General features: G+C 54.5%; 136 protein-coding genes, 4 pseudogenes and 1 riboswitch. Of the genes and pseudogenes, 47 read left to right on the top strand and 93 right to left on the bottom strand.

What is annotated here, in order from left to right; all coding sequences use genetic code 11:
* The first annotated feature begins 506 nt into the window (after window positions 1–506).
* The gene (locus HYD27_RS12545; protein WP_219215545.1) at window positions 507–1,112 is read left to right on the top strand and encodes a TetR/AcrR family transcriptional regulator; all 606 of its coding nucleotides are present in this window, start codon (window positions 507–509) and stop codon (window positions 1,110–1,112) included.
* A 58-nt stretch (window positions 1,113–1,170) separates the two neighbouring features.
* Here HYD27_RS12545 and HYD27_RS12540 read toward each other — a convergent pair whose 3' ends face one another.
* The 4 genes from HYD27_RS12540 to mobA form a co-directional block, all read right to left on the bottom strand.
* The gene (locus tag HYD27_RS12540; protein WP_219215544.1) at window positions 1,171–2,220 is read right to left on the bottom strand and encodes a sensor histidine kinase; all 1,050 of its coding nucleotides are present in this window, start codon (window positions 2,218–2,220) and stop codon (window positions 1,171–1,173) included.
* Window positions 2,217–2,897 carry a response regulator transcription factor gene (locus HYD27_RS12535; protein ID WP_219215543.1) on the bottom strand — a complete coding sequence of 227 codons (681 nt, stop codon included), beginning with the start codon at window positions 2,895–2,897 and terminating at the stop codon, window positions 2,217–2,219. The genes HYD27_RS12540 and HYD27_RS12535 overlap by 4 nt, the downstream gene beginning before the upstream one ends.
* The gene (locus HYD27_RS12530) at window positions 2,827–4,707 is read right to left on the bottom strand and encodes an ABC transporter ATP-binding protein (protein ID WP_219215542.1); all 1,881 of its coding nucleotides are present in this window, start codon (window positions 4,705–4,707) and stop codon (window positions 2,827–2,829) included. Before HYD27_RS12530 ends, HYD27_RS12535 begins: the two co-directional genes overlap by 71 nt.
* Window positions 4,708–4,799: 92 nt before the next feature.
* Window positions 4,800–5,429 (bottom strand): molybdenum cofactor guanylyltransferase, encoded by a 630-nt coding sequence (mobA, locus tag HYD27_RS12525; protein WP_219215541.1) that lies wholly within the window; start codon window positions 5,427–5,429, stop codon window positions 4,800–4,802.
* Window positions 5,430–5,577: 148 nt separating this feature from the next.
* Between mobA and HYD27_RS12520 the strand changes: the two genes are divergently transcribed.
* The gene (locus HYD27_RS12520) at window positions 5,578–6,810 is read left to right on the top strand and encodes an MFS transporter (protein WP_219215540.1); all 1,233 of its coding nucleotides are present in this window, start codon (window positions 5,578–5,580) and stop codon (window positions 6,808–6,810) included.
* Between the two features lie 138 nt (window positions 6,811–6,948).
* Here the strand turns inward: HYD27_RS12520 and HYD27_RS12515 are convergent, their stop codons facing one another.
* Entirely contained in the window at window positions 6,949–8,664 is a 1,716-nt protein-coding gene (locus tag HYD27_RS12515) for a glutamine--tRNA ligase/YqeY domain fusion protein (protein ID WP_219215539.1), read from the bottom strand.
* 223 nt (window positions 8,665–8,887) lie between these two features.
* On the opposite strand from HYD27_RS12515, the gene HYD27_RS12510 reads away from it, so the two are divergent.
* Both HYD27_RS12510 and HYD27_RS12505 read left to right on the top strand, forming a co-directional pair.
* Complete coding sequence (locus HYD27_RS12510; RefSeq protein WP_219215537.1) at window positions 8,888–9,133, top strand: DUF2164 domain-containing protein; 246 nt, start codon at window positions 8,888–8,890, stop codon at window positions 9,131–9,133.
* A gap of 27 nt (window positions 9,134–9,160) precedes the next feature.
* Entirely contained in the window at window positions 9,161–9,709 is a 549-nt protein-coding gene (locus HYD27_RS12505) for a GNAT family N-acetyltransferase (RefSeq protein WP_219215536.1), read from the top strand.
* Window positions 9,710–10,969: 1,260 nt separating this feature from the next.
* On the opposite strand, the gene HYD27_RS12500 is transcribed toward HYD27_RS12505, so the two are convergent.
* The 19 genes from HYD27_RS12500 to HYD27_RS12410 form a co-directional block, all read right to left on the bottom strand.
* The gene (locus tag HYD27_RS12500) at window positions 10,970–11,614 is read right to left on the bottom strand and encodes an MOSC domain-containing protein (RefSeq protein WP_219215534.1); all 645 of its coding nucleotides are present in this window, start codon (window positions 11,612–11,614) and stop codon (window positions 10,970–10,972) included.
* Complete coding sequence (locus tag HYD27_RS12495; RefSeq protein ID WP_219215532.1) at window positions 11,595–12,125, bottom strand: GNAT family N-acetyltransferase; 531 nt, start codon at window positions 12,123–12,125, stop codon at window positions 11,595–11,597. Before HYD27_RS12495 ends, HYD27_RS12500 begins: the two co-directional genes overlap by 20 nt.
* A gap of 136 nt (window positions 12,126–12,261) precedes the next feature.
* On the bottom strand, window positions 12,262–13,473 hold the full coding sequence (locus HYD27_RS12490; protein ID WP_219215530.1) for an MFS transporter: 1,212 nt from the start codon (window positions 13,471–13,473) through the stop codon (window positions 12,262–12,264).
* 128 nt (window positions 13,474–13,601) lie between these two features.
* Window positions 13,602–15,698, bottom strand: coding sequence for a molybdopterin-containing oxidoreductase family protein (locus tag HYD27_RS12485; protein WP_219215528.1), 2,097 nt, complete (start codon window positions 15,696–15,698; stop codon window positions 13,602–13,604).
* A 344-nt stretch (window positions 15,699–16,042) separates the two neighbouring features.
* Window positions 16,043–16,870, bottom strand: a complete 828-nt coding sequence (locus HYD27_RS12480; RefSeq protein ID WP_219215526.1) for a formate/nitrite transporter family protein — start codon at window positions 16,868–16,870, stop codon at window positions 16,043–16,045.
* A 310-nt stretch (window positions 16,871–17,180) separates the two neighbouring features.
* On the bottom strand, window positions 17,181–18,545 hold the full coding sequence (locus HYD27_RS12475) for an FAD-dependent oxidoreductase (protein ID WP_219215523.1): 1,365 nt from the start codon (window positions 18,543–18,545) through the stop codon (window positions 17,181–17,183).
* Window positions 18,546–19,834: 1,289 nt separating this feature from the next.
* Complete coding sequence (locus HYD27_RS12470; protein ID WP_219215522.1) at window positions 19,835–21,469, bottom strand: formate--tetrahydrofolate ligase; 1,635 nt, start codon at window positions 21,467–21,469, stop codon at window positions 19,835–19,837.
* A gap of 314 nt (window positions 21,470–21,783) precedes the next feature.
* Window positions 21,784–22,263, bottom strand: a complete 480-nt coding sequence (locus HYD27_RS12465) for a glutathione peroxidase (RefSeq protein WP_219215520.1) — start codon at window positions 22,261–22,263, stop codon at window positions 21,784–21,786.
* A gap of 122 nt (window positions 22,264–22,385) precedes the next feature.
* On the bottom strand, window positions 22,386–23,405 hold the full coding sequence (locus tag HYD27_RS12460; RefSeq protein ID WP_219215518.1) for an LLM class flavin-dependent oxidoreductase: 1,020 nt from the start codon (window positions 23,403–23,405) through the stop codon (window positions 22,386–22,388).
* 208 nt (window positions 23,406–23,613) lie between these two features.
* Window positions 23,614–25,185: an FAD-dependent oxidoreductase gene (locus tag HYD27_RS12455; RefSeq protein WP_219215516.1), complete on the bottom strand. Its 1,572-nt coding sequence runs from the start codon at window positions 25,183–25,185 to the stop codon at window positions 23,614–23,616.
* Window positions 25,186–25,649: 464 nt separating this feature from the next.
* A complete protein-coding gene (locus HYD27_RS12450) occupies window positions 25,650–26,213 on the bottom strand; it encodes a hypothetical protein (protein WP_219215514.1) in 564 nt (187 codons plus the stop codon).
* A gap of 233 nt (window positions 26,214–26,446) precedes the next feature.
* Window positions 26,447–27,319: a M15 family metallopeptidase gene (locus tag HYD27_RS12445; RefSeq protein WP_219215512.1), complete on the bottom strand. Its 873-nt coding sequence runs from the start codon at window positions 27,317–27,319 to the stop codon at window positions 26,447–26,449.
* Between the two features lie 222 nt (window positions 27,320–27,541).
* Window positions 27,542–29,425, bottom strand: a complete 1,884-nt coding sequence (locus HYD27_RS12440; RefSeq protein ID WP_219215511.1) for a DEAD/DEAH box helicase — start codon at window positions 29,423–29,425, stop codon at window positions 27,542–27,544.
* 587 nt (window positions 29,426–30,012) lie between these two features.
* Window positions 30,013–31,683: an ABC1 kinase family protein gene (locus tag HYD27_RS12435; protein ID WP_219215509.1), complete on the bottom strand. Its 1,671-nt coding sequence runs from the start codon at window positions 31,681–31,683 to the stop codon at window positions 30,013–30,015.
* Window positions 31,684–32,031, bottom strand: coding sequence for a phasin family protein (locus tag HYD27_RS12430; protein WP_219215508.1), 348 nt, complete (start codon window positions 32,029–32,031; stop codon window positions 31,684–31,686).
* A gap of 98 nt (window positions 32,032–32,129) precedes the next feature.
* Window positions 32,130–32,762, bottom strand: a complete 633-nt coding sequence (locus tag HYD27_RS12425) for a ThuA domain-containing protein (protein ID WP_219215506.1) — start codon at window positions 32,760–32,762, stop codon at window positions 32,130–32,132.
* A gap of 317 nt (window positions 32,763–33,079) precedes the next feature.
* Window positions 33,080–33,892 carry a uroporphyrinogen-III synthase gene (locus HYD27_RS12420; RefSeq protein ID WP_219215503.1) on the bottom strand — a complete coding sequence of 271 codons (813 nt, stop codon included), beginning with the start codon at window positions 33,890–33,892 and terminating at the stop codon, window positions 33,080–33,082.
* Window positions 33,893–33,984: 92 nt separating this feature from the next.
* Window positions 33,985–35,976: a methyl-accepting chemotaxis protein gene (locus tag HYD27_RS12415; RefSeq protein WP_219215501.1), complete on the bottom strand. Its 1,992-nt coding sequence runs from the start codon at window positions 35,974–35,976 to the stop codon at window positions 33,985–33,987.
* A gap of 236 nt (window positions 35,977–36,212) precedes the next feature.
* Window positions 36,213–36,614, bottom strand: coding sequence for a Fur family transcriptional regulator (locus HYD27_RS12410; RefSeq protein ID WP_219215500.1), 402 nt, complete (start codon window positions 36,612–36,614; stop codon window positions 36,213–36,215).
* Window positions 36,615–36,977: 363 nt separating this feature from the next.
* Here HYD27_RS12410 and HYD27_RS12405 point away from each other — a divergent pair, with 363 nt between their 5' ends.
* From HYD27_RS12405 to HYD27_RS12395, 3 genes are all read left to right on the top strand, one after another.
* Window positions 36,978–38,534, top strand: coding sequence for an FAD-dependent oxidoreductase (locus HYD27_RS12405; protein ID WP_219215498.1), 1,557 nt, complete (start codon window positions 36,978–36,980; stop codon window positions 38,532–38,534).
* A 1,070-nt stretch (window positions 38,535–39,604) separates the two neighbouring features.
* Entirely contained in the window at window positions 39,605–40,324 is a 720-nt protein-coding gene (locus tag HYD27_RS12400; protein ID WP_219215496.1) for a 3-ketoacyl-ACP reductase, read from the top strand.
* An 81-nt stretch (window positions 40,325–40,405) separates the two neighbouring features.
* On the top strand, window positions 40,406–40,717 hold the full coding sequence (locus tag HYD27_RS12395; protein WP_219215494.1) for an antibiotic biosynthesis monooxygenase: 312 nt from the start codon (window positions 40,406–40,408) through the stop codon (window positions 40,715–40,717).
* A gap of 243 nt (window positions 40,718–40,960) precedes the next feature.
* On the opposite strand, the gene HYD27_RS12390 is transcribed toward HYD27_RS12395, so the two are convergent.
* The 8 genes from HYD27_RS12390 to cidR form a co-directional block, all read right to left on the bottom strand.
* Window positions 40,961–43,186 carry an MMPL family transporter gene (locus HYD27_RS12390; RefSeq protein ID WP_219215491.1) on the bottom strand — a complete coding sequence of 742 codons (2,226 nt, stop codon included), beginning with the start codon at window positions 43,184–43,186 and terminating at the stop codon, window positions 40,961–40,963.
* Between the two features lie 377 nt (window positions 43,187–43,563).
* A complete protein-coding gene (locus tag HYD27_RS12385) occupies window positions 43,564–45,483 on the bottom strand; it encodes an ABC transporter ATP-binding protein (protein ID WP_304623766.1) in 1,920 nt (639 codons plus the stop codon).
* Complete coding sequence (locus HYD27_RS12380) at window positions 45,480–47,240, bottom strand: ABC transporter ATP-binding protein (protein ID WP_219215489.1); 1,761 nt, start codon at window positions 47,238–47,240, stop codon at window positions 45,480–45,482. The genes HYD27_RS12385 and HYD27_RS12380 overlap by 4 nt, the downstream gene beginning before the upstream one ends.
* Entirely contained in the window at window positions 47,233–47,610 is a 378-nt protein-coding gene (locus tag HYD27_RS12375) for a MarR family winged helix-turn-helix transcriptional regulator (protein WP_219215487.1), read from the bottom strand. Before HYD27_RS12375 ends, HYD27_RS12380 begins: the two co-directional genes overlap by 8 nt.
* Before the next feature lie 1,454 nt (window positions 47,611–49,064).
* Window positions 49,065–49,238: a hypothetical protein gene (locus tag HYD27_RS12370; RefSeq protein WP_219215485.1), complete on the bottom strand. Its 174-nt coding sequence runs from the start codon at window positions 49,236–49,238 to the stop codon at window positions 49,065–49,067.
* A 350-nt stretch (window positions 49,239–49,588) separates the two neighbouring features.
* Window positions 49,589–50,989 carry a DNA-binding protein gene (locus HYD27_RS12365; RefSeq protein ID WP_219215484.1) on the bottom strand — a complete coding sequence of 467 codons (1,401 nt, stop codon included), beginning with the start codon at window positions 50,987–50,989 and terminating at the stop codon, window positions 49,589–49,591.
* Window positions 50,990–51,122: 133 nt separating this feature from the next.
* Window positions 51,123–51,404 carry an aspartyl-phosphate phosphatase Spo0E family protein gene (locus HYD27_RS32680; RefSeq protein ID WP_219215483.1) on the bottom strand — a complete coding sequence of 94 codons (282 nt, stop codon included), beginning with the start codon at window positions 51,402–51,404 and terminating at the stop codon, window positions 51,123–51,125.
* 116 nt (window positions 51,405–51,520) lie between these two features.
* On the bottom strand, window positions 51,521–52,438 hold the full coding sequence (gene cidR, locus HYD27_RS12355; RefSeq protein ID WP_219215482.1) for a cidABC operon transcriptional activator CidR: 918 nt from the start codon (window positions 52,436–52,438) through the stop codon (window positions 51,521–51,523).
* Between the two features lie 153 nt (window positions 52,439–52,591).
* Between cidR and HYD27_RS12350 the strand changes: the two genes are divergently transcribed.
* The gene (locus tag HYD27_RS12350; RefSeq protein ID WP_219215481.1) at window positions 52,592–52,963 is read left to right on the top strand and encodes a CidA/LrgA family protein; all 372 of its coding nucleotides are present in this window, start codon (window positions 52,592–52,594) and stop codon (window positions 52,961–52,963) included.
* Complete coding sequence (locus HYD27_RS12345; RefSeq protein ID WP_219215556.1) at window positions 52,963–53,643, top strand: CidB/LrgB family autolysis modulator; 681 nt, start codon at window positions 52,963–52,965, stop codon at window positions 53,641–53,643. The genes HYD27_RS12350 and HYD27_RS12345 overlap by 1 nt, the downstream gene beginning before the upstream one ends.
* A gap of 88 nt (window positions 53,644–53,731) precedes the next feature.
* On the opposite strand, the gene HYD27_RS12340 is transcribed toward HYD27_RS12345, so the two are convergent.
* Both HYD27_RS12340 and HYD27_RS12335 read right to left on the bottom strand, forming a co-directional pair.
* Window positions 53,732–54,700 (bottom strand): Gfo/Idh/MocA family protein, encoded by a 969-nt coding sequence (locus HYD27_RS12340; protein ID WP_219215480.1) that lies wholly within the window; start codon window positions 54,698–54,700, stop codon window positions 53,732–53,734.
* Between the two features lie 53 nt (window positions 54,701–54,753).
* The gene (locus tag HYD27_RS12335; RefSeq protein ID WP_219215479.1) at window positions 54,754–57,069 is read right to left on the bottom strand and encodes an ATP-dependent DNA helicase; all 2,316 of its coding nucleotides are present in this window, start codon (window positions 57,067–57,069) and stop codon (window positions 54,754–54,756) included.
* A 260-nt stretch (window positions 57,070–57,329) separates the two neighbouring features.
* Here HYD27_RS12335 and HYD27_RS12330 point away from each other — a divergent pair, with 260 nt between their 5' ends.
* Window positions 57,330–59,216 (top strand): LTA synthase family protein, encoded by a 1,887-nt coding sequence (locus HYD27_RS12330; RefSeq protein WP_219215477.1) that lies wholly within the window; start codon window positions 57,330–57,332, stop codon window positions 59,214–59,216.
* Between the two features lie 101 nt (window positions 59,217–59,317).
* Here the strand turns inward: HYD27_RS12330 and HYD27_RS12325 are convergent, their stop codons facing one another.
* The gene (locus tag HYD27_RS12325) at window positions 59,318–59,755 is read right to left on the bottom strand and encodes a MarR family winged helix-turn-helix transcriptional regulator (protein ID WP_219215475.1); all 438 of its coding nucleotides are present in this window, start codon (window positions 59,753–59,755) and stop codon (window positions 59,318–59,320) included.
* A gap of 210 nt (window positions 59,756–59,965) precedes the next feature.
* Here HYD27_RS12325 and HYD27_RS12320 point away from each other — a divergent pair, with 210 nt between their 5' ends.
* The gene (locus HYD27_RS12320; protein WP_219215472.1) at window positions 59,966–61,660 is read left to right on the top strand and encodes a methyl-accepting chemotaxis protein; all 1,695 of its coding nucleotides are present in this window, start codon (window positions 59,966–59,968) and stop codon (window positions 61,658–61,660) included.
* A gap of 299 nt (window positions 61,661–61,959) precedes the next feature.
* On the opposite strand, the gene HYD27_RS12315 is transcribed toward HYD27_RS12320, so the two are convergent.
* From HYD27_RS12315 to HYD27_RS12295, 5 genes are all read right to left on the bottom strand, one after another.
* Complete coding sequence (locus HYD27_RS12315; RefSeq protein ID WP_219215470.1) at window positions 61,960–63,969, bottom strand: putative bifunctional diguanylate cyclase/phosphodiesterase; 2,010 nt, start codon at window positions 63,967–63,969, stop codon at window positions 61,960–61,962.
* A 231-nt stretch (window positions 63,970–64,200) separates the two neighbouring features.
* A complete protein-coding gene (locus tag HYD27_RS12310; RefSeq protein WP_219215468.1) occupies window positions 64,201–65,856 on the bottom strand; it encodes a hypothetical protein in 1,656 nt (551 codons plus the stop codon).
* Window positions 65,849–66,649, bottom strand: coding sequence for an ABC transporter ATP-binding protein (locus HYD27_RS12305; protein WP_219215465.1), 801 nt, complete (start codon window positions 66,647–66,649; stop codon window positions 65,849–65,851). Before HYD27_RS12305 ends, HYD27_RS12310 begins: the two co-directional genes overlap by 8 nt.
* A 305-nt stretch (window positions 66,650–66,954) precedes the next feature.
* The gene (locus HYD27_RS12300; RefSeq protein WP_219215463.1) at window positions 66,955–70,671 is read right to left on the bottom strand and encodes an S-layer homology domain-containing protein; all 3,717 of its coding nucleotides are present in this window, start codon (window positions 70,669–70,671) and stop codon (window positions 66,955–66,957) included.
* Window positions 70,672–70,747: 76 nt separating this feature from the next.
* Complete coding sequence (locus HYD27_RS12295; RefSeq protein ID WP_219215461.1) at window positions 70,748–71,452, bottom strand: hypothetical protein; 705 nt, start codon at window positions 71,450–71,452, stop codon at window positions 70,748–70,750.
* Window positions 71,453–71,911: 459 nt separating this feature from the next.
* Between HYD27_RS12295 and HYD27_RS12290 the strand changes: the two genes are divergently transcribed.
* The gene (locus HYD27_RS12290; RefSeq protein ID WP_219215458.1) at window positions 71,912–73,279 is read left to right on the top strand and encodes a dicarboxylate/amino acid:cation symporter; all 1,368 of its coding nucleotides are present in this window, start codon (window positions 71,912–71,914) and stop codon (window positions 73,277–73,279) included.
* An 89-nt stretch (window positions 73,280–73,368) separates the two neighbouring features.
* On the opposite strand, the gene HYD27_RS12285 is transcribed toward HYD27_RS12290, so the two are convergent.
* Both HYD27_RS12285 and HYD27_RS12280 read right to left on the bottom strand, forming a co-directional pair.
* Window positions 73,369–74,367: a Gfo/Idh/MocA family protein gene (locus HYD27_RS12285; protein WP_219215456.1), complete on the bottom strand. Its 999-nt coding sequence runs from the start codon at window positions 74,365–74,367 to the stop codon at window positions 73,369–73,371.
* A 94-nt stretch (window positions 74,368–74,461) separates the two neighbouring features.
* The gene (locus HYD27_RS12280; RefSeq protein WP_219215454.1) at window positions 74,462–75,415 is read right to left on the bottom strand and encodes a 1,4-dihydroxy-2-naphthoate polyprenyltransferase; all 954 of its coding nucleotides are present in this window, start codon (window positions 75,413–75,415) and stop codon (window positions 74,462–74,464) included.
* A gap of 178 nt (window positions 75,416–75,593) precedes the next feature.
* On the opposite strand from HYD27_RS12280, the gene HYD27_RS12275 reads away from it, so the two are divergent.
* The 8 genes from HYD27_RS12275 to HYD27_RS12240 all read left to right on the top strand — a co-directional run bounded on the left by HYD27_RS12275 (window position 75,594) and on the right by HYD27_RS12240 (window position 86,714).
* Window positions 75,594–77,960: a putative bifunctional diguanylate cyclase/phosphodiesterase gene (locus HYD27_RS12275; RefSeq protein WP_219215452.1), complete on the top strand. Its 2,367-nt coding sequence runs from the start codon at window positions 75,594–75,596 to the stop codon at window positions 77,958–77,960.
* Between the two features lie 120 nt (window positions 77,961–78,080).
* Entirely contained in the window at window positions 78,081–78,704 is a 624-nt protein-coding gene (locus tag HYD27_RS12270) for an acetate uptake transporter (protein WP_219215450.1), read from the top strand.
* Between the two features lie 244 nt (window positions 78,705–78,948).
* Window positions 78,949–81,093, top strand: a complete 2,145-nt coding sequence (locus HYD27_RS12265; protein WP_219215448.1) for a bifunctional diguanylate cyclase/phosphodiesterase — start codon at window positions 78,949–78,951, stop codon at window positions 81,091–81,093.
* A gap of 169 nt (window positions 81,094–81,262) precedes the next feature.
* On the top strand, window positions 81,263–81,586 hold the full coding sequence (locus HYD27_RS12260; RefSeq protein WP_219215446.1) for a hypothetical protein: 324 nt from the start codon (window positions 81,263–81,265) through the stop codon (window positions 81,584–81,586).
* 278 nt (window positions 81,587–81,864) lie between these two features.
* Window positions 81,865–82,746, top strand: a complete 882-nt coding sequence (locus tag HYD27_RS12255; protein WP_219215444.1) for a helix-turn-helix transcriptional regulator — start codon at window positions 81,865–81,867, stop codon at window positions 82,744–82,746.
* A 148-nt stretch (window positions 82,747–82,894) separates the two neighbouring features.
* Entirely contained in the window at window positions 82,895–84,235 is a 1,341-nt protein-coding gene (locus HYD27_RS12250) for a glycoside hydrolase family 27 protein (protein WP_219215442.1), read from the top strand.
* A 267-nt stretch (window positions 84,236–84,502) separates the two neighbouring features.
* Window positions 84,503–84,979 carry a DsrE/DsrF/DrsH-like family protein gene (locus tag HYD27_RS12245; RefSeq protein WP_219215440.1) on the top strand — a complete coding sequence of 159 codons (477 nt, stop codon included), beginning with the start codon at window positions 84,503–84,505 and terminating at the stop codon, window positions 84,977–84,979.
* A 223-nt stretch (window positions 84,980–85,202) separates the two neighbouring features.
* Entirely contained in the window at window positions 85,203–86,714 is a 1,512-nt protein-coding gene (locus HYD27_RS12240) for an aminotransferase class V-fold PLP-dependent enzyme (RefSeq protein WP_219215438.1), read from the top strand.
* On the opposite strand, the gene HYD27_RS12235 is transcribed toward HYD27_RS12240, so the two are convergent.
* Window positions 86,700–87,341 carry a TVP38/TMEM64 family protein gene (locus tag HYD27_RS12235; RefSeq protein WP_219215437.1) on the bottom strand — a complete coding sequence of 214 codons (642 nt, stop codon included), beginning with the start codon at window positions 87,339–87,341 and terminating at the stop codon, window positions 86,700–86,702. The two genes, HYD27_RS12240 and HYD27_RS12235, sit on opposite strands and share 15 nt — an antisense overlap.
* Window positions 87,342–87,553: 212 nt before the next feature.
* Between HYD27_RS12235 and HYD27_RS32675 the strand changes: the two are divergent.
* A pseudogene (locus HYD27_RS32675) lies at window positions 87,554–87,709 on the top strand (GNAT family N-acetyltransferase); the annotation flags it as partial.
* 197 nt (window positions 87,710–87,906) lie between these two features.
* Here HYD27_RS32675 and HYD27_RS12225 read toward each other — a convergent pair.
* From HYD27_RS12225 to HYD27_RS12195, 7 genes are all read right to left on the bottom strand, one after another.
* Entirely contained in the window at window positions 87,907–88,770 is an 864-nt protein-coding gene (locus HYD27_RS12225; RefSeq protein WP_219215435.1) for a MetQ/NlpA family ABC transporter substrate-binding protein, read from the bottom strand.
* A gap of 109 nt (window positions 88,771–88,879) precedes the next feature.
* The gene (locus HYD27_RS12220) at window positions 88,880–89,548 is read right to left on the bottom strand and encodes a methionine ABC transporter permease (RefSeq protein WP_219215433.1); all 669 of its coding nucleotides are present in this window, start codon (window positions 89,546–89,548) and stop codon (window positions 88,880–88,882) included.
* A complete protein-coding gene (locus HYD27_RS12215) occupies window positions 89,545–90,327 on the bottom strand; it encodes a methionine ABC transporter ATP-binding protein (RefSeq protein WP_219215431.1) in 783 nt (260 codons plus the stop codon). Before HYD27_RS12215 ends, HYD27_RS12220 begins: the two co-directional genes overlap by 4 nt.
* A 337-nt stretch (window positions 90,328–90,664) precedes the next feature.
* Window positions 90,665–90,904: a hypothetical protein gene (locus tag HYD27_RS12210; RefSeq protein WP_219215429.1), complete on the bottom strand. Its 240-nt coding sequence runs from the start codon at window positions 90,902–90,904 to the stop codon at window positions 90,665–90,667.
* Entirely contained in the window at window positions 90,905–92,332 is a 1,428-nt protein-coding gene (gene hydA / locus HYD27_RS12205) for a dihydropyrimidinase (RefSeq protein ID WP_219215427.1), read from the bottom strand. It abuts the gene before it with no gap.
* 2 nt (window positions 92,333–92,334) lie between these two features.
* Window positions 92,335–93,624, bottom strand: coding sequence for an NAD-dependent dihydropyrimidine dehydrogenase subunit PreA (gene preA, locus HYD27_RS12200; RefSeq protein WP_219215425.1), 1,290 nt, complete (start codon window positions 93,622–93,624; stop codon window positions 92,335–92,337).
* Window positions 93,625–93,712: 88 nt separating this feature from the next.
* Window positions 93,713–95,107, bottom strand: a complete 1,395-nt coding sequence (locus HYD27_RS12195) for an NAD(P)-dependent oxidoreductase (RefSeq protein ID WP_219215422.1) — start codon at window positions 95,105–95,107, stop codon at window positions 93,713–93,715.
* A gap of 332 nt (window positions 95,108–95,439) precedes the next feature.
* Here HYD27_RS12195 and HYD27_RS12190 point away from each other — a divergent pair, with 332 nt between their 5' ends.
* Window positions 95,440–97,128, top strand: a complete 1,689-nt coding sequence (locus tag HYD27_RS12190) for a PucR family transcriptional regulator (RefSeq protein WP_219215419.1) — start codon at window positions 95,440–95,442, stop codon at window positions 97,126–97,128.
* On the opposite strand, the gene HYD27_RS12185 is transcribed toward HYD27_RS12190, so the two are convergent.
* The 6 genes from HYD27_RS12185 to HYD27_RS12160 form a co-directional block, all read right to left on the bottom strand.
* Window positions 97,094–98,461: an aspartate aminotransferase family protein gene (locus tag HYD27_RS12185; protein WP_219215417.1), complete on the bottom strand. Its 1,368-nt coding sequence runs from the start codon at window positions 98,459–98,461 to the stop codon at window positions 97,094–97,096. The two genes, HYD27_RS12190 and HYD27_RS12185, sit on opposite strands and share 35 nt — an antisense overlap.
* 33 nt (window positions 98,462–98,494) lie before the next feature.
* Window positions 98,495–99,958 (bottom strand): CoA-acylating methylmalonate-semialdehyde dehydrogenase, encoded by a 1,464-nt coding sequence (locus HYD27_RS12180; protein WP_219215416.1) that lies wholly within the window; start codon window positions 99,956–99,958, stop codon window positions 98,495–98,497.
* Between the two features lie 91 nt (window positions 99,959–100,049).
* The gene (locus HYD27_RS12175) at window positions 100,050–101,156 is read right to left on the bottom strand and encodes an ABC transporter substrate-binding protein (protein ID WP_219215414.1); all 1,107 of its coding nucleotides are present in this window, start codon (window positions 101,154–101,156) and stop codon (window positions 100,050–100,052) included.
* Window positions 101,157–101,297: 141 nt separating this feature from the next.
* Entirely contained in the window at window positions 101,298–102,200 is a 903-nt protein-coding gene (locus HYD27_RS12170) for an ABC transporter permease (protein WP_219215412.1), read from the bottom strand.
* Complete coding sequence (locus tag HYD27_RS12165; protein WP_219215410.1) at window positions 102,200–103,012, bottom strand: ABC transporter permease; 813 nt, start codon at window positions 103,010–103,012, stop codon at window positions 102,200–102,202. The genes HYD27_RS12170 and HYD27_RS12165 overlap by 1 nt, the downstream gene beginning before the upstream one ends.
* Before the next feature lie 3 nt (window positions 103,013–103,015).
* Complete coding sequence (locus tag HYD27_RS12160; protein ID WP_219215408.1) at window positions 103,016–103,798, bottom strand: ABC transporter ATP-binding protein; 783 nt, start codon at window positions 103,796–103,798, stop codon at window positions 103,016–103,018.
* Between the two features lie 378 nt (window positions 103,799–104,176).
* On the opposite strand from HYD27_RS12160, the gene HYD27_RS12155 reads away from it, so the two are divergent.
* The 3 genes from HYD27_RS12155 (at window position 104,177) to HYD27_RS12145 (ending at window position 108,690) form a co-directional block, all read left to right on the top strand.
* A complete protein-coding gene (locus tag HYD27_RS12155) occupies window positions 104,177–105,769 on the top strand; it encodes a histidine kinase N-terminal 7TM domain-containing diguanylate cyclase (RefSeq protein WP_219215406.1) in 1,593 nt (530 codons plus the stop codon).
* Between the two features lie 420 nt (window positions 105,770–106,189).
* Window positions 106,190–107,032: a DUF72 domain-containing protein gene (locus HYD27_RS12150; RefSeq protein WP_219215404.1), complete on the top strand. Its 843-nt coding sequence runs from the start codon at window positions 106,190–106,192 to the stop codon at window positions 107,030–107,032.
* A gap of 110 nt (window positions 107,033–107,142) precedes the next feature.
* Window positions 107,143–108,690, top strand: a complete 1,548-nt coding sequence (locus tag HYD27_RS12145; protein WP_219215401.1) for an alpha-amylase — start codon at window positions 107,143–107,145, stop codon at window positions 108,688–108,690.
* Between the two features lie 675 nt (window positions 108,691–109,365).
* On the opposite strand, the gene HYD27_RS12140 is transcribed toward HYD27_RS12145, so the two are convergent.
* Window positions 109,366–109,974, bottom strand: coding sequence for a biotin transporter BioY (locus HYD27_RS12140; protein ID WP_219215400.1), 609 nt, complete (start codon window positions 109,972–109,974; stop codon window positions 109,366–109,368).
* A 213-nt stretch (window positions 109,975–110,187) separates the two neighbouring features.
* Here HYD27_RS12140 and HYD27_RS12135 point away from each other — a divergent pair, with 213 nt between their 5' ends.
* Both HYD27_RS12135 and HYD27_RS12130 read left to right on the top strand, forming a co-directional pair.
* Complete coding sequence (locus HYD27_RS12135) at window positions 110,188–111,000, top strand: ATP-binding cassette domain-containing protein (protein ID WP_219215398.1); 813 nt, start codon at window positions 110,188–110,190, stop codon at window positions 110,998–111,000.
* Window positions 110,997–112,688, top strand: coding sequence for an ATP-binding cassette domain-containing protein (locus HYD27_RS12130; protein ID WP_219215396.1), 1,692 nt, complete (start codon window positions 110,997–110,999; stop codon window positions 112,686–112,688). The genes HYD27_RS12135 and HYD27_RS12130 overlap by 4 nt, the downstream gene beginning before the upstream one ends.
* Here HYD27_RS12130 and HYD27_RS12125 read toward each other — a convergent pair.
* From HYD27_RS12125 to HYD27_RS12085, 9 genes are all read right to left on the bottom strand, one after another.
* Entirely contained in the window at window positions 112,681–113,544 is an 864-nt protein-coding gene (locus HYD27_RS12125; protein ID WP_219215394.1) for a nitroreductase family protein, read from the bottom strand. The genes HYD27_RS12130 and HYD27_RS12125 overlap by 8 nt on opposite strands.
* A 295-nt stretch (window positions 113,545–113,839) precedes the next feature.
* Window positions 113,840–116,500 (bottom strand): bifunctional lysylphosphatidylglycerol flippase/synthetase MprF, encoded by a 2,661-nt coding sequence (mprF, locus tag HYD27_RS12120; protein WP_219215392.1) that lies wholly within the window; start codon window positions 116,498–116,500, stop codon window positions 113,840–113,842.
* Between the two features lie 270 nt (window positions 116,501–116,770).
* Window positions 116,771–117,127: a FlxA-like family protein gene (locus HYD27_RS12115; RefSeq protein WP_219215390.1), complete on the bottom strand. Its 357-nt coding sequence runs from the start codon at window positions 117,125–117,127 to the stop codon at window positions 116,771–116,773.
* Window positions 117,128–117,268: 141 nt separating this feature from the next.
* A complete protein-coding gene (locus HYD27_RS12110) occupies window positions 117,269–118,180 on the bottom strand; it encodes a DMT family transporter (RefSeq protein WP_219215388.1) in 912 nt (303 codons plus the stop codon).
* A complete protein-coding gene (locus HYD27_RS12105) occupies window positions 118,177–119,406 on the bottom strand; it encodes a multidrug effflux MFS transporter (RefSeq protein WP_219215386.1) in 1,230 nt (409 codons plus the stop codon). The genes HYD27_RS12110 and HYD27_RS12105 overlap by 4 nt, the downstream gene beginning before the upstream one ends.
* Window positions 119,407–119,617: 211 nt before the next feature.
* Window positions 119,618–120,238, bottom strand: a complete 621-nt coding sequence (locus tag HYD27_RS12100) for an alpha/beta hydrolase (protein WP_219215384.1) — start codon at window positions 120,236–120,238, stop codon at window positions 119,618–119,620.
* Complete coding sequence (locus HYD27_RS12095) at window positions 120,235–121,185, bottom strand: ring-cleaving dioxygenase (RefSeq protein WP_219215382.1); 951 nt, start codon at window positions 121,183–121,185, stop codon at window positions 120,235–120,237. Before HYD27_RS12095 ends, HYD27_RS12100 begins: the two co-directional genes overlap by 4 nt.
* Window positions 121,186–121,280: 95 nt before the next feature.
* Window positions 121,281–121,682, bottom strand: a complete 402-nt coding sequence (locus HYD27_RS12090) for a DoxX family protein (protein WP_219215380.1) — start codon at window positions 121,680–121,682, stop codon at window positions 121,281–121,283.
* Between the two features lie 115 nt (window positions 121,683–121,797).
* Window positions 121,798–122,277, bottom strand: a complete 480-nt coding sequence (locus HYD27_RS12085; RefSeq protein ID WP_304623765.1) for a MarR family winged helix-turn-helix transcriptional regulator — start codon at window positions 122,275–122,277, stop codon at window positions 121,798–121,800.
* 466 nt (window positions 122,278–122,743) lie between these two features.
* On the opposite strand from HYD27_RS12085, the gene HYD27_RS12080 reads away from it, so the two are divergent.
* The 4 genes from HYD27_RS12080 to HYD27_RS12065 all read left to right on the top strand — a co-directional run bounded on the left by HYD27_RS12080 (window position 122,744) and on the right by HYD27_RS12065 (window position 126,279).
* Complete coding sequence (locus HYD27_RS12080) at window positions 122,744–123,448, top strand: futalosine hydrolase (protein WP_220101601.1); 705 nt, start codon at window positions 122,744–122,746, stop codon at window positions 123,446–123,448.
* A gap of 8 nt (window positions 123,449–123,456) precedes the next feature.
* Window positions 123,457–124,296 (top strand): 1,4-dihydroxy-6-naphtoate synthase, encoded by an 840-nt coding sequence (locus HYD27_RS12075; RefSeq protein WP_219215549.1) that lies wholly within the window; start codon window positions 123,457–123,459, stop codon window positions 124,294–124,296.
* Window positions 124,297–124,575: 279 nt separating this feature from the next.
* Window positions 124,576–125,400 (top strand): class I SAM-dependent methyltransferase, encoded by an 825-nt coding sequence (locus HYD27_RS12070; protein ID WP_219215378.1) that lies wholly within the window; start codon window positions 124,576–124,578, stop codon window positions 125,398–125,400.
* Between the two features lie 204 nt (window positions 125,401–125,604).
* Window positions 125,605–126,279, top strand: a complete 675-nt coding sequence (locus tag HYD27_RS12065) for a hypothetical protein (protein ID WP_219215376.1) — start codon at window positions 125,605–125,607, stop codon at window positions 126,277–126,279.
* Window positions 126,280–127,494: 1,215 nt separating this feature from the next.
* Here the strand turns inward: HYD27_RS12065 and HYD27_RS12060 are convergent.
* From HYD27_RS12060 to HYD27_RS12045, 4 genes are read right to left on the bottom strand one after another with little or no spacing between them, the layout of a single operon-like run.
* On the bottom strand, window positions 127,495–128,568 hold the full coding sequence (locus HYD27_RS12060) for an ABC transporter substrate-binding protein (protein WP_219215374.1): 1,074 nt from the start codon (window positions 128,566–128,568) through the stop codon (window positions 127,495–127,497).
* Window positions 128,565–129,392 carry an ABC transporter permease gene (locus HYD27_RS12055; RefSeq protein WP_219215372.1) on the bottom strand — a complete coding sequence of 276 codons (828 nt, stop codon included), beginning with the start codon at window positions 129,390–129,392 and terminating at the stop codon, window positions 128,565–128,567. Before HYD27_RS12055 ends, HYD27_RS12060 begins: the two co-directional genes overlap by 4 nt.
* Window positions 129,389–130,195 carry an ABC transporter permease gene (locus tag HYD27_RS12050; protein ID WP_219215370.1) on the bottom strand — a complete coding sequence of 269 codons (807 nt, stop codon included), beginning with the start codon at window positions 130,193–130,195 and terminating at the stop codon, window positions 129,389–129,391. Before HYD27_RS12050 ends, HYD27_RS12055 begins: the two co-directional genes overlap by 4 nt.
* Window positions 130,185–131,309 (bottom strand): ABC transporter ATP-binding protein, encoded by a 1,125-nt coding sequence (locus tag HYD27_RS12045; RefSeq protein ID WP_219215368.1) that lies wholly within the window; start codon window positions 131,307–131,309, stop codon window positions 130,185–130,187. Before HYD27_RS12045 ends, HYD27_RS12050 begins: the two co-directional genes overlap by 11 nt.
* A 296-nt stretch (window positions 131,310–131,605) precedes the next feature.
* Between HYD27_RS12045 and HYD27_RS12040 the strand changes: the two genes are divergently transcribed.
* Both HYD27_RS12040 and HYD27_RS12035 read left to right on the top strand, forming a co-directional pair.
* Window positions 131,606–132,706 (top strand): FUSC family protein, encoded by a 1,101-nt coding sequence (locus HYD27_RS12040; protein ID WP_219215365.1) that lies wholly within the window; start codon window positions 131,606–131,608, stop codon window positions 132,704–132,706.
* A gap of 471 nt (window positions 132,707–133,177) precedes the next feature.
* A riboswitch (cyclic di-GMP riboswitch) is annotated at window positions 133,178–133,272 on the top strand.
* 106 nt (window positions 133,273–133,378) lie between these two features.
* Window positions 133,379–135,268 (top strand): flagellar assembly protein A, encoded by a 1,890-nt coding sequence (locus HYD27_RS12035; RefSeq protein WP_219215363.1) that lies wholly within the window; start codon window positions 133,379–133,381, stop codon window positions 135,266–135,268.
* A 111-nt stretch (window positions 135,269–135,379) separates the two neighbouring features.
* Here the strand turns inward: HYD27_RS12035 and HYD27_RS12030 are convergent.
* Together HYD27_RS12030 and HYD27_RS12025 are read right to left on the bottom strand one after the other, a co-directional pair.
* Window positions 135,380–135,981, bottom strand: a pseudogene (locus HYD27_RS12030) (flavin reductase family protein).
* 12 nt (window positions 135,982–135,993) lie between these two features.
* Window positions 135,994–136,887, bottom strand: coding sequence for a DMT family transporter (locus tag HYD27_RS12025; protein WP_219215361.1), 894 nt, complete (start codon window positions 136,885–136,887; stop codon window positions 135,994–135,996).
* Window positions 136,888–136,982: 95 nt separating this feature from the next.
* On the opposite strand from HYD27_RS12025, the gene HYD27_RS12020 reads away from it, so the two are divergent.
* Window positions 136,983–137,897: a LysR family transcriptional regulator gene (locus tag HYD27_RS12020; RefSeq protein ID WP_219215359.1), complete on the top strand. Its 915-nt coding sequence runs from the start codon at window positions 136,983–136,985 to the stop codon at window positions 137,895–137,897.
* Between the two features lie 21 nt (window positions 137,898–137,918).
* A pseudogene (locus tag HYD27_RS12015) lies at window positions 137,919–138,895 on the top strand (aldo/keto reductase).
* A gap of 117 nt (window positions 138,896–139,012) precedes the next feature.
* On the opposite strand, the gene hcp reads toward HYD27_RS12015, so the two are convergent.
* Entirely contained in the window at window positions 139,013–140,665 is a 1,653-nt protein-coding gene (hcp, locus tag HYD27_RS12010) for a hydroxylamine reductase (protein ID WP_219215356.1), read from the bottom strand.
* Window positions 140,666–140,806: 141 nt separating this feature from the next.
* On the opposite strand from hcp, the gene HYD27_RS12005 reads away from it, so the two are divergent.
* Together HYD27_RS12005 and HYD27_RS12000 are read left to right on the top strand one after the other, a co-directional pair.
* On the top strand, window positions 140,807–141,514 hold the full coding sequence (locus tag HYD27_RS12005) for a Crp/Fnr family transcriptional regulator (protein WP_219215355.1): 708 nt from the start codon (window positions 140,807–140,809) through the stop codon (window positions 141,512–141,514).
* Window positions 141,515–141,642: 128 nt separating this feature from the next.
* Window positions 141,643–143,034 (top strand): aldehyde dehydrogenase, encoded by a 1,392-nt coding sequence (locus HYD27_RS12000; RefSeq protein WP_219215353.1) that lies wholly within the window; start codon window positions 141,643–141,645, stop codon window positions 143,032–143,034.
* Between the two features lie 31 nt (window positions 143,035–143,065).
* Here HYD27_RS12000 and HYD27_RS11995 read toward each other — a convergent pair whose 3' ends face one another.
* Window positions 143,066–146,032: an ABC transporter substrate binding protein gene (locus HYD27_RS11995; RefSeq protein WP_219215351.1), complete on the bottom strand. Its 2,967-nt coding sequence runs from the start codon at window positions 146,030–146,032 to the stop codon at window positions 143,066–143,068.
* 282 nt (window positions 146,033–146,314) lie between these two features.
* Between HYD27_RS11995 and HYD27_RS11990 the strand changes: the two genes are divergently transcribed.
* From HYD27_RS11990 to pepT, 5 genes are all read left to right on the top strand, one after another.
* Window positions 146,315–147,292 (top strand): LacI family DNA-binding transcriptional regulator, encoded by a 978-nt coding sequence (locus tag HYD27_RS11990; protein ID WP_219215349.1) that lies wholly within the window; start codon window positions 146,315–146,317, stop codon window positions 147,290–147,292.
* 370 nt (window positions 147,293–147,662) lie between these two features.
* A complete protein-coding gene (locus tag HYD27_RS11985; protein WP_228745091.1) occupies window positions 147,663–148,676 on the top strand; it encodes an LLM class flavin-dependent oxidoreductase in 1,014 nt (337 codons plus the stop codon).
* 454 nt (window positions 148,677–149,130) lie between these two features.
* Window positions 149,131–150,042, top strand: a complete 912-nt coding sequence (locus HYD27_RS11980; protein WP_219215345.1) for a hypothetical protein — start codon at window positions 149,131–149,133, stop codon at window positions 150,040–150,042.
* Between the two features lie 34 nt (window positions 150,043–150,076).
* Window positions 150,077–150,742, top strand: coding sequence for a sortase (locus HYD27_RS11975; RefSeq protein WP_219215343.1), 666 nt, complete (start codon window positions 150,077–150,079; stop codon window positions 150,740–150,742).
* Between the two features lie 95 nt (window positions 150,743–150,837).
* Window positions 150,838–152,070, top strand: coding sequence for a peptidase T (gene pepT / locus HYD27_RS11970; RefSeq protein WP_219215341.1), 1,233 nt, complete (start codon window positions 150,838–150,840; stop codon window positions 152,068–152,070).
* Between the two features lie 64 nt (window positions 152,071–152,134).
* Here pepT and HYD27_RS11965 read toward each other — a convergent pair whose 3' ends face one another.
* The 7 genes from HYD27_RS11965 to HYD27_RS11935 form a co-directional block, all read right to left on the bottom strand.
* A complete protein-coding gene (locus HYD27_RS11965) occupies window positions 152,135–152,545 on the bottom strand; it encodes a winged helix-turn-helix transcriptional regulator (RefSeq protein WP_219215339.1) in 411 nt (136 codons plus the stop codon).
* Between the two features lie 132 nt (window positions 152,546–152,677).
* Entirely contained in the window at window positions 152,678–153,073 is a 396-nt protein-coding gene (locus tag HYD27_RS11960; protein WP_219215337.1) for a winged helix-turn-helix transcriptional regulator, read from the bottom strand.
* A 130-nt stretch (window positions 153,074–153,203) separates the two neighbouring features.
* A complete protein-coding gene (locus HYD27_RS11955) occupies window positions 153,204–154,592 on the bottom strand; it encodes an ABC transporter substrate-binding protein (protein WP_219215335.1) in 1,389 nt (462 codons plus the stop codon).
* 91 nt (window positions 154,593–154,683) lie between these two features.
* Window positions 154,684–156,303: a response regulator gene (locus HYD27_RS11950; protein ID WP_309242056.1), complete on the bottom strand. Its 1,620-nt coding sequence runs from the start codon at window positions 156,301–156,303 to the stop codon at window positions 154,684–154,686.
* A 16-nt stretch (window positions 156,304–156,319) separates the two neighbouring features.
* A complete protein-coding gene (locus HYD27_RS11945) occupies window positions 156,320–158,083 on the bottom strand; it encodes a sensor histidine kinase (RefSeq protein ID WP_219215332.1) in 1,764 nt (587 codons plus the stop codon).
* 47 nt (window positions 158,084–158,130) lie between these two features.
* Complete coding sequence (locus HYD27_RS11940) at window positions 158,131–158,994, bottom strand: carbohydrate ABC transporter permease (RefSeq protein ID WP_375373913.1); 864 nt, start codon at window positions 158,992–158,994, stop codon at window positions 158,131–158,133.
* Window positions 158,995–159,039: 45 nt separating this feature from the next.
* Window positions 159,040–159,936 carry a carbohydrate ABC transporter permease gene (locus tag HYD27_RS11935; RefSeq protein ID WP_219215329.1) on the bottom strand — a complete coding sequence of 299 codons (897 nt, stop codon included), beginning with the start codon at window positions 159,934–159,936 and terminating at the stop codon, window positions 159,040–159,042.
* Window positions 159,937–160,171: 235 nt separating this feature from the next.
* Here HYD27_RS11935 and HYD27_RS11930 point away from each other — a divergent pair, with 235 nt between their 5' ends.
* Complete coding sequence (locus HYD27_RS11930; protein ID WP_228745094.1) at window positions 160,172–162,718, top strand: heparinase II/III domain-containing protein; 2,547 nt, start codon at window positions 160,172–160,174, stop codon at window positions 162,716–162,718.
* Window positions 162,719–162,772: 54 nt separating this feature from the next.
* Window positions 162,773–163,102: a cupin domain-containing protein gene (locus HYD27_RS11925; RefSeq protein WP_219215323.1), complete on the top strand. Its 330-nt coding sequence runs from the start codon at window positions 162,773–162,775 to the stop codon at window positions 163,100–163,102.
* A 94-nt stretch (window positions 163,103–163,196) separates the two neighbouring features.
* Here HYD27_RS11925 and hxlB read toward each other — a convergent pair whose 3' ends face one another.
* Together hxlB and hxlA are read right to left on the bottom strand one after the other, a co-directional pair.
* Window positions 163,197–163,754: a 6-phospho-3-hexuloisomerase gene (gene hxlB / locus HYD27_RS11920; RefSeq protein WP_219215320.1), complete on the bottom strand. Its 558-nt coding sequence runs from the start codon at window positions 163,752–163,754 to the stop codon at window positions 163,197–163,199.
* An 8-nt stretch (window positions 163,755–163,762) separates the two neighbouring features.
* Window positions 163,763–164,395: a 3-hexulose-6-phosphate synthase gene (hxlA, locus tag HYD27_RS11915; RefSeq protein WP_219215317.1), complete on the bottom strand. Its 633-nt coding sequence runs from the start codon at window positions 164,393–164,395 to the stop codon at window positions 163,763–163,765.
* A 210-nt stretch (window positions 164,396–164,605) separates the two neighbouring features.
* Here hxlA and HYD27_RS11910 point away from each other — a divergent pair, with 210 nt between their 5' ends.
* Complete coding sequence (locus HYD27_RS11910) at window positions 164,606–166,063, top strand: MATE family efflux transporter (protein ID WP_375373912.1); 1,458 nt, start codon at window positions 164,606–164,608, stop codon at window positions 166,061–166,063.
* Window positions 166,064–166,202: 139 nt separating this feature from the next.
* Here the strand turns inward: HYD27_RS11910 and HYD27_RS11905 are convergent, their stop codons facing one another.
* The 9 genes from HYD27_RS11905 to HYD27_RS11865 all read right to left on the bottom strand — a co-directional run bounded on the left by HYD27_RS11905 (window position 166,203) and on the right by HYD27_RS11865 (window position 174,754).
* Window positions 166,203–167,087, bottom strand: a complete 885-nt coding sequence (locus HYD27_RS11905) for a carbohydrate ABC transporter permease (protein ID WP_219215310.1) — start codon at window positions 167,085–167,087, stop codon at window positions 166,203–166,205.
* 28 nt (window positions 167,088–167,115) lie between these two features.
* Complete coding sequence (locus tag HYD27_RS11900; protein ID WP_219215307.1) at window positions 167,116–167,997, bottom strand: carbohydrate ABC transporter permease; 882 nt, start codon at window positions 167,995–167,997, stop codon at window positions 167,116–167,118.
* Between the two features lie 119 nt (window positions 167,998–168,116).
* Window positions 168,117–169,472 carry an extracellular solute-binding protein gene (locus tag HYD27_RS11895; RefSeq protein WP_219215305.1) on the bottom strand — a complete coding sequence of 452 codons (1,356 nt, stop codon included), beginning with the start codon at window positions 169,470–169,472 and terminating at the stop codon, window positions 168,117–168,119.
* Between the two features lie 112 nt (window positions 169,473–169,584).
* Window positions 169,585–170,385 carry a response regulator transcription factor gene (locus tag HYD27_RS11890; protein WP_219215302.1) on the bottom strand — a complete coding sequence of 267 codons (801 nt, stop codon included), beginning with the start codon at window positions 170,383–170,385 and terminating at the stop codon, window positions 169,585–169,587.
* Window positions 170,369–172,141, bottom strand: coding sequence for a sensor histidine kinase (locus HYD27_RS11885; protein ID WP_375373911.1), 1,773 nt, complete (start codon window positions 172,139–172,141; stop codon window positions 170,369–170,371). The genes HYD27_RS11890 and HYD27_RS11885 overlap by 17 nt, the downstream gene beginning before the upstream one ends.
* Before the next feature lie 337 nt (window positions 172,142–172,478).
* The gene (locus tag HYD27_RS11880) at window positions 172,479–172,709 is read right to left on the bottom strand and encodes a cold-shock protein (protein WP_219215299.1); all 231 of its coding nucleotides are present in this window, start codon (window positions 172,707–172,709) and stop codon (window positions 172,479–172,481) included.
* A 134-nt stretch (window positions 172,710–172,843) separates the two neighbouring features.
* Window positions 172,844–173,044 (bottom strand): cold-shock protein, encoded by a 201-nt coding sequence (locus tag HYD27_RS11875; RefSeq protein WP_019914790.1) that lies wholly within the window; start codon window positions 173,042–173,044, stop codon window positions 172,844–172,846.
* Between the two features lie 258 nt (window positions 173,045–173,302).
* Window positions 173,303–173,581 (bottom strand): hypothetical protein, encoded by a 279-nt coding sequence (locus HYD27_RS11870; RefSeq protein WP_219215296.1) that lies wholly within the window; start codon window positions 173,579–173,581, stop codon window positions 173,303–173,305.
* 69 nt (window positions 173,582–173,650) lie between these two features.
* The gene (locus tag HYD27_RS11865) at window positions 173,651–174,754 is read right to left on the bottom strand and encodes an MBL fold metallo-hydrolase (RefSeq protein WP_219215291.1); all 1,104 of its coding nucleotides are present in this window, start codon (window positions 174,752–174,754) and stop codon (window positions 173,651–173,653) included.
* Between the two features lie 208 nt (window positions 174,755–174,962).
* Here HYD27_RS11865 and HYD27_RS11860 point away from each other — a divergent pair, with 208 nt between their 5' ends.
* Window positions 174,963–176,000 carry a copper amine oxidase N-terminal domain-containing protein gene (locus HYD27_RS11860; protein ID WP_219215289.1) on the top strand — a complete coding sequence of 346 codons (1,038 nt, stop codon included), beginning with the start codon at window positions 174,963–174,965 and terminating at the stop codon, window positions 175,998–176,000.
* A 95-nt stretch (window positions 176,001–176,095) separates the two neighbouring features.
* Here the strand turns inward: HYD27_RS11860 and HYD27_RS11855 are convergent, their stop codons facing one another.
* The gene (locus HYD27_RS11855) at window positions 176,096–177,682 is read right to left on the bottom strand and encodes a histidine kinase N-terminal 7TM domain-containing diguanylate cyclase (protein ID WP_219215284.1); all 1,587 of its coding nucleotides are present in this window, start codon (window positions 177,680–177,682) and stop codon (window positions 176,096–176,098) included.
* 433 nt (window positions 177,683–178,115) lie between these two features.
* Between HYD27_RS11855 and tnpA the strand changes: the two are divergent.
* Window positions 178,116–178,574, top strand: a pseudogene (gene tnpA / locus HYD27_RS11850) (IS200/IS605 family transposase).
* Window positions 178,575–179,173: the final 599 nt, after the last annotated feature.

Genomic DNA, 179,173 nt, shown 5'->3' with positions numbered 1-179,173 from the left:
GAATTTGCCCGAATTCGCAGTGTGATTTCTTCCCTTCGCAAACAATCTCGCCCCCTTCTTCCTTCCTTGCTTCTTGCGATCCAAGATCAGTTTTCGTTCTCGTGACAACCAGGACCTAAGTAGTTACCTTTTTCCACTTCACTTTACGTCCCTGCCCCTGTAGTGATCCCCGCCGCCGCCTTAATTCCGCGCTTCCTCCTGCAGAGCTTAAAAACCAACAGGTTCAGCACGATGCCCGCGCATTTTAACTGATCCTCAACTTTATGCACCCTTTCTCGCAATTGACAAAGACAACAAGTGGAAACGGCTACGCCGTCCTTAAGGACGGTATCCGTTTCAGCGAGATAGATAAGGCTAATTTTTAGCGTGAAACCTATAAATTCTTATCTTTGAGCAAACCGCCTCCCATCAGGGAAAGCGGCCTCAATCCACTTCAAGTAACAAAATTTAATATTTGTCATTCCAAGCGAAGGATGTTATTCTAGCTACAACAGGAGGGGGAGCTCATGAGTAAATCAAGCTCTTTTTTGAGCAAAACCGAGATTATGGATGCTGCAGAACAGACGCTGCGCAGATTCGGACCCGACAAGACCTCGGTAACCGATGTGGCCAGGCTGCTGGGAGTCAGCCACGGTACCCTTTACCGCCATTTCCCCAGCAAAGCGGCACTGAGGGAAGCTGTAACAGAACGTTGGCTGGAGGAGCGGATCATTATGCCGCTGTCAGAAGTGGTCGAGGCCCAGGCTGACAATGCTCTGGCACAGCTGAGAATCTACCTCATGCGGCTGATCGGGCTGAAGCTTCACTATTCCGAGCAGGACAGTGAGATGTTCAAGATGTATACCGATGTTACCATAGAGGCCGCCGAGCTGGTGCAGGTGCACATTCAGAGGATTGTTGATCAGATGAGTGTCCTCATTGACCGGGCGGCACAACAGAAGAGAATTGCGTTTGCCGGCGGAACCGGGACGCTTGCACGTTCGCTTTTTCACGCGACTGCCAGGTTCCACCATCCGGCCCATGCCTATGAATGGCACAATGCAGGCATTCAGCAGGATTTCGAGCAGCTCTGGCTGCTTTTGGAGCGGGGACTTACAGCTTCTGTTCATTAAAAGCCTAACCGCAATCCGGCTGGACCACCGGACAGACGCTGTACGTAAACGGCGGGAATTATCCAAGCCGTCTAGGCAAAGTCACGGTACAAGCCGTCCCTTTGTCCGGGCGGCTTGTTATGGTTATGCCGCCCTCGTGGATTTCCACAATTTTCTTCACCAGCGACAAGCCAAGCCCGCTGCCGCCGCCGCTGGTGCTTCTGGCCTGATCGACCTTGTAGAAGCGCTCAAAAATGCGGGGCAGCTCCTCCTCTGCGATGCCTATGCCGCTATCCCTGATCTCCACTTCAACCGTCTCCTCCACGGTGCGCAGCCGCACGCTGATCAACCCGCCCGGCGGAGTGAACTTAATGCTGTTATGCAGCAGGTTGGTCCATACCTGGCTCAGCAAATCTTGCACCGCATGCACCGTTACCTCCTCCAGCTCAGCCTCCACATCAATCGCCTTGCCCAGCCACTGCGGCTCGCAGGCGAGAATCATCTCCTGAAGCTGCTTATCCAGGCGGTAAGCCTTCCGCTCGAATGGAAAGCTCTCCGCTTCCAGCGCCGACAGCTTCAGCAGATTGTCGCTGAGTCCGGAAAGGCGGCTGCCCTCCGCTTCAATGATGTCAAGATAGTGAGCCCTGCTCTCCGCACTAAGATTATCATCTCTCAGCGCACGGGCGAAGCCGCGGATTGAGGTCAGCGGTGACTGGATCTCATGCGAGACATTGGAAATGAAGTCCTGGCGCATGGTTTCCATCCGGTTCAGCTCACTCGCCATTTCGTTGATCCCTTCCACGATGCCGCCAAACTGCCGGTACTCCTTGCTGTTCAGCTCCACTTGGAAATCCCCTTTGGAGATTTGGCGGATCGCCGAAAGAATCGGCAAATAAAAGCGTCTCTCCCGTCCCTGTGTGGAAAATGCGGCCAATCCGGCCAGGCAGAAGAAAATAAGCGCCTGCAGTCCCATAATCAGCACCTGATAGGTGTAATCGGACAGCGACCAGCCGAATTGCCGCAGAAGCAGCCTCGCCCCAAAAAAGCTTCCGTTCCAGATGGCAAACAGCAGCAGCAATAAGCTAAGAAACTTGAAAATAAACTTGCATACCTCCCAAATCCTGCTCATTTGTCCTCACCCTCCAGCCGGTAGCCCAGTCCACGGACGGTGCGGATGGCAAAGCCGTAGTGCTCCTTGGGAAAACGCTCGCGCAGGCGGTTGATATGCACATCCAATGTACGTTCGTTGCCTTCAAAATCATATCCCCATATCTCTACAATCAACCGGTCGCGCGTCAGGGTCTGTCCCGGATAGCTCGCCAGCTTGAACAGCAGCTCAAATTCCTTCAGCGGCAGCATTATGCTTCCCCGGTCCGAGAACACCTCGTAGGTTTTGCGGTTCATGCGCAAATGGCCGACCGATACGCTCTGCGCGGCGGAAATCTGATACCGTTTCAGCAAGGCTTTGACGCGGGCGACCAGCACAGGCGGCTCAAATGGCTTGACCAGGTAGTCGTCGGTGCCCAGCTCGAAGCCTTTGACAATTTGTGAGGTTTCCCCTTTGGCCGTCAGCATCAGAATCGGGAACTCATAGGTTCTCCGCAGCTCCCGGCACAGCTCCCAGCCGTCCATGTTCGGCATCATGACATCAATGACCGCCAGATCCACTCCATTATCTTCAAGAAGGCGCAGCGCCTCCACCCCATCGGAAGCGCCGTACACCTCATCCATTCCTTCAGCCTTCAAAAAGACTTCCACCAATTCGCGGATGTGCGGATCGTCGTCCACTACCAATATTTTGGCCATTTCCCGCTGAACCCTCCTCTTCACCGCCGCCGGGGAGCTCCGGTATATTCAACTCCGGTGAATTCAATTGCAGCTGTTGTTCGGCGAATTCCCGGTACAGCCCATGCTCCCGCAGCAATTCTTCATGCGTGCCCCTGCCGGTAATCCGGCCCTTCTCCATAAAAATAATCTGATCCGCATTCACTACAGTAGCCAGCCGGTGGGCAATCACAATCGTCGTCCGCCCTTTCATCAGGTTGGACAAGGCCTTTTGCACCACCGCCTCAGACTGGCTGTCGAGACTGGAGGTGGCTTCGTCGAGCATCAGAATCTTGGGATCCCGCAGCAGTGCCCGGGCAATGGCGATCCGCTGGCGCTGTCCTCCGGAGAGCTTTACCCCGCGTTCGCCCACATCTGTGTCATAGCCCTGCGGAAGCTCGTCGATGAAGCCGTCGGCATAGGCCATCGCCGCAGCACGGCGCAGCTCATCCGTGCCGACCTCCCGGTTCAGGCCATAAGCGAGGTTATCGGCAATTGTGCCGGAGAGCAGCGGGCTTTCCTGGGAGACGTAGCCGATCAGCCTGCGCCAGGAACGCAAAGAGAAGGCGGATACCGGCTTCGCTCCAAGCCTGATCACTCCGCTCTGCGGTTCATAGAACCGCTCCAGCAGCGAGAAAAGCGTGGTTTTGCCGCCCCCGCTGGGTCCAACAATTGCCGTTACCTGTCCCGGCAGCATGGAGAAGCTTACCCCGCTGAGCACCTGTTCGCCTGTTTTATAGCCGAAGCTTAAATCATCGACCACAATAGGTTCTTCCGCCCCCTTGGCTTCCTCTGTCCCTTCATAAATCTCTTCATCAGCCGCAAGGGTCTCAATAATCCGTTCGGAAGCGCCTTTTGCCTTTTGAATCTGGGTGAAGAACTGGGTCAGCTGGGTCAGCGGCATCACGATCTGAATTAAATACAGAATAAAAGCAACCAATTCCCCGGCGGTAAGAGCGCCGGAAGACACCTGCATTCCGCCATAGCCGATAATAACCACCAGCAGCATCATGAATACGAAGGAGACCAGCGGGCTGATCATGGCGCTGATTTTGCCCTCGCGGATGCCGAAGGACAGCAGGTTCATGATCCCGGTGCGCCCCGCTTCATATTCTTTCTGTTCCGCGCCGGAGGATTTCACCAGCCGGATTTCAGACAACACACCGCTCAGTGTGGCGGTAAAGGACGCCGTTTCATCCTGCGTGCCCTTGGATATCCTGTACATCTGCCGGCCCAGCGGCACCAGAATCAGTGCGGACAGCGGGAGCACTGTGAACAGCACCAGCGTCATTTGCCAGTTTAGATAGAGCAGCACGGCAATTGAGCCGACAATGGAGATGACCCCGGTGAACAGACTCGCCAGATGCTCCGAGATAAGCGTTTTAATAATCCCGGTGTCGTTCGTCATCCGGCTGACGCTCTCTCCAGTACGGTTATCGTTGTAATAGGCTACCGGAAGCACGAGGAATTTGCGCCACAGCCGGTCCCGCAGGCCTGCGACTGCCTTCTGCCCGGCATAGTTCAGCAGATAGATGGAGACTCCTGCGGCAATGGTCTGGGCAATAAATGCCCCCGCAATGGCGGCAATCTGCAGCTTGCTGATGGAGGCCAGCGAGAACCCGTCAACCAGATTCTTGGTAAACATTGGGATTAAAAGACCCACCAGGGTCGATATCATGCTCAGTCCAACAGCCAGAGCCAGTAATCCATAGGATGGCTTAGTCCCGTGCAGCAGCTTCAGAAACGGCTTCAAGGACGCCCCTTGCCGCTTGGCGGATGTATTGTTGTTCATGGAAGTTCCCCTTTTCCAGCGGATTGATATCAGTAACGTTCTTCGTCCCCTCCGCCTTGAATATTACATTAACCCGGCATTGTAAACTGAAGTTAAACAGCAGAATCATCGGCCAACGCTGGAGCCAGCTTGAGGGCGGCCGCATAATCCTCCGGCGTGTTCATATTCAGCAGGGACAGGGCATGTGTTCCGGGACCCTCCGGATAATCGCCCTCCCGGACATAATGGACACCGATTGCATCCAGTACCTCCATTACCCGCAGCCTTCGCTGCAGCAAGGACTTCTCCAGGACAGGAAGGATGCTCTTATGGTAGAGCGCCAGAAGCGGCTGGACTCTGCCTTCGGGAGTTACAGGAACGACGGCCTGCACAGCCGCCCCGCCACTTATAGTTTCCAGCATGTGCGTAAACAGCCCTTTCGAAGCAAAAGGCAGGTCACAGGCCTGTACAGCAACCCATTCCGTATGCGATTGCCCCAGCGCGGCATGCAGCCCTGCGAGCGGCCCCAGGCCTGGATATATGTCCGGGATCAGCGGCAGCTGAAATACACGGTAAGCCTCCCGCTCCGCTTCACCGCAAGCTATCACTATGTTATCCGCTATGCCGGATAAGCGGGCTGCGCTGTATGCGATTAGCGGCATTCCCCCCAGCCTGAGCAACGCTTTGTCGGTTCCCATGCGCCGGGAGCCTCCCCCTGCCAAAATAACCCCTGTAATCTCCATCTTTCCCCTCCGCTTCCCCTTTGATTTGGAAATCTCCTCAAAAGTTGGTTTGTATCCCTTTTCAACAAGTGTTACAGTGGTAGAAGCAGCATCTTCAGGGCTGCTATGAATAAATGCAAGGCATCTGGCAGGAAAGGAGTGCCCAATTTTGCGGGAGAACCTTGATAAACAGTTTTCCTTCACCTCATTGAAGTGGTTCAACTTCTTCCTGTATGGAACAGTTGTCCTCTTCACCAGCTTCTTTCCACTGTACCTGCAGGAAGTGGGGATGAACAAGCTGGAGATCGGGAGCTTAATGTCTGTAGGGGCACTCGTCTCCATTATCGCCAATCCCTTCTGGGGCATCTGGACAGACCGGTACCAGAATATCGGGCGGATTGTCCTGCTAATGCTGACGGGGACACTGGTACTGTCCCAGGTTGTATTTCAGGCAAATACATATGAAATGATCTATGTCTCCATACTGTTTTTTTATTTCTTCCAAGGTCCGCTGTTTGCCGAGAGCAACACCATGATTCTAAGCTATATTGACGGAACAGGGCACCGCTTCAGTTCTTTCCGGCTATGGGGTTCGCTGGGCTGGGCGCTTACGGCAATCCTGGCCGGACCGGTGATTGAATGGGCCGGCGTATCCGTGCTGTCCTATCTGTTTGCCGCGCTGCTCTGTGCAGCCATGATCTCACTGATCGCGCTGCCAAGGCTGGGTCATTCCATTGGCATTGCCCCGCTCCCGCTCAAAGACTTCCGCCAGATCTTTTATCATCCGTTTTTTCTCAGCTTCATCTTCTTTGGCATCCTGGTCTCGATCCCGAATACGATGAACAACACCTTCGTCTCCCTGTATATTACAGAGCTTGGAGGCAGTAAGACCATGATTGGCCTTGCCGTGTTCCTCTCCTCGATTCTTGAGGTGGCAGTTCTGCTGCTGTGCGACCGTTACCTGAAGCGCAGCATTCCGATGCTGCTCGGCTGGCTGGCGCTGGTCAGCGCCCTGTTCGTCCTGCGCTGGTGGCTGATGGCCGGTGCGACAACACCGCTGCAGGTCGCTTTTATTCAAATTCTGCACTGCGTTACATTCGGCGGTTTCTTCTATGTCGGCACCCGGCTGACCATGCTGCTGGTTCCGAAGCCTTACCGTTCCTCGGGACAAGCGCTGTATACCCTGACCTGGAGCGGCATCTCGGGTATTATGGGAGGCGTGCTCGGCGGGTGGCTGTATCAGAATCTCGGCGCGCAGAGCATGTACCAGTCCGGCGTCTTTCTTACGCTGATCGGCACCCTGGGGTTCGGTGCCATGTGGCTGTTAGTCAGCCGGGGCAGCTATCATCCTCCGGGTGAGCAGCAGGAAGAAGATCTGGATGAAATGGATCTGAACCGTTGAGCCTCGGGCTTGAAGAAGCAAGCGGAAAAATCCTTGCCGCCCTTAGCAGGAACAGCAGCCGTATATAATTTTTAAAAAAGCAGGCTTGGCCTTCTCTAAAGGAAGCCAAGCCTGCTTTTTTTTGCCATTTCAAAGGCTTCAGCCTTGTTTCGCAGGCTGGAAGGAACTTTTCAGGGAAACGATGAGATTGAACACCAGCTGCCCCGGTGCGGAATACTTGCTGTCCACGTTGAAATACCCATGGCGGAAGAACTGGAACTTGTCCTGCGGCACGCTGTCCTTCAGCCCCGGCTCCACAAAGCCCTGCAGAATTTCGATGGATTTCGGATTCAGCTGATCAAGGAAGGTGGGTTCCGGCTTGTCGGCGGATGGCTCCATGCCCTCCACTTCAGCTTCCTGCTCGGCTTCTTCTGCGGAAATCAGCGGCTCGTACAAACGGAACTCCGCCGGTACCGCCTGGCTGGCATCCACCCAGTGCAGCGTTCCCTTGACCTTGCGGCCGGTGAAGCCGCTGCCGCTCTTGGTTTCCGGATCATACGTGCAGTGCAGCTCGACAACCTCGCCGTTCTCGTCCTTGATGAAATCCGTACATTTGATGAAATAGGCATTCTTCAAGCGCACCTCGTTGCCGGGGAACAAGCGGAAATATTTGTTCGGCGGGTTCTCCATGAAGTCATCGCGCTCAATATAGATTTCACGGGAAAACGGAATTTGGCGGGTGCCCATGGCCTCATTCTCCACATTGTTCTCAATTTCGAACCACTCGGTTTCGCCTTCGGGATAGTTGGTGATGACCACCTTCAGCGGCCGCAGCACCGACATCGTCCGGGGAACGGTCAGCTTGAGATCCTCACGGATGAAATGCTCCAGCATCTGCAGGTCCACCAGACCCTGGCTCTTCGAAATGCCGGTCTCATACACGAAGCTGCGGATCGCTTCCGGAGTATATCCGCGGCGGCGAAGCCCGGAGATCGTCGGCATACGCGGGTCATCCCAGCCGTCTACATGGCCTTCATCCACCAGCAGCTTCAGCTTGCGCTTGCTCGTTACTGTCTGGGCAAGATTGAGGCGGCCGAATTCATACTGATGCGGCGACGCCGGCATTTCGCATTCGGCTACCACCCAGTCATAGAACGGCCGCTGATCCTCGAACTCCAGGGAGCAGAGGGAATGCGTCACGTGCTCGATTGCATCCTCAAGCGGATGGGCAAAGGTATACATCGGATAGATGCACCAGGCATCGCCCGTATTATGATGATGCGAATGGGAAATCCGGTAAATGACCGGATCGCGCAGGTTGATGTTTGGCGAGGCCATATCGATTTTGGCGCGCAGCACCTTCTCGCCATCCTTGAATTCTCCTGCACGCATCCGCCGGAACAGGTCCAGGCTCTCTTCGGATGAACGCTCCCGGTGCGGGCTGTTCACTCCCGGCTCGGTCAGCGTACCGCGATACTCACGGATTTGCTCCGCCGTGAGATCATCCACGTAAGCCTTGCCTTTTTGAATCAGCAGTTCCGCCCGCTTGTACATTTCTTCGAAATAATCCGAGGCAAAACGCAGCTCTTCCCATTCATAGCCGAGCCACTCCACATCCTCCTGGATGGATTCCACATATTCTGTATCTTCTTTGAGCGGATTGGTATCGTCGAATCTCAAGTGGGTCTTGCCGCCGAATTCATCGGCCAGGGTGAAGTTAATCCAGATCGCTTTGGCATGCCCGATATGTAAATAACCGTTCGGCTCCGGCGGAAAGCGGGTAACCACTTCCTTCACTTTGCCCGAGCTCAAATCTTCGGCAATGACATTCTTGATGAAATTGGAGGGTGTTCCACGGTTCTCCACAGTTATCAACCTTTCATTCTGTAATATTACTACTTCCTTGTATGAACATGTTTCCTACTAATATACCCGTTAAGCGGGGAATGTTCAATAAAAGTCAAGAAGAAACGGCTGGAAAGTCCGGCTGCAGCGGACTGCCCGTTTACCATACTTTGACTTATTTCCCGGCTATGGAGTAGCATGGGGATTAAAGGTGTATGTATCTGTATAAATGCCATACGAGGGGGACTTGTCCATGAAGCCAATCAAGCTGCCCAAAGAGCAGCGGGAGATCATTACTGAGAATATCCGCGCCTACTTCGAAGCCGAACGCGGGGAGACGATCGGTTATCTGGCGGCGGAGAACCTGCTGGACTTTTTTCTTCAGGAGCTGGGGCCGGCGGTTTATAATGGGGCGCTGGGCGACTGCCGCACGCTGATAAACCAGCGGATGCAATCGCTGGAGGATGACATTTACCTGCTAGAATGGAAAAAACGTTAATCCTTGCGCCGCAGAGGGGGCAGCCTCATGTTCAATTTTGTTGTTGATGAAGAGCTTACACTGAAGCTGCTCATGCCTGAGCATGCACGCCATATGTTCGCGCTGGTGGAGCGCTCGCGCACCCGGCTCAGACAGTGGCTGCCTTGGGTGGATGGGGTCACAGAGCAGGCTCATTTGGAAACTTTTATCAGAAATGCTGTGAAGCAGGGCAGCGAGAACGGCGGCTTCTCCGCCGGACTGTGGGTCCGGGAGGAATTGGCCGGCATCATCGGATACCATGAAATTGACTGGCACAACCGTTCGGTCGGCATCGGCTACTGGCTCGGTGAAGGCTACGAGGGCAAAGGCTACATGTCCAGCGCCTGCCGGGTGTTCGTCGACTATGCGTTGCTGGAGATGGACCTGAATCGCGTCGAGATCCGCTGCGCTACCGGCAACCATCCCAGCCGGGCAATCCCTGAACGGCTCGGCTTCGTCTTTGAGGGCGTCATCCGTCAGGCAGAGAAGCTGCCGGGCGGCTACGTGAATCACGCCGTCTACGGGCTGCTTCGCAGCGAGTGGAAGCTGCTGGGGTGAGCCAGTCATGCCAGTGAGTCATAGGCCAAGGTGTGACCGAATGCAGACGCAAAAGGTACAGGCCTGGCTCAATGGATGGGAAATGGAAAAGTATGCTGCTCCTGTAGGAGTAGCGCGGAAAGAATAGGCTATTGCAGTCTGGAATAGCCCGGATGTCTAGGCTGCTGCAGTTTGACACAGTCCGGGATGTGTAGGCTCCTGCAGTTTGACACAGTCCTGGATATAGGCTGCTGCAGTTTGACACAGTCCGGGATGTGTAGTTGTGCGGGCACAGTGTGCGATGCGAAAGGTACAGGCAAGTTGGCAAGGAGGCCAAGGCATCGGTTCAAACTAACCGAATCGCAACGCCCAAAACCCCGGGTTCTTATTCCTCCGGGGTTGTTTGGCTTGTCTAAATAATATTATTTACCCGTATTTACCCGTAAGAACGTAACACTTCTGCACGTGGTAAAGCTCCTAGTAGGTGAATACATTCGTTGTAGAAGTCAACTTCAGAAAACTTGCGATTGTTGTCAGGTTCAGGGGTGACGGTGAGCTACACCAGACTCTAAGTGGAAAAAGTAACACTAATCGAAGCTTTTTCGGCTCCCCCAGCAGCATTAAGTGGAAAAAGTAACACTAATCTGATCAAATCAGCCACCAGGCACCGAAATTGCTCAAATTAAGTGTACAAAATCCCACTAATCCTGTTATGGCACAAATCCCGGAGAATTAGTGGTACAAAATCCACTTGGCATCTCTGGTTACTTAACGGAAAGCAATATTTATGAGCTACAAATGTACTATCCTCTGAACCACCATAGATGTGTACGCACACCACCAGATCTTAACACGCCAGTTCGTTGCAGCAGCAGCGGCTGGGGGGCAGGGTTGAATAACGGCCTTGGCTGCAAGCATTCAGCGATCAGCCAGCAGCGAAGCTTCACGTAATGTGCTCCTGCTCGCGGCTCCAGCAGCGCCGGACCACTCAATGCGCTCTGCGCTCGGCTCCAGTAGCGCCGGGCCACTCAATGCGCTCCTGCTCGCGGCTCCAGCAGCGCCGGACCACTCAATGCGCTCTGCGCTCGGCTCCAGTAGCGCCGGGCCACTCAATGCGCTCCTGCTCGCGGCTCCAGCAGCGCCGGGCCACTCAATGCGCTATTGCTCGGCTCCCGTAGCGCAGCAGCGGCGAAGATCGGCAAGCCTGCCGGCATTGCCCCGGCAGCGGTTTCGCAAGCGCCGGACGTCCCTCTCAAGGCGCCTGCTTGCAGCGGCACAATCCTAGCTCTCCGGCGCATCCAGCCAGCCCTGGAACTTCGCCCGGGTGCCGGCGGACAGGGTCTCCAGCCGGGCCAGCTCCGCCAGCCCGTTCTTGTCCTTGCGCCCGTGCTCCATCAGGTAGAGCACCTGCTTGACGGGGAAGCTGCCTGCTCCGCTTTCCTTCTTGATGATTTTGTCGCCGGCGGCAAGCTGCCCCTCGCGCAGCACCCGGAAATAGAAGCCGCTATAGCCGGTATTCAGCACCTGGGCCGGCATATCGGCCGGACCGTGCTTTTGCGCAAGCTTAAAGCATGGAAAACGCGGCTGGCTGACCTGCAGCAGGGCCGATCCGATCTCGTACACATCGCCGATGCAGACCTCCGTCTCCAGCAGTCCGCTGGCGGTGATATTTTCGCCGAAAGCGGAATACTCCAGACTCTTGCCAAGCCACTGTTCCCAAAAAGCATAATGCTCTATTGGATACACACATACGGCCTTGTCGGCACCGCCATGGTTCACCAGATCTGCTTGTCCGTCCCCTGCGAAGCCTTCGAGATGAAGCTGCACCTTACCTTCCGCAGGCAGCTTGTAAATCCCCGTTTCCAGGGGCTTGCCCCGGTAATCAACGGTCTTGGGCTTGCCTACATTAAGCGAAATGACTTCCATCCTCATTCCCTCCATTCAGCATGCAGCTCATAAATACCTCGTCTACGTAACGTCCCCCCAGATAGAATTCCTCGCGCAGGCGTCCCTCTTCCACAAATCCGCATTTGCGGTAGAACGCTAGCGCGGGTTCATTGCAGGAGAGCACACGAAGCCGCAGCTTGCGGATGCCATTCTCCGCCGCATGGCTTTTGATCGCCTCTATCAGCCTTCTCCCGATGCCCATTCGCTGAAAACGCGGGTGAACGGCGATATTGACCTCGCATACATGGCGGTTGCTCTCCATTCCGCTTGGACAGCCGAAGCCGACATAGCCGCACAGCTCGCCATCCTGCAGAGCGACCAGCTGCGAACCGGGCGGGGCATGCAGCAGATAGTCCTCCCGCGAGCGCCAGGTTAACGGGCCGGGCGTTGTATCCTCGGTCCAGATCATATTATCAAGCACGATCAGCTCCCGGGCATCCCTGATTTCGGAGGGCCGGATCGTAAAGGAATCCTTGTTCAATTGTTGCATCTACTTTACACCCCTTGCCTTACTCTAATGACCCGGAAGCGGGCAGTATGCCCTTTTTCGTATTCCCGTTGCTTCCCATTACTATCCGTTACTTCCCTTCGCTTCCGGTTATTTCACTTTTGCAAGGTTTACAAATTTATGCCGCATTTTGTTCCAGTGTTCGGGCCGTACGGTTGATGTATGCATGAAATCCGAAGAAGCCCACGGACAGCACGGCCATTGCGCAAGCCAGCCATCCCGTCGGGGCAAGCCCTCCGCTGTCAAACTGGACACCCATCAGATAAGGCCCGACGACTCTGCCCACCGCACCGATGCCTCCGCTTAAGCCCAGATAGAATGGCGCACTGCGGTCCGCATGGTCCGAGATGAACGACGGCATCGCCGGGGAAATCAGCATCTCTCCCAGTGTAGCCAGCACCATCGCCAGCAGCAGGCCGGGATAGCTTGGCATAAGCAGAATCACCGCATAGCCGCTCAGGTAGAACACACTGCTGGCTGTCATTTGGGCCGTTGATGTGGCCGCGAACCAGCGTTTGATCAGGCTGACCAGCGGCTGTGCAGCGAAGATCAGAACCCCGTTCAGCGTCCAAAGGAAACCGTAAGCCTGCTTCGGCCAGCCCTCCGAGATAATAAACGGCGACACGCCTGTATTCCAGATTGAATTGCCGATCAGCAAAAACATCGAGCCCAGCGCCATGAACAGATAAATGCGTGTGTGGCCCATAAGCCTCCAGGCGGACTGTTCATGCTGCGGTAGTCTTTTCCGGGTCTGCTCTTGAGGAGATACTGAACCTACTCTGCGTAAATAAACGAAGAAAAATACAGCAAACACCGCCGAGGTCAGACCATTCAGCACAAAGCTCAGCATATAATTGGCCAGGAAGCCGCTCAGCGACGTTCCAAGCGCTACACCTATGTTATTGGAAACATAAATTACATTGAAAAGCTCCCCGCGCTGCTCCGCAAAGCGGAAGCCGATAAATGCCTGTATAGCCGGCAGCGACAGCGAGTTGAACAGCCCAAACAATCCCATAACGACAATGAACATGTGCCAATTGCCGCTGGCCGCCGGAAGGGCGAACAGGGACAGGGCGTTCAGGGCAAGAGCACCCACGATCAGGCGGTTGACCCCAATCTTATGATACAGCGAGCCGCCCAGCAGCTGGCCGGCGATGCCTCCCATAGCCTGAATAAGCAGCACGAATCCGGCATCCTTCATACTGCGGCCAAGCTCATCAAATACATACATGGTAACAAGCGGCCACATCAGCGCGCTGCCGGTGGCATTAATGAGGCTGGCAATCAGAAATACCTTGACTTCCTTCGGATAGGCTTGCAAAAACTTCATATCTTGTCTTTCATCCCCTGTAATCTATGTGTCATTAATTCATCCAGTATCATCCCTAAACAGGGTCAAGGGCAAGCATATGAATTGACGCTTTGTCGCGTCACCACGACAGATGAACGGAGCTTAATTCAAACGGATTCTCTGGCAGGCTGCGCCTTCTCTCTCCGCTTCACCTCTACTGTAGCCGAGAAAAAAGTCGCCCCTTTGCCCATATCGCTCAGCCGGTCGGGCGTGAGCACATTGACTCTCTGCCTGCGCTCTTTGCCTTCCCACCACAGCCCCTGACTGATGACCGTGCCCGGCAGCATCTTGTCCGTTACCGCCGCCCAGAGTTCAATGGCCCCTCTGCTGTTGAATACGGTCAGTTCATCGCCGTCTGCAATTCCTCTTGCCGCAGCGTCTTCGGGATGAATCTGCAGCGTGGGCCGCTTCTCCATCCGCTGGTGCTTCTCCACATTGGCAAAGGTCGAATTCAGAAAATTATGGTTCGGCGGAGATATGAACATCAGCGGATACTCTGTTCCCGGCTCCGGCCTCCGCTGACCGTCGTAGCCCTCCTTCAGCGGAGTGTATGTTGGCAGCGGAGGCAATCCGGCCAGCTCCATCGCCTTTGAATACAGCTCGATTCTGCCTGAGGGTGTCGGCAGGTTATCCAGATAATCGGCCTGGGGCGACATGTCCAGCTTGACGAACCGCTCTTCAATCAGCCGCTCCAGTGTAACTCCCTTCAAATAGGGATTGCGCGGGTAATCCAGCGCCTGCCGGATCATGTCGTATTCGTTTTCACTGAAAGCTTCTTCATCCAAGCCCATGGCCCGGCCGAGCAGTGAAAAGACCTCCATGTTGCTCTTGCATTCTCCCGGCGCTTCCAGCACAGGCTCCTGAAGCTGCATATAGTGATGCCAATACGAGCCGTACAGGTCCACATTCTCAAATGTGGACGTTGATGGCAGCACGATATCGGCATACAGAGCCGTATCGGTCATGAACAGATCATGCACAACCGTGAACAAATCCTCGCGGGCAAAGCCCTTGCGCACCCTCTCTGCATCAGGAGCGACTACCACCGGATTGCAGCAGTAGACGAACATTCCCATTACCGGCTGTTCCTTCAGCTCCAGCGCTTCGCCGATCCGGTTCATATTAATCGAACGTGTCCGGCGGTTCGGGCGCAGCTCGGGGCGTGTCAACGCACGGTCATTCGTGGAGGTGTAGCCTCCATTTGACTTGATCGCCCCGCCTCCGGTCTTCAGCCAGGCCCCGGTAAGCGCCGGAAGGCAGGCGATGGTACGCACATTCATCCCGCCATTATCGTGATGCTGCAAGCCGTTGCCGATGTGGATATGCGACACCTTGGCTTCGCCGTACAGCTTGGCCAGCTTCTCGATATCCTCCTCTGCAATGCCCGTAATCTCCGCAACCCGCCCGGGCGGGTAGGCGAGCACATGCCCGCGCAGCTCCTCATGCCCGGCAGTATAGCGCGCAAGAAATGCATCATCCGTCATTCCATCCCGGAAGAGGATATGCATCAGCCCGAGCGCCAGCGCCGTATCCGTACCCGGATACAGCGGCAGGAACCAATCGGCCCACTGGGCGGTGCGGTTGCGGTGCACATCGATCACAACCACCTTCGCCCCCCGCTTGCGGGCCTGCTCGGCATATACGACCTGATGCATGTTCGTGCTGACAATGTTGCCGCCCCAGACAATGATCAGATCCGCGTTGACCGTATCCTCCGGACTCGTCCCTCCGTTGAAGCCCATCGTATATTTCCAGCCGGCGCTCCCCGCCGCACTGCAAATGGTCTGCTCCAGGCGGCTTGCTCCCATCGCATTAAAAAACCGCCGGTCCATGCCATCTACGCTGAGCACACCCATATTGCCGTAGAAGCTGTACGGCAGAATGCTCTCCGGCCCGTACTCTGCGGACAGCTCCTTAAAGCGGCCGGAAATTTCGCGGACGGCCTCCTCCCAGCTGATCGGCTCGAAAGAACCGCTCCCTTTCGGACCTACACGCCGCAGGGGCTGCAGCAGCCGCTCGGGATGATGCACCCGCTCCGCCATGTGCCTCACCTTGTTGCAGATGGCCCCCTTGGTCACCGGATGCTCAGGGTTGCCCTCCACCTTAACGATTTTCCCATCCTGCTTGTGCACCAGAAGTCCGCATGTATCGGGGCAATCCAGCGGACATACCGCCGGAAAAACCCCATCTCTGTTGTAGCTCATTGGCTGCTGTCCTCCCTTGTTGCTTGAATATTTATATTCTATAGCCGCACTTGGTCCACGTAAAGAAAACAGGCGAAAACAAACTGATTCGTTCTAAGTATGCCCGGGTAATAGAGCATATGAAACACTCCCTATGAATTCGCCGTGAGCCCGATTTCGTTCCCCCGAGTCGGATATGCACGGCGAATTTTGTTATGTCCTTAAGCGGGAAGTAGAAGATAATCTATAGCATCCGGCACAATTTTTAGCGTGAAACATATAAATTCTCTTTACAAAAAAATACTCCCCGGAAAATTCCGGAGAGTATCCGATATAGTTATCCTGACCTTAGCAGGCCGGGAGGATTACGCGTGTTTCTTCACACCGGCAGCAGAAATGCCTTCGACCGGTTGAACAGCAGCCGGCGCTTGGCGCAGATAAGCCATCCAGTAAGCAAATCCGACGAAGATAGCGCCGCCTGTAAGGTTGCCGAGCCAGACCGGAGCAAAGTTGCCGAAATATTGGGCCCAGGTGAAATGCCCTTCGAATATGGCAGCAGGGATAAGGAACATGTTGGCTACAACGTGCTGGAAGCCGATGGCCACAAACGCCATGGTCGGAAACCAGATCCCGAGGATTTTGCCGCTGAAATTATCCGCTCCGTAAGAGAGCCATACCGCCAGAGCAACCAGCCAGTTACAGCCGATACCGGAGACAAATGCCTGTAAGAAGGTGGCATCAATCTTGTGTTCGGCCATATCAACCAATTTATCCAGATATACGCCGTCTGCCGTGAGGCCGACAACATGGCCGAAGAAATAAGCGACGAACAAGGCCCCGGCGAAATTACTGATTGTAATCAGCACCAGATTCTTGAACATCTCCCAGAACGAAATTTTCTTCGCCATAAAGGCCAGCGGCACCGCCATCATATTGCCTGTAAGCAGTTCTCCGCCGGCAAGCAGCACCAGCACCAGTCCTACAGGGAAGACCGCAGCCCCGATAAAGTTGGCGATAGAGCCCCATTCCTCCGGTGCGCCTGCAATAACGCGAATGTCCAGCAAAAAACCGAGCGCAATAAACGCTCCCCCCAGAAAGCCAAGAATAAGTACAGTGCTGAGCGGATTGTGCGCTTTTTTGATTCCGTTCTCCACCGTGACTTCGGCAATCCCCTGCGGTTTGTTATAAGCCATGATTCCTATCCCCTTCTAATTACTTAAAATTTGTTCCTTTATGCCATTGTAGCGTGTCAACTAACACATTAACGTGATAAAAATCACTCATGCAAAATCCAAGTGAAAGTTTTCACTGACATGTCAAATTTAACACAAAAGCAGTTTCTGCGGAATATTTTTCTAAAAAAAGACCGAATCGGCATTTGTTCAAGGTGAGGTGCATTCGTTTCTTATAAAAATAGAAGAAGCGGGAAAAGTAAAACTCCGCTGCAGCGCACGCAAAAAACCGGAACCATGAATCGGCTCCGGTTGCGGGTAAGCTTCTGTTTTAGATAGTTACGGTTTCTTGACGGGGAACTGCAGCCGGCAGAGCCTGAAGTCCGGCACTGTTCAGGAAATTCCATGGTTTGTTATAGTGCGGCTGGAAGAAGAAATCAATAAACGCCAGCTGGTCAATGGTCATTTTATTCTGAATGCAGACAGATATGGTATTGATCGACTGCGTCAGATCCATCTTGGACATGATCTGTGCGCCGAGGATGCGGCGGGTCGCACGTTCAAAGACCACTTTTAACTGCACCTGTTCAACGGTTGGCATGAATTCGGGACGGTAATTGTCGATCAGCATTACGCTTTCTGCGTCCATGCCTTCCGCCTTGGCAGCCTCTGCTGTCAGACCGGTTCCGGCGATATTGTCTTCATAGATTTTGATCCCGGAGGTGCCCTGTGTTCCCATGTAAGGAATGGTCGGCGACACCAGATTGCGGGCCACCAGCGTTCCCATCCGAACCGCGTTGGTTGCCAGCGGAATATAAGCTTTTTTGCCAGTCGGGTTATAGTGAATTGCGCAGCTGTCGCCGGCGGCATATACATCAGGAGCACTGGTCTGCATATAGTCGTTAACGATAATCGCGCCGTTAGGCAGCATGTCCACCTGCCCCTTAAGCAGCCCGGTATTTGGCCGGAAACCGATGCAGAGGATCACCAGGTCGGTCTCATGCTCGCCTTTACTGGTGATTACCTTGGTTACTTTACCGTTCTCCCCTGCAAAAGAGCTTACCTTCTCGCCAAGCGCCAGGGTGATGCCGTGATCCCTCAGCGACTGCTCGAGCGGCGCCGTATATTCTTCATCCAGATATTTGCTCAGGATCCGCTCTTCGCCGTCGATCAGCGTGACCTGCTTGCCGTTCATTTGAAAAGCCTCCACCAGCTCGACCCCGATATATCCGGCGCCCACAACAGTGATTCTGTCCACCTGCTGCGCTTTTTCAATAATGGTGTTGGAATGATTATAGTTTTTCGAAAGGAGAATACCGTCAAGCTCCATGCCCTCCAGCTTGGGAACAATGGGCCACGAACCGGTTGTCATAATCAGCTTGTCATAAGAGTCATCGAATTCCTTGCCGGTCTCCAGATTGCGGGCACGCAAGGTTTTGCGCTCTGTATCGACCTGGATAACTTCATGGCGCATGTTCGTCTTGACGCCAAGCTCGGCCAGCTTGTCCGGCGAGGAATAAAACAAGCCCTGCGGGTCCTTGACCACTCCGCCAACATAAAGAGCGATACCGCATGACAGGAAGGAGATATTATCATTGCGTTCGTACACTGTAATCTCCGCATCCGGGTAGAGCTGGGCGGTGTTGACTATTGCGGCGGTTCCGGCATGGGTACATCCAATGACTGCTACTTTCATGGTTTCTTCCTCCTCCAATTTGGGCTTTCATTTATTTTCTCTCTACTTGTGATTTGTTTCACTTTATAATTTGATTATATTGTGATTTTTGTCACATTGCAAGTTATTTTTGTGATTTTTATCACAACATCTATAATTGATGTGAATTTCGAATGCCTTGGCACTCTTACCCTGCTTCCGGTTTAGCTTTCCCCGGAGAGAGCACATTATGTCCGCGCACAGCAGAAAGCATCCGGGAACAAGCTAAGCGGAACAGTGAAGCAAAAACAGGTGTGGGGCAACTATGCGAAAAGCTATAAGAATGGGCATATAGAAGGCTAAGCGGGGGTTGGGCGGCGTTGGAAGGGCGTGTTACTAGGCAGAGCGCTGGAACAGGTCGGGGGGCGCCTGCCGAGGATCTGCCAATCGTTACCGACGTTGGGCAGATTACCAGGGCAGAGCGCTGGAACGGGCTGAAGGGCAGCCTGCCGAGGATCTGCCAATCATTACCGACGTTGGGCGGATTACCAGGGCAGAGTGCTGGAACGGGCTGAAGGGCAGCCTGCCGAGGATCTGCCAATCATTACCGACGTTGGGCGAATTACCAGGGCAGAACGCTGGAACGGGCTGAGCGGAGAGGGTTGGGTTGCTGAGGTGAGGCGGATATTGGGTGTTAAGCGAGGCGGGGACTGGGGCAAGCTGCCCAGCAGTGCTTTTTGCCTTAAACCACGCAGCAGTGCCCCTATGTCTCCGCGTAAGCTTTTCAGAGAAATGGGGCTGAGGTCTGCGAACAAATATGAACCTGTCTTAAGTGGAATTTCTACCACTAATTTGAGCTGTACTGACTTGATAGAAGCATTAGTGGGAAAAAGTAGAACTAATCCGACCGAAATGGCCGTTCAGCCCGCTTTTCCTCCGAAATAGGTGGAGAAAATCCCACTAGATCTTACTTTTATAAGAATTTACTGCAATTAAGTGTACAAATTCCACTTCGCTTCAGCTCCACACATAGAGCTAGCCTGCAAGTTGAGGGAAGTGGCCGACAACGAGTAGTGGAGCGCGCGCTGAGCAATGGGCGGACTGTGCACGGGGTGTTGTCGGGCATTTGGGCGGATTGTGGCCGAAAGCTCACGTTACGTGTTTTTAAAACTCTTAAATGACGAAGGTGTTCGACTGCTCACGTTGGGCGCCAAGTTGCCCACGAAGTCGCACGACTGCTAGCATTTGGCGCTTGACTGCTCACGTTGGGCGTTAGCTCTGCGCCGGGTTCAAGCAACGCCCGGGCAGCAGATTGCCTAAACATCAGCAGTTTATTCCAGGCCGGTAATGACCCCGTCCCCGTCCACCTGCAAGCCTTCTGCCGCCGGCTTGGCCGGAAGGCCGGGCATAGTGACGATATTGCCGGTGATGACCACGGCGAAGCCTGCGCCAAGCGACAGCGTAATATCGCGGACACCCATCGTGAAGCCCTCGGGAGCGCCCAGCAGTCTTGGCTGATCCGAAAAGGAGTACGGCGTCTTCGCCATACAGACCTGCAGCTGCTGCAGGCCGAGCTTCTCAATCATGTTCAGGCTGCGCTTCGCCGCCGGTGAGAAGGCCACCTCGGCACCGCGGTAGATTTCGGTGACGATTTTATTGATCTTGGCCGGGATGTCCAGACTTTCCTCGTACAAAGGTGCAAAGCTTGAAGCTTCTTCGCGCTCCAGCAGCTTTTTCAGCTCCTTGGCAAGTTCAAGCCCTCCGGCGCCGCCTTCCGCCCATACCTTGGAAATCGCTGCGGGGACGCCCAGGCGCCGGCAGGCGTCCAGCACATCGTTGATCTCCGAAGGAGCGTCGCCCTCGAAATGGTTCAGCGCAACGAGCACCGGCACGCCGAATTTGCCCAGATTCTCAATATGGCGCTCCATGTTGGAGATGCCGGAGAGCAGAGCCGCCCGGTTTGTCGTATACAGCTCATCCTTGCGAACACCGCCATTGTATTTCAGCGATTTCACTGTGACTACCAGCACCGCCGCAGCGGGGGCAAGTCCAGCCTGGCGGCATTTGATATCCATGAATTTCTCTGCTCCCAGATCCGCACCGAAGCCTGCCTCCGTCACAACCACATCGCCCAGCTTCAGCGCATAACGCGTGCCGATGACACTGCTGCAGCCATGCGCGATGTTGGCAAAAGGCCCTCCGTGCACAATAACCGGTGTGCCTTCCAGGGTCTGCACCAGATTGGGCTTCACGGCTTCCTTCAGCAGCGCAGTCATGGCTTCCACCGCTCCGATATCCTTTGCCGTTACCGGCTGTCCCAGCTGGTCGTAACCGATCAGTATGCGGCTGAGGCGTCTTTTGAGATCGGCAAGATCGTCGCATAGACAGAGCACAGCCATAATCTCGGAGGCGGTTGTGATCTGGAAGCCGCTCTCCCGCACCGTGCCGTTGCCATCGCCAAGACCGGTCACAATACTGCGCAGGCTGCGGTCATTCATATCCATTACGCGTTTCCAGACTATGCGCTGCGGGTCAAGACCCAGAGCGTTGCCCTGGAAAATATGATTATCGATCATGGCCGACAGCAGATTATGCGCCGAAGTTACCGCATGGATATCACCCGTGAAATGCAGGTTGATCTCATCCGCAGGAACAATCTGCGCCCTGCCTCCGCCGGTCGCTCCGCCCTTCATGCCCAAGCAGGGCCCGAGCGAAGGCTCGCGCAGTGCCGCCACAGTCCTGACTCCCGCCGCATTCAGCGCCTGGGACAATCCGATGGTCGTTAAAGTTTTGCCTTCGCCTGCCGGGGTGGGATTCACCGCCGTAACCAGCACCAGCTTTCCGTCTTTTTTGTGCTTAAGCTCATCCCATAGGGAAGGCGACAGCTTGCTTTTATATTTGCCGTACAGCTCCAGATGGTCCTCATGAATCCCTGCTGCCGCTGCCACCTCTGTAATTAGCCTCATACCGTTATAAAACCCTCCTGCCGTTATTATCCTGCTACATTTTGCCCTTTATGCAATTTCTCCAAGATGCACACATTCCTCTTCAAAGGATACAGTGTCTTTGAAAAGCGTCAAGGATTATTTTCATAATTCCTTAACCGCAAAATCCCCCCAAACGCACCATAAGCCGGCGTTCGGGAGGAAAGACAGGAATGAGCTTAAGATCATGTAACCAGGCAGCAAGAAAAGAAGCCTGTTGGAAAAGAGCTTTTATCAGCCCAAGTAAAGCAGCAATCCTTACCACTTTTGGACTCCACAGCTTCAGAACTTTTGCTCTACTGGAGAAGCGCCTCAATCTGTTCCTTCATACTTTCTGGCGATTCCTTCGGCTCCACACGGGCCACCACATTGCCGCTGCGGTCGACCAGGAACTTCGTGAAGTTCCATTGAATGTCGCTGCTCTCGCCATTACCCGGCTGCTGACCCTTCAAATATTGAAAGAGCAGGCTGGCGTCCGGCCCGTTCACATCCACTTTGGCAAAAACCGGGAACTTCACACCATAGTTAATCTGGCAGAATTCCTCCGCTTCCTCGCTGGTTCCCGGCTCCTGGCCGGCGAACTGGTTGCAGGGAAACCCCAATACGACAAGCCCCTGCTCTCCATACTGCTCATAGAGCTTCTGCAAATCCCCGTACTGCGGCGTAAGTCCGCATTGGCTGGCCGTGTTGGCAATCAGCAGCACCTTGCCTTCATACTCCTTGAACGGCACTTCTTCGCCCGAAGGCTTAACCCCGGCAAAACTGTAGATAGACATTCTGCTTCCTCCCCTTCATCCGTGGATTGATCTAACGGCTATGCGCTGTACAGCAGCCTATCCTTCATCTTACCCTTATTCCCGCGGCAATACAAAATACAAGGACCCCGTGCCGGCAAAAGCTAAGCCTCTCCGCCTCTCTGAGACAGGCCGCAGGCATCGGCAATCAGCCGGAGAGATTTCAGCTTGTCTTCATAGCGGTGCATAAGCGCAGCGAACATAATCTCCTCGCATTGGTATTCCTCCATGAGCGCCATGAATTGCCGTTTGACCTCCTCCGGTGACCCGATGACCATCCGCCTGCGGTTGTCCCCGATTCGAAACCGGTCATAGGGCGTATAGTGATAATCCAGCGCCGTTTCCACAGAGGGTATGCCTGTCGAGACATGGTCCCTCTCCAGCAGGACCAGGGACAAATCCATGCTGGATGCCAGCCGGTCCGCTTCCGCTGAGGTCTCGGCACAGACGGCGTACACCGCCACCAGAGCGCGGGGAACCGCTACGGCCGGAGAAGGGCGGAAGCGGCTCCGAAAGGACTGCACCGCCTCTCCGCCTCCCTCGCCATTGATGAACCTTGCATAAGCAAAGTTCGCACCCAGCCTGGCAGAGAGGGCTGCGCTGGCCTTGCTGGCCCCGACCAGCCACAGCTCCGGCGCCGTGCCGACAGCCGGGCTGGCCTCCAGGCCGGCGAAGCGGTGGGCGGGATCAGGATTGCCATACAAATAGCTGAGCAGATCCCTGATCTGCAATTCATAGTGATCCGCGCCGCCGGTCCGGTTCTCCTGAAGCGCCCTTGCAGCGAGCGCTCCGCCTCCTGCGGCCCTGCCCAGGCCAAGATCAATACGGCCGGGATACAGGGCTTCGAGCACACGGAAGTTCTCGGCCACCTTAAATGAGCTGTAGTGGGGGAGCAGCACGGCTCCGGAACCGATGCGGATGGTGGAGGTTACTGCGGCCAGATGTGCCATCAGCACCTCCGGGCTGGAGCCGGCCAGCCCGCGGGCGGCATGATGCTCGGCTACCCAGAACCGGTGGTAGCCCAGCCTGTCCGCCTCTCTGGCGAGACCTGCGGTCTGGGCTACAGCCTCGGCAGGCGTACTGCCCTCAGAGACCGGCGATTGATCCAGAATGCTTAATTTCATACACAGAGCATCTCCAAACCATGACATTTATATAGGGAGTCGTATCCAATACCCATTTCCATTATAGCATCCAGGATCCTGCGGTTCTTCTCTGTAGCTGTTCCCGGCCCCATCGGCAAAAAATCGAAAATCCTTCCCCGGCCGTCCGGGGAAGGATATCTCTAAGCCCTGGCATTCATGTGCCGCTTGCCAAAGGACCCGGCCCGGCCTAAACTGCACCGACAGAAGGCCATTCCAGCTCAAAGCCGTTATTGCGCAGACGGGCCTGGAAGCCGGCCAGCTGCGGAGGTGAATTCCGTACCTCACGCGGTTTGATCCCGTTGTCCAGACAGTAGGCAGCCAGCATGCCTGCAGCCTCTCCAATGTTCCATTCCACGGGATGCAGCCGGTAGCAGCCATTGGTGATATGCGTGGTCCCAATGTTTTTGGCGGCGGGAATCAGGTTGTTCACCCGAACCGGGATCAGCGCCCCCAGCGGAATCTGGAACGGCAGCGAGGGAATATCGATAAAGGTCCGCAGCGCTGTGCTGGGATGCAGATCAATCCGGTAGCTGCCGATGCCGACCGTATCCGGGTACTTCTCGGCTTGGCCATCCGGACGCTCGGCAGGGCTGAGATGCTGCTCCAGGATGGTGAACTCCGCACGGATGCGGCGGCCTTCACGAATGTAAGGGGCCTGGGCCAGGCCATGGGCTGCACCTGTCACATCCGGGCGCGGACGCAGACCCGGATAGCCTATGCCTCCGTCCTTGCGCGGAGCTTCGGTCTGCATCCAATAGAGCAGAGAAAGACTGAGCTGCATCGCACTTTCCAGGTGGCGATGCTTTTCTTCGGGAGATACGCCGATGAGTGCTCCGAGCCAGTAGTCATTTTGCGGCCAGTTAACCACAGTAGTATCCGTCTTGTAGGTACCCTGCTGGAAATTGCTGCGGTCTGCCAGACGGCGGTAAGTAAACAGCGGATTCGCCCCTTCCTCCGGCAGCAGCACATAGGTTACCGGCGCAAGCGTCGAAGGGGAAGGGACCGTCCAGCTTAGTTGCGGAGCAGGCCAGAAATCAGCCTGATAGCTTTTCCAGAAGTCATATTCCCTTGGCTTGGCAATCGTATAATCTTCCCCCTCGGTATAGTCGAGCGCGAGACAATGCGTAAACGCCTGGATATCGCAGGGGTCCGCCGGACCAGCAAGCGCGTGCGTCTCCCCGGTCTCTGCTGCAGATTCCGCTCCTGTCACATACTCCACTCCGGCCAGCGGCAGCACATCGCCTTCTTCGGTCGCATCCAGAAAATAGCTGCCGGTCAGCACCAGCTTCTCCCCATTCCGTCCGCAGACCGTTACCGAAATCACATCATCCCCGTCTGTCTCTGCCTGTACGGGTTGGTATCCTGTCCATATCTGCAGCCGCCCGCTGTGCACATAAGGGGCAAGCATATCCCGGAGCACAGCCAGTGCGGTGCGCGGCTCGTGGGAGAGGCGGCTGACCCAGGCATTTCCGGGATTCAGCGCCATGCGGGCGCGCGCCTGCTCCGTCAGCGGAAATAACCTGCGGTAATAGTCACGCACGGCATTCCGGTAAGTCCGGTAGCTAGCCGTACAGCCGAATTGTTCAATCCAGCGGTTCTCGTCCGGCGGCACCACCTGGCTGGTAAGCTGTCCGCCAATCCATTCATACGCCTCGGTCATTACCACCGACCGGCCTGATCTTGCGGCACCCAGAGCAGCGGCGCAGCCGCCTGTTCCACCGCCGATAATCACTACATCCGCTTGAATTTGCTTCGTCATTTCAATTCTCCTCCATGGCTGAACAGAATGAACACTATTGGATCAGTCCACCTTATTACTTATATGTAACTTTTGGGTATATTTTTACCATTAATTTAAGTTTAGCGGGCCGGAGAAACCCGCAAACGGCTGTCCGGGATGCTTTATAGCCTGAAATGGAGGCGCTGTATTCACAAAATAACCCCACAAAGCGGGGCCTTGGCTTCGATGATGACTCAGGTACTTTGCGGGGACCCCAAAACATATAAACCTGAATTTCGAAAGTGAATTGAACCCATCCAGATCGGACAAGGGATAAACCCTCTTTTTCCTTCACCCATTTGGTGCAAGCTGCTTTTAGCAAGAAATCTCTTCGTGTAGAGCTTTTTAGATGATTTGTGGATACTTACTTTCGAAATTCAGGATAAATTCTTATCTTTCAAGAAAGACGCCTATCAGCGTCCTATATTAAGAATGCTGCCATTTCAGTGGGGAGAAAAATCATTTCGCGCTGATTCCACCGCCCTGCCGGCTTCGGGCGAATTCAAAGGTACTTCTGCCTCTGATTTCACCGTCCAGCCGGCTTCGGGCGAAATCAAAGGTACTTCTGCCTTTGATTCCACCGTCCTGCCGGCTTCGGGCGAATTCAAAGGCACTTCTGCCTTTGATTCCACCGTCCTGCCGGCTTCGGGCGAATTCAAAGGTACTTCTGCCTTGATTCCACCGCCCAGCCGGCTTCGGGCGAATTCAAAGGCACTTCTGCCTCTGATTTCACCGTCCAGCCGGCTTCGGGCGAAATCAAAGGCACTTCTGCCTCTGATTTCACCGTCCTGCCGGCTTCGGGCGAAATCAAAGGTACTTCTGCCTCTGATTCCACCGTCCTGCCGGCTTCGGGCGAAATCAAAGGTACTTCTGCCTCTGATTTCACCGTCCAGCCGGCTTCGGGCGAATTCAAAGGTACTTCTGCCTTTGATTCCCTCTACCTGCCCGCTGCGGCCAACGCGCAATAGCGCAGTTTGCTTGGCCGAAGTCCCGATCCATTCTTTCATTTACAGCGCAGCCGTGAAATAACGGATAAGCTTCGCTTTCCCCAAAACCTATAAATTTTGATCTTTCAAGTGGAAACGGCTTCGCCGTCCTGATAAGAACGGTATCCGTTTCAGCGAGAAAGATAAGGCTAATTTTTAGCGTGAAACATATAAATTCTTATCTTTTAAGAAAAAGCGCTGCCGTTCCCTCTTGCGGTGGACGGCAGCGCTTTTGAATAATTCGTCAAACCCATTTACTTCGATACAGGAACAGCGTCATAATATTCTTCCAGCGTGATGCCCCGCTCCGCGATGGATGCCGCAATATCCTTGCCTACATAACGGACATGCCAAGGCTCATACATATATCCGGTGATCGCCTGCTTGCCTTCAGGGTAGCGGATAATGAAGCCGTACTCTGCGGCATGGGCGGCAAGCCAATTCGCTTCCCCGGTTCCGGCAAAGCAGCTTTCTGCGGCGCATTTGCCGTCAGTGCCGGAAAGGTCAATCGCAAGGCCCGTCTGATGCTCGCTGTGTCCGGGCACTGCGCTGTAGGTGCGGGCCTTCTCCTCCCCGTCCCTGGCTGCATAATTGTTAAACAGCCGGGTCTGTGTAGCTTCGGAACGGTAACCGGAAACCCCGGCCAGGTACACACCGTCTTGCTTCGCTCCTGCGAACATCTCCTCCAGCGCTTCCGCGGCGGCCTGGCGCAGCATGCGTTTCTCAATCTTCTCGGAGAAAATAAACGGGACATCGGGATAGACCAGATCCGCCGGCTTGTAGCCGTCCGGCAGCTTATACTGCTTATTGATCATTGCAGTCAGGCTCTCCGGCTCAGCGGCGGTAAGCTCGGCTGCTTCGTTGCCTGAACCCCCGCTCCCCGTATCGGACGGCTTATCCGTTGCGGCCGGCGAAGACGCGTTCGCGTCTGACTCCACCGGAGCATCAGGGGCTACAGCCGAGGGTTCGGGCGCCGGGTTTGGCTCAGCCTGAAGATCATTGCCCCCGCCTGCGGATGCCCCCTCTTCCTGTGAAGCCGAAGGGGAGGGGGATGAATACTTGCCGATTCCCCAGCCCACGGCAATGACAACGATGAATAAGATAATGATTTTTGCAGCTCTAGACATATACTGTTGCTTCCTCCCGGTAAGTTTATAAATGCTTCATGCGTTACTCTATCGGATATGAGTCTCAACTTTTATTATAGACAAGCTTTGCGTCCAAAATGTTTCAAAACCTTAAAATAACGGGCCAAGCCGGCAAACAGCCAAAAAAAAGTTACCACAGAACATCAGCCCGTGAGCCGACCGTCCTATGGTAACAAGTTTCGAGGCTGAAATCCAGCGCCTTTATCTGGAGGAGCCGCGGCCGCCCCGCGAGCCGCCGGAGCCGTTGCCATGACCGCCCCGCGAGGAGGCAGTGCCCCCGCTGCTGCGGCCGCCCGAAGCGGAGCCGCCTTTGCCGCCCTTGGAGCCGCTCCGCGAGCCGCCGCCTTTGGCGGCCGGCGCCGGCGGGCTCCAGCCGCCCGCATCATTGCCGCGGGCCACATTTGCTCTATGCTTAGGGCTGGCCTGGGCGCCGCCCGGGTTGTACCCCCTGCCGGAGCCTGCCCCTTTGGAGGCTCCGTAGCTGAAGCCTCCGGCTTCCGCGCCACGGGATACATTGGCGCTGTAGCCGCTGCTTGGGCCGCCTTTGGAACCGGCGGCCCCTCTGCCGCCGCGCTGGCCGGCGGCGTTCCCTCCGGCTGCATAGCCTGCAGCCGCACTGGCACTGCGGGCGTCGAAGCTGCCGTAGCCGCCCCCCGTTCTTGGCCTTGCCGCGCTTGTGCCGGCAGGCCCGCCGTCCCCCGGCGCAGCTGCCCCATAGGCGCTGCGCTTGCCGCCGCCAGCCGCTTCACCGCGGCTGCGGCCTTCTGCAGGCGCGCCCCAGCCGCCTGCTTCCTTGCCACGGCCGCGTCCGCCCGGCCGTGCTCCGGCTTCCGCGCGCGGAGCTCCGCCGCTGCGGCCCTGGCCACGGCCGCCGCGTCCACTGCGCGCCGCTTCCGGCGCGGCGTTCCGGCGTCCGCCGCGCGGCGAGCCGCCGCCCTGCACGGCGGTGAATCCGCCAACGCCGAATTCATCCTTCTCGTAGCGGCGGCGGTCCAGCTGCTGGGAAATGCCGTGCTCAATAAGATCGAGCCCGGCGCGTTCGCGCGGCGAAGAGAACGTGATCGCCAGTCCCTTGCCGCCTGCGCGCCCGGTCCGGCCGATCCGGTGAATGTAGCTGTCCGCATCCAGCGGCAGATCATAGTTGAAGACGTGGGTAATGCCTTCCACGTCCAGACCGCGGGCGGCAACGTCCGTGGCCACCAGCAGCTGCAGCTTCGCTTCGCGGAACCGCTTCATGACCGCCTCGCGTTTGCCCTGCGACAAATCGCCGTGCAGCTCGTCGCAATCATAGCCTGCCGCCTGCAATGTTTCGTTCAGCTTCGACACCCGGCGCTTCGTCCGGCAGAAAATAATCGCCAGATAAGGGCGGTCCCGCTCGATCAGAGCGATCAGCGCCTCTTCCTTGTTGCGGTCCGAGCACTCCACAACCTGCTGGCGGATATTGTCCAGCGGAATAGGAGAGCCGCTCTTAATAATGATATCCAGCGGCTCCTTCATGTAGTTGCTTGCCAGCCGCTTGACCGGGTCCGGCATCGTCGCAGAGAACAGCATCGTCTGGCGGCGGTAAGGCACAGCTGTAATAATTGTCTCCACATCCTCCAGAAAGCCCATATGCAGCATCTGGTCGGCCTCATCCAGCACGAGCATTTTGACCCCGCCCAGATCGAGCGTTCCCCTGCGCAGATGGTCAAGCAATCTGCCTGGTGTACCGATAATCAGATGTCTGCCGCCTTCCAGCTTGCGCAGCTGCTTCTCCACATCCTGCCCGCCGTAGACGGCCAGAATCTTAACTCCGGTTTGGCGCGCCAGCTTGCGCGCTTCCTCGGTAATCTGCAGCGCCAGCTCGCGTGTCGGCGCCATGATAAGCGCCTGCGGATACGCCTGCTCCACACGGATCTTGTCCATAATCGGCAGCAGGAAGGCCAGTGTCTTCCCGGTTCCCGTCTTCGCTCTCGCAATAACGTCCAGCCCTTGCACCAGCGGCGGGATCGCTTCCTCCTGCACCGGGGTCGGTTTAACGATACCCTGGCCCTGAAGCAGGCCGTTCAATAATTCAGAAACTCCCAATGCTTTAAAACCCGGCAATGTCTCCACCTCACAATTTCTTTAATGTTGTTCATACCTCTATAGACATCCATTTTCCGGAGTAATGACGCACTTGCGGATTTGTCCTGCAGTCAAGGAATGTCCTGCCGAAGCCCGGGTCGGTGATACCGTTGCCGCCAGGCATGCCCTCTCTCAAACAAAAGCGGAAGAACCCCGTCACCGGAGCCCTCCCGTCTCACTAGCCGTCCTTTAGCCCTGCAGATATGCGGTCCAAGGTTCGGTTTCTGGGGCAGCAGCGATCCACCGGACGTTCAGACGGCATTCCATTTGCGTTCCATTACACTCTGTGCCTTAGCTTCTAAAAGTGTGGTGATTTTGGTGGCCTACGGCAGAGTAGGGGTTTCCGCTCGCTGTTGCAGCCGGATTTTTGGGATTTTGTAACCCCCTATAGGGGGAAATCCGGGTACAAAGGCGACCGCTATCGCTGTTCAAGCTCCTATCGGCTCTCCGGACACTTTTTCACCACGCTTCCAAATAGAGCTAAGAAGCTGTCCTATACATTGTACTTGATCCCGCGCTGTTTGTGTGCAACTGCGTTAGATTATTTATTAGCCCGATTCGGCCGGCTAGAATCTCCCCGATTTAAATATGGAGTACAGCAGCCACAGAATCATCAGCAGGGCAACCGCAGAGCCGATTTCGACAATCGGGAAATCCCAGAGCAGTGAAGGCTCGCCGCGCAGGGAGGAGGCGATAATCAGCCCGGCCATAATAATGCTGAAGGCCAGCAGCACAATGCTGAACGACAGGCGGTTGCCCACCCGGCTAAGCTTGTGCTCAATCCCCTTCAGCTCGGGCAGCCCGATCTCCACCTTCAGCTTGCCCTTGCTGATCAGGGCGGACAGCTGCCGCGCCTGGGCGGGAAGCTCCACCAAACTTTCAGCAAGATCGGCTGCTCCACCCAGAATTTTGCGCTGCAGGCGGCTGCCGCTGAAGCGCTGCCTCACCAGCCGTCTGCCGAAGGGTTCGGCCATCTGCACAATGCTGAAGCCCGGATCGAGGTTGCCTACGACACCCTCCAGCGTCAGCATCGTCTTGCCGAGCATCGCCAAATCCGGAGGAATGACCAGCCGGTGCTTTCTGGCGATGCCGAACAGATCGTTCAGCGCCTTGCCGATGCTGACCTGTTTAAAGGGAATATCATAATAGGCCTCGCGCAGCCGGTCCATATCGTCATGCAGCGCCATCCGGTCGGCATTCTCGGGGATGATGCCCAGCCGCAGAATGGCCCTCACCATGGAATCCGTATTCTTGCGCATCAAGGCGATAACCAGCGCAGACAGGCTGTCCTTCATCTCCTCGCTGAGCCGCCCCACCATCCCGAAATCAATCAGCGCCAGCTTGCCGTCATCCATCCGCATGACATTGCCGGGATGAGGGTCGGCATGAAAAAAGCCATGGATAAAGATCTGGTTCAGCATCATCTCTACGAGCTGCTGGGCGAGCGTCTTAAGCTTCACGCCTTTCAGCAGCAGTTCCTCGCGGTGGTTCAAGGTGATGCCTTCGACATATTCCATCGTCAGCACACGCATGGAGCAGTAATCCCAATAAATCGCCGGGATATACACTGGATCATGTTCAGTGAGCTGCCCGGCAATCCGCTCCGCATTCCGCCCTTCCTGGCCGTAATCCAGCTCGGCCAGCAGAGCGCGGGAGAATTCCTCGACCATCCGCGTCAGCCCGTATTGCTTGGCCCAGTCCATCTTTCTCTCGGCCAGGGCACTGAGGTCCTGAAGAATTTCCAGATCCCGTGTCATGGTCCGCATCACGCCCGGACGCTGTATTTTGACCGCCACACTCTGTCCGCCATGCAGTACGGCCCGGTGGACCTGACCGATGGAAGCCGCAGCGAGCGGTGAATTCTCAAAGTAACTGAACAGTTCATCAACAGGCTGGTCAAGCTCCTGCTCCAGAATATTGCGCGCGGTATCCGCAGAGAACGGAGGCACGCTGTCCTGAAGCTTCACCAGTTCCTGAATAATGGCATCGGGCAGCAGATCGGAGCGGGTACTGGCCAGCTGGCCCAGCTTCACAAAGGTTGGTCCCAGATCCTCCAGTACCCGGCGCACCCGCTCGCCCAGCGTCAGACTCTCGTGAACCTCCTGGGTAATAATCCTCCGCGGAAGGGACAGCAGGTGATAGAGGCCGAGTTCTTCCACCATATAGCCGAAGCCATGACGCATAAGCGCCATGGCAATAGACCGGTACCTTCCGGCATGTCTGATACGTACCGCCATTTAGTCCGTACGCGTTTCCGGCAATGTCTCTTCCAGGGAAGGGGCACCCTCCAGCTCGGCCACACGGCGCTCCAGGACGGCAATCCGCGCTTCCAGCCCGGCAACATCGCTCTGGACAGGGATTTTGAGCTCCTTCAGCACACGCTCAACCTGCTCATGAACCGCAGACTTGAACACACCGCGTTCTTCCTCGCCCCGTTCCACGAGCCGGTCGACAAGCGCCTTGGATTCCGAGGGCGCAAGCTCGCCCCGCTTCACCAGCTCTTCAACTACCTTCTCTACCTTTTCCTTGCTGACAATGGTGAGGCCTACTCCTAAAGAGATTGCTTTCTTGAACAAATCACTCATGGCACTTTCCTCCCAAAGATTCCAGTTATGGATAGAGTATACCCCTAAGCGGGCAATTTCACAAAACTCAAGCCTTTTATATGCCAAAGGATTTCAAATTATCTGGGAATCCGCGCCGCCCAGGCGGCCGCACGCAGAATCAGCTGGCGGATCGCCGGATGCGTGAAGGAAGGCTCATGATGCCCTGGCATCAGAAATACCACCCGTCCAAGCCCATAGCTGTGGCACCAGGCCGCCGGGTGCATTTCACCATCTGCCTCGTACTCAAGCAATAGGGTCTTCTCCGTAAACGGGTCGAATTCGAAAGTGTACGGCTCCTCATCCAGCTGGAAATCTTCAATACCCTCGGTAATATCATGCTCCCGTACTTTGAAATTCAGCGGAGTATACGGCGGATGTCCGGTGAATTTGCCGCCGATCAGCTGCGCCAGCTCATAGCGCTTGCCCAGGGAAATTCCGGTATGCAGCACGATCAGGCCTCCTCCTCCGCTCACATAACTCAGGAGACCGGCAGTTTGCTGGGGAGATACCGTTTCATTCCACAACTCATTGTATGCGATGCACAGATCATATCCAGCCAGATGCTCGCTTAGCAGCAGTTTTTTATTCTCCGAGCACTGAACAATCAGCAGATCATTCAGAATTTCACTGATTTGTTTGTCCACGCCCTGCAGCGGATGGAATCGGGGGTGGGTATAATCACCCAAAAGCAGACATTTTCTCTTCTCCATAGGGGTCCTCCTCCTTCTTTCTATATCTGTAGTTGTTCTTAATTGCCTATATTCTAAGTAAAATGGCAGTGGATGTCCATTCCCGGCAATACGAATGTCTCTTCCCGGAAGATTGGAGATATTAAGGCCTATATAGACTGAACCAGCGATTTTTATTGGGGGAGCTGTCCCTGACGGCGCGGAATATTCGGACTTCCTGGCCGCTTGCGGATTTCTTGATTTATACCACTCTCGCGGTGGCAATTCTCAGACAAAGGCGGCCGCTTCCGCTCCTAAAGTTTTAAACCCCCTCCGGGTCCAATCTATACGGCGGCCAATCAGCGGTGTTCCGATATATATTTGCCAAGCTCCACAAACATGCTTCCCATACGTTCATGCGCAGGCAACACAATTCGCGTTACCCCTTCCTCCTTCAGGGATTCCGAGGTGATGCGCCCTACGGATACAGCCAGCACCCTGTCTGCAAAGGCCTCAACAAGCTCCTGAAGCTTGCCCTGCTCCCGTGCATACTGAGCCAGAAAACGAAATTGCGGAGCGCTGGTGAAGGCGACCGCATCAACCCGCCCCTCTGTAATATCGCCATACAGCCGGGCCAGCGCCCCAGGCTCTGGGGGCGTATGAAGGTAGGGCTCGACTTGAAGGACAGCCGCTCCCGCCTCCTTCAGCCAGGCAACCAGACGGGGGGCAGGATCGCCGTGCAGCTGAAGCGCAACCGATTTGCCTTTCAGGTTCCAGTCTCTCAGGCCCCGGATCAGCCCGGCCGTGCTGCCGTCATCATCTCGCACTTCAGGCTGCAGTCCCCGTTTCTTCAGCGCATTGACCGTCTTGTAGCCGCGCGCAGCAATCGGCGATGCGGAGAGAACCTCCAGAAAGCGCTTCTCCAGCCCCATTTTCTCCGCCATTCCAAACAGGGCGTCCAGACCCATTCCTGTCGTCAGAACAGCAAGGTCAGGCGGACGGGTTGTCCAGGCGGCGATTCCTTCCCGCAGCGCCTCATCATCCAGGAACACCGTGCCTTGGGCAGGACGGTACAGTGCCGTGCCTCCCATATTCTGCACCAGCTTGGCCATTTCCTCTGCTTTGCGCGGACCGGCGAGGGCTACGGTAATGCCCTGCAATTGCTCTGCCATACGCTCTTCTCTCCTTCATCAGACCAGACATTATTGTTTATCAGTATACTTGCATTGGACGGAAAAAGAAAAGATGCAACGCAATTCCTGTCTCAAGGTTTAGCCGAATACAGCTTGAAACGTCCCACGAGCTTCTGCAGCTCTTCGGCAAGATGGCTGAGATCGGACGAGGAGGACGCAATCTCCTCCACCGAAGCAAGCTGCTGCTCGGCAGCTGCGGAAATCGTCTCTGTACTGCCGGCTGCCTCATGGGAGATCGCCTGAATCTCGCCGATTGCTCCCTGCATGCTGACAGCCTCCGCCGTCAGTGTATCGACGGCTCCCACCATGGCTTCAATCTTCTCCGCGGCCCCTTTAACGGCTCTGCGGATTCGGGAGAAGGAGCGCCCGGTAGTGTCCACCGCAAGAATTCCCTCCGACACCTTGCTCCGTGCATCCTCCATCGTCGACGTTGCCTGCTGCATCTCCGTATGAATGGAAGAAATCTGTTCAGCGATCCGGTGCGCCGATTTCTCCGATTCTTCGGCCAGCTTGCGGACCTCGGATGCAACTACTGCGAAGCCCCTGCCCTGCTCACCGGCTCTGGCCGCTTCTATGGAGGCATTGAGCGCCAGCAGGTTGGTCTGCCGGGCGATTCCGGTAATCAGCCCGACAATCCCGTGGATCTGACCCGTCCGGTCGTTCAGCTTGCCAATCACCCCGCTGAGCTCCTCCATGGTCTCGTGAATGCCGTTGATTTTGTCCACCACGCTGATGACCGAATCATTGCCCTCCGAAGCGGACAGCAGAGTCTTGTCCATCATCCCCGACACCTGCTGCATGAACCCGGAGAGATGCTCCACTTCGCTTGCGGTTGCCGCAGTGCTCTCCGTACCTCTCTGCACACTGTGCACCTGCCGCTCCGTGCCTGCCGCTACCTCCTGAATTGCAATCGTTACATGTTCTATGGCCTTCGTCGTCTGCTCCGCCCCGGCGGTCAGCTCCTCGGCAGAGGCGGACACATTGTCGGTCATCTCCTGCACGCCGGTTATCATGTCGCGCAGGTTCACAACCATAGAACGGAAATTGTCAGCCAGGAGGCCGATCTCATCTCTGCTGAATTCACCGATATCCTCCGACAGATCTCCCTGGGCAATCACCTCTGTTGCCTTGCGCAGGCGGGTCAGCGGCTTCACAATTGAGGACACGTTGAAATAAATCACCACAAGCGCAAGCAATACAGAGATTGTGATTACGAGAAGCGCCGTATCGCGGATCCCGTTCGTTGCGGCGGTCACCTCATTTTTACTGATCGTCCCCCCGATTCTCCAGCCTGTAAGCCCGTTCACCATATAGGTCATTTTTTGGGGAGCATCCTTGTAGACATAATCAAAGGAACCGCTCTCCCCCTCAAACATCTGCTTCACGAAACCGAGCGAGGATTCCTGGCCAATAGCTTCTGCAGGATGTACGAGAAACTTCTTGCTGCTGTCGAGAAGCAGTATGTATCCTTCCTTGCCTACCCTAATGTTCGTCAGCTCAGCCAGCTCAGCCAAATTAAGATCCAGAGCCATCACTCCGTTGCCATCTTCGAGCACTGCGGAAATTGCAATTGCCGTCTCATTATTTACGGTCTGGAATGCCGGAGAGATCACAATTCCCTTGCCATGCTTCAGGGCACTGACATAAGAGTTCTCCAGCCGCGGATCATAGCCGTCCGGAAATGCGGCATCTGAAGCATGCACCGCCTGTCCCCGGCTGGTTGCCACATAAATATCCAGCACATCGGGATGAAGTGCCGCATACTCCTTCAAGCGGGCTTTTACTGCAGTGTTCCCCTCTCCGGCTGGCCCTTCATTAACAGTCTCGGAGGAAAGCTGACTGGCATAATACTGGATATCATTAATTTTGGATTGAATATTGGCGTTGATGGTCTTGTTGACCGCGCTTACACTCTCCGTCGCATTGTTCAAAAGCTGGTCTTCCACTTGATTGCTGGCCGATTGATAGGTTTGCCAGCCAATGATGATGCCCGGCACCAGAAGTATAAGCAGATATGTAATAATAAGCTTCATCCGGATGGTCATACGCGACTTATGTTTCATTCGCAATCTCACTCTCGCTTTCATTCGGGTCTAAAGTAGGTCATATTCTGCTGTCTAAATATATAATTATATATCGGCCGCGGAAACCCTCTTTTCTGTGTCGATTCTTCATTATTATCATACTTTTCCCGTGAATTTTTATATAACCGCAGTAAAAAGACCGCTTCTTTGAAAACGGTCTTTTATTATATGCATATAAGTTTTACAGGGACTAAGGTCATGCCTTCATCCGGCAACTACTGACGCTTGCCTATTTTGTTCTTGCAGACCGGACATACTCCTCCGAACACCACATGCGCATGGGTGATCGAATAACCGGTCTCCTCGCTCACCTTATCCGTCCAATCTTGCGGCACCTGGGTCATGACCTCATCCACCGCGCCGCACACCTCACACATGATATGCTGATGATCGTCAAGTCGGGCATCATAGCGGCTGGCGGCTTCTCCCAGCTTAAGCTCGCGGATCATTTGTTTGTCGGAAAGATAGCGCAGAGAATTATATACGGTCCCGTATGCGAGATTATGCCCCTGTTCTACCAGGCGGTTCATTACTTCTGCAGCGGTAGGATGGTCATGCGAGTTCCGGACAATATCATATACGGCTTGACGCTGGGAGGTCAGATTCAGGGTCTTCATCTTCATCATCCTCATATTTATTTTTAGATCAAGTATAAATCCAGTTGGCGCCAGCGTCAATGAGTAAGACTGGGTATAGGCTGTCCCACACTCCATCTCCGTCTCTTTGTTCCAGTGCCGGGTGCCATAGCGCAGACCTGCCCAAGGGTTCAAGGCCGCTTTGCTGGCTTTTGGACAGCAGGGCTGTGGCAACCGTGTTCATTCTCCCTCCGAATCCGTCCTTAAGGATACTCCGCCTTATTTTGGCACTGCCATCCTTATTTCATGCGCCCTTTCCCTTCCGGGTTTCTTTTGGCGGGAGTGTGGTAATAAATGAAATGAATCTTGCACCGCTGGAGAAAACTGAAATGGAGGAAATCAGGGATGAACAATACACCAGAGCTCTCGCAGAGTCTGCCGCAATTCCCGCAATCGCTATGGAGGGACCGCAATGGGCTGCCTTCTTTTCCACGGCTTGCGGAAGATCATGCTGCCGATGTGGCGGTTGTCGGCGGCGGAATTACCGGGATTACGACAGCCTATCTGCTGATCAAGGCCGGATACGAGGTAACGCTGCTGGAGGCAGGCGAGCTGCTTGCCGGCACGACCGGATTTACAAGCGCCAAAATTTCCGCCCAGCACGGTCTGATCTATCATGATCTGCTCAAGAATTTCGGGGAGGACGCGGCCCGGCTGTACTTCCAGTCGAACAGCGAGGCGCTGGAATGGATGATTGCCACGGCGGAAGAACTGGATATCGACTGCGGGATTACACGCGAAGCGGCTTATCTCTATGCAGATCAACGCGATAAAAAGACGCTGAAGCAGCTGGAGGCTGAATTTGAGGCTTACGATAAGCTCGGACTTCCGGGCGAGTGGCTGGACCACATTTCTTTGCCGCTGTTGGCAGGCGGTGCGATCAAGCTGCCTGGACAAGCGAGATTCCACCCGCTTCAGTACCTTAAGGGACTGCTGGATGTTATTTTGGCGAAGGGCGGGATTATTTACGAGCATACGATGATCGGTGAACAGGTGGACAAAGACGGCGGTGCGCTCACGCTCTATACGGAGCAGGGGAAGCATAGGGTCAAGTGCCGCCATGCTGTATCGGCTTCCCACTTTCCTTTTTATGACGGGGGCGCCCTGTATTTCTCGCGTTTGCATGCGGAGCGCTCCTATTGCCTGGCCATTGAGCCGGAAACCGGATATGAGGGCGGAATGTACCTGAGCGCCGGAGAACCCACCCGTTCGCTGCGGGCAGTAGAATGGAATGACAAGAGGCTGGTCATTGTTGGAGGTGACAACCATAAGACGGGACATGGCATCTGCACCTACGGCCATTATGAGAATCTGGAGCGGTTCGCCGGGGAATTGCCGGGCATCCGCAGCCTTCCCTTCCGTTGGTCCGCCCAGGACCTCATCACCCTGGACCGGGTGCCTTATATCGGCAAAACAGCCGATGATGAGGAGATTTATATCGCCACCGGCTTCGGCAAATGGGGCATGACGAACGGAACCCTGGCCGCGCAAATGATCGCGGACGGCATCCTGCGGCGCCGCAATCCTTACACTGAGCTGTACGATCCTTCGCGCTTCAAGGCCCGGCCTTCAATCAAAAACTTTCTCGTCCAGAACGCCAACGCCGCCAAGGAGCTGGTTGCCGGCAAAGTGAAGATCGTGCACAAAAAGACGCATGATCTGGAACCGGATCAAGGTGCGGTCGTCTTCCATGACGGCAAGCGCGTCGGGGCTTACCGCGACCCCGGGGGCCAGCTGCATCTGGTGGACAGAACCTGTACCCATCTGGGCTGCGAGTGCGAATGGAATGACGGAGAGCGCTCCTGGGACTGCCCTTGCCACGGCTCCCGCTTCTCCTATCGGGGAGAGGTTCTGGAAGGTCCGGCCACAGTTCCGCTAACAAAGCTGGATGCGGAGGAGTAAGCGGAGAAGCGGCCTGAAGAAGTTGGCCCAGACTTCAATGTTTGGGCCTTACATGCTGCGGGCGCCGCGGTAAAGCGCGGTGAGAAGATGCATGCGGAGCAGTGCTGGAGAACCTATGCCAAAATAAGTTACCGGAATGAACGGATCGTACGCTTCTCTAAACGATCCGCGCGCAGGCGAAATGAAGCAAGGCTTCATAGTTCCGTGTCTTCCTTCAAAGCGAACAACAGCCCGCATACCTTTTTTCTAAGTGTCCAGTCTATAGGTGCGCGTGTAGCGGGCTTTTTTGGCATTTTGCGCTTATTCCCTGTAGGTGCGGAGTGGGCAAGCTGGGCGTCCGGCGGCTCCCTTCCCAACGCTTACTTCCACACTCATTCGCTTACTCTTTCTCGCTGTGTGAGATTATTCGCAAGATTACAGCAGCGCGACCCGAATTAACGGCAGAAATGCCGTTGTTGAGGCAAAGCTGGCCCGCGCGATCCGAATTAACGGCAGAAATGCCGTTGTTGAGGCAAAGCTGGCCCGCGCGACCCGAATTAACGGCAGAAATGCCGTTGTTGAGGCAAAGCTGGCCCGTGCGACCCGAATTAACGGCAGAAATGCCGTTGTTGAGGCAAAGCTAGCCCGCGCGACCCGAATTAACGGCAGAAATGCCGTTGTTGAGGCAAACCTGGCCCGCGCGATCCGAATTAACGGCAGAAATGCCGTTGTTGAGGCAAAGCTGGCCCATGCGATCCGAATTAACGGCAGAAATGCCGTTGTTGAGGCGGGGATGGCCCGCGCGATCCGAATTAACGGCAGAAATGCCGTTGTTGAGGCGAAAGATGCAGTAACTGAGTGTGCGGGTCTTGGGTGTTGCGGGTCTTGGGCGCGCACTACTTGATTGTGCGGTTTTGGGCGTGCAAAGCGGGTAGCTTACTTCCCCGGAGCCGCCCAATAATTGGGCATTTACGGATTAATTTCCGTCTGCATCCGCCCCACTGTGTGATTCTCCCTTCCCGCTCGGGTATAATGGGAGCTGAACAGGAGCTTCATTAATATGTATTGCAAAGGGAGCGTGACGTTAGGCTATGGATTTGAGAGGAAAAAGTATTGTCATTACTGGGGCCGGCAAGGGAATCGGCAAGGCCCTGGCCCTGGTGCTCGCCAAGGAGGGCGCGAATCTGGGCTTGATTTCCAGAACATCGGCTGATCTGGAGGCACTGAAGTCGGCGCTGACCGAGGTATATAATGTGAAGGTAAGCATTGCCGTGGCGGATATCTCCGTCCGCGAAGAAGCAGAACGGGCGGTCGTCTCCCTTCAGAATGACCTCGGCGTATTCGACGCGCTGATCAACAATGCGGGGATCGCCAAGTTCGGTACCTTTCTGGAAATGGAACCCGCGGACTGGGAACGCCATATGCAGATCAACCTGTTCGGCACCTACTATGTGACCCGGGCAGCTCTGCCCGCAATGATCGAGCGCAATAGCGGCAATATTATTAACATTTCTTCTACCGCCGGAGAACGGGGCTTCGCCACCGGCTCTGCCTACTGCGCTTCCAAGTTCGCACTGATGGGCATGACGGAAGCGCTGGCCCAGGAAGTGCGCAAACACAACATCCGCGTGGCCGCACTCACGCCGAGTACTGTCAACACCGGACTGGCAGAGAATGCCGGCCTAAAAATCGGCGACGAGGACCGGATGATGCAGCCTGAGGATGTAGCTGAGCTGACCTTGGCCGCCCTGAAGCTGCCTGACCGCGTCTTCCTGAAGACTGCGGGGATCTGGACTACTAATCCCCAGTAAGCGGAAGAGACGGCCAGTTCTTTCATTTGTTACTGCACATAAGACCCATCACTTCACTGAACCTTTGAGGGAGGACTGCTCATGATTGTAGTTACGAATACCATTAAGGTTAAGGAAGGACATGCAGATGCCCTGGCCAGCCGTTTTGGAGAACCGGGCGGTGTACAGGACATGCCAGGCTTCATCCGACTGGAAGTATGGCACGGCGCACCCAAGGACGGCGCGGAAGAGCTGAAGATCTGTACCACTTGGGAAAACGAGGAAGCGTTTAAGGGATGGACTTCCAGCCCCGCCTTCCGCGGGTCACATCGAGGGGCCGGCAAAAATGAGAACATCCTGGGCGCCTCGCTCGATAAATACGAGTTGCTGATCAGCCGCAACTCTGAAAACTAGGCAAGCCCGGCAGAGGAACGCAAACGGCACAGACGGCAAGCACAGTGCAGCAGCTAGATAGCGGAATTTTTGCACTTGATTCAACGCCTGGCCCGCCTGCGCCCGTCATCCGCTCACAACGGCATTTCGGCTGTTGATGGCTCTCTAACCCGCACAGGGATGCCCTGCCGACCTATACGGTACAGCAGGGCATCCCTGTTGTACTGTGCAGCCGCTCCGCAGAGCGCTTAGCTGCTTCTCAACTCAGTCCTCGCCCACAGGCAGTGCGCGCTCCAGCTCCTTATGCTTGCCGGGCCAGAACGCCCGGCGGCCGAAGAGCACGGTAACCGCCGGTACCAGGAACGGACGGACCACGAAGGTGTCCAGCAGCACCCCGATGGCGGTGATGATGCCGAACTGCACCAGCACTTGTATAGGCAGGCTGGCCAGCACTGCGAAGGTTCCGGCCAGAATGAGCCCGGCGGAGGTGATAACCGAACCGGTCTCGTTTACGCCTTCGGCAACCGCCTGCTTCAGCGGCATGACTTTCCGCTTTTTCCAGATATTCGAGATCATGAAGATGTTATAATCCTCGCCCAGCGCGACCAGGAACACGAAGGAATACAACGGGATCGCCCCCTGAATGGCCTCCGCCCCCATAAGATAATGGATAATAATCCAGCCCAGCCCAAGCGCGGAGAAGAAGGACAGGATTACGGTGGCCACCAGATAAATCGTTGCTACCACAGACCGCAGATAGATCAGCAGCAGCACGGTAATCATCCCGATGACCACTGGAATAATCAGATCCGTGTCCCGCTCGCCGAGCTCTTTCGTATCATGCTGGGTGGCTGTCTGCCCGCTGATCCATACGCTGTCCCTGGCGTTGTCCACCTCGGATTCGGCCAGCGCCTGTTCCACGGATGCCAGGAGAGCCGGAATGTGATTCATAGCCTCCAGTGAATACGGATTGCTTTTGAATTCAACATCATAACCGAGGATATTCCGATTGACCGCCCCCTGCTGCGGATCTGACACCTTATCAATATAGGAAATACCGCCCAAAACCACCTTGATATCCTCTCCGTCCACTTTGCCCTGCGTATCAATGATCAGCTTGGCCGGAGCAAGCCCGCCGGGAGAGAACTGCTTGCCGATCAGGTCAAAGCCCTCACGCGACTCCATGTCCTTCGGAAAAGACGAGAGGATATCGTAAGTAAACCTGATCCCGCCGGAAAAGGAAGCCAACACGCCCAGAAGCACCACGGTTATGCCTACAATCGCCCGCGGGCGGGTTACGACATGATGGCCGATTCCTTTTTTATGTGAGTTATTGGGCTGTGGCACCGGCCTGCCTTTGGCCTTGGCCCGTTCTGCTTCCATCTGCGGAGTCCGTGGAATAAACGGGAAGAAGGACGTCCGTCCAAAGATGGCCAGCAATGCCGGCACCAGCGTCAGGCTGGCAATCCCCATAATGAGAATCGAAACGCTGAACGGAACCGCGAACCGGTGGTACGCACCGTATTTGGCCAGCAGCAGCGCAAACAATGCCAGCACGACCGTAAATCCGCTCATGGCGATAGCCCCGGAGGAGTGGGTGATCGCACGCAGCAAAGCGCGGCCTTTGTGCTCTTCCACCTTCAGCATTTGACGGAACCGGGAAATCAGGAACAGGCAATAATCCGTACCGGCACCGAACAGCAGCACAGTCATAATGGAAATGGCCTGGGAATCCACAGTGATCCAGCCCTCCTGGGCCATTTTGCCCAGCACTGGACTGGCGGCCCCATATGCAAAGCCAACTGCTGCAAGCGGAATCAGAGCCAGAATCGGCGAGCGGTAGATCAGCAGCAGGAACACCAGCACCAGCACAACCGTCGCGATCAGCAGGGAAACATCGGCGTTTTGGAATAGCCCTGCCGCATCGACGGAAATCCCCACCGGCCCTGTTACCCGGAGGCTGAGACCGCTGCCGTCCACCTCCGCTGCGGAAGGGTCGCCTCCTGTTTCCGTATTCACAATTTTTTTCATTTCTGTTAAAGCTTCACCCAGCTGATCGCTGTCCGCCGTCTTGTCAAAAAGCACCGGCGTGACCAGCGTGCTCCCATCCTCCGACAACGAAGCCTGAAGAGCCTGCGGCGGCAGCTGCCCCAGCGGCGGAACATAGTTCTGATGTGCCAAAGGCTGCTGCTCAAGCTTGCTGTAGACAGCGATGATATGCATCAGGTCCTCCTCGGACATTCCGCCCTCCCTATGCCATACAAGCAATGCTGGGATGCCGCTTCCGGCGGGAAACTCCCTCTCCGCAATCACTGCAGCCCGCACCGACTGCGAGTCTTCCGGCAGATTGGATGCGTTGTTCAGCTCCTGTGAATTCACGCCTGGCCATAACATGGTGAGTGCCCCTATGACCGCAATCCAGACGGCAAGAGTAATCCATTTGGTCTTGCTGCCTGCCACCCATTTTCCGTAGCCTGACATTCCTTTCATCCTCTCCTCGCACCCTTCAGCCTCAAAATGAACCACGGGTCATTTTATACCCTTATCATATATACCCTGAAAATTTTAAGCAAACCTTTTTCCCAATAATTATATAATCCATATATCTATAGCCTTCAATTATATTCTTCTCTGCAGCATATGATGCATTCGTCATAAACCTGAAATCCGTGTGACAGCCAGCCAACCGCCTCATAATTCCAAGCAACAAGCATGGCAAGATCCGTTCATCCCGCTGAAAATTTATTGCTCTCCGCAAAAAAAGCCCCCTGTCCACAGTAAGTCTGGCCTGCTGTGCACAGAGAGCTCTTGAAGCGGCAAGCAGCCGCCAAATCATAAAAATAGCCGTTTGTATCTGGCGCGCCTCCTTAACCTACATCCGGAAGATCATCCCCGGAGAATTGGCTGTTATAGAGATCGGCGTAGAATCCGCCTGCTTCCAGCAGCTCGACGTGGGTTCCCTTTTCAATAACGCTGCCCTGGTTCATTACGAGAATCAGATCGGCGTCACGGATGGTAGACAGGCGGTGGGCGATGACAAAGCTTGTTCTGCCTTTCATCAGCGTGTTCATCGCCTTCTGAATCTGCACTTCGGTCCGGGTATCGACACTGCTAGTCGCTTCATCGAGAATCAGAATGGACGGATCGGCCAAAATTGCCCGGGCAATGGTGAGCAGCTGCTTCTGCCCTTGCGAGATATTGGAGGCTTCCTCGTTCAGAATGGTGTTATAGCCAAGCGGCAGCGTGCGGATAAAGTGATCGGCATGCGCAGCCTTGGCGGCCCGCACCACATCGGCTTCTGTAGCACCTTCGCGGCCGTATGCGATATTCTCGCTGATTGTCCCGTTGAACAGCCATGTATCCTGCAGCACCATACCGAATTTGCTGCGCAGCTCGCTGCGCTTCATATTGGTGATGTTGACGCCGTCAATGACAATCTCCCCGCCGCTGATTTCATAAAAACGCATCAGCAGGTTGATCAGTGTTGTCTTACCGGCACCGGTCGGTCCTACAATAGCAATGGTCTGTCCGGGGCTGACCTTAATATTCATATCCTCAATCAGAATTGCATCTTCTTTGTAGCCGAATTTCACATGGCGGAATTCAACCGAGCCCTCTTCGGCATCGGCTGGAAGTTTGGCCAGCGAAGTACTGACCTCAGGGATTTCCTCTTCTTCATCCAAAAGCTCAAAGACACGTTCCGCCGAAGCAATTGTCGATTGAATGATGTTGGCAATATTGGCCGTTTGCGTAATCGGCATAGTGAACTGGCGTGAATACTGGATAAAAGCCTGAATATCCCCGACATCAATAATCTTCTTGGTGACAAAAATACCGCCGACCACACAGACAAGCACATAACCCAGGTTCCCAATGAACATCATCAGCGGCATGATAATACCGGAGATGAACTGCGAACGCCAACCGGAGTCGTAAAGCGAGTCATTGATTTTATTAAATTCGCCCAGCGAGTGCTTTTCACGGCCAAAAGCCTTAATAATGCGGTGGCCAGTATACATTTCCTCTACATGGCCGTTCAGCTGACCCAGAGACTTCTGCTGGCTGATGAAGTAGGTCTGTGAGCGTTTGGTGATTCCCATGATGACCACGAAACTCAGCGGCAGCGTAATTACAGTGATCAGAGTAAGCCATGGGCTGATGGTCAGCATCATAACAATGACACCGATAAGCGTCACGATCGAGGTGATGAGCTGTGTCAAGCTCTGCTGCAGCGTAGTGCTGATATTGTCCACATCATTGGTGGCACGGCTGAGTGTTTCCCCATGCGTCCGGGAATCAAAATATTTCAGCGGCAGACGCTCCAGCTTGCTGTTGATCTGCTCACGCATATCAAATACAACCTTTTGCGCCACACCGGACATCACATACTGCTGCACAAAGCTGAACAACGAGCTGAGCAGGTACAGGACGCCCAGAATAATCAGAATATCATTAACATAGCCAAAATCAATTGCAGCGCCCGGCACGCCCATCAGCTTGCCATAAGCGCCTTCGAACAGTTTGGTTGTTGCCTTACCCATAATCTTTGGACTGAAAATGCTGAATACCGTGCTTGCAATCGCCATAATAAATACGATGACCAGCTGCAGCTGGCGCGGGCGCAGATAGCGGATCAGGCGGCGCAATGTCCCTTTGAAGTCTTTGGCCTTCTCGGGAGGCAAGCCCATGCCGGGTCCGCCCGGTCCTCCAGGACCGCGCCCGCCTCCAAAGCCGCCTTGCCGGCGGGGAGCCGAAGCTGCCTTGCTCTGTGTATTCTCTTCACTCATGCTATTTCCTCCTCTGACAGCTGCGAGGATACGATCTCGCGGTATACTTCACTGTTGTCCATCAGCTCACGGTGTGTGCCCATTCCGGCAATCCGTCCTTCATCGAGCACAATGATCCGGTCGGCGTCCATAACCGTGCTGACCCGCTGGGCTACAATAACTACGGTCGCTTCCGTTGTTTCGCCCTTGAGTGCGGCCCGCAGCTTGGCATCGGTCTTGAAATCAAGAGCCGAGAAGCTGTCATCGAACAAATAAACCTCCGGTTTCCTTACCAATGCACGCGCAATCGAGAGGCGCTGCTTCTGCCCGCCGGAGACGTTGCCTCCGCCTTGGGAAATTTCCGAATTGAAGCTGTCTTTCATTGCGGAGACAAAATCGAACGCCTGGGCGACTTTGGCCGCGTGGATGATTTCATCATCCGTGGCGTCCTCTTTGCCGTAGCGGATATTCTCATTGATCGTACCGGTGAACAGCACAGCCTTTTGCGGAATATAGCCGATCTTGCTGCGCAGCTCCTCCTGCGTCATTTCCCGCACATCAACTCCGTCTACACGCACTGCACCTTCAATGACATCGTAGAACCGCGGAATCATGCTGAGCAGTGTGGATTTGCCTGAACCCGTCCCGCCGATAATCGCTGTAATCTCACCAGGCTTCGCACTGAAGCTGATTCCTGTCAATGCAGGCTGCTCCGCACCGGGATAAGAGAAGGATACATTATCGAACTCGACATAACCATGCATGCCGTCGCGGCCGTCCTTGTGGGTCGCTGTAGCCGTGGTTTGAAGCTGTCCGGAAGTCGGATCTGTGATTTCAGGCTGCATGTCCAGCACCTCATTGATACGAAGCGCGGAAGCGGACGCCCGGGGAATCAATACAAACATCATGGATACCATGATCAGGGAGAACATAATCTGCATCGCATATTGAATAAACGCCATCAGCGAGCCGACCTGCAAATCTCCGTCGCCGATCCGGATTCCGCCAAAATACAAAATGGCAATCATCGAAAAATTCATGACAATCATCATCAGCGGCATCAGGCCGGCCATAATTTTGTTGACCCTAATGGCTGTATCCGTGAGATCCTTGTTCGCTTCGGTAAACCGTTCATTCTCATGGCTGATCCGGTTAAAGGAGCGGATGACGCGGATGCCTGTCAAATGCTCGCGCAGCACACGGTTCAGTTTGTCCAGCTTGACCTGTATCGCCTTGAACAACGGCAGTCCCTTCATCCCTATGAATAAAATCACGCCGACGAGGAGTGGAATAACCACTACAAAAATCAGAGAAAGCTTGGCATCCTCCGATACCGCCATGATAATTCCGCCGATCATCATCATCGGTGCACCGATCATCATGCGCAATATCATAGTAAGTACGGTTTGCACCTGTGTAATATCATTGGTGGTGCGGGTAATCAGCGATGCCGTTCCCAGCTTATCGAATTCGTGCAATGTGAAATTCTCGACATGGTTGAACATCCGCGAGCGGGTATTCTTACCGAAGCCTGCGGCAACTTTGGCCGACAAATAACTGGCTATAACTGAGCACAGGGCTCCGGCAGCGGCAACCAGCAGCATGAATCCGCCGATTTTCCAGATATAACCGCGGTCTCCCTGGACAATCCCTTTGTCGACAATGTCGCTCATCAGGGTAGGGAGATACAGATCACCCATGGACTGCAGGAATACAAGGATCAGTACCGCTGCGATAGCCAGCTTAAAGGGCTTCAATTGTCTCATTAATTTAATCACGTGTCTCATCTCCGTTCATTTGTAACCGGTCCAAATTAGGCGGCGGGTTGTCCTCTACGAATCTGTGCACCTTCAGCAGCAGCTCCGCCAGATGGTTGCTCTCGTCTTCGCCCAGATAATCCACCATTTTGTTAAGCATATCGTTCATATGGTGCTTTGCCCTGCCGGTAATAATTTTCCCCTGCTCTGTCAGCTTAATGCGCACAACTCTCCGGTCGGTTGCATCCGGCAGTCTCTCTACCATTTGCTTGGCTTCAAGACTGTTGATAAGCTGCGTAATCGTTGGAGGGCTGAGTCTCATGTAACGGCTGATTTCCGAAACCTTCAGCCCTTCGCCTTCCTCAGGCGCCAATTTTGCGATAGATATCAATAAAGTCATCTCACTGGGCCTATGGCCCTCCACCGTATGCTGCCAATGTGCCTTGCGCAGCTGCCGGAGTGCGGCAAAAAGCTTATGCGCGACTGGATTTTCCGGATTTTCCTGATTTATCCCAATGCTTCCACCTCATTTTTATTTAGGTATACAAATTATTAAATAATATATTAATTAGGCTACCTAATTATATTTTCGTCTGAAATCTTTGTCAATCAATGAATGCGCTGCCAATTATTACGGAATGAAGAACACTGCCTATACCAGCGCAAAGAACAAAAAGGCTCGGCCGTCCTTCATTGGACAGCGCAGCGGTTTGAGATTTCAGATGTAAGGCAGCCGGCTGAAACCTGGCGGCAAGCCCAAGTGGAAAAAGTGAACTTCATTCTCCCCGCCTCGCCCGTTTCGCAAGTGTTAGTGGGAAAAAGGATACCTACTCCATCCATTTCGTCCCGTTTCAAGAAAATACGCTGAAATTAAGTTGCCTTTTTCCCGCTACTCCCTCCACCGCCAGCTTTTCTGTCCATTTAAGTTCACTAATTCCACTTCACTTCATTGTACTGTACTTCCCCACCCCGCGATCCCGGTTAGCTCCTCAAATTCCGCTGTTCCTCCTGCAAAGCGCAACCCGCAGGTTCAGCATGATGACCACATTTTCAACTTATCCCCAACTTTATACACACCTTATCCACAGAAAAAGCAATTCATAATTTCCTAAACAAGAACAAAACGGCTATGCCGTCGTTGACCGGGCAGCGCAGCTGTTTGCATTTCAAGTGTAAGGCCGGCTGCTGAAGCCAGGCGGGAAGCCAAGCGGAAAAGGTCACTTCATATTCCGCAGCCGCTTTTTCGCAAGTGTTAGTGGAAAAAAGGAACCCTGATCGATCCGTCTCTCTCCCTTACATAGGAAGACGCCTACATTAAGATGTACTTGGGCCATTCATCCAAAGGGCAGCCATTTTAGTGGGAAAAAGGATAACTAATCCACCGCCTTCGGAGACTGGATCATCCCTAGTGGGAAAAAGTACAACTAATTCGTCTGAAATCAGCCGTATGGGGGGAGCGGGCCTCCATTAAGTATACAAAATACCACTAAAACCCGTTAAATCCAGAATTCCAGCCCATTAGTGTTACTTTTTCCACTTCGCTTCCGTTCCCTATGAATCTCTTCCTTGCGTTCCATCAGCGTTTTCAGGTTCGCCGGTTCCATTCCTATACATTCAATTACCTTTTTGGCTCAAACCCAAAATCAGCGGTTGACGATGTGAATTCCTCCTGCAAAACATAGAACCCACAGACTCCGCACCATTCAGCACGGCTCAGCAAACTCACCACCATTCAGCACGATTAAGACGCATTATAATTTTCTCTAACTTCATACCTGCCTTATCCACAACTGACGAGAAGCATAATTTCCTAAACAACAAGAAAGACGCCTATCGGCGTCCTATTTAAGAATGCTGACATTCCACCGTCCAGCCGGCTTCGGGCGAATTCAAAGGTACTTCTGCCTTTGATTCCCTCGTCCAGCCGGCTTCGGGCGAATTCAAAGGTACTTCTGCCTTTGATTCCACCGTCCAGCCTACTTCGGGCGAATTCAAAGGTACTTCTGCCTTTGATTCCACCGCCCAGCCGGCTTCGGGCGAAATTAAAGGTACTTCTGCCTTTGATTCCCTCTACCTGCCCGCTGCGGCCAACGCAATCGCGCAGTTTGCTTGGCCGAAGTCCCGATCCATTCGTTCATTTACAGCGCAACCGTGAAATAACGGATAAGCTTCGCTTCCCCCAAAACATATAAATTCTTAACTTTTAAAAAAATGCCCCCGCCGGTAAAGGCGGGGGCTGTCCGTCTTGCAGTGAAAGGTTGTCCGACAGGCACGGAGATTAATAACCCATTCCGTGCTCGTTTGTCGTAAATGATCCGCCTGTTGAATTCTGGGGTTCGACAGACGCTCCAGGTCCGATCAGAATAAAGCTAAATAATGCCAGAACGCTGCAAGCCGTTAACAGTGTTTTCTTCATTTTTCCTCAGCTCCCTTATGGTTTCCCCATATTTCTTCTGTTGCTGCTCGGTCGAATAATGCCTGTACGTCTCAAATAAAGTCACACAATCAATTATGTTGTTGGCGCCGTTTAGCCGAATGGCCAGATGAAGAGACTGCAGAATAGTCTCTACTCCTTGATTATACTGTCCGCGGTTCAGAAGGTACATGGAAATCTGGTAGCGCAGACGATATAGCCGGTCGATATTAATAGGGTCCATAAATTGCTCAAAGCGCACCATTTCGCGGGAGAACTGCGCCAGAACCTTATCGACAGAGAAGCCATAGCGGTTGGCCGCCTCCACAATCACCACCAGCCCGGGCAGGATTTCACCAGGATTGTTGGCCAAGAAGGAGGAATAAGCAGGAAGAGCCGCTTCGTTGCCTATCATCATTTCCAGCGTGAACCCGTTGGCTACCGCAAAAAGGCTGAAGTCCTTCACAACCTCCCGTCCTTCTTCATCCAAAAGCTCAAACCAGCTTAAATCAGCATATCCTGCGGTATACTTCTTCGCTTCCTCATATTTCCCCTGTTTGGTGAGTGCGGTTGCCTTGGCCAGATAACCGTGACCGTAATAAATAACAAGCGGGCGCTCTAAATTCAATTCTTCCTGCCGTCTGCTTGACTTTTTCCGCAGCTGCTCCCTGTAAATCCCGTTGGCCAAAGCCCTGAGCTCATCTGCATATTTTTCAACGTCCTTCCACTTATGCAAGGTGAAACAGACATTTGCCAGCTTAAGCAGCCCATCCAATTGCATATTCTCCGGAAGACGACCGCGGTAGGGTTCAAAGGTGATGACCGCCCGCAGCTGCTCCTCTTTATCCACAATGGATTCCAGCGATTTGAAAATCCGGTATTGGCAGATTGCCATCCGTTCGGAGTAGCTGTCCAGCTCGTTGTCTACAATAATCCTATAGAAGACCAGCGATTCCTGTATCTTTCCGCCCGCAAACAGCTTCTCCGCCACGGAATACAGTATGCCCAGCGGCTTCGGGTACTCCATGATCCTGTTCAATACATCCTCAACGCAATGCTGTTTGCCTATTTCCGCACAACGGATCAGAAATGCTTCCACTCTGCGGCGGGAGATCCGCTCTTCACTGAAGCACTCATCCACATACAGCGGATATAACCATCCTTCAGGAAATCCCAAGGCTCTGGTTACCGCATCCAGTTGTCCCAGAGACAACGGTTTGGGCGGATTTCCATGGAGAATCGCACTAAGACTGCCGCGGTTCAGGCCGGATACCTTTGCAAACGAAGCGAGATTATAACCCGAGCGGGAAAGATGCTTCTCAATTTCTGAGCGTATTGTTGTCAACTTTGCCTCCACCCGGCACCTCCTCCGTCAATATCAGAATAAGCTTCTATTAATTGACATTATAGGTGATGCTTATAGAAAGCACAACAAAATGGCCTCACAAAGTGAGGCCATTATTTATAAAAGCTATGGGTCAGTGAACAAGCTACTGCTGAAGCGCAGCTTTGCTGCGTATTCTCTGGATCTTGGTATTCTTCCCGTAGGCGGCGGCATTCTTGCGGCTGCGTATATTTTCCATCATTTTGTTCTGGGCAAGCACAATATAACCGTCCAGCCGCTGGCTGAGCTCCAGAACGGCGTGGTCACTGAGACTGCGCTCCTGTGCAACCTCCAACAATTCGCATCTAAGATTTTCTATAGTAATAAACAATTCATCTTCTCTATAATCTTCTGCAAACTCAGCAAGGGAATTTTGGTAAAGGTTCACGGTTATTCACCTTCTCTCTATCAACTTCTCCCCTATCATAAATCATGATGCCAAAAAACATATTTTGAAAAAAAAGAAAAATATGTCGATGATCACACAAATGAATTCCCGTTGCTTCAAGCGTCCCTGCCATCTCCAGGCGGGAGGTAACGCTCCCCCAGCACGCCCATTGCGAAATTCACCCACTCCCGTGCGGCAAAGGACAAGTAGCGGTCTCTGCGCCAGATCATGCCGAGCTGCCAGGGAATGACCGGCTCGGTCAGCGGAACCACGGAAATCCGCGTGCGGTCCATATCCCGGCAAATAGTCTCTGGCAGCAGGGCAATCCCCATCCCGGCTTCCACCATCCGGCTGATCAAATCCCACTGGGAGCTCTCATAGACAACCCGGGGCTGGAACCCCGTCTTGACACACTCCGTGATAATCCGGTCATGAAGGGCAAAATCCTCCCGGAAGAGCACAAACTCTTCATCGGCCAGCTCCCTAAGCGGCACAGAGGCTGCCCCGGCCAGGCGATGGCCTGCCGGCACCAGCAGCTCCAGCTTCTCTTCCACAAAGGTGAAGCAGTGGAATACCGCTGTATTCACCGGCAGGACGATGGCTCCGATATCGAGCAGCCCGGTTTCCACATCATCCTCCACTTTTTTCGCTCCGTCCTCGTGCAGGCGAATGGTCACCTCCGGGTATCGGCGGTGAAATTCCCCGATGACCGCGGGGAAGAAGCTTGCACCCACCATGGGCGGCAGCCCGATACGGATATGGCCCTGCTTCAAATTGCGCAGACTGTCCAGCTCAGAGGAGAGGCTTGCGAACGATTCCACGATATTTTGCGCTTTGGTCAGCAGAATCTCTCCGGCATCCGTCAGCCGGATGCTTTTCCCCTCGCGGTAAAAGAGATCGGCTCCCAGCTCCGCCTCCAGATTGCGGATCATTTTGCTGATGGTGGGCTGGGAAATATACAGCGATTCCGCGGCTCTGGAGAAGCTGTTCTGTCTGGCCACCTGAACGAAATACTGCAGCTGCCGGATGTCCATTTTTCCCATCTCCTTATATAGATAAACGGAATGTCACATATTCCATCTATTCATTTTACCTATGAAAGAAAAGGATGTAAACTTTCAGTAATAAGAAGAACGGTTTCGCCGTCCCCGGAAAGAGGCGGCACTTCATGAAAGGAGCGAAGCCTTATGAAAAAGCTTGGTATAGGCTTGCTGCAGGTAGCCGGTCTCACCTTGTTCTCTATGCTGGTTAATTCCCTGGCCACATTATTGCATATTCCCATTCCCGGAAGCATCATCGGCATGATCCTCCTGTTTCTGCTGCTGGAATCCGGCATGATCCGTCTGAACTGGGTAGAAGCTGGAGCTTCCTGGCTGCTCGCCGAGCTGCTGCTGTTCTTCATCCCTTCAGCTATAGGCGTTATGAATTATTCCAAGCTGCTTGAAGCAGACGGCCTGCAAGTGCTGGCTGTTGTACTTGTCGGCACCTTTGCCGTAATGGCCAGCTCCGGGCTGCTTACGGGAGCTATCTTTAGAGTAAAGGAGCGTAGAGGATCATGATGACCGGACTGCTGCTGCTCGCACTGACTGTTGCTGTTTATCTGCTGGCCAAACGAATCTATGCATCCAGCAACAAAATGTACGCTTCCCCCCTTATCATCACGCCGCTGCTGATTATCAGCTTTCTGCTGATGACTGGAATTCCTTACGAATCCTACAATGCGGGAGGCAAATGGCTTACGGAGCTGCTGCAGCCGGCAACCATCGCCTTTGCAATCCCTTTGCATAAAAACTTCAAGGTACTCAAAAAGCACGCCGCCGAAATTGCGGCAGGCGTGCTCTCAGGGACGGTAATGGCGGTGCTCTCCTCGATGCTGCTGGCCAAATGGCTGCACCTCAGCGGCGATCTCGCAACCAGCCTCGTACCTCGTTCGGTAACTACACCGATCGCCATGAGCATCTCGCAAAGCATCGGCGGCGTTCCGAGCATAACGGCAGTATTCGTGATTCTGACCGGAGTGCTGGGTACGCTGATGGGGCCGTCTGTGCTGCGCCTCTTCCGCATTGACAACGAAATTGCGCGCGGTGTATCGCTGGGAACCGCAGCGCACGGTACGGGCACCTCCAAAGCCTTCGAGCTGAGTTCGCTGACCGGCACCATCTCCAGTATCGCGATGATTCTGACAGCGCTGTTCTCCATAGGACTTGCGCCTGCTCTCCTCGCGGTTTTCCTCCATTAGGCCGTCCCGGCTTGGGCCAAAGACCTGACAGCTCTGCTGCAGGTCTCTTTTTTGGGGGCATAAACTCATGCTCAGTCGTTCACTGTCTTTACAGCTTCACCGGCAATCCGCTTTGCGCCGAATCATAGGCTGCACAGGTCACCTTCAGCGTCCGGTAGCCGTCTTCGTAGTCGCTGAGAATACGCGAATGGTCGCCGGTCCGCACCGCATGCAGGAAGGCCTCGCTCTCGGCAGCGTAAGGATTGCCTGAATTTGTGTATTCCTTGCTGTCGCCGCTGCGCACCTCCAGCAGACGTTCCGGATTCCAATCGAGCAGCCCCTTGTCATTATAGAAGCTAAGGCCTACCCGCCCTACCTCACCCGGCAGCACGCAGGTATTCGAGATATTCGCTACTATGCCGTTGTTCAGCTTGAGCGATACCGTACCCACATCAGCTACCGTTACACCTTCATGCAGCTCATGCATAATGCGGCTGCCGAACATGGCGTATACTTCCGTTACCTCGCCGCCCAGATAACGCAGCAAATCGACGATATGAGTCGTCTGCTCGGTAAATTGTCCACCCGACTGCTCCTGATCACGCCACCAGGCAACACCGGGCATGCCGCCCATCCACTGTCCGACAATCATCCCCACCTTGTCGCCGCTGAGAAATTCCTTAAGCCTCGCGATATTCTCCTGATAACGGAAATGGTAGCCGACTGAGGTCAGCAGCTGATGCGCCTTGATATCCTGCAGCAGGCTCGCCGGAATCTCTGTGCCCGAACCCAGCGGCTTCTCGACGAAAAAAGGGATTTCCCTGCGAATCAGTGCCCGCTCTATCGCTCCGTGGGACTGCGGAGGCACACAAATATAAACAGCATCCAGCTTGTGGGCATCCAGCATCTCTGTAATTTCGCCGTAGCCTTTGGCACCATAGGCAAGAGCCATGTCCTCACCCTTTTGCCTGCTGCTGCCGCAGACGGCCTGAAGCTTCACATCCTCCGTTCCCGCCAGCAAATCCGCATGCATTTTGGAGAACCAGCCTGTTCCTACAATCCCTATATTGAGTGTCATTCTATAACCTCCTGATGATCTCTAATGTATGCCTTTTCATTGATTATACCCGCTTAGGTTTGGACAAGGTAGTCCTGCCACTCTTCAGGAAGCAAATCCGCATAAGGCTGCTGCAGAAAACGGTCATCCGCCAGCACAATAATACCGCTGTCATTCTCGGTGCGGATCAGCCTTCCGCCTGCCTGCAGCACCTTGCACATGCCCGGATAGACATAGGCATAATCGAAGCCGTTCTTGCCCCGGGCCTGAAAATATCCGCGCAGCAGATTGCGTTCCAGGCCAACCTGCGGCAGGCCGACGCCTACAATCATTACGCCGTTCAGGCGGTTTCCGGGCAAATCGACACCCTCCGAGAAAATCCCCCCTAGCACAGCGAATCCAAGCAATGTCTCCGGATTATCCGGAAGGAAAGAAGAAAGGAACCCCTCCCGCTCCTGCTCGCTCATTCCGCTGCCCTGCACCAGGGTCGGGATCTCGGGATATTTGTCCGTGAACACCGCTAAGACGTTTTGCAAATATGCATAGGAAGGGAAAAACACGAGATAATTGCCCTTTTTTGCAACCATTCCCCGCAGCGCATTGCTTAGCGGAAGCAGGGAACCGGCACGGTCACGGTAGCGGGTGGATACCGGAAGAACAGATACTTTCCATTGCTCTTTGTGAAAAGGAGAGCCTACACGCAGGCTGTAGTCCCCCTCAGCCGCTCCAATCATGTCCCGGTAATAAGACATCGGCGAGAGTGTGGCCGAGAATAGAATCTGGCTGCGGAAGCCCTTGGCCATCTGCTGCAGCAGATGTGAAGGGTCCAGATTGAACAGCTTCAGAAATACATCGCCGCGTCTCACCTCGGCATAGGTGACATAGCGCTCATCATAGGTTTTGATGGTGCGCAGCATGCCCTGGACCGCGTAGTAGGTGTCCAGCAGGCTTCCTTCCTCTTCCTCCGCCGGGGGAATGAGCACAGCGGGAGAGGAAGGCCCCAGCAGCTCCAGCTCCGCCTCGGCGGCAAACGTCTCCAGGAGCTGCGGCAATCCGCCGGGATACTCCGGCCATTGTCCCTCCCCTGCTACACCGATGCTTTTGCGCAGATCAATGAAAAAAGCATTCACCGCTCTGGCGGCAGCTCCAAGCCTATGATTAACCGCCTTATACTGCCGCTGCAGGCTCAGGAACGGCGCCTTGGTCAGCGGGGCGGAGAACATTTCCCTGCCCCGGTCCACCAGGTTATGGGCCTCGTCCACCAGCAGCACCGTCTTTTTCTTCCTTTCCTCCGGCAGCCGCTTCAGGCTAATCCGGGGATCATAGATATAGTTGTAATCGCAGATGACCATATCGCAGGCATAGGCGGCATCCAGCGAGAACTCAAACGGACATACCCTGTGCTTGCGGGCATACCCGGCGATGGTTTCCTGCGTCATCAGCATTTCATGCTCCAGCATGTCCAGCAATGCCTCATTGACCCGGTCATAATAGCCTTCGGCAAACGGGCAGCCCTCCTTGCTGCAAAGCCCTTCCTCGCGGAAGCAGGACTTCTCCTTGGCCGTAAGCGTGATCGCGTGCAGCTGCAGACCGCCTGCAACCAGCAGCGAGACCGCTTCCTGCGCCGCAAACCGGGTAACCGTCTTGGCGGTTAAATAGAAGATTCCTGCTGCAATCCCTCCGCCCAGTGCTTTTAACGCCGGGAACAGAGTCGACATCGTTTTGCCGATGCCTGTGGGCGCCTGGGCGAACAGGTTCACGCCTTCAGCAGCCGTCCTGTACACTGCGGCGGCGAATTGACGCTGCCCCTGCCGGTAGCCGGGGAAAGGGAAATCCAGATTGCGGATACTCTCCCCTCTCCGCGCTTCATGGCGTACCCGCAGCTCCGCATAAGGCGCATATCGGGCAACCGCTGCAGCGGCAAAGGCTGCAAGTTCATGCCGGGTGGCCTGCCTGTATAGGCTGTGCTGCTCTTCACTGCCCCGGCGGACATACGTAAGCTTAACCTCAATGGAAGGAAGCTTCTGCTCAAGTGTAACCATATAGGCATACATAAGCGCCTGTGCCCAGTGGACCTCCCGCCCTTCTATCGCCGAATCCAAGGGGCCGGCGATGGATTTGATTTCTTCCACAGTCAGACTGCCGTCCTCTCCGGTTAAAAGGCCGTCACAGCGTCCGTCGATGATGAACAGAAGGCCGTTATGAGGAATTGCTGCTTTGAGGTAGACCTCCTTGCGGTCGCCTTCTTTATATTGCTTCTGAATATGCTGATGAATACGCGTGCCTTCCGCCATCGCCGCACCGCTGCGGAAGCCCGGCTCCAGACTGCCGCTGCTGAAGGCATACTCCACCAGCGTTCTTACGGAAAGAAATACCTCGGTACCGTCCATGCTTCCTCCTCCTCACCGCTGCCCGCGCCTTTTTTGCTGCAGGGGGCCATTTTCGTCCTTTTCCCGCTGTATAACCGCATGTAGGTTTGATTTTCCCGGCTTCATCCGCCGGCATTTCAAATTACGCTTCCACCATAGAGCGTACGGCTTTTCTGATTTTTGACATTCCTCTCCCAGCGCTGCATAATAAGGTCTATTGATAATGGAATTCTTTTGTCTTGCGCCGCTGCTTCCTCCCAGCCGGGAATTGGCGTTTCATTATGCAGAAAGAAGGCGAAGCTGTGTCATCCGTAAACATAAAACGATGGCTGATCAAACCATTCGTGTATTTCTCCATTCTTTTTGTCCTGAAGAGCTTTTTGGCTTGGGGCGTGATCTTTGGAGATTTGCTCTCCTGGAAAACGCTATTAACGGAAATTCCTTTTGTCTGGGCCCTGTTCGCCCTTATCGAACGCTTCGCTTCCAAACGGAAGCTTGGCTATTACATGACGGTCAATCTGCTAGTCACCGCAATCTTTTTTGCCGCCATTATGTACTTTAAGTATTACGGAGTCATCGTCACTTACCATGCGGCAGAGCAGGTGAATCAGGTTACAGCTGTACGCAACAGCGTATTCTCTCTGATGGACCCGTATTATCTGCTGATCTTTGCCGATATCATCGTCCTGGGCTTCTATTTTTTCATCAATAAGAAGGGCCGGACCTATAAGAAGGATAACATTAATTACCGTGGCGGGAAACTTTCGCATACTCTTCTGTTCGCGGTCTCGCTCGCCATTTGCCTGTTCAATATACTGCCCAACAAGGCCAGTATGAATGAGATCAAGAAGGCGCAGGAAATGGGCATTCTGAATTATGAGGCGTACACGATTTTTGCCAAAGACAAACCTGAGCTCGTGAACGCCAGCGAAATTACGCAGGAGGCCATCAACCAGCTTAAGGGAACAGATCCCGCCGCTGTCTCGCCGCTTCAGGGCGCAGCCAAAGGCAAGAACCTGATCATTATTCAATTGGAATCGTTCCAGAGCTTCCTGCTGGGGCTTAAGGTAGACGGCCAGGAAATTACGCCGAACTTGAACCGCCTGATGGAGAACAGCCTGTATTTCCCTAACTTCTATCAAATGGTCGGACAGGGGAATACCTCGGATGCCGAATTCGTAGTGAACTCTTCCTTCTATATTCCGCCCCAGGGCGCGGCTACGATGTCCTATGTGAATAAAGAGCTGCCGAGCCTGCCGCGTCTGCTGCAGAATAACGGCTACCGGACGGCTACCTTCCACACCAATGATGTGGAATTCTGGAACCGCGGGGAGCTGTACAGCGCCCTCGGCTGGGAGAATTATTACGACCATGAGTTTTTCGGCGACGAGGACACCTTCTTCTTCGGGGCTTCCGACGAAGTGCTCTACCGCAAAACCGCAGACAGGCTGAAGGAGATGGAAGCGGACGGCAAGCCGTTCTATGCCCAGGTAATTTCGATGTCCTCCCACCATCCGTTCACCATTCCCGAGGAGAAATACAAGATGAAGCTGCCGGAGCGCTATGAGGGCACTTTTGTCGGTGATTATATCCGGGCCCAGAATTATGCCGACTATGCTTTCGGTCAATTTGTGGATGAACTCCAGGCGAATGGGATATGGGATAAGAGCCTGATCATGGTCTACGGGGACCATATGGGCCTGCCGATCTATTCGCTGGATCATGATGATAAGGAATTAATGACGGAAATCTACGGTCATGACTACGAATACGCGGATATGCTGAATATCCCGCTCATCATTCATGAAGAAGGCACCATCGAGCCGCAAACACTGGATCACGTCGGCGGTGAAGTGGATATCATGCCAACCGCAGCCAGTCTGCTGGGGATTTCCATGGACAACAATATATACTTTGGCCAGGACCTGTTGAGCCAGTCTTACAACCTGCTGCCGCAGCGCTATTATCTGCCAACCGGCTCCTTTATCGCCAGCTCCGGACTGCTGATCCCCGGCAACAGCTTCGAGGATAACACACAGTTCACCCTGGCCTCCGGAAGCAGGATACCTGCCGGAACCGAGGATGAATACAACCGCGCGTTGCGCTTGCGCCAGCTGTCGGATAGCTATGTTACGCAGCTGCCCGATAAAGTTAAGGATAAGGAATAATCAAGCCGCTTTACAGAACATTCCTATGCGTCAAAAGATAAAAGCCGCGCTTCCGGATCACCGGAGCGCGGCTTTTTGCCTGCCATAGAGGTATACCTATTTTAAAACAGACGTTCCTGCTTCTCCAGCATCAGCAAATAGTCGGCCAAATTCTGCAGCTCCTCCGGCTTTAAGACCGCTAAATGCTCGGACAGCAGCAACAAAGTGCGGTACTGTGCTTCTTCAAGCAGTTTTTGCCCTTTGGGTGTAATACTGACGATTACGGCTCTCCGGTCGTTCTCATCCGGTTCACGCGCAATGAGTCCAAGCAGCTCCAGACGGTCCAGCATGACGGTTACCGCACTGGATTTAACCTCCAGCTTATCGGCCAGCTGAACAACCCGCGCTTTCTGCTCCTGGGAAATCAAGCGCAGCAGGCCGAATTGCGGTACAGTAAGACCCATTTCCTTATGCAGGGACATCTGTGATGCAATCCTGCGGTGCACCTTCCACATGGATGATCCCAAACGCTCTACAAGCGGATCGATTTGTTGCGGCATCCCTTTCAGCTCCCAGTCCGTTTATCCTGTTTCAAGCGTACCATTACCAGAGGCTATGATTCAATGCTTTTATGCCGGCTCCTCTTACATCCGAAGACAGGCTCCGACACAAAAATACTATATTTGCTCATGCCGCTGATGCGCTATAATCTTAGCAGTGATACAGTTGTATTGCTGAAAACATTCGAAGCAGGGTTGGTGGTAAAAATAATGAAGCTGGCAACAAAATTAACTTGGATGATGCTCATTGTGTTGCTTCTTGTCGGGTCCTCCATTGGATTCTTCGGTTACCGCGCCGCTTATCATCAGATCGATGAGGCTGCGGGAATCGAGTTGGTGGGCTGCGCCAATATTACAACCGGCCTGATTGATCCTGCCGACATTTCGGCACTTGTCAGCGGGGATAACAGCAAGGTGGCTGCGATAGAAGACCGGATCGGCTGGATTGTGGATCATAAGCCTATTTTTAAAGAAGCGTTCATCCTGTCACTGGACGGAAAAATACTCGCCGCCGACGCCAGCTTGAAGGCAAGAGGCTATGAGGCCGGGGATGATTTCTATTTCACTGAAGAAGATAAAGCCATGATAACTACCATGAAGCATTCCGCATATTCCAAAGTTTATACATATCAAGGCACCTCGCTCAAGACCGGTTACGGCCCCATTTACCAGGATCATGACCCTACCCAGCCTATTATTGCACTGATGGCCATTAATTTCGACGGCCCTTTAATTCATGAACGGACAATGGACATTATTGTTCAGCCCTTCATCATTGGCGCATCGATCCTTATCGTAGCGATCCTTGCCGCTTACCTGCTGATCCGTCGTATGGTAAGCCCGCTCACCAAGCTGTCCGGCTCCGTGAACACCATTGCCAGGGGAGATCTTACCCACGAACCGCTTCTCTTCAAAAGCAAAGATGAAATCGGGACACTGGCCCGGAACTTCAACGACATGACGCTGAACCTGCGCGACTTGATCACTCAGGTGAATGACACTTCCATGCTGGTTGCCTCTTCCTCGCAGGAGCTGTCTGCCAGTGCCCAGGAGACGAACCGCGCCGGCGAGCACAGTGTGAATGTCACGATTGAGCTGGCCGATGGAGCGAACACCCAGCTGAAAGACCTGGAAGGAAGCTACAAAGCCGTACAGGATATGTCCCGCTTCATCACTGAAATTGCCGGCAATGCCGACAGTGCAATGAATACAGCCGCCGACAATGCCCACAAGGCCCGGCTGGGACGGGAATCAATGGACTCCACAACCTCGCAAATGGGAGTGGTCAGCGCAAGCATCAGTGATCTGTCCGGCATTATCGGGACGCTGGGCAGCCATTCCAAGGAAATTGAGAATATTGTCGGCACCATTGCCAGCATTGCCGAAGAAACCAATCTGCTGGCATTGAATGCGGCGATAGAAGCCGCTCGCGCCGGAGAAGAGGGCCGGGGCTTCGCCATTGTTGCCGGCTCCGTCCGCAAGCTCGCCGAACGTTCGGCGGCATCCGCCGGACAAATTGGAGAGTTGGTCAGCCTGATCATCGGCCAGATGGACAATGCCGGTGAAACGATGAAACGTTCAACGGAAGAAATGCTGCAGGGCAGAGAGCTGATCCGGTCAGCCGGAAACTCCTTCTCCGAGATCGAAACCTCGGTCTCCAATATGTCCTCCCAGAACCAGCAGATATCGGCGACCGTCCGTGAGCTGGGGCTGATCTCTGACGGACTCGTGAAGGCGATTCAGAATATCGTCTCCATCTCCAACCATACGGCTGAAGGCGCCGAGACCCTCTCCGCCTCTTCCCAGGAGCAGCTTGCAGCGATGGAAGAGGTCGAATCCTCCGCTGCCTTCCTCTCTTCACTGGCAGAGAAGCTTCAGGTTCTCGTAGAGAAGTTCAAGATCTAGAGGCCTTGGAGAACCCGAGGGCTTCTGCATAACCTACAAAGCGCAGCACCTTCCAAAAGAGGTAATGCGCTTTGTTCAAATATTACGCCAGAATTTATATGCTGGGCACACTCAATGATCCATATATTTCTCGCTGAAACACGCCGTCATTTACAAGGACAGCGTAGCCGTTTCTGCTTGAAAGATAAGAATTTATATGTTTTGGGGTCCCCGTAAAGTACCTGAATAACCATCGAAGCCAAGGCCCCACCTTGTGGGGTTATTTTGTGTCTGGCACAGGCTATTCCTTATGTATTTCATTACGCTGTATTCTCAATGAACCATTGGCCCAGCTCGCTAACCGGCATTGGCCTTCCGTAATAGAAGCCCTGCATGACCCGGCAGCCCAGAGACTGCAGCAGTTCAATCTGCTCGGGCGTTTCCACGCCCTCCGCGACAACCTCCATATTGAGATTGCCCGCGATGGCAATGATATTGCTGATGATCGCTTTTTTGGAATGCATTTTGCTCTTGCGGATGAACACCTGGTCAATCTTCAGCGTGTTCACCGGAATCTCATCCAGATTGCCCAGCGAGGAAAATCCGGTGCCGAAGTCATCCAGCGATACCCGCACTCCAAGACCCCGCAGCCTGGAGAGCTGGGCTACCGTCTCTTCCATATTGTTCATTGCGATGGATTCCGTAATCTCCAGCTCCAGGAAATGCGGCTCCAGGCCGGAGCGGACCAGCGCCTCTTCAATCACATCATAGAGGCTTCCGCCCTCAAACATCCGGGCCGACATGTTGATCGAGACGGCAACATTTGCCACTCTCCCTCTGTGCCAGAGCATATTCTGGCCGCATACATCATGCAGCATCCAATAAGTAATCGGCACAATCAGCCCGGTCTCCTCGGCAATCGGAATGAATTCGGCCGGCGAAATAATGCCATGCTCCGGATGCCTCCAGCGCAGGAGAGCTTCTAGACCTACGGTCACGTTCATCAGCGAATCCCATTTCGGCTGGTAGACCACCATGAATTCTGAACGGGCCAGCGCCTTGCGCAAATCCTTCTCCAGTGACATCCGGCGGAGCTGATGGCGGTTCATTTCCTGATCGAACACACTGAATTTGTTCTTTCCGGAATCCTTGGAGGTATACAGTGCCGTGTCCGCCGCCTTCATTAGCGCAGAACGGTCCGTCCCATGAATCGGAGCCATGCTGATGCCTACGCTCGCCGTAACGTACAGCTCATGGCCCTCTATGCTGTAGGATTTCTTCACCTCCCGCAGAATATGCTGCGCTTCCTCCCGGGCATCCTCCATCGTGCAGACCGGCAGGGCAATCAGAAATTCATCCCCGCCCAGCCGGAAGACCTTGCCCTTCATGCCGATCGCGCACCGCAATCTCACGGCAACCTCCTGCAGCAGCATATCGCCGATATCATGTCCCAAGGTATCGTTGATCGACTTGAACCGGTCCAGATCGACAAAAAACACCGCACCGGAGGCCCCGCCAAAAAATTCATCCCTGAAGTACCGTTCGAGGCCATGCCGGTTCGGCAGCTGAGTCAGCGGATCGTTATAGGCCATACGCTCCAGCACATGCCGGTCCAGAAACACCGCGCCGCCGGATACCGCAAGCATTAACAACGTGACAAGGGAAACCCCTGTCAGCAGAATAACATCCGTCTCCATAAGAAAAGGCTTGTTCCCGGGCCAGCCGTCAACCTGCAAATGGCTGGTTCTCAGGCTGATATAATGCATCCCGGTAACCGCGAGCCCGATGAACAGCGAGGAATACAGCTTCCAGCGGCTGAAGCCGGCATAATCCTTGAGCTTGCGAAAGAGAAATACTCCGGCATAAGAGGCTAAACAAGCAACGATGACGGACAGCCCCTGGGTCTGCACTCCATAATGAATCTTTCCTTCCAGCATCATGGAAGACATGCCCAAATAATGCATTGCGGCAATTCCGCTGCCGAGAATCAGGCCGCTGATGAGCAGATGCCCTGTTCTCAGAAGGGGCACCGCGGCAATCCACAGCGCTAAATAGCTGGCCGGTATACTGATTAGCAATGACAATACAGCCTGGCCCGGATGATAGCTGACCTCAAAAGGCAGTTCGCCCGCCATAAGCTCCACGAGGTGCATGGCCCAAATTCCGCTGCCAAGCACACAGGCTCCGGAGAGCAGCCATAGGCGCCTTCCCCTGCCCGCAGTAAGGGAAACCTGAGAAATCAAAGTAAGCGCTGAATAGGCTGCAGAGGCAGCAAGCGCAAAAGCTAGTAAAACGATCCATATATTATAGCGGATTCCCATTTGATCCATAGCTGACCTCTTCACCAGTTTGATTATCATCGTCGCCGCAGTACATTTGTTAAGTAAAAATCAATATACGAATATCAGATAAATGGAAGAGTACATAAAGATTATAGGCCATCCCTGAAAGTTTAACTTTAGCTGTATTCTACCCTGTATTTAGTGCACTGTCTAAGTAATTCCTGGAACTTGGATTCTTTTTTTGACGTCGGCAAAAAATGTCCATATTTGCGTGCGGCATCAGGAGCGGAGGGTTGGAATTTGCCCTGAACGGGAATCTTTTCCCGGGAAGGCCGAGCGCCAAACCCATCCATTTGCAGCTGCCAGAATTACCAGATAGATGTAAATTCCGGATGAGAACAGGGAAACGGCATAATGCAGACCTCCCAGACCCATCAGGATAAAGATCAGTACAAACCCGCTCACGGTAAAATCCTTCTGCTTAGCCGCCTCATACTTCTCCGAAAAAGGCAATGCCCGCGGCATCACCCGGAAGCAGATCACCGAATACAGCGGCAACGCAAGCACTACGGCGGCCAGATCGGGAAGAATTCGCAGCCCGAACATCCAGAGGAATACAGCCGATTCCAGAACCAGCAGCGGCAGCAGCAGCCTTAACTGCACAGCCTTGAGCATTCCCCGGTAGACGGGAGCCGTATCTGCAAGCGGAATGGTTCTGTAAATCCAAGCTCCCTTGTAGCTGGAAGAATACCGCAGCATCTGTACTGCAGTCAGCAGCAGTAACGCACTGAAATAGATGAACAAATGGGCCTTGGAGTCTGCATGTAAGGACGGATCGCCGGTCCATGCCTGGTTGAATATGAAGACGAACGGCAGCACCAGGGATAAGCCGACGGTCGGGTACACCTTTAATTTGAAGTCCCGCTCATTTCTCATCATCGACCATGTAAACCGGAAGAACATAGCCTCTGACTTATCCCGGCAAAAAAGCTCCGACAACAGGCGGGAATAGCGGCCGCTGTCTTTTCCGGCTGGCCCCTGCTCCGCCAGCTTTTGCAGACTGCGCTCGAACAGCGGCATCAGCTTGAGATAAGCCAGCAGCAGCATTAGCGGAATTAATGCAGCCAGCGCAGCCAGCACGGTGAACTCTGCCCCACGGCTCCCGCCGACCAGCACCTCAAACGGAGCGGCAAACCAGACAGGCGCAATGAAGTATTGCCACCATGCGGGCTTGAAGGAGCCTGTCAAATCGGTCAGATCGAAGAGGCGCGGAACCAGCTGATAGCTGGCAACAATCCCCACAGACAAAATAATCTGTATGTAATTGATGATATCCTTGAGCTTTTCCCCATCGAAGACCTTTAGGACCAGCAGGTATAGCAGTGCAGTTATCACCAGAATAAAACAATCCATCAGCATAATTTCCGCTGCATAGATCAGAAAGAACAGCACTCCCTGTCTAAACAAGGCGGCCAACAGCGAAGGTCCCGTAAAGGTCAGCGTCAGCGTAACCAAATAAATCAGGACATGGAGACTCTTCGCCATATTCAGGGTCCGGCGGTCCACCGGTTTGGAGAACAGAATGTTCTTATCCCGCAGGTCCAGCATGACTGACGAGAAGTCCGAGATCAGCGTCGTTGTGATCATAAACATAATTACCGCAAACAGCACGCTCATTGTCAGCATGTAATTGCTCTTAGGCACAACGAAGAGGATCAGCATCAGGCCAAGCAATAAATAGATCCATTGGACCCGCAGCGGCGAGCCTTCGCTTCCCTGATGATTCTTCTGTGCTCCCAGCACCGTCGGCGTCCGCCTGCCGTCCATCGTCAGCTTCACCTGCAGAATGCTGCGCAGCATCGCATAATCCACCCCGGCTCTCCGGAAACCGCCCTGGAGCCGGTCCAGCAGCCGCAATACCCAAAATTCATTCATGCGGAGCACCTTCTCCAAGAACAGCGACGAATTCGCCTGCGATATCCCGGTACTTGTCGAAACCGGTCAACTGATTAAAGATGTCCTCCAGCGAGCCTTCCCTGTTCTGCTCCTGAAGCTGTGCGAAGGTGCCGTCCGCCACAATGTCCCCGCCGTTAATCAGGATGATCCGGCTGCTGATTTTCTCTACGACATCCATGATATGCGAGGAGTAAAAAATCGTTTTGCCTTGCGCGGCAAGCGAAGCGAAGATTTCCTTCACCACCATGACGCTGTTGGCATCCAGGCCGCTGAGCGGCTCATCAAGGAACAGAATATCGGGATCATGCAGCATGCTTGCGATCAGCAGCACCTTCTGCTTCATTCCTTTGGAATAGGAGGCGATCCGCATATCGTAGGCCTTCTCCAGATTGAGGAGGCCCATCAGCCGTTCTGCCTTGGCGTCTGCTTCACTCCGATTCATGCCGTACAGCTCGCCAATGAATGTCAGATACTCGCGTGCCGTCAGGCTGTCATAGAGCTCGGCAATCTCGGGCACATAACCGATCCTCCGCTTGTAAGCGGTATCCCCATCAGCGATATCCCGGCCAAAAATCCTTACCGTGCCCGTATAACCTTCCACCAGACCCAGCATGATCTTCACCGTTGTGCTCTTGCCTGCCCCATTCGGACCGATATAGCCGATAATCTGCCCCCTGTATACTTCGAGATCGATCCCCCGCAGCACCATCCGGTCGCTGTAATTCATCCATAGTCCCGAAATCGAAATAACCGGTTCGTCTGTAAGTCCCATAACCCGCTCCCCCTCAGAATTCACCGTTTAATGCAAATTTTATATAATTACCAGCTTTAATCCTATTCTATCAAATTTTAGTCCATCCACCTATCAGGAAATGCAGCAAGAATGCCCAAGCCCTCTGCGCAGAGTCCAAAAAGAACAAAACGGCTATGTGTCCTTCATTGGACAGCGTAGCCGCTCGGCCTTCAGGTTCAAGGCTGCTGGAGTTTCAAACAGTAAAAAAAGCAGCCAGAAGGCCGCTCGATTCAATGCTTGGTTATCCTCACCGTTAAGAGCCTGGATTGCTCAACGGCGAACGGTTATTTCGCCAGCAGGTTATAAATAACCTGCGCCGCTTGAGCACGTGTGGAATACTCCAGCGGTTTAAGACTGCCGTTGTCCCCGGAGACAACTCCCCTCTCCACAAGCGCCTGCAGGGCCACTTGGGCATAGCCGGCAACCTGCGAAGCATCCTTGAAGCCCGAAAGTGCTGCACTCGTTGTCTCCTCGGGCAGCTCGCCTAGAACCTCAAGGGAGCGGTACAGCAGTGTGAACAGCTCTTGCCGGGTAATCTGGTTGTCCGGTTTGAACAGATTGTCTCCGGAGCCGGTTGCGATCCCCAGCCGCTTGGCTGCTGCCAGATAATTCGTGTAATATGCTGCGCCCGCATCCTTGAAGTTATCGGCCCCATCAGTTTCAGGAGCTATGCCGTAAGCCTTCAGCAGCAGGACTATGAATTGTCCTCTTGTCACTGTAGCGTTAGGACTGTAAGTGTTGCCGTCTGTGCCTGATGTAATGCTTCTAGCCGCAAGATAGCCTACCGCTGTGCTATACCAGGAGCTTGCAGCTACATCCGTAAAGGCAACTTTGTTATAGCCGATGATATATTGGGAGAAATGTGGGGTCACAAAATTCACGGTTCCCGCTGCTGCATTATAACCGCCGCGGATTGTATCCAAACTGCCTGCTTCTGTAATGTAATAGACAATGACCGAATTCTCCTCTTCGCCGCCATGCAAGGTGTAGGGTACAGTGATGCTGGCTTTTCCTCCGCCAAATGCTGTGACATCGCTGTCACCCGCTTTTACCGCCAGATCATAGACCGGTCTGTCGCCAAGTACGGCCTTGCCCTCATCATTCAAAGAAACTTTGGCGATTCGAATGCTGATATCCCCGTCATCCGCAGCCCCGCTGATGCCGGCCACTGATTTGGCATCAAAGGTTATTGTGCCTACATATAAATAGTTGATTCTAAGCTCTGCCCGGGTGCCTGAAGCCACCGCGTTAAATGCGCTTCTCGGCAGTATAAGCTCGGCTGTCCGGGTGTTGGCCGAGGTCTCCACCTTCACTTCCAATACCGCCTTCTTCCCTTCAGCCTCCGCTTTTTTTGCACTCTCTACAAGCTTGCCGACGGCTTCAGCCGTAACCGTAGCAGTTGTAACGCCTGTAGCCTCGTCAGTTGTGGCTGCCGCTGTCGTCACGGCGGTTAAGGTTGATCCTGTGGTTGTGGTCTCCGGATCGGAAGCATTTGTCCCAGTGGCCGGCGCAGCTGTACCGCTTCCGGGCGTACCTCCTCCGGATACAGGCACAAAGGCAGGAACAACAACATCCGCAGCAGCCCCTGCTTTATAACCCTCTTTGGCTGTAAACCTTACCTGATAGGTTCCCGGCACCAGGCCGGTGATTTCCTGGTCTGTTGCATATACATAGCTTGCTGCGGTAGACAGTTTGTACTCCTGCGAAGCAGTAGTCCCCGTAATCCGCCCATCATTGTTGGCAGATGAAGTAGGCGCAATCCCGGTTAACCCGGTTGGCGCTGTCTGTTCCGCAGCATAGGCCGGTACAGCCACATCTGTTACTCTGCCAGCGTTGAAGCCTTCTTTTGCCGCATATCTCACATTGTAGGTCCCGGGGATCAATCCGGTAATTTCACCCTCGGTGGCATATACGTATTCCGTGACGGTGGAAAGCTTGTATTCCAGGGCCGCAGTTGTGCCGGTAATGCGTCCATCTTTGTTCTCCGGCGTAGTTGGCGCGATGCCCTGCAGTCCGGTAGGTGCCGCCTGCTCTCCGTAAGCAGGAACCTCAACAATAACGGCCGGGCTGGCACTGTATCCCGCTTTTGCCGCATAGCGAACCTGATAGAAGCCCGGGAGGAGTCCGCTAATGGTTGAACCATTGACAGGGATATACTCTTCAGACTGCAAAGACTTATACTCCTGGCCTGCCGTTACTCCTGTAATCTGACCATCCAGATTGGCTTCCGTTGTAGGAGAAACACCCAGCAGCCCGGCAGGCGCTTCCTGTATCTGGGTATACTCGGGAACCACAATACTTACCGGTGCGCCTGCAGGATATGGAATGGCAACTGCACCGCCCGTCGCTGTGATAGGGCCCTGGTATCCCGGTTTGGAGGCATAACGCACAATGTAAATGCCTGGAGCAAGCCCGGTAATGGCCTCACCCGCTGCAGCGGTGTAGACGGTATCTGCTACGCTTCTATACTCCAAAGCTTGCTTCGCGGTACCTGTAATTTGTCCGTCGCTGCCTTGGAGCGAAGTCGGCGATACACCGGTTAAGCCGGCAGGCACAGACTGGACTCTGGAGAAAATGGAGGATAGTGCATTCACAGTATTGGTGTATCTGACACCGACAGGATAGACAGCCGGGAACTTGGTATCCACAAAATCCGGCTGAATATTCGTCCAGGAATACATCAGCTCCACATGCCCCAGGATAGGCGCGCTGCTTCCGTCCTCAGCCTTGTTGTTTTTACTGTAGGTGAACAGGTAAGGAACCTGAAGGCGGTCACCCGCTACAGTATTGCCGTTTGCATCGACATAACTGATCACTGTAGGATTTTCGGCAGTATTATTCTGTGTGGTGATATTGGTCAGATAAGCATTCACCAGATCCACATACAAATTGGCATAGGAATTTTTACTGTCTCTGATCTGCAGATCTTCCGTGCCGTGAGGATTATTCGGATAAGTGCCGCCGCTGTTATTGGCAGGCTCGGCCACATTCACACCGGCGTCCAGCTTGGTATCGAAGAAATAAACTTTGTCCACATTATATTTCTTGGCATACTCATTGATGTATTTGATGATGGCCTGGGTGTTGGGGCACCAGGAGCCGCCGAACAGAATGGCATAATTGCCGTCGCTAGCGAGGATCTGCTTAAGCTGATGGTAGGTCACATGCTCATAGACCAAATCACCATCGGCTTCAGTGAAAATGGCAGGCTTCCCCGGATTCTCTCCCAGGTAGTTCTTATTGAATGCCGCTTTGATATAGGCGGACTCATCGATTGTGCTGAAAGAGGAAACGGAGCTGAATACAGGTCTTAGCAGCGCCTTGTAAGCCTCAACCTTGGCGGGGTCCAGAGAGCCGCCTGTCTGGAATTCACTCCACGGTGTGCTGTCGTTCAGGTAGGAAACAATAGGGGCGCTATTTCCCTGCGCATCCTTGTGGTCCTTGTTGTACACGAAGAGAAACGGAGAATCTATCTTATTCGCAACAACCGTTTCGCCTGCCTTATTGACATAGCTGACATTATGCGCGGGATCGGCTGTGTCATAGAGGGAGAGATTCTTCAAATATTTATTGACCAGATCGACGTATTTATAGGCGAACTTATTGCTGCTGGCCGCAATATTAAGCGTGTCTCCATCCAGCTTCGTGTCAAAGTTATAGATCGTGGATACACCATATTCCTTGGCCACCTCGTTAATAAACCCTATGTCAGCCTGAGTGTTCTCGCTCCACGCTCCGCCTACGAGGACGGCATAGTTCCCCTCGCTCTCAAACAAATGCACAATGTCCTCATAGGTTGCTGTTTTAAATACATGATTCTCGTCATTAAGATGGCTGTATACCTGGTTAAAATAATTAAAATGACTCACTTCTCCGGCAGAGGCGGCGTTGAGAACAGCTTCAGCGGTATCCGCCGCTTTGGCGGCATGAAGCGGCAGGACAAGCAGAGAAGCTGCCAGCAGAAGCGATATTATCTTTTTCGGTTTAAATAATGTTGTCATAGATGTGCACCTCGACTTGAATTATTAGATAAAACGGACCGTTTCGGCAGCGGATTAACAGCAGACTTGGGGCAGATCAAGGGCACACCTCTTCTGTCGGTGCAGGAGCCGGAGCCGCCTCTGCTGGAGCTGGAGCTGGTGCTTCTACGACAGCTGCCGGCGCATTGTCGGCAGTACTTTGCTGCGCAGCCGGGGCAGCTGTACCCTTAGCTTTGACGACCTCCGTTGTGGAGAAGGTGACCGTTTGCGCCGGTGCGGCTGCAGCAGCTGGTGCTGCGGTAGCTTTTGGCTGTGCGGCCGGCTCCGGCGTTTGCGCCGTTACAGTACTTTGGGGTACTGTGGTTGGGGCGGCAGTTACGGAAGCGATTTGCGGCTTCGCCGTTGCAGCAGCTGCTTCCTTGGCTTGACCCGCCACAGAAGCAGCTGCCGTGGCTTTGGGTGAAGCCGTGCCAACCGGAGCCTGCACAGGTCCAGATGCTGCCGCCACAGATGCTGCTGCCGGAGCGGCAGTTGCCTGAGGAACAGCGGATGCTTCCGGCGGAGCTTCCGGTGCATCGGTTTGAACCTCTTCAGCAGATATTGCCGCTGAAGGCTGTGGCACGGCTGTTTGCGCCACCGTCGGCACTGCGGCCTGTGGCTGGCTTTCTACCGGAGCGGCAATTGCGTTATTTGCTTGAAGCGGTTCCGCTTCCGGCGCCTTTTTATTGGCGGAGACTGCTGCAAAGGTCAGAGCCGAAAAGACTACAGCTGCAGCTATAACTGAAATCGTGATCTTTTTCATATGTGTAATCATCCTTTTCTCTGCGCCGGGCCAACCCGCAGATTCCCTGGAGACCCGGACGGTTTATGTGTGAACAAAAAAGATCCAACAAGATACGCTCTCCGCGTTCCCGTTGAATCACTGGCGGTCCAGTCGATTCATATCCCAGCAGCACACCCCTCGTTGATTCTCTTATTCCACCCCCTGTTCTTGATTCAATAAAAAAGAGACCCAACGAAACGCATTGTTTCGCGTTCCTGTTGAATCTCCGGCGGTCCAGTGGATTCATGCTTTGACTTACAGCTAAGTTCCATATTATTCAAGCTTCCATGACTTGTCAATTAAAATTTAATTTTTCATATGTGTTTTATCGGAATTAAAAAATTTAACATATTATTACATTGACAACCATAAAAATACTATATACATTGTTCTCATTATTCGCATCAAAAAAGTAGGTATAGGAGGTACTAAAGACCAATGAGCAATATTGACAACAATCTCTTGGCAGCCATCGAGACAAACTGGTACGGTTTTGTGGTCTCCATTTTTGTGTTTGGCCTTCTTTTTCTGTTGGCGCGCAAACGGATCGGATTCGGAACCCGTGTTATTGCGGGGCTTGCAGTCGGTCTGATTGCCGGTATATTCTTTCAGCACTTCAATCTGGAAACCAAAGCGATTACTACGTTCGGCAGCATCTATGTCAGCTTGATCCGCATGCTTGTCATTCCACTGGTATTCATATTAGTGCTGAACAGCATTTCATCCTTAACCAACCTGGAGTATTTACGCAAAATAGGAATTAAAACCTTCGCCTGGTTCCTCGGCACCACCGGTATTGCCTCCATTATCGGTTTGGCGGCAGCTCTGCTGTTTAACCCCGGTACAGGAATTCAGCAAGCTGTGCCTGAGGGATTCGAAGCCCGGGAGATCCCTGCCTTCTCGCAGGTCATCCTGGATCTGGTGCCATCCAATCCTGTCAATGAAGCTGCGACCGGCAAGGTTGTGCCCCTGCTGATCTTCGCTATTTTTCTGGCCGTAGCCATCATTAAGGTTGGCACCAAAAAGCCGGAGGCCGTAAAGCCGGTGCGCGATCTCATAGAATCTTTGACCACTGTTCTGCACCAGGTGGTGAAATTCATCATCCGGCTCACCCCCTACGGTGTATTTGCACTGATTGCCGGAATTACAGCACGGTACGGCTGGGAAACCCTGCAAGAGCTGGGCAGTGTGATTATCACCTCTTATGTCGCGCTAATAATACATTTTGTCCTCATATTCGGAGGTCTGGTGCTGTTAGTAGCCAAAGTCAATCCTTTGCGCTTCTTCCGCAAGATTTACCCGACCCTCACTGTCGCCTTCACCACAAGAAGCAGCTATGCCACGCTTCCGGTGAACCTTGAGGTCATTACGAAGCGGCTGCATGTTTCGCCGCGCATTGCCAGCTTTGTGGCCCCTCTGGGCGCTTCCGTCAACTTTAACGCCTGCGGCGGAATTTGGCCTGCCATCGTGGCTGTATTTACAGCTCAGGTATTCGGCATCCAGCTTACGGGAACCGATTATGTGACTCTGGTACTGGTGAGCATTATTTCTTCGGTCGGAGTGGCGGGAGTTCCCGGACCGGCAGTCATTTCAACAACCGTTGTATTAACTGCACTGGGACTGCCGCTTGAAGGTATTGCTATCGTAGCAGGGGTGGAAGCGCTCATTGATATGGGACGCACTGCTGTAAATGCTGCAGGAACAGCGGTAACTGCTCTGCTGGTGGCAAGCTCTGAAGGCGAGTTTGACCGCGAAGCTTTCAACCGCGGGGAGGATGAGGATGAAATTCTGCTAAATGCTGTATGAGCATTGAAGCACATTAGCTCTTGTACATTGAAAAACCTCCGTGCCTGCCAGAGCAGCGGCTGCGGAGGTTTCTTTTTTTCATCCTGCTTCTACAGAATCAAGCGGATTCTCTCCCGCCGCCGTGCGGATTCCAGGCAGGTCTCAATCAGCCTCATATTCAGTACCGGATCTTCCGCAGCAACCACTGGCACCGCTCCGGAGACGGCGGCGGCAAAATCATCGGCCTGGCGCACATAAGGATTGGCCCCTGTTGCCCGGGCACGCCTAACTTCCCCTACGGAATACACGAAAAATTCCGCATCATCAAATCTGGCGTTGAAAGGCATCGGAAGTTCAATCCGTCCTTCCGTGCCCAGCACCTCCAGCAGCTGGCGGTTGTAAGCCCACATGCCGCAGTCGAAGATCAGGCTGACGCCGCCGGGGAACTCAACCAGTCCGGAGGCCATCATATCCACGTTGTCATGCTCAGCAGAAAAGATCGCCTGCACGGTTGCAGCCTCCGGTTCAGCACCGAACAACAGGCGCGCCGCACTGAGCGGATAGCAGCCGACATCATACAAGGACCCGCCGCCCCACGCCGATTTGAAGCGGATATTGGAGGTGTCTTCGGCATCGTTATATGTAAAAGTCCCGCGAATGGACCGCAGATCACCGATTTCACCGCTGGCGATGATCTCCTGCAGCTCTGCAATCCGAGGATGATGCCGGTACATATAGGCCTCAGCCAGATGAACTCCCGCCTTCCGGCAAGCCGATACCATCTCCGCCGCCTCCCGGCTGCTGAGGGCAATCGGCTTCTCGCACAGCACATGCTTGCCCGCCTGCGCCGCGCGGATCACCCATTCCCGGTGCAAGTGGTTCGGAAGCGGAATATATACCGCATCAATATCCGGAGCGGCCAGCAGCTCCTCATAGCTGCCGTAGGCCTGCGGCACGCCGAATTCCTTGGCCACGGCGCTGCTTTTATCCAGCCCCCGGCTCGCCACCGCCTGAATAATTCCCGTCTCCGACTCCTGGATAGCCGGCATGACCGAGCCTGTCGCGATTTGCGCACAGCCCATGATACCCCAGCGAAGCTTTTGTGTCATCGATGTACACCTTCCCTTGTCATGAATTCCCTGCATATCCCTAATAAAAACAATATCATAGAATACGGCATATCTCTATTCAGAGCAGCGGCTGTCACGGCAGTGCGTTCAGCAGGACAGCCGCCCCCAGCACAGCTATACGGGCCACGCTCATCAGCACAAAATTTTGGACCGACAGAATAAACGTGCTGCCCTTCTCCTGCTTGCGGGCAAACTTTGCAATATTCCGGCGCAGCGGAATCAGTGTCAGCAGCAGCAGGGCAACGAGCACAGGATGTACGCCCAGCAGCAATAGCACGGCAAGATCGGCATAGGAGACATAATAGAGCAGCTTGAACAGCAGCAGCGCGTTGCTGCGCCCAATGTACACAGGCAGTGTGTACCGGCGGTTATCCATATCATCCTCAATGTCGCAGATATTATTGGCCAGCATAATTCCGGCAATCCCGAGAATCGCCGGCACGGAGAACCAGAAGAGATACAGTACCTCAAGGAGGTTGATGTGCAGATTGGCCCAGCCTTCGGAGAGCAGCAGCGTCACCACACTTTGATCCGAGTGGATATAAGCGGAGATGAAGATGATGACAAAGCCCATGAACAGCCCGGAGAACAGCTCGCCGAGCGGCATCCGTGAGATCGGAATCGGACCGAACGAGTACAGGATGCCTATCAGGAAGGACAAGCCGCCCAGCAGGAACACGAGCAGCCCCGTTTCGGCAACAAGCGCAATTCCGCCGCCCGCCGCAAGCACGAGCAGGACAGCAATGGCAGCGACAACCGTGCTCTCCTTCAGCCTGTAGTGAACGATGGCATTATGCGTTTCATAGCCGTAGCCATGGGTTTTGGCCGCTTTTTTGAAATCATAATAGTTGTTGATTGCCGTTGTCGCCATATCGAAGCTCAGCAGGGACACAAGCATTAACGCAAAGCGCAGGACATAGAAATCCTCGAACCGGTAGAGGGCATAAAGTGTCCCCAGCAGAAAAGGCAGCATGCTTGCCACCTTCGTCGGCAGCTCGACAAATCTCAAAAAGCTTTTTATATTCACGGCTATACATCCTTATCTGTAAATTATTACTATTCAATAATGCTTATCACTGAATTATTATACAGCAAATTTCGACACTTTAGAGAGAAAAGCGCTGCAAAATATTCCCTAATCGTGGTACACTGATCAGGATGGTACTTATTTCCTATTCATAAGAGATACATTAAAGGGGAGCATCATGAAGCTGCGCAAAAAAATTATCATCTTCATTTGTGTTGTTGCCTTGCTTGGCTTGGGGGTAACCTACCTGCTTCTGCACATCATTATGCTGAACCGCTTCGAGAAGCTGGATGAAGCCGCGCTGCAGGACAGCATGGCGGATGCGGTCTCTTCCTTTCAGGACGAGCTGCTGGATATGAAGACCGGGCTGCTGAATTATTCGCTCCGGGATGAAACGTACCGTTTTGCCGAGTCTATGGGCTCAGCAGAAGGCTCACACGCCGCAGATGATGCTTTTATCCGCAGCAGCTTCGATAGGACAACCTATGAAGTCAATCACTACGATATGATTGCCCTGCTTGACCTCTCGGGGCTGCCCCTCTATGGCGGCAGATATGACGCAAGCCTCGGAGGCATTTCTCCGCTGACGCCGGAGCTCCTTGCGCTGTTCAGGTTGATGCACAGCCGTCTGCCTGCCTTGTCCGGCGCTGAGGACAGCAGATCAGGCATCGTGATCCTTGATAAAGGGCCAATGCTGCTCACTCTTACGCCTATCGTCAACAACAACAAAGACAAACCGGTTATCGGCACCGCCGTGGCCGGAAGAATGCTGCAGCAGGAGGACGTCCCGCGGATCTGGACGGATGGCCTTTCCCGCATTCAGATTTCGCGGGCCACCTCAGGGATGTTGGCACAGAGCGGGGGCAAGGCTCTCTGGATGAGTCCGGTCTCCAGCAATATGATGTCGGCCCACACCGTGGTCAACGATCTGTTCGGCGACCCCGGCGTGGTCATCACTCTTCAGCAGCCGCGCCAGATCTATGATAGCGGCAGGGAGTCGGTATTCAGCTTCCGGTTAGTTTTCTTAATCGTCACCATTATAAGCTGCATAGGCAGCATGGCCTTCGTGAACCGTTCCATCCTGGGGAGAATGTCCTCCCTGATCAGTAATATCCGCGCCATTGGCAGCAGCAAGGATTTATCAATGCGCATCACCGGTACCGGTCAGGACGAGTTCAGCGATATTGAGCATGAGTTCAACCGGATGATTGATTCTCTGGAGCAGGCACGGGAAGAGCTGCGGCAGCAATCAATGCTTGATCCCCTGACTCAGCTGCCTAACCGCTCGCTGTTTTTCGCGAAGCTGAACGCCGCGATTGACGCTGTGAAGGGCAGCAACCGGCAGATTGTCCTCGTCTTCATTGATCTGGACCATTTCAAGACCGTCAATGATACGCTGGGCCACGATTTCGGGGATACCATGCTCAAAGAGACCGCCTTCCGGATTAAACAGGTCGTCGGCAGGCATGATGTGGTGTCGCGCCTTGGCGGCGATGAATTCACCATCCTGCTCTCGAATCTCCCCGATTCAGCTGCGATTTCCGCCCAGCTGTCAAGAATTCGGGAGGCACTCTCCATGCCTCATCAAATCAAGGGCCATCTTCTCTATAATACCGCCAGCATCGGCATCAGCATTTATCCCCAGAACGGCGAGGACGCCGACTATCTGGTCAGGCAGGCCGATCTGGCAATGCTCCATGTCAAGGAGACGGGGCGCAACAATATATTTCAATATTCAGAGGATCTGGAGGAAAGCGTCCGGCGCAAAAAGGTATTGGCCCAGCTGCTGCTCTCAGCAGCCGCAAATGATGAGTTCGAGGTCCACTACCAGCCTATCCTCAGCGCTGAACATCTGCAGGTGTACAAGGTGGAGGCGCTTTTGCGCTGGACCAGCCCTTCCTATGGGATGATCTCTCCCGCAGAGTTCATTCCGCTTGCGGAGACCAGCGGCTCCATTGTCAATATTGGAGGCTGGGTGCTGCGGCAGGTATGCTCCGATATGCGGGATTTTCGCGAGAACGGCCTGGTTCTTACCGCTGCAGTCAATATTTCCGCGCTGCAGCTGATGCAGCCAGGGCTGTTGGAGCTGCTGCTGGAGCTGCTGCATGAATACGGGCTGCCGCCCTCAAGCCTGGAGCTTGAGATTACGGAGAGCGTGCTGGTCTCCGGTGACAGCATATTTCAATCGCTGCAGCAGCTTAGAGCACACGGCTTCCGCATTTCGCTGGATGACTTCGGCACCGGCTTCTCTTCCTTGAGCTATCTGCGGCGGTTCCCGGTCGATGTGATCAAGATTGACCGTTCCTTTGTCTCCGAGATGACTCCGCTGCCGCAAGGCGACGTGCTCGTCAGAGCCATTATCGAGCTTAGTCATAATCTCGGGCTGCGTGTGGTCTCCGAGGGCATCGAATTGCAGGAGCAGTTCGACATGCTGCGCTGCCTGGGCAGCGACGAGCTGCAGGGCTATTATATCAGCAAACCGGTTAGGGCCCGGGAGCTCCCGCCTTTTTTGTCACAGGAAAATTTATTTTCAGGCAAAAAATGAACGGTTCCTTTATAGGCAAGGTTCTGGCGATATGATATGATAGGCAGGCTGATAACAGCACCCGCTCCGGGTGCTGTTATCCTATGCGAACACTTATGAAAATTGGAGGCATTTATTGTTATGTCAGCGCAACCGCCAAGCACGCAATCCGTCAAAATCGTCACTGCCGACCCTAGCGCCATCGGCCTGTTCGGATTGGCTATCGTCACCCTGGTCGCTTCTTCACAAAAGCTCGGAATTACAACAGGTCTCAGCTACTGCATTCCATGGGCAATCTTCCTCGGAGCCTTCGCCCAGCTGTTCGCATCCATTCAGGATGCCAAGCACAACAACACCTTTGGCATGACCGCCTTTGGCGCTTACGCGTTCTTCTGGTTCGGCATGGCCGCAAGCTGGCTGATCAAGCTTGGTGTATTCGGAACGGTTCTGGCGGAAGGCGCAGACCCCAAGCAGCTCGGATTTGTTTTTCTCGGATATCTGGTCTTCACACTCTTCATGACGCTTGGTGCGGTTGAAGCGAACAGGGTGCTGCTGGTTATCTTTGTACTAATCGATTTCCTGTTCCTCGGCCTCACGATGAATTCCTTCGGAGTCGCCGCAGAATTCTTCCACAAGCTGGCTGCCTGCGCAGAACTGGGGATTGGCCTCGTGTCCCTTTACGGCTGCGGCGCATCAGTGCTCAACGCTCATTTTGGACGCATATTTCTGCCGGTTGGAGCTCCCCTCGGCATCTTCAAAAAATAGTGTTTTCAGCGCAACGGATAAACACAAGCCGCCCTTAGGCGGGACGTGTTTATCCGTTTTGAGTATTTAGGACCACTGTAAGCTTTTCCCTTGCGCAAAGGCGATAAAAATGACATGCTATAGAGACACCTGCGACATATATCGACATTCCCCTGCGGTGTCGGAACCGGCACTGCCAAAAGCTAAGATTCTATAGGTTTCACACTATACTTAATGTTGAATTATTTCATATCGGAGGCACTCCATGGCTTTCATTAATAAAAAGCCTTTAACGATCATCCTTGGGTTCATAGCCGTACTCCAGCTATCTCTGTTCTACTATTATTCTCTATCGGTAGACCGGGAATACCGCGCTGAAAAAGCCGACTTGTCCTCACAGGCAGTCATGTTAACATCGAACATTGAAGAGAGAGTGTCGATTGTCAAAGGCGTCAGTTCCTTTATTCAAACGGTCGGCTTTGATGCCGACCCAAACCTGATTAATCAATATTTAGTCACCGCATACCACAACAGCTCAAACAGCGTTATGAACATAATGATCGCTCCGGACGGCCTCATCCGTTATCTATATCCTCTTTTAGGCAATACAGCGATTCTGGGCAAAAGCCTGCTGCTGGATTCGGCACTATCCTCACCCGGCATGATTCAAGAAACGATCCGCTCCCGCGGCATTACGATTGACGGGCCCCGGATATTGGCCCAGGGCGGCTATGGCATGGTGATCAGACAAGCCGTATACTCGGGCGACGCGTTTGCCGGAATCGTTTCCGTAACACTGAAGATTGACAATATTGTGACCCAGCTTTCGCTGAAGGATACCTCCATTTCGGTTACCTCACCGGACCATGCTTTTTTATTTGGCAACCCTTCCTACAAGGACGGCAGCCAGCTTACGGTGCCGGTTACAATATACAATCAGCATTGGCTGATGAACCTCCCCATGCCTTCTCAGAAGAAATGGGAAGTGCTGCGCAGCGTTCTCTGGATTGATATCGCCTTCCTGCTTGTCTTGGCATTTATTCTATATATCTTCTGGCATCAGAGCCGTTTCAACCGGGAGCTGGAGCGGGTTGTCAGCATCCGCACGCGCGATCTGCGCGTATCCAAATCTCTGTATGAGAAGCTCGCCCATTATGACAGCCTGACGGAGATTCCCAACCGGCGCTATTTCATGGATGAATTCGAACGCCTGCTGCAATCGGCAGAGCCTACCCAGACGTATACGCTGTTCTTCTTTGATCTTAACCGGTTCAAGGAAATCAATGACACACTGGGCCACTCTATCGGGAATCAGGTCATCAAGACGCTTGCCAGCCGGCTCAAAAGCAACCAGCTGCCCTATAAGCTGTTCGCACGCACCGGCGGCGACGAGTTCGTCATGATCTTCTCCGATCTTCACCGGGAGCAGATTCCCGTCCTTGCCGGGCAGATCAGCGGGCTGATCTCGGAGACGCTGCTGATCTCCGGAGCGCATTTGAGCTTGTCGACGAGCATAGGGGTCTCCCTGTATCCGGAGCACTCGCTGAATAAGGATGATCTGCTGAAGTTCGCGGACATGTCAATGTATCAGGCCAAAATGCAGGAGGATGGCAATTATTTTATCTTTGACTGGCAGCTGCGCGAGAAGCTGGAGCAGAAGACAATGATCGCCAAATACCTGCATTCCGCACTGGAGCGTGAGGAATTCGTGCTGCATTATCAGCCGCAGATCAATGCCGTTACCGGTAAAATGATCGGTATGGAAGCGCTAATCCGCTGGAACCATCCCGAGAAGGGCCTGATCGGGCCGGGAACCTTCATCGCCGCCGTGGAAGAGGCCGGGCTGATGATCCAGCTTACGGATTGGGTGCTCCGCGAGGTGTGCCGCCAGCTCTGTGAATGGAGAACGCTGGGCATGCCGCTGCTTCGGACCTCCATCAATATCTCCAACAGCTGGTTCTACAACCGCAATCTGATTGAGAACCTGTTTGCGGTGCTTGACCATTACGGGCTGGAAACAAGTGTGCTGGAGTTTGAGATTACAGAGAGCACCGCCCTTCTGGAGGAGCATTATCCGCTGCTGCAGCAGATGCGCGATCACGGTATTATTGTCTCTATCGACGACTTCGGGACCAAGTATTCTTCACTGAATTATCTGAAGCATTTTCCCGTCAACAAAATCAAAATTGACCGCACCTTCGTCACCGGCATCGGAGTCAGCTCCATTGACGAGACGATTATCAAATCCATCGTTTTCGTCGCCTCACAGCTTGGTTATGATCTGATTGCAGAAGGTGTGGAGACCCAGGAACAGCTTGAATTCCTGATTAAGCATAATTGTACGAATATTCAGGGCTTCTTCTTCTTCCCGCCGCTGCCTGCCGAGGATATTCACAGAATCGCTTCATAGAACAACCTCGCAATCCGGCTAAATATAGCTTAACAATGAATGGCAAGCCTCAAGCTCTGCGGCTTGGTAAACGACTTCCGGAACAGTATAATAAGAGAAAGCAACGCCGCCGCCCCTGAGAAGGGGGCAGCGGAAGCCCGCGAGGTTAACCCGAAAGGAACATGAGAGAATGAATACGCTATCAACCACGGAGTGGATTGCAACCGTTATATTTGCGCTGATTCTTGCCATAATTGCCTACCGCGTCATCCGCGGCATGCCAAATATGTCTGGAAATATCTCCGCTTTTCGTAAAAGAACGCTGGTCTGGACTCAGGTGGCGCTTGTGCTGACCGTCCTTCAGCTCAACTTCAAGGCAGGCGACTGGCGGTTTGGCATCATTCTTGGTCTGATTGTGCTGTTCACCGGCAGCGTCTGGCTGGCCGCCCGCCATTATGACCTGCGCCTGCACGGGGTTACAGATTCGGCCGAACAGGAAGCCGGCAAAGAATAACCGCATGATCAAGCAACACACGCCACTCTGGAAGCAGCCCCCGGCCGGGGCTGCTTTATATTTTCCCAATCTGCCCTCCAGCACCCGGAGACTTATCCGCTACCCGCTTTAGCCAGCTCTTCTAAATTATGCTTGTCTCTAAAATTTCTTGTTCTTCACGATCAATTCTATGTACAATGAGCTAAAAGAAAATTCTCATCCCCGTGCCTTGATCAGTCCGTGCTGTCAGGATATTTCACGGGGGAACGTTATCTATTTTTGTTCGAGGGAGGAATTCTGTGACAAACAAAAACAGCTGCGGTGTCTACGGCTTCCGCTTCAGCGAACCGGACCGGCTGCCGCTCTGCAATCTCTTCGCGGTCGGGCATGAAGTCGTGACGGATTCTTCCTATCACTGGAACGGTATGGACCGCACGGATGGACCGCTGCTGCTGTTCCAATATACCGTTGATGGGCAGGGAATATTCGAAACGGAGCAGGAAAGCCTGCGTATTGGCTCCGGGCGGGCGTTCCTCACCGAGATTCCCGGAAACCACCGTTATTATCATCCAGGCGATTCGCTGCCTTGGGAATTTTATTTCCTGCTCTTCCGGCCACAGCCCCTCCTTCCGCTCTGGGAGGACATTAAGAAGAAGCTTGGAGCCGCTCCAGGGATAGCCCCCGGCAGCAGGCCAATCCGCATCCTGCGCGATATTGCCCATGAAGCCCATGCGGGAAGAATTTCCGACCCTTACATCGCCTCCTCACTGCTGCACCAGTTCATGATGGAACTCGGCAGGCTTTCCTCCAGCGGAGCACGCAGCGAAACAGAATGGCCTGCTGCGGTAAGAGAGTCCGTGAAATTCATCGAAGCCCACTACAGCTCCATGATCGGCCAGGAACAGCTCGCCGGGAAAATGGGGCTCTCCAAATTCCACCTGCTGCGCACGTTCAGCAAATATGTCGGTCTGACCCCCAATGAATATTTGAACCGGATCCGGATCGAGCGCTCGGTAGAGCTGCTGAGAACCACCGGCTGGAGCATTGAAGCCATCGCGGTCCAGGTTGGATACTCCAGCGGCAGCTATTACATTAAAGTTTTTCAAAAGCTTACAGGACAGACTCCCGGCTCCTTCCGGTCTGGAAACGGCGGGCTGAATTACAGCCGGTTATTTTTTTGATTCATTAGTCGGATTTGCGCAATTTTGTACAATTTAAGTGGTTTTTTTATTGTGGATACCAGCTGTAATCCTGCTCTATGATGGATGTATCACAGCAATTTTATTCCACAACTTCCGCCAAGGAGTGCAAAGGAGAGCAAACGCAATAATGAGCCATCTACAATATGCCAAGACCCCGCCCATGGGGTGGAACAGCTGGGATTGCTATGGTGCTGCAGTCACCGAAGCTGAAATCCGCGGAAATGCCGAATATATGGCCGAGAATCTGAGGGAATTTGGCTGGGATACTATCGTCGTCGATATCCAGTGGTACGAGCCGGGAGCCGTCTCCTCACAGTACCGCCCGTTTGTTCCGCTGGTGATGGATGAATATTCCCGCCTGCTGCCTGCCGTGAACCGTTTCCCGTCTGCTGCGGAAGGGCTGGGCTTCCGCCCGCTGGCTGATTATGTGCACAGCCTCGGCCTTAAATTCGGCATTCATATCATGCGCGGCATAGCCCGCCAGGCGGTCCATGCCGCGTCGCCCATCAAGGGCTCGCCGGCTACAGCCCGTGACATCGCCCACCCGAATTCGATCTGTCCCTGGAATACGGATATGTACGGAGTGGATGCCGGGAAGGAGGGGGCACAGGCCTATTACAATTCTCTCTTCGGACTGTATGCCGAGTGGGGCGTGGACTTTGTGAAGGTAGATGATATTGCCGCTTCCAGACTGTATGACACCCACCAGCCTGAAATTGAGCTGATCCACAGTGCCATTCAGCACTGCGGGCGTCCGATGATCCTGAGTCTTTCGCCCGGGCCGGCCCCGGTTCCTTATGCAGAGTTCCTGGCCGGACACGCCAATATGTGGCGGATTACTGACGATTTCTGGGACCGCTGGGAGCTGCTCCTCGACATGTTCGACCGCTGCGAGCGCTGGCAAGGCCATACGGGTAACGGCTGCTGGCCGGACTGTGATATGCTGCCGCTGGGCCATATTGGCATCCGCTCGGTTGACGGCGGCGGCGCTGACCGCTGGACGCGCTTTACGCCGGACGAGCAGATTACGATGATGACGTTATGGAGCATTTTCCGCTCGCCTTTGTTCTTTGGCGGCGAGCTAAGAGACAATGACGAATGGACGAACCGTCTGCTGACGAACCGTGAAGTATTGGAGATGCACCGCACCAGCAGCGGTGCGCACCTTGTCAGCCGCAAGGGGAACCAGGTGGTCTGGTCGGCCGAAGGCACCGGGGGGGTGCGTTACGCTGCCCTGTTCAATACCGGCGAGAGCCCGCAGGAGATCAGTGTCCGCCTGGCCGAACTGGACCTGGCCGGACCGGTATCGGCCTTGGAGCTGTGGAGCGGGAGCACGGAGACTGTCCGGAACGGAACGGGCAGCAGGAACGCGGCAAGCGGCTTGGACCAAACGGGCAGCGGAACCGGTGTGCTGGCCCGCAATATCCTGCCACACGGCGCTGCGCTGTACCGAATAGAACGCGCTTAATACACTTTGGCCTCTTAGCTTATACCTTTGAGTGCGCATAGTCCGCTCAGCCTCTTGGCTACTTTCGCAGATGTACATGCAGAGTGTCGCCGAAGCCCCACTGGACTTTCCCCGGGAAAAAACTTGGCGGATTAGCATGAATTATGGAACAGGACAAAATGCATTCGGGCGATTGCACTTTGTACAACATCCTGTGACCGCAGGCATACTTCTTCCCTCCAAAACCATACTAATGACATTCCAGGTATACATGGAGGGAATTCAGAGATGGGTAAACGAATGAATCTGCTGATGTTCAGCGGGGAATATGACAAGGCGATGGCGGCGCTGATTCTGGCCAATACCGCACGGGATATCGACGTGGAGGTTACGATGTTCTTCTCGTTCTGGGGGCTGTTCCTCGTCCGTGATCCGGACAAGATGACGCTGGAGGACAAGACCATTTACGAGAAGCTGATGGACGTGATTACACCGAAGGGACCGGAACAGCTCCCGCTCTCGCGGATGAATTTCAGCGGTCTCGGGAAGCTGATGCTGGAGGAAATGATGGAGGATCAGGGAGCGCCGAAGCTGATTCACTTTTTGAAGGGGGCCCGCAAAAAAAACATCAAATTCTACGCCTGCAAGCTGTCCGTAGAAATCATGGGCTTCAAGCCGGAAGAATTTCTGCCTGAGGTAGAGATTATTGATGCCGCCGCTTATCTGAAGGATGCTCTGGAGAGCGATATGCAGCTGTTCATCTAGCCGCTGCCTGGCTGGGCTTTAACCTATTTGCGCCAACGGGCATATACTGGGCCATAAAGCCGAAACGGCCGCGCCGGCCTTCAGAGAAGCATATGCTTCCGAAGCAGTGATACTTCGTATCGCTTACAGGAATCCGTTTCAGCGAAAGATATAAGGATGAATGATGACGTGAACCCATGATTCCTTATATTCTTAAAGAAATCATTGGCTGGAGGGATTGTCCGTGCTGAGTATCAACCGCGCTGCTGCAACAGAGGAACCCGCTTCGCTGCAAGAGCATTTTGCAGCTTTTCGGGAGCATACAATTGGGGGCCGGCATACTATCTCTACCCCCTATGGCCCTAAGCCGTTACTCTATGCCGACTGGACTGCCAGCGGACGGCTGTATGAGCCTATTGAGCGTAAAATCCAGGAGAGCTTCGGACCTTATGTCAGCAACCCCCATACGGAATCCAATACTACCGGGCTGACCATAACCCAGGCCTATAACGTAGCGCGGAGGATCATCAGGGAGCATGTGAACGCAGGTCCGGAGGACGCCCTGCTCTTCTGCGGCAACGGCACGACCGGCGCTGTCAACAAGCTGCTGCGGCTGATGGGCCTGAAGCTGCCGGAATGGCTGCGGGAAGATTATCTCTGCACCCCTGAGGAACGCCCGGTCATCTTCGTCAGCCATATGGAGCATCATTCCAATTTGCTGCCCTGGCAGGAAGGCATCGGCGAGGTAGTCAACGTACCGGCAGGAGCGGACGGAGCTGTTGATCTCCGGCAGTTGGAACAGCTGCTGCTGTTCTACCGGAGCCGCCGGTTCAAGATCGGCTCCTTCACAGCCTGCTCCAACGTTACCGGCATCCAGACACCCTATCACAAGCTTGCCGCCGCCATGCACCGCCACGGCGGGATTTGCTTTGTTGATTTTGCCGCCAGCGCCCCGTATATCTCCATCAACATGCATCCGGCAGATCCGCTGGAGAAGCTGGATGCCATTTTTTTCTCGCCGCATAAATTCCTCGGCGGCCCCGGTACGGGCGGAGTGCTGATCTTCGATGCCGGCTTAAGCAGAGGCCGGCTGCCGGATGAACCGGGCGGCGGAACCGTGGTCTGGGTCGATGCTTGGGGAGGCCGCCGCTATATCAATACAGTCGAAGTCCGCGAGGACAGCGGGACTCCGGGATTCCTGCAGGCCTTCCGCACAGCGCTGTGCCTGAAGCTGAAGGACGCCATGAATGGGGATGGAGGGCTCATGGTCGAGAGAGAGCGGCAGCTGTGCAGCAGACTGCTGGCCGGGCTTGGCGCCATCCGGAGCTGCACCGTTCTGGCCGGGGAGCATACCCGGCGGCACGGCATTGTATCCTTCAATCTGAAGGATATACACTATAATCTTGTGGTCAGGCTGCTGAACGACCGCTTTGGCATTCAGGCACGCGGAGGCTGCTCCTGCGCAGGACCCTACGGTCATTATCTGCTGGAGCTGGACAGGGAGCTTTCCCGGAAATTCATCCAGGCGATTCATGCCGGCGATCAATCCCTTAAGCCCGGGTGGGTGCGCCTCTCCCTGCATCCCATTATGACTGACGACGAGGTTGAGCGGATGATAAGCGCCGTCCGCAGCATCGTGGACAATATTGGCGTTTGGGGACAGGATTACCGCTATAACCGCGCCACTAACAGCTGGCTTCATTGTACCGGCGAGGCCCAGTCCGAAGACTTCGTCAGCAGATTATTTGCGTTGTAGCCGTTCACCCTCAGGAAGCTGCTCCCGCATCTGCGCGGCCCGGGCGAACCGGGCCTCAATTGCCTTAACCCCCCAGAGTGAAACTCCGATAAAAATCAGCACATAGATTATTTCTCCCGGATTCCGTATGAAACGGTCCGCATCGTTTCCGATGTAAGAGACTGCAAACACCATAATGGCTTTGCCTGCACACAGCGCAATCAGGTACGGGCGCAGCCGCATCTGCGCAAGCCCGGCAGCCATATTGATCACAACAAACGGTCCGACCGGGAACAGGCTGAGCAGAAAAACATAGCTGAACCCGCTGTTGCGGACCCAGGTCATGGCCTTCGCGACTTTGGGCCGCAGCGCCCACTTGCGCAGATAAGAGCGGGAGGCGATTTTGCGAATAATCAGGAACGTTGTCACACAGCCCGCAACCAGCCCGAGCCAGGAATACAGGAATCCCAGCCACAGCCCATACACCGCCCCGTTGAGCCCCACAATGGCAATCGTCGGCAGCGGCGGCACGAAGGATTTCATAAAGGTCAGCCCGACTCCGGGCAAAGGACCCAGTGAGCGGTATTGCTCCAGCAGCAGCCGGAGACGATCCTCCGTGAGCCATGACATAATATCTGCAAAGAACATAGGAATTCCGCTCTCCTTATCCATATTGAAATTGTTGGCGCTGAGCCTCAATTATACAATACTTTTCAGCTTCCTGACGGCAAATTAGAAGCCTGTTTGACCCAAGCGCATTCAGGCACTGCGTAGCTGTAAAATACCAACCAACCGGAGGATTCCATACTGCTGCACACAGGGAGTATCCATTTACACAAAACGTCCATGAAGGATTTGGAGTGTGCATCAAACGGATTGTCATTCAGTCCAAAGGAAGGGGCTATGGCAAAAGCACTCTTGCGCTCCTGACGCAGTGGGTCTTCACCGAGACACCTGCCCACCGGCTGTGGCTTGACGTGAAAGACCATAATGCCAGAGCGCAGCATGTCTATGAAAGTGCCGGATTCGCACTGGAGGGAACGCTTCGTGAGTGCGTGAAGAACGGCGACGCTTTTGAATCAGCCATGATTATTTCCATCCTCCATTTCCTAAACGTACAACAGACTGCCGCTTCAGGCTATGCTTCCGCACCTGATCCGGCAGTCTGTCTGTTTACTTATAAGGGCGATTCGCCCATGTTCTGTTCAGTGCTTCAAAAAGCCGGAACTACGGCCACGCCGTATTTGTCCTGGATGAATGTCTTAACCTCCGGACTGGTCAGCGCCTCATCCAGTTTCTTGATTTCCTCCCGGTTCTCATCCCCGCTGCGGACGGCAATCACATTGGCATAGGGTGAATTGGCATCCTCACGGAACAGTGCTGATTCGGGATCTATCCCTGATTCAAGCACTACATTCGTATTGATAACCGCCCCATCCAGATCGGGAAGCGCTCGCGGGAGCGTGGCGGCATCAGCCTCCACAAATTCGAACTTGTGCGGATTCTCGGCGATATCCTTGGGCGTTGCCTCGTAGGTGGTCAGCCCGTCCTTCAGCTTGAGCAGACCCTGCTGCTGCAGCAGTACAAGCGCTCTATACTCATTGGAAGGATTGTTGGGAATCCCGATTTTGGCTCCGTCCGGCAGTTCCTCCTTCGATTTCAGCTTTTCGGAGTAAAAGCCTATCGGCTCCACATGCACCTTGGCCGTCACGGCAAAATCATAGCCCTTCTCCTCTTTAATGGAGTCCAGGTAAGGCACATGCTGAAAATAGTTGGCATCAATCTGCTTCTCCTGCAGCGCCGGATTCAGCTGTCCCTCATCATCCAGGGTTACAATCTCCAGAATGATTCCTTCCTCCTTGAGCTTCGGCTTGATGAATTCCAGAATCTCCGCATGCGGAACGGCAGCGGCACCCACTTTAAGTGTAATTTCCTTGGAGGTGTTTCCCCCTGACGCGGAGCCATCCGCCGCAGCCTTTGTCCCTTCATTCCCCTTGTCGGCACTGCATCCTGCCAGCACCCCTGCCAGCACAACCGCCAGGGCCACCAATATACCCGCTTGTTTTTTCACCCTCATCCCTGCCTCTCTACAAATATATATTTGGAAACGTTGTAACCCATTTAGCGCGAATTATCTCTGTTAAATGAATAGTTCCCGGCTACTAATCGTCATTATTCTCCTTCACCTAATCGCTCTTGTAGCGTTTCCTGTCGATGGAACCGGCAATATAATCCCCGCTCCATTGCAGAATCTGCACAATCAAAATAATCAACAGCACAGTACCCAGCAGAATATCCGTGCGAAAACGCTGATAGCCAAAACGGATCGCCAGGCTGCCGAGTCCTCCGGCTCCAATCGCGCCGGCTACCGCTGTGAATTCAGTAATGGAGATCACCGCGATTGTCACACCGCGCACGAGCGCAGGCAATGCTTCGGGGATAATTACCTGGGAAATAATGGTTAACGGATGTGCGCCGACGGATTTGGCCGCTTCGATCTTCCCCGGCTCCACTTCCCGCAGGGAGCTTTCAATAATACGGCCCAGGAATGGAGCCGCTCCGATGGAGAGGGATACAATTGCCGCCGTCGGGCCAAGCGAGGTGCCGACAATCAGCCGCGCAAGCGGAAGCAGCAGCACAATCAGGATGATAAACGGGATGGAGCGCACCCCGTTGATGGCAGTGCTCAGCAGCCGGTTCACCCGGGGAGCCGGGAGCACGCCGCCTCTCTCCGTCACCACCAAGGTAACGCCCAGCAGCGCACCCAGAATAAGCGCGAATACCGAAGACCACGCCACCATGTACAGCGTCTGCTTCAGTCCCCCCCAGAGCAGTTCCACCATATCCTCCTTCATTGTGTACTGACCGCCTTTTCTATTTTGATTCCATCCTTGTAGTAGTTGAAAATATTCACGAACTGCTTGGCCGTCTCGCTCTCCGGTAGATAGAAGAGCTGCTCCACCGGACCATTCTCCACGATCCGTCCGCCTTCAATGACAGCCGCATTGCGGCAAATATGCCGCAGCACATCCATTTCATGCGTGATCAGCACGATCGTCAGATTCAGCTTCCGGTTGATATCCTGCAGCAGCTCCAGAATCGAGTAGGTTGTCTGGGGATCGAGCGCCGAGGTTGCTTCATCGGAGAGCAGCACATCCGGCTCCGCAGCCAGCGCCCTCGCGATTCCCACCCGCTGCTTCTGTCCGCCGCTGAGCTGCGACGGATAGACATGCGCCTTGCCGCTTAAGCCCACCAGCTCCAGAATCTCATGGACACGCTGCTTCTCCTCCTGTCTGGAGAAGCCTGCCACCCGCAGCGGGAACGCCACATTGCCGTATACCGTCTTGGCATCCAGCAGATTGAACTGCTGAAAGATCATCCCGATCCGGCGCCGGGCAAGCCGAAGCTCTCTGCCCCTCAGCTTGGTAATGTCTGTCCCTCCTACTTCAATACTGCCGGAATCCGGCTGCTCCAGACGGTTAAGACAGCGGATGAGCGTCGATTTGCCGGCGCCGCTTGCACCGATGACGCCAAAGATCTCCCCTTTGGCGATCTGCAGATTAATGTCTTCCAGCGCAGGCACCCTGCCCGCACGGGCAGCATAGCTTTTATGCAAGTGCTTAACAGTAATCACAGGAATCCTCCTCTTCCCTTGATTCAAGCAGAAACGGCTGTGCTGTCCTTTAAAAAAGGATGCAGCTCAAGCTGTATAGTTCAAAAAAGACCAAGCCCAACCCGTAAATGCACGGCTTTGGCTTGATCTCCAGTGTTCTGGTCAATCAAAGGAAATATTCCGATTAAATCCATGGGATTAATATAGACTACCTTTCCATAACTGTCAATCGTATTCTTCGCAGCACCTTTTATTCTTCCTGACAAACATAAGGATAATGGACAGAGTAATAAAAGTTCAATAATTAAGCAAAAAGGCCGTGATCAAGGGATCGCAGCCTCTTAACGCTTGTGACAGCTTACATATGCGTTTCTATTGGGGCGGCCGGTTTGGTTCCGGCAAAAATCAGCGTCGTCACATACTTGCGCGCATCGGCTGTAAGCAGCAGCAGCTCCACAGGGCTTTTTCCCTGCTCTCCGCCGGTGAAGCTCACTCTCGCTCCATCCAGATCCTCCTGAATAGCGGTGATGGTGAAGCCCTGACGCAGCAGAGCGTCAATCTCCTGCCGTTCTTTGTCGAACTCGGCGTATGCAGACATTCAGACCACTCCTCCGCTTATTTCCGCTTGGGAGGGGCGCGGCGCTTCCGCTTCGAACCGTTTGCGGTGCAGATATTTGCCGGTCCCTGCCTTGCCGACAAATTGCTTGTCACGGATGACAAATTCACCCCGGCTGAGCACCGAGACAGGCTCTCCCTTGACCTCCATGCCTTCAAAGGCATTGTAATCCACGTTCATATGGTGGTTCCCGGCGGAAAGGGTTCTTTCTGCTGAAGGGTCAAAGATGACGATATCCGCATCGCTGCCTACAGCAATGGTGCCCTTCTGCGGGAATAACCCGAACAGCTTGGCGCTGGACGTTGATATAATATCGACAAATTTATTAAGGGAAATGCGGCCTTTCTGCACACCTTCGGAGTAAAGCACGCTGAAGCGGTCCTCAATCGTCGGTCCGCCGTTCGGGATCTTCGAGAAGTCGCCCAGCCCGAGGTCCTTCTGTCCCTTGAAATTGAAGGAGCATTGATCAGAGCCGATCGTCTGCAGCGTGCCGCTCCAGAGCGCATCCCACAGCGCATCCTGGTTCCACTCCTCGCGCAGCGGCGGGGACCAGACATATTTGGCGCCCTCGAAGTCCGGCTTCTCAAGCGCCGTCTGATCCAATACCAAATACTGCGGACAGGTTTCGCCATAGACCCGCAGCCCTTTCCGCCGCGCCTCTGCGATCTTCCAGGCGGCTTCCGCGCAGGTCACGTGCACGACATAGAGCTGTGAATCGGTCAGCTCCGTCAGATACGCAGCCCGGCCGGTAGCTTCGCCCTCCAGCTCCGGAGGCCGGGTCAAGGCATGGTAGATTGGATCGGTGTTGCCTGCAGCCAAGGCCTGCTCCACCAGATATTCAATCACATCGCCGTTCTCGGCGTGAACCATGACGAGCGCGCCTTCCTGCTTGGCGGCCTGCAGCGTCTTGTACAGCACGCCATCATCGGCCTGGAACGTGTTCTTGTAGGCCATGAATACCTTCAGCGAGGTAATGCCCTCAGCCTCAATAATCTGCGGCAGCTCGCCGAGCACCTTATCATTCAGCTCCGAGACCATCAGGTGGAAGCTGTAATCAATAACCGCCTTATCCCGGGACTTGCTATGCCAGGTATCTACTGCCTGCTGCAGCGGCTGGCCTTTGGTGGTCAGACAGAAGTCGATAACCGTGGTCGTCCCGCCGTAAGCGGCGGCAATCGTGCCGGTCTCGAAGTCATCGGCGGTTACCGTGCCGCCAAAGGGCATATCCAGATGCGTATGGGGGTCAATGCCCCCCGGAAATACATAACAGCCGGAAGCGTCGATGATCTCCGCACCCGGCGCTTCCAGATTCAGGCCGATTCCGGCAATAACCCCGTCCTCGACCAGCACATCTCCTCTATAAGTATCTGCTGCGGTAACGATAATGCCGTTTTTGATAATTTTCTTCATCCTTACACCACCTCCGCTTCCGAATATGAGCCGTTCAGGCCGCTGATGACCCTTTGCCGCTGATTCCAGGTCATTGGAGCCGCCCCGCTGTCAAGAGCAACCATATCAATCGCTCCGTCTGCCGGGCAGACAATGGAACACAGGTTACAGCCTACACAATCTTCCTCGCGCACTTGCAGAACCGCCTTGCCCTCGGCATTGGTAAGCATATCGATACACTGGTGCGAAGCATCCTCGCAGGCTATATGGCATTTGTTGCAATTGATGCAGTTATCCTCATTAATCCGCGCCACTACCTTGTAGTTCAGGTCCAGATCGCCCCAGTTGGAGTACTTGGGCACCGATTTGCCGGTCAGCTCCGTGACCGACGCCAGTCCTTTGTCATCGAGATAGTTATTCAGACCGTCGATCATTTCCTCGACTATCCGGAAGCCATGATGCATCACGGCTGTGCAGACCTGAATGCCGGTTGAGCCCATCAGCATGAACTCCACCACATCCTGCCAGGTGGAAATGCCGCCAATTCCGGAGATGGGCACGCCCACGCCGCGGTCGCGCGCACATTCGGCGACCATGCTGAGGGCAATCGGCTTCACAGCCGGGCCGCAATAGCCGCCGTGCGCCCCTTGGCCGCCCACATTCGGGATCGTGTTCCAGCTGTGAATGTCCACCCCGGCCAGACTGTTGATTGTGTTAATCAGGCTGATCGCATCCGCGCCGCCCAGGACGGCATGGCGGGCCACAACCGTGATGTCGGTAATATTCGGGGTCAGCTTCACAATGACCGGCGTTGTTGCCACTTCCTTGACCCAGGTGGTCTGGGCCTGCACCAGATCGGGCTGCTGGCCGGAGGCCGCGCCCATTCCGCGCTCAGCCATCCCGTGCGGACAGCCGAAGTTAAGCTCCAGCCCGTCTACCCCGGCAGCTTCGACCCGCTTGACGATTTCATGCCATTTCTCCTGCTTCGGCTCTACCATCAGGGAGGCGATAACCGCATGGCCCGGAAATTTTTTCTTCGTTTCATAGATTTCCTTGAGATTGACTTCAAGCGGACGGTCGGTGATCAGCTCGATATTGTTGAAGCCGGCCACGCGCTGCCCGTTGAAATGCACAGCCGCAAACCGGGACGAGGTGTTGATAATCGGATCGCCCAGCGTCTTCCAAACCGCGCCTCCCCAGCCTGCTTCAAAGGCGCGCTGAACCTGATAGCCGGTATTGGTAGGCGGCGCAGAGGCCAGCCAGAACGGATTGGGTGACTTGATTCCTGCAAGCTCAATACTCAAATCTGCCATTATGTTCCCTCCCTGTCATGTAAGTCCGGCAAGTGCTTCCGGTGCCGAATTCGAGGCTTCCATAACAATGTTCTCCGTCCGGACATCGTTATTTAACGATAGAGCCGACCACGCTGTCCTGCCGGCCCGACAATTGCTTAACGATGGCGTAAGCAGCATCCTTGCCCTGCTGGGCGGCGGAGACTACCATCGCTTCGCCTTTGCCGGAGCCGAAGACAATATCGCCGGCGGCATAAATCTGCGGATCGGAGGTCCGGCCGGTGGTCTCATCAATCTTGACCACGCCCCATTCATGCTCAAGGCCCAGCGCCTCAATCAGATCAATCCGCCGCTTCTGTCCAATGGCCACGACCACTGCATCTGCCGGCATGAGGAATTCAGAGCCTTCTACCGGCATCGGCGTGAGACGGCCGTCCTTGCCGGTCTCGCCGGTCAGCTTCATCTTCACACATTCCAGGGCAGTCACGTTGCCGAGCTCATCCCCGATAATCCGCTTCGGCAAGGTCAGCCAGCTGAATTCCACGCCTTCCTGCTTGGCAAATTCGTATTCAAAATCATAAGCCGTCATCTCTGCAAGCGTCCGGCGGTAGACCATCTTGACATTCGCCGCTCCCAGCCGCACCGAGCAGGTAGCCGCATCAATTGCCGTATTGCCTGCTCCTATGACAGCCACCCGCTGTCCCATCAGCTCCAGCGTCGGAATCCCCGTCTTCGTGGTCTCCACCAGCTCTATGGCATCATATACACCGGAGAGCCGTTCCCCTTCAATGCCAAGCGGCGGAACATAGCCCATACCAGCGGCCAGCACGATGGCATCATACCCGGCCTTCAGCTCCTCTGCAGAGACATCAACGCCCACCTTCATTCCCGTACGGATCTGGACGCCCAGCTTCTCCACCTGCTCCACTTCCCACAGCGATATGGACTGCGGCAGACGGAACGAGACGATTCCGTGTGTGTCCAGCCCGCCCGCGAGCTCCTTCGCTTCATAGATCACTACGCCAAAGCCCTCACGCGCCAGTTCTCTGGCCGCAGACAGCCCGGCGGGACCACCGCCGATAACCGCGACTCTTTTACCGTTGGGAACGCCCTCCTTAAATAACCGGGTTCCGCTGTTAACCGCCCAATCGGTGGCATAGCGCTGCAGCAGCCCGATTTGAATCGGCGCGGAAGCACCGTTAAGCACACACGCCCCTTCACACAGCTCCTCTGTAGGACAGACGCGTGCGCAGCTGGCGCCTACGGGATTGGAATCCATAATCGCATATGCCGAGCCCTTCAAATTGTCGGTGGCAATACGCTTAATGAAAGAAGGAATATTAATGCTGGTCGGGCAGGCCTTGATGCAGGGTGCATCATAACAATACAGGCAACGGTTGGATTCTTCGATTGCTCCTTTGCGGGTGAGGCCGGGCTCAGCCTCGGCGAAATTGCGCATGAACATATCGGGCGTGAATGTGTTTAACGGAGAAGCGTGCTCCATCCGTATCCCTCCTTCTGTGTAAGTGTCTTCCGCCTTAAATCACATTTGTGTTATATAATATAACATTAATTACGAGTATCGCCTTAATATTTTACTTACTTCTCAGGATTAATGTAGTAAAATGAACAATATACCCTAATTTCTATTCCATTTCCCAGCAGTTTAGGTCAACTATTCTTACATGCCATAATGAAACTATAGTCAATTCCATTTTTCGTTACACTAGACAGATTGTCTAATTTCAAAAGTGTATTTTTTACCTGTGAGAATGGCCTGAGAGTGGCGAGGCCCCAGTCAGGAAACCGTGCATACGTAAAGCGAGGGGGATGCTTATGGATTGGGAACTTGTATTTACCATTCGTGATGCGCTCAAAAGACCGCTGTTCGCGGAAGCCGAGGTTATCGGCGGAAGAACCGGCCTGAGCCGCGCAATCCGCTGGGTGCATGTGCTGGAAAGCGCGAGCTTTGAAAGTCTGATCCACGGGGAAGAGATGATTCTGACCACCGGCATAGGCGCAAGCGCCGATCTGCCCTCTTCCTTATCGTTCATGCAGAATTTGATCGATAAGAACGCAGCCTGCTTATGCATCGAGTTGGGAGCTTACTTCAGCATCATTCCCCAGGAAATGACCGAGCTTGCCAACCGGCATGACTTCCCGCTGATCATTTTCACCCGCACTGTACGCTTTGTGGACATCACTCTGGACCTGCATTCCCTCATCATCAACCGCCATCACCGCATGCTCCAGGAGCTGGAGAGCATTTCCCGTGAGTTCCACCGCCTGACCCTGACCTCCCAGGGTACGCTTAAAGTGCTGCAGTTATTATGCAAAAGCACCCGCACGCAGATTGTGTATATGCAGCTGCAAGGCAAGCCCTTATTCTTCCCGGCGCTTTCACCCGAAGAGCAAGCTCCGCTTCTAAGCTTCTTCGAAGCCTTCGGGGAAGAAATGGAAGGCGTGCAGCCGGATGCAGCCCCTTATCTCCGCGACTACGGCCACAAGACGATCGCCCTGAAGCCGGTGGGCGCGCTCGATCAGACCTGGGCCTATATTCTGATGGTCTGCAATCACAAGCCGCAGGAATTCGACTGCCTGCTGCTCGATTCCGCCTCGCTGTCGATTGCCCAGGAGCTGCTGCGCACGCGGTACATGGAGGAGCGCAAGCTGTTCTCGGAGAATCTGTGGGTGGATGAGCTGATCGGCGGCCACACTCTTGATGACAACCGGCTCAAGGGGCTGGTCGGACCCGACTTCAATGTTGTGAATGAGCTGCCGTACCGTGTCTGCCTGATTGAAATTGAGAACCCCCGCGACGTGAAATGGAACAGCTCGGAGAACGAATGGGAATCGATTACCTTCCATTTATCGCTCATTCTGCGCTCCATCTTCGAGAAGTACTCTCTGCGTCCGCTGATTACGCTGAAGAACAACCGCCTGACCGTCATTGCGCTCGACATCCAGTCCAAGCTCCCCGGCAAGCTGCGGCTTCAGCAGGCACTGGATGCCCTGCAGCATATCCGCTCCGACGAGAAGCTGAAGGACCTGCAGCTCGTTATCGGAGTCAGCAAGTCCCACCGGGGCTTGAAACATGCCTATGCCGGTTACCAGGAAGCCGTACAAGCGCTGTCTCTGTATTCTTGTTACCAGAAGCCCATTCTCTTCTATGAAGAGCTTGGCGTCTTCCAGCTGCTGCTGAGCCTGAATGACGGCAAGACGCTGGAGAACTTCATCCGCAGCTATCTCGGGCCGCTGATTGACCACGATAGCGCCAAAGGAAGCGAACTGCTGCTGACGCTCCGTGTCTATCTCGATCATGACGGCTCGAAACAGATTGCCGCCCGGAATCTGTTCATCGTCAGGCAGTCACTCTATTACCGGCTGGACAAAATCACCGAGCTGCTGGGCGAAGACTTCATGCTGCCGGAGAACCGCATCTCCATTCAGGTTGCCCTCCGTGCCTACCAGCTCCTGTATCCGGATAAATTCACCCTGCCCAGCTCCCGTTCAGCACAGCTGTAAATGTATCAATGATGAACTGAATGTCCCCATCGGTGGAGGACAGCGGCGGAGCGATGGTGAGCACATTATTGAAGCCCGCAACGGTATCCCCGTTTTTGCCGATGATCAGCCCTTTGGCCTTGCACTCAGCGATAATGCCCTTAACAATAGCCAGGTCGGCAGGCTGCTTGGTCACCTTATCCGCCACCAGTTCAATGCCGATGGCCAGCCCGAAGCTGCGGATATCGCCCACCAGCCTGTGCTCCAGCAGCCCGGCGAATTCAGCAGCCAGCCTTTGGCCCAGCACATCGGCGCGCTCCACCAGATTCTCCTGCTCCAGGATTTCCAGATTGCGCAGGGCAAGCGCACAGGCGGCCGGATTGCCGCCGAAGGTATTCACATGCCGGAAATACCCGTAGTCATCACTGTTGTCCTTGAAGGCCTCGTAGATATCCTTGCGGACCGCCGTGGCCGACAGCGGCAGGTAGGCGCTGGTCAAGCCCTTGGCCATGGTGACGATATCCGGCTTCACGCCAAAATTCTGATGGCCGAATTTGCGGCCGGAACGCCCAAAGCCGCAGATAACCTCGTCAATAATCAGCAGTACGCCATGCTTATGGCAGATTTCCTGCACCCGGTCCAGATAGACCTGATGCGGCACAATGACGCCGCCGCCGGTAATCACCGGCTCCATGATGACCGCCGCTACCGTCTCCACGCCTTCCCAGACAATCGTATCCTCAATCGCCTGCGCACTCTGGAGGTTGAATTCCTCTGCCGTCATACCCGCAGGACGGCGGTAGCTGTCCGGCGGAGCCACATGCAGAAATCCGCCGCTCAGCGGTTCATATTTATACTTCCGCTGTGCCTGGCCGGTCGCTGAGAGGGCGCCGAGCGAGCTGCCATGATAGCCCCGGTAGCGGGCGATGAATTTATGGCGGTAAGGCTGGCCGATCTGCTGCTGGTATTGGCGGGCGATTTTGAAGGCCGCTTCATTCGCTTCCGAACCGCTGTTGGAGAAAAAAATAACATAGTCGCCTTCCAGCCATTCGTTCAGCTTCTCGGCCAGGGCGATAGCCGGCATATGGCTCTGCGTGAGCGGGAAATACGGCAGGCTCAGAAGCTGGCTATAGGCCGCCTCCGCCAGTTCCTTCCGTCCATAGCCCACATTCACACACCACAGGCCGGACATGCCGTCGAGAAATTTGTTTCCGTCTATATCCGTTACCCATGATCCGCTCGCCGTGGCGGCAATCATCGGCGGATTCTTTTCATTGTAAGGGGTAATATTATGCCATAAATACTGCTGATCCTTCTTGACGGCCAGCCCGCTTTCCTTCCCCAGGCTTTGCATGGCGCTCTCTCCTCTCAACCTTCCATAATAAGTTCAATAACGTGCGGTAACCATTTTCTTGCGGGTATAGAACTCAACACCGTCCCGGCCATTCGCGTGCAGATCTCCATAGAAGGATTTCTTGTAGCCCGAGAAAGGAAAAAAAGCCATCGGCGCAGGCACGCCCAGATTGACTCCCAGCATTCCCGCATCAATCTCTTCCCGGAATTCCCGGATCGCCTTGGCGCTGTCCGTATAGATGCAGGCCCCGTTGGCAAAAGGCGACTGGTTCGTCACCGCGATTGCCTCCGCCAGATCCTTGACCCGGACCACCGCCAGCAGCGGGGCGAAAATCTCATCACGCCAGATGGTCATGCCTGGCTGCACATGGTCGAAGATCGTCGGACCGAGGAAGTACCCCGCTCCGGCGGCCGCACTGTCCTGTCTGCCATCCCGCACCAGCTCCGCCTTCTCCTTAATCCCTGCTTCGATATAAGCGATTGTGCGCTCTTTGTTCGACTGGCGGATCACCGGGCCGAGGAAGACTCCCTCGTCCTTCCCGTCGCCGATCTTCAGGCCATCGGCAGCCTCGGCCAGGCGGCTCACCAGTTCATCGGCGATCCGCTCATGCACAACCGCCACCGAGCAGGCCATACAGCGCTCGCCCGCAGAGCCGAAGGCGGCTGAGATGATATTTTTGACTGCGCTGTCGAGATCGGCATCGGGAAGCACGATCGAATGATTCTTGGCCCCGGCAAGCGCCTGCACCCGCTTGCCGAATGAAGTCCCGTGCTTATAGACATATTCCGCCACCGGCTGGGAGCCGACGAAGGAAACCGCTTTGACCTCTTCATGCTCCAGCAGGCCGTTCACAACCCCATGCGCGCCATGCACCACATTCAGCACCCCTGGCGGAAAGCCCGCTTCCGCAAACAGCCCGGCCAGCCGGTTCATGAGAAGCGGCGTCCGCTCCGAGGGCTTCAGGACAAAGGTATTGCCGCAGGCAATCGCCAGCGGGAACATCCAGCAGGGCACCATCATCGGGAAGTTGAACGGCGCGATGCCGCCAACCACCCCAAGAGGGTACCGGTACATGCCCGATTCGACTCCGGTGGCGATGTCCGGCAGCTGGCTGCCCATCATCAGCGAGGGAATGCCGGAGGCAAATTCCACACATTCAATGCCGCGCTGCACTTCACCAAGCGCTTCCTCCAGGCTTTTGCCGTTCTCCAGCGTGATCAGCCCGGCCAGCTCGCTTCCGTGCTGCACCAGCAGCTGCTGGTACCGGAAGAAATAGCGGGCGCGGCGCGGAACGGCAACCTTCTTCCAGGATTGATACGCTTCTGACGCCGCCTTCACCGCAGCGTCCAGCTCCTCCCGGCTGGAGATCGGCACATAGGCAATGACCTCGCCGGTTGCCGGATTGAACACTTCCTCCTGCTGTCCGGAGGAGGATTCCACCCATGCACCGTTAACGTAGTTCTTCACTTTCTCGGTTTGCCTCACAAGCAGAGACATAGTAGCACCTCTTTCCACTCTTGGGTTGCTGATTATAATAGATGACCGCCCCATCCGGCGGTCATCTATCAGGAATATGGGCGAAGCTTGGTTACTCTGCCGCCATTTCAACAATTTCGTTCGTATAGGCTTCCTCTACGTTGGAGGCCGTCTTGATGACGCCGAACTTAAGCGCGATATCCGCCGTCTGCTGGAACGCAGCCGCATCGGTATAGCCTATCTTGGCAGCGTCGAAGCCTTCCGGCTGAATCAGCTTGGCCACCTCCGTCATCATCGTCAGCTGATGCTCCCGGGTTGTACTGCCTTCCTCGGCCAGCTTCATGACACTGTCAACAGCCGCTTCCGGATCGGCAATGGCGTCTTTCCAGCCCTTCAGGGAAGCGCGGACGAACTTGGCCGCTGTCTCCTTGTTGGCTTCAAGCCATTCCTTGTTGGCGAAGAGATTGTCTTCCAGCATCGCCACCCCTTCATCATTCATGTCGATCACATTCAGCTCCTCCGCCTTGATTCCCGATTCCAGCACGACCTGATATTCGTTATAGGTCATGGCCGAAGCCGCATCGATCTCGCCGCCGAGGAACTGGTCCATGGTGAAGCCCTGCTTGGTAAAGTTCAGATCCTTGTTCGAATCCAGCTGGTACTTGTCAAAAAGCGCCAGAACCTCAAACTCGTTGCCGCCCATCCAGTTGCCGACCTTCTTGCCCTTCAGATCAGCCGGACCGCTGATTCCGGCGTCCTTCTTCGACACCAGCACAAGTCCGCTCTTCTGGAAGATTTGCGCGATCTGCACCAGCGGCATCTCCTGCTCCTGGCTGGTCAGAAGGCTGGCTACCCAGTCCACGCCGATGTCGGCAGAACCGCCTGCAACCTGCTGCTCCGGCACAATATCCGGTCCGCCGGGCAGAATCTCCACATTCAGCCCTTCTTCGGCATAATAGCCTTTATCCCGGGCCAGGAAATAACCGGCAAATTGCGCCTGCGGCACCCATTTGAGCTGCAGCTTGACGGTCACCGGATCTGCAGCCGGTTCCGCAGTTGCCGCCGGTTCCGGCGAAGCGGAAGCCGCTGTCCCTGACGCCCCTTCAGACGCCGGAGCATTATTGTTATCATTGCCCCCGCAGCCTGCCAGCAAAGAAATCATCAGCATTAACGCAATCGCCAGCATCCCGCCGTGAAATTTGCCTTTTCTCCCGTTCATCAATACAACTCCCCCTGCCAATTGAGTTTTTTAATCTGACAAAAGCACAGCATGGTTACCATCGTGTTGCTCTATGCATGCGGCCCGGGAAGGACTCTCTTTTTCCCTTCGGCGCGGACCGGATGTAACGGGCTCAAGGTATCAGGAACGCTGGGAGGAGTGCCACTTAATGAACACTTTCTCCAGCCGCTCCACAATCAGGTAAAAGATCACTCCGGCAATCGCCGCCAGCACGATGCAGGACCAGCCAAGCGGCATCTTGGCCACCTTGATAGAGTTGGAGAGCAGGTAGCCGAGGCCCCTTGAGGAGAAAAAGAATTCCCCGACAATGGCTCCAATCATACTCGCCGTGGCATTGATCTTCAGTGCCGTGAACACGTAAGGCAGACTGTTCCGGATGCGCAGATAGCGGAACACCGCAGGCTTGCCGGCCGCATACGAATGCATCAGATCCAGAGCGAGCGGATCAACGGCCGCCATGCCCTTATAGGCATTGATGGCCATTGCCGCCATCGTGGTCGCTGTTACAATCGCGGCCCGGGAGCCGATGCCGTCGCCGAACCACAGATTCATGATCGGGGCGAGCGCCACAATCGGCACGGCGTTCAGCGCAGCCACCAGAGTCAGGCTGCCCCCGCCCCAACGGGGCCAGGCGGTCGCCGCCAGGGCGATCAGGAAGCCGCAGGCTGAACCGATCAGCATCCCTGCAACCGCCTCGGTCAGGGTATAGCCCGTGTAAGACAGCAGCAGGCTGAAATTATCCCGCATCGCTTCCGCGATGGCCGAGGGCAGCGGAAGCTGGTACTTTTTGAGATCAAACAGCTTGTGGAAGACTTGATATTCCCACAGAAGCAGAAACAATATACCGGCCAGCAGCGGCAGAATCACACCAGGATTAAGCCACCCGAAAGGCCGCCGGGGGCTTCGCCGTTTGCCGGGACCCGATGAAACGCCGTTGTTAACCGATGCGAGTGGAGCAGATGCCGATTCTTTACCGGCTGATGCTATGATTGGAACTTCACGCACGGCAGTATTGCTCTCCATCAGCGGCCCCCTCCCTTCGGACGAAATTCCGGCTGCCACGGCGCTGCCAGACGTTCAGCCAGACTCATCAGCCAGTAGCTGGCCATGCCGAGCAGTGCGCCCACAAGCACCGTTGACCAGAACATATACGTATGGGAAGGGCCGTAATAGAGATTGCGCAGCATAATGACGCCAATGCCATGCTGGGCTCCCATAAGCTCCACAAGGATTGCACCGGTCACGGCGAGGGGCGCGGCAATCTTGAGGCCGCTGAAGAGGCCCGGCAGCGCCGCCGGAAAACGCAGCTTCCAGTATACAGCCCAGGGCTTCGCGGCATAGGAGTGCATAAGCTCCACTGCCGACAGGTCCACACTGCGCAGACCGCGCAGCATATTCAGTGCGACCGGAAAAAAGGTAATGTAGCCGGAAATGATAATCCGCGACACCTGCTCGTCGCGCACAATACCGTAAATAATCGGAGCCAGGCCCAGAATGGGAATCATCTGCGAGGCGACCGCATAAGGAAAGGCGAGCTGTTCGATCGTCCTCGACAGGCTCATCAGCACCGCCAGGATCACTCCGGCCACCGCGCCGATCAGAAATCCGACGCCCGCATTGCCGAAGGTGGCTCCCCCTTCCTTCAGAAGAGTACCGCTATACTTCCACAGGGTAGCCGCCACTTCGTGGACGTAAGGCAGCTTGGACTGGGCCAGCGGGGTCTTCGCCACATTCAGCAGCCACCAGGAGACCGCCTCCCAGACCACCAGCAGGCCGAAGATCCAGACGAACAGCGGCAGCACGCGGTCCCGCATAAACGTACTGTTCCCCTTCATCCGCTACACCCCTTCGAAGCTGTCGCGGATACGGGCGATCAGTTCAAAAAACTGCGGGCTGTTTCTCATTTCGGCAGTCCGCGGGCGAGGCAGCGGAATGTCCACAATTGCGGACAGCCTGCCCGGATGCGGTGACAGCACGAACACCCGGTCCGAGAGAAAAATAGATTCGGGGATGCTGTGGGTTACGAAAACAATGGTGCTCTGCACCTTGCTCCAGACGGACAGCAGCTCCTCATTCAACCGCTCGCGGGTGAATTCATCCAGCGCGGAGAACGGTTCATCCATCAGCAGGATTTCCGGTTCCATCGACAGCGCCCTGGCGATGGCCACCCTCTGCTGCATCCCTCCGCTGAGCTGCCATGGATACTTGTCGGCGAAGCCCTGCAGGCCCACAAGCTCCAGCAGCTCGATCGCCTTATCCTCACGGATGGACTTCTTGACACCCATCAGCTCCAGAGGGAGCGTAATATTATGCTTCACCTTCCGCCAGTCGTAAAGAACCGGACTTTGAAAAACAATGCCGTACTTTTGCGCCAGCCGGGCCTCCTTCGCACTTTTGCCGGCGACGGTGATATTGCCTCCGGTTGGTGTTATAAGATCTGCCATCAATCTCAGGAGCGTGGTTTTGCCGCAGCCGGAAGGACCGAGCAGAGAGACAAATTCCCCTTTGGCGATATCCAGGCTTACCTGATGCAGCGCAAGCACATCAGCCGTTTCCGTCTGGTAACGCATCTCGACGTTCTGCAGCTGTATTTCAGGAATTTTTGCAGCTACCAATGACATTTCCAGTTCCCCCTTTATTCCTGAATCGGATTTATTTTTCTTTGATATGTTAAATAACATAACACATATTCACGGATAACAATGTAAATTTCTTAACCGATGTATGATTAACTAACATGGTACACTTTGCTCCGGTTACTCTCACTAGACAAAAAGTAAAATAGCGCTTGAGAAATTCCGTCACTTTGTCTAGGCAGCGCCTTTTCATTGTTAAGAATTGCGACTTTTGCCGATATAGCAGGTATATATCTTCATGCTGGATTGCGCAGCCTGCCAACATCCCCCTATGTATTTGTGGCACTTTCTCATTATTTTTTATTAATTGAGGAGACAATCTGCTATGCTCAAAGCTTATATCCGCACCCGGAGGAATGAACGATGGAATCCATGATATCGAATTATATTGTGATTGTTTCCATCTCCGGCGTGCTGAACGCCCTGCTGGCGCTTTTTGCCTATCATAAAAGAACGGAATTTGCGGGAACGCGCGCCTTCATCCTCAGCTCCTTTGCTTCTGCGGTGTACACCTTCGGCTTCGCTCTGGAGCTGTCGGGCAGCACGATGCGGGAAATCGGCTTCTGGATTAAGGTCGAATATCTCGGAATGCCTTTTATCGCCCCTTCAAGCCTGCTTATGATTATGTATTTCACAGGACTGGAGCGGCTGATCCGAAAAGGGCTGGTAACTGTGCTGTACGCCATTCCCTTCATCTCCACTGTGCTTGTATGGACCAACGATTATCATCACCTGTTCTATCATTCGATGCATTTCCGCGAAGGCGCACCGGCGCCGCTGATCGATATCGTCATGGGCCCCTGGTATATTGTTCATGGCAGTCTGACCTTTGGCTGCATGCTCGCCGGCATGTGCCTGATTCTCTGGCAGTGGAACCGGATGAAGCGCGTCTACCGCAGGCAGTTGTCCATCATTTTTATCGGGCAGTTCCTACCGGCTCTGGGCGCTTTCCTCTATTTGGTGGATGCAACCCCCTATGGGATGGACCCCGTACCTGTGATTATGAGCGTGACTTCGCTCCTTTATATATGGGCCATTTTTTCCAGGGGCATGCTTACAGCCGCTCCCATCGCCCGCGAGAATCTGTTCGAGAGCATGCGTGACGGCGTGCTGGTTACGGATCTCTCCGATATGCTGGTGGATTACAACCAGGCCGCCACGGACATGCTGCAGGGCCTGGATGCCTCGGCCATCGGCAAGCCATTGGCCCAGCTGTTCCTTCAGGCGGGTCCGGATGCCGTTGATTATGTCATGAACTCCGATCCGCAGCTCAGCGAGGAACGCGAGCTTGGCTGGAATATCCGCGGAGAAACCCGATCCTACCAGGTTAGATCCTCTCCGGTACAGAAGCACGGCGGACACCTGGCGGGAAGGATGATTATGCTGATTGACGTCACCGAGCGGACATTGCTTCAGGAAAAGCTCATCCAGCTCGCCACCATCGACAGCCTCACCGGGATCTGCAACCGGATGCATTTCATGGAGCTGAGCCGGAGACTGCTGGAGGACGCCCCGGGCAGCCTGACACCGGTTTCGGTTATTTTGCTGGATATCGATTTCTTCAAGAGCATCAACGACCGTTACGGCCATCACTACGGGGATATGGCGCTGCAGCATGTTGTAGCCGTCTGCAACAGACATTTACGGGAGGGCGATATTTTCGGGCGTTACGGGGGGGAAGAATTTGTCCTCTGTCTGCCGGGAACCTCCTTGAAGCAGGCGGCTCTCTTATCCGAAGCCATCCGCAAGGATATAGAGCACAGCTCCATCTATACCATTTCCGGTTCCATTAATGTTACCGCAAGCTTCGGAGTCGCAGAGGCCTTCCGCGATAACCTCTCTCTCGAAGAGCTGCTCTCTGAGGCGGATCATGCGCTCTATTCCTCCAAACGGAATGGGCGCAACGCGATTCACCTGTCAAGCGGCTCTGCCATCACCCACTTCACACCGGTGTAAAAAACAGCTCCATTTCCAAGCAGGCGTACAGCCAACTGGAAACGGGGCTGTTCTGCGCTGTGGCGTATACCGCCGCTGCCTGTTAAAATTGCAAGTTTCTTTATCATTTATTTGCTCCCGGCATGAGCAGAATGTGCGGACTCAGCTGCCGGAACTTATGCTCCATAATGCAGCCTTCCCCGTATGCAGCCTTTATACGATTGAATAAAAGATCGCCGCGCTTCGTATATCTGCTGCTTTTTTTGGTGATAACAGCTCCCATAGCGCCTTTGGCTCAAACGTACCGGCCGCGGCTGTATTTTCATGGGCACGAATTCCAGAGTATAATCATGCCGTTGTTTGTGAACCGCCATTTTCAGTTTAATAAGAGTTAGCCGATTCAATTAAGCGCACCTTCCGGCAGCAAAGGAGGAGATTCTTATGATAAAAATCGGGCTGACCGGCTTTGGGGACCACGACGAGCTGTACGGTAAAATCAAACCGGCGGAACGGCTGCCTGCCTACAGCGCTCATTTTCCAATCGTCGAGATCGACAGTTCTTTCTATGCGGTGCAACCGGTAAAAAACTATGCCAAATGGGTAGACCAGACCCCGGCTGAATTCCAGTTCATCGTGAAGGCATATCAGGGGATGACCGGACATCTGCGCGGCAAAAAGAATTACTTCGACACCCCGGAAGAGATGTATCAAGCCTTTCATGTCTCTATAGAGCCTGTACGGACGAGCGGCAAGCTGGCCATGGCCCTTTTTCAATTCCCGCCCTGGTTTGACTGCACCAAGGACAATGTGGAGTTTCTGCGCGAGGCCAAGGAAAGAATGCTGGACGTCCCGTCTGCAATAGAATTCCGCAATGATTCCTGGTACAGCCCGGACATGCGGGACAAAACGCTGCGCTTCCTGGAGCAGGAGGGCTGGATTCATACGGTGGCGGATGAGCCGCAGGCCGGCTCGGGGTCGATTCCGGTTGTGCCCGTATCCACCACACCGGAAGCGACTTACGTACGGCTGCACGGACGCAACATCAGCGGCTGGAACCAGAGCAGCCACCCGGATTGGCGCAAGCTGCGCTACCTGTACCGTTACAGCACCGAAGAGCTGACGGAATGGCGGGACAGGCTGCTGGAACTTGAAAAGACCTGCCGGGAGCTGTATGTTGTGTTTAATAATAACTCCGGCGGCGACGCAACGGACAACGCGAAGGAGCTGCAGGCGCTGCTCGGAATCGACGGCGGCCTGGCTCCGCGGCAGCTGGATTTCTTCTGAATGGTCCAAATGATGTATGGAGGTCTACATAATCTCTTCCACTCCTTGCTGAAGCACTGAATACTATAATCTATCCATCCGTTTCATATTTGTAAGGGAGGCCACAGGAAATGAAGAGAAACCATACTATGATGCAATTTTTTGAATGGCATGTCGCAGCCGACGGCAAGCACTGGAAGCGCCTGGCCGAAATGGCTCCCGGGCTGAGGGCCATAGGCATTGATTCCGTATGGGTGCCGCCGGTCACCAAGGCTGTCTCTGACCAGGACACCGGCTATGGCGTGTACGATCTCTATGATCTGGGCGAATTTGATCAAAAAGGGACGGTTCGCACAAAATACGGCACCAAACAGGAGCTGATCGACGCCATTGCCGAGTGCCTCAAGAACGGCATTGCCGTTTATGTGGATCTCGTGATGAACCATAAAGCAGGCGCGGATGAGACCGAGGTCTTCGAGGTTATCGAGGTGGACCCGAATGACCGCAACAAGGAAATTTCCGAGCCGTTCGAGATCGAAGGCTGGACCAAATTCACGTTCCCCGGACGCGGCGGCGAATATTCCTCCTTCAAATGGAACCATACCCACTTCAACGGCACCGACTTTGATGCCAGAGGGAAAAGAAACGGTGTCTTCCGGATCAACGGCGAGAACAAGAGCTGGAATCAGAACGTGGATGCCGAATTCGGCAACTACGACTATCTCATGTTCGCGAACATTGACTACAGCCACCAGGAAGTCAGAAAAGAGATGCTGGAATGGGGCAAATGGCTGGTGGATACGCTGCAGTGCAGCGGATACCGCCTTGACGCCATCAAGCATATCAATCATGAATTTATTAAGGAATTTGCGGCGGAGATGACCAAAAAGCGCGGCGAGGACTTTTACATTGTCGGGGAATTTTGGAACTCCAGTCTCGAAGCCTGCCGGGAATTTCTCAATACGGTCGACTATCAGATCGACCTGTTCGATGTGTCCCTGCATTACAAGCTGCATGCGGCTTCACTTGGAGGCAGAGATTTTAACCTGGCGCATATTTTTGACGACACGCTGGTGCAGACCCATCCGGCCAATGCGGTGACCTTCGTGGACAACCACGATTCCCAGCCGCATGAAGCGCTGGAGTCCTGGGTTGGGGACTGGTTCAAGCAGAGCGCCTACGCTCTCATCCTGCTGCGCCGTGACGGATATCCGGTGGTCTTCTACGGTGATTATTACGGCATCGGCGGTCCGGCTCCGGTCGGGGGCAAAAAGGAGGCCATCGATCCGCTGCTGTACGCCCGCTCCCACAAAGCCTACGGCGAGCAGGACGATTATTTCGATCACCCGAATACGATCGGCTGGGTGCGCCGCGGCATTGAAGAGCTTGAAGGCTCCGGCTGCGCCGTGGTAATTTCGAATGGAGACAACGGCGAAAAGCGGATGTTCCTCGGCGGAGAGCGGGCGGGCGAAGTATGGGTGGATTTCACCCATAACCGCGGGGAGTCCATTACGATTGGCGGAGACGGCTGGGCGGTATTCCCGGTGAACGGCGGCAGCGTCTCCGTCTGGGCGCTGCCGGATGCAGAAGGGAAACCGGCGGCAGGGGCGGGGAGCACAACTTCATCGGATAGCGGTGCCAGGGAAGGCTCCGGCACTGACGGGAAGGCCAGGCAATAATGACAGGGTTTAACGCTGATGGAACGCAAGGAGGTTCATAGGGAACGGAAGCGAAGTGGAAAAAGTAACACTAATGGGCTGGAATTCTGGCTTGAACGGGCTTTAGTGGGATTTTGTACACTTCATGGAGGGCCACTCCCCCCATACGGCTGATTTCATCCGGATTAGTTGTACTTTTTCCCACTAAGGCTGGTACAGTATCCGAATGCATTGGATTAGTGTTCCTTTTTACCATTAAGGCTGGCGGAAACGCGGCGGAAGGGAATTTGGGGACTGCAGGAGCGGAGCATCTGCCTTTGTCTGCGGATTTCCACCGCGAACAGTGTATACATCAAGAAATCTGCAGACGGGCAGCGGCGGGAAGTCCAAGCATTCTCTGGAGTCACGGCCAATCCTAAAACAGAAAAATTACAATTTCAATCTATATAGCATACAAATTCACATGAGTACATGAGCGCACCGGTTGCTGACCGATCCACCATGCGGGGACAGTGCCTGGCAATTCTGCACAAGTGCGGCTGAGGTCATGCGAGTTAAGCAGATTTTCTTTTTTCCGGCTCGGCTTATACATAAAGACGGTTTCCGAGCAAGCCAACTAACCCGTTCAAGTAACGGTGCCGCACAGCGGCAGGAGTGTATAATACTTCAACATTCCTATGTTTTTTTGCAGTCATCCTAATGGCTGACTGTTGATTGTTCCCCTTCAGTCCAGGCCTCAGGCCCGTTGTTCAGGATACGCCCAATCGGGTAAACCTTCCATACGGCGGTCACCACGGCGGCGCTCAGCACCGCTTTGATCAGGTCGCCGGGAATGAACGGCCACATGCCTGCCGTCAACGCCTTGGAGAGGGCGGTCATGCCCGTGGAGTGGGCCAGCCACCATACTCCGCCGGGATAAACAAGCAGTGCGCCGAATAAGAAGTTCACCGCCAGCAGCTTCACGAATGTATATTTATTCTGCCCCGTGCGCTCTGCAAACAGCCCAATCAGGAAGGCCGCCACCGGCCAGGAAAAGATATAACCGGCTGTTGGCCCAACCAGTACCGCCAGGCCGCCGCTTCCGCCCAGTACGGGAAATCCGGCCGCCGCCAGCCCGATTACAATCAGCACGGACAAGGTGCCGTAGCGTGCCCCCAGGATGGAACCGGCCAGCATGACTGCGAGCGTCTGCATGGTGATGGGCACGGCTGAGAAGGGCAGTGAAATTTTCAAAAAACTGAGTGCGATCATGACTCCGGCGAATAAGGCACTGAAGATCAGGCCGCGAGTCGTCCATTTTTTCATGAGCAGGATTACCCCCCATTTTTTTATAAGGCAGGAATTTATGTGTTTTACGCCATCTTTCTCGCTTAAACGGATGCCGCCTCTTTCAGAGGACGGTGTAGCCATTTTTGCTTGGAAACACTATATCATTCCGCACCGAATACATCAATCTTAAAATATTTGCTATAATGGGTAGCGATTATGACTACAGCGGTTAGGAAAGCAGGCACTAAGATGATCCGGGCTGAGAATATAACCCTGTCGTACCGGGACGGCCAGCTCAGGCTGCCGGTATTGCAGGGAATTTCCATACATATCAAGCGGGGCGAATGGGTCGCCCTGACCGGAGCCAACGGCTGCGGCAAATCCTCACTCATCCGCACCTTCAACGGTCTGAATATTCCTTCCGGGGGCAGTCTGTCTGCCGCCGGTCTGGATTTGCGTTCACCGGAGAACCGCACGGCAATCAAGCGGCATATCCAGCTGGTATTCCAGAATCCCGAAGCGCAGACTGTCGGCTCCACGCCGTTCGAGGATGTTGCCTTTGGCCTGGAGAACCGGGGCTTAAGCCGCGGTGAAATGCTCGTACGGATAGAGAAGGCTCTGCACCAGGTAGGACTGGCTCCTAAAACCAGTGCGGATGTATCCACCTTATCCGGCGGAGAACGCCAGCGCCTGGCGGTGGCCTGCTGCCTGGCACTGGAGACGGAAATGATTATTTTTGATGAGGCGACCTCCATGCTTGATCCGGCCGGCCGGCGGGACATCCTGGGGCTCGCCCGCAAGCTATGGGAACAGGGCACCACTGTGCTCTGGGTGACCCAGCGGATGGAGGAGCTGGCGGCAAGCCCCCGTGTCGCCGTGATGGGAGCCGGCAAGCTGCTGTATGACGGAGAGCCGCGTACTCTCTTCTATTCGAGCAGGCTGCCGGATGACCTCGGCTGGCCGTCCGCCCCGGTCATCCGCATCGGCCAGCTGCTGCAGGCCAAGGGCTGGCCGCTTCACAGCCTGCCCTTGACCGAGCAGGAGCTGGAGGCCGTCTTATGAGGATTCAGGCGAGCCGCGTATCCTTCCGGTATGACAACCTCTCCGTGCTCACGGATATTAATCTGGATATCCGCGAAGGGACACTGACTGTGCTGTGCGGAGTCACCGGCAGCGGCAAATCCACGCTGCTGCGGCTCTTGTCGGGCCTGGCGCAGCCTGCGGCCGGAACCATCGTCTTTGACGGCGGCAACCCCGCTGCCCGGGAGGTCTCCATGGTCTTCCAGCAGCCGGAGACGCAGCTGTTCGCGGGCAGCGTGCATAAGGAGATCGAGTACGGCCTGGCGCAGCGCGGAGTTCCGGGGCCGCAGCGGCTGGAGCTGATCCGCAGCGCGCTTGCCAGTGTCGGGCTGCCCTACGAAGAATTCGGCGGGCGCTCGCCCTTTCTGCTGAGCGGCGGCGAGAAGCGGCGGCTCTGCATAGCCGCCGCTGTCGCTTCCCTGCCGGGTGTGCTCATTCTTGACGAGCCCACCGCCGGGCTGGACCCGCAGGCGGCAGAGTCCCTGCTGGACATGCTGCAAGGACTGCGCCGCAACGGCTTGACCCTGGTCATCGGCACCCATGACCTCGACAGCTTCCTGCCCGTTGCGGACGAGGTCATTGTGATGTCCCAAGGCGCCGTCTATTATAACGGTCCGGCTTCCGCCCTGTCCGGCGATCTGCTTGCGCTCACCGGTGCCGGGCTTACGCCGCCCGCCTACCTGCGGCTCGGATACAGCCTGCGGCAGCGCGGCCTGCTTGCCGGGCTGCCGGACAGTCTGGACAGCCTGCTTGCAGGGCTGCAGACGCTGACGCTGCCCCCTCCGCCGGAGAATGGGCCGCCGCCGGCCGGGAACGTCCAGTGCAGAGACGGCTGTCAGGGCGGGACTCTGCCCGCAGAAGCGGATACGGACAGTCCGGGGGCAGTTGCCGGGAATACGGGTCCGGCAGTTGCCGGGCAGCTGTGGCAGCTGCTGGACCCCCGCGTCAAATGGCTGGGGATGGTGCTGGGCACACTGGTCGTCCTGGGAATGGATGACCTGCTGCCGCTGCTGCTGGCAGCGGGGCTGATTGCCGGGCTGATTCTCTCCGCCCGCATCCCCGGGCGGCGGACGGTCCGCTTTTTCCGCCCGTTCCTTCTGATGTTCCTGTTCCTCTGGCTGCTGTCCGCGCTCAGCTGGAATTCCCCGGATTATGCGCTTGGGCCTGTGGGCATAAGCCTTGAGGGCATGGAACGGGGAGGCCTGAATGTGCTCCGCTTTCTGCTGCTGATCGCGCTCGGCTTCCTGTTCACTGAAACCACCACGGGCGCCCCCTTGCGCGAAGCGCTGGAATGGGGTATCGCTCCGCTGAGAAGACTCGGCGTCCGCACCCGTAACTGGTCGCTGGCTGTATCGGTCACTCTGCAGTTCGTGCCCTGGATTCTCGGCAAGCTGGCCCAGCTCCAGCTGGCGTTGAACTCGCGCGGCAGAAAGACCCGCGGACTTGCCCGCTGGACGCCGCGGCAGGTCGCCCTGCTGATTGTGCCTCTGCTGATCCTGGTCATCGGGATGGGCGATGAGCTGGCCACGGCTGTGGAATCCCGCGGCTACGACCCCTCCAGGGAGCGGACTCCCTCCTACCGGCTGTCCTGGCAGAAGCGAGATACACTCGCACTGCTCTGTATCCTGCCGGCAGCCGCCTTGTTATGGCTGGTCCCGCAGTTCAGCTGAGAGTATAGCTCAGCATGTATTCCGTATGCGGTCCGGGAACATTAAGCATCGGGTCCTGCTGAGTCCAGCCGCCGGAGAAATCCAGCTCCCGGCAGGCCAGCCCGAAGCTGCACGCGGCAATCCCGATATCGATCCGCTGCATCTCGAAGCCCAGCTTATTGCCGCTGTAATTCGGCGTAGGCTGCAAATAAAAATGCGCCTGCTTCCTGTCTTCGGACAGCACCACTCTCCACGGCTGCTTATTGGAGGCAGACGGACCCTGCCGCACCATTTCCAGGGGCGCAGCCAGCTCTCCTGCGGCTTCGCGGGTCAGCACACGGCCAAACTCCGCATGATGGAACAGCTCCTCCCAGGGCTTCCGCTGATCCGCTTTGGCGATATAACGCATCGTTGAATCCACCAGCCGCTGCTTCTCGCTCGCATAGCCCAGGGGGGTGATGCATGGGATGATCTCTCCCGGCGCAAGCTCAATCTCACGGGAGAAGGATTTACGGTTAAACGTGCCGCCCATCCAGCAGGTTCCAAGCCCCAGCCCCGTTGCATGAAGAATCAGTTTATGAAAGATATAGCCGAATTCCAGCAGCGCCTGCTTCCCGTTCTGCACCACACCCACCAGGTAGGCCTGCGGATTCTTGATGATCCCGTAAGCGCCAAGCTTAACGCCCGCCGCCTCTGCTGTTCCGCCTTTGGCAGCAATCCACTCCACTGCGGCTGTTCCGCCCAGAGGGCCGCGCAGATTCCCCTCCTGTGCCAAATATTCCATCACCGAAGCATAAGCCTCTTCCCGGATCGGCGTCCGCTCATAAGTGCGCACCGATTTGCGTTTCTCCATAATCTCCATTAAGGTCTTTCCCATAATTATTCATTCCCTCCCCGTAATCAGCGGACCGGAGTCCGGTCTTTCTTGTCAAGTGGAAACGGCTTCGCCGTCCTTATAAGGACGGTATCCGTTTCAGCGAGAAAGATAAGGCTAATTTTTAGCGTGAAACATAGATTCTTATCTTTTAAAAAAGATGGCTACTGTACAGCACAGTAGCCATCTCAACTGATGTAGGTCTATGTTTGCTTAATCTGCGATCTTGAACCATGCAGGATCAGTATTACCGATTTCCGCCAAATCGTCCAGCAGCATTTCAAATATCCGGTGAAGCTTATAGCTGATCCTCCTTCGCCTCCGGGTGGCGGGAGACGAGTCTTACCAGATCAAGCGTCAGGATCGACAGCGTGAGCACAGCGGGGTAAGCCAGATATCTGGGCTCCCATTCGGGATTGAACTTCTCCTTATACCGGCGCAGGCCGGCGAATCCGTACCAGTGCCCGCCCCGCACAAAGACCAGGTGGGCCAGCTTTTCTTCCCGGAGCGCTCCGGAATTGCGGCCTACACTGGACAGCGGGGCATTGCCGAGATTAAATCTGCCGGCACCCTGTTCTTTGGCCCATTCCAGCAGACGGACAAATAAATAGTCCATTGTGCCGTTCGGCGCATTCTTCCGGTGGCGCATAAGATCAATTGAAACGGTGTCCCCGCCGTCATATCCCGGTGCGATGGAGGCAAAGGCCAGCACTGCGCCATCCTTGCCCCGCAGCAGCGCAAGCGGTGCAAGCTGCAGATACGACGGCTTGAACCAGCCGAGAGAGTAGCCTTTTTCACTGCGTCCGCTGAGCCACTCTTCAGAAATTCCGTGCAGCTCGTCCAGCAGCGCCGCCGGGTGCGGTGCCGCCGTCACCTCAAACAGATATTCCTCACGTTCGAAGCGGCTCTTCACATTCCGCAGGTCGGAATTTTTTTTGCCGCTGAGCGTGAAATCCGCCAGCGGCACTGCCGCCTCTTCACCCAGCTTGAAGAAGCGGTAGCCCTGCTCATGGTACAGCGGCAGATAAGCCGGGGTAGCCTGATAGAACACCACTGCAAGCCCGTATAGATCCGCAGTCTGCCGAAATTCACTGATTCCTTCATTGATCAGGCTCCGGGGGCCCAGAGGATCTCCCAGCACCACCAGCTTGTCACGCGCTCTGGCAAAAGCAAACAGCACCTTGCCGCCCTGAGCCCAGTAGAAGCTTTTGTCGCCCAAAAACAGCATATGAGTCAAGGGATTTCCGGGATTCTCCCCGAGAAAGCGGGTTAATCTCTCCATATCCCTGTCCGCGAACAGCCCGTCCGCCTTGCGATGCGGCCGCAGAGTAACCAGCATGGTCAGCAGCAGCCAGGACAGCACCAGCCCGCCCGCTGCCGTAACCGACACATTGCTGTGACGCTGCAGCCATTCCGGCTCCACTCCCCGGGGAAGATGCTTCAGGAACCCATGGTGCACGTAGCTGCCCAGTAAATAATAGACCAGTGCAATGAAAGAGGTCAGCACCAGCCACCACGCCGTATTCTGGCGGCTCACCGGTACACTGATCCGGTAAAAGCGTGCCCTGGAAATCCAGAGAATGAGCGCGACCAGCAGCAGAAACAAGGCTTCCTCATAATCAAAGCCCTTCGTAAACGTGAATACCGCACCGCCGGACAGCAGCACACTGGTCCAGATATAGGCTCTGCGGACCCGCAGCGAAATTCCGCGCGACAGCAGAATGAGCATAAATCCGGTCAGCACGGAAAGATGGTGCGAGATCCGCATCACCGGCAGCGAGAGCAGATCTTCCGTAAGCCGCAGCCGGTACACCAGCTCGGGCGTCGCCGCCGACAGCAGCAGAAGAAGCCCGCTGACAAACACAAGCTTGCCGAGCGCCCATACGCCAAGATCGCTCAGGAACGTATATTGACCCGGCCAGCCCCAGATTTTCTGCCATACATTGAGCGATGGCTCGATACCCGCACTGGTGCGGTCGGAGCCTTTTTTACCCTGAAGCCCGATTTCCAGTGCAGCCAGCGCCAGACCGATCAGCCAGGGAACCAGATAATAGAACAGTCGGTACACCACGAGGACGGCCATTGCCTTATCACTTGGATAGCCCAGCTGTGTAAGCCCGAGCAGAGCAATCAGATCAAAGGCGCCGATGCCGCCGGGAGCCATGCTGAGGGTGCCGGCAATGGCGGCAATCACATAAATGCTGAAGACTGCCACAAATTCCACGCCGCCGAGCAGATGGCTGCCGATGGTCCAGAACGTAATCCCGGCAAACAGCCATTCGAGAAACGAAGCGCCGACGGAAGCAGCGACGGTAAGCCAGGGTGTTCTTCCCTGCCCCCGGTTGACCCATTTGGCGAACAGCGACGAGCGCTGGAGGATAATGAAGAACGGCAAATACAGCGCCATGCCCCAGACCGCGAACACCAGCCATTTATGCTCGCGCAGAAGAGCAGCGGCGGGAAGCAGGCCAAAGATATTGCCCCAGGAGAACAGCGACAGCCCCGTGATCATCAGAGGCGAGAGAAACACAATGGCGGGTGCAAGGACGGCGGCAGGCACCCCGCTTTTTCTGTAAAGAAGCGTACGCAGACCGACTCCCGCCAGCCCGGCAAAGCCGATCAGATTGTTGAAGCTATTGGCGATCCAGGAGAAGCGGAAGGTGCTCCAGCGCCCGATGTCCAGGCGGAAATGCCGGCGGATCAAATAATCATAGGCGCTCATGACCGCCACCGAGAGCAGCGCGACCCCCATCATTTGCGCAATAGCCTCTGCCGGCACACGCTTCAGTTCTTGAATGATCAGGCCCAAATGCACCTGCTTCAGCTCATGCTGCCCCTCCAGATACACAAGCGCTATAATCACCAGCGGAACAAGCGCCCTGACCGCCCTGAGCCGATAGATTGATACAATCAGCCTTACAATTTTGAAGCGTTCCAGCGTCTGCTTAATGGACTGCATAACTTCTCCTGCCTTTACTGCCGGATGTTGAGCTTAATTAAGCGGGTTCACCCTTGTTCGTTCCTCTATTATACCAAGATAGGGAAGAGAAGGCTTGTTTATACGAGCGGCTCAAAGGTTAGACAGCCGGCAAGGCCCCATTCCCTGCACAGCAGCACAAAAAAGAGGACATCCCTCACGGCAGAGGCGTCCTCTTTTCAGGTGTTGTGACTGTTCGCTGTTTACAATTTGTTTACAATTTGCTGTTTACGATAGGTTTATTCTCTGAGGTTACACCCGGATGTCAAATCTTCCTTCGCTGTCTGTGGTGGCGGAAGCGATTGTCTCAGCGCTTGCCGCAGCAAGCGTATTGCTGCCTGCAGGCTTCTCCGGCGGAGCAGCCTTGCCGCTTGCCGAAGAGGAGCCGCCGCCCTGTGACTTCTGGGCAATTTGCGCTTCGATCTGTTTGATCTGCTGCTCAAGCTGCTTGGCCTTCGAATCCTTGGTCTTCTCATCGTCCTTGCCGGACTTAACCTTCTCCAGGTCAGCTTCCAGCTTTGCTTTTTGCTTCTCCAGCGCAGCCGTATCGGAAGCGCTTGAGGAAGTGTAGGCGGCAGAAGAGGCCGATGATACAGCTGATATACTCATGCTTGTACCTCCTTTCACCACCCCACTATAAACCGCCTAGCTGGATGTACGCTTAAAGCCCGCTGAAAGTTTGCTGAAAATATCCGGAGATGCTGCGGGCATGCAGGAGCCCTGCACGTTACCCGGTAAGAGGGGCGGGTCCTATTGCCTGGCCTGCCGGACGGATTTCTCCGCCTTGCCGCCGTTGTGCGTGCTTTTGCTTCTGCGGTTCACCAGCGTAACACTCAGCAGGATGATAAGGAGTCCGGCAAGCGTATTGGTATAGACCTGTTCATGCAGAAAAATCACGCCCCAGACGATGCCGAATACAGGCACCAGGAAGGTGACGCTGACGGTCTTTACCGGACCGACATTGCGGATTAACCGGAAGTACAGGAGATACGCTGCGGAGGTGCAGATGATGGACAGGCCGAGCACCGAATAAACCGCTGCGGCCGACGGCAGATGACGGGGGGCAAAAATAACCGCCAGCGGCAGCAGCACGACTGCCGCTCCAAGCTGCTGTCCGGCAGCCAGCGTAAGCGGCTCAAGGCCGCGGCCCACCCGGGAGGCGTATAATCCGCCGAATCCGTAGGAGAGCGCCGCCCCCAGAGAGAAGAACACGGACAGCAGAACCCTGCCCTCCACAGGAACCGGACTCCAGCCAACCAGAACCGCAACACCAAGCAGCCCGGTAACCAGCCCGGCCGACTTGGAGAACCCCGGCTTCTCCTGCCGGATTCCCCAGGCGGCAAGCGCCGTAAACATCGGTGTTGTGGCATTCAGTATGGCTGCCAGAGAAGCGCTCAGATGCAGCTCAGCCAGGCAGATCAGGGTAAAGGGCAGAGCGGCATTCACCGCCCCCAGCAGCAGGAACGGCTTCCAGTGCCGCCATATTCCCAGTTTCTGGCGCTTCACTGCCGCGTACACCAGCAAGACGGCAGCGGCCAGCGTGACACGCAGCTCTGTCGTGAACACCGGTCCGAGCTCAGGAGAAGCGATTCTCATGAACAGAAAGGAAGCCCCCCAGGCAAAGGCAAGCAGCAGCAGGGTGCCGAGATCCTTGCGGCTCATTGGGCGCCTTCCCGTCGGCAGAGCAGCAGAAAGGACAGAATGGAGCACACACCGGCGGCAGCGACGACCAGCGCCATCGGCAGGGCGGTTTCACTGCCGCCAAGCCCAACGAGCGGAGCTACACCGCCCCCAAGCAGCAGGGGCAGCAGTCCCAGCAGCGCCGAAGCGCTGCCTGCGGAATCTCCCTGATCCTGCATGGCCAGAGAGAAGCTGGTGGTCCCCACCATTCCCACACTGGAAACAACGGCGAACAGGCAGATGAGGATCGGTACAAGACCGCCTCCGGCCAGAACCGCCAGCAGCAGCAGAACACCGCCCAGGGTACACAGCAGCAGGCCGCTGACCAGCAGTCTCCGCTCACCGACTCTTCCGGCAAGCCTGCCGGCCAACTGGCCCGACAGGATAATGCCGATTCCATTCACGGCAAAGATCAGGCTGTACATTTGCGGCGAGACGCCAAAAATATTCTGCAGCACAAAGGAAGAGCCGGAAATATAAGCGAACATGGCCGCCGTGACAAATCCCTGAGAGAGCGCATAGCCCATAAACCTGCCGTTGCCGAGCAGGACGGCAAAGGTCCGCAGGGTTCCGCGGAGCCCGCTTCTCAGACGCCGTTCTTGGGGCAGGGTCTCGGGAAGCCGCAGCAGAATTGTGGCAAAAAAGATCAGGCCGGCGGCGAACAGCACCACGAACACCCCCTGCCACGTTGTAAACCGCAGCAGCTGTCCCCCAATGACCGGGGCCAGGATCGGACCCAGTCCGTTGACAATCATCAGCAGAGAGAAAAACCTGATTAATTCGGAGCCGCTGTACAGGTCGCGCACCGCAGCGCGCGAGATAACCACCCCTACCGATCCGGCCACGCCCTGGATGAAGCGCAGCATCACGAGCAGCCCGATGGAAGGGCTGAACGCGCACAGCAGGGAGGAAACCGCGTAAACCAGCATGCCCACGAGCAGCGGGGTGCGGCGGCCGTATACGTCGCTGAGCGGCCCTGCCACCAGCTGACCCGAAGCCAGCCCCAGCAAAAAGAAGGTCAGACTCAGCTGCACCATCGCGGCACCCGCGTCAAAGTGCGCCCCAAGCGCGGGAAGCGCAGGCAAATACATATCAATGGACAACGGTCCAATCGCTGAGATGGCCCCCAAAATAACGGCGATCTGCAGCCGCTGCTTCCGTGAGGGCCCTTCCGCCTCCAGCAGCTTACTGTCAAATTTTGTAATCATAATAAATAGCGTCAACCTTTCCGCAGCAATGTAACCTTCATACTACCTGATTGCAGACGGATTATTCAATGCTTTTAATAGCTCTAACCGCTGTATCTTCCAAATCACCAGTCGCGGACACGCCGGCTTGGCAGCAGCAAAAACCGCCCGCAGGGGCTTATTATGCGGCTGTCACAGCCACTTGGCAGCGGCCCCGCAGACGGCTCGGTGGTTAAGCTTGTCTAGAATTGCTGTGCCGCCCAAGCCAATCACGGGCAGCTTCGGCTTCTGCCGCGCTCAGGCGGTGGCCCTGGCTGCCCCAATGCGTCGTTACCTCGGCATCTGCCCCCCGCAGCAGCGATTCCAGCTCCCGGGTTTCTTCGGCGGGGATGATCGGATCGTTCGTGCCTGCTCCAATGAAGACTGCAGCCTCCTTGAGGGAAGGCAGGCTCAGTCCGCGCAGCGGCACCATCGGGTGCAGCAGCACGGCCGCGCGGAAAATGCTGCCGTAATGGAACAACAGGCTCCCGGCAATATTCGCCCCGTTGGAGTAGCCTACAGCAACCAGATTGCCGGAATCAAATCCGTACTTCACCGCAGCCTCATCCAGAAACTGCTTAAGCTCATGAGTGCGGAAGATCAGATCCTCTTCATCGAAGACGCCTTCGGCCAGGCGCCGGAAGTAACGCGGCATGCCGTTCTCCAGCACATTTCCCCGGACGCCCAGCACCGAAGCGCCGGGGGACAGCAGCCCGGCCAGCGGCAGCAGATCATTTTCGCTGCCGCCCGTACCGTGGAGCAGGACTAACGTCGGCAGACTTTCATCAGTGCCTTTGCGGAAGATATGGATCATGCCTGCTTCACCCCGATTTCACGGATTTCAAAAGGAGTCAGGTGCTCTTCGATCACTGCACGGTGCGGCTCAAACCAGGCGGGAAGCATCAGCCTTTGCCCCAGCTCAGCCGGCGCTTCATCACGGGCAAACCCTGGGGGATCGGTTGCGATTTCGAAGAGAATGCCGCCTTCCTCACGGAAGTAGACAGCGTTGAAGTACTGGCGGTCCTGGACCGGCGTCGGCTGATAGCCATGGCTCTGAACGCGGCGGCCCCATTCCAGCTGCTCGGCATCATCCTTGGCCCGCCAGGCGATATGATGGACGGTGCCGGTACCTCCCGCTCCATGCGGAACCGGCGCAGCCTTCAGGTCGATGATGTTGCCCAGATCACCTGTGGATTGGAAGCGGATATAGCCGTCTTTTTCAGCGGTGCGTTCGAGGCCCAGGGTGCGGGACAAAGCATCTGCTGTTCTGACCGGCTCTGTACTGTAGAGAACCGCACCGCCGAAGCCTTTGATGGCCTGCTCTGCGGGCACGCCGCCGAAGGACCAGGTGCTCGGCGCACCCGCTTCGCGTTCCACAAGCTCGATCCGCAGCCCGTCATAATCAGCAAAGGAAAGATAGGTTTCCCCGATTCGCTGCACCTCGGAAGCGGAAATCTGATAAGCAGCCAGCCGGCTCTTCCAGAACTCCATGGAGCCAGCAGGCACCGCGTAAGTGGTTACGCCCACCTGACCGCCGCCGATGCGGCCTTTGCGGCCTTCAGCCCAGGGAAAGAAGGTAATGATCGTGCCGGGCGCGCCCTGTTCATTCCCGAAATAGAGATGGTATACCTCAGGGGCATCGAAGTTAATGGTTTTTTTCACGAGCCGCAGTCCGAGAATTCCGGCATAGAAATCCGCATTGCGCTGCACATCTCCGACAAAAGCCGTAATATGGTGAATGCCTTGAGTTTGCATGGTCATTGCAATTACCTCCTGAAATTTTATATGGCAGGCCTCAATATTGTCACAGGATCAGTGAGAACCTAAGCTGCACCGAACCCTTTTACCAGCAGAAATCAGTTGAAAATCAGTGCGTCGAGCGAGATTGATCCCGGCCCGGCCAGCGCCACACCCACTGCCACCGCCAGCAGCGTCAGCGGGAACTCGGTGCCGTTGGCCGCAGACCAGAAGCCATTGGGGGCATGAACCTTAACGATCGCGCCGAGCATAGCTGCGCCAATCAGTACAGCGGCTACCGGCGTCAGCAGTCCGATTGCGAACAGCAGACCACCGGTTAGCTCCATCAACCCTGCCAGCACAGCCATCCGCACTCCCGGCTTAATGCCTATCGACTCCATCCAGCCTCCTGTACCTTTGGGACCGTAGCCTCCGAACCAGCCGAACAGCTTCTGGGCGCCATGACCGATGAACGCAGCCCCGATAACCAATCTCATCAACAATAAGCCTGCACTAACCATTTTAAACACTCCCCATTCTCTTTGATTTAATTATCTTAACGCTAAGATATTGGATAAAAATTTTTGGCCTTACGCATCTGTGTTTATACTTCCGTTTATGCGGAAATTCCCGCTTCTACACGCCTTTGCCAAGCTTCTTCAGCAGCTGGATCGCCTGGTCCTTCTCTTCACTGTTCAGCCCGCCCATCAAGCTGTGGATGGAACTTACATGCCGGGGGAAAATATCATCGAACAGCTCGCGGCCCGCATCCGTAATCTCGGCATAAGTCACGCGCCGGTCATCGCTGGATGGAACACGCTTCAAAAGCCCTCTTTTCTCCAGCTTGTCGATATTGTAGGTAATGCTGCCGCTGGTGACAAGAATCTTCCCGCCGATCTGCTGCAATGGAATCCTTGTTCTGTGATACAGCACTTCAAGCACCATAAACTCCGCCGAAGCAAGCCCGTGGCTCTTCATATCCTTCACCGCAAGATCCATCAGACTCTTATATGCCTTGGACAGGACAACGAACAATTTCAGCGATGCCGCCTGCTCCTTATCCTGACTGCCTGCTGCTGCACCTGCCGGGCTTGCCGGCCCCTTGTAGCCGCTCATCCTGTTCACCTCCAGTCATCTTTAATTTAATCTTTAAGTTAATTATCTTTAAGTTAAGATAAATATAAGCCATTTCCGCTCCTATGTCAACAGCCGCTCCATAATTAATCCTTGCCTGGCTGATTACCGGCTAACATAGCCGGCTGCCGGTGATCGGACACCTTGCGAAGTCTGTGAATAGGGCAAGCCGGCGTTTGCATCTGCACAACTGTCTCTGCGGCAGCCTTTTTGCGGTTTGACCTGGCACTCAAAACGGCGTATCCTTTTGGTTGGAAAAGCAAGCTGAAGCCTTGGTTATTGCCTTCGAAACTATTCAACACTAATAGTGTGTTACAGCTGCCCTATGGCCGGCAAAAGCACCGATATCTAACCTCAGATAAAGGCTTCAGCGTTCAAATGATCCGCAATTGATACAATGCCTCTAAATTAAGGAAATTCGCGATTTGTAATAGAAGGAGGCTGCAGCATGGAATTATCCGATAGACAGGCTGTCCTTCAGCCTGATGCGGCGGGCGAGGGAACGGCTTCCCCCCGCGTCCTCATTGTGACAGCGGTCGCGGCAGAGCGGGACGCCGTCCTGCGCGGCCTGAAGGGCAGCGCCAGGTTCCGCGTAATCGCGGCGGGTGCCGGCACCGCCGCGGCGGCGGCAGGCACTGCCGCCGCTCTCGCTGCCGGAAGCTACGGCTGCGTCATCAGCGCCGGGATCGGCGGCGGCTTCCCGGGACGCGCGCCCGCAGGCTCGCTGGTCGTCGCCAGCGAGATGATTGACGCGGCCCTTGGCGCAGAGACGCCGGAGGGCTTCCGCAGCGCTGCCGAGCTCGGCTTCGGCAGCGTGTCCGTGCCGGCCGACAGCGGCACGGTGCAGGCTCTTGCGGCCGCGCTGGCAGCGGCCGGGCTTGCGGTAAGCACGGGTCCCGTGCTTACCGTGTCTACGGCGACCGGCACCGCCGGGACGGCCGCCGCACTGGCCGCGCGCCACCCGGAGGCGGCGGCGGAGGCGATGGAAGGCCACGGGGTTGCCGTGGCCGCCCATGCGCTGGGGATCGCGGTGCTGGAGCTGCGCGCGATCTCCAACCCGGTCGGCCCGCGCGACCGGGCCGCGTGGAAGATCAACGAGGCCATGGACGCCCTTACAGCGGCGGCGGCTATTCTACTGGAGGTGCTGCAATGACAACAGAGCTGAATATTGCCTTCTCCCCTTGTCCTAATGACACTTTTGTTTTTCATGCCTGGGCCCACGGCTTAGTGCCGGATGCGCCCGCGTTGAATGTTACCTATGCCGATATCGACATTACCAACGGGCTGGCTGCGGACGGCGCCGGACCCGAGGTGCTCAAAATCTCCTATGCCGCCCTGCCCTGGGTGCTGGAGAAATACAAGCTGCTGCCTTGCGGCGGCGCGCTTGGCCGGGGCTGCGGCCCGCTGGTGCTGACCGGCAAGGGTGCAGGCGCCATTAAGCGTCCGAAGGAGCTCGCCGGACGCAGAATCGCCGTGCCAAGCGAGCGCTCGACCGCCTATCTGCTGTTCCGGCTATGGGCGGCACAGCAGGTGCCGGGCGGCCCTGCCGAAATCGTCGTCCTGCCCTTCGATGAGATTATGCCTGCGGTGCGTGACGGGCAGATCGATGCCGGACTGGTCATTCACGAAGCCCGCTTCACCTATCCTTCTTACGGACTTCATTTGCTGACCGATCTCGGCAGCTGGTGGGAGAGCGATACCGGCCTGCCCATCCCCCTGGGTGCGATTATCGCCCGCCGCGGCCTTGACCAGGAAGCCATTGCCGGCTGGATCCGCAGCTCACTGCAGTATGCCTGGGACCACCCGGCAGATTCCAGAGAATATGTACTCGATCATGCCCAGGAGCTGTCGCCGGAGGTTGCCAAATCGCATATTGATCTCTACGTCAATGAGTTCACGATGAACCTGGGCGGTGACGGCTATGCCGCCATTTCCGCCCTCCTGAACCGCGCGGCCGCTGAAGGGCTGGTTCCCGCTGTTGATCCGGCGCTGCTGCGGTAGCGCACGAACAGATCAAGTTCCAGCTGGCTCCTAGAGCACTTTTTACAGCTTTCCGGGGACAGCATAATTAATATTAAACCGGCAGTTGAAGATTTCTGCTTCTTCCGCAGATGCACGCGAAGGTACTCGTGCAAGCTGGTCACATATCGCCGTATCTCGGTGTTCCCGGATATTTAAGCCAAGAAAACAGTTGTATTTTACACATTCCCATTTGGCATTGCGACTAAGCCTGTATAGAATAGAAGTATAGATCAGCATTCGCGAGGAGGTTATAAATTTATGATTCCTACAGGCAACAGCAAGCCGAATATTGAGCGGTTTCTGGGATTTCAGGACGATTACGACCGCTACCGGCCCGAGGCTCCACCGATAGTTACCGAACTGCTGGCCACTTACTTGGGCCGCAGGCCTTCATTGGTAGCCGACGTGGGCTGTGGAACCGGGCTGTCCACCTTCCTGTGGAAGGATGCCGCAGATCGTGTAACCGGCGTAGAGCCCAACCCGGATATGCTGGGCAAGGCGCTCGATAAGCTGCGGCTCCTGGAGAATCCGCCGCAATCGCTTTCCTTTGTGCAGGGCTTTTCGAACCAGCTTCCTTTCCTGCCGGACAGCGTGGACATCATCACCTGCTCGCAGTCATTTCATTGGATGGACCCGACAAGCACGCTCCGGGAAATTTCCCGCTGCCTGCGCCCGGGCGGAGTGTTCGCCGCCTATGATTGTGATTGGCCGCTGGTGCTGCAGCCCGCGATTGAGGCACGCTATAACCAGTTGATCTCCACTTCCGATAATCTGCTCGCCGGGCTTCAGCCCGCTGCCGAGCAGGCTCACAAATGGGACAAAGAAGGGCATTTGGGCAGAATAAAAGCCAGCGGGGAGTTCTCCTATGCGCGGGAAATTGTTTTTCATAATACGGAAAACTGCGATGCGCAGCGGTATGTCGGGCTCGCGCTCAGCCAGGGCGGAATCCAAACGGTCCTGAAGCTCGCCCCCTCCGCGCTTACGCAGGACATTGCCGGTTTCTCGGCAGATGTGGAGCAGTATTTTCAAGGACGGACCCTGCCCATGCTGATCAGCTACCGGATGAGGGTCGGGGTGAAATAGCCGTTTTACGGCTTTTATTTTAGGCATAACGAACGTGTTTGACCTATACCTTGTGTTAGACTATAATTCGTGGTAGAGCTATACTTTTCGTGGTAGAATTAAATTTATTGAAGCGAATTTAAGCGAGACGAAGAACGTCCCGGTTGCCCTCCAAGGGGAAGCCGGGGCGTTTTTTATTTTATTTTTACAGGGAGCGTGAATCTATTGGAATTTGAAGAAGCACATTTGCATTTTATAAACGGACACCTGGCGGCCAGACCTGCGGGAGAGCGGCGGGGAAGGCTTAATCGAGGCCATCAGCACGCTGAAATTTTATTCCTGCGGAATGTCTGGTGGCCGCTTCGGGGCAACTTTACAGGACTTCATCCCGAATACGAGTTGACGGACTGGCGGGGAAGATCCTATTTTGCCGACTTCGCCTGGCTGCCCGGGTATATCAAGCTGCTCATCGAAATCAAGGGCTATGCGTCACATGTGCGTGATATGGACCGCCAGAAGTACTGCAGCGAGCTGAACCGCGAAACGTTCCTGTATGCCATGGGCTATCATGTGATTTCTTTTGCCTACGATGATGTGGAGCAACGGCCCGAGCTCTGCATAACCTTGCTGCGCATGGTGCTGGGCAGGTATCAGCCGGCTGAAGCACCGGTGTCGCGTATCCGGCTCATGGAACAAGAAGTAATCCGGCTGGCGGTACAACTGGCACGTCCCATCCGCCCGCACGATGTGAAGCAGCATTTCGATATCAATTACAAAACAGCGGTCCGAATCCTGCGGAGTCTAACCGACAAAGGCTGGCTCCTCCCGACCGGGGAAGGTCAACAGCAAAGAATTGTCCGCTATGAGCTGGCCCGCGGGGTTCTGGAGTACTTCAGTTAGTTAAAAAAAGGAACTTCGCGGTGATGTATTTTTGTTGAGCATTAGTAGTTTCGTATTGGCGGGCGGGTTTATCCGGAGTAATTGGGTTTACTTAGCTATTTTGGTTGCATAGCAGTTTGAGTTTTGGGTTACATAGCTGTTTGAGTTTTGGGTTACATAGCTATTTGGGTTACTCAGCTATGTCGCATTTTCCTTTAACATGGAACCGTTTAGTCCGACCGTATTGGATTTTCACTTGGCCCTCCGGTGTGTAGTCTTACCGAAGCTGCTTTAACTTGCTGATTCCCGTTTAACTGCTGATTCTCGTCAAATATCACTGCGCTTGAGCCGAAAATGTTGCAATTCCAGTTGTCCGTTACGCAATTTCCGTTTCTTTCATTTAACTCGACTACTCTCGGTAATAATATCGATGATTTGCAGTTGCCAGCATGAGCTTGTGAAGGCAGCTCCCCCTCCGCATGGGCTAAGTGGAAAAAGTAAAACTAATCTATTGGCTTGGGCGTTTTTTTCAAGTTTAAGTGGAAAAAGTAAAACTAATTATGCCTTTTTTACCTGATACTCACTAAATCAGGGGATTTAAGTATACTTTTTCCCACTAGCTGTCTTTGAAGCTTCCGGCAATTGAATTTAAGTGTAGAAAATCCCATTAAATTGTCTGGAGAGGCTAAATTACTTGAATAGACCGGTGCGAGCCACCACTGGGCGTTTCGGGTCCAGGGTTTGGCTTCTGGGTAGGACATTCAGGGGTCAAGGGCCGGGGATCGACGTTCGGCGTTCCGGGTCTGGGGGCCGGGGAGCAACGACGGCGTTTCGGGTCCGGGGTTTGGCTTCTGGGTAGGACATTCAGGGATCAGGGACCGGGGATCGACGTTCGGCGTTCCGGGTCTGGGGGCCGGGGAGCAACGACGGCGTTTCGGGTCCAGGGTTTGGCGTTCTGGGTAGGACATTGAGGGGTCAGGGGCCGGGGATCGACGTTCGGCGTTCCGGGTCTGGGGGCCGGGGAGCAACGGCGGCGTTTCGGGTCCGGGGTTCCTGTGCTCCGAGAGCTTGCATAATGGAGCAGCCCCTGCCGAAGCGAAAAGAACGCCTGACGCGGATATCCGTGTCAGGCGTTCTTTCGTTACTGTCAGGCTGAAGGCGCCGACAGGCGGCCAGCATCATCCGGCAGCCAGTGCAGCGCCGGCCTAAGCTTGGCCGGCCTAATCCCTGAACCACTCACTTCTTATTCATCTTGAACTTCAGGAACAGCTCGTTGTAGTGGGCGAGCATCCGCTTGCCGAGGTTGTCATAGACCTCAAGCCGGTCGGTGATTTCAGCTGGCGGGTAGAACCGGGTATCCTCGGATATGTCCGCCGGAAGCAGCTTCAGTGCAGGTACGTTCGGTGTGGAGTAACCTACGTATTCCGCGTTTTTGGCAGCCACATCAGGCCGGAGCATGAAGTCAATGAACTTGTGCGCCCCATCCACATTATCCGCCGTGCGGGGAATAACCATGTTGTCGAACCATTTGTTCGAGCCTTCCTCCGGCACCACATAATCCAGCTTGTCATTCTCGTCCATGATTTCCGAAGCATCGCCGGACCATACGATCCCAACCGCCGCTTCCTCATTCGCAAGCAGCATTTTGATCTCGTCGCCCACAATTGCCTTCACATTGGGTGAGAGCTTATTCAGCTTGTCCAGAGCTTCCTGCAGATGATCCTCATTCGTATCATTGACGGAATAGTGCAGGCTGTTCAGCGCCATGCCCATAACCTCACGGGCTCCATCCACCAGGAAGATATTATTCTTCAGCCTGCTGTCCCACAGGGAGTCCCAGCTGCTGAAATCCATGCCCTGAGTCATGTCCGGGTTATAGATAATGCCGACCGTCCCCCAGAAATAGGGCACGGAATACTCGTTGCCCGGGTCGAATGAAAGATTCATAAACTCTGAATCAATATTGGCCAGATTCGGGATTTTGCTTTTATCCAGCGGCAGCAGCAGGTTCTCCTCCCGCATCTTGGCAATGGCATAGTCGGAGGGGACCACTACATCGAAGGTCGTTCCGCCCTGTTCGACCTTCGTCAGCATGGCTTCATTCGAATCAAAAGTCTGGTAAATGACCGTAATTCCGGTCTCCTCCTCGAACTGGTCGAGCAGCTCAGGCTCAATATAATCGCCCCAGTTGTAGATGGTCAGCGTATTGCCCCCCGAATATCCCTCAGCCGAGTTCAGCCGGGACGCGAGGAAGATCAGACCAAAGGCAACAATAAGAATAGCCAGAAAAGTATTTATCAATTGCTTCATCTGGGCACCCCCATTTCGGCCGCAGGCTCAGCCAAGAGCGCTGCCGGACGGTGCTTGCGGCGGTTCAGGAAGTAATAACCGGTCACCAGTAAAATGGTGAAAAGGAAGATCAGCGTTGACAGCGCGTTGATCGACAGCGATACCCCTTGCCGGGCCCGGGAGTAGATCTCCACCGACAGCGTGGAATAGCCGTTGCCCGTAACGAAGAACGTCACCGCAAAATCATCCAGCGAATACGTCAGCGCCATGAAAAACCCGCTGAAGATCCCCGGCTTGATAATCGGCAGAATGACCTTCGTCAGCACATCCCGGCGGCTCGCCCCAAGATCGCGGGCCGCATCCGTAAGCGTCGGACTCATCTCCTGCAAATGCGGCAGGATCATCAGCACGGCGATCGGCACGCTGAACGCCACATGCGAGAGCAGCACGGAGGTGAAGCCGAGCTTAACGCCGACAATCGTGAATAGAATCAGGAATGAGGCTCCGATGATTACATCCGGGCTGACGATCAGCACGTTGTTCAGCGAGAGCAGCGTGTTTTTGGCCCGGCGGCTGCGGACACGCTGTATGGCCAGTGCGCCGATAATCGCAATCAGCGTAGCAATCGCCGAAGACAGCAGCGCAATCACCAGCGTATTGATGACAATAATGATCAGCCGTGTATCCTGAAGGACCTCGCGGTAATAATCCAGTGTGAAGCCTTCAAATTCATGCATCGTACCCCCGCTGTTGAACGAGTAATACATCAGATACAGAATTGGCGCATACAGCACCGCGAAGACCAGCACCAGATAGAGATTGGCCAATCCGTTTCGATTCCTCACTGGCGCACCCCTTTCCGCGAGCCGCCCGTCAGCACCATGAAGAGCGCCATAATGACGATCAGGAAGACGGCAACAGTGGAGCCCATTCCCCAGTCCTGAGTAACCAGGAAATGCTGCTCAATCGCAGTCCCCAGCGTAATGACCCGGTTGCCGGCGATGAGGCGTGTAATCATGAACAGCGACAATGCCGGAATAAATACAGCCATGCAGCCGGAACGAACCCCGGAAATCGTGAGCGGAAAAATCACCCGCCGGAACGTCGTCCACCCGGACGCGCCCAAATCGCGCGCGGCATCCACCAGCGACAAATTCAGCTCCTCCAGGGCACTGAAGATCGGCAGGATCATGAATGGAATAAAAATATAGACCGAAACAAACACAAAGCTGAAGCCTGTAAAGAGAATCTGCTGTTCCCCGATCCCGAGCAGGCCGAAGAAATTGTTGACCGGACCGAAGGTGCCGAAGATGCCGATGAACGCATACGTCTTCAGCAGCAGATTAATCCACGTTGGCAGGATGATCAGCAGGAGCCACAGCTGCTTATGCTTCGTCCGGGTCAGCAGATAAGCCGCCGGATAGGCAACCAACAGTGAGAACAATGTGATCAGGAACGCATACCAGAAGGAGTTAAGCATCATCTTCATATATATGGGTGTAAAGAAATTCACATAATTACCCAGCGTGAGATGCCCGTCCAGATCGAACAGGGAATAATAGATGACCAGAAGCACCGGCGCAATGACAAACAGCGCGATCCATAAATAGTAGGGGATGAGATGATACGACCGGCCCTTAGCGTTCATGGCTTTCCACCTCGCTGTAAGCTTCCAGGCGTTTGTCGAACTCTTCCTCCGTTTCACCGAAGCGCATGACATGAATCGCTTCCGGATCAAAATAAAGCCCGATCTCGCTGCCCACCTCCGCCTTGCGTGTGGAATGGACCAGCCACTCATGGCCGGACTCATCGTAGCAGCTGATCTCATAATGCACACCGCGGAACAGCTGGGAGTCCACGCGCACGCGCAGCTTGCCCTGCTCAAGCGCGGCAATCTCCAGATCCTCGGGACGGATGACAATCTCCACCGCTTCATTCCGTTTGAGCCCGGCATCAACACATTCGAAACGGTGCCCGTTAAACTCCACGAGGTAATCGTCAATCATCACACCCGGCACAATGTTCGACTCCCCGATGAAATCGGCCACGAAGCGGTTGATTGGCTCATCATAAATATCATTGGGGGTGCCGCTCTGCTCGATCCGTCCGCCGTTCATGACAAAGATCCAGTCCGACATCGCGAGTGCCTCTTCCTGGTCATGGGTCACGAAGATGAAGGTAATGCCGAGCCGCTGCTGCATCTCCCGCAGAATATACTGCATCTCCGTGCGCAGCTTCAGATCCAGCGCCGACAGCGGCTCGTCCAGCAGCAGCACCTGCGGCTCGTTGACGATGGCGCGGGCGATGGCCACCCGTTGCCTTTGCCCGCCGGACATTTCATTAATGGCGCGCTGATCGTAGCCCACAAGGTTGACGAAGCGCAGCGCCTCCTGCACCTTTTGCGCGATTGCATCCTTCTTAAGCTTCTTAATGCGCAGTCCGAAGGCCACATTCTCGAATACGTTCAGGTGGGGAAACAGGGCGTAGTCCTGAAAAACCGTATTAACCTGCCGCTCATTGGCGGGAATGTGGTTGATGATTTGTCCGTCCAGATAGATAGAGCCTTCGGTCGGCTCGGCGAAACCGGCGATGAGACGCAGAATGGTCGTCTTGCCGCAGCCCGACGGCCCCAGCAGAGTGTAGAATTTGCCGCGTTCGATCTCGAAGCTCACACCTTTTAACACGGGCTCTTCGTCGTCGTATTGCTTGATTACCTGGTCAAAAGAAATAATAGTGCCTTCCGGGGTAGCTATAGCTAACAACCTCCCTTACCTTATGTATTACAACCTATTTTACCCGCTTCTTGCGGGGGACAATCGAAACGGCATGCTCAGCGCGTGTAAGCGACAATTCCTCCCTTGCTTCGACATTCTATAATAATATATAGCATAAAGGATTAGACCTATATATGCGATAGCCTACATTGTTAAATGTGGTACCGGAAACTTAACAAGTTCGTAAAATTTAAAGCTCTCCGTGCCTGTTTTGCGGTGCTATAATGAAAACGACTGAAAACCAATTTCATTTTTTCTTAATATCCCGAAAGAAGATGACATGCATGAACGAAGGCTTACAGGACCGCCTGGAGAAATTCGGACTGTCTTTATATATGATACGTGTTACACTGGCCGCTTCCCTCTCCTGGCTGGCAGTACATACCCTGTATGGAGACAGCTACTTGTATTTCGCTCCGCTGGCGGCGATTCTGATCACACAGGGGAGCGTCAAGGCCTCCCTGGAAAAGGGCGTCTACCGCTTGACCGGCATTGTGCTCGGCGGAATTGTCAGCCTCATTGTAGGCAGCTTCTTCGATGTTGGCGCACTCTCCATTCTGCTGATGCTGCTGATCGGCATTGGAGTCGCCACTGCCTGCCGGATCAACATCCAGGCGATTTCCCAAGTGGGCGTAACCTCTGTTCTGGCCCTTACCTTCTATCAAGACCATTATATCGAGTGGCGGGTCGCCGAAACCCTTATCGGTGTAGCCATTGCCCTAATCATCAATATGATTATCGTTCCGCCCAAGGGGTTCGTCAAGGTTAAAGGCTTGGCATTGGATGGCAGTCTGCTGCTGGCCGATGCCCTAAGCGATCAAAGCGGCTGCCGGCGGGGAGCCGACCAGGCTTCAGACATACTGACACGCTCTGCTGCACTGCTGAGCAGGAGCGAGCTGCTGCAGAAGGAGCTGCACTTTACCTTAACGCATTACCAGTGCCGCAGCGAACTGCGGGAACTGTCGCAGGCAACCGCACATTTAAAGAAGATCCACTCCTATGTGAAGGAAATCCGCGCTGAAATCACGCGGCTGCCTGCTCATTATGCGGCAGCCGACTGGATGGCGGAGATTATGACCGCAACAGCCGACTGCATCGCTCTCTACGGCACCAAGACCCTGTCGGACGCCGAATGCCAGCGTTCACTTCCCGAATTGCTGCGCCGGGCCCGCGATCTGCAGCTTGCCTGGTTCTCCGAGCTGCAGGGGCAATGCTCGCTGACCTCCATTCGTGATCTCGGCGCGGTCTTCTCCCACCTGAACCGGGTGCTGGAGGAAATTGAGCAGGCCGACTATGTGGTGATGTCAGCCGCACCGCAAAAGGTCAAGGCCGAAGCTTCCCGCGCCATGCGCCTCATACAAAAGGGACTCTCCCAGAAGCTATAGGCTCGGGAGTGTCCCTTTTTTTCCGGTCCTGATGCACCCCTTGACGCTCCAGTGATAATCCATATCTTGCATCCGTTTATTATTCCCTCCCGCACCCCATATTTCCTCTCCGCATTTTCTCTTTGCATAACGGGCTGCTTAGTTCCTTTCGGCACAAACAGCAGCACATAACCCTGCAAGAATAAAATACCGCAAGGATTTTATAAGCCATTCCTTGATATCCTCCCGTGTGTTCTACAGAGTTGAATAAAAGTAATTTTGTTGATTTCATTATTTTGTAAATTATTCAACAATTAGTTACATTATTCCTTATTTATAGTCAAATTTAATTATTCTAGTTGAAAATCAGCTACTAAAGTACTAGAATTAATGTTGTTTGCAGAAGTTTTTTTGGACTGCATACCAGTATTGACCACTTTTGTCGATTGTAGTCGATCTAGTTTGCCTCATACTGAGTATATATCATTGATCTATTCCTAAAGGCAAACTGCCCGAAAGGGCAGGACGCAAAGCCACGGGCCTAAGAGTGCCGCAGAAGCTGCATTTACGGCCGCCAGGCTGCCAATAGAGACGCCATTTGGTCGGGTATCCTCTAAGATATCGTATCACGGCTCCATGATGCTCTTTTCTGTCCAGATACCATTGATTATACGAAAAAGTGAGGTTACGAGAATGCCGCAGCATATTATCGAACGTTCACGGTACGAGTTCATTGCTTCCATGCTTCTTGGCAAGCCTGATCTCCTGACTCTTTACTCTGTGGATGCTCAGACGTTTGGCGGAACAGACAGGTCCAAGAATGGCGTTATCATTATCCAGAATAACCAAATTTTCATCACTCCACCTCTGGCCGGCGGCAAACCGGCAGTTATCTCCGCTATACATCCTGTAGTGCTAAAGAACAACGGGCACATCATAACAGGACCGACTCCAATCACCACTGCAGATCATCTCACCTGGGAAATTTGCGAGAAGCCGCAATACCAGATTACCGTATCCGATGATAAGCTGAAAGTATACTTTACTCTTTACCGTGCCGAAAGATATGCCTGGAATCTGGTCAACAATCCGGCTTCAGCCGATGTCACTGTTCGCGCAGAGATGAACCGCGAGGCGCTGTTGTCTATCCTGTCCATAGAGCAGATTATGGCTGGCTTTGAGATAAGCCCCATTGTCAGCAGCCTCAATATCCCTGCCCTTTACGAAGAGCTGAGTAATCCTACCTATCTCCCTGTCTGTATTGCAGAAGGCAAAGCTCCTATTCCCGGAACAAATGCGAGGCTCGAACTGTTATATCAGAAGAAAATAGAAAATGAATTCAAGTATGTGGATCAGCCTGCAGGTGAACCTGGCCGCCAGGAATTCCTTCTTGTGCAGGAAGGCGAAGTGTTTGCGCAGAAGCTGCCGCCCCAACCAGGGCTTCCCGGCTTTGATGTGTACGGCGGCGTGCTTCCCCCACCCCCGCCACGGGATCTTACACTGCTGACCGGTCCCAATGCAGCACTGCTTCCGAGCGGAGAGATATCTGCCCTCCGCAAGGGAAGACCGCGTATCACCGGAAACGGAACCTTCATCAAAACAATTGATTTCCCCCAGACTTATCTGATTTCGCAGACTGACACTGAAGAAGCGGGTACAATCATGTTTCCGGGTGATATTATCGCGGCTCATCATTTAAATAAGAATACGGTTATTGAAGCTTTGGGCAATGTATACATTTACGGTGATGTGCGCAATTCCAGAATTACTGCTACAGGAAGCATATTCATCAGCGGCAAAGCCGTGGAGAGCGAGCTATATGCAGGAGCTTTTGGCGCTGCCCATAATCGGCTGATCAGCTTCTCCAGGCTGCTGATTAAGGAGATTGCCGGTCTGAGGAAGGCCGCCAGGCATCTTGCCGAGACTGTCGAGTCACGGATGCAAACGGTGAAATACGGCTTGGTCATTATGCTGCTGCTGGAAGGCAAATATGAGCACCTTCCCCGTCTGATCAGCGACATGCGGGAACTCTTGTCGGGAATGAACGCTGACTATCAGCAGGATACCAAAATCCTGAAGCACATGATAGAGGTTTTTCTGCAACCCGGACAGCTTGCCGAACGCATTACCGATGCGGGAATAGGCTCTTTGCTGAGGCTGCTGAAAAATTTGGCGGAGGGAATTGAACTTTTGCAGGAGGAACTGGTCCGGATTGATATTGCCGGCTCACAGAACAGCATCATCAAATCCGGCGGGGATATTCATATTCATGGTGAGGGAATTGCCTTAAGCCAGCTGTATTCCTGCGGCGATATTTATGTTGTGAAGGATGGCTCTTCATGTATCGATTCCGCTATAGAAGCAGCCGGATCGATCGCCGCACAGAAGGTCTGCGGGAAGTCAATTTCAGGTTCTTCGCTGGTTGCAGGCGAGCAAGTCACAGTTCACAGCATCTGTAATGCATCTGTAACTGTAGGCGGGTATCGGACAGAGATTACCGAAGCCGGCGGGAATATTACCTTCACAGCCAAGACACTGAAGCAAGGATGCAAGGGGGAGGCCTCCTCCACTTTATTTGAATGACCCCTCTTTTCCGCTATATACATTCCTGCATGTCGGGAAGCACCCTCACAGATAAGAGTGACCCTGCACAGCCTCGGGGGCGGTATCCGGCAGGGTCATTCTCCAGAGTCCTCAAGACTCGTATTGCGGTCTTTCCAGATCAAATGTCCGGCCAACGGCGGCGTAGGAAGCACCGGCAAGGCGGCTTACCGGCTTCAGCTTGGCAGCATCGATGCGCCCACCCCGAATCAGCTCATCCTCCACATAGAAGCAGAGCACTTCACCGATTATCATGTCGCAATGCCCCAGCTCCACATGGCGCGTGAGGCGGCATTCCATGGCGATCCTGCATTCCTCTATGCGCGGAACCCGAATCATTTGTCCGGGAACCGGTGTCAATCCGGCCAACTCCAGCTCGCTGATGCCTTCAGGGGCATTGATCGAGGTGTGATTAACAGCCGCTATATTATCCTCGTCCACAATATGCACTACAAACTCTCCATTGCCCAAAATGTTGCTTGCGGTGTGCTTCATCTCTCCGGTTGCCTTGCGCACACAGGAGAACATAATCATTGGCGGCTCATCATTCACAATATTAAAAAAACTAAATGGGGCAGCGTCACTATGCCTTGTTCATTCATCGAGGTTACAAAAGCAATCGGACGGGGAATAATGCTGCCGATCAGCAGCTTGTAATTATCATGCGCCGTTTGATCGGCTGCAGTGATATACATGGAACACCTCCATTAATGTGTAGAGCGTCTCAGGGTTCTGCGGGTTATTCGAACATTAACCAGAACGATGCTGCCCACAATAAGCAGCATTCCAATCACCAGATTCAAGGTGACTCTCTCATGCAGGAGCACTACGCTTGAACCGATGGAGATCAGCGGAATCAGGAAGGTGAACGACCCCACCCTGCCGGCCTCCCCTTCCTTAATCAGGCTGAAGTATACCATCCAGCCCAGAGCAATCACGAATACGGAGATAAATAATGTATTCACGATAAAAGCCGCGTTCCAGGTGATATCCGCCCAGCTCTCGGCCGCCGATCCGGCAGCCAGCAGAATGATTCCGCCCAGCATGATCTGCATGGCGGTCATCCACAGCATATCCACACGGGCGGCATTGCGTTTGGTATAGACGGTGGCAAAAGCCCAGCTCAGCGCACTGGCCAGAGCGAGCACAATTCCCGGAACGGAAATGCTTCCGTTGAAGCCGCCGATGCTAAGCGAGGCCACGCCCAGGAATCCGAGCAGAAGTCCGGCCAGCTTCAGCCCGTACATGCTCTCACCCAGCCAGATCCAGGCGAAAATGCCAAGCAGCACCGGCTGCAGGAAGACAATAGCCGAGAAGAGACCGGAAGGCACATACTGCAGGCCAATAGTCTGGAACCCGTAATAGAAGACGATGCTGAGAAAGGCCGAAATCAGATAGACCGGCCATAGCCGCTTAAATTGCAGCTCCCTGCGCTTCGGGAGCGCGGCGGTGATAAGAATCACACCGGCAAGCACGGTGCGGATGCCGGCAAACAAGAGCGGCGGGGCGTAATTTAAGGCAATTTTGGAGAGAGGCCAATTGATGCCCCAGACTATAACCAGAAAGATAAGTAAAGCTATGGTTTTCCTCTGCTGCCGCATTTATTCACCCCTTGTTCTGTTTTCATACCCATGATACATTAAAAGCAGTTATAAATGAAATGAATTATATTTATAAGGGGCATACCAAAACTGATATGAACAATAACCAAATTCGTTTGTTTGTCAGTATCGCCGAGAGCGGCAGCTTTACCAAAGCCGGACTGGAAATGAATATGACCCAGCCTGCGGTCAGCCGGGCCATCTCCTCGCTGGAGGCCGAGCTGTCGGTGAAGCTGCTGCTGCGCGACCGGCGCAGCGGGCTGATGCTGACCGATATCGGCAAGCGTATTCTTGTGATTTTCCGGGAAATTCTGAGCGGGTATGACAAAGTGGAGCAGGAGATTTCAGCCGAAAAAGGGCTGGAGAAAGGACTGATTCGCATCGGGGCGTTTCCGGTGGCCTCGGCCCATCTGGTGCCGAAAATTATCCGTGCTATCGCCGCCAGCTACCCGGAGATCGAGATCAGGCTGTACGAAGGAACGGTCGCCGAGGTCAAGGAATGGCTGGAAGCGCGGATCATTGACGTGGGACTGATCATTCCGCCGGACGGGGAGTTCGACTCCGTTCCCCTCTTCCGGGAGAAGCTGTATGCTGTGCTTCAGGACTACCATCCGCTCCGGCACAGGAATGTCATTTGCGTGAAGGACCTGGAAGACGAGCCCATGCTGATCTGCAGAGCCGGCTATGAGCCGCCTGTAGTCGATTTATTCAGGAGAGGCGGCAGCAACCTGAAGGTTAAATATGAGGTCAGCAGCTATCTGACCGCACTTAATATGGTCAAGGAGGGGCTGGCTGTCGGCGTGATGTCCCAGCTCTCACTGCTCTCGCTGCCTCCCGGCGTGATCATCCGGGAGCTTGCTCCCGATGCCTACCGGGATATTCATATTGCGGTTAACTCGCTTGCAGAGGTTTCGATTGCCGTCAGGCTGTTTATGGATACTGCACTGAGGCTGACCTCCGATCCGGGTACAGCCGCCGAGCCGCCCGAAATTCAGGCAGGACAAGATTAATTAGACAAGGAGTGAATTGAAGTGAAACTAAATCGTTTGGGCAACAGCGGGCTGCAGGTCACGGCGCTGGGCCTGGGAACCAATGCCTTCGGCAAGAGAGCCGACCAACAGACCTCGATTGAAATTATTCACGCCGCTCTGGACCAGGGGATTAACTTTATTGATACCGCCAATATTTATGCGGGATCGGAATCGGAGAGAATCATCGGACTGGCCCTTGCGGGCAGACGGCAGGATGCTGTTCTCGCCACCAAGGCAGGTCTGCCGAAACATGCCGGCCCCGGAGGCAGCGGCTCTTCCCGCCATCATCTCATGCTGGAGCTGGAAGGCAGCCTGCGCCGCCTGAAGACGGATTATGTGGATCTGTACCAGATACACACACCTTCGATCCCTATACTCCGCTGGAAGAGACACTCCGCACCCTGGATGATATGGTCACCGCAGGCAAGGTCCGCTATATCGGCGCTTCCAACTATGCCGCCTGGGAACTTATGAAGGCGCTTGGTATCAGCGAAGCCCGCAACCTGGTCAAATATGTCTCCATTCAGTGCAGCTATTCTCTTGCCGACCGCACACCGGAGACTGAGCTGCTGCCCCTCTGTCTGGATCAGGGAATTGGCATTATCCCATACTTTCCGCTGGCCGGAGGCATTCTCACAGGCAAATATGCCGGGAACGTTGCCGCACCCGCCGGCTCCAGAGCGCAAACTGATCCCGGCTTCAGCCGCTTCCTTACTCCCGAGCGGATTGAGCTGGGAAGCAAGGTGAGCCGGATGGCGGAGGAACTGGGCCTCTCGCCGGCAGAGCTGGCCTTAGCCTGGCTGATGGGCAGACCTGCCGTCTCCACTGTGATCGTCGGGGCCACAAGCGTCCGGCAGCTGCAGCAGAATCTGCACAGCACCAGCGCTTCGCTCGATGCGCAGACCCTGGACAGGCTGGAAGAAGCCAGCCGCTCCTTCCGCAGCGGCGAGCCGTTTGCCGTTTACCGGCTGCCGTAACGGAAGCGGATAAGGGACTGGTCAAAGGCATTTTATGGCGGAGGCTCTCTTGCTTCGGCAGGTTAAGGCTACTCTCCCAGGGGAGACCGTGTCCGGCTTATTTTTATCCGGTCCGGGTTATCCCGCAGCAATAAAATGCTCCATGTCCTCTTTTACACTGGTTATGCCGCTAATGCCAAAGGTGTCTGCCAGCACTTCGGCCACATTCGGGGAGAGAAAGGCCGGCAGTGTGGGACCGAGGTGAATGTTCCGGACTCCCAGATGCAGCAGTGCCAGCAGTACAATAACCGCCTTCTGCTCGTACCAGGCAATATTATAGGCAATCGGCAGATCGTTGATGTCCTCCAGCCCGAATACCTCCTTCAGCTTCAGCGCAATAACGACCAGGGAGTAGGAATCGTTGCATTGTCCGGCATCCAGTACGCGGGGAATTCCGCCGATCTCGCCAAGCGCCAGCTTATTGTATTTGTATTTCGCGCAGCCCGCCGTCAGGATCACCGTATCCGCCGGCAGCTCGGCAGCAAAATCCGTATAGTATTTCCGGCTCTTCATCCGGCCGTCGCAGCCCGCCATCACGAAAAACTGCTTAATCGCACCGCTCTGCACAGCCTCTACAACCTGATCGGCCACATTCATTACCGCAGCGTGGGCGAAGCCGCCGACAATCTCGCCAGTCTCAATTTCGGTAGGCGCTTCACAGCCCCTGGCCTGTTCAATGATCGCGGAGAAATCCTTCTCCCCGTTCCCGCCCGCCGCAATATGCCGTACTCCGGGGAAGCCGGTGTGTCCTGTGGTGTACAGACGGTTTTTATAGCTTTCCTTGGGCGGTACAATGCAGTTCGTAGTCATTAGAACCGGACCGTTAAAGCTCTCGAATTCCTCCGTTTGCTTCCACCAGGCGTTGCCGTAATTGCCTGCAAAATGGCTGTACTTCTTAAACGCGGGGTAGTAGTGGGCCGGCAGCATCTCACTGTGTGTGTACACATCCACTCCGGTGCCCTCCGTCTGCTTCAGCAGCGCCTCCATATCCTTCAGATCATGTCCGCTGATCAGAATCCCCGGGCGGGCGCCCACGCCGATATTTACTCTGGTAATTTCCGGGCTGCCGTAAGTTGACGTATTGGCCCGGTCCAGCAGTGCCATCACATTAACCCCCAGCTTCCCGCATTCCAGAACCAGCGCCGTAAGCTCATCTCCGCCGAGTGTGTCGTCCAGCGCCGCCGCCAGGCCTTTTTCCATAAAAGCCTGCGCATCAGGCTCGTAATATCCGAGCACCGCCGCATGCTCCATATAGGCCGCCATCCCTTTCAGCCCGTAGGCCAGCAGCTCGCGCAAGGAACGGATATCCTCATGCTCTGTAGCAAGAACGCCCACAGTCTGCGCTTTCTGCAGCAGCTCTCCATCCGTACCGGCAACCCAGCGTGCCGCATCATGATTAGAGAGCGGAGCCTCCGCTCCTGCCTTCTTCAGTCTCTCCTTCCACTGGTCACGAAGGGCCAGTCCTTCTCTGATGCCGGCTGTGAAGTGCTCCGGGGTGAAATTCGCATTGGTGATAGTGGTGAACATGCTGCCAATTATAAATTTCTCAGTGGCCGGATCGGTGATGCCAAGCTCGCGCCCCCGCCGCGCAAAGATGGAAATGCCTTTCAGCGTATACAGCAGCAGATCCTGAAGATTCGCCACCTCGCTCGTTTTGCCGCAGACTCCCTGGATGGTGCAGCCTGATCCCTTAGCCGCCTCCTGACATTGAAAACAGAACATTTCGCTCATTACACATTCACTCCTTCGGGTTATTGGAACCTTGCCAGGACACTCTTCATCCCGCCTTTACAGTTACCAGTAATTGTAGTAAACTTTCGTCTAACAATCGGTAACGGATGTTACCGAATACTGGCGGTTTGGAGGAAATCTATGAAACCGGACGCTGCCGTGCTGCAGGCCTGTCTGCTGTTTCGGGGACAGTCTGTGGAAGAGATCGAGTCTCTGCTGCAAAAGATGATGTATACCGTCAGCGGCTTTCCCCGGAAAGCTGTGATTCTGGCCGAAGGCGACACTGCCGACCGGCTCGGCATCGTGCTCTCCGGACGGGTGGAAGTGCAGAAGAACCATCCCAACGGCAGCGGTGTAACCATCGCCCATCTGAATGAAGGCCAAACCATTGGCGAAGCCGTGCTGTTCCGCCGGGACAACAGGGCCCCCGCCACGGTAACCGCCGCCGATCCCTGCACCGTCATGTTCATCGGCAAGCAGGAGCTGCTGCGGATGTTCACGGCAGATACAGAGATGCTGACCCGGTTCATCGAGAATTTGTCCGAGCGCCTGGTGCTGGTTAACCGGAAGATTGAGAATCTGTCAGCCGGACCCTTGCGGAGGCGGATTATTGATTTTCTGCTGGAGCAGGCAGAGCTGCAGGCCTCCGGCCTGTTAAAGCTTCCTTTCAGCAGGAAGGAATGGGCGGAGCATTTAAATACGGCACGGCCTTCGCTTTCCCGTGAAATGGGAATTCTGCGTGACCAGGGCTGGCTCCGGTTCAAGGGCCGCGAAATCACCCTGCTGGAACAGGAACAAATGAGGAATTACATACACAGTATCCAGACTGCGCCTGACGGCAGAAGCTGAAGCGGTCTGCAGCACACCCGGTGTATAAAATGAGCTGCTTCCAAACCTTCACCGCAGCCGCGGCATAAGCCTTGTTTAGTACAGCATTAAGTTCAGTTCATATCCAATTCTATAATGGAGGGTTCCAGATGCCGGAAGCAACGACACAAAGTGTAGAGCAAATGCTAAGGGAAGCCGGAGAATTATTCAACAGCGGAGCCACCAGGGAGATTGCCTTCCGGCTGGCGCAGCTGCAGAAGCTGAAGGATGCCATTCAGCGCAGCGAAGCCCGGATTATCGCTGCGCTGAATCAGGACCTGCACAAAAGCGAGTTCGAGGCCTACGCCACCGAGATCGGCTTCACCCTCGACAGCATCGGATACATGATGAAGCATCTGAAGCGCTGGGCGAAGCCCGCCAAGGCGAAGTCGCCGCTGCATATGTTCCCGGCCAGAAGTCGCATTATTAGCGAGCCTTTCGGAACTGTGCTCATTATCGGCCCGTTCAACTATCCGTTCCAGCTGCTGATCGAGCCGCTGATCGGCGCTATCGCTGCCGGGAACTGTGCAGTTCTGAAGCCTTCGGAGAATACTCCCGCCGTCTCAGCGGTCATTGAGGATATGATCAGCGGGACCTTTGAACCGGCCTACATTCGGGTGGTTCAGGGGGAGAAAGAAACAACAAGCGCGCTGATCCATGCCAAATTCGATTATATATTCTTCACCGGCAGCGTTCCGGTCGGCAAGATCGTCATGGAAGCCGCCGCCAAAAATCTGGTGCCGGTCACGCTGGAGCTCGGCGGCAAAAGCCCTGTTATTGTCGACAAGAGTGCCAATCTGGAGGCTGCGGCGAAGCGGATTGTCTGGGGCAAGCTGATCAATGTGGGGCAGACCTGCATTGCACCGGATTATTTGCTGGTCCACAGCGAAGTTGCAGCGGAGCTGATCAGCCGGATCAAGCATTATGTCACTGTTTTTTACGGCGAAAATATTCGGCAGAACCCGGATTACGGCCGGATCGTCAATGAACGGCAGCTGCAGCGGATTGCCGGAATGATCGGAAAGGACCGCGATAAGCTGATTCTGGGCGGAAGCGTAATACCGGAGGAGCTCTACATTGAGCCAACCCTGATCTACCCGGCCGCCTGGAGTGACGCCTCCATGGCCGATGAGATTTTTGGACCCGTATTGCCAATTATGGAATACCAGCGCCTGGAAGCCGCCATTCAGTCGATTAACGGGCATCCCAAGCCGCTGGCACTCTACTTGTTCACGGAAGATAAAAAGGTAGAGAAGGAAGTTCTGGGCCGGATTCCGTTCGGCGGCGGCTGCGTCAATGATACGATCACCCATGCGGCCAGCACCTATCTGCCTTTTGGCGGTGTAGGCAGCTCCGGCACCGGCGGCTACCACGGCAAGTACAGCTTCGATGTTTTTTCGCACCGCAAAAGCATTGTGAAGCGAAGCACCCGAATCGATTTCGGCATTGTCTACCCGCCTTATGGCAATAAGGTGAAGCTGGCGCGGAAGCTGCTGAAATAACGAACGTTCAGATTCGGAAATTTCCTTAGCCTTAACCCGCGCGTCTGCCGGCAACCCAGCCGGCAACCTCTTTTTCCGGGATCGGCCTGCTGATGAAATAGCCTTGGATCTTGTCACAGCCTGTACGCTCCAGAAAATCCAGCTGCTCCGGTGTCTCTACTCCTTCAGCGGTTACGTTCAGCCCCATGTCATGTCCAATGGTGACAATGGAGCTGGCCAGCGACATGTTGTTAGGCGTATCAATGCTGTCAATAAAGGATTTGTCGATCTTCAGTGTGGTAATCGGCAGCTGCTTCAAATAGCTCAGCGAGGAATAGCCTGTCCCGAAATCGTCAAGAGCAATTCCGATTCCTCTCTGCTTCAGGAATTCCAGCTTGGAGCTGATCGCCTCGAAGGATTCCATAAAGATCGACTCGGTGATCTCCAGCTCCAGATACTCCGGTGCAAGTCCGGTATTGTCCAGTACGGTCAGCACCATATCCGCAAAATCGTCCAGCATCAGCTGGATCACTGAAATATTGACCGAAATATGATAGCCTTCATAGCCCTGGACGTGCAGCTCCTTCATGAACCGGCAGGCGGTGCGCAGCACCCATTCCCCAATCGGGACGATAAGCCGGCAATCCTCGGCGACCGTGATGAACGACAGCGGGGAAACAAAGCCAAGCACCGGACTGTTCCACCGGATCAGAGCCTCAAAGCCCCAGATGTCGCCTGAGCCGGTATCCACCAGCGGCTGATAATGCAGCGACAGTTCATTATTCGCAATCGCGCTCCTTAAATGATGCTCCACAATCATCCGTTCATCAAAATGCCGCTGCATCGCCTCTCCATAGACCAAATAGGTCCCCCTGCCAGCCTCCTTCGCTTTATACATCGCAATATCGGCATTCTTCAGCAGCTCCTCGGCATTCCCCCCATTCTCCGGGTACCGGGCAATTCCGATACTGGCCGAAATATACACACTGCTGGCATTAAGCTCAAATGGCTCCTTGAAGCCCTGAACCAGCGACTCCGCATAGGAAATCACTTCATCATATCCGTCCACATCCTTGAACAGAATGACAAACTCATCCCCGCCGAAACGGAAGTGCTTACTGCGCCCGTCCGACAATCCCAGCAGCCGTTCGCCTGTCTTAACCAGCAGCTCATCGCCGAAGGTGTGGCCCATCGTGTCATTGATATATTTGAAGTTATCGATATCGAGGAAAAAGAGTGCGGCGTGCCCGCCGGCATGCTCTTCGATAAATTTCTTCAGCTCCTCGGACAGTGAAAGGCGGTTCGGCAGACCGCTCAGAACATCGTTATAGGCCAGCAGCCGGTATTTCTCTTCACTGGTCTGCAGCAGTGCCTGATTCTCCACCACCTTGTGATACTGCTCCAGAAGCTCGTCCTGCAGAGCCGTAAGCTCCTCATAGGTCGATTCCAGCTCCTGATAGCTCATTTGCAGCTTGCTCTCGAAGCCCTTGCGGTCCGTCACATCCACCATCGAGCCTGCAAACCGGACATATCCGCCGCCCGTATTCCGCAGCACCTTGCCCCGGGCCTGAAACCATTTGTATTCACCCGCTTTGCTTCGCATCCGGTATTCGGCATAATAATAAGAAGAACGCCCCTCCAGATGCTGTGTGCGCAGTCTGTCCTCCTGCCCGGCATCCTCCGGATGGACAATATCCCTCCACCCGCCATGGCTCTCATTAATCTCATCCCGCTCATAGCCCAGCAGCTCGTACCAGCTGTCCGAGAAATAATAGAGCATCGTGGACATATCTACGTCCCAGATCACCGCGTCAGAGCCGTAGGCCGCCAGGCTGAAGCGCTCATTGCTTTTTTCCAGCTTGCTTCTGATCCGTTTCACAAGCTGCACGTAAAAGAGCAGGATGAGAATAAAGGCCACCAGAACAGCGAACGCCGCAATGACGCCCAGGACCAGTGTCTTATAGGTTTCATAGAAGGAAAAAGGCTTGTTGATGATCTCGCTGCCCTTGGGCAGCTTTTTCAGCGAAATCCCAAAATGCTGAAGCTCGTTATAGTCAAAAGCATTGCGCATGGTGCTGTCGGTAACGATTGGCAGATTCCCGGCAGGCTCCCCCTGCAGAATACGCAGCGCCAGTCCTGCCGAGATCTGGCCTTGAATTTTACCGCTGAGCAGGCTTCCGCCAAAGGCCCCGTGATTCAGGCCAAAATCATAAATATGGTACACCGGCACGCTGCTGCTTCTGCCCAGCTCACTCGCGAACCTGTCAAATTCAATAATTCTTCCGGTGGAATCACTATAGTATGTAGTCATTAGCACCATGCTGTCCGAAGAGAGGCCCGACACGGTTTGTTTAATTTGTTCGATGGAGAGGCGATTCATAGGGATAACCTCAAGGCTTGGATTCAATGAGGCGATCTGGCCCATTGCCATTGCGCCGGTGGAAAGTCCGCTCTCGGAGTTGTCGAATACAACATACACCTTGCGGATTAAAGGATTGATCTGCAATGCCATTTGTATGGTTCGGGTAGGGTCGATCTTTTCGATCACGCCGGTAATGTTGTGCTTGTCCCGGATGCTGTCCGCCCCCAGCGCATTGACACCGCTGAATATAACAGGCGCATTGTCCAGAATTTCCCGCCGGTATTTCAAAGCGAAGCCGAGTGCAGCGTCATCTGTGGTGATGATAGCATCAATAGGAAGGTTCTGGTATTTGAATTTGATTGTATCATACACATGCCGCAGATTTTCTTGAATTGGATAACGTTTCCAGTCCATATATTCGGTATAAATCACCGGAACATTCCCCGCATGTTTGAGGCCTTCCTCTATACCGTCGCTTTGTTCATCCGTCCACGCAAAGCCCTTCTGATAGGAATGCAGCACCAGCACATTCTGCTGAGGCGCCTCCTCGGCACTGGCGGTCAACGACGGATACAGGAACTCGCACAGCATGGCAATCAGAATCACAGGCACAAGCCCGCCTTGCAGCGCCTTGAGATGAATTCTCCCTATACCCATTAGCATACCCCCATGCATCTATCTCAAAGTCTTCCATCTACTCGAAACAATAGATCGCCTTACACTCCTGAGCCAATTCATAAAACGGGGAATTTCGACAATAAACTAAATTCGTTGACCGGCTTCCGCCTCCCTCTTTCAGTGCCAGTTTCATTTAATTATACGGGGAACGTCTGTTTTTTCAAACAACAAATAGGCTGGAAATCCCGGTTTTATAGACAGCTCCGGGCAGACCGGATAGAATGAATTTGCAGTAACCCGCTAAGACAGGAGACCTTGATTATGCCTACCATAAAAGACGTGGCGCTCCGGGCGGGCGTTTCGGCGACAACCGTATCCCGAGTGCTGAACAACAGAGGTTATTTAAGCGAAGAGCTGAAGAAAAGGGTCTATGCCGCGATGGAGGAGCTCAACTACAGGCCCAATGAGCTGGCCCGTTCGCTCAGCCGTTCGAGGTCCAATATTATCGGGCTGATTATTCCCCGCGTCGCGCTTCCCTTCTTCAGTGAACTGACCAGCCATATTGAGGAGCATGCCTACCTGAACGGATACAAGCTGCTGCTCTGCAACTCTCAACAGAATAAGATCAAAGAGCTTGAATATATCGATATGCTGCGCGCAAGCAGGGTAGACGGCATCATTATGGGCAGCCACACACTGGAGGTGGACGCCTACCGGCAAATGAACCTGCCCCTGGTCACCTTCGACCGGCAGATTTCGCCGGAGATTCCTTATGTCTGCTCGGACAACTATGCCGGAGGACAGCTGGCTACCACGCTATTAATTGAAAAAGGCTGCCGGAAGCTCGCCCACATCGGCGGCCATCCGGAGCTGAACCTCTTGTCCCACCTGCGGTACGAGGCCTTTGCCGACACAGCCCGGGAGACCGGTGTATGGCAGACCTCACTGCATACGGACAATAACAGCTTCGATGTCCATGCCTATGAGAGGCTGCTGGAGCAGCTGTTCCGGGAGCATCCCGAAATTGACGGCATCTTTGCCGGCAGCGATCTGATCGCCGCCTACGCCCTGAAGGCCTGCCGCGAGAGCGGACGGCGCGTGCCAGGGGATGTGCGGATCGTCGGCTATGACGGAATCGCGCTGCGCAGCCTGTTCCATCCCTCCATCAGCACCATCCGCCAGCCGATGGAGGAGATGGGCCGGCTCGCGGTGGAGCTGATTATGAAGCAGGTGGAGGGCGGCGCCGTCTCCGCTGAGAATATTTTGCCGGTGCAGCTGGAGGAGGGCGCCACGACTTGACGCGCTGCGGCGGGCAGAGGCAGGTGGAGACGGGCAGCCCCCTACTTTTGTTCTTCCTCCTGCAAAACTTAGAATCCGCAGGTTCAGCATGACTTCCACACATTTCCAACTGATCCCCAGCCCCGCCTGGTTGCGGTAAGGGTACCCGTATGCCCCGTCAGGGCAACTATTTTATGCAATTGATTTCTGGATTTCGCCCCGATAATCCCTGCGTAATCCATGCTCCCTCTAAGAACCGCCTTCTCCAAGGTACCAGCTTACTTAAAGTGTGTAAATAATATTATTTCATGTTATAATTGCCGGGTAGATCACTTCAACGCTGCAAATACTGCTTATAGATATGCAAGTATCCATTTGGGAGGGATTATTCTTGAAAAAGCTGAAAGATATACCGTTTTCCGTGCTGGATCTGGCTCCAATTGTGGAGGGGGGAACAGCGGCGGATTCTTTTCATAACACGCTGGATCTGGCCCGCCATGCCGAAGCGTGGGGATACCACCGTTACTGGCTCGCGGAGCATCACAATATGCCGGGCATTGCCAGCTCCGCCACCTCGCTGGTCATCGGACATGTGGCAGCAGGCACCAAGAGCATTCGCGTAGGTTCGGGAGGCATCATGCTCTCCAACCACGCGCCGCTGATGATTGCGGAGCAATTCGGGACACTGGAATCGCTGTATCCGGGCCGGATCGACCTCGGTCTGGGCAGAGCCCCCGGCTCTGATCAGGCCGCTGCCCGGGCCATGCGCCGCGGCCTGGGCAGCGACGGCAGCGAATTCCCCGAGCAGCTTAGCGAGCTTAGAGCCTACTTCGATTCGAACGGAGCCGGCGCGCGTCCGCTTGGCGTGCGCGCGGTTCCCGGTGAAGGGCTGGACATCCCGGTCTGGCTGCTCGGCTCCAGCGGCTTCAGCGCCCAGCTTGCCGGGCAGCTGGGGCTGCCGTTCGCTTTTGCCAGCCATTTCGCACCTGACTATCTGCTGCCCGCCCTGCATCTCTACCGCACCAGCTTCAAGCCGTCAGAGACGCTCGACAAGCCGCACGTGATGGTGGGACTTGGAATCACCGCTGCCGAAACGGCGGAGCAGGCCCGCTGGCTTGCCACCTCGCAGCAGCAGCAATTCCTCAATATTATCCGCGGCCGTACCGGCAAGCTCCAGCCTCCGGTGGACAGCATGGAGGGGCTGTGGTCCCCGCAGGAAAAGGCCATGCTGCTCAGCAAGCAGCTGTACTCCATCGCCGGAGACAAGGCGTCGATCCAGGAAAGACTGCTGCAGATCGTTGAAGAAACACAGGCCGACGAATTCATCGTCGCCTCGCAGATTTATGATCACTCCGCACGCTTGCATTCTTATGAGCTTGTAGCCGCGCTGCTGAAGGAAAGCTAAGGGTTCAGAAATCCATACGGCTTATGAGCAAGAGACTATACGATCAGGGGGGGATAATTCCAGCCCTTGACCGTATAGTCTCTTTTTTGCGTTTACTCAGGATCGTTCTTTATAAAACACAAATTATATTTTTAATTCCGAGTAATAAGGAGAGATTCGAAGTTATCTCTATATAAATAAGTGTTTTATTATATTTTCGATCTTATCAAACGATTATTACCTGTTAATCCTGTTTTTCTTTAGCTCATATTTTGATTATACTGTAATTATTCGTTATAACGAACACATCTCTCCACAACCTCATTTTACCCTGATTACCTCTGCTGAAATTTAGTGGTTCTCCAAAAAACCACTTCTTTCGACAAGGTGTGGGCACACAGCTGAATAAAACGGGGATTTATGCCGAATGTCTGCCGGGGGCAGCCAGACTTCCCGGAAGGAAAGGAGCGGGCCGGTGAAGAAAAAATACCACAAGACCATTATAGGCGTGTATATTCTGATCGTTCTGGCCGGGGTTGTCTGGCATGCCGGAGGCGCAAGTGCAGAAGACACGATAAAGCTTACGGTGAATTCGCACACAACCAGCATGGCGAAGATGGGCAATATGCAGCCGGGAGATGTTACATCCTCGGACTATACAGTGATTAATGAAGGCAATGAGCCGTTCAGCTATTATGTGGATTTCAAATTCATGTCCGGGGACCGGGAATTGTACAACATTCTGCAAATGACTCTGCAAAAAGAGGGAGTAATCCTCTATTCCGGGGTGATGAGCGAGGCAGAGGGGCAGGTGGCGGTAGGCATGTTGGCCGGAGGAGGCCAGGAAGCGATTCAAATGGATGTAACCTTCCCGTATGAGGCAGGCAACGAATATCAGGCCAAAACAGCCAGTGTGGCCTTTGTGTTCTCCGCTTCCGGCGAAGCAGGCCCGTCGGCCGGGCCGAGCGCTTCGCCTTCGGCTTCCTCCACACCCGGCCCGTCAAGCGCCCCAACGGATTCACCAACAGGCAGCCCGTCGCCGGGGACCTCCCTCGCCCCGTCGGCTTCAACTGCGGCGGCAGCTTCACCGGGTCCGGATGAGACTACTGTAGCCGACCCGCCGGTTCCTCTGGGCGGCAGCAACACCGCCGCCGGAAATGCACTCTCGGCTTCACCGGATTCCGGCAGCGCTGGAACGGGCAATGAGGCAGCTCCATCGCCGGCCCCCGAAATGGCACTGCCGGGCGACGGGCTTCCGCTTGGAGCACCGGACGGCGGCGATAAGCTGCCGGACACCGCCGGGCCATGGTATAACCTCGTTCTGCTTAGTCTGGCCGCAGTTGTTGCAAGTGTGATTGTCTTGCGCAGGCTGAAGTCGAAGAAGTAAGCCCATTTCACCACAGGTTGGGGGGAGAGAGAGTATGAAGAAGCATTCCGGACTGGTGATTGCCGTGAAGCTGATCTTCGTACTTTCTTTGTGTCTGCTGCTCTATTCCGGCTTCCAGATCCTCAAGGCCCCCGCCGAAGCGCGTCGAGCCCTGCAGGATTGGGAGAAAAAGAGGGAGAAAGCTTCTATTATATCCCTTAATGAGCAGGAAACACCACTTCCGGCCGGAATGACCGTCCCGCCGCAAGCAGCCAAGCATTCCCAAACCGCATACTCGGAGGGCGAGATTATTGGAGAGATCTACTTCCCCAAGCTGGATAAACGGATTGCCATTCTGGAAGGCACACAACGTCCGCAGCTGAAGAAGGGGGCCGGGCATGATATAGGCAGCGCTCCGATTGGTGCTGCCGGCAATAGCGTGCTGGCCGGCCACCGTGACACCGTATTCCGCGGGATCGGTGATTTGAAGAAGGATGATCTCATTGAGGTTGAAACTGCCGAAGGCACATTTATCTACAGCATGTCAGGCAGTACGATTGTAGACGGGGACGCAAGAGGAGTTATCCGGCAGACTTCCGGTGCTGTTCTTACGCTGATTACCTGTTATCCGTTTGCGTATGCCGGCCCAGCACCGGACCGCTATCTGCTCTCAGCCACCTTGCTCCGTAAAGAGCCTGTTTCTTTATCTCCTCGGCCATAAACCGCTGTCTGTTTCAGATTCCTGAACAAGGGATGAGACATTGTATAGAAAGTGATACTATAGACATACCTTGAGACAGAGGAGATGAGATATCAATGAAGGAAAAGCTGATAGAGCGGTTTGTTTCGTATGCTCAAATGGACACCCAATCCAATGATGACAATGAGGCCTGCCCTTCCTCGCCGGGACAAATGGAGCTGGCCCACAAGCTGGTGGCAGAGCTGCATGAGCTTGGGCTGGCGGAAGTCACTGTGGACGAGCATGCGTATGTCATGGCTACATTGCCTGCCAATACGGATAAGGAGGTTCCGGCAATCGGCTTCCTGGCCCATCTGGATACTGCGACTGATTTCACCGGCGCGGGTGTGAAGCCGCAAATTGTCGAGAACTATGACGGCAAGGATATTGTCCTGAATGAAGCGCTGGGCATTGTGCTCTCTACAGCGGGCTTCCCCGAGCTGCCCGAATATAAAGGCCACACGCTGATTACAACAGACGGCACCACACTGCTGGGGGCGGACAACAAAGCGGGAATCGCTGAGATTATGACCGCCATGGCCTATCTGCTGGAGCACCCGGAAATCAAGCACGGCAGGATCAGAGTGGCTTTTACCCCCGATGAGGAAATTGGACGCGGACCGCATAAATTCGATGTTGCGCGCTTCGGTGCTTCCCATGCCTACACTGTGGACGGAGGACCGCTCGGGGAATTGGAGTACGAAAGCTTCAATGCAGCCGGCGTCAAGATCAGCTTTAAAGGTGTAAATGTGCATCCCGGTACCGCCAAAGGAAAGATGATCCATTCCGCCAAAATTGCGATGGCTTTCCATCTTAGACTGCCGTCCGGTGAAGCGCCGGAATTCACTGAGGGCTACGAGGGGTTCTACCATCTGATCTCCATGCAGGGTACGGCGGAGCACAGCAGGCTGCAGTATATCATCCGTGACTTTGACCGCGGGGCATTCGAGAACCGCAAGGCGCATGTCGCCGCAATTGTTGCGGAATTCCAATCCACCTACGGAGCGGAGAATGTAGTTCTGGAAATGAAGGACCAATATTATAATATGCGCGAAAAGATCGAGCCGGTGCGCCACATCGTCGATATCGCCCATGAAGCTATGGAGAACCTGGGCATTACACCGGTGATCCGCCCGATCCGCGGCGGCACAGATGGTTCGCAGCTGTCGTATATGGGACTGCCTACGCCGAATCTTTTCACGGGAGGCGAGAACTTCCACGGCAAATTCGAGTATGCCTCGGTGGATGTCATGCTGAAGGCCGTCCAGGTCATTGTCGAGATTGCCAGGCTGACCGAGCAGAAAGCCTAACGCTGCAGCCGCAGTGCTGCGCGCCCCGTGCAAACGCAAATATCCCCGGCAGGAGCATCTGCTCCTAGCCGGGGATATTTGTATCCGTTCCAGCCGGTGCCGGGTATTCGGGCAGCTGAGGATGCTCCTTGCAGAATTCCTCGGAGTAAGCTTCGCCCCAGCTCTTGATATTCAGAATGGCTGTCTCCAGCCCTCTGCCCCACTCGGTTAAGGAGTACTCTACCTTCCTGGGAACCTGCAGATACACCTCACGGTGAACAAGCCCGCTGCGTTCCAGATCCCTGAGCTGAAGCGTCAGCATCCGCTGTGAAATCCCCGGACACAGCCTGCGGATTTCATTGAACCGCTTCGCACCGCCGATCAGATGATAGAGCAGAACCCCCTTCCACTTGCCGCCGATCAGATCAAGCGTGCTCTGAAGTGATCCCGGGCCGACATTTGGGCCGGATGCTCCGCTGCCCCTCTGTACACTCATTCGCTGTGATCCCCTTTGCCCCAATTATGTACATCGTTAATTAATACGATTGTATCACATATCACTTGGAACTAAGCAAATAACCTCCCGCTGTCGTAATTCGGATTCGCGAGAGGTTATGGACAGCGGCTCTTATCTCTCACCGGGAGGAACGTCCTTCCAGATTACATTTTCACCATATTTTTTGCCCCAGTCATACATCATGCGCAGCACCGGGAGCAGACTTTGCCCATACTCCGTCAATGAGTATTCCACTCTCGGCGGAACCTCCGCATACACCTGCCTGAATACAAGCTGATCCTCCTCCAGTTCGCGGAGCTGGTTGGTCAGCATTTTTTGGGTGATATGGGGAATCAGCTTCTTAAGCTCACTGAAGCGCTTGGTTCCTTCCAGGCCCAGATGCCACAGGATAATCAGCTTCCACTTCCCGCCAATCACTGCAAGCGTAAGCTCCTTCTCGCAGTTAATTTCCTTCAGGTTAATGCGGTCCTTAATATCCGTTGCCAATGTGAAGCAGCCCCCTCTCATTCTTAATCATACTACAGAACATACAGGCAGCGCACATGACCGGCCGGGGGCACCCAAGCATCACAGCAAGCCGCAATACGCACACGGACCGCAGGCTGGCAGCCTGCGGTCCGTGTGGTGTCTATCTGTTCTATTTGTCGGCCAGCGATCCCTGGAGGCTGCCTGCATTGAAATCCGGCTGCGCTTCAATATCGGTGTCACCGGCGGCTTTGGCTTTTTCCAGTGCCGCATTGTAGCGGGTGTTCAAATCCTGAAGCTCCTTGTCCAGATCTCCGCCGTCAAAAATATATTTATTGAAGACATCGACCTTCTTCGTCCCTTCCAGCCGGCCTTCGGTAATAATCAGCGGGGTTGCAGGATAGATTGCGTCAAGCTTAGTTGGCAGGAAATCCTCAATTCCCGCAATATCCGGCGCTTTCGCGGCTGCGGCAACCGATGGAATAACCGAAACCCCATAGCCGCCTTCCTGGTAGGCAGTCTGCACCTCATCGCTGTACATCCATTCGATAAACTGCCAGGCTGCATCCTTATGCTCCGAATCCTTGCTCATTGCCAGATAGCTGCCGGCAATAACCTGGCTGGCGCCGCTTTGCGAGCCGTCAACAGTTGGAGGAAGCGCTGCAGCCCAGCGGATTTCCGTCGGGAATTGGGTTTTGTAGACACTCGGCTCAACGGAATGGTTGAAATACATGCCGATCTTGCCCTGGGCGAACTGCGCACGCAGCGGGTCGATATCCAGCGATTCCGAGCCGGGCAGCATGCTTCCGTCCACCTTAATCTGCCGCAGCGCCTCAGCAACCTCCTTATACATGCCAAAATCAAACTGGCCCGTCTTGAAGTTGAAGCCCTCCGTTCCATCTGTCTTGCTCAGTGTTGTAATCGGAAACGCGATGCGCTCAAAGCCGCTTGTGCTTTTGAAATTTCCGGCAAAGCCATAAGCCCCGCTCTCTTTACCGGCTTCCGTAAGCTTCTTGGCGGCCTCTACCATCTCTGCCAGCGTGGTTGGCGGCTGGGTGATGCCTGCCTTCTCGAAAAGATCCACGTTATAGATGAGACGCCAGAACTGGCCGATATTCGGCAGGGTGTATATTTTACCGTCAACGGTGTTCTTCTCATTAATGAGCACATTCTCGAACCGGCTCTTCATCTCGGGCGTGATGTAGCTGTCGAAGGATTCCAGGTAGCCTTTCTTGACCCAGGTAGACACATTGCCCGTATCCACGCGGAGAATATCCGGGGCCTGCTTGCTGGAGAAGGCAATATCCACCGACTGGGTGTAGTTCTCGGCCATAACCTTCATTTCAATATCGATATCGGGATGAAGACTCTCGTATTCACTGATCTTTTGCTCGATAAAGTCAGAATCATGACGGTCAATGGTCCAGTAGACCAGCTTTGTTTTTTCGGCGGCTGTATTGCTGTCACTTGCCTCCGCATTGGGCTTGGACGAAGAGCAGGCGGCCAGCGCCCCCGCCAGCAGCAGCGAAATTCCAGCCAGCATCCATTTGTTGCTTCTCATTAAAATTGCCTCCCTTTTCTTTTTGTAATCGCATTCATTTCTTATAAGAATTATAGTTTGCCTGCCCGTTTATCAGTGAAGGAGAAAACAACTATTCAGGGGAGAGGAAATCACTGTTTCCCCGCTCGCCTGCCGAGGTATATTTGGCGCGAAAGTCGGTTGGCGTCATACCGGTATACTTTTTGAACAGCTCGGTAAAATAGGGACGGTCCTCGTACCCCAGAGAGACCGCGATATCCTGAACCTGCATCCCCTCCAGCACCAGCTCCTTGGCCTTGTCCATCCGTCTTCCAATAATATATTGGGCGAGTGTCATCCCCGTCTCCCTTTTAAACAGATTGGAGAAATAGCTGGGACTGAGATGGACCTCTCTTGCACAGTCGGCTACCGAGAGGTTCCGGTGCAGATTTCTGTTGATATGGGAAATAGCCTGCTCCACAAGCACACGCGCATCGCTGGACTGGCGTATTTGCACATAAGCGCAGCCCTGTCGGCAAAATTCCCGAATTTGCCGGCGGAGCTCCTCGAAGGAAGCGGCTCCGTTCATGTCGGCCAGTTTTTTTTCCAGTGCTTTGACCTCCGCATCCGATGCTTTTTCCGAGAAAACCCGATGGATGGAATGGGCAAGCTCAAGACACAGTGTCTTGATGATGGCCGGATCGGGAAGGACCGGTGCCGTGAGCCATTCATTCCAGATATTATCCAGTTGTTCCTCCGCTTTGGGCAGGTTCGCCGAACGCAGGCAATAGAGAAGCTCCTTCTCCTTGTCATAGGAGTATCTCGGCAGTGCCGTATCCGCCTCTGTGCCTTCAATATAGCGGTACACACTGTTTCCTCCGGTCAGAAAGGTGTTCGCAAGGGCAGACAGCGCCTGGGCGTAGGAAGCGGACAGTTGACCTGCCTCCTCCACCTCTCCGCCCAGCCCGATGGACACCGTCTGGTACGTATGCCGGTGTACATTTTCCCGGCATTTCTCTGCAAGCAGCTCCGCATCCGGCTCCGCCGGAGGATTCATAACTATGACGAACTGGTTGACATGCTCGCGGAAGACGATTCCCTGCGTATGGCCCGCTATCGTCTCTTCCAGAATATTCTGCACAGCAAAGCGGATCAGCTCAACCTCGGAAACAGGAAGCTCAGCCGTGCGCTCTGCAAAAAAATCCATTTCCGCCACCATCACACAGAAGCTGCGGCTGTTCATCCTGATGGCGTAGAAATCCCACTGCTGGCTCCGGTGCTGCTGCCGGGAGCCGTAGCGGATAAGCAGACGCATATATTCCTGACGCAGATAGGGCAGGCTCTCCCGAAGCTTCTGCTCCATCCCCCGCATCCGTTCGGCCTGGCTGCGTTCCCGCTCCAGCACCTCTTTGGCCTTCAATACCGATTCGAGCACCTGAAGCTTGGTAAAGGGCTTGACAATCAGATCAAACGCCCCAAGCTTAACGGCTTCCTGGGCATAGGAAAAATCAGAGTAGCCGGTCAAAAAAATCAGCTTGATGTCCGGCTGCTCCGCCTGAATGGTCCGCATCATCTCCAGACCATCGGTAAAAGGCATGCGGATATCCGTCAATACAATATCGGGACGGTGCTTGCGGATCTGCGCCAGCCCCTCTTCCCCGTTGGCTGCGGTTGCGGCAACCACAATTCCATGCTCCTCCCAGGGGATTCGCTGCGACAGCCCACGGACCACTGCGGCAATATCATCAACAATGCATATTTTAATGAAATCAGCGGTGTTCAGGATTCACTCCACCTTCCATAGGAATTGACAGAACGGCTTCCGTTTCAAGGAGCGGGCGGCTGCGGAACGACAACCCCGCGCCCTTGCCGTAATACAGCTGCAGACGGCTGCAGATATTGGAGAGCGCATACCCTCCGCTGCCGCTTGGCTCCTTCAGCCAGGCATTGAGCTTATCCGCATCCATGCCCGTTCCGTTGTCGGTGACCCGGATACTGAGCGTATCCTCCGCCAGCTCCGCGGAGATTTGGATGATCCCCCCTCCCCGCAGCTCCTTAAGCCCGTGCAGAATGGAATTTTCCACCAAAGGCTGGATAATGATCTTCAGCACAGGAAGCTCCAGCAGCTCCGTTCCGGCGGAGATGGTGTATTCGAACAGCCCCTCATAGCATTGCTGCTGGAGGATGAGGTACTGGCGGACATGCTCCAGCTCCCTGCCCACAGTGGTAATTTCCTGCCCGTTGTTGAGGCCAAGCCGGAACAATGCAGACAGGGAAATCACCATCTGCTTCACATCCTCGTATTCTTCCATTTCACATTTCCAGAAGATCGTATTCAGTGTGTTATATAAAAAATGGGGCTCTATCTGCGCTTGAAGCGCCTTGATTTCAGCCTTCCTCTTGTCCTTTTCCGTATCCTTGACCTCCAGAATCAGCTCTCCGATCCGGTCCAGCATCTGATTGAATTTGCGGCCCGCATCCCCGATCTCATCCTGAAAAGGACTCTGGAAGCGGGCATCCAGATCCTCCTGCTCCACCCGCGACATCGTCTTCTGCAGCTTCAGCAGGGGGGCCAGCAGCAGGGCCGACAGATACCTCGCCAACAAAAGCGCGATAATCATGCAGACCGCCATAATCATCAGCACCAGCCACTGGATACTGCGAACCGGCTGAAGCAGCTCCTTCTTGGACAGGTAGCTGACCAGTATCCAGTCGCCTGCATACCTTGATGCGGCATAGCTGACCAGCATCGGCCCATCGCCGGCGGAGTATTCGAAATGGCCGCTGTCCGCCTCCATCAGCTTGTCCACAAACACAGGGGCCCGTGTCCAATCCGGACGTTCCCCGTCCCCGAAGACGCTTGCCCCTGCCTTATTAATCAGCAGAAAACGCGCAGAGCCAAGGCTGGCGCCTCCGCTGACGGTATCCTCCAGAATATTCTCCTTTACGTTGACGGTGAGAAAAACATCCGGGACATAATTCTCTGTAAGCGGCTGCAAAAGCAGTGAAATCACGCGTTGGTTCCCGGCAAACAGCTCATCCGGATGGCTCTCGACCCAATTGGATTCCGGGTTGTCCTTGATCCGCTGGTACAGCAAGGATTCGATAAATGGAGTCTCTGTTCTGCGCAGATTGCCGGTAGAGTAGAAATCCCCGTCAGGCGTACTGATCAGGATGGACTCAATGGAGTTTTCCGTCAGCTCCGCCTGCGTGAAGGGGCCTTGCAGCAATGAGAAATTGGCAAAAAAACGGTCCGTATTGTGGGCCTGGATATCCCTTATGGTCTGCTTGTAGGCTTCACTCAGCATCATCGTGGAGGAAGCCACTATAATTTGCTTCAGCTTCTGGTCCAGCACATTGACCGATTGGTTCAGCACATTCCGGTTAAGTGCGGTGGAGTTGCGCTCCATCGCCCGCGAGGCAATGGAGTAGGCCCACAGGCCGGTGACAGAGATGCAGAATACCGTCAGCGCGGCAAACGATAACCAGATTCTTTTCTTCAGCGAGGTCCGGTAGAGCCAGGCCTTCAGCATGTATTCACACCCTTCTTGAACAGCTGTCCGGAGCCCGCCGCCACGCCTTAGCCCTTTACGGAGCCAGCAGTCATCTGCATAAATGATTTATTGGCGAAGATATAGACAACAATCATGGGCAGCATGGACAGACATGCGCCGGCAAGCATTAATTGAGGCTGCGCAGCATCGCCGACACCATATTTCAACCCCGCGAGTCCGACGGTGAGTGTCTGCAAGGCGGGCTGGGTCATGGTAAAAACGAGCGGCAGGATATATTCATTCCATGCTCCGCGGAAGGTCCAGAGAGCCGTAACCCCCAAGGCGGGCGTCAGGAGCGGCAAGATAACACGAAAGTATACGCTATAGAAGTTGCAGCCGTCAATAAACGCAGCCTCATCAAGCTCCTTCGGAATGGCCCGCACAAAACCGATCAGCATAAAGAACGCCGTGGCATGTGCACTGATCAGAATGATAATCACACCCCAGAGCGATTTCTGCAAGTGAAGCGATACCATAAGATCGAACTGGGGCCGCAGCACCACAGCGCCGATCGAGATGAACAGCGTGCAGGATTGAATGACCACATACAGGCGTTTGCCGTAGAAATCGACCCTCGCCACCGCATAGGCGGCCATCGTTCCGATTAATAGGGTCCCTAAGGTAGTGAACACGCTGATAAATATACTATTCCAGGTAAAGCGGGCAAAGTTGGCCGAATTCCAGGCCTGCGCATAATTTTCGAACTTCCATTCCTTTGGCAGCAGGGTGGTTCCGGTCGTCAGCTCCAGATTGGTCTTCAGCGATCCGAAGAACGCCAGAATGATCGGGAACACCGCAAAGGCCGCCACCAGCAGCAGAAAAATCCACAGCAGTGTCCGGGACAACGCCGCCCGGAGCCTGACTGAACGGACGGCCTGGTCCGAAGACACTTTCGTTTCCGCTTGCAATGTACTCACTTGTCATTCTCCTCTCTTTTAGTAGATATCATTCAACTTCTTGGATACATAAAAGTACACCAGGGTGATCAGACCCACAATTACTGCGGTAGCGAAGCCAACGGCACTGCCGTAACCGAATTGCTGGATGCTTGTGCCGCCGCTGGATACAGGGAAAAACAGCTTGTAGAGATACAGGTACATGACTTCCGTCTTGCCATAGGGTCCGCCCTCGGTAAGCACCATAATACTCTCATAGCCTTTTAGGGAGACGGTAATGGCAAGCATAATGATCATTTGCAGCACAGGTCCGAGCATGGGAACGGTGATGCTCCACATTTTGCGCAGCGGTCCGGCCCCATCCAGGGAAGCTGCCTCATAGAGGTCCTCGGGAATGTTCTGCAAGCCGGCGATAAAGAGCAGCATGTAGTTCCCGACAGCTCCCCAGATCGCAATCATAATCGCTGTCAGCAAGGCGTATTTCGCCCCCAGCCAGTCGATGGGAGCAGAAATAATTCCGGAGCCGACCAGCAGCTGGTTCACCATTCCGTTGTATGAATTAAAGATCACATAGAATACGATTGCCATAACCGAAGCACTGATCACGGTGGGCATAAAATAAATCGCCCTCAGCAGCTGCCGCCCCTTCAGCGCCCGGTTCAGGACAACAGCCAGCACAAAGGACAGCGGCAAAGTGATCAGCAGCTTGCCGCCGGCATAGATGAAGGTGTTGACCACTGACTGCCAGAATTCCTTGTCCCGGAACAGGCGCTCGAAATTGCCCAGTCCGATGAACAGCGGTTCGCCGAAGCCCTGGTAATCATAGAACATGTACTTCAGCGCCCAAAAGATGGGATACACTCCAAAAATCAGCGTCAGAATCAGGCTGGGAGCCACGAAGGTCCAGGCGTTCATTTGACGTTTCGATTCATTCATTTATTGTTCCTCCTGTCATTGGACTACGCTTCTGTCCTTAATGATAATTCTCTCCGTGCATAACGGTTATGGAGAAAGCGACTGCGCTTGGGGGAGAATTTCACTTTTCCAGTTGCTTTGTCCCCTGTCCTCCCTTCATTTATCTATCCCGCCCTTCGCAGAGGCACGGCTATACTGTGATAGAGGAAGGCACATCAGCGAACATAACAACTGTACAAGGAGGCTTGAACCAGTGATGAATACAGCACATGGAGGCGGCACGGAGGCCCGTCCCTTCGGCTGCTATACGGCGGGGCATCTGGAGAGCATTCGGAGCAGAATTGAACAGCTTCCCGCGCTCCGGCGGGAATACGAAAGGCAGCGGCAGCTGTCCGGGCAATTTGCAGACCGGGAGGCGGCGGCTCCGCTTCACAGGCTCGGCGCATTCCGGGTAGAACCCTTTGTCTTCGAGATCCCTTCCGGGGCAGCCTTCCTGAAGCTTGCAGTGCAGGTCCATGGACGGGGCATAGCCCGCATCGGCGGCCTGAGCTTGACTCATTCCCAGCTTGGCTTGCCGGTAGCGCTGACGAACGGCAGCCTGGACTATGCCATGGCGGGCTGGTGCCGGGAGCCGGGAAGCGGCAAGGTCTGTATGGAGAAATTGTCCGGCATGCAGCATGGCCTCCAGCCATCGGGAGTAACGCCGGGCGGCTCCGCTCCGGCAGACGATCTGCGGTGCATCCGGATCAGCAATGGGAAAGAGACAGACTTGACGGTCCTCCGTTATGAAGAAAACCTTCCCGTACGCGAAGGAGATCATTACAGCATGCAGACAGCGCTCAGCCTGGAAGCTCCCCTTACCGGAGGAATCTGTGCCGAGGCCCGTTTTCTGAACGCCGCAGGGCAACCGTTGGGACCGGTACTGCTCTCCCCGCTTTTCAACCGGCCAACGTCTACCAATTGGGCCTACCTGCTGGAGGCCGCAGGTGCAGACGCCAATGTGTATATGATTTCGGGAGAAAGCGGATTTGCAGACCGGGCCAAACGGAAGCTGAAGTACATGCTTGCCGATATGCGGGCAGGCATGGATATCTTCCGCAGAGACGGCTGGCATGACGACGATACCTACGGCGCAGTGCATATCGGAAGAGGGCTCGCTGCCGTCTCGGTCATCTATGACCAGATTGCCGGCAGCGGTGTATTCCTCTCCGGCGAAGAAGCCGGGCTGCTCGCCGATTTCCGCTATATTGCGGCGATGATGATGGATACCGGCTACTACCGGTTTGATCTGGAGACCTTCCCGGATGAGAAGGGCGGCAAGCGAAGCAATTGGAATGCCGACCGGGCGGCCGGACTGGGCGTTTATGCCCTTCTTTTCCCGCAGGAGCAGCAGAGCGCTGCCTATCTTGGGCACGCTCTGTCTGTTATCGGCTGGCAGCTCGCAGAAGTGGTGGACCGCGACGGCGCATGGCCGGAGAATATCCGTTATCACGGGGCCGTACTGCACCGCTACTTCCTCTTCTTCGTTCTGCTGAAGCGCCTGAGGGAAGTAGATTATTTCAGGCATGAGAAGGTGAAGGGCATGTACCGCTTTCTGATCGGCACGGTGACTGCGGCAGATATCCTCCAGGGCAGCCTTTCCGGCGCTCCTGTACTGCTTACGCCGGCTGTCGGCGATGCCAATGTGCAGGAGAAATGGTTCCGCCTGCTCGGCTACGCTGCTTCGTTCTATGCCGAAGAGGACCCGCAGCTTGCCGGGGAAATGCTCTGGACCTGGAGACACGGCGGAGCACCTGTGGAGGATAACGGTGCGTTTCCCTTGCCCCTGGTTGCGCTGCTCTATGCGCAGCCGGACCTGCCGGAGCAGAGACCCGCACTAGACTCTGTGCATTATCCTGACATAGGCTATGTCATCTTCCGCAGCGGAGAGCGGAATCTGCAGCATTATGCCATCTATGAGGCATCGCCGCTGACTTACCACGCTCACCATGATGAAGGACACTTCTCCATCTGGGCAGACGGGGTTCCCGTAACACTGGATTCCGGAACGGGAGGCTATTATAACGGAGACCGGCACTGGTATGTATCCGGGGCAGCCCACAATGTTGTCCAATTCGCCGATAACTATGGACGGTTCACGAACGGCCCGCTGCAAAGCGAATGCAAGGAAGTCCGGTTCTCGGGGGAACTGGACTATGCAATAAGCAGTATCCCCGATGCAAACACCGGGGAATACGAGCGGAATTTCTTATTCATTAAGGCAGGCTTTGACGTTTACCTGGTCTGGGACCGAATTGCGGGGGCAGTGAACAGCGTCTGGAATCTGCATACGCTTAGCACAGGGGCAGAGATTACGGAGCAATGCATTGCTGCCGCGTGCCTGGGCGGCATGCGGCTGAGCGCGCTCATCGCGGAGCCGGCACAACCTGTGATTACAGCGGGAGAGGGCGCCGTAGGCGGGGCTTATCCCTTGGCGGCGCAGCAGCATTTCCGCGTGCACGGAGGCAAAAGTGACTATGTAATACTGCTCCACCCCCGGCCGGAAGGCGCTCCCCAGCTGCAGCTGGAGCAGCTTGATTATGAAGAAGCTGTAGAAGGCGTGCGCTTGTACAGGATATCCCGGGCGGATGGCGCATGGTTTATCGCCGCCATCAACGGTACCGGACAGAGCCGGCAGATTACGTTCCGGGGACTCGGACCGCTCAGATTGCTCGGAGAGCAGAACACGGCAATACCCGGGCGGCCAGAGCAAACCGGACTGCGACTTGAGGCTAACAGGGTTCACATCGCTATGCCCCGATAAACAGGCAAACCGCTGTGTATTACAACATATTAAATGGATGGGGGAATTAGAAATATGAGCAATCTTGGAGTATGGGAACCGGCAGAGCCGGGAGTGAAACGCTGTATTGTGAATGCAGCCGCCAGTCTGATGATGATGGAGGTCCATTTCGAAAAGGGAGCAGAGGGCTATGAGCACAGCCATCCCCACGAGCAGATGAGCTACTGTCTGCGCGGAAGCTTTGAGTTCCGCATTGACGGCAGGAAGCATATTGTTCACACAGGCCAGAGCATTGCCATACCGCCAAACGCCAAGCATGGTGTCACCGCACTGGAGGCCGAATCGGCACTGCTCGATGCCTTCACGCCTATCCGGGAGGATCTTCTTAAGCGCCAGGGCGGCTGAATTGAAGATTTCCAGCAGGGCTTCCTTCGCCCTGGAGATTGCACAGACACATCACAATACCGCCTGTCCATGAACCCGGACAGGCGGTATTGTTTTATTCCAGATTGGCATGGTTGCCAAACATCCGCTTGGAGGTCTGGCCGGTCTGCTCCATCAACCGCAGAATCACGGCATCATAGAAGAGCAGCAGGGTCTGCTCGAACAGAGAAGCCATCGGCTGGATGGTAGTCCGGCTTCCATCCGTCTGTTCCTTGCGCACTCCAGGCAGCTTGACGATCTGGTCCGCCAGCCGTCCGATGGACGACTCTGGGGCAATCGTTACAGCCACAACCGCAGCTCCCGCTGCCCTGGCTTTCACAGTCATGGACAATAGGCTGGAGGTCTCGCCGGAACCGGAGCCGAGCACCAGCACATCGCCCGGTCCGATGCCCGGGGTCACGGTCTCACCGACCACATAGGCCTCCTTCCCGGCATGCATCAGCCGCATGGCGAAGGCCCGGCCCATGAGGCCGGAGCGGCCAGCTCCGGCGACGAATACCTTGCCGGAGCGCAGCAGCAGCTCTGCCATCCGTTCCGCCTCCTCCGCTCCAAGCTCCGCAACCGAGCGCTGCAGCTCCTTTACGATTTCCTGCGCGTAGCTGACGGTATCCATAAGCAGCCTTAAGCCTGGCCGACCAGGCGCTTCATTTCCGCCGCCGCTGCCTTTTGATCGCTTTCGCCGGTAATGCCGCCGCCAACAATCACCAGATCGGGACCGGCTGCAATCACTTCAGGCAGCGTGCCCAGCTTGATTCCTCCGGCAACCGCCGTCTTCGCCCGCTTCACCACGCCCTTGATGGCCCGCAGATCGGCAAAGGAGTTTTTGCCTTCCGCCTGATGGTCATAACCGGAATGCACACAGATATAATCCACGCCAAGTGCGTCAACCTCAGCCGCCCTGGATGCAATATCCTTGACGTTAATCAGGTCCACCAGAATCTTCCGGCCGCTCTTCCCGGCTTCCTCTACGGCCCCTTTGATCGTCGAGTCATCGGACACGCCAAGTACTGTCACGATGTCTGCGCCCGCTTCAGCCGCCTTCATCACCTCATACCCGCCGGCATCCATGATTTTCAGGTCGGCCAATACAGTCAGGGAAGGAAAAGCTTCCTTAATCGCCTTCACCGCATGCAGGCCCTCATTAATTACAATCGGTGTGCCGATCTCCACAATATCAATAAATCCGGCTACCTCCGAGACAATTTCCTTCGCTCCGGCAATATCTACAAGATCCAGCGCCAATTGCAGCTTCATCTATCAAAACTCCTTTTTAATATATTTTAGTAAGTGCTTCACATATTGTAGGTCCATAAATTCAATAAGGGAAGTAGGCACTTTATCGTGATGTAGTTACTCCGGGGATACTATTGTGCGGATACCGGGCTGCTGGAAGGGCAGCGTTCAGCAAATCCATGTTGAGTTTTTTCACATTTTTCATAAAAATACTGCAATTCCATGAAAGCTGTGCTAACATACACCTTGTTTACAGCTGAACGTCAGCGCGAAATAATTAAAAGCAGGTGTGTAATGACTCAAACGAAGCACCAGGAATTCAATTTGATTAAGCTGACCTGGCCTATTTTTCTGGAGCTGTTCCTTTTTATGCTCATGGGAAGTGTCGATACGTTCATGATCAGCTCGGTATCGGATGACGCCGTATCCGGTGTAGGCGCAGCAAATCAAATTATTACTATGGCTATCCTCGTGCTCAGCGTGATCGGCAACGGCGCGGCGATTGTTGTATCCCAATATCTCGGATCGAAGAAGCCCAGGGAGGCCGCAGAGGTCACCGGCAATGCCGTTACACTTAATCTGGCCGTAGGCGTTATTCTTAGCACCGCCCTGCTGCTCTTCGGCGAGGCGCTGCTGAGGGCACTGAATGTTACAGGGGATATTCTCGTGCATGCCAAGGTCTATATTCATATTGTCGGAGGCGGAATCTTTCTGCAGGCGCTGCTCAATGCCCTCGCAACGACCATCCGTACCTATGGCTTCACCAAGCAGACGATGATGGTCTCCCTGCTGATGAACCTCATTCACGTAGCCGGCAATTATCTGCTGATCTTCGGACATTTCGGCTTGCCCGCACTGGGTGTGCAGGGAGCGGCGATTTCCACGGTAGCCAGCCGTTTAATCTGCCTCATTATCTTCTTCCTGCTGCTCTACAGAGTTATGGAGGTGCGGGTGAAGTGGACCTATTACATCCGTCTTTCCAAAAAATATGTACTGCAGATTCTCAAAATCGGCATTCCGTCCGCTTTTGAATCGGTGATCTATCAATCCTGCCAGCTGATCTTCACTTTATACATCACCTATCTGGGTGCAGAAGCTATGGCTACCCGCCAATATGCGCTGAATATCTCCAGCTATATTTTTCTCTTCAGCGTCGCAGTATCCATGGGCACTTCAATTATTGTGGGGCATCTTGTCGGGGCAAGGCGGCCGGAGGAAGCCTACAGGCGGGTATTCAGCAGTGTAAAGTGGGCGTTGCTCGTCACGGTGGTCATTGATGCCGTCGTCATCTTCTTCCGCGTGCCTCTGATGGGCCTGTTCACGGACAACCTGAACATCGTCACGATGGGAGCCCAGGTTATTCTGCTCAGTATCTTCCTGGAGACAGGACGAACCTGCAACCTGGTCATTATCAACTCGCTGCGCGCTTCGGGCGATGCCAAGTTCCCGGTCTATATGGGCCTGATCTCCATGGTTTGCCTGAGTCTGCCGCTGGGTTACGTGCTTGTGTTCCGGCTTCATCTGGGGCTTGCCGGAGTGTGGCTGGCTACAGCTTTTGACGAATGGCTCAGGGCTGTCATTATGTACTTCCGCTGGAAGAGCCGGGCCTGGGAAAAGCATGGCCTGATTGAACACGATACTGCAGAGACTGCTGAGACCGCACTCCCCTCTGCCGCACCGGCACACTGATGCATAAAAAAATGAAGGGAATGAAAGGGAAACTTGATTTAGGCGTATTTCCCTGCACACACAGAAATGGGATGTTCCGCAAGCCTTGAATAAGGCTGCCGGACATCCCATTTGTACATTTTGACGACGGCTTGCTTTCTTACCCTTTTACAGAGCCGGCAGCGATCCCCTCGACAATCCGTTCACTCATAATCAGGAATACCAGCAGAATCGGCAGAATGCTGATCATCAGGGTTGCCCCGATAGCCCCCCAATCCGTTGTATATTGCCCGATGAAATTCTGCACCCCAACCGTAAGCGTCTTGAAATGGTCCGAGCTGATGAACGTGTTGACGAAGATGAACTCGTTCCAGTTATAGATCATATTGATAATCGCTGTGGTTGCCAGCACAGATGAGGTCATGGGCAGCACAATCCGGAAGAACATCGTATTCACGGAGCAGCCGTCGATAATCGCCGCTTCCTCCACTTCCTTCGGCAGGGAATAATAGAATCCCAGCAGGATCATGATGGTTGTCGGCAGGTTGAACGCCACATACGACAGGATGATGGAGAGCGGATTGTCCGTCAAATGCAGCTTGTTGAACATGCTGAACAAGGGAATCAGCGTGGAATGGACAGGAATCATCAGCCCTACCATGAACAGGCCAAGCACGAGCGAGCTGCTCTTCCATCTCATGCGGGTCACCGCAAAGGTCACAAAGCTGGCCAGCATCACGGTAAGCGCCAGTGATACCGCTGTAATCCATACACTGTTGATGAAATACTGCCCGATGTTGCCGTTTGACCATACGTTCGCGTAATTGCTCCAGTGCGGATGGGCCGGAATGGCAAAGGGAGCCATATTGAAGACTTCCTGGTTATTCTTCAGTGAAAAAATGAACAGCCATACCAGCGGCAGCAACTGGATTACAGCCACCGCAATCAATGCAATATAGAGCAGGCCATAACCGGATCTGCGCAGCAGAAGGGTTCCGCTCCGCTGCTGCAGGGGCGGCTGGCTGTAAGCAGCTTCAGTTCTCATTAATTGCTCCTCCTCTCTCGCGGACCGGTCAAGAATATTGAATCGTCTCTTTGGAAGCCGTAGCCCTGCGGATCAGATAGGTTGCCACCAGACAGATCAGCAGCAGGAAGAATCCGATGGCACTGCCATAACCGAAGTCAAAGCTGCGGAAGGCTTTATGGTACATATACGATGCCATGACTTCACTGGCTCCGTTCGGCCCGCCGTCGGTCATTACATAGATAAGGTCAAAATATTTCAGCGATCCCACCACCGACAGCACCACTGTAACCTTGATCACCTCGCTGATCAGCGGCAGCTTGATCCGGGCGGCAATCTGCCAAGGGTTGGCCCCGTCAATCCGCGCCGCTTCCATCAGCGACTCCGGAATGTTCTTCAAGGCGGCATAATAAATCAGAATATAAAACCCGGCGTACTGCCAGATGATAGGGATGAACAGCGCAATCAGCACGATGGATGGCTCGGCCAGCCATGCAGGCGGATTATCAACCCCCAGAGACATCAGCAGGCTGTTCAGCACCCCGTTCGTCGGATGGTAGATTTTCAGCCACAGCTGGGCGATGGCTACCGAAGACAGCAGCATCGGAACCAAATAGATTTTGCGCAACAGATTCGCGCCTTTGATCTTGCCTGACAGCACCAGCGCGATCCCCAGATAGCCGATGAGGCTGACTCCCGAGAACAAAGCGAGCAGCAGGGAGTGCAGCGCACTTTGCCAGAACGCGGAATCCTTCACCAGTTCTTTGTAGTTATCCAGTCCAATAAAGACCATCTTGCTGATTCCGTCCCACTGGTTCAGCCCGTAATAACCGGTCAGCACAATCGGGATATAGACAATGCCCATGATAAGCAGCAGGGAAGGCAGCACGTAGAGTGCAATCACCAGCTTGTTCGACATCACTTTCTCCATAATGCTTGTCCTCCTTTCCATGTATTGCGGATTACCGCAGCTTGAGCGCCAGCTGAGGAACGGGAGGCTCCAGGCAACCGCCGGAGACTCCCGTTTCCGTCAATCCTTCACCGGGCCGCTCAGTTTCCCTTTTCCACCGCTTCTTTATGCTTGGCGGCGAACTGGTCCGGCGTCACCGCTTTGCCGAACAGCGCCTGGATCATATCCAGGTGGACCTGGGCGGCATTCGGCTTCATCTGCACATCCGCAAACAAGGTGATGCTGCTGGCATTATTAAGCTCATTCAGCAGATCCACATACAGCTGCGGCAGCCCGGAATTGGCGGTATCCACTTTGGTCGCCGGAATAACCCCTGCTGTGGTTACGGAGTCCGCGCCCCATTTGGCCACAAAGTATTCCACGAACGCCTTGGCTTCTTCCTTAACCTCGGAGGACTCGGCTACGAACAGGCCGACGCCGGGACCGCCCACCCAGCTGTCAATGTCTCCTTTGCCGCCGTCAACAGTAGGGAATTTGAAGAATCCGACCTTGTCCTTGAATTCCTGCGGGATGTCGGGATTGGTCGTGAAGTTAGGCAGCTCCCAGGTTCCCATCAGGTACATGGCCGCTTTCTCATTCATGAACTCCGACTTGCCTTCGTCATTGGATAATCCGTTGAAGCCCTTGTTGAAGGCATTCATGTCCACCAGGGTCTGCACTTCAGCCGCAGCCTGGATCAGCGCCGGATCATCGAAGGAGCCGGAACCACCGGTAGCCTGCTTCAGGGTTTCACTGCCGGCGATCCGGTCAGCCAGATACATATACCACAGCGAGCCGGTCCAGCGGTCCTTGTTGCCCAGGGCGATAGGAGCTACACCGTTGTCAGAGAGCGTTTTCACAACTTGCCTGAATTCTTCATACGTGGTTGGAGCCTGCAGATTGTATCGGGCAAAAATATCCTTGTTGTAGTAAATCGGCGAGATGTTCAGCTCGATGGGCAGGGCATAGGTCTTGCCGTCCACCGCATAGGCTTCTGTAGTGCCGGGAACAAATTTATCCTTGAGCTGCTCCCCGCTCAGGATATCATCCAGCGGTGCGAACAATCCGCCTTTCACATAAGGCTCCATGAACCCTGCCGCCCATGTAATGCCGACATCCGGCAGCTCGTTGGAGGCCGACAGCACCTTCAGCTTATTCTTATACTGCTCATTCTCCAGTACTTCCTGCTTGATGGTGACGTTCGGATGCTCCTTCTGGTAATCGTCAATAATCTGGCCAACCAGTTTATTCTGCTGAGCCGAGCTTCCTGCCGGCCATAAATGCATCATGTTGAGGGTCACTTTTTGCTCCGGGGCGTTAGTGGATGCCGCTGCATCCGGCGGAGCTGCGGTGCTGTTGCCGGCTGCATTATTCCCATTTCCCCCGCCGCAGCCCGACAGAACGAGTGCCAGCATAGACGTCAATACCAGGCTTTTGGCTATTTTGTTCCTTGGCATTCCTATAACCTCCATATTTTTCGTTGTACGGTTGATGTAACCGTTCTCATACATATTCTAGCATCGCGTACGGAGGACTATAAGATCACGCTCATTGGCTATAACTCCACTTTTATTGGATCTCGCTGCGCTCATCCTTCATTTGCTGGCGATAGCGGCTCGGACTCATGTTTTCCTGGGATTTGAATACCTTGATAAAATATTTATCTGTGCGGTAGCCTACGCGTTCACCGATCTCTCCAACCGGCAGGCGTGTCTGCAGCAGCAGCTCCTTCGCCCGCTGAATTCTCAGACGGGACAAATATTCACTGAACGGTACTCCGGTCTGCTCCTTGAAGACCACGCTGAAATAGCTGGCATTCAGGTGAATTCTTCCGGCCACCTCGGCCATGGTCAGCTGCTCATGCAAATGCTGCTCCACATAGGCCAGCGCTTCTTTTACCGGCTCACCCATGTCTGCCGTATCCGGGTCGATTTCCATCAGCTTGTGATCGACCAGCTTCTCCAGTTTCTCACGGCGCTGCTGTTCCACTTCCTGCTTCAGCGCATCCTCCACAACCTTGAGCAGTTCTCCCTTGTCCAGCGGCTTCAGCAGATAGTTGAAAGCTCCCAGCCTAAGTGCCTGCTGCACATACTCGAATTCTGCGTAACCGGAAATGACAATAATGACCGGCTTCCGCACTTGCCCCTCCAGCGAACGGATCAGATCGAGTCCACTGACTTCAGGCATGCGGACATCGGTAATCAGCAGATGCACCCGCCCATGGAGCAGCCGCTCACGCGCATCAATTCCATTATCAGCCGTTTCTACGGCATAGCGGCCAGCCGCCCACACCTCCAGCGTCTGCCTGATGCCCTGCCGTGTTCTCGGTTCATCATCCACAACCAGAATCGTCCTATTGCCCAGATTCATAGATATATCCTCCATTGTTCGGAATTTCAAAAGTGATAACCGTTCCCTCGGACGGCTTACTCTCAATGTTCAGCCCGTCCATCTTCGTTCCTTCCGTTTCATAGTACAGCTTAAGCCGCCGCTGTACATTTACAAGCCCTATTCCCGTACCTTTGGCAGAGATGGACGGACCGCCTGCAAGCGCATTGTACAGTGACTGCAGCGTATCCGTATCCATCCCCGGCCCGTTGTCCTGCACGGTTATTTGGGTCCAGCCTTCACGGGATGACGGAGCAGCCAGGACACTGACCATTCCGCTGCCTACCCGGCTCTCCACCCCGTGGAGAATGGCATTCTCCACAATGGGCTGAACGAGCAGCTTAGGCACCGGCACAGCCGCCTCCTTCGGTTCCAGCCGAATCTTCCAGGACAGGCGGTCCCCCATTCTCATCTCCATAATTTTCAGGTAACGCTTGACCTGTTCCATCTCTTCCCCAAGTGTAACCCATTCGTCGCTGTTTGAATTTCCGATAATGTACCGGAACAGCCTTGACATCACAACCACAAGCCCGGCCAGCTCTTCTTCGCCCTTCTCCTCAAGCGACCAGTTGAACGCCTCCAGCGTGTTGAACAAGAAATGGGGATTAATCTGAGCCTGCAGCGCTTTAAGCTCCGTGCGGCTCTGCAGCACTTCTTTTTCATAGACCACCCGGATCAGTTCATTCATGTTGGCAATCATGCCATTATACGTATAATTCAGTTCCCTCAGCTCCAGGGTGGATACCGATTCCGGATTGGGGGTCAGAATCCCAAGCCTGGATTTGCGCATCGCCCGGATTAAATGAATAATCGGCCTCGTAATCATCGTGGACAGCACAAAGGACATAATTAGGAACAGCAGCGTTCCGATCCCGCCCGAGACCAGCAGGACCGTTCTCAGAACAGAGAGGCCTTTGGTCACATAGCTTACCGGCGTGAGCACCAGCAGCGTCCAATTTGTTTTGCCCGAGCGCAGCTTCACCTGCACATATTCCTTATCCTGGAAGCTGACTGTCTGGTCCTTGCTGGCGAGCAGGGGCAGCAATTCCGGCTGCGGCGTTTCACTGCTGCCCAGCAGCTGTCCCTCATCATTCACCAGCAGCACAGCTTCGCCCCCGTCGCTGGCGGACAGCGGATCATCAAGCTGGAAATAGCTGCGCTGGATACGGGCCATTAAATAGCCTCCCCGCGAGAACCAGCGGTCCATCAAACTGACCTGGCGGATGGCCAGCAGACTCTCCTTATCGTTCGGGTCGACGCCGATCCAGACCAGTCTGCCCTTCTGGATATTGGCTTCAGCAATATACGATTCATTGATTCTTGTGCCCAGGCTGCCATCCTTGATTGGGAACAACAGCCGGTAATCCGCCGTGTACAGCTCCAGAGAACCCACACTCGGCATATAGGCCTGGTAGCTGGAGATAATCTGCAGCAGCGACTGCCGCTGATTGAAAGACACGGACTTGCCATCCAGCTCTTCCGTCAGCAGCTGCTGGATGGTCGGATGGTTCGCGACCTGCTCCATCAGGCTGTCGATCTGGCCGATCAGCGCATCGAGTCTCCCATTGGCTTGCACCGCAGTCTGCTGGATATGCCGTTCCGCATTATTTTTCAGCAAATAAGATACTCTGTTGTAGACGAACGCTCCGGAAACCACAATAATAATCATCATGACAAGCAAGAACCCGATGAATATTTGATTGCGCAGCGTATTCCATTCTTTGATTTTTCCATACACACAGGATTCCCTCTTTCATATGGCAGCGTTTCCACCCTTATTCTCCAAAACTTCCGCCGATTGTCAAGAAGAATTGCCGCCCTCCCCTCAGCTATACTAAAAAGCCCTTAGCAGTTCCCCTTGGCAGGGTTCCGTTAAGGGCACAGCTCCTTATCCCTCATTCAATTATTTTCTAATTATGTAAGTTTCGGTCACATTATTTAAAATATCTTCCTTTACGCCCATTTGTCAATCCGCACAAACAAAAAAATAGCCCGTTCCCCAAAAGGAACCGACTGCTGAAGGATATTCGCTGTTGCTGGCCTAGATCTATAGAGTGGCTGTCAGAAGCGGCAGATTACGTGATGGTAATGCCTTTCTTGATCGCCTTCATGTCAAAATTCGTATTCACAAGCATAGGCAGTATCTTCATGCTTCTGGTCATGGGAGAGTTGCATTGCCAGCAGGTAGGCACGTATTGAAAGGCAAAATTATCGCGCATCCATCCGGTGCAATCCTCCTTGGTGCAAGACCAAATGGCTGTGTCTTCCTGGGGAAGATCCTCCAGCGCTTTTTTACGAAAATACATAAGTACCCCTCCTTGGTTCGAATTGAGAAGATGTCCATACCCCAAACAGGCGTTATGGCAGAGCTGCAGCGGCTTGTTCGATGTCAAAAAAAAAGCTGCCCTCAACTTGTGTTAAGGACAGCCTGATTTCAAAATTACAGTTTTACAACGTTTTCGGCTTGTGGTCCGCGAGCGCCTTGAGTTACGTTGAACTCAACGCGTTGGCCTTCGTCCAAAGACTTGAAGCCGTCGCCAGTGATTGCGGAGAAGTGTACGAATACGTCGCTTCCGCCTTCAACCTCGATAAAACCGAAACCTTTGTCTGCGTTGAACCATTTAACTGTACCTGTTTGCATAATATTACCTCCAAAATTTTATTAACACATGTCCTTTTATTCCTACGTATTGTACGAACAAATAAAAATTCACACATTGGAAAAGGCTTCATACGCACAAATGATAACCCTTTACAATATGTGAATTAAGGTTTAACTTTATGTTTGAATTTATTGTACCACACTAATTCCCCAAAAGCAAAGCAATCCCTAAAAATAAAAATATTCCGCCCGGCACCGAGGCCTCCGCAAAGACCGCAAGCCGGGCAGCCGCAAGGGTTAATCGATATATCCCGCCAGCCCTTTATCCATTAAATAATCCATTTCCGCATCGAGAATGCGCTCCACGGCCAGTTCATCCAGCTTCAAATCCCGCTGTGCGACAACGTAGTCCACCAGATCATCATTGTCGATATCCACCCCGCCTTTGGCATCCGCCTTGGCGCTATTAATAAAGGTCTGCTCATGCTTAAGCACCAGCCGGATCAGCTTCGGGTCCACCTTTGTCTTGGCGGATAATACCTCCACCAATTCCTGTTCATTTACTCCGTCACTCATTCTTGTTCGTCAGCTCCTTGGCAATTATGCACAGCTATTGTACCCTATCCGTCTGCTCTGCCGCGCTCCTTACTTCCACCATGCAAGTGAAGGCACCTCCGCCGCCCCCGCATAGACCGGCTCGCCGATGCGCGGTGTAGCCAGCCGCACACCCTGCGCCCTCGCCGCTGCGAAGACCCGCTCCACCGGATCGGTCCAGTCATGCATGGACAGTGTAAACGCCGCCCAGTGAATGGGAATCATCAGTGCGCCGCGTACATCCAGATGCGCCTGAACCGTCTGTTCGGGGAGCATGTGAATATCCGCCCAGCGCGGATCGTATTGGCCGCATTCCATAAGCGTCAGATCAAAAGGTCCATACTTCTGCCCAATCTCGGCAAAGTGGGTCCCATAGCCGCTGTCGCCGCTGAAAAAGATCTTCGTCTGCGCTCCCCGGATAATCCAGGAACACCAGAGCGTGGTGTTGCGGTCCAGCAGGCTGCGGCCGGAGAAATGCCGCGCCGGAGCACTGGTCAGCGTAAGCCCGGCATACTGGATTTCATCCCACCAGTCCTGCTCGCGGATTTTCTCACGGCTCACCCCCCAGCGCAGCAGGTGAGCACCGACTCCAAGCGGAACAATGAACAGGCCTACCTTGTCCTTCAACTGTTTGATCGAGCCGTAGTCGAGGTGGTCGTAATGGTCATGGGAGAGCAGCACGGCATCTATGCGGGGCAGCTCTGAAATCTCGGCCGGCAGCTGCTTGCTGTAGCGGCGGCCGCCGACAAACGGAAAAGGCGATGGCGAGCGGCCCAGCATCGGGTCAAGGAAGAGCGTTACCCCATCCATCTCCAGCAGCACGGCTGAATGTCCGAACCAGGTCACCCGGGTTTCCCCGTTCTCCTGAATCGAACCGGGCAGCAGCTTCTGGGGAATCAGAGGCTGCTGCGGCCGGGAACGCGGGTTGCCTTTAATGAAATCCTTAAGAATGGAAAAACCGCCTCCCACGCTGCCTTCCATCATCACGGTTGCCGCCGGATATACAAACTTGCCGTCCTTGTAATTCAGTGAGCGGCTAATGATCCGTTTTTCCTTCCTTGAGGCTCTTCGTCCAAAGGAGGGATAGAAGGTCATCACAATATAAGCCGCTGCGGCCAGCGCCGCAAGGGAAACAGCGATAATAATTAAGGTCATGGTCCAGCCCTTCTCTCCGGTATATTAAGATCATGGACATATTATAGAGCGGTCCGGGCCGGCAGGGCAAATATCGCCTCCAAGAAGGACTAACGGGATGCCGGTGCTGTCAAGCCGAATTCTGTCCAACTTGGTATGCAACAAAATCACAGGCCATAACGTTTAAAGGTTCAAACACCCGATTACCGGAATCAAAGGAGCCTGCGCCATGAACACCGTCCTGAAAACAATCGCTACTCTGTTAACCTTGTCACTCGCGCTTACAACCGGGGGCGTCTCTGCAGCCCCGAGCGCTTCTGCCACGCCAAATAATGGTTCCGGACAGACACCGGCTTCTGCTGCGGCTGCCAATTTCTCCATCTCCGTGAACGGATCAGTCCTCTCCGGGTCCGGCTTCCAGTCCTCCGGCGGTAAAGAGCCGCTGATTCCTCTGCGGGCCGTTGCCGATGCGCTCGGCTTCAAGGTCACCTGGAATGGGCAGACCAAGACCGCCCAACTGAACAAAGGCAGTATTTTCACCGCCGTAAAGAACGGCGAGGACCGCTATGTTATCAATAAGCTGTTCACCACGCTCGGGACCGCTCCGCAAATGAAGCAGAACAGGCTGTATGTCCCGCTCTCTTTTGCAAGCGAAGTGCTGTATCAATCGGTTACCGTTAAAGGGCAGCAGATCGTAATCGCCCCGGCAGCGGAGCACAGCACAGAGACCGGAGTTATCACCGCCATCACCAACGCGGACAACTATCAATCTGTACGAATCCAGGGGACCGGTAAGGCTGGACTTGTGCTGAATGTGAGCAAGGATACCCGGCTTCTAAGCAAAGACGGCTCCCCGCTTGCCTTCAGCGGTCTCCATATCGGCATGACCGTGGAGGCACAGCACTCCCTGATTTCCACCCGCAGCCTGCCTCCGCAAACTCCGGCCTATCAAATCACTGTACTGGATACCATGGCTAAGGACGAAGTGCTTGGCACGGCAGGCACGATCCGGCAGGTCATCACCGGCGAGGACGGCACGGTCAGCCTCCGCATTCAAGGCAGCGCCCTTAGCGAGAAATCGCAAACCGAGGTAGTGCTCCGCCTGACGGAGGACACCGCCATCATTAATGAAAGCGGAGAGGCAACGGATAGATCCGGTTTGGTTCAGGGAGCCGAGGTAATTGGCTTCTATGGTCCCGTCCTGACCCGCAGCCTGCCTCCAACGGGCACGGCCTTGAAGATGGTCTTGAATACAAAGATTCTGTAAGAGTGCGGTGTTCCTCAATTATAAAAGGCCACGGCTCTGTCCGGTGCAGAATTGCGGCCTTTTATTGTGCACGCCAAATGTGCCGTTCCGAGGGTTCACCCTTTAAGCGTTTCGCGCACCGCCGGCCCGCGGCCCAGCGTCACTCTGTTTTTGCCGTTGGCCTTGGACAGATACAGCGCCTCATCGGCCTGGCGGTACAGAGCCTCAAAGGTGACATCGCTGCGCTCCGTAAATGCAATGCCGATGCTGACGGTCAGCCGGATGCTGTGCCCGCCGTCCAGACGGACCACATGCTCCCCCATGGTAGACCGGAAGCTCTCAGCCTCCTTCAGCGCCGCACTCTGGCTCCCTGTAAAAAAGCAAACGGCAAACTCTTCGCCCCCGACTCTCCCGGCAATCCCGTTATTCTTATAAACCTCAAGGATTTTCCCGGAAAAGTCCACCAGCGCCTGATCGCCGGCCAAATGCCCGTATGTATCGTTAATCAGTTTGAAATCGTCTATGTCGAACAGCAGCAGCGCCAAGCCTGCCTCTTCCTGTACCGGGTAATTCTGCACCAAACGCATGAAATGCCTGCGGTTGTAAAGACCTGTCAGATCATCTACAGTCGCCTGGTGGAGCAGTTCGCGTTCATACCGCTTCTTCTCGCTGAGGTCGCTGAATACAATCAGCATCCCTGTGGTTTCCGCTTTGTCCCGCTCGGTGGCAATAAGCGAAACCCCATACCAGACCTCTTCCCGGCCGGGCGCGTTAATCTCAAACTGCCCTTCCCTCCGCCCCGAATAATGCGACGCGATGTCTTCATAACGGCTGAGGAGCAGATGGATGCTCCTGCCCATCCATGTGTCCCTCTTTTCGCCCTGCTGCTCCTTCAGCAGGATGGACAGTATGGAGTCCGCAGCCTCATTCACATCAATAATGTTGTCATAGCGGTCTGTCAGCACAATGCCGTCTTTCATATTTTCAAAGATTTTATTCTTCGCCAGAGGATACAGCGACATCCGCGGATCGCGGAACAAAGAGAGATATCCCGCAAGGATCGGCGGCAGATAAGTAAATGCCGTGAAGCCCGTAATGGTAATGCGCAGAAGCGGGAGCAAAAAGACAGAGACCACCGGAATCAGCAGACCTGCCAGCAGCAACAGGTTTCGCCTGAAATAATATTTCGGCGCATTCAGCAAAGACAGCGCCAGCAAGTATACGGCGTACAGCCCGAACAGCTGGTCATAGGCAATCAGAATCATGCTCAGCACCGTTGGATGAACTGCAACTCCGGTGATTCCCGACACTGTGGCAAGTCCAACCTCACTGCGCATCAGGTGATGATAAGAATCGGTAAAGATAAGCACAACATCAATAACCACCGGAACGCAAAAGAAGGCAAGCCGCTTGGCCAGCCCTTCCGTAGACCGGGTCACATACTCTTTGATAAAAGCGTAAGTAAAAATAGTGCTCATAAAAAGCGGAGCCTGCTGCAGATTTTTCCACCAAAGCTTGCCCTGAAAAGAAACCGACATAATTTCTCCGGCCGTAGCAGCAAATATTAAGCTGACCAGCAGCATTAACATCCACAAATAGCGTCTTCCCGGTGTCTTGCGTTGCCTGTATGAACTGACGCCCATATAGAGACTTAGAACACTGCCCATTAATAGATAATACGGATAACCCTGCATCCACGGCATGTCATATTTCTCCTATTTTCGAGATAGCTTTGCCTTATTATATCCTACTCTTTCGCACAAATGAATCAATCTCACAAAAAATGCCGGGTGCTCCGGGATATCGACCCGCAAATGGTTCTGCAGCGCAGCACGGGTGCCATCACGCAGAGGATATAAATACAACGAAGACCCTGCGGGCAGCCCGCAGAGTCTTCAAAAGGTGAGAAGTGAATGTTTAGTTATGCCAGGTTCCACAGGCTAGGGTACTTTTCCTGTAAACAACCGACGCCATCTCGATTTGTTCTTGCCTTTCAGATAGTACATGGGTGAAATCAACTACCTTTCGGAATACACATTACATGCTGTTCCAAACGTTATAATTGACACCTTCCACTTCCCACCTACCTATAAATACCCGGTATCTGCGGCGGATAAACAGCTAAATAATTTGAATTTGAATTTCCAAGGGCAAGGTCTAAATCCACCGTCTCTAGACGGCCATGGGGTGTATGAAATCAAGTATCATGTGATCTGGGTGACAAAATACCGGTATAAGGTATTGAAGGGGCCGCTGGCAATAAGAACAAGGGAACTGATACGACAAGGATGTGAAGCGAGAGAAATCGGGATTATGCAGGGAAGTGTGGGAAAGAAACACATCCATCTACTGTTATCAAGTCCACCCAGTCTGGCACCAAATAAAATCGCGCAATATCTAAAGAGAAGATCAGCGCGATTGCTGCAGGATGAGTTTCCAGAGTTGAAAAAGAAATACTGGGGTCAGCATTTATGGGTATGAGAATATTTTTGTGCAGCTGCGGGAAATGTGACGGAAGAAATGATCAGAAATTACATTGCAAATCAGTTTGTGGAAGAAAAGAACGAATTCTTTGAAATAGAAGACGGGTTTTAGTCGCAGTATCAATATGCTTTAGCGTATGGGCTTTCAGAAGAACTTAAGTCTTAGGTAACGACTTTAGTCGTCGACATTCATGTCAAAATCCACCTGCTTTGAGCAGGTGGTCGTTTAAGATGAACTTGAACCATTCATCCAAAGGGCAGCCAGCCTTAGTGGTAAAAAGTATAACTAATACAACTCATTCGGATTCTGGATCATCCCTAGTGGGAAAAAGTACAGGCCTGTTGATTATCCAAAAAAAGGTAGCAAAAAGGCCGCTCATTCGGTAAAGTGTTTGTACTCCACAAACATCCGAAACGAGGCGACCTCATGAAAAAGTCTACTTCAATCTCGAACATTCTGCAATTGGTAATTCCCAAAGAAAAGATGCTTCCACTCCTTGAGGAACTCAAATATGTGGAGGTGGGGCGGATATTCACCGTGTATGACCTCTTTCTGTTCTTGGCCGAAGCGTCGTTCCAGCAGTTGGGATGGCTATCGGGACGGCGAGCAGCGCATGGGACTCAGCGGTCTGAGAACGGTGGATCACTCTACGCTCTCGAAAAAAGCGAAAGACGTTCCCTTTGAGCTCTTTAAGCGGATGCTGGATCTTA

Source organism: Paenibacillus sp. S150, from assembly GCF_019352175.1.
GTDB lineage: Bacteria > Bacillota > Bacilli > Paenibacillales > Paenibacillaceae > Paenibacillus_AQ.
Note: the sequence above shows the minus strand (reverse complement) of the source record. Positions and strands in the feature narration are given on the sequence as shown.

Coding starts and splice junctions, on each gene's coding strand:
- HYD27_RS12175 (WP_219215414.1), bottom strand. CDS start 101,156: ATGAACGGGAGAAAAGGCAAATTTCACGGCGGGATGCTGGCGATTGCG.
- HYD27_RS12005 (WP_219215355.1), top strand. CDS start 140,807: ATGAAACCGGACGCTGCCGTGCTGCAGGCCTGTCTGCTGTTTCGGGGA.
- mobA (WP_219215541.1), bottom strand. CDS start 5,429: ATGGAGATTACAGGGGTTATTTTGGCAGGGGGAGGCTCCCGGCGCATG.
- HYD27_RS12095 (WP_219215382.1), bottom strand. CDS start 121,185: ATGACCATGCAAACTCAAGGCATTCACCATATTACGGCTTTTGTCGGA.
- HYD27_RS12115 (WP_219215390.1), bottom strand. CDS start 117,127: ATGAGTATATCAGCTGTATCATCGGCCTCTTCTGCCGCCTACACTTCC.
- HYD27_RS12275 (WP_219215452.1), top strand. CDS start 75,594: ATGAAGCTGCGCAAAAAAATTATCATCTTCATTTGTGTTGTTGCCTTG.
- HYD27_RS11990 (WP_219215349.1), top strand. CDS start 146,315: ATGCCTACCATAAAAGACGTGGCGCTCCGGGCGGGCGTTTCGGCGACA.
- HYD27_RS12480 (WP_219215526.1), bottom strand. CDS start 16,870: ATGGCTTATAACAAACCGCAGGGGATTGCCGAAGTCACGGTGGAGAAC.
- hcp (WP_219215356.1), bottom strand. CDS start 140,665: ATGAGCGAAATGTTCTGTTTTCAATGTCAGGAGGCGGCTAAGGGATCA.
- HYD27_RS12425 (WP_219215506.1), bottom strand. CDS start 32,762: ATGGAGAAGAGAAAATGTCTGCTTTTGGGTGATTATACCCACCCCCGA.
- HYD27_RS11880 (WP_219215299.1), bottom strand. CDS start 172,709: ATGTATTTTCGTAAAAAAGCGCTGGAGGATCTTCCCCAGGAAGACACA.
- HYD27_RS12090 (WP_219215380.1), bottom strand. CDS start 121,682: ATGGTTAGTGCAGGCTTATTGTTGATGAGATTGGTTATCGGGGCTGCG.
- HYD27_RS11995 (WP_219215351.1), bottom strand. CDS start 146,032: ATGGGTATAGGGAGAATTCATCTCAAGGCGCTGCAAGGCGGGCTTGTG.
- cidR (WP_219215482.1), bottom strand. CDS start 52,438: ATGGACATCCGGCAGCTGCAGTATTTCGTTCAGGTGGCCAGACAGAAC.
- HYD27_RS12340 (WP_219215480.1), bottom strand. CDS start 54,700: ATGACACTCAATATAGGGATTGTAGGAACAGGCTGGTTCTCCAAAATG.
- HYD27_RS12500 (WP_219215534.1), bottom strand. CDS start 11,614: ATGGAAGTCATTTCGCTTAATGTAGGCAAGCCCAAGACCGTTGATTAC.
- HYD27_RS12335 (WP_219215479.1), bottom strand. CDS start 57,069: ATGGACGGTACCGAGGTATTTCTTTCCGTAAGAACGCTGGTGGAGTAT.
- HYD27_RS12505 (WP_219215536.1), top strand. CDS start 9,161: ATGTTCAATTTTGTTGTTGATGAAGAGCTTACACTGAAGCTGCTCATG.
- HYD27_RS11965 (WP_219215339.1), bottom strand. CDS start 152,545: ATGAGTGTACAGAGGGGCAGCGGAGCATCCGGCCCAAATGTCGGCCCG.
- HYD27_RS12300 (WP_219215463.1), bottom strand. CDS start 70,671: ATGACAACATTATTTAAACCGAAAAAGATAATATCGCTTCTGCTGGCA.
- HYD27_RS12415 (WP_219215501.1), bottom strand. CDS start 35,976: ATGAAACATAAGTCGCGTATGACCATCCGGATGAAGCTTATTATTACA.
- HYD27_RS12105 (WP_219215386.1), bottom strand. CDS start 119,406: ATGATTACAAAATTTGACAGTAAGCTGCTGGAGGCGGAAGGGCCCTCA.
- HYD27_RS12135 (WP_219215398.1), top strand. CDS start 110,188: ATGATCCGGGCTGAGAATATAACCCTGTCGTACCGGGACGGCCAGCTC.
- HYD27_RS11855 (WP_219215284.1), bottom strand. CDS start 177,682: ATGCCGTGGATGCAGGGTTATCCGTATTATCTATTAATGGGCAGTGTT.
- HYD27_RS12270 (WP_219215450.1), top strand. CDS start 78,081: ATGTCAGCGCAACCGCCAAGCACGCAATCCGTCAAAATCGTCACTGCC.
- preA (WP_219215425.1), bottom strand. CDS start 93,624: ATGGCAGATTTGAGTATTGAGCTTGCAGGAATCAAGTCACCCAATCCG.
- hxlA (WP_219215317.1), bottom strand. CDS start 164,395: ATGAAGCTGCAATTGGCGCTGGATCTTGTAGATATTGCCGGAGCGAAG.
- HYD27_RS12235 (WP_219215437.1), bottom strand. CDS start 87,341: ATGTTCTTTGCAGATATTATGTCATGGCTCACGGAGGATCGTCTCCGG.
- HYD27_RS12325 (WP_219215475.1), bottom strand. CDS start 59,755: ATGCCGCAACAAATCGATCCGCTTGTAGAGCGTTTGGGATCATCCATG.
- HYD27_RS12180 (WP_219215416.1), bottom strand. CDS start 99,958: ATGTCTCTGCTTGTGAGGCAAACCGAGAAAGTGAAGAACTACGTTAAC.
- HYD27_RS11975 (WP_219215343.1), top strand. CDS start 150,077: ATGAAGAAGCATTCCGGACTGGTGATTGCCGTGAAGCTGATCTTCGTA.
- HYD27_RS11930 (WP_228745094.1), top strand. CDS start 160,172: ATGAATACAGCACATGGAGGCGGCACGGAGGCCCGTCCCTTCGGCTGC.
- HYD27_RS12395 (WP_219215494.1), top strand. CDS start 40,406: ATGATTGTAGTTACGAATACCATTAAGGTTAAGGAAGGACATGCAGAT.
- HYD27_RS12545 (WP_219215545.1), top strand. CDS start 507: ATGAGTAAATCAAGCTCTTTTTTGAGCAAAACCGAGATTATGGATGCT.
- HYD27_RS12465 (WP_219215520.1), bottom strand. CDS start 22,263: ATGTCTATCTACAGTTTTGCCGGGGTTAAGCCTTCGGGCGAAGAAGTG.
- HYD27_RS12035 (WP_219215363.1), top strand. CDS start 133,379: ATGCCGCAGCATATTATCGAACGTTCACGGTACGAGTTCATTGCTTCC.
- hydA (WP_219215427.1), bottom strand. CDS start 92,332: ATGAAGAAAATTATCAAAAACGGCATTATCGTTACCGCAGCAGATACT.
- HYD27_RS12190 (WP_219215419.1), top strand. CDS start 95,440: ATGGATTGGGAACTTGTATTTACCATTCGTGATGCGCTCAAAAGACCG.
- pepT (WP_219215341.1), top strand. CDS start 150,838: ATGAAGGAAAAGCTGATAGAGCGGTTTGTTTCGTATGCTCAAATGGAC.
- HYD27_RS12420 (WP_219215503.1), bottom strand. CDS start 33,892: ATGGCAGAGCAATTGCAGGGCATTACCGTAGCCCTCGCCGGTCCGCGC.
- HYD27_RS12195 (WP_219215422.1), bottom strand. CDS start 95,107: ATGGAGCACGCTTCTCCGTTAAACACATTCACGCCCGATATGTTCATG.
- HYD27_RS12460 (WP_219215518.1), bottom strand. CDS start 23,405: ATGAAATTAAGCATTCTGGATCAATCGCCGGTCTCTGAGGGCAGTACG.
- HYD27_RS12290 (WP_219215458.1), top strand. CDS start 71,912: ATGAGCAATATTGACAACAATCTCTTGGCAGCCATCGAGACAAACTGG.
- HYD27_RS12385 (WP_304623766.1), bottom strand. CDS start 45,483: ATGAGTGAAGAGAATACACAGAGCAAGGCAGCTTCGGCTCCCCGCCGG.
- HYD27_RS12305 (WP_219215465.1), bottom strand. CDS start 66,649: ATGGGACTTACAGACGAACCGGTTATTTCGATTTCGGGACTATGGATG.
- HYD27_RS12085 (WP_304623765.1), bottom strand. CDS start 122,277: ATGAGCGGCTACAAGGGGCCGGCAAGCCCGGCAGGTGCAGCAGCAGGC.
- HYD27_RS12225 (WP_219215435.1), bottom strand. CDS start 88,770: ATGAGGGTGAAAAAACAAGCGGGTATATTGGTGGCCCTGGCGGTTGTG.
- HYD27_RS12185 (WP_219215417.1), bottom strand. CDS start 98,461: ATGCAAAGCCTGGGGAAGGAAAGCGGGCTGGCCGTCAAGAAGGATCAG.
- HYD27_RS11875 (WP_019914790.1), bottom strand. CDS start 173,044: ATGCAAACAGGTACAGTTAAATGGTTCAACGCAGACAAAGGTTTCGGT.
- HYD27_RS12295 (WP_219215461.1), bottom strand. CDS start 71,452: ATGAAAAAGATCACGATTTCAGTTATAGCTGCAGCTGTAGTCTTTTCG.
- HYD27_RS12110 (WP_219215388.1), bottom strand. CDS start 118,180: ATGAGCCGCAAGGATCTCGGCACCCTGCTGCTGCTTGCCTTTGCCTGG.
- HYD27_RS12510 (WP_219215537.1), top strand. CDS start 8,888: ATGAAGCCAATCAAGCTGCCCAAAGAGCAGCGGGAGATCATTACTGAG.
- HYD27_RS12025 (WP_219215361.1), bottom strand. CDS start 136,887: ATGCGGCAGCAGAGGAAAACCATAGCTTTACTTATCTTTCTGGTTATA.
- HYD27_RS12100 (WP_219215384.1), bottom strand. CDS start 120,238: ATGATCCATATCTTCCGCAAAGGCACTGATGAAAGTCTGCCGACGTTA.
- HYD27_RS11935 (WP_219215329.1), bottom strand. CDS start 159,936: ATGAATGAATCGAAACGTCAAATGAACGCCTGGACCTTCGTGGCTCCC.
- HYD27_RS12530 (WP_219215542.1), bottom strand. CDS start 4,707: ATGAACAACAATACATCCGCCAAGCGGCAAGGGGCGTCCTTGAAGCCG.
- HYD27_RS12285 (WP_219215456.1), bottom strand. CDS start 74,367: ATGACACAAAAGCTTCGCTGGGGTATCATGGGCTGTGCGCAAATCGCG.
- HYD27_RS12145 (WP_219215401.1), top strand. CDS start 107,143: ATGAAGAGAAACCATACTATGATGCAATTTTTTGAATGGCATGTCGCA.
- hxlB (WP_219215320.1), bottom strand. CDS start 163,754: ATGGATACCGTCAGCTACGCGCAGGAAATCGTAAAGGAGCTGCAGCGC.
- HYD27_RS11945 (WP_219215332.1), bottom strand. CDS start 158,083: ATGCTGAAGGCCTGGCTCTACCGGACCTCGCTGAAGAAAAGAATCTGG.
- HYD27_RS12060 (WP_219215374.1), bottom strand. CDS start 128,568: ATGAAGCAATTGATAAATACTTTTCTGGCTATTCTTATTGTTGCCTTT.
- HYD27_RS12130 (WP_219215396.1), top strand. CDS start 110,997: ATGAGGATTCAGGCGAGCCGCGTATCCTTCCGGTATGACAACCTCTCC.
- HYD27_RS12220 (WP_219215433.1), bottom strand. CDS start 89,548: ATGAAGGAGGATATGGTGGAACTGCTCTGGGGGGGACTGAAGCAGACG.
- HYD27_RS11860 (WP_219215289.1), top strand. CDS start 174,963: ATGAACACCGTCCTGAAAACAATCGCTACTCTGTTAACCTTGTCACTC.
- HYD27_RS12250 (WP_219215442.1), top strand. CDS start 82,895: ATGAGCCATCTACAATATGCCAAGACCCCGCCCATGGGGTGGAACAGC.
- HYD27_RS12400 (WP_219215496.1), top strand. CDS start 39,605: ATGGATTTGAGAGGAAAAAGTATTGTCATTACTGGGGCCGGCAAGGGA.
- HYD27_RS12265 (WP_219215448.1), top strand. CDS start 78,949: ATGGCTTTCATTAATAAAAAGCCTTTAACGATCATCCTTGGGTTCATA.
- HYD27_RS12345 (WP_219215556.1), top strand. CDS start 52,963: ATGACCGGACTGCTGCTGCTCGCACTGACTGTTGCTGTTTATCTGCTG.
- HYD27_RS11890 (WP_219215302.1), bottom strand. CDS start 170,385: ATGAATCTGGGCAATAGGACGATTCTGGTTGTGGATGATGAACCGAGA.
- HYD27_RS12430 (WP_219215508.1), bottom strand. CDS start 32,031: ATGAGTGATTTGTTCAAGAAAGCAATCTCTTTAGGAGTAGGCCTCACC.
- HYD27_RS12310 (WP_219215468.1), bottom strand. CDS start 65,856: ATGAATGAATTTTGGGTATTGCGGCTGCTGGACCGGCTCCAGGGCGGT.
- HYD27_RS12405 (WP_219215498.1), top strand. CDS start 36,978: ATGAACAATACACCAGAGCTCTCGCAGAGTCTGCCGCAATTCCCGCAA.
- HYD27_RS12155 (WP_219215406.1), top strand. CDS start 104,177: ATGGAATCCATGATATCGAATTATATTGTGATTGTTTCCATCTCCGGC.
- HYD27_RS12170 (WP_219215412.1), bottom strand. CDS start 102,200: ATGGAGAGCAATACTGCCGTGCGTGAAGTTCCAATCATAGCATCAGCC.
- HYD27_RS12435 (WP_219215509.1), bottom strand. CDS start 31,683: ATGGCGGTACGTATCAGACATGCCGGAAGGTACCGGTCTATTGCCATG.
- HYD27_RS12485 (WP_219215528.1), bottom strand. CDS start 15,698: ATGAGCTACAACAGAGATGGGGTTTTTCCGGCGGTATGTCCGCTGGAT.
- HYD27_RS12490 (WP_219215530.1), bottom strand. CDS start 13,473: ATGAAGTTTTTGCAAGCCTATCCGAAGGAAGTCAAGGTATTTCTGATT.
- HYD27_RS12140 (WP_219215400.1), bottom strand. CDS start 109,974: ATGAAAAAATGGACGACTCGCGGCCTGATCTTCAGTGCCTTATTCGCC.
- HYD27_RS12050 (WP_219215370.1), bottom strand. CDS start 130,195: ATGAACGCTAAGGGCCGGTCGTATCATCTCATCCCCTACTATTTATGG.
- HYD27_RS11900 (WP_219215307.1), bottom strand. CDS start 167,997: ATGGAGAAAGTGATGTCGAACAAGCTGGTGATTGCACTCTACGTGCTG.
- HYD27_RS11870 (WP_219215296.1), bottom strand. CDS start 173,581: ATGAGTGACGGAGTAAATGAACAGGAATTGGTGGAGGTATTATCCGCC.
- HYD27_RS12450 (WP_219215514.1), bottom strand. CDS start 26,213: ATGAAAGAATGGATCGGGACTTCGGCCAAGCAAACTGCGCTATTGCGC.
- HYD27_RS12260 (WP_219215446.1), top strand. CDS start 81,263: ATGAATACGCTATCAACCACGGAGTGGATTGCAACCGTTATATTTGCG.
- HYD27_RS12540 (WP_219215544.1), bottom strand. CDS start 2,220: ATGAGCAGGATTTGGGAGGTATGCAAGTTTATTTTCAAGTTTCTTAGC.
- HYD27_RS12390 (WP_219215491.1), bottom strand. CDS start 43,186: ATGAAAGGAATGTCAGGCTACGGAAAATGGGTGGCAGGCAGCAAGACC.
- HYD27_RS12160 (WP_219215408.1), bottom strand. CDS start 103,798: ATGTCATTGGTAGCTGCAAAAATTCCTGAAATACAGCTGCAGAACGTC.
- HYD27_RS11955 (WP_219215335.1), bottom strand. CDS start 154,592: ATGAGAAGCAACAAATGGATGCTGGCTGGAATTTCGCTGCTGCTGGCG.
- HYD27_RS12040 (WP_219215365.1), top strand. CDS start 131,606: ATGAACGAAGGCTTACAGGACCGCCTGGAGAAATTCGGACTGTCTTTA.
- mprF (WP_219215392.1), bottom strand. CDS start 116,500: ATGCAGTCCATTAAGCAGACGCTGGAACGCTTCAAAATTGTAAGGCTG.
- HYD27_RS12475 (WP_219215523.1), bottom strand. CDS start 18,545: ATGAAAGTAGCAGTCATTGGATGTACCCATGCCGGAACCGCCGCAATA.
- HYD27_RS12410 (WP_219215500.1), bottom strand. CDS start 36,614: ATGAAGACCCTGAATCTGACCTCCCAGCGTCAAGCCGTATATGATATT.
- HYD27_RS12330 (WP_219215477.1), top strand. CDS start 57,330: ATGCAGAAAGAAGGCGAAGCTGTGTCATCCGTAAACATAAAACGATGG.
- HYD27_RS12080 (WP_220101601.1), top strand. CDS start 122,744: ATGGAATTATCCGATAGACAGGCTGTCCTTCAGCCTGATGCGGCGGGC.
- HYD27_RS12020 (WP_219215359.1), top strand. CDS start 136,983: ATGAACAATAACCAAATTCGTTTGTTTGTCAGTATCGCCGAGAGCGGC.
- HYD27_RS12350 (WP_219215481.1), top strand. CDS start 52,592: ATGAAAAAGCTTGGTATAGGCTTGCTGCAGGTAGCCGGTCTCACCTTG.
- HYD27_RS12315 (WP_219215470.1), bottom strand. CDS start 63,969: ATGGATCAAATGGGAATCCGCTATAATATATGGATCGTTTTACTAGCT.
- HYD27_RS12165 (WP_219215410.1), bottom strand. CDS start 103,012: ATGAAGGGGAACAGTACGTTTATGCGGGACCGCGTGCTGCCGCTGTTC.
- HYD27_RS12445 (WP_219215512.1), bottom strand. CDS start 27,319: ATGTCTAGAGCTGCAAAAATCATTATCTTATTCATCGTTGTCATTGCC.
- HYD27_RS12000 (WP_219215353.1), top strand. CDS start 141,643: ATGCCGGAAGCAACGACACAAAGTGTAGAGCAAATGCTAAGGGAAGCC.
- HYD27_RS12210 (WP_219215429.1), bottom strand. CDS start 90,904: ATGTCTGCATACGCCGAGTTCGACAAAGAACGGCAGGAGATTGACGCT.
- HYD27_RS12125 (WP_219215394.1), bottom strand. CDS start 113,544: ATGGGAAAGACCTTAATGGAGATTATGGAGAAACGCAAATCGGTGCGC.
- HYD27_RS11925 (WP_219215323.1), top strand. CDS start 162,773: ATGAGCAATCTTGGAGTATGGGAACCGGCAGAGCCGGGAGTGAAACGC.
- HYD27_RS11905 (WP_219215310.1), bottom strand. CDS start 167,087: ATGAGAACTGAAGCTGCTTACAGCCAGCCGCCCCTGCAGCAGCGGAGC.
- HYD27_RS11895 (WP_219215305.1), bottom strand. CDS start 169,472: ATGCCAAGGAACAAAATAGCCAAAAGCCTGGTATTGACGTCTATGCTG.
- HYD27_RS12245 (WP_219215440.1), top strand. CDS start 84,503: ATGGGTAAACGAATGAATCTGCTGATGTTCAGCGGGGAATATGACAAG.
- HYD27_RS12495 (WP_219215532.1), bottom strand. CDS start 12,125: ATGCAACAATTGAACAAGGATTCCTTTACGATCCGGCCCTCCGAAATC.
- HYD27_RS11960 (WP_219215337.1), bottom strand. CDS start 153,073: ATGAGAGGGGGCTGCTTCACATTGGCAACGGATATTAAGGACCGCATT.
- HYD27_RS12470 (WP_219215522.1), bottom strand. CDS start 21,469: ATGAGGCTAATTACAGAGGTGGCAGCGGCAGCAGGGATTCATGAGGAC.
- HYD27_RS11865 (WP_219215291.1), bottom strand. CDS start 174,754: ATGACCTTAATTATTATCGCTGTTTCCCTTGCGGCGCTGGCCGCAGCG.
- HYD27_RS12455 (WP_219215516.1), bottom strand. CDS start 25,185: ATGACGAAGCAAATTCAAGCGGATGTAGTGATTATCGGCGGTGGAACA.
- HYD27_RS12535 (WP_219215543.1), bottom strand. CDS start 2,897: ATGGCCAAAATATTGGTAGTGGACGACGATCCGCACATCCGCGAATTG.
- HYD27_RS12320 (WP_219215472.1), top strand. CDS start 59,966: ATGAAGCTGGCAACAAAATTAACTTGGATGATGCTCATTGTGTTGCTT.
- HYD27_RS12150 (WP_219215404.1), top strand. CDS start 106,190: ATGATAAAAATCGGGCTGACCGGCTTTGGGGACCACGACGAGCTGTAC.
- HYD27_RS12070 (WP_219215378.1), top strand. CDS start 124,576: ATGATTCCTACAGGCAACAGCAAGCCGAATATTGAGCGGTTTCTGGGA.